The following is a 188,392-nucleotide window of genomic DNA, read 5'->3' as shown; positions in this document are numbered from 1 at the left end:
GAACTCATGCTGTTCGCCTTCGCTACCGACGACCGATCGCTCGAAGTGTTTGCTTCGGAAGCGGAGGCCGTGGCTTCGTGCGAGGGCGCCGACGTCGCGTCAAGTGGTTATCTGTTCTTCGCCGGGGACGGTTCGCCACTCGAACCGGTCTTCTCGGAGCCGGCTGTCATTGGCTCGTTTGTCGTCACGCATGACCGCTATTCGCTACGTGCCTGCTCTGGCGCGCATCTCCGCGACGTGCTGCCTCGCGTGAGTGTGGTCGAGGGTCCCACTGGCCTCCAGTCCGTCGCCGAGGTGGCAAGAGTTCTAACCAGTCATTCCAGCGGACCGCCTACGGCGTCCGCTGAACTCCAGCGTTAGCCACTATGGAAACATTAGCTGACTATTTTTGCCCAAAGCAAGGTGCGGCATTCGCGAAGGCCATTCCAAACCTACGCGCAAGAATTGGTGCAACACCGTTTAGCCCTATGGGCTCAAATTATGGTGTCAGCGGCAATACATTCCGTGCATATACGGGGTGGGACGAAAGGCCAAGCACGGTCTATCGGCAGTGGGCAGAAAAAGTTTGCAACAAACTCGATATCAAGCTACTTGAGCGTCAACTAGAAACGAATGAAGGTTTTCTTGCTTGGCATTCTTCGCTGGCCAGGTCGCTTCAGAGCACTTGGCAGCATAAACAGGGAGGGCCGCTTTCGTTTGCCCATCAATACAAACTAATAGATCTTTTTGTTAAGTGGCTTAGCTCTCACGACCTATCTTCGTCAAAGTTGTTAGAGCATCTTGTTGTTCGGGCAAACTGCGCACTCGACAGTCAAACACTCCGTAAGCTAAATGAATGCCTTTCTATGGCTCTTCCCGTAACAAAACCATCCATGGGAGATATTCATTCTGCATACACTTATGCGTTCTGTCAGAACTTGATCGAACAGTTCTCGGTTAGTTTTGGCGGGTCTCGTTTGCTTTTTGACTATTACGCTTGGCGCAAAGGCGGAAGCAGTGGCTAACCCTTCGGTCAAGAGGGACGCTCCGCCGGCAAGCCGGCTTCGCGCCCCTGAGCTTGCACGTTAGGTAACACCCATGGATGAACCAGCGTTCTCTATTCGCTCCAACTCGTCGAACCGAGTGGTTGTTTTTAGTGGTTTCAATAGAGATCACGAAACTCTCCGTATCGACATAAACGGACATGGGATATCTGTAGGCTCAACCGTCTCGGTTTACACGGACGCGTTCGGGCTTGACCGATACTTTAAAGAGCTTGCGGGTATCAGTCGCCCTTGGAGTGGGGCTAGAAACTGGGGAACCATTGAAAATGACTTCTCCATTTCAGCGACCTCGACTTCGTTGGGGGAGGTGACATTCCGTATTTCTCTGTGCGCTCTGCAAGGGGCGCCTGAAGAATGGCGTGTCGAGGTTGGGCTTACCGCCGATTTCGGCCAACTTCCTAAGTTTGCTGCTGTGTCTGGAACTTTCTTCAATGAAAGTGTCACCTAAGTTTTCGGTCAAGCGGGACTGCGGAGCCGGTATGGCTTCTTCGGCCAGTCTCTGTCGAGCCCCAGCCCCTTACCTCCAACGTTAGAACTCATGCTGTTCGCCTTCGCTACCGACGACCGATCGCTCGAAGTGTTTGCTTCGGAAGCGGAGTCTTCGCCATCGCCCGAATGGAAGACAAATGGCTGCTATATGCACCATCGACAGGCAAGTTCTCGCTAGCGTATGGCGAAAGTCCCGCAACTATGTCAATTCTCGGCTTTTCAAGCAGCGATGCACTCGCTGAATGGCTAGGCTAAGTAAAAATGCCCCAAAAACCAATATGTGGCCTAACATTATGGTCAAGCGGACGCCAACAAAGCCAATGACTTTGCTATTTTCATGGGCTTTGTTGGGGCCCTCCACTCGCTGGGCTCCTTCCGGCGCCGCTTACCTTGGGCGTTAGGAGTTTTGAGCAATCAGTTGGTCTTTTCATTAACGGAGAAAAAATGAAACAACAAGTCGCACGCTTTTCGCCACACCAGAATGGAAAAGTATTTGGTGTACTAATGGCTGTTACTTCATTGGTTTTTGTTGTTCCAATGTTTTTTATTTTCGCTGCGATGGGGCCACAACAAGAGGCTCCTTCTGCCTTTATGTTTCTTCTCATGCCGGTGCTTTATCTGGTCATGGGGTATATGTCAGTTGCCATTGGTTGTGCGATATACAACTTTGCTTTCAAGTTTATTGGCGGCATCGAGTTCGAGACCAATGGCCAAGACTCCTAACCTTTCGGTCAAGCGGACCGCCCAACGGCTGCGCCGTTGGGTACCCTACACTTCAAACAGCACCTTGGCACTTCCTGTCCCTCGCGGCATCAGCATTTGCTCTCAGTAGTCTCATCTCGTTGTATTCGTTCCCGATCGGATATGGGGAGCGAGCTCAGTGAAAATGTGTTCTAACCCATCCATCAAGCGGGACGCGTTAAAACGCGCCCCTTATGTCAAACGTTGGGCGTCATGATGTTTTCCCTCCGATCCGCAACACTTGCTTTGGCGCTGTTGTGCCTTCCGCTTTGTGCGCTTGCGTCCGAAACACCGATTTGCGGGATCGCTCTCGGGCAACGATTTGAAAATGTGCGCGGCGCACTGAACGTGAGTAGCGTCGGCTTTGAGATGTTCAAGAGCCTTGAGGCTCCGAACCGCACAGTGCGCGCTGAGCGCTTCGAGGGGCATTTCATTGCACCGTGTTCGGAGGCTGCCGCTCAAAATGTTCCCGAGCCAACTGTCGTGGTGGCGGTAAATGTGCGCGGCCCGCGAAACATTCTCGCAATCGCCTTCCGTCCGCGAGCGACCTGCGCCGAGGCAATATCGGCGCTCACGAAGGAATACGGTTCCGTCACTTCAACGTCGAGGGAGTTCACCGAGTGGCGTGTTCCATCATTGAAACGCCAAATCATGGTCTCAAACCAAGACGGGCAATGCTGGGTTCACTATCTTCCCTTCGCGCCCAAGGGTATGCGGCCATGACGCCCAACCACTCAGTCAACCGGGCCTGCCGCATGAAGCCGCGGCAGGCTGGTTACTTCGAACGTTAGCCACTATGAAGCTCGCCAATCGCATCGTCCTTGTGTTGTTACTGTCCGTAGCCCTAGTTGGGTGCAAACTAGACTTGCCTTCCCCTACGTCTGGCTCGGTTCATCGTTTTGAAAAAGGAGCGCCCGTTTCTTCGTGGCAGCTCACCGAAAGACAGCTATTTGCTTTGTCATCTTGGTTTAAGGAACATCAGTCTGGGTGGTCAAGAAGCTATGTAACTTATGTGCCAAAAATTGATGTCCGGGTTGTACATGGCGGCGGTAAACAATCTTCAATCAACATTTGGTCGCAGAAAGTTATCGTAGTAACGGGCGAAGATCAGCTTGTGCAAGATTTTGAGCTGTCTGATATTCAAAGCCTTCTTTCCGCTGTGGGGCTGTAAGTGGCTAACCCTTCGGTCAACCGGACGTCCAACAAGCCGCGCTTGTTGGGTTTCCTCCGCTGGCGCTCCGGCGCCGCTTACCTCCAACGTTAGGCGAATACGATGGCGCGCGTCGATTGCTCAGGAGTTACCTTCGGCTCTTATCTGGACGAGAAGCACATGTTTGAGTGGGGCTCTGAGATTCGTGGCTTCGTGGAGTGGGATCGCGATACGCTTGTTCTCCGATCTGTACGCATTTCAGATGAAGCTCTTCGAGATTTAATAGCTTTACTTTGGCGCTATAAGGTCCCAATGAAACAATTAGCTCAGTTTGAAAGCCCTAGAAACGTCACTTGGTTTCGGTCACCGAAAACGTATTGGCACAAGAAGGTGTTCGGTTGAGTAGGCCGCCTATGGGGGTTCTACCCTTGTCGGTGGGGTCAAGGTAACGCGGGCTATTGTTAAGTGGTAACCGCCTATGAAGATTTGGATTAAAAACCTATAAGAGGGAACCCTATGATGTATTCATTGGCTAAGTATCTTGTGATTTTTTCTGTCAGCTTTGTAATGTTAGGTTGCACCGGTATGGTCCGTTCTGTCGACAAGGGCGAGATTCAGTCCGTCCGCAAAGTGGTGGTTGTATCGCAGTTGGGAAACACCTTCATCGGATCTCTCACCGCCACTACCGTATTTGGTAACAGCAGTAACAAAGTGGATGTGAGTGATTGGCAGGTTGACCAGAAGACTGCTGCCAGTGCGGCTGATGCGATCAATGCAGGTGGAAAGATGACTGCAGCGGCGCTGGTATCGAATGCCAAGCTGCCGCAGTTATTGCAGGCGGCTGCAGCCCAAAACGCGGATACATTACTTCTAGTGGAGCTTGCTGGCTACAGCAACGAGCCTCACTTTCGGCCTGGTTATGGATTTCACCGAAGGCAGGTTTTCAACTTTGACAAGGCCTGTGTTTACAGTCTATTTGTGACCAAGGCTTACAACGTGAAGTCTGGTAAAGAGATGGGAATTGCTTGGAGTTTCCCGGGGTGGGAAAGCATACCGTGTGAGTCTGCTAACAACCTGGTTTGGAAGGACAGTTTCGCGAAGTACTCAACGGAAGAAAAGGAACTGATTCGAAAAGCTGTTATTGCGAGCACCACCACCAATGTGCGTACTTCGCTGAAAGGCTTGGGGCTGTTGCCTTGATTCTTTCTTGAGGGCGAGGTTAGCCCACCCTGACTGTAAGCAGTACGTCACGAGACAGGTTTTCGCTGACGCTTCAAACCCACCCTTGCAGGCGCTTTGAATCCTATGAGCCAACTTCAAGCCCCCGATTTCGAAGCGTTATTCTTCGATACATTTTCAACCCAACCGCACGGTGTTGAGTATCGTATTCGTTGCGACTCCAACTTTCCCCACGACTTGTACTTCCTGCATAGTCTCCTGCGTGATGCCCGCTTTCAATTCAAGTCGGTCACGCATAGGGACGAGACTCTTGAAGTGAAGTTGTCCCGAGCCCGGTGGGAACTTCGAGACGAAGTTGCCCAGTGCAATCTGATTGAAATTCCGTCATTCCTTAAATTCACCCACGTCAGGAAGGTCACTCTTCGCACCAGAAACGTAACTACCACCGCGCCTTTCTCAGGTAATCTTTACGCCGATGAAGACATGCTGACTCCCAACTCCCTTTGTGAAATCGACAACCTCTACGTTGGCGAATCATACTTAAATGGTGTTGAAGAGCATGTGGAGTTAGTGCTTCGCGGCTGCCCAGGGGATTGGGAGATGCGCGTGTATCTGGATCGTGAAAACTTTGGGGTTAGTGTGAAAGATGTTATCCAGCGCTAACCCACTGTTTGAGGCAAGGTATGGTAACCGTTCCGCCCATTCCAGACGCTGAAGAAGTCCTGTCCGCACTTGGTGAGTGGCCATCGTTTCACGATGCCGAGGTGATTCACTTTTCCCTTTCTCGGGGTGCCAAGCCTCAGGACAATAAGTCCGAAGCCCAGCTCGAAATTCAGGTGCGTCAGTATCAGACCAGAAACGCGGGTACCGCTGAGTTCGGGCTTGTACTCATCAAGAATGTGCTCATTCGCTTTGCCTTCACGGATGTGCAGCAACTTGAGGTTGAAGACTTTAACCACCAAAACGTTATCGACTCCCTGGAGTTCATCCGCGAGTCGGAGGCAACTGATTCAAGAATCCGGGTGGAGCTCACGTCAATCTATGGTTTCGGTGCCACTTGGTTTTGTAGTGACGCACGAGTGGTCGGTGTTACAAACCTGCTGACAAAGTAGCTGGTCGTGGGGTTTTGTCTCAGATCAGGGTCCTTTTCCTCCACCCCTCGTATATGAGAGCATACGAAAGGCCAGCTCCCCTCAACGGTTGTATTCAAGCCATTTGATCGTGAGCGTAAGATGCCTTTGCTGTTGTCGTTTGTGTTGATAGGATTCTTTATCTGGCTGGCCGAGAATATCAGCACATTTTTTGGTATCTGGAAGTATCCGAATCAGATGGACGCATGGTCGTTGGTCCATCTTGGCAAATGGAGTTCTTGGGCGTTGCTGGTGGTGATGACTTTCACAATCGTGGCTAATCTTAAACACATCAAGGGGAAGGTTCATGTGCCTGTGGATTGAAACCTTAGGTATGCAGTGAAAACGCTCTGGCCGATCGCCCTCGCGCTTCAATTGCTCGTGGCCCTCGTGCCGTGCGCGTTCGCGCAACCTGTGGGCGGCGCAGACGTGACATTCCCGGTAAGCGATATTCGGTCCGGTGAGGTGCAACTTCGCGGCAAGTTGTGGTCCAGCCCATCGGCAACTGCGGCGGTTATCCTGTTGCACGGGTCCGCCGGGTGGAGCGATTCTCGCGAGGGCCACTACGCCCGCGCCTTCTCAGAAGCCGGGTTCACCGTATTGGCTGTTGATTCGTTTGGCCCCCGGGGCATTGCTACAACCACTGAGGACCAGTCCCAAGTGTCCTCCTTGCAAATGGCCCGAGACGGTTTCGCAGCCAGCCGCTACCTTCGCGAGCGTGGTTTCCCCATGACTCGCCAGGCCATCATGGGCTTCTCCAAGGGCGGGGCCGCGGCTCTCTTTGCTGCAGACCGCACTTTCCTGCCTCAAGAGCCCGAGCGGTTCGCTGCCGCGTTGGCCTTTTACCCGGCCTGTGTTACCCGTCCACGGGTTCCAAAGCCAGCCAGCCCTGTGTTGATGGCCTTGGGGGAGCGGGACGACTACGCCGGGGTAAAACCCTGTCAGGAGATTGCCTCAGCATTCGGCGCGGCTGGTGGCGCGATCACCGTGAACATTTACCCGGGCGCCACGCACACCTTTGATGGTGACCCTGCACACAGCGGCGTGCAGCAGCTCCGCGTCGTGGAGAACTTCATGGACTGCCGGCTTTACGTGGAAGAGGACGGCAGCATGACTCTGGGTGAATCGCGCTTCCCTGCGGGCGACCCCAAGGTGATGGCCGCCATGCGTTCTGCTTGCATGCGCCATGGCGCTACTATTTGGACCAATACCCGGCAAAAGATGCAGGCCACGAAGGATGCGCTGCGGTTCATGGAAGCAGAGTTTGATCGAAAGCCGCCTTAGCGGCTATCCACAAGGGAAGCTCACATGAATGCGAACACACTCCGAAAAATGGCAGAGTCAACCCTCCAAGATGACCTACCGTTTTCTGCATCTTTCAATGCTCCCGACCTTAAGGCCGCAAATCTGGACAGTCAGCGGAGCGGGCAGAGGTTCATTTGGGGTGCCATGGTGATCAGCATGTAGAGTGGTTTACGGGGACAAACAAGGGTGATGCTTACCATGAGCTACAAATTCAATATATCCATGCTTCGTATTCCAGCACTAATCCTTCTGGCCGTGTTGTTCGCAAACACGGCATATGCTGAACAACACGCGGTCGAGCTGATACATCAGCTACAGCCAGACCGAGACGTTGTCGTGAAAAAGAATACCGACGCGCTGATCACCATTCAGGTTCTGGAGGATCGCGGAGTAATCGCCAATTCCTATGGACGGTTGTCGCTGGCGCCTGTCACTATGAATGTTCGAGAGACCGAATCCATACGCTACATCACCGGCAAACGATTAAAAGACCGCAGCTTTTCTACCCAGGTGCATTATCTGGAGAAGATTTCCATATTCCGTGGGCCAGATGGGATCCCTCGCATCGTGCCAGATAACCCCCCATTACAAGGGGTCAAGGTTTCAGCTGTGATTGAGGGTGATGGTAGACCTCGCCACAATTCTGTGAAAATACTTGGTGCGGAATCTTCGCTGTCCAAGAAGATTAGGCTTGTCATACAAAATGTCCTTGAGCAAGTAGCCTCCATACCCAGGGTTGTTCTAAGACCAAACGAAGATGTAGTTCAAGACATGCCGCTGCAGGTACCTATTCCCGGTCTTGGTGTTTTTGATATGACAATGAAGGTGTCTAATCGGTTGCAAGGTGTAAAGGATGGTATTGCAAATGTTCGGCAGGTTTATACCATGGGAGTTGCCACCGAACCGCGCGGCTGGAGCTGTTCAGGAGAGGGTTCCGGCAACGGCTCGATCTTGTATGACACGCGATCAAACACTATTCTTTCGGCAGAGTCGATTACCGTCATGCGTATGCGGCTGGAAGGTTCAGATGGCGTCATTGAAATGAGGTTAAGCGGAAAGCAAACCGAAAGCACACATACATTCGCCGAACCCCCCAATTAAGCCCTGTTCACTGGCCTTCGCTGTCCGTATCAAGGCGCGTGTGGCACAGTAGGGGCTGTTCCACTTTCTGGGAATATCATCATGATCAACCGTAAAGCCCTTTTGTTGATCGCCTCCCATGTGGCGGTTGCGGCCGCCGGGTTTGCCGCAGGCATATACGCCTTGCCGATTTTGATTGCACCGGCCGCACCCACAGCCGAAGAAGTCAACGCCGTGGCGCAGCAAAGCCAGTTCACCGGGCAGTTCAAGCGCAACCTGAAAGACAGCGATTCGCTGCACTGGGGGGAGGGTATCGTGTCGCTCTCGGCCACCGCAATTTCGTTCACCGGCAAGCTTGCACCCGGGCCAGACTACAAGCTCTACCTCTCGCCCGAGTTCGTTGAAACTGAGGTGGATTTCAACCGCCTGAAAAGCAGCATGCTTCGGGTGGGCGACGTTAAAACCTTCGATAACTTCGTGGTGGCCTTGCCTGACAATGTGGAGCTTGCCCGGTACACCACGGTGATTGTGTGGTGCGAAACCTTTGGGCAATTCATCACCGCTGCCCAGTACAGGTGAAGGTGCGGGGGTTACTCTTCTGGTTCACCCGTGCTGACCCTGACCCACCCTCCAGTTTCTACCCGCCCGGCGGCCTTGGCTACACTTCATGCGCTGTTCACACAACATGGAGTCAAGCAATGCCCGCAGACCTGTTTTTGAAGCTTGGTGGTGTCACCGGCGAATCCATCGACGCTACGCACGCTGGTGAAATGGAGTTGCTCAGCGCACGCTGGGGCATGCACATTCCGGTCACGGTGACAGGGGGGGTTCTGGCCCCCGCAGGCAAGGCTGAAATCAAGGGGCTGCGGGTTGAAAAACGCGTGGACAGGGCTTCCCCCGCTTTGCATGCCCAAACTTGCGCGGGCCAGCATTACGACACCATGGTGTTGACCAAGCGGAAGTCCGGCTTGTTGCCGCTGGAGTACTTGCGCATCACCTTCAAGGATGTCATCGTCAGCGACATCGATATTTCCCTGGGCGGTGGTGGCGATGTTGACCTCGAAGTAATCACCTTCGCATTCAGCGAATACAAGGAAGAGTACAAGCCCCAGAACGACGACGGCACTGGCGGTGCTTGCGTGGCGGCTGGGTACAACTGCGTGAAGCGGCAGAAGTTTTAAGGGGCTCAGTGGGACGGTAGGCGGTACTTGCGCTTGGGCTTGTGGGTTGAAAGGTACTGCTCATAAGCCTCCACATGCTGATTGAACAGGTGAAGGTTGAGCATTCGAATTGGGGCGGGTAGGTGGTACTTCACGTAGTCGTGGCGCCATTTGACCAGGTCATCTTGTCCCGCAACATAGAATGGCCCGCGCTTCCACCGATAGGCCAGTTGAATCATACGCAGACATTCCCCGCATGCCAGACCCTCAATGTATCCAAGAATCATGGTGATCAGACCACTGATAGCAATCAGCTTGACTTGGTCGATCAGGTGTTGGTGAGTTGCGTGGAAGGACAAGTACCACCCCAAGTACAGTAGACCAAATACAGTCAGGGGCCAATAAAGGGAATGGATGATTGGAAAGTTGCGAATGCGTCCATAAGTTAGTTGAGTCGGGTCAACTTGAAAAAGTGTCCAGTTAATCGGTTTTCCAGAATTCAATTGGCTTTCGCTTGAACGACGACAAGCGATGAAATAGCTGACCACGGTTGTGGTGATTACCACAACGCCGGCGAATACTGCGCTGAGATTCTCAAACCAGTTAGCAAGAGGTATGGTTCTACTCATCTCTGTAAGAGGCCCCCACCATTGGATACCAAAGACGAATGGATAAAGGCTCACCAGCAAGACTAGGGTTTTGATGAATGTCGCTTGCGGCGAGCGCCGCGAATGGAACATCCATAGATAGCTCAAGGTTATCGAGGTTATGAAGCAGGCCAAAATTAAACCGATGAAAACAAGCCAGCTTGCGAAGTCCGAGATGAAGACAGGGACAAGACCGAGAATCTGAAAAAAGACTATTCCAAACACTGCTGAAAAAAAGCAATGATTCGGTGGGGCTGGACTGATGAGTTCTTGTGTGGTCATGCTTGTTTGAATGGCACTTGTCGTTGATCTTATTTGAATAAGGCGTTTGCCTTCTGCTCAACAAGGCTTCCGATCCCTTGGGTGTCGTAGGTCCAACAAACCGCGATCCCGATGGCAAGTGAGAGAAGTACTACGGGTGCTCCTGCAATTGTGGTACCGGTCAAGACCGCTACTGTGACTGCGCTAGCCCCAGCGCCGAGTAAGTTCCCTGTCTGGTTCTTCACACTATCCACCGCAAATTGCCTGAAGTTAAACCGCTGGTCCAAGCGCGCATGGTGGTTGTAATTGTTGACGATGTCATTAATCAAGGTGGGCCCAAACGCCAACGCGCCCCCCACTTTGGCTGAGCTCAGCCAAGGCGAGCCCGTCAGGCGGCGCAACTGCCACAAGTCATCCGAGGCTTGTCGGCTCAGGCTCAAGACCTTGTTGGTGTTGAATGCATCAGCGCCCAGCGATTTCACATGCATGTTCTTGCTGACAGCCTCAAATTGCGCTTTTTCCATCAAGGTAATCACCTTGGCGTTTGGCTGCCGAATGCGCAGCAGGGCGTCGGCGTGTTTGCCCAACTGGTTCACGCCTTTGTAGCCGACCACTTTTAGCTCTACCCCGTTGCCCAGTTTCACCAAGCGCGATTGGCCACTGGCCAACACTTTAAGTAGCTCCGCTTTCATCTGTGCGGTGAAGCGCGCTTTCACCGTAGCCTCAATCACGTTGGCGATATTGCCCAGCAGGTTACCCGGGCCAAACAGTTGGTTCAGCAGTGCACTGGTGAGTGCACCCGTTTCGGCAGCCTTCACCAGCACATTGGCTTGCGCAGGTTCCAGTTGTGAGGTCATCAGCAACAGGCCCGCAATCGGGTCTTGGCTCAGCACCTGAGGCACCATGCACAGGCTGACCCGCGTATCAGGCTCAAAGTGGCCCAGAAAGTCCATTTCCTGATGCAGGTAAAGCGGTGTTGTGCCGTCGTGGCTGTTCAGCGCACGGGTGTACGCCAACTGCAGGGCTTGTGCCTTGCGTTGCAGGTGGTCTTCGTTGAAGGTTCGGGCTTGGTTGTTCATGGCTGCGCCAGCGGGTCAACAGGGCTGGTGGCAGTATGCGGGAACGCGCCCGAGGGGTAGAAGCAATGGCTTGTGTGACCAGCGCGGGTGAAAGGTGAGGGGGCAGCGCTTGGCGCTACCCAGGCCTCACAAGGACTCTACATGCCCCTTGAAGCGGTTCAGAATCGCCTGCCAGCCCTCTTGCTGTTGCTCCAGGGTATGGGTTTGTTCAGGGTCGAATGACACGCTGACTGCAATGCCGTCCGGGGTGCCATTGAATTCAACTTGGGCGCTGCGGTCGCCGAAGGCGTATTCAATCAGTGTGTTGGGCACAATCTTCGTGTAAGTGCCTTCAAAGTCGAATCCGAAACTGCCGTCTTTGGCTTCCATGCGCGAACAGAAGGCGCCGCCCGGGCGAAGGTCCACGGTGGCGCGGGTGGTGTGCCAGTCATCCGATGCAGCGTTCCACTGCACAATGTGTTCGGGGGTGGTGTAGGCCGCCCAAACAACATCGATTGGGGCTTTCACGGTAACGCGGACGGTGATGCTCATATTTGCTCCTGGCGGCATATTGGATATGTCTGGTCGGTCATTTTTGATCCATGAACTCTTCGAAGTGATCGGTAACTCAAGGGAGTCTTCGTCCAGATAACCCACATCATGCCAATGCCCCGACCTTCTTTGCAAATTCACGTCCCGCTCGGGGGACTATTCCGCACAACAGGGGGCAGGGATGTTATCGCTGAGCCCCCGTTAGGGCCTGAAAGTCAAGTGGCTCAGGCCGTTGGAGGCTTGCTGGAGATACCCGACTCCCAACGATTGTTAGCGGGCCTGTCCGCTCTATTCGGTGGGGCTTCGCAATACGCGATAACGGGCAGTACGGCCATTGGCCTGCATCGAATCCATTGTGGTTTGCAGCCCCATCGCAGTCCTGCCGACCTTGATTTGGTGGTGTCGGCGGAAGGTTGGGCCAATCTGCAGGAAGTCGATGAGGCGACTGCCTCTACCTTGGGGTTTCACGCGATTGGCACCCAACGTTCAGGCATGACTTATCGGTCGTCTGTAGAAGCCGCCAAAACGATCGCCATCGATTTGATCGTCGCTGGGAAATCGCCAGCCGGCGGGGGCCTGGAGAACGCAGACTCCAATCACGAGGGGTTAAACCTGGTGGGTACTGATGTGCTGTTGAACAATCTGGCGCTCCGAAAATTAGCCTCTTCACCGCAATCTCAAAAGATTGAACTGGACACTGCGGCGCTGCTGGAGGTTTCTCAACATCAGCAGCGCGGTGGTTCGAGTTCTGGGGGCAGTTGATTCTTCGGGACATCCCCGTTACCCGCCGGTCACATAGATGTCCACTCTGTGTACACTGTTGGCATCCCAACAACAAAACACAGGGCTGACATGAGCATCAAGACAGACATCAGCAATGGCCTGATGACCATCACCATTGATCGTCCCGACCGCAAAAATTCCTTCACCAATGCCATGTACACGGCCTTGGCTGATGCGTTTGCCGAAGCCACCCACAACCGCGCGGTGAAAGTGGTGCTGGTGAAGGGCCACGACAGTTGTTTCTCCGCAGGCAACGACCTGGGCGACTTCGTGAACAACCCACCCCGTAACCTGGATGCCCCGGTGTTTTGTTTCCTGCGCACCATCGCCGCTTGCCCCAAGCCCATCGTGGCCCAGGTGCAGGGTGTGGCGGTGGGCATAGGCACCACTTTGCTGCTGCACTGTGACTTGGTGTACGCGGCTGACAATGCCCGCTTCTCGGTGCCTTTCGTGAAGTTGGGCCTGTGCCCCGAAGCGGCCAGCAGTGTGCTGCTGCCGCAATTGGCGGGTTACCAGAAGGCGGCTGAGCTGTTGTTGATCGGGGATCTGATTTCCGCAGCGAAAGCCAGCGAGTGTGGCTTTGTCACAGATGTATTGCCCGCTGATCAACTGGATGCCCATGTGCACAGCCAGATCGCCAAAATGATGGCGCTGCCCGCGGTCAGCCTGACCACCACCAAGCGCCTGATGAAGGGCCACCAAAAAGCCTTGCTGTCCGAGAAAATGGCCGAGGAAGGCGAGATGTTCATGGCCATGCTGTTGCAGCCCCCAGCCAAGGAAGCGTTTGCCGCCTTCGCTGAAAAACGCACCCCCGATTTCCGCCAGTTTGAAACCCGTTGAACAATGTCTGAAGCCATTTCACTGAACCACATTCTTTCCAACCGCCGCCTGAGCGGGGACACTGTTCATTTCACGGTGACGCCGGACTGGCAGCAGGGCCGCACCATGTTTGGCGGCTTCATCAGCGCTTTGGCGGTGGTCGCCATGCGCGATTCCCTTGGCCTGGACATTCCTTTGCGGGCCTTGCAAACCAATTTTGTGGGCCCCATTGCAGCCGGGCAGGTGCGTTTTGTCACCCGTCTGCTGCGGCAGGGCAAAAATGTCAGCCAGGTGCACTGCGAGGTGTGGAGCGGTGACGACCTGGCCGGCTTGGTGGTGGGCGTATTTGGTGCCGCCCGTCAAACCCAGTTGCCGCTGCGCACCCCCGAGCGCAAGCCCTTGCCCAAAACCGTTGAAGAATGTGTGGAGTTGCCGTTCATTCCCAACATCACACCCGCGTTCATCCAGCATGTGCAGATGCGCTGGGCCAGCGGCAGCATGCCCTACACCGGCCAGAATTTCTGGCACAGCGGCATTCACATCCGTGCCCGCGACACAGGCGTCAGCCCCGAGGTATTAATCGTGATGCTCAGCGATGGCCCACCCACTCCCTGCCTGAACCAGTTCAAAACCCCGGTGATGGGCAGCTCGGTGTCGTGGTCGCTGGAATTGCCGCCAATTCCGCAGGAACCGCTGGACGAAGGCTGGTTCCAGATCGACATGGAAACCCACGCCGCAGCCGATGGCTACGTCAGCCAGAGTGCAACCCTGTGGACCCCATCAGGCCAACTCGCCTCATTGGGTACCCAAGTGGTGGCCGTTTACGGGTAAATTGGTTCCCGGTATTGCAGTCACCGGGAGTCAACAATGAAGCAGTGCGTCGCGGGCCTTGTGGCCTTGGGTTTGTCCTTCACATCAGCAGTGGCCGCGCAGGCCCAGACAGCCAACCCAACTCAAGTTCAAGTCAGTGTGGTGGCCGAGGGCTTGGAACACCCTTGGTCCCTGGCCTTTCTGCCGGATGGCGGCATGCTGGTCACCGAGCGGCCGGGGCGCCTTCGCCGCATCACCCCGGAAGGCCGATTGATGCCCCAGCAGGTCAGTGGCCTACCTGCCATCTATGTGGGCGGGCAGGGTGGGCTGTTTGACGTCTCCCCATTTCCCGATTTTCAAAGCACGGGGCAAGTGTTACTCAGTTACGCCTGTGGCACGCGGCAGGCCAACCACACCTGCTTGAGCCGTGCTGTGTTGAAGGCGGGCAGCCTGACTGAGGTGCGTGAGGTATTCCGTACCCAGCCAGCCAAAAGTGGTGGCGCGCATTTTGGGGGGCGCATTGCCTGGCTGCCCGATGGCACGGTGGCATTAAGCCTGGGCGATGGGTACAGCTACCGCAACCAAGCGCAGGATTTGTCCACCCATTTCGGGAAGATTGTCCGCATCAAACCCGATGGCACAGTGCCAGCCGACAACCCTTTCCGCCAAACCCCCGGTGCGTTGCCGGAAATTTACAGCTATGGCCACCGCAATGTTCAGGGTTTGGCCTACGACCCAGCCACCCAAACCCTGTGGGCGCATGAGCATGGCCCACGAGGTGGGGATGAACTGAACCGCATCAAGCCCGGCGCCAATTATGGTTGGCCTTTGGCCACCTTCGGGGTGGATTACAGCGGTGAGGTCATTAGCCCAAACACCAGTATTCCCGGTGCTCTGCCCCCGGTGTTGCAATGGACCCCGTCCATTGCTCCCTCAGGCCTGGCGGTGGTTAACAGCCCCTTGTTTCCGACCTGGAAGGGGCAGTTGCTGGTGGGCGCCTTGGCCCATCGACAGGCTCAACGCGTGAGCCTGAACAGCAGCCCCCGTGTTGAAGAGGTGCTTTTTAAGGGCCTGAATGAACGTATACGGGATGTGCGCCAAGGCCCCGATGGCGCGATTTACTTGCTGACCGATAACCCCGAGGGGCGTTTGCTCAGGGCAGCCCCTTTGAGTAAACCTTGAGGGGCTGTTTTGGCGTGCCCAAAAAGAAAGCTGTACCCACTGCCGTAACTGCCGGGGCTCGTGGCGCTAGCGTAGGTGTGGCAGCCCAGGCAACTTGTGTTGGGCGTTTGTAAAAATGTTTCCAACACTGGGTTCATCAGTGTGTTGGTGTTGGGGCTACCGTTGGGTAGCGGTGTGGTCATGCCCGGTTTGTTGATGGCCTGCCCAGAGTTGGGCCACTGCACATTGAGCAACTGATAAAACTGCCATGGGGCATTTGGGGTCTGTGACTGCATCTGCTGCACCATCGCGGCGTTGACGGCCTGAGCCTCAGGGCTTGCGCCAAACACCTGCATCACTTGTGTGGGCACGCCAGTCGCCGTTTTGCTGTTCACCGTGCAATTGCTGGAGCAGTTCGCGTTGTAGAAGGAATATGGGCCCTTGCCCGGTGCACTTTGCAAGGGGGCGTTGTCCACTTGCTGGAATGTGGCCCAGAACCCTTGTTCGAAGGTGTTGTTGTCTGGCATCACCATGACGTGCAAACCCACAAGTCCCACCGTCACTGGCGTGTTTGACCCCGGCACCATGGCCTGGGCCGTGTGAAAGCGTAGCGGCTTGGCACTGGCCTCTTGCGCGCTCAGCACCTTCCATGCGGCTTTCACTTCAACGGCATTGGTGGGCAGTTCAATGCCCACCTTTTGCGCAAATTGGTTCTGGGTTTGTGCCTGGTAAAGTTGGTTGTTGACGATGTAGTTGAACTCGGTCTGATTCAACAGCATTTCGTAGTACACCACTTGACCATTCTGGTCGTAAAGGGCCCCGCCGCCCGCTTGCTGGGTTTCCGACAAGGGGATGACCTCCCCAGTGTTCAGCAATCGAAATTGCTTGCTGGTGTTGTTCAGTGTTCTCACCAAAGGGCCTGCCATTTTGGTCCGTGTGCGCCCCAGTGGGGCATTGCCCCAAGGGGCAGGCGTCGCGCCGTTGGGCGGAAACACCGTGTCGTGTGGGCGGAAGGTTTCCCACACGGTGGCTGCATTGGCCCCGTAAGTGGCCTGTGGGTCGGGTTGTCCCGGTTGCGTCCCGCTGGCGGGCCAGGTCAGGTACACAAAGGTTTGCCACATGAAGCAGTTCACCGCAGCGTCGCTCTGTGGGAATGAGGCACTGGGCAGCACGGGTTTGAGTACTGGAGTCGGTACAAAGGGGCTCCCGCAGGGGTAGCCCCCCGCCTGCGCTGGGGTGTGGGCCAGCACAGCGCAAGCGGCCAGAAGGCCGAGTCGTCCAAACCGCTTCATCATGCCCGGCCCCGCAACTGCGCTGGTTTTTTCACGGGGGTGCTGACCTTGGGCGGTGCGCACACGGTCAGCAGGCCGATGGCCGCTTGGGTGGTCGACGGCATGCCGGGCACGCTGGCCAGCACCGTGCGGTCGCCAAAAGCAGCATTGGCATCGACTTGAATGTTCACCACGTACACGCCCATGCCAGCCACGGTGGTTGTACCAATCACCTGAATACTCACGCCACCTTCGAGCACCTTGAATACCGCATCGCGCGGGGTCTCGCTGGTGTTGAGCAACAAGGCCACATTGCTTCGGGTTTGTCCCGGGTAAACCGGCAGCGCGAGAATGGGAATCGACAAGTCCAGTTCATTCATTTGCTGCTCAAGGTTGCGGTAGGCGATGAAGGTGGGCAGGTCCTGCAACGCCGATACTGAGGGGCTGGGGTTGTTGTTGGCCACAGTGCAGGTCACTGGTGTTTGGGTCACGCCGCTGTTACCAAAGACCGTGGCCATCAAGGCCATGTTGAAGGTGTTGGCAATTTGGGAGGCGTAGGCAATTGGCGCACCATTGATGCGGATGTCGCTGACGGTGTAGTTCAGGTGAGGCGGCACTGCAAACGTGGCGTGCAGAATGCGGTCGATGTCGCCGGGCACTGCAGGGTTGGCCAACTGGCCGCGCACCACCGTCCAGAACTGGCTGGCAGGCGTGCCATCGGGGGTCACATAGCCGCTGAAGTCTGGCGTTTGCATGTACAGGCCGGGTGGGTTGGTCAGCGTGGCTTGCACTTGGGTCAGCCCTTGGGTGTAGTTCACGAACTGGTTGACCGACTGTCCGATGGTGGGGTCGCTGTGGCGTCCAATTTTGCCGTAACGTGCACAGCACACCAGTGCGGCCGCAGAGGTCACGGGTTGGCCGTTTTGGGTGCGTGGCATTGTGGCGGCTGCAGCCAGGTCGAATTCAGCGCCCAGGGTGTTGGGTGAGCTGGTCAGGTGCACCGCGCCGCCCGAAGTGCTCAGGCTTTTGGTGCCGGTGTTCCACTTGTTCAAGGGGTTGTAGGCAGGCTGGCCCGTTACAGGGTCACTGACACCGGGTAAACAAAGGTCGCTCAGTTGGACATTCGGGCTGACCAGTTGCTGGTACAGCGTCAGTACTTTCCCCGGGTCCACTTGCCACAGTGTGAACCAGTACTCCGGGTTTTCGCAGGTGAACATGACGCTGGTAATCTGACCCGCCGCGTTCCGGGTCACGCTCCATTCGCAGTACTCGTCCTGCCAGCCCCTTGGGCCTGTGGGCGGGTAGGGGATGGCCGCAATGGTTTGCCCGGAACACAGGTCCTTGGTGACTTGTTGGGGTACGCCGTTGTCCGCCCAGGCAAACCAGTCTGCTGAATTGTTCGGAAACAGCGCTGAAAGCCGGCCCGGGAAGGCGCTCCATGGAATGCCTGCACTGACCGCGCTTGAGGGTGTGTCTTGTACCAAGGGGTTGTAAAAGGCTGGGCGTGGGCCGTAGTTCACCAGGTCCCACACATCGCCAATCAATGCGGCATTCACCCATCGGTTCACGTTCCCGCTCCAAGCGGCATTCATGGCTTGTTGCAACGGGGGGTTATCGCTGAAATCCTGAACCCAGGCGGGTGGGGCGTATTGTTCCAGAATGGCCATGATTGCGGTCCTTGAATGTGGATTGGGGCTGTTTGGAATCTGGTCACTCGATGTGATGATTCCCATTTCATTCAAGCACGCGCACTTTGCGCCGGTCTGTGGCCAGCGAAGTGGTTCAGCAGGCCCAAGTTTGTTCTGTTGCTGTGGCGTTACAGAACCAATCTTTACCGGGAAAATGCTTGCTGATTTAACCGTCTATTGGGGTTTCTACGGTGTTTCCGCTATGGAAAACCACAATTGGCACCCTGACATGCATTCCAGATACTACGGCGATCCGTACTCGTGGGCCTTGCGCCCAAAGTGCGTCAAGGAAGACCAAAAGAAGTCCGATTCCCAATTAGGAGGTTGATGTGAATAAGTTCGTTCGTTCAGTACTGGCGGTGGCCCTGATCGGTGTGGCAGGCTTTGCCCAAGCCGAAGACAAGTATCCTTCCAAGCCCATCACCATGGTGATTCCGTTTGCAGCGGGTGGCCCCACTGACACGGTTGGCCGTTTGTTGGCGCAATCCATGTCCAAAGACTTGGGCCAGCAAGTCATCGTTGAAAACTTGGGTGGTGCCGGTGGTACCTTGGGCGCGGCCAAAGTGGCCCGTTCACCCGCGGATGGCTACACCATTTTCCTGCACCACATTGGTCAGTCCACAGCCCCTTCGCTGTATCGCAAGCTGTCCTACAACGCCTCCAGCGACTTCGAAACCATCGGCCTGGTGACCGATGTACCCATGACTATCGTGGCTCGCGGCAACTTCCCTGCCAACAACATGGCTGAATTGCTGGCTTACATCAAAGCCAACAAGGACAAAGTCACTTACGCCAACGCGGGCATTGGTTCTGCCTCACACCTGTGCGGCATGTTGTTCCAGCAGGCTGTGGCCACAGACCTGACCACCGTGCCCTACAAAGGCACCGGCCCTGCCATGAACGACCTGCTGGGCGGTCAAGTCGACTTCATGTGCGACCAGACCACCAACACCACCAGCCAGATCAAGGGCGGCAAAATCAAGGCTTTCGCAGTGACCACCAAAACTCCCGTGGCCTCCCTGCCTAACCTGCCCACCTTGGACAAGTCTGGTTTGCCCGGTTTTGAAGTGGCCGTGTGGCACGGCTTGTATGCCCCCAAAGGCACACCCAAGCCCATCGTGGACAAGCTGAGCAAGTCCTTGCAATTGTCCTTGAAAGACCCGACCGTGATCGCCCGTTTCGCTGAACTGGGCACCGAGCCCGTGTCTCAGGACCGCGCGACCCCCGCCGCGCTGCGCAAGCATCTGGATGCTGAAATCGCCCGCTGGAAACCTGTAATCGACAAAGCCGCACAGTACGCGGACTAAGTCTGAAATTGGAAAGGCCCGTGGTCTGGGCCTTTCCTCCCCAAGCAAAAAAGAGAGAACAACAATGCCGAAAGATTTACGAGACTTTTGGTCGGGCTTGCTGTACCTGATCGTAGGCGCCGCAGGGTACGCCTTGGCCCAAGACTATGAAATGGGCACCGCCATTAAAATGGGGCCCGGTTACTTCCCGATCGTGCTGAGCGGTTTGCTGATGTTGATCGGCGTGCTGGCGATTGGCCGGTCCTTCATCAAAGAGGGCGAGCCACTGGATGGCCTGGCCGTCAAAAAAATTCTGTACGTCACAGCGTCTGTTGTGGCGTTTGCATTGCTGGTGGAAGGCGCTGGCCTGTTCATCGCCGTGCTTGCGCTGTTTGTGATTTCGGCGGCAGCCAGCCGGTTTTTTGACTGGAAGTTTTCCTTGATCGTGGGTGCTGGTGCAGGCGTGTTCTGCTGCCTGGTGTTTGTCAAGGGCTTGGGAATTCCCCTGCCCATCATCGGCTCCTGGTTCGGGGTGTAATCATGGAATTACTTGCAAATCTTTCAATCGGGCTGGACGCAGCGTTCACTGTTGCCAACCTGATGTACTGCCTGATTGGCGTGTTCCTCGGTACCGCCATCGGTGTGCTTCCGGGCCTTGGCCCCACGGCCACCATTGCCATGTTGCTGCCGGTGACGTTCACCCTGCCGCCCGTGTCATCGCTGATCATGCTTTCTGGCATTTACTACGGCGCCCAGTACGGCGGCTCCACCACAGCCATTTTGGTGAACCTGCCCGGTGAGGCTTCGTCCGTGGTCACTGCGCTGGACGGCTATCAAATGGCCCGTCAAGGCAAAGCAGGGCGTGCGCTGGCCACCGCGGCCATCGGTTCGTTCGTGGCCGGAACTTTCGCCACCGTACTGTTGGCCCTGTTTGCGCCGCCCTTGGCTGAAATTGCTTTGCAGTTTGGCCCGGCTGAATACTTTTCCCTGATGATTCTGGGTTTGGTGGCATCCGTGGTGTTGGCCAGTGGGTCGCTGCTGCAAGCCTTCGGCATGATTGTGCTGGGGCTGTTGCTGGGCATGGCTGGTACTGACGTGAACTCCGGCATTGACCGCTACACCTTCGACTCGCCTTACCTGGCGGAGGGCATCAGCTTCGTGATTCTGGCCATGGGTATGTTTGGCCTGGGTGAGATCATCAAGAACCTGGAAGAAGAGCACACCCGGTCCTCATTCATTTCCAAGGTGGAAGGTTTGATGCCTACGCGTGAAGACCTCAAGCGTATCGTGGCCCCGGTGTTTCGCGGCACCATTCTCGGCTCAGTGCTGGGTATTCTGCCCGGTGGTGGCGCGATGTTGGCCTCGTTTGCGGCCTACTCGATCGAGAAGAAGGTCTCCAAACACCCCGAGCAGTTTGGTAAAGGCGCCATTGAAGGCGTGGCCGGACCAGAGTCCGCCAACAACGCAGGTGCGCAAACCTCCTTCATTCCACTGCTGACGTTGGGTATTCCATCCAACCCTGTGATGGCCTTGATGGTGGGCGCCATGATCATTCAGGGCATTACCCCCGGGCCAGCCGTGATGACCGAGCAGCCCGCTCTGTTCTGGGGCATCATCGTGTCCATGTGGATTGGTAACCTGTTCCTGGTCGTTCTGAACCTGCCGCTGATCGGTATTTGGGTCAAGATGATTTCAGTGCCGTACCACTACCTGTACCCGATGATTCTGGTGTTCTGCTGTATCGGTGTATTCAGCTTGGGCAACAAGTTGTTCGATGTGTACCTGATGGCTGGTTTCGGTGTGCTGGGTTATGTGTTTGCCAAGCTCAAGTGCGAGCCTGCGCCCCTGTTGCTGGGCTTCATTCTCGGCCCGATGATGGAAGAGTACCTGCGCCGTGCGCTGTTGCTGTCCCGTGGCGACTTCGGGGTTCTGGTCACTCGCCCCATCAGCGCTTCCATGCTGGCTTTGTCAGCCCTGGCCCTGTTCGTGGTGCTCAGTCCATCCATCCGCAAGAAGCGTGAAGAGGCTTTCCAGGAAGATTAATCGGCAACGATTAAGCCTGTATTGTCTTGAAATGTGTTGTATTATCGGGGCGATGAAGACTGACTTCGTCGCCCCGATTCATGAGTAGCCTCCAAGATCATCTTGACCCGCAAGCCGCCAGTGTGGACGGCAGCCGCCTCGACCCCAACCAAGTCGTGCCCCTGTATCACCAGATCTACCTGATCCTGCGTGAGCAAATCATCGAAGGCCACTACAACAGCAAGCCCCTGCCCGGGGAATTGGTGCTGGCCGAGCAGTTCAATGTGTCCCGTGTCACCATGCGGCGGGCCCTGCAGGATTTGGTCAAGGAAGGCCTTGTGGCCCGTGGCCGGGGCAAGGGCACTTTCGTCAAGCCCCAGCCTGCGCAACGCACCTCGTCCTTGGGGCAAAGCCAATTGCTCAGTGCATCGGCCATGCGTTTGCAGGCCAGTGGTGATTCGTCCGACCTTCAACTCATCACCTCCAAGCGAATTCTGCCCCCGGCGGACATTGCCACGGCCCTGCACCTGCCCAGCGATGCCATTGTTGAAAAACTCATTCGTATTCGTGAGCTGAATGGCCAGCCCGTGGCCCACCTCACCAGTTATATTCCTCAAGACTTGTCCGGCCGCATTTGCCGCCGCCGATTGCGTGAATTTCCAATTTTGGTGTTGTTGGAAGAAGCCGGGGTCAAAGTGGCCAAAGCCCGGCAGTCCATCTCTGCCCGCTTGGCTGATGCGTCAGTGGCTTATGCCCTCGGTGTGCCTGTGGGAGCACCCTTGCTGGCCATTTCCCGGGTGGCTTATGACGAAGACGGACGCCCCGTGCAAGTGCTCAAAGGCCTGTACCGGCCCGACCGTTACGACTACCGCATTGAGCTGTCACGCAAGCAGGCCAAGGGCCAAAGCAGCTGGCAGCATGTGAACGAAGTGGAATTCGCCTTTGAATTGCACCAGCAGGACCTCAGCCATTTCTAAGGCCTGTGCCGGGCGCCGTTAAAGTGGGTCCACCGGGCGCGGGTTGCGGTCCTCGTCCACGGCCACGTAGGTGATGAAGGCCTCGGTCACCTTGGCCACATCGTCAGGTCGAAGGCGGCGCTGGGCAAACACCTCCACATGCACGCGCATCGAGGTTCGCCCCACTTTGTCCACTACAGCGTAGAAGCTGCACAAGTCGCCTACAAACACCGGTTCCTTGAACATGAACTCGTTCACCGCCACGGTGACGACCCGCCCCTTGGCATGCGCCACTGCAGGCACGGAACCGGCCAGGTCCACCTGCGCCATGATCCAGCCACCAAACACGTCGCCCGCTGCATTGGAATCCTTGGGCATGGGAATGACCCGGATGGTTGGTTCACGGTCAACGGGCAGCAGCAATTGGTCGGGGGTGCTCATGGTAGGTTCTGAAGGTGTTGGTTGTGTTCGACCGTCAGTTTACCTGTGCAAGACCAGGCTCAGTGGCGGGGCCCACCTGTTTTGTCGTCCAGGGCTTTCAGGGCCATGTGGTCGATCCATTGCGGCATGAAGGGTTTGAGCATCAGCCCCAGCTTGCCTTTCCCGGTCATCACACATTCCCGCTTGCGGGCTTCCATGGCGGCCAGAATTTCCTGCACACATTCTTCAACCGACATGGCACCTGCCTCTTTCAGGCCCGACACACCAGCGCGTGTGCCGTCTGCATTCAGCCCGTTACGGCGGATTTCCGTGTCCACAACCCCTGGGAAAATGCCGCACACATCCACACCTGTGTCCAGCAATTCAATGCGCAGGGCTTCCATGAAACCGCTCATCGCAAATTTGCTGGTGCAATAAGTGGTGCGCGCGGGCACACCGGTTTTACCGGCCAGGCTGGACACGCCAACAATGAGGCCATCCCTGACCTTCAAATGGGGCAGGGCTTTGTGGGTAATCCAGATCATGCTCATCACATTGATGCGGAACAGGCGCTCGAAAGTGGACAGGTCGGTGATGTCCTCAAACCATGCGTGCATGGACACGCCCGCGTTGTTCACCACAATGTCGATAGCGCCGAACATTTTCACGGTTTCTTCGACCAGGCTCTCGCATTGAGCCTGATCGCTCACATCGCAGGTGACCGCATGGGCCCGTCCGCCATTGGCGTTGATGAAGGCGGCCAACTCTTTCAGCTTGTCGGTTTGCCGTGCGGCCAGCACCAGTTGGTTGCCCGGCCCCAAGGCTTTGGCCAATGCCGCACCAATGCCTTCGGATGCGCCGGTGATGATGATGACTTTGTTGTTCATCCAGGTCATGTTGGTCCCCTCTGTGGTGATGTGTCCGCCGACCCGGTGGTAGCATGCAGACACCCTGTTGTTATTGATTGAAGTATCGCATGCGACGCCACGCTTCTGCAGACCCACAAACCTTGCAACCTTCAAAACAGGGCGATTGGTCCACCATCGCCCAGTTGCTTCCTTACATGTGGGCCTACAAATGGCGGGTGGTGTTTGCCCTGCTGTGCCTGGCTGGGGCCAAGGCAGCCAACGTGGGTGTTCCGCTGGTGCTGAAGCACTTGATTGATGGTTTAACACCCTTGTTGCAAAACAAGGCGGCGCTGGCTGCCGCTGCCATGCCTGTGGCTTTGCTGCTTGCTTATGGCCTGTTGCGACTGTCGACCACCCTGTTCACCGAATTGCGCGAATTGCTGTTTGCCCGGGTGACTCAAAACGCGGTGAGGGCAATTGCGCTGGCCGTGTTTCAACACCTGCACGCGCTTAGTCTGAAATTCCACCTGAACCGGCAGACCGGGGGTGTCACACGCGACATTGAACGCGGCTCGCGGGCCATTTCCAGTTTGGTGAGTTACACGCTTTACAGCATTCTCCCCACGCTCATCGAAATCACCTTGGTGATCGCTTATCTGGCTGTGAACTACGACCCCTGGTTCAGTGCAATCACCGCAGTCGCCCTTGTGTTGTATGTGTTCTTTACGGTGCGCATCACCGAGTGGCGCATGCAGTTTCGCCGGGACATGAACGACCTCGATTCCCGCGCCAATGTGCGAGCGGTCGATTCCCTCATCAACTACGAAACCGTGAAGTACTTCGGCAACGAAACCTTCGAGGCCGAGCGCTACAACAAGAGCATGGTGGCCTGGCAGGAAGCGGCCATCCGCTCGCAAAAATCACTGACGCTGCTGAACACCGGGCAAAGCGCGATCATCGCGCTGGCGGTGACTGCCGTATTGTGGCGGGCCACTCTGGGTGTGCTCGACGGCAGCATGACCTTGGGCGACCTGGTGCTGGTCAATGCCTTCATGATCCAGTTGTACATTCCCCTGAATTTTTTGGGGGTGATTTACCGGGAAATCAAACAGGCGCTGGCTGACATTGAGCGCATGTTCAAGCTGCTTGACGAGCATCAAGAGGTGAAAGACCAACCGGGTGCACCTGACTTGCAGGTGCGCGGGGCGGCGATCGAATTTGAGGGTGTGAGCTTTGGTTATGACCAGCGCCGCACCGTCATCAATGGCATCAGCTTTCAGGTGCCCGCCGGGCAAACTGTGGCCGTGGTGGGCCACAGTGGTGCGGGCAAGTCCACCTTGTCTCGACTGCTGTACCGGTTTTATGACGTGGGGCAGGGGGCCATTCGGATTGACGGGCAGGACATCCGCGCAGTCACGCAGGCGTCATTGCGCAGGCAGATCGGCGTGGTGCCGCAGGACACCGTGCTGTTCAATGAAACCATCGCCTACAACATCGCCTACGGCCGCCCCGATGCGTCACAGGCCGACATTGAGCAGGCTGCCCGTGCAGCCCATGTGCACGACTTTGTGATGAGCCTGCCCGACGGTTACGAGACCAAAGTGGGCGAGCGTGGGCTGAAGTTGTCAGGTGGCGAAAAGCAGCGTGTGGCCATTGCCCGAACCATACTGAAGAACCCGGCCATTCTGGTGTTCGATGAAGCCACGTCGGCGCTGGACACCCAAACAGAGCGCATCATCCAGGCCGAATTGCGGGAACTCTCACGCAACCGAACCACACTCATCATTGCGCACCGCTTGTCCACCGTGGTGCACGCAGATCTCATCCTCGTATTGCATCAAGGGACGCTGGTCGAGAGTGGTAGCCACAAGGAATTGCTTGACAGACAAGGTGTCTACGCGGGATTGTGGTCGAGTCAACAGCACCAGCGCCCCGAGCACACCGACCATGGAAACCAAGTGGCTTGAAGACTTCATCACCTTGGCGCAAACCAAGAATTTCTCCAAGGCCGCCAACCTGCGCTGCGTTACCCAACCGGCTTTCTCGCGTCGTATCCAGGCCCTGGAAGGCTGGTTAGGCTGCGAACTGATCGACCGCGGTGCTTACCCCACGCGGCTCAGTGCCCAGGGCGAGGTGTTTTACGAGCAGGCCATTGCCATGCTCGATCAGATCCGCCAAGCCCGCAGCGTGGTTCGGGGTGGTGCCCAACAGTCCAACCGCAAACTGGTGCGCATGGTGGTGCCCCACACGCTGGCCTGCACCCGGGTGCCACACTGGATTCAGCATTTGCAGTCCAGCCTGAGCGGGCAGGTGCGCGACCTCAGTTTTCAGCTCACCGCCAGCAATGTTCACGATGCTGTTTTGCATTTCACTGACGGGGCCTGCGATTTCCTGGCCTGCTACCACCACAGCCGCGAACCCATTGAACTCGACCCCTCCCGTTATGAATACAAAGTGCTGGGTGTTGAGCCGTTTTTGCCCTACGCCTTGCATGATGCCCAAGGGCGGCCCCAATTCAGCCTGGACCCTTTGGCCCCCCTGCCGGTGCCCGTGCTGAGCTATTCCAAGCACGCCTACCTGTCGAAAATGGTGGATGTGGCCCTTCAGGCCGGGCCTGTGTTTTTGCAGCAAGCGGTGTTTGAGACGGACATGTCGGAAAGCCTGAAAGCCATGTGTGAGGCCGGTTTGGGCGTGGCTTGGCTGCCGCGCAGCGTGGTGAAGGATGCGCCGGGCCTGTGCGAGATTCCCGGCCCTTACCGAACCGATATGGAAATCCGCCTGTACCGCCGCCTGCAACGGGCCAAAGAGGCCTCGGGGCCCACTGCGGTCGACCATTTGGACCTCGCCTGGCATGTCTGGCCCGATTAGGGGTTAACCCCAGTAAGAAATGATGTTTGCATAGTTATGCAAAAGGCGCATGATCTAATACACAATCAGAATTGGTAACTTCCGTTCTGCACGTTTAGCATGGCCCCGTCTTGATTTTCAGTGAGGACAAGGTGGCAAAATCAGCAGCAGATTGGCGAATTGAAAAGGACCTCTTGGGCGAGAAGAAAATTCCCGCCGAGGCTTACTGGGGTGTGCACACCAGCCGTGCCCTGGACAACTATCAGATCACCGGCTTTGCGCTCAGCAATGCACCGGAACTGATCAATGCCTTGGCCGCAGTCAAGTGGGCCTGCGCCAAAGCCAACGCTGACCTGGATGTATTGCCACGGCCTTTGGCCGACGCCATAGTCAAGGCCTGTCAAGAAGTGCGGGCCGGCAAGTTGCACGATCAATTCGTGGTCGATGTGATTCAAGGCGGCGCTGGCACCTCCACGAACATGAATGCCAACGAAGTGATTGCCAACCGCGCCATTGAAATTCTGGGCGGCACCAAAGGCGATTACAAACTGGTTCATCCAATCGAACATGTCAACGCATCCCAAAGCACCAACGACGTGTACCCGACTGCCGTCAAGATTGGCTTGATCAACGCAATTGCGGGCCTTCAGGCGGCCTTGGAAGAGTTGAAGGAAGCGTTTGGCGAGAAGGCATTTGAGTTTCGGAAGATTCTGAAAATTGGCCGCACCCAGTTGCAAGACGCCGTGCCCATGACGCTCGGGCAGGAGTTCTCTGCTTTCTCCATCATGATTGGCGAAGACATTGCGCGGCTGAGGGAGGCCCGGGGGCTGATTCATGAAATCAACCTGGGCGCCACAGCCATCGGTACTGGCATCAACACGGACCCTGAATACGCAGCCCGGGCGCGGCATTACCTGGAAGAGATCACGCAACTGGGCTTGATCACTGCCGAAAACCTCGTGGAAGCCACGCAGGACACCGGCTCATTCGTTCAGTTGTCGGGTGTGCTCAAGCGGGTGGCTGTGAAGCTGTCCAAAACCTGCAACGACTTGCGACTGTTGTCTTCAGGCCCGCAGGCCGGTCTGGCAGAAATCAATTTGCCGCCGCGTGCTGCTGGTTCGTCCATCATGCCGGGCAAAGTCAACCCTGTCATTCCCGAGGTGGTCAATCAGGTGGCCTTTGAAGTGATCGGCAATGACATCACCGTGACCATGGCGTCCGAGGCCGGGCAGCTTCAGCTCAATGCGTTTGAACCCATCATCGCATGGAGCCTGTTTAAGAGTATTTATCACTTGACGGCCGCATGCCGCACCTTGACCAAGAATTGCGTATTAGGGATTTCCGCAAATGAGTCGCTTTTGCGGGCTCGCGTGGAGGAATCAGCCTGTCTGGCCACATCCCTCAACCCCTATATCGGCTATGATCAAGCTTCTGAGATTGCAAAAACTGCATTGAAAACAGGTCGGAAAGTACGCGATCTGGTTCTGGAAAAGGGCTTGCTGTCAGAGCAGCAGTTGAACGAAATACTCAGACCCGAAGTGCTGACCCAGCCTCGGAGAATAAAACTATGAGTCCACAACCGCGCGCCTGTGCCCCACGGGGTGTGCGGCTTTCGATTCGGGGGTGTGCACCCATCGCGGGTGTTGAACTTTCACAACTAGGAGCAACAATGAAAAAGACTTTCTTTGCAGCCGCCATGGCCGTGATTTCTGCGACCGCAATGTCGCCTGCAGTGGCCCAGGACACTGGCACGCTCAAGAAGATCACCGACACCAAAACACTGGTGATCGGCTATCGTGAGTCCTCTGTGCCTTTCTCCTATCTGGACAACAACCAGAAGCCCATCGGTTACTCCATGGACCTGTGTCTGAAAGTGGTTGACGCAGTGAAGGCCAAGCTCAAGCTGCCCGACCTGAAGGTTGACCTGCAACCCGTTACCTCCGCCAACCGCATTCCCCTGCTGCAAAACGGCACCGTGGACATGGAGTGTGGCTCCACCACCAACTCCGTGAAGCGCCAGGAGCAAGTGTCTTTCGGCAACACCACCTTCGTGACCAACGTGAAGGTGATCGTCAAGAAAAACAGTGGCATCAAGTCGCTGGCTGATCTGGACGGACAGCCCATCGCCACCACCTCAGGCACCACCTCTGTTCAGCTGATCAAGCAGCACGAGAAAGGCGCCAACATCAACTTCAAGGAAATCTACGGCAAGGACCACGCCGAGAGCTTCCTGCTGGTGGCCAACGACCGTGCCAAGGCCTTCGTGATGGACGACATTCTGATTGCTGGTTTGGTGGCCCAAAGTGCCAACCCATCCGAATACACCTTCTTGCCCGAAGTGTTGCGTACCGAGCCTTACGGCATCATGATCCGCAAGGACGACGCTGCATTCAAGGCTGTGGTTGACCAAACCCTGAACGGGCTGATGAAGTCTGGCGAGATCAACAAGCTGTACACCAAGTGGTTCCAGACAAACATTCCTCCCAAGAATGTGAACCTGAACTTCCCGATGTCCGCTGAATTGAAAGCTGCCATCGCTAACCCCAACGACAAAGGCGTCGAATAAGTCGCCTGTAAACGAACTGGCCGGCCCGCGTTGTTCCTGACGCTGCGCCGGCCTTTTCTTATAGTCTGACACCGAGGCTGACTCGGGAGAGTGTGCACATGAACATACATTTGAATTGGCTCTTGTTTTTTGAGCCGATCGTTGAGGGTGACGACCTGGTCTGGTGGGAGATGCTGTTCTCTGGCCTGCTGTGGACCATGGCGACTTCGGCGATCGCCGGCGTGATCGCGTTTGCGGTTGGTTCCGTGATGGGGGTGTTGCGTACCACCTCCAACGCCACATTGGCCTTTATCGGCAATGCCTATGTGGAGCTGTTTAGGAACATCCCGCTCATCGTGCAGTTTTTCATCTGGTACTTTGTGGTGCCGGAATTTGTCCCACCCCTGAAGGCATGGTCCATTGAACAGGATCCTACCGTGGTTCAGTTCCTGTCCGCCATTGTTTGCCTCGGTCTGTTTTCGGCGGCTCGGGTGGCCGAGCAGGTGAAGTCCGGAATTCAGTCCTTGTCCCGTGGCCAGCGCTTCGCCGGCTATGCCTTGGGCCTGACTGAGCCACAGACTTACCGGTATGTGCTGTTGCCTATGGCGTACCGCATTATTGTTCCCCCCATGACTTCTGAGGCCATGAACCTGATCAAGAACTCATCCGTGGCGTTGACCATTGGTTTGACTGAGTTGACATTCAGGACGCGTGAAATGGGTGAAGTCACATTCGCCTTTTTTGAGGCCTACATTGCTGCCACCGTGCTGTACGTGATTGTGGCCATGACGGTCAACCGTGTCATGGCTTTGGTCGAAAAACGCACGGCAGTGCCTGGCTACATTGCAGGGGGCAAGTGACATGGTCAATCTAGATTTCAGTGTAATCGGGCAATCTCTGCCCTACCTGATGGGCGGCTTGGCCTACACCGTGCAATTGACGGTGGTGGCCTGTCTGGGCGGTATTTTCTTCGGAACGCTGCTGGCTTTGGCCCGTTTGTCCAGCATCAAGCCGCTGAGCCTGTTTGCGGCTGGGTATGTGAACCTGATGCGTTCCATCCCGTTGATTCTGGTCATCTTCTGGTTCTACTTTCTGGTGCCCATTGTGATTCAGTCCATCACTGGGGCTGAGCGCCCACCGCAGATTGGTGCGGACCGTTCGGCGTACATCACCTTCATCATGTTTGAAGCAGCGTATTTCTGCGAAATCATGCGTGCGGGGATCCAGAGTATTCCCAAAGGGCAGGTGGGTGCGGCCTACGCTCTGGGCTTGAACTACGGGCAGAGCATGCGCTTGGTGGTGTTGCCCCAGGCCTTCCGCAACATGCTGCCTGTGTTGTTGACCCAGACCATCATTCTGTTCCAGGACACCTCGCTGGTGTATGTGCTGTCGGTGACCGACTTCTTGGGCGCAGCGTCCAAGGTGGCCCAGCGTGACAGCCGTCTGGTTGAGATGTACACCTTCGTGGCCCTTGTTTACCTGGCCATCTGCTTTAGCTTGTCCATGCTGGTCAAGGTGCTGCAGAAGAAAATTCAGATTATTCGATAGCAGGAGAGCGCTGTGATTGAAATTAGCAAAGTCAACAAGTGGTACGGCAGTTTTCAGGTGCTCACCGACTGTTCAACAAACGTCAAGAAAGGTGAAGTGGTGGTGGTGTGTGGTCCGTCCGGTTCGGGCAAATCCACACTGATCAAATGCGTGAACATGCTGGAGCCATTCCAGCAGGGCACCATCACGGTCGACGGCGTGTCTGTGGGTGACAAGGGCACTGACCTGCCCAAGTTGCGTTCGCGTGTGGGCATGGTGTTCCAGCACTTTGAGCTGTTTCCCCACCTGAGCATCACCGAGAACCTGACCTTGGCCCAAATCAAGGTGCTGGGCCGGTCCAAAGAAGAGGCCATGACCAAAGGACTGGGCCTTCTGGACCGTGTGGGTTTGAAAGCCCATGCCCACAAGTTTCCGGGCCAGTTGTCCGGTGGTCAGCAGCAGCGTGTGGCCATTGCCCGCGCTTTGTCGATGGACCCCATCTGCATGCTGTTTGACGAGCCCACGTCTGCCTTGGACCCCGAGATGATCAACGAGGTGTTGGACGTGATGGTTGAGTTGGCCCAGGAAGGCATGACCATGATGTGTGTGACCCACGAAATGGGGTTTGCACGCAAAGTGGCTGACCGTGTGATCTTCATGGACAAAGGCCACATTGTTGAGGACTGTACGAAGGACGATTTCTTCGGTACACCCCGTTCTGAGCGTGCTCAGTTGTTCCTGTCCAAGATTCTCAACCACTGATTCAGTGCTTGGGTTTTGCTCTCAAGAACGCCTCGGTTCGCCGGGGCGTTTTTGTTGGGTAAGAGGGGGTATGACCGTGTCGGCCCGTAGCCAACACCGACAGCACAGTCCGAACGGCACCCGAACACAAAAGTTGCCCCGCGCTTTCGAACCGGGCCGATAACTCGCGCCTTTGGCGCTCAAACATCTCGTCCCGTACGTTCGAATGCTGTGCGGGTCAAGCCGATCGGGAGCCTTGAATGTTCGGATCTGTGCTTGTCAGTATTGGCTGCAAGCACATCAGCAGTCTCTTGAATCCCAGCTCTTCCGTATTGCCTCTCGTGCCTTGGCGTATTTCACAAAGCTGTTGAAGCAGCCGATGGTGATGTGCACAAAACCCTGCCAGCCGTCCAGAAAGCCACCCCGCACCCCATAAAACTTGATGAATCTCAGCAACGGAGACAACACGAGTTTTGCGGTGGAGGGCCACTTGCCGCGGGCAGCCAAGGCCTGTGCTTGAAGGCTGGTGTAGCGGTTTTGCTTGGTCAGGTAGCTTTCCAGTGAATCGGCGGAGCGGTGTTCAAGGTCGCCTGGAATGCGTTGGAAGTGAAGCCCTGGGTTGCACTCCACCTTCTCATGAACAGTGTCGTTGCTCCAGCGTGCACGTTGGCGGTGAAAAAGGCGTTTGCTGTAGTCCGGGTAGCCTTCACCATGACGCAGGGGGCGGCCCAGAAACCAGTTACAGCGCGGCATTTCGAACCCGGCCAATGTTGTGGGCAGATTGGCGGGACCTGCGTTGAACAGACTCAACAGTTGAGCCTGAAGGGCAGGGGTGACCCGCTCGTCGGCATCCAGACAAAGCACCCAGTCGTGTTTGGCCTGTTCAACCGCATGTTGCTTTTGGGGCCCAAAGCCCATCCAGGGTTGTTGAAACACTCGGGCGCCATAACGCGCGGCCAATTCGGGCGTGCCATCGGTGCTGCCGGAGTCGACCACCACAATGTCGTCGCAGGCTTGCACGCTGCGCAGGGCCTCTTCAAGCTGATGGGCCGCATTCAGGGTGATGAAGACTGCCGACACCGGTAGCTTGGCGGTGGGGCTGAGGGTGGCAGTGGCAGGCGTTGAATTCAAAATTGTGGGTCCTTCGGCCTGAGGGCCTGACCGGCCGTTGGCCTTCTGCTTACAATGGGGGCGTTCAATCACCAACACCGTGACGCATGGGATGAAGCGTATCTTACTGGTTAAGACCACCTCCATGGGCGATGTCATTCATGCCCTGCCTGTTTTGCATGACCTGACCGAACACTTTCCCGGTGTGCAGGTGGACTGGATGGTAGAGGCGCCTTTCGCGGATTTGGTGCGTGCCAACGCCCGTGTTTCTCAGGTGATCGAGGTCAATCTGAGGGTGTGGCGCAAGCTGGGTTTGGGCGAGGTGATCCGTCAATGGAAGTTGTTGAAAGCCAAGTTGGCTGGTCAGCCTTACGATGCGGTCATTGATTTGCAAGGCTTGTTCAAAAGTGCCGTGTTGGCCTGTGCAGCCCCAGGGCCGCGCATGGGTGCCGGGTTTGGGCATGTGCGGGAAAAGTTGGCTGCCCTGTTTTATCGCAAGCGGGCTGGGTGGGATGACAATGCCCACGCCGTCGAGCGTTTGCGGCAATTGGTGGCTGGGTTGATGGGGTATCGCCTGTCTGGCCCACCCGTGTTTTATGACCGGGTGCCCGGTAAACGGGTGCCTGCCATTGCCCATGGTGCCACCTTGTGGTTTTTGCATGCCACGGCCCGCGATGAAAAAAAATGGTCGGTCACCGCCTGGCGCGAGTTGGCGCACCGGTTCAGCGACTTGGGGTACCGAATTGAATTGCCTTGGGGCTCTGAGGCCGAGCGGCTTCAGGCCCAGACAATAGCCCAGGGCATCGATCACGTTGAAGTGTTGCCCAAGTTGAGCCTGGCCCAGGTGGATGAGCGCTTAAACAACGTGTCTTTGGTGATTGGTGTGGACACGGGTTTGATGCATTTGGCCGCCGCGCATTACTTGCCGATGGTGGCTTTGTTTTTTGCCACGCCAGCTTGGCGCTTTGCTCCCCGCTTCAACCCGCATGCCATCAGCTTGGGTGATGTGGGCCATGTGCCTGCCGCTGGTGAGGTGTTCGAGGCTGCAAGCCGTTTGATACGAGGCAACAAACTGTGAAACCTTCCCCCGTGCCGTTGTCCGTTGGCAGTCGTTTGGCCCTTGCCCTGTACACGGCGGTGTTGGCATTGTTTCAGCCATTGCTGGCGCTGTACCTGTTGCGCAGGGCCGTGGCGCAGCCTGCCTATCGGCAGGCCTGGGCACAGCGTTTTCTGGCGCAGGTGCCAGCCCGTGAGGCCCACGACAGCGCGCCAGTGATTTGGGTGCATGCGGTGTCGGTGGGTGAGGCCCACGCCATTTCCCCGGTGGTGATGCATTGGGCCAAGGTGTACCCCGAGCACCGTTGGTTCATTTCCTGCACCACGCCCACCGGGCGAGAAACCTGTCAGGCGCTTTACGGGCAGTTGCCCGGGGTGTCCTTGTTTTACATGCCCTACGATTTGCCCTGGTTGGTGTGCCGTGCCTTGAAACGCATCAGGCCGACCGCGCTGTGGTTGGTTGAAACCGAGTTGTGGCCCAATCTGTTGTTGAAGGCCACAGGGCGGGGCGTTCACACTGCTTTGCTGAATGCACGGGTGTCGCCCACCACGGGCAAGCGGCTCAAGCAACTGGGCGTGGTCAGCCGCCCTGTCATTCAATCCCTGAGCACCGTGGTGTGCCAAACCGCAGCCGATGCGCAGGTGTTTGAAGAGATGGGTCGCCCCGTGGATGGGGTGTGTGGAAACCTGAAGTTCGATGTGGCTTTGCGGCCTGAGGTGGCGGCCTTGGGCCGGCGCTGGAAAGAGGAGTCTGGTGCTGCGCCCGTGTTGTTGTTGGCCAGCAGCCGGGAAGACGAGGAGCCCCTTTTTCTGGAGGCCTTGCTGCGCACCCAATTCTTCAAGCGGATGCCGCAGGCCTCGGTGTGGATTGTGCCCCGACACCCGCAACGCACCGACGCTGTCTTTCAGTGGATGCAGGATTACGCGCCCCGGCTTGGCGTGGCTACGCCGGTGCGTCGCAGCCAGTGGGGCTCAGGCGATGAGCCTGGCCGCAGCAGTGGGTCGATCTTGGGTGGTAAAGCAGCCGAAGCGCGCCTTGGGCAGCCACGCTTGATTCTGGGTGACAGCATGGGCGAGATGCCTGCGTACTACACCTTGGCTGACTTGGCTTTGCTGGGTGGGTCGTGGTTGCCCCTGGGGGGGCAGAATTTGATTGAGGCCTGTGCCTATGGCTGCCCGATCTGGGTTGGCCCGCACACCTTTAACTTTGAAAAGGCTGCGCAAGATGCCTTGTCGGCAGGTGCGGCCCGCCGGTTTGAGTCTTTGCAGGCGGCTTGTGAGGCGTTTTTGGACAAAAGCACCAATCTGGAGGCCGCCCGAAAGTCGGCTTTCGCCTATGCACGACAGCACCGGGGTGCCACCTTGACCACGGTCAATGCCTTGATTGCGCGCATGAAAGCGCCGCAGTGACCGGGGTTCAGGGGTTGCCGGGTGTGGGCAGCAGCAGCTGGTTGATACGCTCCACGCTGGCTTCGGTCAAGGTGCCCACTGCCGCCTGAAGTTCAAGCATGCTGTTGAGGGTCGAATACTTGGCTTTGGCCAGGTCGCGTTGGGTGGCGTTCAGTTGTTGTTGTGCATTGAGCACGTCGATGTTGATGCGCACACCCACTTCGTAACCCGTTTTGTTCGATTTCAAGGCCAGTTCGCTGGACTTCACCGCAGTTTCCAAAGCGCTGACCTGAGACAAACCACTGCGCACGGCCAGAAACGCCGATTGTGTGCCTTGGCTGGCGCCGCGCTGGGCTTGCTCCAGTTGTTGGCTGGACTTGTCCAGCAAAGCGGCTTGTTGGCGCACCTTGCTTTGGGTGGCCCCACCGCTGTACAGGGGCACATTCAGTGCGAGGGTGAGGCTGCGGTTGTCCACACCAATTTGCAAGGGTTGCCCGCTGCGGGTGTCGAAGAACTGCTGTTCGGTGTCAACCACCTGCGCATTCAAATCGAGTGTGGGCAAGTGCCCCATGCGTGATTTGCTGACTTCACGTTTGGTGATTTGTTGGCCAATGCGCGCCTGCTGGATATCGAGGTTGCTTTGCAGGGCCATGTCGGCCCAAGCCTGCGGTGTTTCCGGTTCAACGCCTTTCAAGCGTGATTCGGGGGCCAAGCCAGCCAATGGGCCCGCGGGCTCGCCAACCAGTGTATTCAAGGCCAGTTGGCGTGTTTCAATCAGGTTGCGGGTGGCCAGTTCTTGCGCCAGGATGAGGTCGAAACGGGCCTGGGCCTCTTGTTGGTCCACCACGGTGGCAGCCCCTACCTCGAAATTCCGTCGGGCAAAAGCCAATTGTTCGGCCGTGGCGGCTTTTTGCGCCAGCAGGGTTTGCAGGTCGTCTTGCGCCGCCAGTACATCAAAGTAGGCTTTGGACACGCGCAGGATGAGGTCTTGCTCGGCCTTGCGCAGCGCAAGGCCTGCCAGTGCGGTGCTGAGTTTGCCTTGTTGGTAGGTCTCCCAGGCTTGGGGCCTGAAAAGGGCTTGGTTCAGCGACAACACATAGGTTTTTGGATTGTTGCTGGACTTGACCGACAGGCCACCCAAGGTGTTTTTCACATCCTCTTGTTTGGCTTGGGCGCTGGCATTGACGTTGGGCAGCAAACCGGCCAAGGCCTGGTTTTCCTGCTCGAGGTCGGCCTTGTTCTGCGCCTTGGCGGCCAGGTATTGGGCATCCCGGATTTTGGCCAGTTGCACCAGCCCCAGCAGGTCGCGAACCTGCGCATGCACGGCCGGTGCCACCAAGCCCAAGGCCAGTGCGCACGCGGCCAGCAACAGCGTGGGGCGTGGGCGTTGGCCTGTCCGGGGCCGACCGTACTGCGCGGCGGTCATCAGAACACGAAGGAGGGGGCTTTGGGCGCGTTCGCCAGCGTTTTGGCGTCGGTTTCCAGCAGGGCCTTGGTGTGGGTGTCGCCTTGGGCGGATTTGGTCACCAGCACCAGTTGCAGCACAGGGGCGGTGCCCACGATGCCGAGCAGGCGGCCACCGGGTTTGAGTGCGTCCAGCAGCACGTCGGGCAGCACGGGGCTGGCACCGGACATGACGATGGCATCAAACTGGCCCAGTGTGGGTGCCAAGGCGAAGCCGCAGCCGTCCACCACTTTGACTCGGGTGATGCTGTTGGCCTTGAGGGTGTTGCGGGCCAGTTCGGCGATGGCCGGGTTGGCTTCAACGGTGGTGACGTGGGCACACAGTTGTGCCATCAGGGCAGCCATGTAGCCGGTGCCTGCGCCAATTTCCAGAACCTTGTCCTGAGGGGTCAGGGCCAGGTCCTGAAGCATGCGGGCTTCCATTTTGGGGCTGAGCATGAATTCGCCCGTGTCTTTGTCGCCGGTGCGGATGGGCAGGTCACAGTCGGTGAAGGCCAGTTTCTGCAGGCTTGGGCAGACAAAACGTTCACGCTTGACCACGTTCAGGAGGTCCAGCACTTGCTGATTCAGCACGTTCCAGGGGCGGATCTGTTGCTCAATCATATTGAACCGGGCTTTGTCGAAATCCATGGCTTTTCTCAAAAAAATGAATCGGTTAACCCCGTATTTTATCAAAGCCCACTTGCTTTGCGGGTTTTCCTCTGCAATCGCCTTGTTTTGGCCTGTTCGAGCAAGGCAACCAGCACGGGCACTACCAGCAGCGTGAGCAGGGTGGAGGTGATTACACCGCCAATGACCGCATGGGCCATGGGTGAGCGCTGTTCGCTGCCTTCCCCCTGGGCCAGGGCCAGTGGCAACATGCCGAAGACCATGGCCAGCGTGGTCATCAGGATGGGGCGCAGGCGGGTTTCTGCGGCGGCCAGCAGGGCTTGGTGCACCGGCTCGCCGCGTTTCATGGCCTGGTTGGCAAAATCCACCAACAAAATGGCGTTTTTGGTCACCAGCCCCATCAGCATGACAAAGCCAATGATGGAGAAGATGTTCAAGGTGCTGCCGGTGACCAGAAGCGCCAGGATGACGCCGATCAGCGACAGCGGCAGGGACATCATGATGACCAAGGGCTGAAGGAAGGAGCCGAACTGCGAGGCCAAGATCAGATAGATGAATACGATGGCCAGCACAAGGGCTTGAAGCGCGAAGCCGAGGGTGTCTTTGATGTCTTTGGTGGACCCGCCGTAGGTGATGCGGTAACCGGGCGGCAAATCGAGCTGGGCAATTTTCGCCTGCAATGCGCCTGACACGGTGCCCGCGGCGGCCCGGTCGACGTTGGCGGACAGCAACACTTCACGGGTCAAGTATTTGCGGTTGATTTGGGCTGCGGCGTAGCCGGGCTCCAAGGCGGCCACGTCCCGCAGCCGTGTGCCTTGCATCAAGGGTAGTTGGCCCAGTTGTTCGACATTTTGCCGACCGCTTTCCGGCAGTTGAACCACCACGTCGTAGTTTTCTTCGTTGGGGGCTTTCCAGGTGCCGACGGTTTTGCCGCTCATCAGCGGTTCAATGGCCGCGTTGATGGCGTTGGCCGTCAGCCCCAGGTCGGCCAGTTTGGCCCGGTCCACATTCACCCGCACCGTGGGTTTGGTGGGTTTGAGGCTGGATTCCAGGTCGACAAGCCGTGGGTCTTCCTGCATCAAGCGGGTGATTTGACCGGCCAGTTTGTCCAGTACCGCCATCTCTGGCCCCAGTATGCTGACCTGGATGGGTTTGCCGGAGCTGACCGAGGCTGGTGCGCCGACTTGCGTGACGCGAACGCCGGCCACCACGGCCAATTCCTGCCGAAGCCGCGCGGAGAACTGGGGAACGGTGAACGCGCGGGCCTTGCGAGGCACCAGTTTGACGTAAACCGTGGCGTAGTTTTTCCCGGTGGCAAACCCGGTGTTGATGGTGGTGTAGGCCAGCACCACTTCGGGGTGGGCGCGAATCAGCGATTCCACCTGAAGGGCTTTGCGTTCAGTCAGCTCCAGCGGTGAGCCTTCGGGCGTCTGGAAGGTGATGGTGAGTTCGCTGTTGTCGGCTTGGGGCGTGAATTCGACCCCCACGAAACGCAACAGCGCGAACGAGGCAAAAAAGCTGAGTAAAGCCACAGCAATGACAGTTTTTGGGCGTTTCAAGCCCCAACGCAGCAGGCGCACATAGCGGGCTTCCAGGGCCGCCATCAGGCGTTGAAAGCCGGTCAGCACACGCCCCAGTGGCCCGCCAAAAGATTGGCCGTGGGCTTGCGGGTCGTACCAGACGGCGCTGAGCATCGGGTCCAGCGTGAAGCTGACGAACATCGACAACAGCACGGCGCAGGCCACGGTGATGCCGAACTGGTGGAAGAACTGGCCGATGATGCCGCCCATGAAGCCCACGGGCAGGAACACGGCGACGATGGAGAACGTGGTGGCCAACACCGCCAGCCCGATTTCCCGCGTGCCTTCCAGCGCGGCGGCGTGGTGGTCTTTGCCCATCTGCAGGTGACGGACGATGTTCTCCCGCACCACGATGGCGTCGTCAATCAACAGGCCCACGCAGATGGACATGGCCAGCAGGGTGAGCAGGTTGATGGTGAAGCCCATGGCATACAGCACGCTGAAGGTGCCGATAAGGGAAATGGGCAGGGTCAGCCCGGTGATGACGGTGCTGCGCCAAGACCCCAAAAACAGAAACACGATGACCACCGTCAGCAAGGCCCCTTCCATCAGGGTGTTGCGCACGTCGGTCAACGAGTTGCGGATGGGTTTGGATTGGTCGCGGGCCAGACTGAGTTTGACTTGCCCGTCCAGTTCGCGTTCGAGTGCGGTCAGCGTCTCTTTCAGGTCGTCGATGACGTCCACGGAATTGGCATCCTGCGCTTTCAGGATGTCGACCGACACCACCGGCTTGCCATTCACCAAGGCCAGTGACTCCTGCGATTTTTCTCCGTCGCGCAAGGTGGCCAGTTCGCCCAAGGTGATTTGTCGGCCGCCTGTTTGGCGAATCACCAAGCGTCGGAAGTCTTCCAACGTGTTCAGCCGTGCGTCCAGCTCAATCACCGATTCAGTGACCGGGGTTTTCAAACGGCCCAGCGGCAGTGTCTGGTTGTCGCGGGCCAGCGCAGCAATCACTTCCTGCGCGCTCACGCCATGCCGGTCCAGCGCATCGGGGTTCAGTTCGACGCGCAGTTGCCGCGTTGTGCCGCCGACCAAGTTGGCCGCCCCCACGCCGCGTACATTCTCAATGCGTTTTCGGATGGTCAATTCAGCCAGCAGGGTAATCTCGCGCAGGCTGGTGGTGGGTTGTGCGGGTTCAATCAGCACCGAGGCAATCGGCAGGTCGTCCGGGTTGAAGCGGGTGATGACGGGCTCGCTGATCTCGTCGCGCAGGGCTGAGCGCACCAGTGCCACTTTTTCACGCACATCCTGCGCAGCCACTGAGGCGTCGGTCAGCAGGTCGAATTCAGCAATCACCACCGCGGTGCCTTCGTACGAGCGTGAGGACAGGGTTTTCAGCCCGGCCAAGGTGTTGATGGCGTTTTCCAGCGGGCGGGTTAGTTCGGACTCGACAATTTCCGGTGCTGCCCCTGGGTATTTGGCGGTGACCACCACCACCGGGAAATTCAAGGTTGGAAACTGGTCAATCGGCAAACGGAAATAGGCGAACAGGCCAACCACCAGCAGGGCCGCCATCATCATGGTGGCCATCACCGGGTTGTGGATCGAGATGCGTGTGAACCACATGATGACTTACGGGGCCGTGGCCGGGCTTGGTGCCACCACGGTGACCGGTGTTCCTGGGTCCAGGGGGCCCAAATTCACGCCGATGATTCGGTCACCGGCATTCAGGCCCTTCGTGATTTCCACCAAGGCCACGCCTGTGGCTGGGTCGGTGGTTTCCTGGCCCACGCCCACCAGCTGCGCTTCAATCTTGTTGTCGCGCAGGCGATAAACCATGGGTGCGCCCTGGCTTTCCCGCAGGGCGGTTTTGGGCACGAGCAAGCCATCTCGGCTGCTGCCCAATTCCAGCGTTGCGGTGGCAAACTGTCCCGAACGCAGCAGGCGGTCGGGGTTGGCTACACTCAAGTACACCGGCACAGAACGCCCGCCTTGAACACTGCCCGGGCTGATTCGCACGAGTGTAGCCTGACGCGGGGCTTGTCCGTTGCCGGGGTCGATCATGGCTTGCTGGCCGGTTTTCAGGCGGGGAATGTCCTGCGCGTTCACCTCGGCTTTCAGCTCCATGGCGGACAGGTTCAGCAGGTCGAACAGCGCGGTGTCGGGGGACACTTTGCTGCCAGCCAGCACGGCAACCGGGCCAACGGTGCCACTGAAGGGGGCCCGAACTTCAGTGTCGGCCAGTGCTTGGCGCGCCAAATCCAATTGCGCACGGGCCACATTCACTTGGGCCAGGGCAGCATCGTGGCTGGCTTGGGCATTGCTCAGGGCGGTTTCGGAGACAAAGCCTTGTTGGGCCAGCCGGGCGTTGTTGTCCAGTTGGGTTTTCGATTGGCGGGCCTGGGCTTCCTGCGCCAGCAGGGCGGCTTGGCGTTCTTGAACCCGCAGCCGGGCTTCGGTGGCATCAATACGAATCACCACCGCACCCTTGTTCACGACATTGCCTTCCAGTGCAAGCACTTCGGTGATGTTGCCGCTGGCCTTGGAACGCACTGTGCTGCGCTCGGCGGCCTGCAGCAGCCCGGTCAGGCGCAGTTGCTGATTCACCGGGCCCGCCTTCAGTTCAAACAGGTCCGCCGGGCTCAGTTGCAAGGCCTGTTTTGCCGGCGTTTGCTCAGCGACGCGGGGGGACGGGGAGGGTGAACACGCTGGCAGACTCGCTGTCAGCGCCAGGCAAAGCAGCAGCGCCAGTTTGGGCCGATGGGGGCCGGTTTGATGACCGGTTCTTGGGGCAGGTAAGACCATTTAAAACCATCTGGATGTGGGCTTCGATGTAACGCAGCGGGTCCGTGTCCAAGTTGCAGCAGGGGTCCATGGTGCGTTTCCACAGGCTTAAGGTCACCAGCGGAGCACACAAGACCTTGGCTGCGTACTCGGTGTCGATGTCCGAAAACTCGCCGCGTCGAATGCCCCTTTGTAACAGACTTTCCAGAAAATTCCACCAAGGTGTAATGACTTTCTGATGAAAAAACTGGCCCAGCTCAGGGAAGGCGTGGGCTTCGAACATCACGATTTTCGTCAGTGCCGAAAGCTCGGTTGACCCATAGCGGGCCCACCACAGGTGGATGGCTTCCCGAATCTGGGTGGTCGACGATTCCGATTCGTCCACTTGTTCAGCCGCCTCGGTCACGATGGGCGACACATGCTCCAGCACCACGGCTTTGAGCAGCTCTTCCTTGTTGGGGTAATACAGGTAAACCGTGCCTTTGCTGACCCCCGCGTTTTTGGCCACGTCTTCAAGCCGGGCGCCGGAGAACCCCTTTTCACTGAACACGGCCAGTGCGGATTCAAGCAATTCCTGGGGGCGGGCATCCTTTCGGCGTGTCCATCGGGGTGTGTGGTTGGCCAACACGTGCTTCATGTGAGGTCTGTCCAGTGGTGACGGGTGGTTGTCCTTGTTTTTGTTCAATATAGTGGCTCATTCTTGTCCCAGTCAACGCTTGAGCGTGATTAATGCACCCCCGGGCGCTGTAGAATACGCGGTTTATGACCCTTTTCGAACGTTCGGAGATTCACCATGTCCATGGCCGATCGCGATGGCTTCATTTGGCTGGATGGCGCACTTGTGCCCTGGCGCGAAGCGCAGATTCACGTTTTGACCCACAGTCTGCACTACGGCCTGTCCGTGTTTGAAGGTGAGCGCGCCTACAAAACTGAGCAAGGCCCCGCCATTTTTCGCTTGAAAGAGCACACAGACCGTCTGTTCAACTCGGCCCACATTTACCGCATGGCAATGCCGTACACTCGCGAGCAGATCATGCAGGCCTGTTGTGACGTGGTCAGCGCCAACAAGCTGGACTCCTGCTATATCCGCCCCATCGCGTTTTACGGCTCGGAAAAAATGGGCGTGTCACCGAAAGGTGCCGCCACGCACGTGGCCATTGCAGCTTGGCCCTGGGGTGCGTACCTTGGCGAAGAAGGCCTGCAGAAGGGCATTCGCGTGAAAACATCCTCCTACGTTCGCCACCATGTGAACGTGACCATGGCCCGCGCCAAGTTTGCAGCCACCTACGCCAACTCAATTCTGGCCAACATGGAAGCCACTCAGGACGGCTACGACGAAGCCTTGTTGCTGGATGTGGACGGCTTTGTGGCTGAAGGCGCCGGTGAGAACCTGTTTATCGTCAAGGACGGTTGCATTTACGAACCAGAAATTGCGTCCGCCTTGGTGGGCATTACCCGCTCCACCATCATTGCCCTGGCCAAAGACATGGGCTTGGAGGTTGTGTCCAAACGCCTGACCCGCGATGACATCTACATCGCCGATGAAGCCTTCTTCACGGGCACTGCCGCTGAAGTGACGCCTGTGCGTGAATTGGACAACCGGACCATTGGTGCAGGCACCCGTGGCCCCATCACCGAAGAACTGCAAAAGCGCTATTTCGACGTGGTTTACGGCCGAAACAGCAAATACGAACACTGGTTGACCCGCGTGTAATCATGATCACCGACAAACAAGTTCATCACGAAACCGTCGAGCTGGACGGCGATCAGCTTCCAGCGTTTTGCCCCAATCCAAAAATGCCGGTGTGGAACCACCACCCCAAGGTGTTTCTGGATGTGACCAAAACAGGAAAAGCAGCGTGCCCCTACTGTGGCACGGTGTACAGCCTCAAGCCCGGCGCCAAGGTTCACGCCCATTGAGGTGCAACCTGCAGGTCAGGGGCTGACATGCGGCTTCTGATCGTAGCCCCCAACTGGATTGGCGACGCGGTGATGAGCCTGTCGCTGATTCAGGCGCTTCATGCCGATGAAGCCCTGCGGCAGGCCGACGGCCAGCCCTGCGAAATTCATGTGCTGGCGCCATCGGTCACTGCGCCTGTTTACCAGTTTAGCCACGCTGTGCACACGGTTCAGGCCGAGCCTTTCGCCCATGGACAGTTGCAGTGGGGCTTGCGAAAGCAGGTGGGGCGCGCCTTGGCCGCCCGTGGATACGACACGGCCATTGTGTTGCCCAACTCCTTGAAATCCGCGTTGGTGCCTTGGTTTGCCCGCATTGCCCGCCGCGTGGGCTATGACGGGGAACTCCGCAGCCTGGTGCTGAACCAGGCCTTGCCCAAGCCTCGCAAGAACAACAAGCCTCCGATGATTGAGTGGTATGGCCGCCTGGGTGGCTACAGCCCCGGCCAACTGGCTTGGCCGCGCCTGCAGGTCAGCCCGGGAACCACACAGGCCGTGTGTGGCGACTTTGTGCTCAAGCCCGGGTTTCTGGCCGTGGCGCCGGGTGCCGAGTATGGCCCGGCCAAACGCTGGCCCACCGCGCATTTTGCCGCTGTGGTTCAAACCTTTCTGAGCAGCAACCCGACGCAGGCCGCCGCGTTGTTGGGCGGCCCCAAGGATGTGGCGGTGTGCGAGGACATTGCTTCTCAACTGGAACCCGCGTTGCGCAGCCGCGTGCGCGTGCTGGCCGGGAAAACCAGTTTGCCCCAAGCCATCGCCTTGATGGCGGGTGCCTCGCAACTGCTCACCAACGATTCCGGCTTGATGCATGTGGCTGCGGCCCTGAATGTGCCGGTGCATGCCGTGTTTGGTTCCAGCAGCCCGGAGCACACCCCACCGTTGAATGAGCAGGCTCGGGTCTACAGCCTTAAACTGGCATGCAGCCCCTGTTTTCAGCGCGAATGCCCACTTGGGCACATGGACTGTTTGAACACGCTGAAACCGGAATTGGTGTCCATTCACCTGCGCAACCCAGACGGCGGCGTATGATCCCATCACAGGCCTGAAGCTTGGCCAACAGCCATCAACCCCAGTTATTGCAGTACAACCATGCGCGACTACATCCTGACCATCTCCTGCCCCGACACCACGGGCATTGTGTACAACGTCAGCAAGTTCCTGTTTGACCAGCAATGCAACATTCTGGACTCGGCCCAGTTTGGGGACGAATCCACCAACCTGTTTTTCCTGCGTGTGCATTTTGCGTTGCCCGATAACAGCACGCTGAATCAAGACGAATTGACCGCCATGTTCGGCCCCGTGGCCAGTGCTTTCCGCATGAACTTCAGTTTTGCAGACGCAAAAATCAAACCCCGTGTGCTGCTGATGGTGTCCAAGTTTGGCCATTGCCTGAACGACCTCTTGTTCCGCTGGAAGAGCGGCAACTTGCCTTGCGAAATTCCTGCCATCGTGTCGAACCATCAGGATTTCGCGCTGTTGGCCGCCTCTTACGGTGTGCCGTTTTATTACCTGCCCGTCAACGCGGACAGCAAAGCCCAGCAGGAAACGCAGATTCGCCAGATCATTGGGCAAGAGCGCATTGATCTGGTGGTGCTGGCCCGCTACATGCAGGTGCTGACCCCCCAGTTGTGTGGCGACCTCAAGGGGCGCATCATCAACATCCACCACAGTTTTCTGCCCAGTTTCAAAGGCGCCAAGCCGTATCAGCAGGCTTTTGACCGCGGCGTGAAGCTGATTGGTGCCACCGCCCATTACGTGACGTCCGACCTTGACGAAGGCCCCATCATTGAGCAGGACGTGGCCCGTGTGGACCACTCATTGACACCCGATGAACTGGCCGCGCGCGGGCGCGACACCGAGTGTCAGGTGCTGGCCCGCGCCGTGAAGTGGCATTGTGAGCACAGGGTGGTGTTGAACGGTCATAAAACCGTGGTTTTCCAGTAACCTTGCAGGACGACAACGGAGCCCGAACATGAGTCGAAGCAAAGTGATTCATTCCTCGCCCCAGGACATTGAACAGGCCTTCTACGAAGCCCTGGAGGCTGCCGACCTGGATGCCCTGATGGACCTGTGGGCCGATGACGAGCACATTGTGTGCATACACCCGGGTGGCCCCAGGGTTGAGGGCTACCACGATGTGCGCGATTCCTGGCGCGAAATTCTCTCGGCGGGTTCGCTGCAGATTCGGGTGTTGCCCGTGCACCGGGTGGAGGGTGTGATGGTGGCGGTTCACAACATTGTTGAGCAGGTCACCATGAGCTCCAGCCGGGGCGAGGGTGGCGTGGTTCAGGTCAACGCCACCAATGTGTTTCACAAGGGCCCCAGCGGCTGGAAGCTGGTGATGCACCACGCCAGCCCGGCACAGGATTCCGACGAAACCGCCGACGACGACAGCGCCGATTTCGAACCTGCGCCAACCCTGCACTGAGCATAGTCATGGATGACTTGGTCGAAAAGGCCTTGGCGCGCTGGCCCAATGTGCCCGCCATTGCTGGCTGGCTAAAGCTGGGCGCCCAAGGCGATTGGCTGTTGACTGGCCCGGTGCCGCAGGGCTTGTCCATCACCAACGAACGTATCCTCAACTTTATTGCCCGCAATTACGCCATCGACCCGGATGGCCGCTGCTATTTCCAGAATGGCCCCCAGAAAGTCTATGTGGCTTTGGAAGCCACCCCCTGGATTTACCGCGTGTACCCCTTGGGCGATGGCAGCCTGATGCTGGCCACGCACACGGGCCTGTTGGCCTGGCCCAGCGGCATGGTGCTGGACGAGCAAGGGCGCCTGTACATTCAAACCACCTTGGGCATTGGGCTGGTGCACGGCAGTGACACGCCATGCCTTGCGGAAGGTTTGCAGCCCAACGGCGAAGGCTACACGCACAGGGCCCAGTGGTGCGTGCCGGAAGGCGACCCCGATGCACTGGTGCGGGTTCGAGTGCGCTTGCGTAAACCTGACACCCTGTCACCCCGTTGTACAGCCCTGGACTTGCCCGTTGTGGAGCAGTCGTTTCTGGCGCTGAAAACCGCCTCGGGTTTTGAAAGCGATCCACACCTCTGAATGGAGTTGCCTGTCCCATGAAGACATACCCTCGCCAGCGGGGCATGACCGCCACCGGCTTCATTGCGCTGATGCTGTTTGTGGCTTTGTTGTATGTGCTGTTCAACCAGTCCAGCTTCGACCTCTTTTTCCGAGACAGCGGCACCCCTGCTGAAACACGGGTGGTGCAGCCACGTGGTGATTTGTCGTCCAGCGAGCAAAGCGTGGTGTCCTTGTTTGACAACGCCAAGGGCTCAGTGGCCTATATCTTCACGGAAAGCGTGCGAGGGCAACTGATGTTCAGACGGGTGTCCGAAGGCACTGGGTCAGGCTTTGTGTGGGACAACCAAGGCCATGTGGTCACCAACGCCCACGTGGTGCAGGGGGCCAACAAAATTCGTGTGCAACTGGACGATTCCGAGCCTTTGCCTGCCCGATTGGTGGGGGTTGCCCCCGGGTACGACCTGGCCGTGGTCAAACTGGTGAACACGCCCAAAACACTGAATCCCATTCCGCTGGGCACCTCGGGCGACCTGAAAGTGGGTCAGTCGGTGTTTGCGATTGGCAACCCCTTTGGCCTGTCCAAAACGCTGACATCTGGCATTGTCAGCGCACTGGGCCGCACTTTGCCGACCGACAATGGCCGTGAAATTCCCGATGTGATTCAAACCGATGCCGCCATCAACCCCGGCAATTCAGGTGGGCCTTTGCTGGACTCGGCAGGGCGACTGATCGGGGTGAACACGGCCATTCTGTCGCAAAGTGGTTCATCGGCCGGTGTCGGCTTTGCCATTCCGGTGGACTTGGTGAACCGCATTGTTCCCCAGTTGATTGAAAAAGGCAGCCTTCCCAGGCCCGGCATCGGCATTTCCGTGGCGGATGATTCTCTGGCACGTCGCTTGGGCATCAAGGGCGTGGCCATCATGGATGTGGCCCCCAACTCACCGGCTTCGCAAGCGGGCCTGATGCCGTTTGACCTTCAACGCGGCGTGGTGGGTGACATCATCATCGCTGTGAACCGCAAACCCGTGGCCAACATCGCCCAACTGGCCAGTGCGCTGGAAAAGGTGGGGGTGGGGGCCGAGGTTGACCTTCTCGTGATGCGGGGCGATGACACCCGAGAAGTCAAAGTGAAGGTGATGGACTTGGGCAACCAATGAGCGAGCCCGTGGACTTTGAACGCCGTTTCGGTGGCTTGGGCCGCCTGTATGGTGGCGACTTCCACCAGTGGTTGCTGGGCCAGGCCCATGCGGTGGTGGTGGGCGTGGGCGGCGTGGGCTCATGGGCTGTTGAGGCTTTGGCCCGAAGTGGCGTGGGGCGGCTCACCCTCATTGACATGGACCATGTGGCCGAGAGCAACATCAACCGGCAGATTCAGGCGCAGGACTTGAGCTTGGGCCAAGCCAAAACCCAAGCCCTGGCGGACCGAATTGCCAGCTACGCGCCCACCTGCGAGGTTAAGCAGGTGGACGATTTCCTGACGCCCGAGAACGCAGCCGATCTACTCGATGCCGCCCGGCAGTGGGGCGGGCCTTACACCGTGGTGCTGGACTGTTGCGACCAAGTGGCGGCCAAACAGGCTTTGGTGTTGCTGTGCCGCCCTCGCAAATTGCCGTTGTGGCTGGCAGGCAGTGCCGGTGGCAAAACCCAGCCTTGGTTACTGACAGTGGCCGACTTGAAAGACACCACGCATGACCCGCTGCTGGCCAAGCTGCGTTACCAGTTGAGGCGCCAACACGGTTATGGCCAAAAACCCGAAAAGCCCTTGGGTGTCTCGGTGGTTTATTCACCGGAGGCGGTGCGCAAGCCAGCCCAGTGCGATGCACAGGCCGGCCTGAATTGCGCGGGCTACGGGTCGGCCGTGACGGTGACTGCCTCCATGGGCATGCAGTTGGCCGCCCAAGCCCTGAACCACTGGGCCAAACAGGCCTGCTAGGTGTCATCGGCGTTGCAGGGTGCCGAACAGGCTGCTGGCTTTGCTCACCTTGGGGGCCACCACATAGGCGCAGTAAGGCTGGTTGGGGTTGTTGCTGAAGTAATCCTGATGGTAGTCCTCGGCTGGAAAATAATTCTCCAGGGGTTTCACCTCGGTCACCACCGGGTTGGGGAACACCTGCTGACGCTCCAGTTCTGCCACAAAGGCTTGTGCCTCGGTCAGTTGTGCTGCTGAATGCGTGTAGATGGCCGACCGGTACTGGGTGCCCACATCATTGCCCTGACGGTTCAGGGTGGTGGGGTCGTGCACCGCGAAAAACACGCCCAACAACTCACGGTAAGTGATCTGTGCGGGGTCGAATTCAATGCGCACCACCTCGGCATGGCCGGTGCGGCCCATGCACACTTTGTCGTAATTGGGGTTGGGGTCGTGCCCACCGCTGTAGCCCGATTCCACCTGTGAGACGCCCTTCAGTCGGCGGAACACCGCGTCCAGACACCAAAAACAACCGCCGCCCAACGTGGCCACTTCCATCGCACTACTCCCGAATGACATCGCCCTTCACGGGTGAATGTTGTACTGTCCACTGGCAAGTGAAGCGGGAAGTGGAACCCAAGTCAAGCCCGCCGGTCTATTTGAACCGGGCGCCGTTGTATACTCGCCCCCAACCTGTATGTTTTTCAAGGAGTTCACTGTGATTTCTCCTGCGTTTGCGCAGTCTGCCGCCGGGGCTGAAGCCGGCATCATGAGTTTCCTGCCGCTGATCCTGATGTTTGTGATTCTGTACTTTTTGGCGATTCGTCCCCAGATGAAGCGTCAGAAAGAGCACAAGTCCATGGTTGAAGCGCTGCAAAAGGGCGACGAAGTGATTGTGTCCGGTGGTTTGGCGGGCCGCATTGCCAAAATCAGCGACGCTTACATCACCCTCGAAGTGGCCGAGCTCGGCGACAAAGCGGTGGAAGTGCTGGTTCAGCGCGCCGCCGTACAAAGCCTGCTGCCCAAAGGCAGCCTTAAAGACCTGCGCTGATCCGCGTTTTTCCGCCTGCCTGTCATGAACCGTTACCCCATCTGGAAATACCTGCTGATCGCCGTGGTGTTGGTGTTTGGTGTGCTCTACACCCTGCCCAACTTCTACGGTGAAGCCCCCGCCGTTCAAGTGTCCAGCGGCAAATCGTCCTTGAAGTTGGACCCGGCCCTGGCCGACCGCTTGAGCGAGCAATTGGTGACGCAGGGCTTGAAACCGGATGGTGTGTTTTTCGAAAACACCCTGGGTGGCGGCACCATCAAGCTGCGGTTTGAAACCACTGACGACCAGCTCAAGGCCCGTGACTTCATTGCCCACAGCCTGAACCCACAGGCCGACGCGCCCGAGTACATCGTAGCCTTGAACCTGCTGTCCCGTTCGCCGGACTGGCTCACCCAAATCCGCGCCCTGCCCATGTACCTGGGCCTGGACCTGCGCGGTGGTGTGCATTTCCTCTTGCAAGTGGACATGGACAAGGCACTGGACAAGCGCAAGGACAGTTTCTTTGCCGGGGCCAAGCAGGCCCTGCGTGAAGAAGACCTGCGTTACGCCAGCGCCCAGCGCACCCCGGAAGGCATGCGGTTCACTTTCCGCGATGCGGCAGCGCGTGACAAAGCCAAAGCCATCCTCACCAAAGCCAATGGCGAAGTGAACTGGCTGGTGCCCGAGCAATCCACCGACCTGGAGTTGATTGGCCGGCTGGCGCCCACGGTGGAGCAGACTGCCCGGGAATATGCACTGAAGCAGAACATCACCACGCTGCACAACCGGATCAACGAACTGGGCGTGGCTGAACCGGTGATTCAGCGTCAAGGTGCTGACCGCATTGTGGTGCAGTTGCCCGGCGTGCAAGACACGGCCAAAGCCAAAGACATTCTGGGCCGCACTGCCACGCTGGAAGTGCGTTTGGTGGATGACAGCCCTGAAGCCCTGTCGGCCTTGTCCACAGGCTTGGTGCCTTTTGGCCTGCAGAAGTACACCGAGCGTGGCGGGCGTGACTTGTTGCTGAAGCAGGAAGTGATTCTCACCGGTGAGAACCTCACCGATGCACAGGCCGGTTTCGACCCCAAAACTCAGGAAGCCGCTGTACACCTGACCCTGGACGGGCAGGGTGCCCGAATTTTCCGCAATGTGACCCGCGAGAACATCGGCAAGCGCATGGCGATTTTGCTGATTGAACGCGGCAAAGGGGAAGTGATCACTGCACCGGTGATTCGCGACGAAATCGGCGGTGGCCGGGTTCAAATTTCCGGCCAGATGAACACCGTGGAAGCCACCGACCTGGCGCTGTTGCTTCGCGCTGGTTCATTGGCCGCACCCATGGACATCATTGAAGAGCGCACCATCGGCCCAAGCCTGGGTGCCGACAACATTGGCAAGGGCATCAATTCCACCGTGTATGGCTTTGTGGTGTTGGGTGCTTTCATGATGGTGTATTACCTCATGTTCGGTGTGTTCTCAGTGTTTGCGCTGGGTGTCAACGTGCTGTTGCTGTTTGCACTGCTGTCGGTGCTGCAAGCCACCTTGACTTTGCCCGGCTTGGCCGCTGTGGCGCTGACCCTCGGTATGGCGATTGACGCCAACGTGCTGATCAACGAGCGCATTCGAGAAGAATTGCGTGAAGGTGCAACGCCTCAACAAGCGATTTTCGCGGGCTATGAACGCGCTTGGGCCACCATTCTGGATTCCAACATCACCACGTTGATTGCCGGTGTGGCGCTGCTGATTTTCGGTTCAGGCCCTGTGCGCGGGTTTGCGGTGGTTCACTGCCTGGGCATTCTCACCTCGATTTTCAGTTCGGTGGTGGTCAGCCGCGGTGTGGTCAACCTCTGGTATGGCAACCGCAAAAAGCTGGACAAGGTCAGCATTGGGCAGATCTGGAAAGGCGAAGCCAACCCCGCCTCCGACAAGACATAAGAAGCGAACGAACATGGAACTGTTCCGAATCAAAAACGACATTCCCTTCATGAAGCATGCGAGGGTGTTCAATGTCATTTCCTTTCTGACCTTCGCAGCGGCGGTGTTTTTTCTGGTCGTCAAGGGCTTGAATTTCAGTGTGGAATTCACCGGCGGTGTGCTGGTGGAGGCCCGCTATTCCCAAGCGGCTGACCTCGAAAAGATTCGCGGATCATTGAACCAGTTGGGCATTGAAGAGCCACAGGTCCAAAACTTCGGCACTTCCCGTGATGTGCTGGTTCGCCTGGCCGTGAAAGATTTGCAGTCCGGCCAAATTGGCACGCAAGGCAAGCTGGATCAAGCGGCCATGACCGAAAAGGTCCTACGTTCGGGTGGTCCCGATGTGCAATTGATGCGCGTAGAGTTTGTAGGCCCTCAAGTTGGCCGTGAATTGGCCGAAAACGGAGTCATAGCCTTGATGATCGTGATTCTGGGAATCATGGTGTACTTGGCCCTGCGGTTTGAGTGGAAGTTTGCGGTGTCAGCCATCATCGCCAACTTGCATGACGTGGTGATCATTCTGGGATGCTTTGCACTGTTTCAGTGGGAGTTTTCGCTGTCCGTGTTGGCGGCGGTGCTGGCTGTGTTGGGGTATTCCGTGAACGAATCTGTTGTGGTGTTTGACCGGATTCGCGAAACGTTTCACAAAACGCGTCGCCTGACCGTGGCCCAAACCATCGACAACGCCATCACACGCACCATCTCCCGCACGGTCATCACCCATGGTTCAACGCAGATCATGGTGTGTTCGATGCTGTTTTTCGGTGGCCCCACCTTGCATTATTTTGCGGTGGCGTTGACGATAGGCATCTGTTTTGGCATTTATTCATCGGTGTTGGTGGCCAGCCCCTTGGTCATGTGGCTGGGCCTGACCCGGGAAGACCTGATCAAGCCGGTCAAGAAAGACAGGGAGTTTGAAACTCCCTGAACCCCTGTTTCAGGAGAATGGGTGTGGACAGTTCCAAAGAATTGTCACCCTTGGCCAAGGGTGACATTGAAATCGGCAAGGCGCTGCCCTTTCCCATTTATGACCGGCAAGGCCATCTGTTGTTGGCGGCCAATCAGGCCGTGACCACGGTGAAGCAGTTGGACGAGCTGGCGGCCAAAGGGCTGTACCACAACCCCCGGTGGGCCTCCAACTTCACCATTCAGAACAAGGCCACCATGGGTTCGGTGGCGCCGACAGCACCGACCACATTCAAAGCCCCCACCCGCGCCGAAGTGGATGACCCCACGGAAACCGGCAATGCCCTGAAAATGAATCTGCCTGGGCAGGCTGAGGCCTTCCCTGTGCGTTTGGTTGGGGCCTTGGGTAAAGATGCTTTCGTCATCTCCCACCCAGTGCGTGACGATCAATTTGTGTTCGTGAAAGAAGGCGACACTTGGGAGTTTCGCTCCTTCTATGGCCTGTCGGTCTACCGTTTCAAGTCACAAGTGCAAAAGGTGCTGTTGGGGCCCCATGCCTTGGTGGTGATGAGCTGGCCACAGCATTCCCACCTTGAGGCCAAGCCGGTGCGTGCCACACGCAGGGTGAATTGCGAACTGCCTTCCACGGCCCATGTGTTGGACGACCCCAGCCGGGTCTACAACGCAGTAATCCGCAACCTGTCCACGGGGGGCGCTGAATACGAGGTGTTGGCCAAGGTGGACTGGCCGGTGGGCACGCAATTGTCCGTCGCTTGCCAAGTGGTGTTGGCGCACCGGAAATACCTGCTGGAATTGCCAGCCAAAGTGGTCACCACCCAACCCCATGAAGGGCAACACAGCCGTTTTGGCCTGGCTTTTGTGGCGCTGGATGACCGTGACTTTGTGGTGCTTCATGCTTTCGTCAGTGAGTTGCTGATGCACAGGCTTGAACCGCCCTTGTATGTGCTGCGCTAGGCTGCGAAGTTAAAGCGGCGAGATCAGCCCGGGTACCCGAATGGTTTCGGGTGTGTCCGATGCATTCTTCAGCCCCAGCCAACTGATCCGTGTTTCCACCCACACCCCGTTGAACCCGGTGTTGATGTTGTTCAGCAGCACGAATTCAAAACACACCGGTGGGCCGGAAGTCCAGGAGCGAAACAGGGTTGAGCTGTTGTTGCGGTTGGGGGTGCCCCCGTTCATCACCGGGCGGTTGCCCTCGCAGCGGTAGCCTTGGCTGGAGGCCGCATTGGTGGCCTCGGTCCGCAGCTCACCCATGATGCCGTTCAATGAATTAATCACCGCCTGCTGGTTGGCTGTCACCGGTAATGAGGCCACTCGGGCCGCCATCACGTTGTTGATGTCTGAGGCCATCAGCGCCACCCGCTGGCGCTCGGCATTGTCGGTGCTGGCGGTGAGGGTATTTGAGGTGGCCTTGCCAAACAACACCACACCCAAGCTGAGCACCAGGGTCGTCATGACCACTTCAACCAATGTAAAACCCCGGGCGCCCATGTCAGTTCCCTATGCTGGATTTGGTGGTGGTTGTGGGGGTGGTCGTGGTGACTGTGGTTGTGGTTGAGCCGCCGCCCGTTGTCACCTGAAGGTCAGCGATGGTCGAAATTGGTCCGTCATAAGGCTCAGTGATGACATGGAAGGTTGCATGGTAATCCACCCCAATTGCCGCACAGGCCGCCACGATACCTGTTTCTTCAGGCGTGCCCGGAGCGGGCATGTGATGCGGGCCATTCGGACAGGTGTAAGAGATCACCACTGGGTCTGGGACCACCACGGTTTCAATCGACGGCCGGTAGATGTCCCCTTTGTACGCCGACTGCACCACCGAGCGGGTAACGCAACCGTCACCTTGTGCAGCATTGCCCGTTGAGCAGCCTGCCGCACCCACGGTTTCGAATGTCAGCCGAAAGTTGGTGGCACTGATGGGCAGGTTGCAGTCAAACGGCGCAAAAACCGCCTTGATCTGCACTTCCTGTGTGTTTTGCGGAGTGTTCAGCGTGGTCACCACCTGTGTGGGCTGAAGCCGTTCTGGCAGGGGTTGGCCGGATTGGCAGCTCAACACCACTGCAGGGTTGGTGGCGTTCTGGGTGATCATCGCATCCACGGCGGTCGGTGTGGCAATCACATAGTTGCCATACCGCACCCCGGCCTGCACCAATTGATTGGCCACTTCAATGTTCACCTTGTTGGGCGCATGGTAGGAATCCATGTTCACTTTGGTGCTGGCTTGCGTGGCAATCAACAGCAGGGCCGCGCTGATGAGTGCCGACACCAACACCCCGGCCATGCCTTGTTGTTGGCCATGTGATTTGGCGTGAATGGACTTGCTCATGGTGTGGACCTCACGGTGTGGTGACTCGCGTGTCGTTGAACAACTGGATGACCCGTGTTTGTTCAACGGTTGTTCCCCCCACCTTCCTGGGCGTCGCTTCCATGAAGGACAACCAGAACATGTTGGTGCCTTTGTTGGCACTCAGAATGCTGGGACAACTGCTGACGTAGTCCCGGCGTATGTCGGCCGCAGTGGCTGCACTGAAGCGGCACAGCTTCCAGTTCGAAATCACAAACTCGTCGGTGCTGTGCAGGTTTTCCCAACCTGCGTTGCCGCAGAAACTGCGCACATCAAAGCCCGCCATGGTGCCTGGGCGCACTCCTTTTTGTTGGAGTTTGCCGTTGAGCAACCGGAACCCCCGCACCTCGATGTAGGCCGCAGGACCGTTGTCATTCTGGATGGGCAGGGCAATGCACAGGTTGGCCTGATTGTCGTTGTACGTGTTGCATTGGTTGCCGCTGTTGTCCAGCGTGCACACCATGATGCCTTTGGCCTCGCCGTCGCTGTCCAAAAAGCCGCCGCCGCGGTAAGCCCGTGTGGAGAAGCTTTCGCCCAGGCGGGTCAATTGGTTCAACAACTCGTCACTGCCCGCTTGGTTGGGGCCTGTGGTGATGTAGGCCATCAAGGACAAATGGCTGCCCACCAGAAAAGCCAGAATGGTCAGCGCCAGCAGGGTTTGAACCATGCTGTAACCCCGTTGTAGGCGTTCAGTTGACATAGCTGATCACCCCATTACCAATCCCGTCCAGTGAAATTCGCGCCCGCGCGTCACCCTTGTTCACGGTGAATTGAATGGCCGACGAAGAGTCCAGCGCGCCGGACACGCCTTGGAACCGCAGGGTGACGGCGCGGTCCACCGCAATCGACTGCACGGTAGTGCTGGAGACCAACAAAGCCGACAGGTTGCCCGCACTGTTGGCGTCAAACCACCGTGGGCAGCCTTTGAACTGTGTGTGTTTGTCGATGAGCGTCTCTACCTGCAACTGGCCATTCTGGTTGCGTAATTCAACGCGTGTGGGGCATTCGGTACTGGCTGACAGGCTGCGTGCGCTTTGAATGTAACTGGTGAGATCAGCTGCGCCCAGTTTGAGTTCCTGGCGCTGCACATACCCGGCAATCGATGGCGCAGCCATTGCAATGGCGGCCATGGTCATGGCCAGAGTGATGACCAGCTCAATCAATGTGAATCCTTGCCTGTGCTGCAGCTTATCCATTGGGCATGCACTCCGTGCGGCTGTCCTGCTGCTGTTTGTTCTGCGAGCCAAAGGTCAGGAAACCCTGTTGGCTGCGTACCCAGACCGACCAGCAGGTGTCTGTGCCTTGAAGCGAACGAGTGGTCGGTGTCACGGTGGCCGCAAAATCCCGGTAGGTGGCTGATTGAACCGTGATGGCGTAGTCGTTGGCATCATTCAACACCAAGGTTGTGCTGTTGCCGGTGCCGCTGCCCTGAACTGCGCTGGCGTAGCGCCCAAACTGCTGGCGGTGTTGCTGCTGGGCCAGTGCCAGTTTGGCCGCCACATCACGGGTGGCGCGGAAATTGGACTTGGCCAAGGCGTCGGAATACCCCATGAAGGCCAAGGTGGCCAACACGGCAGCGATTGACAGCGCAATCATCAGCTCAATGATGGTGAATCCACGGGGGTGTTTCATGGACGTGTCCAACAACTCTCAATGACGAAAGTATGGTGCGGACAGACCGAGAGGGACCCCCCTTTGTCAGGGGGGTCGATGGGCTAACTCAATGAAGCGAAATGAATTTCGCGTCTGGATTAGATGCGTTTGGCCAGAATGGCCGCTTTGCCAATGTAGCTGGCTGGGGTCATGGCCAACAGGCGCGTTTTTTCGGCCTCGGGCAGGTCTAGCCCGGCGATGAAAGTCTGCAAGGCCTCTTGGGTGATGCCTTTGCCACGGGTTAGCTCTTTGAGCTGTTCGTAGGGGTTGGGCAAGCCGTAACGGCGCATCACAGTTTGCACAGGTTCGGCCAACAGTTCCCATGCAGCGTCAATGTCAGCGGCGATGGCGTCCAGATTCACTTCCAGTTTGCCCAGGCCGCGCAGGCAGCTTTCGTAGGCGAGTATGGCATAACCCAAGCCCACACCGAGGTTGCGCAGCACGGTGGAGTCGGTCAAGTCCCGCTGCCAGCGGGAAATGGGCAGTTTCTCAGCCAGGTGCTTGAGCACCGCGTTGGCCATGCCCAGGTTGCCTTCGGCATTCTCAAAATCAATCGGGTTCACCTTGTGCGGCATGGTGGAGGAACCCACTTCGCCTGCCTTCAGTTTTTGTTTGAAATACCCCAGCGCAATGTAGCCCCAGATGTCGCGTGACAGGTCGATCACAATGGTGTTGGCGCGGGCCACGGCGTCCATCAGCGCGGCAATGCCGTCATGCGGTTCAATCTGAATGGTGTAGGGGTTGAACGTCAGCCCCAGGCCCTCAATCAGCTTGCGGCTCAGTTGCTCCCAGTCAAATTCGGGGTAGGCCGACAGGTGGGCGTTGAAGTTGCCCACCGCGCCATTCATTTTGGCGGGCAGTTCAACCGCTTCAATCGCGGCGATGGCCCGCTCCAGCCGATGCACCACGTTGGCAAATTCTTTGCCCAGCGTGGATGGGCTGGCGGGCTGGCCGTGTGTGCGGCACATCATCGGAATGTCGGCAAACTGGTGGGCATAGCCACGCAGGCTGGCCACCACCTTGCGCAGGGTGGGCACAACCACCTGTTCGCGGGCAGCTTTGAGCATGAGCGCATGGCTCATGTTGTTGATGTCCTCAGACGTACACGCGAAGTGAACGAACTCAGCGGCACGTTTCAGTTCGTCATGCGATTGGAACTTTTCCTTGATAAAGTACTCTACAGCCTTGACGTCGTGATTCGTGGTGGCCTCAAATTCCTTGATGCGCTGCGCGTCGGCTTCGGAGAAATCGGCTTTCAATGCATCCAGCCGGCCCAGTGCTTCGGCGGAAAACGCGGGCAGTTCAGCAAAGCCTGCGTTGGCCAAGGCCTTGAGCCATTCGATTTCCACGATCACACGGTGATGCATAAACCCTGCTTCGGACAGCAGGGGGCGCAACGCAGCCACTTTCGATTGGTAGCGGCCGTCCAGCGGGCTCAAGGCGGTGAGCGCATTCAAAGAGTCGGAAGAAATCATTCTCGGTGGTAAACCTGTGGTTTTTCAAAGCGTTGTATTGTAACCCACCGCGCTTTACCCACCATGTCCGGGCGCCCATAGCCCGTCAATTTGTCGTTTGAACCCGTTCAAACATCAACCCCAGACCGACAGCAAGTCGGCTGCCTTAGAAGGAGTGTTGAGATGAAGCTGATTGGATCATTGACCAGCCCTTACGTGCGCAAAATTCGCGTGCAGTTGCTCGAAAAGGAAATTCCGTTTGAGTTTGTTCTGGAAGACGTTTGGCAACCAGACACCACCATCACCCAATTCAACCCACTGGGCAAAGTGCCTTGTTTGGTGTTGGACGGTGGGCAGGTGTTGTTTGACTCCACCGTCATTTCCGGCCAGATGGAATACCTGATGCCCACCATTCCATTGCTGCCGAGCAACCCCAATGCACGCGCCAGGGTGCGTACTTTGGAGGTGTGTGGACAGGGCATCAGCGATGCCGCTGTGGCCATTTTGTTGGAGAACCGTTTTCACGAGCCTGCGCATGTCAGCCAGGCTTGGGTGGTGCGTCAAACCCAGAAAATCCACCATGGCCTGGCCTATTTCCAGCACCATGTGGCCAACATGCCCGGCAACTTTTTGACGGAGCAATTCAGCCTTGCCGATGTTGCGGCCGGTTGCGCCCTGTTTTATCTGGATTTCCGCATGCCGGACCTGGATTGGCGCAAAGAGTACCCCGCATTGAAGGACTATGCGGAACGCCTCGCAGTGCGCCCCAGCTTTGAGGCCACTCGCCCGCAGGCTTGAGGGGGCAGGCTGGCGGTTACGGCCGTCAGCCAGTGATGATGCCGCCGCCCAGGCAGATGTCGCCGTCATACAGCACGGCGCTTTGCCCGGGCGTCACGGCAAACTGGCTTCGCTCAAAAGCCAGGTTGAATGAGGCTTCGTCGCCACTGAACCGACACGCAGCGTCGCTTTGGCGATAACGGGCTTTGCAACCCAGTGTGTTCACGCTGGGCAGTTCACCAGCAATGTAATGCACCTGCTCGGCCACCAGCGTTGTTTGGTGCAACCAAGGGTGATCGTGCCCTTGCACCACATACAGCGTGTTGTTCTTCAAGTCTTTCCGGGCCACAAACCAGGGCTCACCGTTGCCTTCCTTCTGCCCACCGATACCGATGCCTTTGCGTTGCCCCAGCGTGTAAAAACTCAAGCCCACATGTTCCCCGATGACTTCATCGCGGTCGTTCAGGATGGGGCCGGGTTTGGTGGGCAGGTAGCGGTTCAGGAAATCCCGGAACGGGCGCTCGCCAATAAAGCAGATGCCCGTGGAATCCTTTTTGGCGGCGTTGGACAGGCCCAGTTCCTGCGCAATACGGCGCACTTCGGTTTTTTGGGTTTCGCCCAGCGGGAACAGGGTTTTGCTCAGTTGGGCTTGGTTCAGGCGGTGCAGGAAATAGGACTGGTCCTTGCTGGCATCCATCGCCTTGAGCAACTGGAACTGGCCGTCTACCTCGCGCACGCGGGCATAGTGCCCGGTGGCAATGTAATCGGCGCCCAAACTGTAGGCATGGTCCAGAAATGCCTTGAATTTGATTTCGCTGTTGCACAGGATGTCGGGGTTGGGGGTGCGCCCAGCGGCGTACTCGCTGAGAAACACCGAGAACACCCGGTCTTTGTATTCGGCTGCGAAATTCACGGCCTCAATGTCCACACCCACCACGTCAGCCACGCTGGCAGCGTCCAGCCAATCCTGGCGGCTGGAGCAGAATTCGGAATCGTCGTCGTCTTCCCAGTTCTTCATGAACAGGCCAATGACGTTGTAGCCCTGTTCTTTGAGCAGCCACGCGGAAACCGAGGAGTCAACCCCACCCGACATGCCAATGACGACGGTTTTCTTCATGATGTCAAACTGCCTTCGAACCCAATCAGGACATGCCAGGTGGCATGGGGCCCTTCAGTACGCTTTCGTGGGTGTACACCTGGTCCAGCGGGGTCAGCGGGCGTGTGCCAGCCTGACAGGCCAGGAAGTCTTCGACACATTGCAGCACCAAGGGGCTGCGGTGCTGGTCGGCGCTGGCCCGCAACTCGTCGGGGGTCATCCACAGGGTGCGGATGATGCCTTCGTCCAAGGCGCGGTCAGTGTGGTGTTTGACGGCTTTGGCGGCGAATGCAAACCGCAGGTAAGTGACATCTTCCCCGGTGCGCGAACTGGTGTAGCGGCTGAGATAAATGCCCAACAGCCCGGTGGGTTGAACTTCCCATGCAGATTCTTCAAGGGCTTCGCGCGCAGCGCCAGTGGCCGGGGCTTCACCTGGGTCCAGGTGCCCGGCTGGCTGGTTGAGCTTGATTCCGTCGGTCGTGTGTTCTTCCACAATGAGGAATCGGCCTTCGTGCTCGACGATGGCGGCCACAGTGACACTGGGTTTCCAGACTTCAGCCATGGATATTCACGAATTGGGGTTGAAGGGCGGGAAAGGTGGGGGCGTCACAGGGAAATTCCAGCGGTTTTGTCCGCTTTCAACACCTTGGATGGCCGACCGTTTCCGTTTAACCCATTAGAATAGCAGGGTTAAGGTGCTCGTGCTTGTATTTCAGGCACGGTTAAACGGGAAGCAGGTTGAATGCCTGCGCTGCCCCCGCAACGGTAAGAGAGTGCGGGTGTGTCATTTTGCCACTGGTTGTATTCACCTTCGGGTGTGCTGGGAAGGCGACACATCAAGACTTTCAAGCCCGGATACCGGCCTTGACCGTTTTGTCTGGCGCATCCCATGCCAGGCGGGCGACTGGTGCTGCGGGGAGGCAGTGCGCAGGCGACTGATGGGGTTGTCCGCTTTCACACCGTGCTTGTACTTTGCCATATTGTTTGGCGGGTGGGCCCGTGCATGCCCGGCCAACCTTGGCCTGATTGTTTCCTCCAGCGGTTTTTTATGCGCGTGCGGCGGGCACGGCACTCTGGAGCAAACTTTTCGTGAACAACAACGTTTTCAAACTGACTTCCCTTGCCCTGGCCATTCAAGGTCTGGGCATCACTTCCAATGCATCGGCGCAAGAAGAGCTGGCACTGAACCAATTGCCCCCGGTGTTTGTGTCCTCTGTGGTGACGGACCAGGCCAAGGCAGGCCAACCGGTGTCCAGCACTCGCATCACGGCTGAGCAGATTCGGAGGTCTGGCTACACCAACCTGCGCGATGTGCTTCTGAAGTTGGGGCAAGTCACGGTGCGCACCCCGCTGGACGGCAGCCGAAGCGGCACCGTGGACCTGCGCGGTTTTGGTGAAAACGCATCGGCCAACGTGGTGTTTGTGGTGGATGGCGTGAAGCTGAACGACAACGAGCTGACCACACCGCGGTACGGCAGTATCCCTGTCAGCAGCATTCAATCCATCGAAATCATTCGGGGTGGCAATTCTGTGGCCTACGGCAGTGGCGCCTCGGGTGGCGTGATTCGCATCACCACGGATGCTGGCGCAGCCCCCCAAGGCATCAGTGGCGATGCGACGGCTTCTTATGGCTCGTTTGACACGCAAGAACTGGGTGGGCGTTTGCGCTACGGCTTTGGTGATTGGGCCGTGACTGCCTCTGGCGCCAAGGAATCCACCAATGGTTACCGTGACAACAGCGCAGCCAGCCGGGACCACGGCGCCCTTGCGCTGGACTGGGGCCATGGCCCTTACAAGGCGGGTGTGTCGTTCACTGCGGAGGGGTCCAAAACACGGTTCCCCGGTTCGCTAACCCCCACCCAGTTTGCCCAAAACCCCAAGCAAACCAACAGCCCCAATGATTTCGGCAAGTTTGACCGCAACACGGTGCGTGGCTACTTCAGCGGTCAAGTGGGCGATGTCGATTACGGCTTGAAGGTCAGTCGCCGCACTCACAGCTCGTTCGGCTCTTTCGGTGGTTTCGCCGTGCAGTCCGAATACGAGCAGGACCAAATCAGCCCCTACCTCGCTTTTCACGTTGACGCAGGCCCCGGCCGCCATGCGGTGCGTGTGGGCATCGACCGTGAAAAATCCGCGCTGCGTGGGTTCAACATTGGTTTTCTGGAATCAACCGCTTTGTTTGTGGAAGACGACTGGGCGGTGAACGACCAATGGCGCGTCAACCTGGGCAGCCGCGTTGAACGGTCGGATCAGCAAAAGGTGGGTTCTGCGCGCGAGTACAGCTTGGTTGCCCATCAGGCCGGGGCGTCCTACCTGTGGAATGAATCCACCACGGTATTCGCCAAGCTGGCCCGTTCATTCCGCATTCCCAATGCCGACGAAAACGCATTTGCTTCACAGCCATTCCTGGACCCGCAAACCGCCAATGAATTTGAGGCTGGTGTGCGCACCGCCCTGGCCGGTGGTGAGTGGAACAACTCGGTGTTTGCGATGGACGTGGACCGTGAAATCTTCTTCGATCCGACCGTGGGTTTCTTTGGTGTGAACACCAACCTGGACAAGGTGCGCAGGCAGGGGGTGGAAACATCGTGGCGGGGTGACCTTGGCCCGCGCGACCGCATCAATGCAAGTTACCAGTATCTGGACGCCACCTTCCGCGCAGGTTTTCTGAACGGTGGGCGTGTGCCGCTGGTGTCGCGTCACAACGTCAAGGTGTCTTACGAGCATGACTGGGCTGACCGCTGGTCCAATGAAGTCATTGTGGCCGCCCAATCGGATCAACGATCAGGCTCCAGCCTGCAGACCCGCGACAGCGATGTGAAGGTGCCCGGTTTTGCAACGCTGGATGCGAATCTGCGCTACAAAGGCCAGGGCTACAACGTGGTGTTCCAGGTTCAGAACCTGTTTGACCGGGATTACTATCGCACACGCTTTTTCTCGCCTTTCAGTGCATCTGGAATCTATCCCGAACCCGGTCGTACCTTCTCAGTCAATGTCAACACCACGTTCTAACCGCCTGAACCGCGGGCTGGGCTTGTTCAGCCTGGCCTGTGGCTTGCTCGGGCCAGGCTTGGCCGGGGCAGCCTGCGTGTTGGATGACACTAATGCGGAGGTTTGCGCCAGCAACCCCCGGCGAGTCATCAGCCTGGCGCCCCACCTCACCGAGCAATGGGCTTACGTGGGCGGTTTGCCTCGCCTGATGGCTGTGGACGAAGCCAGCGATTACCCGGCCCCAGTGAAAACTTTGCCGCGCTTGGGGCAAAGCCTGCTGCTGGGGGCTGAGCAGGTTCTGGCGGCCAAACCTGACCTTGTGTTGGTGTGGAAGTCGGGCATGGCGCAAGCCACCATCGAGACACTGCGGCGCGCGGGCGTGCCTGTGTTTGTCAGCGAACCCCGTTCCGTGGACATGGTGGCACAGGGCATGTTGCGCTTGGCACGTTTGATGGGGCGAGACGCCCAAGGCCAAGCCCAGGTTCAGCAATGGCAGGCGCAGATGCAGGCCCTGGGTGTCAGCCATCAGTCCGCAACAGCTCAAGCCCCCACGGTGTTCTATCAGGTGTGGGACAAGCCCCTGATGACGCTGGGGGGCGGCCACATTGTCAGTGAGTTGATTCGCCTGTGCGGTGGCCGCAATGCGTTTGACGCCGTGGGGGCCTTGGCCTTCACGGTCAATGTTGAAGCGGTGGTGAGCAAAGCGCCGGACCTGATTCTCGCCTCCGGGCCGAATGGAACCGGCCAGCGCCTGCGTGAGTTTTGGGCCGCATGGCCTGCCTTGCCTGCGGTGGCGAATCAACGGGTGCGTGCCTTGCCGCCTGATGTGCTGGTTCGCAGTGGCCCGCGCCTGATTGAGGGGGCCAAAGCCCTGTGTGCAGAAGTCCGCTCTGCACATTAGAGGCGTAGGCCCAGACCGGTTGTCTGACCGACTCACCCCCTGTACGGGTGGGCGTAGCATGCTATAGTCTCCCGTCTTACAAGCTGTAAACGTCCGGGTGTGTGCCGCTGCTGCCGCACCCCTGTTAACCCCACTGATACTAGACAAGCGCTGCCCTTCAAGGAGAAGTCCATGAAAATCGGAATCCCGGCCGAAACACGGTCCGGTGAAACGCGTGTTGCTGCAACGCCGGAGACGGTGAAGAAGCTGATTGCCCAAAAACATGAGGTGATCGTGCAAGCCGGTGCTGGCGTGGCCAGTTCCATCACTGACGAAGCCTACAAAGAGGTGGGTGCCCAGATCGTTGACCGTGCCATGGATGTGCTGGCCCAGGCCGACATGATTCTGAAAGTGCGCGCTCCAGCCGAAAATGAAATTTCGGCCTACCGTGCAGGCCAGATCGTGGTGGGCATGCTGAACCCCTTCGACAGCGCAGGCCTTGAGGCCATGAACAAAGCCGGTTTGACCGCCTTTGCGCTGGAAGCTGCGCCGCGCACCACACGCGCCCAAAGCATGGATGTGCTGTCTTCACAAGCCAACATTGCCGGTTACAAAGCCGTCATGCTGGCCGCCAATGTGTACCAGCGTTTCATGCCCATGCTGATGACGGCTGCAGGCACCGTGAAAGCCGCCCGTGTGCTGATTCTGGGTGTGGGCGTTGCAGGCCTGCAGGCCATCGCCACCGCCAAGCGCTTGGGTGCGGTCATCGAAGCGTCCGACGTTCGCCCCGCCACCAAAGAGCAGGTTGAGTCCTTGGGTGCCAAATTTGTGGACGTTCCCTTCGAGACCGACGAAGAACGTGAAATCGCCCAAGGTGTGGGCGGCTATGCGCGCCCCATGCCTGAAAGCTGGATGAAGCGTCAGGCTGCGGCTGTTCATGAAAAGGCCATCAAAAGCGACATCGTCATCACGACCGCGCTGATTCCCGGCCGCAAAGCCCCCACGCTGCTGCACGAAGAAACCGTGCGCCAAATGAAGCCCGGTTCTGTGATCATCGACCTGGCTGTGGAGCAGGGCGGCAACTGCCCACTGTCGCAGCTCAACGAGATTGTGGATGTCAATGGCGTGAAGGTGGTGGGCTACGCCAACCTGCCAGCCATGGTGGCAGCCGATGCTTCCGCCCTGTACGCCCGCAACGTGCTCGATTTCCTGAAACTGGTGTTCGACAAAGAAGCCGCTTTCAAGATCGACCTCGAAGACGACATCGTCGCCGCCTGCCTGATGTGCACTGGCGGTGAACTCAAACGCAAGAACGCTTAAGGGAGCCGAATCATGGACGTAGTCAGCCCCACCGTCATCAACCTCATCATTTTTGTGCTCGCCATTTATGTGGGCTACCACGTGGTGTGGAACGTGACCCCCGCATTGCACACGCCATTGATGGCGGTGACCAATGCGATTTCCGCCATCGTGATTGTGGGTGCCATGCTGGCAGCCGCCCTCACGGTGACCCCTTTGGGCAAAGTCATGGGTGTATTGGCCGTGGCACTGGCCGCTGTCAACGTGTTTGGCGGTTTCCTGGTGACCCGCCGCATGCTTGAAATGTTCAAGAAAAAGAAATAAGCCCACAGCGACTCTGGAGAACTCAATGAATATCAGTTTCAACACAGTGACGCTGTTGTACCTGGTGGCGTCCATCTGTTTCATTCAGGCCTTGAAGGGCCTGTCGCACCCCACCTCGTCCCGCGCGGGCAACACTTTCGGCATGGTCGGTATGGCCATCGCCGTACTCACCACCATTGCCTTGATCTTCAAGCTGGCCGGCGATTCAGCCGTAACCGGTCTGGGTTATGTGCTGGCGGGCCTGGTGGTGGGTGGTGGTGCAGGTGCCATCATGGCCAAGCGCGTGGAAATGACCAAAATGCCCGAGCTGGTGGCCTTCATGCACAGCATGATTGGTTTGGCTGCCGTGGCCATTGCGGTGGCTGCAGTGGCAGAACCTGCTGCATTTGGCATCGTGCCCCAAGGCGTGACCGAAATTCCGCTGGGCAACAAGCTTGAATTGTTCATCGGAACTTTTGTGGGTGCCATCACCTTCTCAGGCTCCGTGATCGCCTTCGGCAAGCTCAGTGGCAAGTACAAGTTTCGCCTGTTCCAGGGCGCACCCGTGCGCTTTCCCGGCCAGCACCCATTGAACGCCATTCTGGGCCTGGTGATGATTGGCTCGGGCATTGCCTTCGCCATCACTCAGGACTGGACGCCCTTCATCATCATGACGGTTGCAGCCTTTGTGCTGGGTGTGACGCTGATCATCCCCATCGGCGGTGCTGACATGCCCGTGGTGGTCTCGATGCTCAACAGCTATTCTGGCTGGGCGGCAGCAGGCATTGGTTTTTCGCTGAACAACAGCATGCTGATCGTGGCGGGTTCGCTGGTGGGTTCTTCCGGTGCCATTCTGTCCTACATCATGTGCAAGGCGATGAACCGGTCGTTCTTCAACGTGATTCTGGGCGGCTTTGGTGGCGAAGCCGACGCAGGCGGCGGTGGTTCCCAGCAGCAGCGCACGGTCAAGAGCGGTTCCGCCGATGACGTCGCCTTCTTGCTGACCAACGCAGAAACCGTGACCATCGTGCCCGGCTACGGCTTGGCCGTGGCCCGTGCGCAGCACGCGCTGAAAGAGCTGTCTGAAAAGCTGACCCACTTGGGCGTGACGGTGAAGTACGCGATTCACCCCGTGGCTGGCCGTATGCCTGGCCACATGAACGTGCTGCTGGCCGAGGCTGAAGTACCCTACGACCAGGTGTTCGAGATGGAAGACATCAACAGCGAATTTGGCCAAACGGACGTGGTGTTGGTGCTGGGTGCCAACGACGTGGTGAACCCCGCTGCGAAGACCGACCCGAAGAGCCCGATTGCAGGCATGCCGATTCTGGAAGCCTACAAGGCCAAGACCATCATTGTGAACAAGCGCTCCATGAACGCAGGTTATGCGGGCTTGGACAACGAGCTGTTCTACATGGACAAAACCATGATGGTGTTTGGCGATGCCAAGAAAGTCATCGAAGACATGGTGAAAGCGGTCGAGTAACATCGGCTTCGCTCCAACAAAAAACCCCGCTGAATTCAGCGGGGTTTTTTGTTGCCTCAAGGTAACCGGCTCAGGCCTTTGTGAATTCCAGCAGCTTGTGCAACACCAGTTCGGTTTTTTCCATGGGCAGGAAATGCGTGGCGCCGTCGATCAGTTCGATGCGGGCTTGGGGCAAGTGGCGTTGAATCCGCGCATGGCCTGCTTGGGGGCAGGTGGATTCGCGCGTGCCCGCCAAAATCAGCACCGGGCATTTCAGGCCGTTCAACCAACGCAGGGCATTGTGTTCGGTGTGCCGGAAGGTCATCGCCTCCCACGCGCCGGGGCAGGCCAGCTCGACACCGCCTTCTGCACTGTCTACAAAGCCGTGTTCCACGTAACTGTCCAGCCACCCTTCGCCCCAACCTGCAAATGCCCTTTTGCCTTGGTAGGCAGACAGCACCGCTTCCCGGTTGGGGAACTGGTTGCGCCGCCGCTGTGCGCCAGCGGCCAAGGGAAACCGGTGGGCTTGCCCGGCCAGTTGAATGGCCCGCATCAGCCAGCCTTGGCTTGCACTGATCAACACGGGCTCCACCAGCACCAAGCCTTTAACCTTCTCGGGCCGCAGGCTGGCTGCCACCAGGCTGGTGGTGGCCCCTACTGAATGGCCAGCCAGCCAAACAGGTTCGGGGCATTGGTCCAGCAAGGCAGCCATGTCCTGGTAATACGTGCGCCAGCCTTTGAAGTTGGCCGCGTTACCCGCTGCCCGGCTGTGGCCGTGGCCACGCATGTCCCAGCTCCACACCGGCATGCGTTGCGCCAGCGGGGCCAGCAGTGGGGCATACGTTAACCCACTGAAACCGTTGGCATGGGCCCAGTGCAATGCAGGCGTTTGCCCCTGAGGTTGCCAGCCGTGTACTGCGATCGAGGTTTGGTCGTTGGCAGTGAATTGAAAGGTGTGGGTCATGCGCAGGTTCGTTCAAGCCACATGGCATCGCCATAACTGAAGAACCTGTATTGTTGCGCAATCGCTTCCTGATATGCGGACAAGATCCGCGACTTGCCGCTGAATGCCGACACCAGCATCAGCAGCGTGCTTTTGGGCAGGTGAAAATTGGTGATCAGGCAGTCGGCGGTGCGAAATGCGTGGCCGGGTTTGATGAAAATCTGGGTGTCGCCTGCATAACCCTGTTCCGCAAACTGTCCCGCTTTCAGGCGGCCGTCAGCAGTGTTCAGGTCGCAGCCTGTGTCTTGTGCCCACGCTTCCAGCGCTCGCAGGCTGGTGGTGCCCACCGCCACAATACGGTGGCCCGCTTCCTTGCAGGCCAACAAAGTGCGCACAGTGCTGCCCTGGATGGAAAAGCGTTCGCTGTGCATCACGTGCTGGTCCACATCGTCTGTTTTCACGGGCAAAAACGTGCCTGCGCCCACATGCAGGGTCAGTTCGGTCACGTGCACGCCCCGTGCCCGCAAGTCATCCAGCAAGGCGTCGGTGAAATGCAGGCCAGCAGTGGGCGCAGCCACCGCACCGGGTTCTTGGGCGAACACGGTTTGGTAGCGCTCTTCGTCCTGCTCGGTGGCTTCGTGGGCAATGTACGGGGGCAGGGGAATGGAGCCACAGTGGTCCAGCAGCGCCAGAATGTCGGGGGCTTGGCTGTCCAGTTCCACGGTGTACATCATGTCGTGCTTGGAAAGCACGGTGCCCCTGGCCACGCCACCCAGTACAATTTCGCCACCGGGTTTGGGGGCTTTGCTCGCGCGGATCATGGCGGTGAATCGCCGGTCATCCAGGATGCGTTCCAGCATCACCTCAATCTTCCCGCCTGTGGCTTTTTCGCCGGGCATGCGTGCTTTCAGCACCCGGGTGTTGTTGATGACGAGCACATCGCCGGGCTGCAACTGTTGGGTGATGTCGGAGAATTGCAGGTGCTTGAATTCACCCGCTTTGGGGCAAACCAACAGGCGAGACTGGCCGCGCACTTCAGGAGGGTGCTGGGCAATCAGATGTTCGGGAAGGTGAAAATCGAATTCGGACAGCTTCATGATGTCCAGGGAAATGGTGCCGAGGGCGGGAATCGAACCCGCACGATATCACTACCACCGGATTTTGAGTCCGGCGCGTCTACCAATTCCGCCACCTCGGCAAGAACGCGGATTATGTCAAAAATTTGGCCTCTCCGCACAGCCAGTGCCCAAAACTGCGATTTATTTTCGTTTTTTGGGCGAGGTCTGCCCCTCTCGTGGTATTGGGCCAACGTTGCAGCGCACCCATACTTTCGGGGTCAGCACGGTGAGTGTGACTTCTCGGGGGTGTTCCAGTGTCATTCAAATGGAAATGGCTGTTGACCACGTTTCTGGCCCAGGTGTGCCTGGGCGTGGTGTTTGCGGCCATTCAATTCGTGCACATGAGCCGGGTGGCCATTGAAGACCTGGCCGTGCCCAAGTTCGAGCTGGAGCAGGAATTGGTGCGTCTGCATTCCACGGCTCCGCGCGAAGTTCAGAACACACTGATGTCGATTGCCCGCAACTTTCACAGCCGGTACAGGCCGCTGGGCATTTGGGTGGAGGATGAAGGCCGCCGAACCCTCACCTATGGCGAGATGTTTGCCGGTGGGCACACGGCCCAAGTGCAGGTGCCAGCCGACCTGCGCGCCAGCTTTGATTTGCCACGTTCCAAGCAGCGTCTGTATGTGGTGTTCAACCCCGAGGAGGTGTATGCGCAGCGCAATGACATGGTTGAGTTTGTCATGGGCATTTTTGCACTCAGTTCCGTGGCCTGCAGCCTCATTCTGCTTGGGCTGAGCCGTGCGCTGAGCGCGCGGCTGGAGGATTTGCGTCAAAAGGCGATGGCCTTGCAGGCGGGGCGTATTGAGTCGCGGATTGCGGTGGTGGGGCGCGATGAAATTTCTGATTTGGGTTCGGCCTTCAACCGCATGGCCGAGGCGATTGGTGCCCAAATGGAAGCCATGGAGCGCAGTCATGCGGCCTCTGTGGCCGAGAAAAACCGATTGGACCTCTTGTTGTCTTCCTTGGGCAGTGGCGTCGCCTACTTGGGTGAAAACTTCACGGTGTTGTATGTGAATAAAGCCTTGGCCCAAATGCTGCGGCTGCCATTTCCTTACAACGAGACCCCGCGCCTGGAAACCCTCTTGATGAGCGCCGGTTTGGTGGCTGACCAGGCCCCCCTGTTGCGCGACCTCATCACCGACTATTTCGGCCATCACAAAGTGCCGATCGAACTGGATTTTGACGAAGGCCGTGTGTTGCAGTTTCGCTTCGTGATTTACAGCGACCAAGGCCAGGGCCCCCATGGTGTGCTGATCGCTGAGGATGTGAGCATCCGCAAAAATGTCGAGGACTTGCGCAACGAAGTGGAACGCGACCCGCTGACTGAAGTGCTGAACCGCAGAGGGTTTGATTTGACGCTTCAGGCCCGCGTGTCCCGCACGTTGCCGGGCGAGCAACTGGGCCTGTTGTTTCTGGACTTGGATGGGTTCAAGTCAGTCAATGACACCTTGGGCCACAAGGCGGGCGACCAGGTGTTGAAAACCGCAGCGGTGTTGCTCAAAGGGGCCACCCGCAATTCCGACAGCGTGGCCCGCTTGGGGGGCGATGAGTTTGCTGTCATCATGACCCGCTGCAATCCGCAGTTGCTCACGAATGTGGCCAACCGAATCATTGAGTCGTTTGCCAACGACAAACACCTGAACCGCCTGCGCACCAACCATGGGTTGGTGGTCACCTGCAGCGTGGGCGGGGCCATTTACCCACAACACGCCAACAACATTGCCGGGTTGATGGAATTGGCCGACACCTTGATGTATCAGGCCAAGAAGTCGGGCAAGAACTGCCACCGCATTGCGCCTTCGCCTGAACACCCCTACATTCGAAGCGGGCCTGCCGCTGCCCTTACTTCAACAACTGGTGAATCTTGATCAGTGTGGCTTCCAGTTTGTTGCCGGCTTCGCGCACGGTGGACTGGGCTTTCACATTGGTTTGGGCAAAGGTCTGGTTGATGTCTTTCACCAGTTTCTTGGCGCCTTTGCGGCTTTGCTTCACCACTTCCTGACTCACCCCTTTGGCCACGGCTTTGGCGTTTTCGGTGGCGTCTTGAGTCACGCCCTTGATTTTCTGCATCTGGCCTTCACGCGCCAGGTTGCGGTTACCGGTGAGTTCACCCAGCTTTTGCTTGGTCACGCCCATGGCCATGTTCAACTTGCCTTCGTATTTTTTCATCCTCTCATCTCCGTGCTGGGCGTCGGTCTGCACCCTCCAGTTCAATGTGCCTGTGTTTCATGGAAAACACCAGTGGATCGTGTCGCGTAAAAGCCATTAGCCTTGAGGCCTTGTGTCGCCGAGGCGGCAGTACCTGGCTGTTGAAGGGAGCAGGCTTTGAAAATCGTTTGGTTAGAGAAAGACAGCATGAGGGTGCCATTGCCACGGCCCCAAACGGCCAATGAGTGGATTGAGTACGCCTACACCGGCGCAGGCGAAGTGATCGACCGTGTGCGCGAGGCGCAGGTGTTGCTGGTGAACAAATGCCGAATCACCGCGGAAGTGATGGACCAGGCGCCGGGACTGAAGATGATTCAGTTGATGGCCACCGGCATGGACAATGTGGACCAAGTGGCCGCCCGCGAGCGGGGCATTGTGGTGCGCAATGTGGTGAACTACGGGCCCGATGCGGTGGCTGAGCATGCCATGGCCTGTGTGCTGCAATTGACCCGCCGTGTGCCGGAGTGGCAGGGCCTTGTGAACGCGGGGCAGTGGAGCAAGTCCCGCTTTTTCTGCATGCACGACTTCCCCATGCGCAGCTTGAAGTCCATGACTTTGGGTGTGCTGGGTAACGGGGCCATTGGTGACCATGTGGCCCAATTCGCCCGCGCTTTTGGCATGGCGGTGATTCGGGTGGAGCGACGCGACGCCACGGAGGTTCGCCCAGGCTATGTGGCATTCCAGGAGGCCTTGGCCCGCTGCGATGTACTGAGCCTGCATTGCCCCTTGAATGACCAGACCCGTGGCTTGATGGGGGCGGCAGAGTTCGCTGCCATGAAGCCCGGTGCCATTCTGGTGAACACGGCCCGGGGTGCGCTGGTGCAGTTTGATGCCCTGAAGGCGTCGCTGGACAGTGGCCACTTGGGCGGGGCCGCCATCGATGTGCTTGAGATTGAGCCCCCACCAGCCGATCACCCCATGTTGACTTGGTCTCACCCGCGTTGCATCGTCACCCCCCACATTGCCTGGGCCACATTGGAGGCCCAAGCCAACCTCGCGTCCATAGCCATGAGGCAGGTGGAGGAGTTCATGCGAGGGGTGTCGCAATAAACAAACAGTTCAGAGGGGCTGGGGGCCGCCAAAGGCGATTTGGTGGCTCTGCATAAAAAATAAGCACCCAGCGGGTTTACAATGCGCGCATGAGTCAAGAAACCCCCCCCGCAAGCATCCCCGTTCTGGCTGACGACGCTGAACTGGCCAAAGTCACGTTCGCCGATTTTGGCCTGCACCCCACTATTCAGAAGGCCATTGATGAACAGGGCTACGTCAAGCCCACGCCGATTCAGGCCAAAGCCATTCCTGTGGTGCTGACCGGTGTGGACGTGATGGGTGCGGCCCAAACCGGGACGGGTAAAACAGCGGGCTTCTCGCTGCCCATTCTGAACCGCTTGATGCCCTTGGCCACCGACAGCACATCGCCAGCCCGTCACCCGGTGCGTGCCCTCATGCTGGCGCCCACCCGTGAACTGGCTGACCAAGTGGCCAGCAATGTGAACACCTACGCCAAGTACACGCCCCTGCGCAGCACCATGATTTACGGGGGCGTGGACATGAACCCCCAGATTCAGGCCTTGCGCCGTGGTGTGGAAATCGTGATTGCCACACCGGGCCGCCTGCTGGACCACGTGCAGCAAAAAACCATTAACCTGAGCCAGGTTCAGGTGTTGGTGCTGGATGAAGCGGACCGCATGCTGGACATGGGCTTTTTGCCCGATTTGCAGCGCATCATCAACCTGCTGCCCAAAACCCGCCAGAACCTGATGTTCTCGGCCACGTTTTCGCCGGAAATCCAGAAGCTTGCCAAAAGCTTCATGAACAAGCCGACCCTGATTGAGGTGGCCCGCCGCAATGCCACCTCCGAGAATATCGCCCAAGTGATGTTCGCGCTGGACAGCGAGGAAGACAAGCGCGCTGCGGTGTGCCACCTCATCCGCAGCAAAGACTTGAAACAGGTCATCGTGTTTTCCAACACCAAGCTGGGCACTGCCCGCCTGGCACGCCATCTGGAGCGTGAGGGTGTGTCGGCCACAGCCATTCATGGTGACAAGTCGCAACTGGAACGCATGAAGGCACTGGATGCCTTCAAGGCCGGTGAGGTGCATGTACTGGTGGCCACTGACGTGGCGGCCCGTGGCCTGGACATTCCCGAGTTGCCCTGCGTCATTAACTACGACTTGCCGACCACCCCTGAGGACTATGTTCACCGCATTGGCCGAACAGGGCGCGCCGGGGCCAAGGGCACGGCGTATTCCTTCATGGTCAAGAGCAATGACCGTGTACTCAAGGACATTGAAAAGCTGATCAACAAGTCGTTCGAGCGGCAAGAGCTGGAGGGCTTCAACCCCAACGCACGCGCATTCAGCGCTGCGCCCACAGCCCGTGCGCCACGTGAGCGTGAACGCACCGAGCGTGACCCGGCTGCCATTGAGCAGCAGCGCGAGCGCCGCCAAACCCGCGAAGCCCGTGAAAGCACCGGCCGCGCTTACCAGGGCGCCCGCTACGACGAGAAAGCCACCATTCACCGCGATGCGGAATACGAGCGTTTGCGGGCCAAACTGGCGCAAACCCGTGTTCGTGATTCCCTGTTCGACGCGCCCTATGTCGAAAAGCCCAACGAGGCCGATCAGCCTGCTGCGGATTCAGCGGGTGTGTCGGGCGCACCTGCGGCCCGCAAAGGCAAGAACACTGCACCAGTGGCGTTTTTGCTGGGTGGCCAGCGCCGCTCCTCTTGAGTCAAACGGCCGGGTGCCTGTGGGCTGCCCGGTAATTCGCCCAAATGGGCACCGCCTTTTGCAACCAACCGGTCAGGCTCAGCCCTGCGCCCAAGGCGGGCATTCCAAAATGTGACCACACGTGGGCCAGATTGTCCAAGGGGCATTGGCAATCCAGCGCTTGCGCCCCAGTTTGTTTGGACAATTTTTGGCCATCTTCAGCCAGAATCACCGGCAAATGAAAGTACCGTGGTTCAGGCCAGCCCATGGCCCTGTACACAGCCACCTGTCGGCCTGTGGTGTCGGTCAGGTCTTCCCCGCGAACCACATCCGTTACCCCGGCCAAGGCGTCATCCACCACCACCACCCAGTGGTACGCCCAGTGCCCATCCCCCCGTTTCAACACAAAATCACCGCTGGTGTGGTTCAAGTCCTCAGCTTGGGGGCCTAGCCGCCAGTCCGTCCACACCACAGGCGTTTCCGGCACCCGCAGGCGCAAGGCCCGGGCGGTGCGCCCCTTCGGCATGCCATGCCGGCAGGTGCCCGGGTACACCCGGTTGTCGCCAAACGCACGGTGCTGGTTGGCGGCGTCCAATTCCTTGCGGGTGCATGCACAGGGGTACACTGCGCCCGCATGCAGCAAGTGTTCAAGGGTGTGGTCGTACACGTCGTGGCGTTGGCTTTGTGTCCAGATTGGCTCGTCGGGGTGCAAGCCGTGCGCATGCAATGCCTGAAGAATGGCGCTGGTGTGCTCTGGCTTGCAACGCTCTGGGTCAATGTCTTCAATGCGAACCAGCCAACGGCCCTGGTGCACTTGCGCGTCCAGCCAACTGCCCAGTGCTGTGGCCAGCGAGCCTAGGTGCAGTGGCCCGGTGGGGGAGGGCGCAAAGCGCCCAACATAGGCCGACACGGCTTCAGGCCCCGCCCAGCAGTTGCGGGGGTGGGCTGAAGTTCAACTTCAGTCGCCCCAGTTGGGCAATCCACCATTCCAAGGCTTTGCCGGAGTTGCCTTTGTGCCAGGCGCAGCACAGGGTGCCTTGGCGTTCCGGGTCTTCGGTCTGTTTCAGAATCAGACGGCCTTGCGCCACATGGTCTGCAATCAAATTCCAGGGCAGCCACCCGCACCCCAGCCCCGCCAGTTGGGCGTCCACTTTGGCCTTGAGGTTGGGCACCGTCAGCACGGCTTGCCCGGTTTGCAGGCCAAAGGTCATGGGCTTGAAGTTGCGCGAGGTGTCGCCAACGGCCACGGCGCGGTGTTGGCCGATGTCGTCTTTGCACAGCACCCCTTCCACTTTGGCCAAGGGGTGGTGCGGGGCCACCGCAAACAGGAAGGTGGAATGGCCGATGTTTTGAATGTTCAGGCCGGTGGCCATCGCAAACTGATTTTGGTCCAGCCGGCTGCCGATCAGCAGGTCGGCGCGGCCCGAATACAGGGCTTCCCAAGTGCCCGACAGCACTTCGGTGGAAAACCGCAGGCGCGTGGGGCAGCCCAGGCGGTCGAATTCTTCAATCCAGGGCATTAACTCTTCAAAGGGCATGATGGAGTCCAGCACGATGCGTAACTCCGCCTCCCAGCCACTGGCCACGGCTTTCACCCGCTTGGTCAGCGCTTCGCTGGATTCCAGCAGTTTGCGGCCTTCTTCCAGCAAAGCCCGCCCGGCGGGTGTCAGCTTGGCTTTGTGGCCTGAGCGGTCGTAAATCAGCACATCCAGTGATTCCTCCAGCTGGCGCAGCTGGTAGGTGATGGCCGACGGGGCCTTGTTCATGGCCGTGGCCGCCGCCGCAAAACTGCCTCGGGATTCGATCAGCTCAATCAGGGCCAGGCTTTCAAGGGGCAAAATCATGATTCAAAAAAACTGAACAAGATGCTCGAATTCTACCGGTTGTTGACCGGAAATCAAGTGCATAGACTGTACCCATCAACTCAACAGGAGAACAGCATGCTTCAAATCCGACGATCCAAAGAGCGCGGTCATGCAGACCATGGCTGGCTTCAGAGTTATCACAGCTTTTCTTTTTCAGAGTACTACGACCCCAAATTCATGGGTTTTGGGCCTTTGCGTGTCATCAATGAAGACTGGGTGGCCCCCCGCACGGGCTTTGGCACCCACGGTCATCGGGACATGGAAATCATCACCTACATGCTGGACGGCGAGTTGAGCCACCGCGACAGCTTGGGCGGTGGTTCCGCCATTCGGCCCAACCAGATCCAGCGCATGAGCGCCGGTTCGGGCATCCGCCACTCGGAGATGAATCACCACCCCTCCGACACGGCGCACCTGCTTCAAATCTGGATTGAGCCAGCCAAGCTGGGCGTTGACCCTGGCTACAAAGACCACGACCTGGATGTGTCCACCATCACCGGCCAGTTGGGCTTGATTGTGACGGGGGATGAGGCGCAGGCCCAGGCGCATGACATCGCCTTCATTCATCAGGATGCGCGGGTGTATGCCGGCCGCCTTAAGGCTCAAACCGTGAGCTTGGGCTTGGACCCGAGCCGCAAGGGTTACCTGCACCTGGCCCGTGGCCATGCCTTGGTGAACGGGCAAAGCCTGGAAACCGGCGATGCCTTGCTGATGGCCGAACAAACCGAACTGCGCATTGAAGTGCCGCAGGATGCCGAAGTGCTGTTTTTTGATCTGCCCGCCTGAGCGGGCGGCGCCGAACCTCAACCGAACACAGGAGCAATTGACATGACTCAAATCGCCATCGTTTACCACAGCGGCTACGGCCACACCGCCAAAGTGGCCCAATTTGTCCAGCAGGGTGTGGACAGTGTGGCTGGTGTCAAAAGCCATCTGATTTCCGTCACTGACGTGAACGACGCCACTTGGGCTTTGCTCAACGAAGTGGATGGCATTATTTTCGGCTCGCCCACCTACATGGGCGGCCCGTCCGGCCCATTCAAGGTGTGGGCCGACGCCTCCAGCAAAGCGTGGTTCACCCAGGCATGGAAGGACAAGGTGGCCGCAGGTTTCACCAACTCCATGTCCATGAGTGGCGACAAGCTGAGCACGCTTCAGTACTTTGTGACTTTGGCGATGCAGCAGGGCATGATTTGGGTGGGCAGCGACATTCCACCCACCCAAAAGCCGGGTGATGTGAACGAATTGAACCGCTTGGGTTCGTCCATCGGCGTGATGACCCAGTCAGACAACGCGCCAGCCGAGGTGACGCCACCTGCGGCCGACCTGGAAACCGCCCGCCGCTTGGGTGCACGGGTGGCGGCGGTGACCCAGAAGCTCAAAAGTCACTGATACAGTGCATTCCTGAATCTTTGGGGGATACAGCCCGGGTTGGTGCTGTTGATCGTCGAAAGAATAAATCCGAGGCCACCCGCAACGACAGAGCCGCCCACCAGTGCTGGCAAAATGAAATCCCCCACGGATGCGATTCCTCGGAACTGCTGGTGTCCGCTGCTTTCCAAAATGGCTAGCCCCAAGTAGTGAGCAGCCATAGCACTGGTGCTGGCAACACCCATTCGGGCTGCAAAGTAAGCGCCGTTCACTATAGCCGCCCAACCCGCAGGCATGGTTGGGTGCCCGTCATTCTCTTCAATGGCTTCTGCGACAGGTTGTCCACGCTCTATGTCTGCGCTGGTGGGCGTCCACTGAATCGTTGTAGGTGTGGATAGAGTTGGCATTGGTGGAATCTCCAAAAAGGTGATGAACTGGGGTGGAACGCTTAGAGTCAAATGCGTAAAGGATAATTGGGTGGTGTTCACACCTGACGAGTTCCTGCTGGGTCCTTTCTGGGTTGGCTCGCAAAACCCAAGTTTCGTCCAGCGCATCAATCTGCCCTGTAGATTCTCAAATCAGGAGGGGCATACGGGTAAAATGAAGCCATGAGCGCCACCCCTATCCCTGATCACCTTTTCGTTCACCTGCGCATGCACACCGAGTTTTCGGTGATTGATGGCACCGTGCGGGTGGGCGACGCCGTCAAGGCTGCGGTGCAGAACCGCATGCCCGCCCTGGCCATTTCTGATTTGGCCAACCTGTTCGGCCTCATCAAGTTTTATGGCAAGGCCCGCAAAGCCGGGGTTAAGCCGATTGCCGCGTGCGACGTGTGGATCGAAAGCGAGCGTGACGACGACATGCCCGCGCGCTGCCTGCTGCTGGTGATGAACCACGCCGGTTATCTGCAACTGTGCGAATTGCTCAGCCGCGCTTATTTGCAGAACCAGAGCCGGGACCGAGCGGTCATTCGCATGGCCTGGGTTCAGGAATTGAAATGCGATGGTTTGCTTTGCGTGTCTGGCTTCAAGCATTCCGACATTGGGCAGTATTTGCTTGCGGGCAACATGCCCAAGGCAGTCTCTTCGGCCCGCCAGTTTGAGCACCTGTTTCCCGGCCGGTTTTATCTGGAGCTGCAACGTGATGGCAGTGCCGAGGCCGAGCAGCTCACCCGATTAACGTGCCAGTTGGCCAGCGAGGTGCAACTGCCTGTGGTGGCCACTCACCCCATTCAGTTTCTGAAGCCAGACGATTTTCGCCCGCACGAGGCGAGGGTGTGCATTGCCCAAGGTGAAATGCTGTCCAACCCGCGCAGGGTTCGCCACTTCACCGAGCAGCAGTACTTCAAAAGCACCGAGGAAATGCTGGCGCTGTTTGCCGACATTCCTAGTGCCGTGCGCAACACGGTGCGTATTGCCCAGCGCTGCAACCTCACGCTTGAATTGGGCAAACCCCGTTTGCCGGATTTCCCCACGCCCGAGGGTATGACGCTGGCCGATTACCTCGTCCACCTGTCCAAAGAAGGGCTTGAGAAGCGCCTCGTCCACCTGTACCCCAACCCCGCCGACCGTGAGCGTGAGCGGCCTGCGTACGACGCCCGTCTGAAAATTGAATGCGACACCATTGTGTCCATGGGTTTTCCCGGCTACTTCCTGATCGTTCAGGACTTCATCAATTGGGGCAAGAACAATGGTGTGCCGGTGGGGCCTGGCCGGGGTTCCGGTGCAGGTTCGCTGGTGGCCTATGCCTTGGGCATCACCGATTTGGACCCTTTGCGGTATGACTTGCTGTTCGAGCGGTTTTTGAACCCCGAGCGGGTGTCCATGCCCGACTTCGACATCGACTTCTGCCAGGACAACCGCGACCGCGTCATCGACTACGTGAAACGCCGTTATGGGCGCGACGCCGTGAGCCAGATTGCCACCTTCGGTACCTTGGGCGCCAAGGCGGTGATCCGCGATGCCGGGCGTGTGCTGGACATGCCTTACAACTATTGCGATGGCCTGTCCAAGCTGATTCCGCAAACCCCCACCGACCCTTGGGACTTGGAGCGTGCCCTCAACGAGGAACCCACCTTCAAACAGCGGGTGGAGGAAGAGGATGAGGCCAAGGAAATCATCGCGGTGGCCCGGCCTCTGGAAGGCCTGACCCGCAACATTGGTATGCACGCCGGGGGCGTGTTGATCGCCCCGGGCAAACTCACGGACTTCTGCCCCCTGTATTGCGCCGAAGGCACTGACTCGGTGGTGTCGCAGTACGACAAGGACGACGTGGAGGCCGTGGGCCTGGTGAAGTTCGACTTCTTGGGTCTGCGCAACCTGACGATTCTGGACTGGGCGGTGCGGTGGATACGCGAAGGCTACGAAGACCAGCGCGATTTCCGCTTGGAAGACTTGCCGCTGGACGACCCGGCGGTCTATCAGTTGTTCTCGGCGGGCAACACCACGGCAGTGTTCCAGTCTGAATCCCGCTCCGCGAAGGACCTGGAAAAGAAACTCAAGCCTGACAACTTTGAAGACATCATCGCCTTGATGGCGCTGAACCGCCCCGGCCCTTTGGGCTCAGGCATGGTGGACGACTTCATTGCGCGTAAAAAAGAACAGAGCAAAACCGGCAAAGGCCGTTCGGAGTGGTACTTCCACCCCAACCTGGAAAATACGCTGAAGTCCACCTACGGTGTGATTGTGTACCAGGAGCAGGTGATGCTGGTGGCCCAGTTGTTGGCGGGCTACAGCCTGGGCGGCGCTGACTTGTTGCGCCGTGCGATGGGCAAGAAAAAGCCCGAGGAAATGGCCAAGCAGCGTGAAATTTTCACGACGGGCGCCACAGAGCGTGGGGTTGACCCGGCTTTGGCCAAGCAACTTTTCGACTTGATGGAAAAGTTCGCTGAATACGGGTTCAACAAATCGCACTCGGCCGCCTACGCCTTGGTGGCCTACCACACTGCGTGGTTGAAGGCCCATTACCCCGCCGAGTTCATGGCCGCATCCATGAGTTCGGACATGGACGACACCGACAAAGTCAAAGTGTTTGTCGAAGACGCGCTCACCATGTGTGAAGTGCCCGGCCGAAAGCCCGGCACCTTGCTCACCATGCTGGGGCCCGATGTGAATGCCTCGGATTACCGCTTTGCCGCCGTCAAAATGCCGGGTGACGTGAAAGCCAGCGCCATTCGCTATGGCTTGGGTGCCATCAAAGGCACAGGCCAAGCCGCCTGCGAAGCCATTGTGGCCGAGCGTAAAGCCAATGGTCCGTTTGAAAGCCTGCACGACTTCGTCAAGCGTGTGGACGGCAAGCAGATCAACCGCCGTGTGATGGAAGCCCTTATCCGCGCAGGCGCCTTCGATTCACTCCACCCCGACCGGGCCAAATTGCTGGCCAGCGCCGGGCAAGCCATGGAGTGGGCGGCCCAGCAACACGCCACCGCATCGCAGGTCAGCCTGTTCGGCGACGAGTTGGGGGGCGATGCGCCGCCGCCGCTGGTCGATGTGCCCGCGTGGAGTGAACGGGAAAAGCTGCAACAGGAAAAACTGGCGCTGGGTTATTACTTCAGCGGCCACCTGTTCAAAGCCGATGAGGACAAGGTGCGGCAGTTTGTGCGCCTGAAACTGAAGGACTTGTCGCCCAGCCGCGATGTGGTCTGGATGGCGGGCGTTATCAGCGGTGTGCGCACCATGATGACCCGCCGAGGCAAAATGGCGGTAGTGCTACTGGACGACGCCAGTGCGCAGGTTGAACTGTCCATTTTCAATGAGCAGTTTGAAGAACACCGCAACCTGCTGCGTGAAGATGCGCTGTTGGTGGTGCAGGGTAAAGTGTCCGAAGACAGCTACACCGGTGGTCTGCGTGTGTCGGTGGAAAATCTGTACAGCTTGGCTGATGCCCGGGCTCATTTCGTGAGCCGGCTGCATTTGCAGATGAATGGGCAGTCGGATGCCCAACGGCTGATGGACACCCTCAAGCCCTATCTCGACCCCGACCGTGGTTGCCCGGTTGAAATTCATTACCACAACAACCACGCTGCCTGCGTGGCCCAACTTGGCCTGGACTGGAAAGTGCGGCCGGAAGAAGACCTGCTGATTGAAATGCAGAATTGGCTGGGGCAGGGCAAGGCGCGGTGGGTGTTTGCTTGAGGGGTTTGGCCTGTCTGGGCCGAATGCCGGCTTGCAGTGCTTCAATCTGCCTTATGGCTTAGCCATCGGTTACACTTCGACTCACCCTGACTTCGAGAGTTCGAATGACCGAACCCGCCGCATTGTCCACCGGGGCGCTGTACAAGCGTCTGCTGGCTTACAGTCTCAAATACTGGCCGCTGTTGGCGGTTTCCCTGCTGACCTTGGTGCTCTCTGCGGTCACCGAGCCTTTGTTTGCTGCGCTCATGAAGCCGTTGATCGACGAGAACTTCGCAGCGCAGCGCAGCCAGACTGCCCAGTGGTTGCCCCTGATGATCATGGGCCTGTTTCTGGTTCGTGGTTTGTCCACGTACATCAACGAGTATTGCAGCGCCAAGCTGTCGGGCTTGGTGGTTCAAAACCTGCGCAGCGAGATGGTGGCGCGCATACTGCGTTTTCCCAGTGCCTATTTCGTGGCCAACCCGTCGGGGAAGGTTATCTCTACCGTGTCCACCAATGTGGACGCAGTCACCGAGGCGGGTTTCAACATCATTACTGTGGCTGTGCGTGATGGCGCTGTGGTGCTGGGCTTGCTGGGCATGCTGCTCTACACCAACTGGAAGTTGACGCTAATCTGTTTTGCCATCATCCCGATGATTGCCATTGGCGTGACGGTCGCCGCCAAGCGCCTGAATCGCTTTGCCCACAAAAGCCAGGACTCCCACGCCGAGCTGGTGCAAAGCATTAATGAAGCGGTTCAAGCCCAGAAAATCATCAAGGTGTACGGTGCGCAACAACTGGAGGCCGACCGCTTCAGCCACAGCGCCGAGGAAATCCGCAAAGCCCGCGTCAAGCTGATTTCCACCAGCGCAGCCAACTCCGCCGTGGTGCAATGGTTGCTGGCCGCGGCCGTGGCCTTTGTGGTGTACTTCGCGGGCCAAATGGCCGATGAGCGCACCATGACCGCAGGTGATTTTGCGTCGTTCATGACCGCCATGATGATGCTGCTCACCCCAGTCAAGCGCCTGACCAGCATCAACCAGCAATTGCAGCGCGGCTTGGCTGCCGCAGAAAATGTATTCCGCCTGATGGATGAGCCCATTGAGCAGGACAGCGGTGCCCATCGCCCACAGCGCGCCACAGGGTTGATCGAGTTCGATTCAGTGGGCCTCACTTACCCCGGTCAAGCTGAGCCAGCACTTCAGAACATCTCTTTCACCGCACAGCCCGGCCAAACCGTGGGCATCGTCGGCATGTCGGGTGGGGGCAAGTCTACGCTGATCAACCTCATTCCCCGGTTCATGGATGTGACGGCGGGCGCCTTGCGCGTTGACGGGGTGGATGTGCGTGAATGGTCTCTGGATGCCTTGCGCCGTCAGATTGCGGTGGTGACGCAGGAAAGCCATTTGCTCAATGACACCGTGCGCAACAACATCGCCTATGGTGAATTGCGCGAGGCCAGCGACGAGGCGATTCTGGAAGCCGCCCGCATGGCCAGCGCCTTGCCCTTCATTGAAAAACTCGATCAAGGTTTGAACACCGTGCTGGGCGACAACGGTCAACGCCTGTCAGGCGGACAGCGCCAGCGTATTTCAATTGCCCGTGCCTTCTTGAAAAATGCCCCGATTCTCATTCTGGACGAGGCCACCTCTGCGCTTGATTCTGAAGCCGAGCGTGAAGTGCAGGAAGACATGGAGCGCCTGCGGCATGGCCGAACCACCTTGGTGATTGCTCACCGTCTGTCCACCTTGGTCACCGCCGATTTCATCGTGGTCATCGACCAGGGGCAGATCATTGAACAGGGCACCCACGAGCAATTGCTGGACTTGCAGGGCAAGTACCACTACCTGTATTCGATACAGACTCAGACCGTGCCGGGGATGCAGTAGTTTTACGCTGGGTGCTTGTCCAACATCCTGTCCACCGCCTCCACCACTGCGCTCACCGGAATCGCTTTCAGCAAGCGTGTTGTGTCGTCGGTGTTGATGCTGTCGGGGTGGGGAAGCGGCCCGTAATCGCCCGCCCAAATCACCGTGGCATGGTTGCTGTAGGGGCGCCACTCATTCACCCACGAAGGGCCGAACAGGGCCACCTGCGGTTTGTCCAATGCGGCGGCCATGTGCATGGGCGCCGAGTCCACGCCCACATAATAGGTGCTCAATTGCAGCAGTGCCGCCAACAGCGGCAGGCTCATTTGTCCACCCCAATTCACCAGCACGCTCAGCCCCTGTTCATCCACCAAGTCGCGGGCCAGGGTTTCAATGCGCCGGGTCATCGCCAGTTCCACCGGGTCGGGGCTGCAGGTCAGCACCACATGCAGGCCTTTGCCCATCAGGTGCGCAATCACCTGCGCAAACTGCTCGTCTTCCCAGCATTTGAATGGCCAGCGTGCAGCCGGGTGAATCAGCACGAATGCGCCCCGAATGCCCGCTTCATGCAACAGTCCCCGTGCTTTGTCCAACTCTGTCTGGCCGGGCACCAGCACGGGCCGCGCGCCAGCTGCTGCTTCTTTCAAACCCAAAGGTTGCAGCGTCAACAGGTTCAATTCCACGGCGTGCGCCTGCCCGCGTGGGGGCGGTGTTACCTTGTGGGTGAAGCAGGCGTGCCACAGTGGTGTGTCGCGTTTGGCAAAGGCCATCTGTACCCGTATGGGCGCTTTGGACCATGCAGCAATCAGCGCGCCACTCCATTGGTCGGTCAGGTGGATGACCGCGTCGTAACGCCCCCGACGCACCCGCAGTATCAACCCCAATTCTGTTTTGATGCGGGCCCAGCCCTTCAGCCCGCGGTCAATCACCAGCGTGTCGTGCAGGTGCGGGTTGTTGCGCAGCAAAGGCAGCGTTTCCTTGTACACCAGCGCATCCACTTCAGCGTGGGGCAGGGCGTCCTTCAGGGCTTTGTACACGGCTGTGGTCAGCAGCACATCGCCATGGTGGCGCAGTTTGATCACCAGGATTTTTCGCACGTTGGTCAGTTCGCCTGAAATTCTGTGAGGTTTAGAAGCAGCCCTCGGCCACCAAGCCGGACGGGATGCCTTAAAGTGCAGGCTAAGTGTAAATGATCCAGACGTGCCCCACCGCACGGAGAGCCCCCATGCCTACCCTCTACATCGACGAATTCGTCGGAATTTCCAACCGCTTCGAGGCCCTGCCGCTGGCCTTTGCCATCCAGAAAGAATACGGCCACCGCATTGTGCTGGACTGGCACGAGCTGGATTCATTCTCTGTAGAAGGCACAACCCGGGGCAAAGTACGCCCCTGGACCAAACTCGGCGCCGTGCGGGTTCGCGATTGCGACCTCTCGATGTTCAAAACCCTGGCCGGTAAAAAGGTGATCTGCCGTTCACTCGATGGCCCTGATGAATATTTGGACCCCATCTACATGGACGTGGCCGCCCGCGTGAAGGCTGCGCCCTTTGTGGCTGAGGGCATTGCCCGCTCATTCAAACCTTACGCCGACCGCCCCGTGGTGGCCGTGCACATTCGGCAGGGCGACTACCACATGGTCAGCACTGACCGCTATGACATTGGCACCGAATGGCCTGCGGTGCCTGTGTGGTGGTACGCCGCCGCCATGCGCAAAGTATTGGCCCTGCAACCCGATACGGTGTTTTTTGTGGCGCACAACGGCTCACGCAGCACCCTGCAAGCCCTGTTCGACGAATTCCCCACCTTTCAGTTGGACTTGAAGTCCCCCTACGACTACAAAGGGCCCGATCATCAAAGCGACGTCAACCCCGTGGCCGACCTGTTTGCCCTGGCCTGTTGCACCACGTTGCTGGCCACGCCCGTGTCCGGTTATTCCCACTGGGCGGCCAATGTGATGGGGCCAGTCAGTTCGTCCATCGTGCCGATTCCCGGTTGCACCGAGGCTGCACCGCAGTTTGGTGTGGTCAATATGTTTGGGGCCCGCATGCCCCGTTGGCGCGCTGCAGGCCGCACCGGCAGCGACACCACGGTGCTGGATGAGCAATGGACGGGCGTTAACCTCAGTGGCCGCGCCGAACTGGGCTGGATGAGCCGCTGACGGGGGCCGAGCATGACCAGCATCTTTTTCGCGGAAAGCTCCCGCAACCTGGGCGGGCAGGAGTTGCAATTGCTGCAGCAGGCCACCGGTTTGCGCGCCAAAGGCTTTGAGCCCCGTGTGCTGTGCCGGCCCGACAGCCGCATTGCCCAAGAGGCCAGAAAACTGGGCCTGGCAGTGGAACACCTCGGGTTTCGCAATGCCCTACACCCGCCCAGTGTGGTGAAACTGACCCAACTGCTGCGCAAACACCGGCCTGTGGCGGTGGTGTGCCACAGTGGGCACGATTCCAACCTGTGCGCCCTCACCGTACACGCACTGGCCCGGCTGAACCTGCTGAACCCCCGGCCCAGCCTCATCCGTATGCGCACTTACCAAGTGGGCTCCGCCAAAGCCTTCACCTACAACCAGTTGTTCGACCAAACCTTCACCCCCAGCAAGGCCTTGAAAGACCAGCTGCTGCAAAACAGTGGTGTGCTGCCCGAAAAAATCGGCGTGCTTTACCCCGGTGTGGATTTTCAAGGCATTGAGCGCGATGCCGAACAAACGGCTTTGCCAGCCAGCCTGATGAGCACCCTCAGTGACATGGCCCGCCGCCCGGTGATTGTTCATGCGGCCATGTTTCGGCTGGAGAAGGGCCACAGCTTTATGCTGAATGTGGTTAAAGCCCTCTTGCCGCAGTTTCCGGGCCTGACTTACATCGCGGCCGGCGAGGGCGAGCTGCGCGAAGCGGTGGCCGAGGAAGCCCGCAGGCTGGGCATTGCTGACCATGTGGTGTTGCCCGGCATGCTCAACCCCGTGGCCCCGCTGATTGCCCGAGCCGACGTGTTGGTGATGCCCTCCAGCTATGAACCGCTGGGCATGAGCCAGATTGAAGCTTTGGGCTTGGGCGTGCCCGTGGTGGTTAGCCAAGTGGGCGGCCTGCCCGAAACCGTGGTGGACGGGCAAACCGGCTGGGTATGCCCAGCACCGCACGCCGCAGGGGCCCAGGCCGCTTGGGTTCAAACCCTGACTGCCGTGTTGGCAGACCCGGTGGCTGCCCGTCAGCGTGCCCAAGTGGGCAAAGAAACCGTGCAGGCCCAGTTTGGCCGCAACAGCAACCTCGATGGCCTGATAGGCCTCATTGGTCAGATTTCCAACCTTGACCTTAAACGCCTGGGGCACAGCCCCCGCCGGCATGGCTGACACACTGCCCTGGCTGGCCAGCCTGCCCGCCCAGCCTGTCATAGGTGTGGTGGTGGGCCCCAGTGTGGCCCAAGCCTTGGGCATTCGGCGTGCCTTGTTCCGCCTTCAGCAGGCCCGGCCAGACGCCGACTGGGTGCTGCTGGGCCCCAAACCCTTGTTCTGTCTGTTTGAGATGGACACTGTGGCCTCCGCCCACATTCCCCTGTTGGCAGCCAACCCGCTGCGCAAAGGGCAACCGCGGCTGGGGCACTGGTGGCAGGTGCGCCGTCAACACCGAAAACTGGCCCAATTGCCCTGGCAGGCGCTGCTGGCCCCGGCCAGCGATTCTGCGGCTGGTGGGTTTGGGCAAGCACCAGACTGGGTGCCCGGCCTGCTGAAGGCGCTGCGCCCTGTGCCTGTGGTGGACTGCCCCTTTTTCAATGACGGGCCCGCGCCCCCCCTGCTGCAGGCCGGGGTCTCCGCCCTGGCCTGGGCCACCCGCTTGATGCGCCAAGCCAACCCCCGCGACTTGAAAGTGCTGACCGTGTGGCCGACCCTGAACAATATGCTGCAAGCGCACACCCATGGCGCGGCACTTGGCCCACAAGCTGGTGTGCTGACTGTGCATGCCGTGTGGCGGGACACCCAACAACCGCTGCTGCAGGCCCGCCAAGCCAAGGCTGTTGCGCAGCAAACCGGCGTGGCCTGTGAGCTGGTGGACCTGCCCCAAGTGTTGGGCCTGCTGGCCTACGCGGACCGGGTGAATGCCCATTGCCCGGTCATCCCTCGAATTTGTCTGGAAATGGGCCGCCAAGACCGCGTGGTGTTGGCCTGAAACCACATCTATACGCCCACTGCCCCGTGAGCACGCCTTGGAAGTGAAACCCGCGCCAGCCCTGCATGCCGAGCGTGTAGGGGCGAAGTTTGTGACGCCAAAATGACAGGGTTAGCGTGTTGCACCGCAGCCACAAAACTGCCGGTTTTTGATGTGTCACACCATGAATTGGTTGGTTACCCGCTGGGTGCCCGTGTACATTGTCCCCTGTGCCGCAACGCAAGTTCCGGCAGATATTCAACCAACACTAATAAGGGTGAAATATGAACAAGAAGCTCGTAGCTGCTGCTCTGGGTCTGGCCTTTGCTGCCCCAGTTTTCGCTGACGCCTCCAACGTGACCGTATACGGCCGCGTACACCAAGCCGTTGTGAATCAGAAATACGACGGCGCAAACGGTGTGGCCTCTGGTAGTAACGTAGCGTTGGAAAACTACGCTTCCCGTCTGGGTGTGCGTGGTGTTGAAGACCTGGGTGGTGGCTTGGCTGCTATTTTCGCATATGAACTTGCGATCAGTACCGACAACAGCACAGCCAGCGGGCTGAGCGCTGCTCGTCACTCCTACCTGGGCTTTAAAGACTCCGCGTGGGGTACTTTCGTTGCTGGTACACAGGACGGTGGTAACGATTCTCAAGCCCCTCTGTACAACCAAGCTCAGACCTTCTTGGGTACAGTTAACAATAACGCAGGCGATTTCGCCACGGTTGGCGCTACTGGTGTACTGCCTAGCTTGACTTCATCCGTTTCTACTGTGAACAACCCGACCACAACCACCGTGGTTAATACTGTAGGTGGTTTGGTTCCTGCGTCCGCCATTAACCGCGAACAGCGCACCTCCAACTCCTTCGGCTACGCTGGTAACATTGCAGGCGTTGCTGTTTCCGTGCGTCATGCCCTCGGCGGTACTAACGACGTTCAAAACTCCGTCGGTGGTATCCGTGAAAATGATCTGCGCTCGACAGAGGTTGCAGCTAACTATAAGGTCGGTGCCCTTGAAATCGGCGGCGGCTATCAGCGTCTTGACCGCTCAGCCGGCCAGCAGACAGCTGCGACCGCGGCAGGTGTGACTTCCGTTAAGAGTGTGTTTCAGTTGGGTTCGAAATACACATACGGTGATTTGACAGTTGGCGGCTTGCTCGCTCAAGTTAAGCTCGAACAGCCTACTGCTGCTGGCCGGGACGACAAAAACAGTCAGTTTGGTCTGCATGGTGATTACAAGATTGGTAAAGGCGGTGTTTATGCGTTTTACGCAAAAGCAGAGCGCGAGGATATCGCCGCTAACGCTGAAACTAGCCAAGCTCAATTGGCCTACTACTATGACCTGAGCAAGCGTACACGTTTGTACACTGGCTTTAACCGTACTCGCTTCGACGCTGGCAACGGTGTGGCGGCTTCCACTAGCGCTTCCACTAGCACAGCTACAGGCGTGACAACAACCACTAACGTGGCCGCAGTTGCCTCTGGCCTGAACCGCGATGCGGATAGCTTCGTGGTTGGTGTACGCCACAACTTCTAATTGAACCCTCGGGTTTAATCGGATGAGAAAAAGCCACCCTCGGGTGGCTTTTTTGTTGGTGCTGCGCACAATCAAGCGCAAGCTTGAATCACTTCAAATTCAAATCCAGTTGCACCCCGCACATGGCGGTGCCGTAACCATTCTTCTTGCTGTTGCTCATGCAGCCTAGCGAGGTGGTCTGCAATTGGTCTTCCGACAGGCGAAGGCCAAAAAACAGGTCGTGGCGGTCGGTCAGCACATCTTTGTTCAGCTTGAACACCCAGTTGCCTTCGCGCCAGTTGGCCGTCAAGGGCATGCGTGCGCGGTCTTGGTGAAGCTTGAAGCTGTAACCACTGCCGCTTTGGTCGAAGTAGGTCCATCGCCCCCATTTACTCAGCGGGCTTTCATCATCCAGGTTCAGGGTGAGGCCGCTGGCTTGCGCCAGTGCGGGCAGGGGGGATGTCAGGCAGGCTGACAGCACCAGGGTGGGCAGTGTGAACTTGTGCATGATGGCAACCTCCTCCAATCGCGCCGCTCCTGCTGTTTAGGAACACGCAGGTGGGCGAACGGTTCCATTATGCGACCAAGTTTTTGGGGGATGAAGTGCCGAGGTGGGGGGTAATTTGAGGTTAACTTGCTGATTTGAATGAGTTTTTCGGTGTTTTAATGGCCTCGAAACCCAATCAAATCAACAGCTTTGCGCAATCAGTTCTCAAGTCGCTTGATGCCCAGTTTCTCAAACAACTGGGTGTCTCGGTCCAATTGGGGGTTGTTGGTCACCAGCAACTTGTCGCCGTAGAAAATCGAGTTGGCACCTGCCAGGAAACACAGGGCCTGCGTGCTTTCATTCATTTGTTCGCGGCCTGCAGACAGGCGCACATACGACTTGGGCATGGTGATGCGGGCCACGGCGATGGTGCGCACAAAGTCCAGCGGGTCAATGTCAGTGTTGTCGGCCAGAGGGGTGCCTTCCACTTTCACCAGGTTGTTGATGGGCACACTTTCGGGCGGCTCGTCCATATTGGCCAACTGGGCGATGAGGCCCGCGCGTTGGGTTTCGTTCTCACCCAGGCCCACAATGCCGCCGCAACACACTTTGATGCCTGCGTCGCGCACGCGATCCAGTGTGTCCAGCCGGTCTTGGTAGGTGCGGGTGCTGATGATGTCGCCGTAGAAGTCGGGCGAAGTGTCCAGGTTGTGGTTGTAGTAGTCCAGCCCGGCACCCTTCAGCGCTTGGGCTTGGTGGTCTTTCAGCATGCCCAGGGTGACGCAGGTTTCAAGGCCCATGGCCTTCACCGCACTCACCATTTCGCCCACGGCTTCAATGTGGTGGTCTTTGGGGCTGCGCCATGCGGCCCCCATGCAGAAGCGGGTGGCGCCTTTGTCTTTGGCCGCTTGCGCGGCTTGCAACACGTCTTCAAGCGGCATCAGCTTTTCAGCATCCACACCCGTGTCGTACTTGGCGGACTGTGGGCAGTAGGCGCAGTCTTCGGGGCAGCCGCCGGTTTTGATGGACAGCAGGGTGGACAACTGCACGGTGTTGGCGTCGAAATGTTCGCGGTGCACTTGTTGGGCGCGGAACATCAAGTCCATGAAAGGCACCGCGAACAGGGCTTCAATGGCTTCAACAGTCCAGCGTTGTGGTGCGGCTTCTGTGCCGCAGGTGGCCTTGGGTGGTTTCACCCAGGTGATTTGGCTTTCCATGTGCTTCCTTCAGAATAGTTCGCTGCCTGTGTCCGGCGCGTTGTGTTGGGTCCAGCGGTCGATGAGTGTGAGCAGGGCGGTGTAGGCCCAGTCCAGCGTGTCCACTGAGGTGCAATAGGGTGGCACCCAGTAAACGGTGTTGCCCAGCGGGCGAAGCAGCAGGCCCAGTTGCAGGCCTGTTTCGCGGATCCACTGGCTGACCGACGAACCATAGTTGTTCTGTCGGGATTTTAGCTCAAAGGCTGCAATGGTGCCGCAGCGCCTGGGGTTTTCAACGGCGGGGTGGCTACGCAGTGTGGCCAGCCAGCGTTCGTGGGTGCTGGCAATGTCGGCCATGCGGGCTTGGGTGGCGGGCTCGTTGAGCAAGGCCAGGCTTGCGAGCGCTGCGGCACAGCCCAGCGGGTTGGCGGTGTAGGAATGGCCATGCAGCAGGGCGTGGTGTACGTTGTCGCTTAAAAACGCGTCGTACACCGCCTGTGAGGTGAGGGTGACGGCCATGGGCATGAAGCCACCCGTCAGGCCTTTGGACAGGCAGATGAGGTCGGCTTGACCACCATAGGTGGCAATGGCATCAGCCGCAAACAGGGTGCCAGTGCGGCCAAAGCCGGTGAATACTTCATCGAAAATCACCAGTACACCGGCTTGTTGCGCCCGCCTGCACAGGGCCGCCACATGTTCGGCCCGCATCATTCGCATGCCACTGGCCCCTTGCACCAGCGGTTCCAGAATGAGAGCTGCAGGCAGAGCCTGCCCTTCGATGGGGTTCAGTAGCCGGTCAAGGGCCTTGAGGCTGGCTTCCTCGGTGGCGGCGCTGGTGCCCAAGGTATCAATCGGCGCGGCAGGCAGGAAGTCCACCTCAAACAGCCAAGGCTTGAATGGGTCGTAGAACCCGCTGGAGCGGCCTGCGGCCATGGCCCCGAAGGTGTCGCCGTGGTAGCCGCCTTCCAGCGCGATGATGCGCCGCCGTTGAGGTTGCCCCTGGTTTTGCCAATACTGAAACACCATTTTCAGGGCCACTTCAATGGCGGTGGACCCATTGTCAGAAAAGAACACTTTGGCCATGGGGGGCGGGCTGCGCTCAATCAGGGCTTTGGCCAGTGCCACGGCGGGCGGGTGGGTGATGCCCGCAAACATGGCGTGTTCCAGCGTGCGGGCCTGGTCAGCGATGGCCTTGGCAATGGCCGGGTGGCTGTGCCCGTGCAGGTTGACCCACCAACTGGACACGCCGTCGAAGTATCGGCGGCCTTGTTCGTCCCACAGAAATTCGCCTTCCCCGCGCACCACGGCCAGTGGTGTACTGGCGGTTTTCATCTGTGTGAAGGGGTGCCAGCAATACTGCGCGTCGTCGAGCAGCAAGGGGGTGAGGTTGGGGTTCATGCGTTCAGTGCTTGCAGCAAAGGCTGTGGCAGGGGGTGGGCGAGCAGGGCTTCGCGGCTGACGGTGTCGAGCCAAGGCAGTTGCCCCAGCACGCGGGTTTGTCCAAAGTGTTCGATGGACCGCAGGTTCTCCGGGTTGGCCGGGCCTGACAACACCACACCCAGCACGGGAATGCCCCGCGCCCGCAGGGCTTGAAGTGACAAACAGGTGTGGTTGATGGTGCCCAAGGTGCTGCGGGCCACCAGCAGCACGGGGGCTTGCAGGTGGGCCATCAGGTCCAGCATGGTGTGTTGCCAGTTCAGGGGCACGACACACCCGCCCGCGCCTTCAATCAACAGCCTGTCCCCGGCGGGGTATTCAAAGTCGCTCAGTTGAATGTCCACGCCTTCACGCGCGGCCGATTGGTGGGGCGAGAGGGGGGCGGCCAAGCGGTGCCGTTCAGGCCAGGTGTGAACACCACTCAGGGTGTGCACCCACTGGCTGTCGGTGGTGTCGTCCAGCCCGCTTTGGATGGGCTTCCAGTAATGGCTGGCCCAGTGGGTGCACAGCCACGCACTGATCAGGGTTTTTCCAACACCTGTGTCGGTGCCGGTGATGAACACACGCTGAGAGCTCATGATTGCGTTGCAGGTTTGCGCTGAATCAGCACAAACGCCAGGTGATAGTTGAAGGTGCAGGGCTGATTCAAATGCGACAGTACCCGCCGAAGCTGGGCTGGTTGGCCTGTTTGTCCCACGTCGGCACCAATGGCCCGCAAACCCCGCGCAAACGACAGGCCATTGGGGTGTTGGTCCAAAAACTCATGGGTGTGCAGGGCGGTGTGTTGGGCCAGGCCTTCGCTGCGCAAGCCGTTCAGCAGTTGGTCAATCTCCAGCCGTGTGGGCAGGCGCCGCAGGTTGCAGGGTTGGCCGCAGGTGGTGTGGGCGTCCTTCCAGACGGTGAAGGAATCGTCCAGCAAGACGCTGAAGGCCAAGGTGTCGGACACGGTTAACCAACGGCGCACGGCGGCGTCAAGGTCATTAAACCACTGGGCGCACATGTTCGACACCAGCAGCGATTGGGTGGGGATCCACAACTGCTCCAGGCTGAGGGTTTCGCCATCTAGCAGGTGGGTGTGCAGCGGGGCGTCGTCCGGTGTGCTGTCCCGAAGGGCCTGCAACATGCCTGGGGCAATGTCCACCGCATGCATGGGGACACCGGGCAGGCTGTCCATCACCAGTCGGGTCAATGTGCCGGTACCACAACCGACGTCCACACAGGCTTTTGGGGCAGGGGTGTCTGCAAGTGCTGGCTTGGCCCACTGCCAAAGGTGCTGGGCTGCCCGTTGTTGCACCCGGGCATGGTGCGGGTACTGCGCCGCTGCCTTGGAAAAACGGCGGGCATGCTCCGGCAATTCAACGGTGGTCAACGGGGGGTGCAGGGCAGACATTGGGTGTGCAACAGGTGTTCAATTCAGAGCGCGTTCAATGGCGCTAACCACGCCAGTATACCCCGTGCTGTTCAGCCCCAAGCCAGCGTGAGGCCCCGGTGTTGTGGTGCGCAGCGCTTTGCCTTGGAAGCAAGCGGCGCTGAGGTTTGCAGGCACTATTGCATCCTCGGAAAACTCAAGGCTGGTCGCAAGGCCTTTGGCCTGAATGTGCTCAGTCAATTGGGTGCTGACGTCAATCGATTTGAGCAGGTGCAGGTCGCTGAGCAGGGCCGCACCGTTCCATGTGCTGCTGTGTGCGTTGGGCAACGGCAGGCCGCAGCGGGCCTGAAAATCCGCCAACACCGTGGGCAAATCCATGTCAGCTCGTGTGATCATGCGGTCCAACACCCGGGGGGCGGTGCCTTCCGGTGCCTTGGGTAGGCTGCAAAAGTGTGTGAACCCCCCAACGCTGACCACATGGGCCCATTGGGTGCTGTGTTCCAGAAGTTTGGCAAAGCCCAGCGAATGCCCAATGGCCACACATTCAGCCGGGTCGAGCTGGCTGAGGTTCGCGTAGTGAAGCGTGCCCGGGTTGCTGGGTACGGTGGCTTTCCCGTACCCCAAGTCCACAGTCACCCATTGCAGCGCGGCCCACAGCTTGGGGTGTTGTTCCCTCACCCAGTGAAGAAAGGGGTCGAACAGGCTGGGGCCATACGCCCAGCCATGGCACATCACCACGCAACCGGGTTTGTTCACGATGCAGGCCGCACCCAGGTGCGCAAGGCGTTGTGCAAGGCCTCCAGTGCAGCAGGGCTGTGCCGGGCGCTCAGGGCCAAACGCACGCGCGCCGTGTGTGGCGGCACCGTGGGGGGGCGCACGGCAGAGCTTCTCAAGCCCAGTTGTTCCAAGTGGGCTTTCAGGTGCAGGCTGGCCTGCGCCTCACCCACCACCACAGGCACGATGTGGGTGTTGGACAACCCGCTGTTCAAGCCGCAACCCGCCAAGTGCGCGCGCAGGGCATCGGCCTGCCGGGCAATCAAGGCCCGCTGGGCATCCATGCCCGGAATCAGTTCCAGCGCACGGCTGACAGCCCCTGTCACAAAAGGCGAGGGGGCTGTGGAATACACAAAACCGGTGCAACGGTTGAGCAGGTAATCTTTCACGGCTTGGGACACCGCCAAGTAAGCCCCAGCCACGCCGACCGCTTTGCTGAAGGTGCCCATCACCACCCAGTGCCCCATGGCTTTCAGGGCCTCAATGGCGGGGTGTTCTGTGGCGCCCAGCCCGCGCCCCTGTGGGCCCCAAACGCCGGTGGCGTGGGCTTCATCCAAATAGACCAAGGCACCATGGGCCAAGGCCAGTTCGGCCAGCTCGACCACGGGCAGGGTGTCGCCTTCCATGCCAAACACGGTTTCGGTCACGATGATTTTTGGGGTATTCGCCGCATCAGTTTGGGCCAACAATTCGGCCAGGTGGGCCAAGTCGTTGTGTCGGAAACGGTGTTGGCGCACGCCCGCCAACTGGCAGGCGTGGTGCAGGCTGGCGTGGTTCAGCCGGTCGGTGAACACCTGCGGCACGCAGCCCCACAAGGCTTTGTCCAACAGGGCCGCCAACGCGCTGCTGTTGGCTTGGTAGCCGCTGTTCATCACCAGCGCGGCCTGGCTGCCCTTGAAGGCGGCCACTTGGGCTTCGAGGGCTTCAAAACAATCCAGGTTGCCTGACAAGAGGCGCGAACCCGTGGCCCCCGCACCAAAGCGCTGGGCCGCGACGACACCGGCTTCAATCACCTCAGGGTGGGTGGACAGGCCGAGGTAGTCGTTGCTGGAAAAATCCAGTTCCCCAGACCCCGGTGGGCATGCCGGTAAACGGCGCCGCAACTGCACCTGTTGCAACTCGTCCAGCCGGTTGGCGATGTGGTCGTGCAGCGGCATGGCGGGCCGTTCAGGTCAGAATGATGTCGTAGTGTTCCTGGGCAAACAGGTTGTCCACTTGCAAGGTGATGGGTTTGCCCACGAACTCTTCCAGCATGGCCAAGTGTGCGGCCTCTTCTTCCAGAAACAGATCAATCACCGCTTGGCTGGCCAGAATGCGGAATTCCTTGGGGTTGAACTGGCGCGCTTCACGCACAATTTCCCGCATGATGTCGTAGGCCACAGTTTGTGCGGTTTTCACTTGCCCTTTGCCCTGGCAGGACGGGCAGGGTTCGCACAGCAGGTGGGCCAGGCTTTCGCGGGTGCGCTTGCGGGTCATTTCCACCAGCCCAAGGGCCGAGAAGTCGGTGACACTGGTTCGGGCACGGTCACGGTCCAAGGCTTTGCGCAACTCGCCCAGCACTGACGCTTTGTGTTGCTCATCGCTCATGTCGATGAAATCAATCACGATGATGCCACCGAGGTTACGCAGCCGAAGCTGCCGGGCGATGGCCTGTGCGGCTTCAAGATTGGTTTTGAACACGGTTTCTTCAAAATTGCGTGCGCCGATGTAGCCGCCTGTGTTCACGTCAATGGTGGTCAGTGCTTCGGTTTGGTCGATGATGAGGTAACCGCCCGATTTCAAATCCACCCGTCGGCCCAGCGCTTTTTGAATTTCGTCTTCGACGTTGTAAATCTCAAACAGTGGCCGTTCGCCTTCATGCAGTTTGATGCGGTCCAGCACCTCGGCGGCGTAGGTTTCCGCAAAGGTTTGAAGGTTACGAAAACTTTCTTTCGAGTCCACCAAAATGGCCTGGGTGTCGTCGCACACCAAGTCGCGCACCACACGCTGGCCCATGGTCAGGTCTTCGTAAATAAGGCTGGGTGCAGGTTTTCGTTTGGTCTGGTCCAACATTTCTGCCCAGCGTCGGCGCAGGTAGTTCACATCCGCCACCAGTTCATCGTCGGTGGCTTCTTCGGCGTGGGTGCGAATGATGAAACCGCCTGTGTTTTCCGGCAGCAGACGGGTCAGCTTGGCACGCAGTTCTTCGCGCTCGCCTTCGTTTTCAATGCGTTGGGACACGCCGATGTGTGGGTCTTGGGGCAGGTGCACCAGCATGCGGCCAGCCAGGCTGATTTGTGTAGTCAGCCGCGCGCCCTTGGTGCCCAGTGGGTCTTTGCTCACCTGCACAATCAGGGTTTGGCCTTCAAACACCATTTTTTCAATGGCGGGCGGTGGCGTGCTGCCTTGTTTCGACTGGTGGTGGTTGTAGCTGCGGTGTTCCCACAAGTCAGCCACGTGCAGGAAGGCGGCCCGTTCCAGGCCGATGTCCACAAAAGCCGATTGCATGCCGGGCAACACCCGGACCACTTTGCCCAGGTACACATTGCCGACAATACCGCGGGTGGAGGTGCGTTCGATGTGCAGTTCCTGCACCGCGCCATGCTGTACAACCGCCACTCGGGTTTCCTGCGGGGTGACGTTGACCAGAATTTGTTCGTTGATCATCCGGAATGCTTCTAAGACTGCAAGTGTTATTGGGTGTTGGACAGGCTGGTTTCCAAAGCCCAGGCCTGACGAAGCAAGGCACTGGTTTCGAACACCGGCAAACCCATGATGCCAGAATGACTGCCCGAAATGTGGCTGACCCACTGGCCGAACACCCCCTGAATGCCGTAGGCCCCGGCCTTGTCGAAGGGCTCGCCGCTGTTGATGTAGGCGTCGATGAAGGCCTCGGGCAGGGCTTGCACCGCCACTGTCGACGTTTGAACGCACACCATGGGCTGCAGAAAACCAGTGCGTAGGCGGTGCCCCAGTGCAGCCACAGCCACCCCGGTGTGCACCGCATGCTGGGTGTCGGACAAACTGCGCAGGGTAGACCGCGCCTCGCCAGCGTCGGCGGGTTTGCCCAGAATGGTGTCGCCCAAAGCCACGGTGGTGTCGGCGGCCAGCACCACGCCACCGGTAATTCCTTGGGTAATCATGGCGTTGACCGCAGCATCCAGTTTCAGTGAGGTCACCCTGCGTACATAAGCCAGTGCAGCTTCGCCGGGCAAAGGGGCCTCCAGCGCTTCAGCGGCAGCGCCTGTGTGGGGCAAAAACACCTGAACCCCAAGGCCCAGTGTTTCCAGGAGGGCTTTGCGGCGCGGGCTTTGAGAAGCCAGCCACACCGTGTCAGGCAGTCCGCAAGCGTGCAGCAAGGTCATTGGATTACTCCCGGTGGTAGGGGTGGCCCGCAAGAATGGACCAACTGCGGTACAGGGTTTCAATCAGCAGGGCGCGGACCATGGCGTGTGGCAGGGTGAGGTCGGAAATGCGCCACAGTGCATGGCACTGGCTTTTGAGGTTCACATCCAGACCATCGGCACTGCCGATCAGCAGGCAGAGGTTCTCGCTGGCGTCATGCCAAGCCAGCAGTTGGTCGGCCAAGGCCTTGCTGGTCAGCCTTAAACCGCGCTCGTCCAGGGCCACCATCAAAGCGCCTTTGGGCACGGCGGCGCGCAGCCGCTCGGCTTCTTTGGCCAGCACCTGTTCGGTGGGTTTGCCGCCCGAACGGTCCTCGGGTTTCATTTCCTTGATGGTGACTTTCCAGTCTGCCGGGAAGCGTTTGATGAACTGGTCAACAGCCTGCTGGGCCCACGGTTCGATTTTGTGGGACAGGGCCAGCACCGTGATTTTCACGAGGCCAGGTTCGGGTAAGCGTTGGACTGTGGGAAGTAGTCGATGCCGGGCTGCGGCACGCTCAGGCTGTGCGGGTTCAGTTTGACCCGCACTTTTTTGTCACCCCAGATTTCTTCCAGGTTGTAGTAACTGCGGATGGCGGGCTGCATGATGTGCACCACGATGTCGCCCAAATCCACCAGCACCCATTCCCCGGTTTCTTCGCCTTCAATGCTGAGCACTTCGAAGTCGTTGGCGCGGGCTTTGTCGTGTACGTTTTTGGCCAATGCGCGGGTTTGACGGTTGTTGGTGGCGCTGGCCAGCACAACGCGGTCAAACACATCGCTGATGTGGGAGGTGTCAAAAACGGCGATGTCTTGGGCTTTGACGTCTTCGAGCGCGTCGATGACGACACGTTGCAGTTTGCGCAGGTCCATGGTTTACGGGGGGGCAGAATAAGGCCGTAGTATACCAAAGTCTCGCAACGCCCTGAATCCTCAGGTTTTCGAAGGGTAAATCGGGTGGTTGCGCAGGTAAGTCAACACCGCTGAGGGCAGCCCACCTTCCAGGGTCATGCGTGCAGTTTCCTGAATTTGGGGGTCGTTGTTGCCCAGCAGGGCAAACTGCCGGCGAATCAGGGTGGAGCTTAAGTTCACACTGGGCATGGGAATGCGGAACAGCCGGTTGTGGATGAGGTGGCGCTTGAGCAAATCAGGCACTGTGAATTCGCCCCACTGAATGCGGTCCACCACGCCTATGCGGGCGTAGTCGAACAGGCTTTCCCAGTGTTTCCAACTGGTGAGGTTGGCCAATTGGTCAGCGCCGATGATCCACACAAAACGATGCTCGGGGTATTGGTCGCTCAGTGCTTCCAGCGTGTCCACGGTGTAGGTGGGGCCTTGATGTTCAACTTCATGGGCCTCAACCCGCCAGGAATGAACACCTTCAATCGCCAGCTCCACCATGCGCAAACGCTGCTGGGCTGGTGCCAGTTCTTCATTGGCTTTTTGCCAAGGCTGCCCGGCGGGCACAAACCACACTTCATCGGCCATGCAATGGGCTTGGGCCGAGCGGGCCATCTGAAGATGGCCCATGTGAATGGGGTTGAAGCTGCCCCCAATGAGGCAAACCTGTTTGGCAGAGTGGCTCATCGCGCCCGATACCTGTTCAAAGGGTCAGTGTACCCTGCACAAGCCTTGCCGGGAGCGCTTACACCCGCTGGCCGGTGCCGCCGAGGTTGGTGAAGTACAGGATTAGGTTCACGTAGCACTTGACGGTATTCCTGTCGAGCACCACCGGCGCCAGCACTAGGGGTTCCAGTGCATGGGTCACTTCAATCATGCGGGCCAGCAAGTCTTGCTTGTCGGTGGCCGCCTGAACGACGGGCATCAGTTGCCGAACTGCAAAACCCAAATCGCACTTGGTGTCACCTTGGCCCAGCAGTTCCATCCGCTGGATGAACCTGTCCTTGTGATACTGCAGGGGCGCGTCGGGTTTTTGGCGAAGATTGGCCAGGCCCCGGGCCAAAGGGCTGCTCTCGAGCGCAGCCTGATACAGGGGGCCTTTTTCGTTCACGGGCTCGCCAAACAGCACGTCCACACAATGCCCATCGGCGTAGATGATCGTGCCATGCAGCAGGTGATGGCCCAAATGCAGGTTTGAGTCGAACTCGCCGACTTGCCAGGTATTTTTGGTTCTCAGTATGCCCGTTTCCAGCAGTTGAATACCTGCATAACTGGTGTCGCTGTGTATGCCCTTGGACAGGTGGTGCCAATTGCCGGAAGGTGTATTGAACTGGGTTTTGCAGAGAATGATGCCGTCTTGCAGTGGGTTGTCATTCGGGTCGTCCAAGCGGAAGCTACCAATCAGGCAGCGGCCATCGGGATGTTGCCGAAGGCCTTCAGTCAGAATGGTCTGCTTGAGAAAGTGGGTCGATTCGAATTTGCCCTGTTCCAAAATTCCATTGGGCAGCGTGCGCTGAACCACGGGTTCTGGCATGCCGTGATTGGGGCCCACTACCCTGGGGCCGTTGCTTGCGTCTGCCAACAGCGATAGGGCCAAGCGCTGCGGCGTGGTTCTCAGCAGGTAACGCTGCTGCAGCCATTCGGGAATGTGCAGGCGATGCGCTTGGGAGTGAATCCCTCGTGATGCGTTGTGGGGGTTGATGTTTGGTGGCATGACAGGTGTTTGTTGTTGAAAACGCCCAAATAGGTAACGCTGTACCCGGGGCAGTTCCGTCAACGAACAGGTGTTCAGGCCAACCAGTCGCGGTGTACGAGAAAGTCGGTGTACAGCCTGGCTTCAGGGCTGCCCGCTTCAGGCTGCCAGTTGTACCGCCATTTCACCTCGGGTGGCATGCTCATCAGGATGGATTCGGTTCGCCCGCCGCTTTGCAGGCCGAACAGCGTGCCCCGGTCAAACACCAGGTTGAATTCCACATAACGGCCACGGCGGTAGGCTTGGAAATCGCGCTCACGCTCGCCGAAAGGCATGTGCATGCGCCGTTGCGCGATGGGCAGGTAGGCGCCCAAAAATGCGTCGCCCACACTGCGGGTCAATGCAAAACTCTGTTCAAAGCCCAGTTCGGAAAAGTCGTCAAAAAACACCCCGCCTACGCCCCGGGGTTCGTTGCGGTGTTTCAGAAAAAAATATTGGTCGCACCAGGTTTTGAAGCGCGGGTGGTATTCAGGCCCGAACGGGGCCAGCGCATTTTTGCAGCTTTGGTGAAAATGCCGTGCGTCTTCTTCCTGCCCGTAATAAGGGGTCAGGTCCATGCCGCCGCCAAACCACCACACTGAATCGCCTGACGGGGTTTGGGCCACAAACAGGCGCACATTCATGTGCACGGTGGGCACATAGGGGTTGCGGGGGTGCAGCACCAATGAAACGCCCATGGCTTCGAACGATGCGCCAGCCAGTTCTTTGCGGGCGGCAGTGGCCGACCCCGGCAATTGGGTGCCCATCACATGGCTGAAGTTGACGCCACCGCGTTCCAGAAAACTGCCGTTTTCCACCAGGCGGCTTCGGCCGCCGCCACCTTCGGCGCGTTCCCAACTGTCGCTCAGGAACGGGGCGTTTTCCACCTCGGCCAAGCCGTCAATGATTCGGTCCTGCAGGCCCTGAAACCAAAGCCGTGCAGCCAGAATGTCCTCGTCAGGCAGTCGCATGGTGGCCCTGGGTCGGTTTACTTGCGGTTGATGGCGCGGTAACCAATGTCGGACCGGTATTGCATGCCGTCAAATTGAACGGTGCCGACCAGTTCGTAGGCTTTGCTTTGGGCTTGGCGAACCGATTCGCCCAGCGCGGTGGCGCACAGCACGCGGCCGCCTGCGGTGTAGGGTTTGCCGTCCTTCTCCACCGTGCCCGCGTGGAACACCATGCCTTCGGAGCTGCCTTTGCCAGTGATGTTGATGACATCGCCAGTGCGTGGGGTGCCCGGGTAGTTGTGGGCAGCCAGCACCACGCCCAAGGCGGTGCGGCGGTCCCATTCCGCGTCGATTTTGTCCAGTGTGCCGTCAATGGCGTGGTCCAGCAGTTCAACGAAATCGCTTTTCAGGCGCATCATGATGGGCTGGGTTTCAGGGTCGCCCATGCGGCAATTGAACTCCAGAACCTTCACATCGCCAGCCGCGTCGATCATCAAACCGGCGTACAGAAAGCCGGTGTAAATCAGGCCGTCTTTTTTCATGCCGTTGATGGTGGGGTAGATGACCTCACGCATCACCCGCGCATGCATGGTGGGGGTGACCACCGGGGCAGGGCTGTAGGCGCCCATGCCGCCCGTGTTGGGGCCTTGGTCATTGTCCAGCAGGCGCTTGTGGTCCTGGCTGGAAGCCATGGCCAAAGCGTGGGTGCCGTCCACCATCACGATGAAGCTGGCTTCTTCGCCATCCAGAAATTCTTCAATCACCACGCGGGAGCCTGCAGAACCCATGGAGTTGCCCAGCAGCATGTCGTCGATGGCTTGGTGGGCTTCGTCCAGCGACATGGCCACGACCACGCCTTTGCCGGCGGCCAGCCCGTCGGCCTTGATCACGATGGGCGCGCCACGCTGGTTCACATAGGTGTGGGCTTTGGCCGCGTCGGTGAAGGTTTCGTACTCGGCTGTGGGAATGCCGTGGCGCTTCATGAAGGCCTTGGCGTAATCCTTGGAGCTTTCCAGTTGCGCGGCCAGCTTGGCAGGGCCAAAGATGCGCAAGCCACGCAGGCGGAAAGTGTCCACGATGCCCGCGGCCAGCGGCGCTTCCGGGCCCACCACGGTGAGGTGTACCCCTTCTTGTTCAGCGAAATCGGCCAGCGCTTTCAGGTCGGTGATGGCGACGTTTTCCAGTTTGTCTTCCAGTGCGGTGCCGCCATTGCCGGGGGCTACAAACACTTTGGTGACGCGCGGGGCTTGGGCAATGCGCCAAGCCATCGCATGTTCGCGGCCACCGGAGCCCACTACGAGAATTTTCATGGTTGTCGAGCTCCGATCAGTCGTTGAATACGGCGTTGGTGTACACCTGCTGGACGTCATCCAGGTCTTCCAGCATATCGATGATTTTTTGCATGCGCACGGCGTCATCGCCACTCAGTTCTGTGTCCGAGGCGGGTTTCATGGTCAGCTCCGAAGCCTCGGCCTTCAGGCCTGCCGCCTCGAAGGCAGTTTTGACCTGATGGAATTCAGTCACCGGGCAGGTCACCTCGATCATGCCGTCTTCGTGGGTGATGATGTCGTCGGCACCGTTTTCAAGCGCCAACTCCATCACCTGGTCTTCCGAGGTGCCGGGGGCGAACATGAACTGGCCGCAGTGCTTGAACATGAAGGCCACCGAGCCGTCGGTGCCCAGGTTGCCGCCGTGTTTGGTCAGGGCATGGCGAACTTCAGCCACGGTGCGCACGCGGTTGTCTGTCATGCAGTCGATGATGACGGCCGCGCCACCTACACCGTACCCTTCATAGCGGATTTCTTCGTAGTTCACGCCCTCGGCTTCGCCTGTGGCTTTGGCAATGGCCCGTTGCACGTTGTCTTTGGGCATGTTGGCGTCGGCGGCTTTTTCCAGGGCCAAACGCAGGCGGGGGTTGGCGCTGACATCTCCGCCACCGACACGGGCGGCCACGCTGACTTCACGGATGATTTTGGTCCAGACCTTGCCCCGTTTTTCGTCCTGCCGGTTTTTACGGTGCTGGATATTGGCCCACTTGGAATGTCCTGCCATGGCGTGCTTTCATGCTCAAAATCAAAGAGCTGCGATTTTATCACCTTGGCCCCAGCCCGGCATTGCCCACCGGGGCTTTCCACAGTGATAATCTGGCCCGGTGTGGATTTTTCATTGTTTAACCCAGTTGGCAGGAGGCCCTGTGAGTTTGCTCAAAGAATTTCGTGATTTTGCGGTGAAAGGCAATGTGGTGGACCTGGCGGTGGCCGTGATCATCGGCGGTGCGTTCAGTGGCATCGTCAAAAGTCTGGTTGAAGACGTGATCATGCCCGTGGTGGGCCGTGTGGTCGGCAATCTGGACTTCTCCAACCTGTTCATTGCGCTGGCCGAGGTGCCCGCAGGCACCGCCATGACGCTGGAGGCCGTTCGCAAGGCTGGCGTGCCGGTGTTGGCGTATGGCAGTTTCCTCACCGTGATGTTGAACTTCGCGATTTTGGCCTTTGTGATTTTCATGATGGTTAAACAGGTGAACCGCCTGGTGGGCCTGGCCAAGAAAGAAGAACCCGCGGCACCTGCCGAGGCACCCCCCACCCCCGAGGACATCGTTCTGTTGCGTGAGATCCGCGATGCCCTGAAAAAGTGAATGAAAGCACTAACACCCTCGGCGGCGCCGGGGGTACAATCGAAGAGTTGAATCTGGAGAGAGGCGTGCCCGCATGGCCCGCCCGCCGAAGGCGCAAACCCCATGAACGCTCAGGCCCATGTACAGGTTCAACAGCATAGAAATCTGGAGAGCGCTGTGCGTGGCCACCTGCCGCGATGACAGCCGCCGAAGAGGCAAGCAGCACACCTTCGCTGTGAATCTTTCAGGCACAAGGACAGAGAGGGGCTAAACCGCGCCAGTGGCGTGGCAGCCCTTAACTGTTTTTGGAGCTTCGTCCCATGAAAGCAATCGTACTGGGTGCCGGTATCGTCGGCACCACTTCCGCCTGGTTTTTGAACAAACAAGGGTTTGACGTCACCGTCATTGACCGCCAGCCCGCCGCAGGCATGGAAACCTCGTTCGCCAATGGCGGGCAGATTTCTGTGTCCCACGCCGAGCCTTGGGCCAACCCCGGTGCCCCCAAAAAGGTACTCAAGTGGTTGATGAAGGAAGACGCACCCCTGTTGTTCCGCTTGCGTGCAGACGCCCGCCAGTGGCGCTGGGGCATGCAGTTTTTGCGTGAATGCACGCCTGAGCGCACCCGCCACAACATCATTCAAATGGTCAACCTCGGCACCTTTTCCCGCAGCACCCTGCAGGAACTGCGCGCAGAAACCGGCATCGAGTACAACTGCCTGACCAAGGGTATTCTGCATTTCTACACCAACCAGCAGGAATTCGATGACGCGCTGGAGCCCGCGGAAATCATGCGCGAATTCGGTTGCGACCGCAAAGTGATCGATGCCAACGAAGCCGTGCGCCTTGAGCCAGCATTGGCCACCGTCAAAGACAAAATTGCCGGTGCCACCTACACCGAGGCCGATGAAAGTGGTGATGCCCACGTGTTCACCCAAAACCTGTCCAAGCTGGCGGCTGATCGGGGCGTGCAGTTCCGCTACAACACCACCATTCTGGGCCTGGACGTGGAAGGCGGCCAGATCAGTGGCGTGCGTGTGCGTGGGCAAGATGGCCAGGTGCAGGTGCTCAAGGCTGACAAGTACCTGCTGTGCATGGGCAGTTACAGCCCCATGCTCGTCAAGGACTTGGGCGTTGACCTGCTGATTTACCCCGCCAAAGGCTATTCGGCCACCTTGAAGATTGATGACGCCAGCAAGGCCCCATCCGTCAGCCTGACCGACGATGAATACAAACTGGTGTTCAGCCGCCTGGGCGACAAACTGCGCATTGCAGGCACTGCAGAACTCAACGGTTACAGCACCAACCTGAACGATGTGCGCTGCAAAGCCATTACCCGCCGGGTGATGGAGCTGTTCCCCGGCATGGCCGACCCTGAACAGGCGGTGTACTGGACTGGCCTGCGCCCGGCCACCCCGTCCAACGTGCCTTACATTGGCTTGTCCAAGGTGCCCAACCTGTACCTGAACACTGGCCACGGCACATTGGGTTGGACCCACTCTTGCGGTTCAGCGCGGTCCATCGCCGCCATCATGTCCGGCCAGCAGCCCGAACTCGATTTCGCCTTCACTGGAATTTCTTCCAAGATGGGCGAGCCGCTGGCCACAGCCTAGTCCGGGTTTTGTTAACATCGGCGCATTGCCAACAGGATGCGCCGATGTCTAACGCTGCCAACACGCCAAATGGGGCGGATCACGCCCCAGCTTCCAATTTTCTCAAGAACATCATCGATCAGGACTTGCAAAAGCCTGAGTACCAGTCCCGCCCCTGGGCCGGGCAGGCCGGTGGTGCGTCTGTGCATGCGGGTGCACCGGCTGACCCGGCGGCCATTCGGCTGCGTTTCCCCCCCGAGCCCAATGGCTACCTGCACGTGGGCCACGCCAAAGCCATCTGTGTGAATTTTGGCTTGGCCAAAGAGTACGGTGGCGCCTGCCACATGCGTTTTGACGACACCAACCCGGAAAAGGAAAGCGAGGAATTCGCCAATTCGATTCTGGATGCCGTGAAATGGCTGGGTTTTGGTTGGAACGACTTTGGCGGCAACAACCTGTACCACGCCAGCGATTACTTCGATTTCATGGTCGAGTGCGCAGAGTTCTTGATCAAGGCAGGCTTGGCTTATGTGGATGAGCAAAGCGCCGAAGACATGCGCGCCAATCGGGGTACCTTGACCCAGGCCGGCGTCAACTCTCCATTCCGTGACCGCCCAGTGGCCGACAACCTGGCCCGTTTTGCGGCCATGCAGGGCGGGCAGTTGCCGGATGGTGCAGCCGTACTGCGCGCCAAGATCGACATGGCCAGCCCCAACATCAACATGCGTGACCCGGCCATTTACCGCATCAAACACGCCCACCACCACCGCACTGGTGACCGCTGGTGCGTGTACCCGATGTACACCTTTGCGCACCCCATAGAAGACGCGATGGAGCGCATTACCCATTCGTTCTGTACGCTGGAATTTGAAGACCAGCGCCCCTTCTACGACTGGCTGTTGGGCAACCTCGCCAAAGACCACCCCTTGCCCGATGGCACCACGCTGAAAGCCCTGCTGGCCCACCCGCTGCCCAAGCAGGTGGAGTTTGCCCGTTTGAACCTCAGCTATGTGGTGACCAGCAAGCGCAAGCTTCAACAGTTGGTGAACGAGAGCCGTGTCAGTGGTTGGGACGACCCACGCATGCCCACCATTGTTGGCCTGCGCCGTCGTGGTTACACACCCGAGGCCATTCAATTGTTCTGCGCCCGTATCGGCGTGTCGAAGTCCGATTCATGGATTGATTACAGTGTGCTGGAAGGTGCCCTGCGCGACACACTGGACCCAACCGCTCACCGCGCCGTGGCTGTGCTCGACCCCTTGCCCCTGATTCTGGACAATGTGCCGGACGATTGGCGCGACGACTGCGTGGCCCCCGTACACCCCCACCACGAGGACTGGGGTCAACGTCAGTTCACCATCGGCAAACGCCTGTGGATTGAGGCTGAGGACTTTCAGGAAGTGCCCGAGAAAAAATTTTTCCGCCTTTACCCCGGCAACAAGGTTCGCCTGCGCTACGGCTACGTGATTGAATGCACGGGCTGCGACAAAGACGCTGATGGCAAGGTAACCGCCGTACACGCCAATGTGTTTCTGGACAGCAAGTCCGGCACACCCGGTGCCGACACCTACAAAGTCAAAGGCAACCTGCACTGGGTGAACGCCGCCACAGCCTTGCAGGCCACGGTGCGCCTGTATGACCGCCTGTTCACCGAAGAGCACCCTGATGCCGGTGGGCGCAACTTTCTGGATGTGTTGAACCCCAACTCATTGAAGGAAGTGACCGCTTACCTGGAACCCTCGGTCCAGGGCAGCAAGCCAGGAACCATTTACCAGTTTGAACGGCACGGTTATTTTGTGGCGGATTTGAAAGACCACACCGACCAGCAGCCTGTGTTCAACCGCACGGTGACGCTCAAGGACAGTTGGTCCAAGTGAGTGCCGAGGGGCAACGGTGACGGAGCAATTGGCTTCTAGGGAGGCCCAAGCCCTTCGTAGTCTGTTGGAGGCCTTGGACCCTGGTGCGGGTCCTCAAGACCTTCAAGCCTTGGTGCATCTGGTGAACTGGCTTCGCCCCGATGCGGCAACAAGGCCTGACCGCCCTCACGGCCGTTTGCCCGAACTGTTTGCGCTGCTGGAGGCTGACCCATCGCTGATGGCGCATGTGCAGGCCTACTTGGCCAGGCTTCTGGGCCAGCTTCGAATCAAACACACCTTGGCTGAGTTGGGTATTCTGGCCAACGAGTCACTGGGGCAAACCATCAAGGCCAGGCTCGCGCAGCGCTTGCTGCCTGCGCAAGTGGATGAAGACACTTTTCAGCATGTGCTGGGCGTGGTGTTTCATCAGTCAGAGGACCATGTCTGGTTGACCCGCTTGCCGGCTGAGCTTCAGGCGCATTGCATAGGTCTGTTCGGCGCGGGTGACCTTCTTCGACCCGCCATTCGCCACCTTTGGCATGAAACGCTCAACGCCCTGGATTTGTTGTCCCTTCGAGTAGCAGCCTTGGGCGTTGAAACTGAGTTCACGCGCTGCTTGAATGCCAGTGACTTGGCCGCCTCACCCTTCGTTGAGCAGTGGATGGAACTGCGGACTTGGCTGAATGAGGCGCAAGTCCCGGAAACCGCAGAAGCCCCCCCGGCCAATCACCTTGAGGTGTTGCTGAGCCAATGTGCGCAAATGCTCAAAAAGGCCCGCGCGCAGGCTGCCTTGCAGGGCACCTCGGTCAAGCTCAGCGGTATTCTCATTCGCCTTGCACAGTCCTTGGCCCGCATGCAAACCCTGTTGCAGTTGTTGGGTGCTTTCAAGCTGGACGATCGGCCAGCCCAGGTTGTCCACTTTCTCGCAGAGCTGGTCCGTCACGAACGGCACAAACACTCGATTGCGGATGTGTGGGCGCAGTGGACCGATGCCATCGCCCTTCGGGTCACCGAACATGCCAGCCAATCGGCGGAGAAGTACGTCACCGAAACACGCAGCGAATACTGGCAGATGGCCAAGGCGGCGATGGGCGCTGGTGTGGTCATTGCTTTTCTCTCCTTGTTCAAGGCCAAAGTGGCTGCCTGGCATTTGCCGCCCTTGTGGGAAGCCGTGCTGTTCAGCCTGAACTACGGGCTGGGTTTTGTACTGATTCATTGGCTGCATTTCACGATTGCCACCAAGCAACCGGCGATGACGGCCGCTCGCATTGCCGCCGCAATCGACACGGTGGATGGGCGCTTGCGTTCTCTGGACACCGTGGTGGAATTGGTGGTGCAGGTGGCGCGCACCCAGTTTGTGGCCATTTGGGGCAATGTCATTCCCGCTTTTGTCACAGCGACGGCGGTGGCGTGGGGCGTGCAGGCCCTGTGGGGCAGCAGTGCTGTCGCCTTGGCCAAAAGTGAGGTGATGTTGCATGAACTGCATCCAGTCTTGTCGTGGGCTTTGCCGCATGCAGCCATTGCCGGGGTGTTTCTGTTCCTTACGGGCTTGATCACAGGGTATTGCGACAACTTGAGCCTGTACCACCGCTTAAGCGACCGCCTGCGCAAAGTGCCGTGGCTCAGGCGCTGGCTGGGTGTGGTGAAAGCAGGGCGGCTGGCTGATTACATGGGCCGCAACGCAGGTGCCTTGGCCGGGAATTTCCTGTTCGGCTGCATGTTGGGCTCTGCCGGGTTTATTGGCCTGTTATTGGGTTTGCCCATTGACATCCGGCACATCACCTTTGCCGCTGCCAATATGGCCTACGCTTTGCAGGCCCAGCAATACGCTGTCTTGTGGGCTGATGTGGCTTGGGTCGGTGCAGGTGTGTTGTTGATTGGGCTGGTGAACCTGATGGTCAGTTTCAGCTTGGCTTTTTACACGGCATTGAAGTCCCGGGGTGTCAGCCGCCGAGAGGTGTTTCGCCTGGTTCGCCCGTTGTGGAATCGTTTCAGGCGCAGGCCCATGGACTGGGTGTATCCAAGCGCAGGGGAAATTCGAGAGGGGAACTGATTCGTACAGCGCACCACTGATTTGCTTTGGGGTTGGTACTTCCATGCTGCTCAGTCGGGTTGATGTTTCCTCTTTTTCCGCCCTTGGCACCGGCCAAAGCAATCTCCACCGGGATAACGTGGAATCCGGGCTGGTGGCCTCGTTATCGGCTTTGGCGCTCAGTTTGCCGAGTGAGGCAGTTCCGGGCCCGGCTCAGTCTTCCCGAATCAGTCCAGTCAATGGGCCGGGTCAACAGAACCCCATCGCCAATGATGACTTCTACGAAGCCATCAAGGATGCGGTGCTCAGCGCGACCCGAGATTCCCGTGAATTTGCGGACGCTTTGCAGAGGGCATTGAGCACTGCGATTGTCGAACAGCGTCCCGATGTGATGTTGTACGTGTTGAACAAGGGGGCCAATCCCAATCGCCTGTGCCCCAATCTGAGTGTCTTGCCCTTGCATTTGACTGCTCAGATTGGGCATGCCGAATGCCTGGACCTTCTGCTGGCTCATGGTGCAAAGCCTGACGCCTTGGGGGTGTTTGGAGAGACAGCCTTTCACCATGCAATGCGTAGTCCAAGCCCCGATGTACTCATCAAACTGGCGGGCCTGGGGGTGTCTATACATGCGCGCGATGTCGATCAAGTCAGTCCGCTGAACATGGCCTCTGCCTTGGGCAAAATGGAGCATATCAAAGCGTGTCTGGGGCTGGCCAAGGCTCAGCCTCAGGCTAGCCCCGCAACCGGGGCTGCACAGCGCCAATGGGTTCGGGTGCCCAATACTCGTGAGTCGGTGCCACTGACTCCGGCCGATAGGGGCCATGTGTGGGTGTTGAATCAGATTCAGCGTTCATTTGTACAACAGGCCGACCAACAACAACTTCTGCAAGTAACGCTGTGCAATGCAATCCTGTTGAGTCAATTGGACTTTTGCCGCTATCTTTTGTGTGCGGGCGCACAGGCCGATCGTCCCGATGGTCTTGAGCGTTATCCGATGCATTTGGCTGCGGCCTCGGGCCATGCCGATCTGATTGAGTTGATGCTCAAGCGATTCGTCAATCAAGGTGGAAACAAGCATTCACTGCTTGACCAGCAGGACGTAAAAGGCTTCTCCGCCTTGCACCATGCGGCTCAGCACAAGCAGTGGGATGTGTGTCGTTTGCTGCTCAAGTTCGGGGTCAATGCGCAATTGCGTGATCTTCAGGGGCGACGGGCAATTGACCTTGTACCCTGTCACCTCAATCCGATTCCGACGGGGCAGGCCGGTTAAAGCCTTTTTTCCACTGCACATCTTGAACCCCCGCTTGGTGGTGAATCCATCGGGCGGCCACAAACAGGAAGTCAGACAGGCGGTTCAAGTAATGCACCAAGGCCTCGGGCGTGTCTTCGGTGCTGCGCAGTTCAATGACCACACGTTCGGCACGGCGGCACACGGTGCGTGCAATGTGGGCGTACGCCGAGGCACGGCTGCCGCCGGGCAGAATGAATTCCTCCAAGCGTTTCAGGGGTTCATTGAAGGTTTTGATTAGGCCATCCAGCCGGGCCACCGCAGTGTCGGGAAACACATCGTAGCCGGGCATGCACAGAGCCGCTCCCAGGTCGAACAAATCGTGCTGAATGCGGGTCAGCTCGGTGGCCAAGGCCACTGGCAGTGGCTCGGTCAACAAGAGGCCCAAGTGTGAGTTGAGCTCGTCCACATCGCCCATGGCATGCACCCGCAGGGCAGTTTTGGACAGGCGTTCGCCGGTGGCCAGGCCTGTGGTGCCGTCATCGCCGGTGCGTGTTGTGATGCTGGAGAGTCGATTGCCCATGGTGGAATGTGCGTATGGTCAGAGTTGAATAAAAACCGGGACTTGCCGGGGGTGAGGCTTTGACCCACCCCTTCCAAGCCCTATACTTGGAGTTTAACGCAGGGGTCCTGGCGAACACTGTCGCCGGGTGAGAAAAACCCTCACACCTGTGCAGGTAATGCTGTTCGCAGGAAGCGGTCTTTATGGGGAAGCTGCAGCCTTCAGGCAGCCCGTTCCACCCCCTCAAGCTCACTTCTGGCGCGCACGGCCTGCAGGCTCACCCTGCTGACCCGTTTCCCAGGAGTAGTCATGAACGCCAATCCCGATTTCCTCGCAGCAACCGCCAAAGTGGACGAAGCGGCCATTCAGCCCTTGCCCAATTCCCGCAAGGTGTATGTGCAAGGCTCACGCCCGGACATTCAGGTGCCCATGCGCGAGATTACACAGGATGCAACGCCCACAGCCTTTGGTGGCGAGCAAAACCCGCCCATCTACGTGTACGACTGCTCGGGCCCCTACACCGACCCGAATGCCAAAATTGACATCCGTTCGGGTTTGCCCAGCGTGCGCGGCAACTGGATTGAAGAGCGTGGCGACACCGAGGTGTTGGCGGGCCCCACCTCCCACTACGGGCAAGAGCGCTTGGGTGACCCCAAGCTGGCCGAGTTGCGCTTCAACCTGACCCGCCAGCCGCGACGCGCCAAAGCGGGCAAGAACGTGACGCAGATGCATTACGCCCGCCAAGGCATCATCACTCCCGAGATGGAATACATCGCCATCCGTGAAAACCTGCGCCGCCAGGAGTACATCGACAGCCTCAAAGCCCAAGGTGGAAAAACCGGCGAACGCATGGCCCAGTTGCTGTTGCAACAGCACCGTGGCGAATCGTTTGGGGCTGCCATTCCTGAGCAGATCACGGCTGAATTTGTGCGCGAGGAAGTGGCCCGTGGCCGAGCCATCATTCCTGCCAACATCAACCACCCTGAGCTTGAGCCCATGATCATCGGGCGCAACTTCCTCGTTAAAATCAACGCCAACATCGGCAACTCCGCAGTGACTTCCTCGATTGGCGAGGAAGTTGAAAAAATGACCTGGTCCATCCGCTGGGGTGGTGACACCGTGATGGACTTGTCCACCGGCAAGCACATCCATGAAACCCGGGAATGGATTCTGCGCAACAGCCCCGTGCCCATCGGCACGGTGCCCATTTACCAAGCGCTGGAAAAGGTCAATGGCAAGGCCGAAGACCTGACCTGGGAAATTTTCCGCGACACCTTGATTGAGCAAGCCGAACAGGGTGTGGATTACTTCACCATCCACGCGGGTGTACGCCTGGCCTATGTGCCCATGACTGCGAACCGCATGACCGGTATCGTTAGCCGTGGTGGCTCCATCATGGCCAAGTGGTGCCTGGCCCACCACACTGAAAGCTTCCTGTACACGCATTTTGAAGACATCTGCGAAATCATGAAGGCCTACGACGTCAGCTTCTCGCTGGGCGACGGCCTGCGTCCTGGTTCCATATACGACGCCAACGACGAAGCCCAGTTGAGCGAGCTGCGCACGCTGGGTGAGTTGACGCAGATTGCCTGGAAGCATGATGTGCAGGTGATGATCGAAGGCCCGGGCCACGTGCCCATGCAGTTGATCAAGGAAAACATGGACATTCAGTTGAAGGAATGCCATGAGGCCCCGTTTTATACACTGGGCCCACTGACCACGGACATCGCCCCGGGTTACGACCACATCACCAGTGGCATTGGGGCGGCGCAAATTGGTTGGTACGGATGCGCCATGCTGTGCTACGTCACCCCCAAAGAGCACTTGGGCCTGCCCAACAAGAAAGACGTGAAGGACGGCATCATCACCTACAAGATTGCCGCCCACGCAGCCGACCTGGCCAAGGGCCATCCGGGTGCTCAGGTACGGGACAATGCGCTGTCCAAAGCCCGGTTTGAGTTCCGTTGGGAAGACCAGTTCAACCTCGGTCTCGACCCGGACACCGCGCGTGAATTCCACGACGAAACCCTGCCCAAGCAAAGCATGAAAGTGGCGCACTTCTGCTCCATGTGCGGCCCGCACTTCTGCTCCATGAAGATTACGCAGGACGTGCGCGATTACGCCGAAAAACTCGGCGTGAGTGAAAAGGAAGCCCTGTCCAAAGGCATGGAAGAAAAATCCGTGGAGTTTGTTAAAAAGGGCGCCCAGGTTTATCACAAGATGTAAATCCCGGGAGTTCGTGCAAAAAACCGGCCAGAACAAGGCGCTTGGAGGCAACTTCAAGCGCCTTTTTCACATTGTGGGATTTTGGTTTGACACCAACCCAATCCCTTTGTAGCATTGGACCGTGTTTTTTTAAGACTAGGAGTAGTTCGGGCTTTCCCGACCGCTTATGGACAGTTCCAGTTGGCGACGACCCGCTCGTTTCCCCCACCGTTGTTCTTCCCCCCTTGATTTCCCCACACTTGGCCTGAAACCTGGAGAGCGCACATGGAAGTGCTGATTCTTCTGGGCTTGATTGTGCTCAATGGCCTGTTTGCGATGTCTGAAATAGCGCTGGTGACTGCGCGCAAAGCCCGATTGGCCAAGTTGGCCGCTGACGGGGACACCGCCGCCGAAGTCGCCTTGAAGCTGGGCGAAGACCCCACCAAATTTCTGTCCACCATTCAGATTGGCATCACGTCTATTGGCGTGCTCAGCGGTATTGTCGGTGAAGCCGTGCTGGCCAAGCCGCTGGCCGTCTGGATGCAAAAGGTGGGTATTGATGTTGACGTGGCTGATGTGTCCTCCACGGCCATTGTGGTGGTGTTGGTGACCTACGTGGCCATTGTCGTCGGCGAATTGGTGCCCAAGCGCCTGGGCCAGATCAGCCCAGAGATGATTGCCCGCTTGGCGGCCCGCCCCATGCAGGTGCTGGCGGTGGCCACCCGCCCATTCGTGGTGTTGCTGACCTATTCCACCCGTGGCCTGCTGCGCTTGTTGGGCGTGAAAGAAAACACCGACAGCGGCGTGACTGAAGAAGAAATTCACGCGATGCTGGACGAGGGCTCTGTCTCCGGCGCGATTGAACAAACCGAGCACACCATGCTGCGCAACGTGTTCCGGTTGGACGACCGCCAGTTGGGCTCGCTGATGATTCCTCGTTCGGACGTGCTGTTTCTGGACATCACCTTGCCCAAGGAAGAAAACCTGAAGCGAGTGATTGAGTCCGAATACTCCCGTTTTCCCGTGTGCGATGGGTCGCCCGACCGATTGTTGGGCGTGATTCATGCCAAACAGGCGCTGGCTTATGCCGCACAAGGCAAGCTGCCCGATTTCACCACGGGTTTGCAGGCCTGCGTGTATGTGCCTGAAACCCTGACGGGAATGGAGTTGCTGGAGCAGTTCCGCACCAACAGCATGGACATGGCCTTTGTGATCGATGAGTACGGCGAGCTGGAAGGCATTGTCACCCTGCACGACTTGATGGAAGCCCTCACGGGCGAGTTCAAGCCCCGCAATGTGGAAGATTCATGGGCGGTGCAGCGGGAAGATGGTTCCTGGTTGCTGGATGGTGCAATTGCCATTCATGAGCTGAAGGACACCCTGGCCATTAAGTCGGTGCCCGAAGAAGAGAAGGGGCGTTACCACACCCTCAGCGGTATGGTGATGCTGCTGACAGGCCGCCTGCCCAACACTGGCGATGTGGTGGAGTGGGACGGCTGGCGCTTCGAAGTGGTGGACATGGACCAGAAGAGGATCGACAAGATTTTGGCCTCACGCATGCCCGAGCCTGTTGAAGGGGATGTGGATGAGGTCGGCTGACCTGACACAGCCTGCCTGAAATGATCTGACCAGAAACGACAAAGGGCCCTTCTAGGGCCCTTTGTTTTTTTGCTTGATTCAACCGGAGGGTTGGCTTGCTTACCGCAGCACAGGGCGATTGCCGTACAGCATTTTTTCCTGCATGGCCCGGTTGGACGCGTTGCCGCCAGGGGCTTCCGGGTTGGCACCGGTGTTGAACAGACCGTTCAGTTGTTGGACTTCTTCACCTTTGGCGGGCGGTGTGTTGCCCGTGAGTTTTGGAAACTCGCCCAAGGGTACGGGCTCGCCGGTGGCTGGATCAATCATCACGCTTTCTGTGCCACCGTTGCTTGGGGCTGTACGGGCAGGGCTGGCGGCGATTGCTGGTGCAGGCGCCACAGGAGGCTGCGCTGCAGTCGAAGTGCGAGCCGTGGCATTGGTGGTGGTGGTCGCAGCACTGCTGGCTTTGGCCTGCTCGTTGGCAGGGTTCAGCATTCGCATGCAGTGTTGGGCAGGCAGCTTGTTGCTTTCGGCAATCATGTTGAACACCGCCTGTTCAAGCACCATGCGCACCCCTTTCTGAATGGGTTCCTGAGTGCGTTCAGCCGCGTTGATGTCGACCAAACCGTCAGAGAACAGGCGGAAGTAGCCGCCGTTCAGTTCCGTGCCGATGATCTGCTTTTGGAGGCTTTGCGTGTTCACGATTTCAAGGGTTTTGGTGTTCACCAAGCGCAGGTCAACCGCCACGTTCATGACGAAGTAACGCGCGCCCATGCCCACAAAGCGCAGGGTGCTTTCAAAGCTGCCGCTGCGGATGTTGTAGTTCACTTCAGTGACGCCACCGACGATGTGGTAATCGGACCCTGGCAGAGAACCCGAGAAAATTCGACGGTGTTCACGGGTTTCCGTGTTGTCGGTGATCAGTTTGTTGTCAGCGTACTTCAGTTCCATGTCGGCGATGGAGGTGTCAAACCGCTCCACCATGGGCACCCCTGTGCGGCTGAGGGCAGAAATCACCATGAGGGCTGCACCTTGGGTGATGCGTTTGCCGTTGGTGAGGTCTTCCTTGCCGCTGAAGTCCAGCACCTTGCCCACTGCGTAGCGCTTGGCTGCGGGGCCCTTGCTGCTGACCAGTGGGCGCAGGCATTCCAGCGGTTTGCTGTAGCGCGTGGTGTTTTCCTGAACACTGGCGCCATCGATCGGGCTGACATATTCCGGCTGGCTGAAAGACGGAATGGTGGTGCAGGCGGTGGCGGCCAGGGCCAGCGTGCTGACGAGGGACAGGCGCAACAGGGTTTGGGCAGGGTGCATGGTGGTTGACATCGGTTGGTTCACTAAAAATCAGTCCAGGCCACCGATGGTTGCCCGTTGGGAACCGTTGTTGATCTGGGTCGCGTAAATGGTGATGGTGTTGTTGCTGCCTTGGGTGTCTACGCTGATCAGGTTGCCGATCGCGGTAGACGCAAAGCCGAATCCGGGGGATTCCACGTTGACCCGGTTGAAGCGGGAGTCGCGGCGGCCACTGACAGCGCTGTCAATGTCGACCACGCTGGTGCGGCCCAACGGGGTTTCGTAAGCATTCACATTGCCCTCAAAGGTCGCCTGGGCAAACACTGGGCTGGCCAGGGTGGCTGTGATCAGGGCAGTGAGGATTGTTGGTGTTTTCATCGTAGGTCCTTGGGGTGGCTCTGTCAGTGAAGACAGGCCTGATGTACAGCGTGTGTTGTCATCAGGCCGTCTGAAGTTCCGCGGTTAGCGCACAGTACGTACGGCGATGCTGTTGCCGATGGCTGTGGCGGTTGCGGTCAGCTTGGTGGGGTCGTAGCGGAAGTTGACGCTGGCCACGCCGTCACCCACGTTGCACTGTGCGATGGACAGGTCAGACAGGCTGGTGCCTTGGTTCAGAATGGACACGGAGTTACCGATGGCCAGTGCTTCCAGTTCAACTTGACCTGTTTTGGAGTTCAATGATTGCAGCACTTTCACGTTGGCCAGTTGGTCGCCGTTGCTGGTCTGGTTGATGTGGCGGATGTTGGTTGTGCTGCCAGTGTTGACTTCGAAGTTGGCAATGTTGCCCACTGCGGTGGCGGCGGCGGTGATGTCACCGGTGTTGGTCATCTTGACGTTGTCCAACTGAACGTTGGCCAGACGGTCACCGGTGTTGCTTTGGATGTAGATGCCTTTGGCGTTGGGGCTCAGGTAGTAGCTGGTGTCAAAGTTCACTTCCACGTTGGTGCGAACGTCGCAGTCAGCGCCGACGCAGGTGGCGGATGCGGCTGTGTGGATGGACATGAATGCGGCCAAAATGGACAGGGCCGATACGGATTTTTTCAACATGCTGGATCTCCAGGGACTTGAGGCTCAGGGGACACAGGCCACCGGGACTGGTGGTCCTTCCGGTGTGCTTGAGCTGGCGCACACCATAAATCGCAAAATTGCTCCAACTGAGTGGGGGAAAAGTTCCGAAAGTTCGAGTTATGTCCCGATCAGGATGGGGGCTACGCCAAGCAGGGGCGCTCGTTGGAGGATGTTCACTTCCCAGGGTGACAGCTTCATTCCTGATTAGTGACCCGGTGCAGGGGGAGGTACAATGGAGGCTTGCCAGTTGAGGTCGCCTTTTCACATGAATGCTGAAGTCATCAAGCCCGTTGAATTTGATATGCCCCTGGCCGACAGCCCAGCGGCCAGTTGCAGGCCGTCACAGGCGTGGGCCCGCGTGCCCCGACAGCCGGCAGCCGAGGAAAAGCAGGCGCTGAAAGCGGAAATCCGAGAATTGCTGAAGGCCCGTGATGCGGTGCTGGTGGCCCACTATTACGTGGACGCCGAATTGCAGGACTTGGCCGAGGAAACTGGCGGTTGTGTTTCCGATTCCCTGGAGATGGCCCGTTTTGGCCGTGAAAGCGCACACCGCAACCTGGTGGTGGCGGGCGTGCGGTTCATGGGCGAGACCAGCAAGATTCTGAACCCTGAAAAGCGGGTGTTCATGCCCGACCTGGAGGCCACCTGCTCGCTGGATTTGGGTTGCCCAGCCGACGAGTTCACCCGTTTTTGTGACCAGCACCCCGACCGCACCGTGGTGGTGTACGCCAACACCAGCGCAGCGGTGAAGGCCAGGGCAGACTGGATGGTGACCTCCAGCATAGCCTTGGACATTGTTGGGCATCTTCATGCGCAGGGGCAGAAAATTCTGTGGGCGCCTGACCGGCACTTGGGCCAGTACATCCAGCGCCAGACCGGTGCAGACATGATGATGTGGCAGGGTTCCTGCCTGGTGCACGATGAATTCAAGGCCGAGGAGTTGAAGCTGCTGAAGGCCCAACACCCGGATGCCTTGGTGTTGGTTCACCCGGAGTCCCCGAAAGAGGTGGTGGAGCTGGCCGATGTGGTGGGTTCAACCACGCAGTTGATTCGCGCCACCCAGACGCCGGGGGTGAACACTTACATTGTGGCCACGGACAACGGCATTCTCCACAAAATGCGCCAGTTTGCGCCAGACAAGGTGCTGATTGAAGCGCCCACGGCCGGCAATTCCGCAACCTGCAAAAGCTGCGCGCATTGCCCGTGGATGGCCATGAATGGCTTGATCAACCTTCGGGATGTGCTCAAGACCGGGTTTGACACCGGTGCCGGTGAGGTGCATGTGGACCCAGCCGTGGGCCAGCAAGCCTACCGATGCATTGACCGCATGCTGGACTTTGCTAAGAACAAGGGAATCTCTGGCCCACGCGGGCAGGGCCGCTTGGAGCAAGCCCATCGCGGAGTGGGGCCAGCATGAGCGCGCGTAACGCTTTGTTTCTCTCCTTCGGGCCTGCGCTGGAATTGGCCTTGCTCAAGAATGTTCACGATGCGATTGCCGAGGACATGGGCAATACGGATTGGACAGGCCTTCTGGTGCCCGAGGACCGCTGGTGCACAGCGCAACTGCTGTGCCGTGACCAAGCCGTGGTGTGCGGGCAGGACTGGTTCACCGAGGTGTTTCGGGCGCTGTGCCCACAGGCCAAGGTGCAGTGGTTGGTGGCTGAAGGCGATGAGGTCAGCCCCAACACGGTGGTGTGTACCATCGACGCTTTGGCCCGCCCGCTGTTGACCGCTGAACGGTCGGCCATGAATTACCTTCAACTGCTGAGCGCCGTGGCCACCCGAACCCGGCATTTTGTGAAACTGGTGGAAGGCACCAAGGCGTCGATTCTCGACACCCGCAAAACCCTGCCCGGCATGCGTTTGGCCCAGAAGTATGCGGTTCGTGTGGGCGGCGGAGAGAACCAGCGCCTGGCGCTGTACGACGGCATTCTGATCAAGGAAAACCACATTGCAGCAGCAGGGGGCATTCCCCAGGTATTGGCCCATGCCCACAGCGTGGCGCCAGCGCAGGTGACTGTTCAGATTGAGGTGGAAAGTTTGGCCGAGCTGGAATTGGCGCTCAAGAGTGGTGCCAAGTCGGTGTTGCTGGACAACTTTGATCTGCACATGATGCGGGATGCGGTCGCCATGGCTCAAGGCCAAGCCATTCTGGAAGCATCGGGTGGGGTGAATGAGTCCACGGTGCAGGCGATTGCCCAAACCGGCGTTGACCGGATTTCGATTGGTTCACTGACCAAAGACATTCAGGCGGTGGACTATTCGCTTCGGGTGCAGGGCTGAGCAAGCCCTGGCCCATTCACGTCGATTTTTTGCGGCCCCGTTGCAACACCGTGGGGAAAGCCCGGGGCAAGGTGCCTTGGTAATCGGCGCTGTAGTGCAAGCCCCGGCTTTCTTTGCGGCTTAGGGCGCTGGTCACGATCATGTCGGCGACATCCACCAGGTTGCGCAGTTCCAGCAAATCGCGACTGACGCGGAAGTGGCTGTAGAACTCGGTGATTTCATCGCGCAGCAGTTTGATGCGGTGCTGGGCCCGCTCCAGCCGTTTGTCGGTGCGCACAATGCCCACGTAGTTCCACATGGTTTGGCGCAGTTCGGCCCAGTTGTGTGAAATCACGACTTCCTCATCGGGGTCGGTCACGCGGCTTTCATCCCACTCTGGCAGGTCCATGGTTTCCCGATGGGGCTTGGACAGAATGTGGCTGGCCGCCGCTTTGCCCATCACCACGCATTCCAGCAGGCTGTTGCTGGCCAGCCGGTTGGCACCGTGCAGGCCGGTGTAGGCGGTTTCACCCACCGCGTACAGGCCTGCAATGTCGGTGCGGGCATTGAAGTCGGTGACCACCCCGCCGCAGGTGTAGTGGGCCGCTGGCACCACGGGAATGCCTTGACGGGTGATGTCGATGCCCAGTTCAAGACAGCGTTGGTAAATGGTGGGGAAGTGTTTTTTCAGCTTCTCGGCCGGTTCATGGCTGATGTCCAAGTACACACAGTCCAAACCGCGTTTTTTCATTTCAAAGTCGATGGCGCGGGCCACCACGTCGCGCGGGGCCAGTTCGGCCCGTTCGTCATGGGCGGGCATGAAGCGGGTGCCATCGGGCAGTTTCAGCAGGCCACCTTCACCACGCACGGCTTCGGTGATGAGGAAACTTTTCGCATAGGGGTGGTAGAGGCAGGTGGGGTGGAACTGGATGAATTCCATGTTGGCAATTCGGCAGCCGGCCCGCCAGGCCATGGCAATGCCGTCGCCGGTGGCTGTGTCGGGGTTGGTGGTGTAGTTGTACACCTTGCCTGCGCCGCCGCAGGCCAGCACGATGTAGGGGCAATTCAGGGTCAGTACGCGCTGGGTGTTTTCGTCCAGCACGTAGGCGCCAAGAATGCCGGCCTTTTTCTCGTTCAATCGGTCGCCGGTGATCAGGTCGATCACCATGTGGTGTTCAAACAAGGCAATGTTGGGGTGCTGGCGCACTTTGGCTTCCAGCGCGGTTTGTACGGCGTCCCCGGTGGCATCAGCCACGTGGAGAATGCGGCGGTGGCTGTGGCCCCCTTCGCGGGTCAGGTGAAAGCCATTGGGCTCGGCGCTGGGCGCGTCGCCGTCGTCCGGTGAAAAGGGCACCCCTTGTTCCACCAGCCAGTCGATGGCGGTGGAGGCGTTTTCCAGAATGAACTGGACTGAATCCCGTTCGCACAGGCCACCACCGGCGATGAGGGTGTCCTGCACGTGCTCGGCCACGCTGTCGGCGGGGTCCCGAACTGCGGCGATGCCGCCTTGGGCCCAGCGGCTGGCGGTTTCGGAGACGGAGCGTTTGCAGATGATGGCGACACGCAGGTTGTCGGCCAGTTGCAGTGCGGTGGTCAGCCCGGCCAAGCCGCTGCCGATGACCGCAACATCGAACTGTTTCATGAGGTGGGTACTGCTTAAGGGTTGTCTATGACGACATCATAACGAAACCCGCCTGAGTTTGGGGTCACTCAGGCTCGCTGGATGAGCTCTTCGGACTCGGTGCCCAGCCGGTTGCCCACCAGGTGCTTGATGGAGAATTCTTCGTAGGGCATGGGTTTGGACAACCAATAGCCTTGTACGTAATCCACGCCCAGTTTGCGGACCACTTCAAATTCGCCGTCGTGCTCCACGCCTTCGGTGGTGACCACCAAGCCCATGGTGTGGCCCATCTGGATGGTGGATTCGAGAATGATCTGGCTGTCCAGGTCGATGTCGGCACCTTGCACCAGGCTGCGGTCGATCTTCAGTTCGGTGACCGGGAAGCGCTTGAGGTAGGCCAGCGAGGAGTAGCCTGCGCCGTAATCGTCGATGGCGATTTGAAAGCCCATGTCGGTGAGGGCGCGCAACAGTTCCAGCGCATGTTCCGGGTTGCGCATGGCTGCGCTTTCGGTGATTTCCAGCGTGATGTGTTTGGCGGCGTGCGGGTTGGTGGCGTGCAGGGTTTCAATGTAGTGAAGCAGGCCGTCGTCGTCCAGGTCCATGGCGGACAGGTTCATCGACAGGCGAATGTTTTGTTCGGAACACAGGTTGCTGACTTCATACACTTTGCGGACCACCCAGCGGCTGATGTCACGGATCAACCCGGTTTGTTCGGCCAGTTCGATGAAGGTGCCCGGAGGCAGCAAACCGCGTTCAGGGTGGTTCCAGCGCAGCAGCACCTCTGCTTGGTTGATGCTGTTGGTGCGCAGGTTGAGTTTGGGCTGGAAATGCAGGCAGAACTGGTCGGCCAGCAGGGCAGCTTTCAGTTCGGAAATCAGCCCGAGGCGCTGGCTGGACCGCAGGCGCATGCGGGGCTCGAATTCAAGCGCAGCTTGACCGGTTTTTTGGGCCACTTGGCGGGCCAGCTCGGCGCATTTGAGCAGTTGGTCGGGGTGTTGGGCGTGGGCTGGGTAGTGGGCATAGCCTGCATGGGTTTCCAGGTCGAGCGTGTAGTCGTCCACCCGAACCGCGCCTTTGAGCAGGCTGTGCAGGCGTTGGCTGTCCCAGGCTTGGCGAAACTCGCTGGTGGGCAGCAGCAGGCAGAAGTGATGGCCGTCCAGCCGGGCCACAGTCAGGTTGTCCTGACACAGGCGGCGGGCTTTTTGCGCCATTTTCACCAGCACCTGCTCGGCCATGTCGTGGCCCAGCACTTCCTTGATGCTTTCAAAGTTGTCGATGCCCCAGACGAACAGGCTCAAGGGCTCGCGGGCCATGCTCATGCGTTCGGTCAGGGCCAGGTTTAGAAAGGCGCGGTTGTCCAGCCCCGTGAGTTGGTCGGTGTAGGCAGTGCGCCGAATCTGGGAGTCGCGTTCGTGCAGGTGGCGCGACATGATGCGAAAGGTGTTGGACAGCAGGTCGATTTCCCGGATTGGGCTGGAGGGGAAGTCTTCATGCAGGTCGCCTTCGATGAGGCTCAGGGCCTGTTCGTTCAGCCGGCGAAGGGGACGGATGACGGCTTGGTTGATCCAGAACACCATCAAGATGGCCAGGGTGCCAAGGACGGCGGGCACTGGCCAGCCATGGCGTTGATAGGCGTCCTCGATGGGGGTGTGGCTCAGCAGCAGGGTGAGTAAACCGCCAATGAAAATGCCGAGCCCGGAGACGATCCAGATCAGACTGGCGCTCATGGGGCGCGGTGCGCTGGCGTTGGGCTGCTGCGCAACCACGCGGGAGGTGAGTCGACGTTGACCGGACATGGGACGACAGGCGGGGCCACAAACACCCTGATTAAAACAAAGGTGCTGTGGGCAGCCCTATACCGCAAGCGGGTCGGGTTAGTCCAAGGTGGGTCAGCGTTTGCGGGCGAGCAGGTCCCAAACGCCGTGGCCCAGGCGCAGGCCGCGTTGCTCGAATTTGGTCAGTGGACGGTCGCTGGGCCGGGGCACATAACTGTCACCGCCAAGGTTCTCCCAGTCGGGCGCTGCGTTGATGACTTCGAGCATGTGCTGGGCGTAGTTTTCCCAATCGGTGGCGCAATGCAGAACCCCGCCCGCTTTCATTTTCGGGGCCAGTTTGGCCATGAAAGCGGGTTGAATGAGGCGCCGCTTGTGATGGCGGGCTTTGCGCCAGGGGTCGGGAAAATAAAGCAGCACTTTGTCCAGGCTGCCGTCGGGGATCATGTGGTCCAGCACGTCCACCACATCGTGGGAGATGATTCGGATGTTCTGGAGCCCTTGCTCCTCAATTTTCTTGATGAGTGACCCCACACCTGCGGTGTAGATTTCAGCGCCCAGGTAATTCACTTGGGGGTGCGCTGCGGCAATTTGTGCCGTAGTCTCGCCCATGCCAAAGCCGATTTCCAGCCAATTGGGGGCCCCTGTTCGGCCCCAGTGCTGTTCAAAGTTGAGCAGGGTGGGGGTGTAGGGGATGCCCCATTGCGGCATGCCTAGTTCGAAGGCTCGTTCCTGCGCTTTGGACAGATGGCCTCGCCGTTTGGCAAAGCTGCGAATGTGCCGGTGGCGCAGGGGGTTGTCGTCGTTCGGTGATTCCGTTGGGGCGGCGGCTTGGAGTGGTTCTGTGTTCATGGTTTGCGGCTGCCGATCACGCCCTCGGTGGGGGAGGATGGGCTGGCTGAATAGAATTTTTTCGGCATTCTACCGGCCAGATAGGCTGCGCGGCCCGCTTCGGTGGCCAATTTCATGGCGTAGGCCATACGGACCGGGTCTTGGGCTTTGGCGATTGCGGTGTTCATCAGCACACCTGCACAGCCCAGTTCCATGGCTACGGCGGCGTCGGATGCGGTGCCCACGCCGGCGTCCACGATCACGGGAACCTGCGCTTTCTCCAAAATCAATTGAATGTTCCAGGGGTTCAGGATGCCCATGCCCGAACCAATCAGCGAGGCCAGGGGCATGATGGCTTTGCAGCCCACGTCTTCGAGTTTGCGGGCGTAGATGGGGTCGTCCGAGCAATAGACCATCACTTCAAACCCATCGGCCACCAGTTCGCGCGCGGCAATCAAGGTTTCTTCCATGTCGGGGTACAGGTTGTTGGGGTCCCCCAATACTTCCAGTTTGCACAGGTTGTGGCCATCCAGCAGTTCGCGGCCCAGGCGCAGGGTGCGCACCGCATCGGCTGCGGTGTAACAGCCTGCGGAATTGGGCAGGTAGCAGAACTGATCGAGGGGCAGCGCGTCCAGCAGGCTGGGTTCATTGGCGTTTTGGCCAATGTTGGTGCGGCGGATGGCCACAGTGACGATTTCTGCACCGCTGGCCACAATGGCATCGCGGGTTTGGGCCAGGTCGGCGTATTTGCCGGTGCCCACCAGCAGGCGGCTGTGGAAGGTGCGGGAACCGACGGTCCAGGTGTCCTGGGGCTGTGTCATGGGGTACTGCTCCGGTAGGGGTTGATCAGGTTGTGTGTGCCGAAACCATTAGCCGCCGCCCACAGCCACCACAATTTCCAGCACCGCACCGTTGCTCAGTGGGGTAGTGTTGTGCCGGCTTTTGGGCACGATTTCGCCGTTCATCTCCACTGCGAGGCGCTTGCCCGTCAATTGAAGTTGGGCCAGCAGGGCGTCGATGGTGCTGCCCTCAGGCAGGCTGTGGGACTGGTTGTTCACGGTGATCTGGATCATGGGCGTGAAGGCCGGCAATTTGTGGGATGATGAGTACTTCAAGTGTGTTGCCTCATTATCGCACCGCACGAGCGCCTTACGGAGTCCCCATGCATTCAGTGGTTCATTTGCTCAAATCCACCCGTTTTCCTGCGGTACAGCGCAGCCGCTTGGACACGCTTCAGGTCAACCTCGGTTACCTGTGCAACCAGAGCTGCACCCACTGCCATGTGAATGCAGGGCCCAAGCGCACCGAGTTGATGCAGGGCCCCTTGGTGGACCGATTGATTGCCCTGATGCAGCAGGGTTGGGTTCGCCAACTGGATTTGACAGGCGGGGCCCCGGAAATGAACCCGGAGTTTCGGCGCTTGGTGGTGGCGGCACGCCGTGCAGGTGTGCATGTGATTGACCGATGCAACCTGACGATTCTGAGTGAACCCGGTTATGAAGACCTGGCTGAATTTTTGGCGGACCATGAGGTTGAAATTTACGCATCCTTGCCCTGCTATCTGGAGGACAATGTGGACCGCCAACGGGGCAAGGGCGTGTTTGACGCCAGTATTCGTGGGCTTCAGCAATTGAATGCGCTGGGCTATGGCCGAGACAAGGTGATCAACCTGGTGTTCAACCCTCAGGGGCCCAGCTTGCCACCACCGCAGGCGGCCTTGGAGGCCGATTACAAGCGGGTGTTGGCTGAAAAGTTTGATGTGGTGTTCAACCGGCTGGTGACCATCACCAACATGCCGATTGCCCGGTTTGGCAGTACCTTGATCAGCAAGGGCACCTTTGACGGGTACATGGACACGCTGAAGTCTGCCTACCGGGAGTCAAACCTGGAGGCGGTGATGTGCAGAAGCCTGGTGTCCGTGGATTACCAAGGCGTGCTGTATGACTGCGACTTTAACCAACAATTGGGCTGGCCGATTCGGGATGAACAGGGCCGTGCTTTGACGCTGGACGACCTTGAGGCCAACAGGCTGGATGCGCTGCCCGTGGTGGTTGGGGAGCATTGCTACGGTTGCACCGCCGGTCAGGGCAGCAGTTGTGGTGGCGCGCTGGCGGCCTGATTGTGCCCTTGCCGGATCAAGCGGCGGGCGAGCACCAGTGCGGCTTCGGAGTCGCGTGAGGCGTGCTCGGTGTATTGCTCGATCTGGTCCAGCAGATTGGCCCAGGCGGTGTGGTTCACTGCCAAAAATTCAGCCAGCTTCTGACTTTCAATCTGGCCCATGTTGATCTTCTGGCTGGCCAGCACCAGCCCCTCAATGGCCTCTTTGAGGGCCATCTGGCTTTGCTCCACCAAGCCCTGAAGGTGTGTTGTGCGGTCGGCTTCAGTCAGGCCCAGTTCAATCTGGGTGCTGTCAATTTGGGTCAACAACTGTCGGCTGACTTCCCCGGCTTTGCGCAGGCCTTGCGCGGCCAGCCGGATGTCCTGACGCAGCCCTTCCAGTTGTTGCTGCATCAATTGCATGTGGCTGTCTGCCTGCACGTGCCGCTGTTCGCTGTTCAACGCGGTTTTGGCCACTTGCGTGCCTTGGGCCGACAGTTGGTGAAATGATTTGGCGAAACTCAACACGGATTGACCGCTTTGGTGCAGTTCCTGCAACTGCTGGCCCAGGCGAATCAGGTCTTGCCTGTCCGCTGGGTCGCGGGCTTTTTTGAGTGCCTGGGTCAGGCCTTCCAGCGCACTGTGGGCCCCTTCCAGCCGCAGTTCCTGCTGGCTTTGGGTGTTCAGGGCCTGGCCCAAGATCACGATGCGTCGGTTCAAGGCCTGCGTTGCGCTCAGGTTCCACCATTTCAGCAGCAGCGCAATGGCCAGAATGCCCAGCAGAGCGGACAAACCGGTGAGCAGAATGGCCCAGCCGTTGGACACCTGGACCAGATGCAGCCGGATGCTGCGCACCCGCTCGAGGCCGTTCAGGCGCGTGTCGCTTTCCAAACGGCGGCGGTCATCGGGGGAAAGGTCCACACCGCCCACGGGCTTGCCCAGCGCCTCAATGGCTTGGGTGGTGAGTTGTTGCAGGGTTTGCGCGTGAATGGCGCCGAACCACCGCGATTCCTCTTGACCACGGCTGACCGATTGACCGAATTCAAGCAAACCTTTGAGTGCCCATGCGGGCAGCGATTCGATCTGGTTCCGGTTCAGTTGGGTGAGTTCGTCTTGCAGGCGGCTTTCGACCAAAGCAATTTGTGCCAAACGCTTGGCTTGCAGGGTGATGCCTTGCTGGTGAGCCCACCAAGCCGCCAACGCAAGCAGCGCTGCCAGAACGCCCAACAGGGCACCCATCATCCCCAACCTTTGGATGAGCAGGGGGGAAGCCAGCCTGGGCTCGACAGTGTCCGTAGCGGGGGTAGTGCGGGCCTGGCTGGTTTCGGGCATCAGATCTGGGTCATTTCGAAGTCTTCTTTGCGGGCGCCACACTCGGGGCAGACCCAGTTGGGCGGAACGTCATCCCAACGGGTGCCAGGCGCGATGCCTTCCTCGGGCAAGCCCTTGGCTTCATCGTATACCCATCCGCAAATCAAGCAAATCCATGTGTTCATGTCTGAGACTCCAGCAACTGCAAAGCCCGCATTCGCAGGCGGGCCGCCAAAATGATTTTTCAACCGGTGGATAATACTCAGTTTGATCCCCGCGCGGTCTGCGTGCGGGCCAATTTTGAGTGTTCAATGTCGATTCGAGTCCCCTTGGTATTTACGTTTTCTGCTTCCGACCCCACCTGCGGTGCCGGGATGCAGGCCGACGCCCTGACGCTGGCTGCCATGGGGGTTCACCCATTGACTGTCCTGACCGGGTTGACCGCGCAAAACACGGTGGGTGTGGCCTGGTTTGAGCCTGTGGATGAGCGCGCGATCAACCGCCAACTGGACGTGTTGCTGGATGATGGGCTTGCCCCTTCGGCCATCAAGGTGGGCGTGTTGGGCAGCACAGCCGCTGTGGATGCGGTGTTTCGATTGAAAACTGAATACCCGGACGCCCCCTTGGTGGTGGACCCGGTCAGGGCGTCGGGCCGTGGAGATGCCCTGGGTGCCGCTGCCGTGTGGTCTGCGATGCAAGCGCGGCTGTTCCCCTTGATCGACCTGATCACCCCCAACTGGCCCGAGGCGCAGGCGCTGACCGGGCAAAGCACCCCTGCCGATGCCGCCGCCAGCCTGTTGAATCAGGGGGTTCGGGCGGTGTTGATCAAAGGGGAGCACCTGGACGAGGTGGATGTGGTGAACCGCCTGTATTGGGACCAGGAAGGGGAGGTGGCAGAGCAGGCCTTTCCGTGTGCCCGCTTGCCCCACCAGTACCATGGGTCCGGCTGTACGTTGGCCAGCGCCTGCGCCGGGGCCTGGGCTCAGGGTTTGAGCCTGAACGATGCCGTGGGCTTGGCGCTTGAATTCACCTGGCAGGCCCTAAGCCATGGGTTTGCGATTGGCCAGGGGCAGCGCATTCCCGACCGCCTGCACCTGATGCAACAACTGGCCCAAGGCCGGGGGGAATCATGAGTCCGTACGCCCAACGTGTGATTCGCGGCGTGTATGCCATCACCCCGGAGGTGGGCGGTTTGTGGACCCGGCAAGCGGTACTGGATTCAGTTCAGGCTGCGCTGGAAGGCGGTGTGCGCCTGTTCCAGTGCCGACAGAAAAACTGGCCGATGGATGAATTGGGCGAGTTTGTGGCTGACCTGTGTGATGTCTGCATGCCCTACAGTGCCCATTTGATTGTGAATGATGTGTCTGCGGAATCGGTGGTGCACTGGAATTTGCCGGGTGTGGATGGGGTCCACTTGGGGCGTGACGATGAGCCTGTGGATTCAGCCCGACACACTTTGCCTGCGGGCCTGCTGATTGGGGCCTCTTGCTACAATGAGCTGGACCGGGCTGAGCGTGCCGTGCGCAAAGGGGCCGATTACGTGGCTTTTGGCGCTGTGTACCCCAGCACCACCAAACCTGCTGCGGTGCGCGCCCCGTTGGAATTGCTGGGCCAAGCCCGCGCCCTGGGCGTGCCGGTGGTGGCCATTGGTGGGGTTGCCCTGCACAATGTGGCACCCTTGCGCGCCGCTGGGGCGGACGCTGTGGCTGTGGTGTCGGGCTTGTTTGGTGGGGCGGAAGAGCGGCCTGACGCCCTGAAGGTGCTGAACCGTGCCCGGGCCTGGGTGGAAGAATTCGAAACGGCCAAGCCGTGAAATTGCCTGTTGGAGAAGTGGAATGTCCCGCAATGAGTTGTTGTTTGAACGCGCCCAGAAAACCATTCCCGGGGGTGTGAATTCCCCGGTGCGGGCGTTCAAGTCGGTGGGGGGAACACCCCGGTTTTTCAAGCGGGCCAATGGCCCTTATGTGTGGGATGCGGACGACCGCCAGTACATCGACTACATCGGTTCGTGGGGGCCAGCGGTGCTGGGCCATGCGCACCCTGAGGTGATTCGGGCAGTGCAGGAGGCGGCTGTGGGTGGCCTGAGCTTTGGTGCACCCACTGAGGCTGAAATTGTGATGGCGGAAACGCTGTGTGAAATGCTGCCCTCCATGGAGCAGGTTCGTTTGGTGAGTTCAGGCACCGAAGCCACCATGAGCGCCATTCGCCTGGCCCGTGGTTTCACCGGACGGCCAACCATTGTGAAGTTTGAGGGTTGCTACCACGGCCATGCAGACAGCCTGTTGGTGAAGGCCGGTTCGGGGCTGCTGACTTTTGGCAACCCAACCTCCGCCGGTGTGCCGGAAGACTTTGCCAAACACACCCGCGTGCTGGACTACAACAATGTGGAACAACTGCATGCCTTGTTTCAGGCCAGTGGCGACCAAATTGCCTGCGTGATTGTGGAGCCTGTGGCGGGCAACATGAACCTTGTTAAACCCACCCGCGAGTTTTTGCAGGCACTGCGCGACCTGTGTACTCAACATGGCAGCGTGTTGATTTTTGATGAGGTGATGACCGGCTTCCGCGTGGGCCCGCAGGGCGTGCAGGGGGTGTACGGCATTACCCCTGACTTGACCACCCTGGGCAAGATTATTGGCGGAGGCATGCCGGTGGGGGCTTTTGGTGGCCGCCGGGACATCATGGCCTGCATTGCGCCGCTGGGCCCTGTGTATCAGGCTGGAACCCTGAGCGGCAACCCTGTGGCGGTGGCCGCAGGGTTGACCACCCTGAACCTGTTGAAGCAACCCGGTTTTTACACCACGCTGGAAAGCCAGACCGCCAAACTGGTGGATGCCTTTGAGGCTGCAGCCAAGGCTGCGGGTGAGCCTGCGTTCTGTGCCGACAGCATTGGCGGCATGTTCGGCGTGTATTTCAGTGAGGCGGTGCCGGCTTCATTTGCGGAAGTCAGCGCCAGCAACCGCGAGCGCTTCAACCGTTTCTTCCATGCCATGCTGGCTGAAGGCGTGTACTTGGCCCCGTCGGCCTTTGAGGCTGGGTTTGTGTCGGTCACCCACACCGATGCTGTGATTCAAGCCACCGGTGCAGCGGCTCAACGGGCCTTCGAGGCCATCAGGGGTTGAGGCTGGCTGGGTCCACCGTCAGTTCGCTGTCGGTGTGGCACAGCGGTGCGCCGAGCGTTTCGTCGGCGAGGCTGACTGAGCAGAACACCCAGAACGCCTTGCTGCGCACCGGGCTGTATTCCAGCACGAACTCGACGGCTTCCCCGTTCACTTCCAGGCGCTCAACCCGAACCCCGGCGTGGCGCTGCAGGTCGACCATGCGGCCTTCCTGAGTGGCCAGTTGGCCTTTGAGTTGCAGTTGGTCCAGCAGGGCCATGGTGCGAGGCTCAAACAGCTCCAGCACCAGAAGTGGGGTGTCCCCAGCCTCGCTGGCCTTGCCCCGGTTGGCGTCCACCTGAATCAGGCGAAGAATGGCGCCGGTCATGGTGCGTTCCGTGGTGAGTTCAGCCACGTTGGCAGCCACATAGGGCTGGGCCGCACCGCGTCGGGCATTGCTGGCGGGCTTGGTGTTGTTCGATTCAGCCGGCTTGGACCCCGATTTGGCGCTTGCTTTGGTGGATGCCTTGGTGGACGACTTGGCGGGTATTGTGTCCTTCGTCTGTTTGGCTTCGGTGGGGCTCAGCAGGCCTAGCGTGGCCCATGCCAGGGCCAGGCTGCACAGCGCCCGGCGGGTTGAGGGGAAAGTGGCCACGGCAGGGAATCCATGAATTCAGACCCCATTAAGTGGCCACTGCAGCCCAAGGGTTCAGTCTGCTTCGGGTGTGCTCTTTTTCACCACTGCGTATCGCTCCAGTGTTTTTTTGCGGGCGAAGTCGTGGTCGACCACCGGCCTGGGATAGGTTTCACCCAGCACCACATGGGCGGCTTGCAGCTCAAGCGGCGGGCAGGCCCACGGGGCATGAATCACCTTGTTGGGCAATTTGGCCAGTTCGGGGCAGTATTTGCGGATGAATTTCCCTTCGGGGTCGAATTTCTCGGACTGATTGACCGGGTTGAAGATCCTGAAGTAGGGCTGAGCATCGCAGCCGCTGCTGGCCGCCCACTGCCACCCCCCGTTGTTGGCTGACAAGTCGAAGTCGTTCAGGTGGTCGGCGAAATAACGCTCGCCCCAGCGCCAGTCGATGCCCAAGTCTTTGGTCAGAAAGCTGGCGGTGACCATGCGCAAGCGGTTGTGCTGGTAGCCCGTCTGGTTCAGTTGTCGCATGGCTGCGTCCACCAGCGGGTAGCCGGTGCGGCCTTCGCACCAGGCTTCAAACAGGCGTTGGGCTTTCTCGTCGGCGTCCCAGACGATCAGGTCGTACTCCGGCCTGAAAGCGTTCTGGGCGGCATCGGGCCGGTGGAAAATTATCTGGAAATAAAAGTCACGCCATATCAGTTCATTGAGCCAGCCCATGGCTCCTTCGCTGCCATTGGCCTGAAAACGCTCCCACGCGGCCCGGCCGCAGCGGCGGACGGAAACCGTGCCAAAACGCATGTGCACGGACAGGTAGCTCACGCCTTTGACGGCGGGGAAGTCTCGCGCGGTTTTGTAGCGGTCGATGCGGGTCAGGAAGTCGTCCAGCGCGGCCAAGGCCCCCTGTTGCCCGGGGGTCACCAACTCAAGAATGTTGGTGGTTTCAAACCCCATGGCTTGCAGGCTGGGCAGTGGCGGTGGGCTTGACGGTTTGGCCAGCACACCCGAGGCCAGGCGCTGGGCGCTGGGGTAAGCGGTGAGGTGAAATGGGTCGAGCTTTTTCAGGCAGGCGTTTTTGAAGGGGGTAAAGACCGAGAAAAATTTGCCGCCTTGGGTCAGCACTTCATCTTCTTCGAAAAGCACCGTGTCTTTGAAGGTGTAGAACGGGCAGCCCTGGTCGGCCAGGGTTTGGCGCACCGAGGCATCCCGTTCACGGGCGGCGGGCTCGTAGTCTTTGTTGGTGAACACGGCCTGCGCACCCAACTGCTGGGCCAACGCGGGAATGGCTTGCGCGGCCGGTGCATGAAGCACATGAAGGTCGCCCCCGGCGGCCTGCAGTGTGGCTTTCAGTTCGGCCACGCTGTGCCAGATGAATTCCACACGACGGTCGTTTTTTCGGGGCAGCGCGTCCAGAATTGTGCGGTCAAACACAAACACCGCATGCAGGGCTTTGCAGTGTTTGAGGGCATAAAACAGGGCGGCGTTGTCGTCGGTCCGCAAGTCCCGCCTGAACCACATCAAACCGGTGTGGACCGGGGTGACGGCAGGTTGGGTGGACAAGGGGTGATGGGCAAGGCTGGATGGGTTGACTGCTGGGGCCATAAATACGTCCGGTGGGCGTGGGGTTACTGCAAAAGGCATTACAATTTTGGCATGACTCAAGCCCCTAAAACCACTGTGCCTGATTTCAGCCTGTCCGGTCATCTGCTGCTGGCGATGCCCAACATGCTGGACCCCAATTTTGCGGGGGCCGTGGTCTATGTGTGTGAGCACTCCAGCAAGGGCGCCATGGGCTTGGTCATCAACCGCCCAACCGACCTGACAGTGGCTGGCCTGCTGGACAAAATCGACCTGGGCGGCCAGGCCGCCGCCACGGACACCGACCCAGTGCTGTTTGGCGGGCCGGTGGCGGGTGAGCGTGGTTTTGTGTTGCATTCGGGCGGCAAAGTGTGGAATTCCTCGCTGGTGGTGACCGACGACATTCGCCTGACCACCTCCAAAGACATTCTCGAAGCTGTGGCCCAAGGCCAAGCCCCTGAGCGCTGGTTCATCACCCTGGGCTACGCGGGTTGGAGCGAGGGCCAGTTGGAAGAAGAGTTGGCCCAGAACGCGTGGCTGACGGTGCCCGCCAACGACGACATTCTGTTCGATACCCCCTTGCAGGAACGTTTTGCCAAAGCTTACGCCCTGCTCGGTATCGACCCCCTGCTGCTCTCCGGCGTGGCCGGGCATGCGTGACGGCATGCACACGTCCAAACCCTCCCTGCTGTTGGCTTTTGATTTCGGTTTGAAGCGCATTGGGGTGGCCTTTGGAAACACCTTGACCAAAACAGCCACCCCTGTGGGCGTGATTGAGGCGGAAGACGAGAAAACCCGCTTTGACCGCATTGCAGCCATCATTCGTGAGTGGCAGCCCGAGGGCCTTGTGGTGGGCGTGCCCCGCCATGATGATGGCGAGCCCAACAGCATGACTGCACGTTGCGAGCGTTTTGCCCGCCAGCTTGAAGGCCGCTTTGGCATGGCCTGTGCGCAGGTGGATGAGCGGTACACCAGTGCAATCATCGAAAGCTGCCTGGGTGGTGACGAGGCGCGGCGCAACAAAGGCAAAGTGGATTCGGGCAGCGCCTGCCTGATACTCGAACAGTATTTTTTGGAGGGGCGATGAGCTTACCCAATCCGGAAAACCTTTATGCGCGTTTGCGCGACCAAATTGCCAAAGCCTTCCCCGACCGCAGCGAACTGGGCCTGATCGGTGTGCACAGCGGGGGCGCGTGGATTGCGCAACGCCTGCACACGGATTTGGGCTTCACGCTGCCTTGCGGTTTTTTGGACAGCGCGTTCTACCGCGATGACTTTTCCAGCCGTGGTTTGAAAGCGGACCCCAAGCCCGCTGAAGTGCCGTTTGATGTGGATGGCCGCAGCATTTTGCTGGTGGACGATGTGCTGTACACCGGCCGCACCACGAGGGCCATTGTGAACCACCTGTTTGACTATGGCCGGCCCGAGAAAATCGAACTGGCCGTGATGCTGGACCGGGGTGGCCGCCAATTGCCCATCGAGGCGCAGTACGTGGGCATGCATGTGCCCTTGAAACCCAACGAACAATTTGTCCTGACCCAAGACGATTCAGGCGCCTTTCATTTGGACCTGGAGGCGAATTAATTGAACAACCCCCAACTGAATGCAGCCGGAGAGCTGATCCACCTGTTGAGTATCGAAGGCCTGCCCAAGGCCATGATTCACCGGATTCTGGACACGGCGGAATCGTTCCTGTCGGTCACTGACCGGGAGATCAAATCGGTGCCCCTGCTGCGTGGCAAATCGGTGTTCAACGTGTTTTTTGAGAACTCCACCCGCACCCGAACCACCTTTGAAATAGCGGCCAAACGCTTGTCGGCCGATGTGGTCAACCTGAACATTGGTTCGTCGTCCACCGCCAAAGGCGAAAGCCTGCTGGACACGATTGACAACCTGGCCGCCATGTCCGCCGACATGTTTGTGATGCGCCATTCGGAAAGCGGTGCGCCTACTTTTTTGGCCCAGCACCTGAACCGCATCAGCGGTGGCAGCATTCACGTCATCAACGCGGGCGACGGCCGGCACGCACACCCCACCCAAGCCCTGCTGGACATGTACACCATCCGGCACTTCAAGAAAGACTTCACCAAGCTGCGCGTGGCGATTGTGGGCGATGTGGTGCACAGCCGCGTGGCCCGGTCCGACATTCATGCACTGACCACCTTGGGTTGCCCCGAGGTGCGTGTGGTGGGCCCCCGCACGCTGGTGCCCAGCCAGTTTGAAACCATGGGTGTGAAAGTGGTGCACGACCTGCGTGAAGGCATTCGGGATGTGGATGTGATCATCATGCTGCGCCTGCAGAAAGAGCGCATGGCGGGTGCCTTCATTCCATCAGCCCAGGAGTACTTCAAGCATTTTGGCCTGACTGAAGACAAGCTGAAGGCGGCCAAGCCCGATGCCATCGTGATGCACCCGGGGCCGATGAACCGCGGTGTGGAAATTGATTCTGCGGTGGCCGATGGCCCGCAGAGTGTGATCCTGAACCAGGTGACTTTCGGCATCGCCGTTCGTATGGCCGTGATGAGCATTCTAGCCTCCAGCAAGGGCGTTGCAGCCTGATCCCGAGAAGGACAAGACAAACATGCGCGTGTTGATTACCGGGGGCCGTGTCATCGACCCCAGCATTGAAGCCGATGCACCAATGGATGTGGCCGTGGCAGCGGGCCGCGTGGTGGCGGTGGCGCCCAGTGGCGAAATTCCGGCTGACTTTGCACCGGGACGAGTGGTGGATGCCAAAGGCCTGTGGGTGTTGCCCGGTTTGGTGGATTTGTCCGCCCGCCTGCGCGAGCCCGGCTATGAGTACAAAGCCACGCTGGAAAGTGAAATGGAAGCGGCCATGGCCGGTGGTGTGACCTCGCTGGTGTGCCCGCCGGACACTGACCCTGTGCTGGACGAGCCGGGCTTGGTGGAAATGCTGAAGTTCAAGGCGCGGCAATTGAACATGGCCAAGGTGTACCCCTTGGGCGCATTGACCACAGGGCTGCAAGGCCAGACCCTGACTGAAATGGCTGAGTTGACCGAGGCCGGGTGTGTGGGCTTTTCCCAAGCCGAGCAGCCCATCGGCGACTTGCGCGTGTTGGTGCAAGCCATGCGCTATGCCCGCAACTTCGATTGCACCGTGTTTTTGCGCCCCAACGAGCCCCACCTGAGCCGTGGCGGTGTGGCCCACGCTGGGGCTTACGCAGCCCGCATGGGCTTGAGTGGCGTGCCGGTGATGGCGGAAACCATTGCCCTGCAAACCTATTTCGAGCTGGTGCGAAACACCGGCGCCCGTGTGCATGTGTGCCGCGTCAGCTCTGCCAAAGGTGTGGAACTGGTGCGCCAGGCCAAGGCAGAAGGTTTGCCCGTGACTTGCGATGTGGCCGTTCACCATGTGCATTTGACCGACATGGACATCGGCTTTTTCGACCCGCATGCGCACCTGATCCCCCCCTTGCGCGAGCAGCGCGACCGCGATGCCATTCGGGCCGGTTTGCTGGACGGCACCATCGACGCCATTTGTTCGGACCACACCCCCGTGGACGACGACGCCAAACTGTTGCCCTTCGCTGAAAGTGAAGCGGGCGCCACAGGCCTTGAGTTGTTGTTGGCCCTGACCGTGAAATGGCTGCGCGAACAGAATGTGCCGGTGGCCCGAATGATCGAGCTGTTGAGCAGTGCACCGGCCCGAATCATTGGTGCGCAGGCAGGCAGTTTGCGCACCGGCATGCCCGCTGATTTGTGTGTGTTCGACCCCAACCACGAGTGGGTGGTGGGCCCGGCCACCTTGATCAGCCAAGGCAAGCACACCCCGTTCAACGGGTTTCCGCTGATGGGCAAAGTGGTGGCCACCATGGTCAACGGCAGCCTGGTGCACAGCACGCTGGACCGCCAGCGCAACACCGTGTTGCCCGCTTAAGGCAGAGCTGTGGCCGCATTTCGACTTCTCAGGATGGTGCTGCACATGTTGCAGGGCCTGTTTTGTGTGCTGGTGCTGTGGGCGGTGGTGTCCCCTGCGCAGCGTGTTCGGCTGGAGCGCTGGTTTGCCCGTCGCCTGATGGCCATTTTAAGGGTGCGTGTTGACGCGGTGTTTGAAGTGCCTCAGGCTCAGTACGCCGAGCACGGCCCGGTGCTGCTGTACAGCAACCACGTGAGCTGGATCGACATCTTCGCCTTCAATGCCGTGGCCCCGGTGACGTTCATTGCCAAAAGTGAAATTTCCCAATGGCCGCTGGCCGGCACACTGGCCAAGCGTTCGGGCACCCTGTTCATTGAACGTGGGCGGCGGCATGCCGTGCGGGAAGTGATTGAGGCGGCTGCCAAAGTGTTGGGCCAAGGCCGCACTGTGGCGGTGTTCCCTGAAGGCACCACAGGCACGGGCCGTGAGCCCTTGCCGTTTCACAGCAATTTTGTGCAGCCTGCGATTGCGGCGGGTGTGCCGCTGTTGCCGGTGACCTTGCAGTACGTTGAGCCCAATGGCCGTTTCACCGAGGCCCCCGCGTTTGTGGGCGAGCAGACCTTGCTGGACAACATTCGGGTGTTGGTGACAGCACCGCAGGGGTTTGTGTGTCGCCTCACGTTCCATGCGCCCATTGATGTGGAGGGCAACACACGCCACACCTTGAGTGCCCAAGCCCGCAGTGTGATTGAAGCCCGAATGGCCGAGGGGGCCTATGGTTCGATGGGCACACCCGGTTCTTGCGCGGGCACCTGAAACACCGCGAAGTCTTCCAGCCGCAAGGCCGTCAACTGGCCACCCCACACACAGCCTGTGTCCAGGCAGTAACCCGCGGCGTTGCGCAGCGTGGGCAAGGTGGACCAATGGCCAAACAGGATTTGCCCGCTGTCTGGGTGGGCTCGTGGGTAATCAAACCACGGTTTCAGCCCGGCGGGTGCGTCAGCAGGTTCCAGTTTGAATTTGAAATCGGCACTGCCGTCCTCGCGCAGCATGCGCATGCGGGTACACACATTCACAATCAGGCGCAGGCGGTCGTGTCCGCTCAGTGCATCAGACCAGTGGTCTGGCTGATTGCCATACAACACGGTCATGAAATCCACCCAGTCGTCGGCTTGCAAAGCCGCTTGAACTTCTGCGGAATAGGCCAGTGCTTGCGCATGGGACCATTGCGGCAGAATGCCCGCGTGCACCAGCACATGCCCACCGGGCAAGGCCTGAACCAGAGGCTGGGCACGCAGCCAGTCGATCAGTTCGCGGGCATCGAGGGCCTGAACAATGTCGGCGATGGTGTCGCTGCGGTGTTGGCGCCCATGGCCGGCGTACAGGGCCAGCAGGTGCAGGTCATGATTGCCCAGCACCACTCGGGCTTTGTGGCCCAGTTGCCGAATGAAGCGGAGGGTGTCCAGTGAGCGCGGCCCACGGTTGACCAAGTCCCCGGCGAACCAGAGCGTGTCCTGTTCGGGGTGGTACCCAAGCTCGCGCAGCAAGGCCTGAAGGGAGTCAAAACAACCCTGTACGTCGCCAATCACATAATTGGACATGGTCCTTCGCCGACTGAAACATCAAACCGGTATTATGCCCCTTGACCTTGCTGCGCTGCGGCGACAGCCCTGAATTCTGATTTTGCACGAGTGACCACCATGACGATTTCCCCCAGCATTTTCAAAGCCTATGACATTCGCGGTATTGTGGATGAGACCTTGACCGAAGACGCCGCATACGCTGTGGGCCGCGCTTTGGGTAACCTGGCGCGCAGCCGCGGCCGCACCGAGGCGGTGGTGGGCCGGGATGGGCGTCTGTCTGGCCCCCGTCTGTGTGCCGCACTGGCCGATGGTTTTCTGGATGCCGGTGTGAATGTGGTGGACGTGGGCATGGTGGCCACGCCGCTGGTGTATTACGCCACCTTCCTGTTGGGCAATGGCACTGGTGTGCAGGTGACCGGCAGCCACAACCCACCCCAGTACAACGGCCTGAAAATGATGGTGGATGGTGAAACCCTGTACGGTGACACCATTCAAGGGCTGCTGAAATGGATTCAGACCGAACAGCCTGTGCGCGGCACCCAGGCCGGTGTGGCCCGGGGTACGTTGCGCACACAGGACGTGTGGCCCGACTACCTGAAGAACATTCTTGGACACATCACCCTGGCCCGCCCCGTGAAGATTGCGGTGGATTGTGGCAACGGGGTGGCGGGTGCGTTCGCCAAAACACTCTATGAGGCGCTGGGTTGCGAAGTGACTGAGTTGTTCTGTGAGGTGGATGGCAATTTCCCCAACCACCACCCCGACCCAGCCCACCCCGAGAACCTTCAGGACCTGATTGCCTGCGTGCGCGATGGCGACGCTGAATTGGGCCTGGCCTTCGATGGCGACGGCGACCGCTTGGGGGTGGTCACCAAAGACGGCCAGATCATTTACCCCGACCGGCAGCTTATTCTGTTTGCCCGCGATGTGATTGCCCGCAACCCCGGCGCCATGGTGATTTACGACGTGAAGTGCACACGGCACGTGGCCAATGCGGTGAAAGAAGCCGGTGGCGAGCCGCTGATGTGGCGCACCGGCCATTCCTTGATCAAGGCCAAACTGAAAGAAACCGGTGCACCGCTGGCCGGTGAGATGAGTGGCCATGTGTTCTTCAAGGAACGTTGGTACGGCTTTGATGATGGCTTGTACGCTGGTGTGCGCCTGTTGGAAATTCTGTCCCGCAGTGCAGACCCCAGTGCGGTGTTGAATGCCTTGCCCAATTCCAGCAGCACACCCGAGCTGCAACTGAATACCGCTGAAGGCGAGAACTTCAAGATTGTGGCCGACCTGCAGGCCAAGGGCCAATTTCCGACTGCCGAGCGCGTGGTGACCATTGATGGCGTGCGTGCCGAGTACGCCGATGGGTTTGGCTTGGCCCGGCCATCCAATACCACGCCTGTGGTGGTTATGCGTTTTGAAGCCGACAACCCGCAGGCTTTGGCCCGCATTCAGGCTGAATTCAAGGCGGCTATTTCCGGTGTGGCCCAAGGCGTGAACCTGCCGTTTTAAGGCGGCAAGTGACTTTTCGGTAACTTGTGGGCTTTTGACGACACTGGTCAGCAGTTTTGGGGTTTTTGCTCTAAAAGGGGCTTAATGACTGGGTGGTCAGCAGGGCCTGCCGTGGAACCCGCACCGAATGGCGCACTGCGGAAAATCGAGTGTTTGCTCTACTTGTCAAAGAGTGGATGTAACTCTGGAGTTTCGAGGAAAGGCTCGAAAATAGGACTTGAAAGGGAAGGGGGGTGATTGCAAACTGAGGTCTCACATCCCTCCTCCTTTGCTTCTGAGGTTTGCCCGGTTAACCATACCGGGCATTTTTTTTGCCCGTGTTCCCTCCATTGGCCGACCCTGATTTCCGGGGTTTGCGATAGCATGGCGCCTGTTGACCCTTCACCTGTTGCCCACTGTTTTGAGCACCTATTCCGTCAAAGAACTGTTCTACACCCTGCAGGGCGAAGGTGCCCAGGCAGGCCGCGCTGCCGTGTTTTGCAGGTTTGCCGGGTGCAATCTGTGGACTGGGCGGGAGGAAGACCGTGCACAGGCCATTTGCCGCTTCTGCGACACCCAGTTTGTGGGCACCGATGGGCCCGGTGGCGGCAAGTTCACCACAGCCGAGGATTTGGCCCAAGCCATTGCGCAGGCCTTCAAAGGCATTGGCCCCAACGCGCGCCCCTATGTGGTGTTCACCGGTGGGGAACCCACCTTGCAACTGGACCGCGCCTTGGTGGATGCCGTGCATGAACACGGGTTCGAGATTGCGATTGAAACCAATGGCACCAACCCTGTGGTGGCCGGTGTGGACTGGATTTGTGTCAGCCCCAAAGAAGGCAGCACACTGGTGCAACGTTCCGGCCATGAACTGAAAGTGGTGGTGCCCCAGGCCGGGCAGGATTTGGCTTCATTCGAGGCCTTGGATTTCACCCACTTTTTTGTACAAGCCATGGACGACGCCGACCCAGCGCGCAAGGCTGCCCACATGCAGGCCGCCATTGAGGTGTGCCTGAACCGCCCGCGCTGGCGCTTGAGCGTACAAACCCACAAAGTCATAGGCATGCCATGAAAGTGTTCAAACAATTCACCTTCGATGTGGCCCACCAGTTGCCCGATTGGCCTGGCTTGCATGGCCACAGCTACACCGCTGAGGTGTGGTTTGAAGGCCCTGCCACCGATGGTTATGTGGTGCCGGAAAGTGTGCTCAGCGGGCAAGTGGAGGCGGTGCGCAAAAGGCTGGACCATTCTTACCTGAATGATTTTATTGCCTTGCCCACCTCGGAAAACATTGCCCGTTGGGTGTGGGCCGAGCTGCGGCCGCATGGCCCTTTGGTGAAAGTCCGCGTGTTTCGGGGCTCAATTGGGTTTGGCGTCGAGTACGACCTGGCCGATGCCCGCGCCGAGGGTTTGGCCTGACGGTTGAGTGGGTGCAGGGCCAGCCAGCACCTGAAGCCCGAGTTTCCCGGGGATGTTTTGCGCTTTCAGAAAGTGGTGAAGGTCGGTGTCGGTCATTGGCTTGGCCAGACCAAAGCCCTGAAGCTCCTGCACGCCTGAATCGATCAGGAAGTCACGCTGTTCATCGGTTTCTACCCCTTCAGCCACCACACCCAAGCCCAGCGCGGTGGCCATGGCCAGCACCGTGCGGGTGATGATGACGCTGTCTGGCGTGTTGGGCAGTTCACACACGAATGAGCGGTCCAGTTTGATGCTTTGTACCGGCAGTTTGTGCAGCATCGACAAGCTGGAGTAGCCGGTGCCAAAATCGTCAATCGACAAATGCACGCCCATGTTGTGCAGGGTCACCAAGTCTTCATGCACGGACTCGTGGTTTTGCATCAGCACGGTTTCGGTCAGTTCCAGTTCCAGCAAATGAGGTGGGAAACCTGTGTCGCGCAGCACGTCGGCCACGGTTTGGGTCAGGTGTCCGTCCAGCAACTGAATGCCCGACACGTTCACGGACAGCCCGATGGGTTCGCTCAATTCGGTATTGAGTTGTCCGATCCATTCGCAGGCCTTTTTCAGCACCTGTGCACCCATGGCGATGATGAGTCCGGTTTCTTCCGCGATGGGAATGAAATGCAGTGGGGCCACCAAGTCCCCTTGCGTGTTGCGCAAACGGGCCAGTGCTTCCACCGCACACACCTTGCCCTGCGGGTTCATGCGCGGCTGGTAATGCAGTTCCATGCGGTCATGCACAATCGCGTGGTGCAATTCGTTTTCCAGGTTGACCTTGGTTTGCAGGCTGGTGCTCATCGCGCTGTGGAACATGCGCACGGTGTTTTTGCCCGCCTGTTTGGCTTGGTACATGGCGATGTCGGCGTGTTTGAGCAGGCTTTCAACATCCTGCGCATCTTCCGGGTACAAGGCCACGCCCACTGAAGCGCCAATGTAGATGGCTTTATCGGCCAACTCGTAGGGCCGTTTGCTCACGGCGTCCACCACTTTACGGCCCACATTGAAGGCGGCTTCATGGCCCGGAATGTAGGGCAGGGTGATCACGAATTCATCGCCTGACAAGCGGGCCACAATGTCGCTGTTGCGCACCACGCCCTTGAGCCGTTTGGACACCGCAATCAGCAGTTCATCGCCCTTGTCATGGCCCAGGGTGTCGTTGACGGCTTTGAAGCCATCCAGGTCGATGAACAGCAGGCCCATATTCATCTGGGTGACGGCCTGGGTGTTCAGCAGTTCATCCAGCACCTGCGACAGGGCCAACCTGTTGGGCAGGCCGGTGAGGGTGTCGTGCATGGCTTGGTGGCGCATGTTGTTTTCACTGCGCTTGATGGTGCTGATGTCGGTGAAAAAGACGGAGATCAAGTCCTGACTGGGGTAGGCCTTGATTTGATACCACACTTCATCTTGCGGGTTTTGCCATTGGAAGGTTTCAGGTTGCAGGCTGCCTTTGGCTTGGTTGATGGTGTGGAACAGTTGGGTTTTTTTCATTTGTGGGGCGCGGTCCCACAGGACACGGCCCAGCAGCAGTTGAGCGGGTTTGCCCAGCAGTTCGGCCCCTTTGGCATTGACGTAGCTGATGTGGCCGTGCAGGTCGATGGCGAAAAAGGCATCGCTCATTGATTCGAGAATGCTGTTGATGCGCTCTTCACTTTGCAGCAGGGCGGCTTCCACATGGTGTTGGCTTTGTCGGCCCACCAAAATGATGTCATTGCCATCGCCAGCAGCCGTCCAGTCCAGCAGCAACACCTGATTGTCGGCATTGCGCATGCGGAAGGCGCCTTCGCTGGCGGTGGTTCGGTATTTCACTTGGTCCAGCAGGCGCTTGAATTGACCTGCATCGCTGCGGTACACGAGGTTCAGTGCGTCCACGCCTTTGAGTTCCGAGGACTCCTGGCCCATGAACACGCCCAGCGATTCGCTGGCACCCAGAATGATGCCTTGGTCGTTCAGGTGCAGCACCAGCGTGCCGACCGCAGGCGGGAAATCAAGGCCCACAGCGGCAGATGGGGTGGCGGGTTCTGTCTTTGGCTGCAAAGGCGTTTCTTCCAGCAGGCCCAAGCCATTCCAGGGCAGAAGGCGCAGGCTCACCCACTGAGCCTGAATGCGAACAGACCCTGTCCATCCGGACCCTTCAAACAACGCGCTTTTCAGGTTGTCTGTGATGGTTTGTCCGTAACGGGCAAGCAGGGCTTGCCCATCGGAGGAGTGCCCCAGCAGTTGCCGGAAGTGTTTGCTGGCGGACAGGGTGCGCAGCCCCTCGTCGTGCACGGTCAGCAAGGCCGACACACGGGTGTGGCTGCCCATCAGCTCGGCCACCAACGGGTCGTGCAAGGCCTGTTGCAACATGGTTTACACCTTGAACCGGTCGAGCCGGCGTTCAAGGTCCTGCATCAAGTTGTCGGTGCGCAAAATGGTTTGCACGCCGTTGTGCAGGGTGTTGAAGACGATGCCTGCGCGCCCTTGCAACTGTTCCATGGCGGCGAGGACTTCCCAGCCTTTGCGTTGGTTGCTGTGCCCGTTTTCTACCCATTGGTGGGTGGCGCGGTCCACTGCCACCGATTGGTTTTCCACCGCGTTCAAACCGGTTTTGAGCAATTCCATGGTGACGAGAAACTGCTGCACACGCTCGTTGAGGGTGTCCAGGTTGCTGGCCAATGCGCCCAAGGCCTGTTGGGCTTGAGGCGTGTCGCGGGCCAGTTGTTGGGCGGTTTGCCGACAGTCGTAGCTGTGTTGGCTGAGTTTGTGAAGCGCATCCAGCGACTGATTCAGGCCATTGATGAGGTCGAAACAGTCTTCGGTGTTTTTCTTGGACAACTGGTTGGTGGTTTGACCCAGCCGGGTTTGTTGGGCCAGTTGTTGAACAAAGTCGCGCAGCAGGTTGGCCGCATGGGCGGTGTCCTGGGCTTGAAGCGGGTGGTCGCTGTCCAGCGTTTGCGCCATGTTGGCCAGGTCGCGCACGTCCTCACGCAGCATGGCAAAACCGGCCACGATGAATTGCATGTGTTGGGTCCAGGCGGTCAGGCTTTGTGTGGCTGGGGTGTCCAACGCGGGCAAGGCTTCCTTGGGGGTGGCGTCATGTTTCGGGTCCAGCGCTTCAAGCAGTTGGGTGTGCAGGGCTGCAGCCTTGGCGTGGCCTTGCAGCACAAATGCCACCAGCGCCAACACCGCTGTGCAGGCCACCTGGGCCAGGGCGGGCCACAGCAAGGCACTGATTGGGGCACCGAATGATGCACCGGCGTTCAACACCCGCTGGTCCAGCAGGTGCGACAACAGCGCCACCGCACCCATACCCACGATGGGCCACGGGTCGCGGTAAAGCAGCAGCAGGCTCATCAACAGTGGAAAAATCAGGCCGATTGGCCCAACCCCGGGCAGCAACAGGGTCAGCAGCATGCCTTGAATGGCCAGCAGCGCTGCGTGGGCATTGGCCGCCCACGCACGGCCCGGAGCCCGCCGCAGCAACAACCACGAGGCGAAGGCCATGGGCAGTGCCAATACCAGTGCGAGAAACGCGTTTTGGCCCAAGAGGCCTGCGAGCAGAAGACCGGTGCTGCACAGGCCACTGGCCACGGCACAGGCCCAATCGCCTTGGCGTCGGATGTCGGGCAATGCCAAGGCAATCGGCATTGAATGGGCTGCGCAGGACGCCTTGTCGGATGACGCAGGTCCGCTCCAGTGAGGGCGGGGGTCAGGGGCTTGAGCCAGCATGGTCAGGGCAGGTGTGCGCAGTGGTAATGCGTACCACTGTATGACCAACCCGGGGGAGGCAAAAGCCCAAAAAGAGGGGGTTTTTGGGGCAACCCTGTTCAGGTTGCCCGCTTAAAAGCGTTCGTTGGGTTGTAGCAGGCGCCATTGGCCCACGGGCAGTTCGCCCAGCATCACGCGGCCCATGCGTACACGCTTCAAGCCCACGACCCTGAGCCCTACCATTTCACACATGCGGCGAATCTGGCGCTTCTTGCCTTCGACCAGCACAAAGCGCAATTGGTCTTCGTTCAACCAACTGACTTTGGCGGGTTTCAACTCTTCGCCGTCCAGCGTCAGGCCATGGCGCAGCAATTCCAGCCCTCGGTCGCCGATCTGGCCTTCCACACGCACCAAGTATTCCTTGTCCACAGTGGAGTTGGCATCAATCAACTGTTTGGCCACGCGGCCATCCTGAGTCAGCACCAAGAGCCCGGTGGAGTCGATGTCCAGCCGGCCTGCAGGGGCCAAGCCCTTGAGCATGCCGGGGTGAAAGGGCATGGCGGTTTTTCGGTCCCACTGGTTGTCCAGCCCGATGCATTCCATGGCGGCCTTGTAGCGGCCTTCAGGCTGGCCCGACACCACGCCGATGGGTTTGTGGTAGAGGATGGTGACCTGTTTGCCCAACACGTCTTTGGCCCGAGCGTCCAGATCAATTTTGGCGGTGGGCAGTACCTTCACGCCGAGTTCTTTTTGAACCTGGCCATCCACCCGAACCCAACCCTTTTCAATCAGGAAGTCGGCCTCGCGGCGTGAGCACAAGCCCTTGGCGGCCATGATTTTGCTCAGGCGCTGCGGCTCGTAAGGGTCCAGCAGGTCGATGCTGCGGGTGCCCTCCACGCGGGTGCGGCGTGGGCGCGTAGTGGTGTTGTCGGGCGCGGGTTTGCTGCCAGTGCTGCGGGCTGGGCGTGCACCGGATGGGGCTGCGGCAGGTTTGGCGCTGCGGCCCGGGCGCCCACCCCGACCTGTGCCAGCCGGCGCAAAGCCGCTTTCGGGGCGGGCTTTGTCACGGGTGCTGGGCCGTTTGGGTGGCCCGCTCCGTTTGGCGGAGGTGGAGGCTGGCCTGGTGGACAGGCCAGCGCGGGCTGCAGGTTTCTTGCTCATGATGGGGCGGGCGTGTGGTGTTCAGCCCGCAGGGTATCACACGCGGGCATGCGGTGTGTTGAGCCCCTCCTCTTCGTTCACCGGGTTGATCTCGGGCGGCAACAGCTTGTACAGCACGGGCGTCACCAATCGGCCGATGAAGGTCGAGGAGATTAACCCACCGATGATCACCCACGCCATGGGGGCGTACAGGCCGCTGCCTTGAAGGGCCAGCGGCAGCAGGCCGCCCACGGCGGTGGCGCTGGTCAGCAGGATGGGCAGGAAGCGAATTCGCCCGGCTTCTTCAATGGATTCGTCCAAGCCTGTGCCCTGGGCCCTGAGCTGATTGGTGAAGTCCACCAGCAGAATGGAGTTTTTGATCTCGATTCCGATCAGCGCAATGAAACCAATCATGGCGGTGAAGCTGAGCGAATTGCCGGACAGGAACAGCACGACCATGCCGCCGGTGACCCCCAAGGGAATCACGAACAACACGATCAGGGTGCTGCGGAAGCTGCCGAACTCCAGCACCAGAATGGCCAGAATGCCAAACACGGTGATGGCGATGGCGGTACCAAAGCCCGAGAAACTTTCTTCGCGGCTTTTCGCTTCACCGGCCAGCAGGTATTTGTACCCACGATCCCAGTTCAAAGTGTCCAGTTTGCGGGCGATGTCGTTGGTCACTTTGGCGGTGTTGTAGCCGGTTTTGACGTAGGCAGTCAGCATCACTGCCCGCTCGCGGTTGTAGCGGTAGATGCTGTTCAGGTTGTTGTCCAGCTCCAGCGTGGTCAGTTCCGTCAGTGGCACTGCACGCTTGTTGCGGGAAATGACGTGGAAGTCTTCGAGGGCGGCCAGTGTGGTGCGTTCGGCCGCAGGGCCACGGACCACGATGTCATAGGCGTCACCGTCACTCTTGCGGATTTCTCCAGACTGCACGCCGGCAATCGCCAGGCGCACCGCTTGGTCCAACTCGGCGCTGTTCACCCCCAACAGGCCCGCCTTGTCGAAGTTCACCTTCAGTCGCAGGTCGCTGCGGCCTGTGCGCTGGGGGTTGTCCACGTTCAGTGTGCCGGGGTGGTCGTTCATCACCTGTTCAATCTGGGCGGCGTAGTCCCGCAGTTTGTCCAGGTCCGGCCCGGTGAGTCGAACGCCGATGGGGGCGTCGATGGGCGGGCCATTCTGGAATTCGCGCACGACCAGGTTGGCACCGGGAATGCTGTCCAGCCGGGCACGCAAGGCGTCCAGCAAAGCGGGGGTGCCTTTGTCGTAAGCCTTCAACTGGACGAACAATTCACCCACGTGGGACTGTTTGTCCTGTTGAAAAACGTTGTAATAGATTTGTGGGTTGCCTTCGCCCACCGAGCTCATCACTGCGGTGATTTCAGGGTACTGCTTGAGTTCCGCTTCGATGCGTCGAACCACGGTGTCAGTGGCGGTGACGCTGGAGCCCGGGGGCAGGCTGACTTCAATGAGAAACTGCGGTGTATTGGCTTTCGGAAAAAGGGACATGCCCATCAAGGGCACCAAGCCCAGGCTGGCCACAAACAGAACCAGTGAACCCACCACCACGGTTTTTGGGGTTTGCAGCGCTTTGTGCAGCAGGGGGGTGTAGAAGCGGTCGATGGCGCCATTGAGTTTTTGCAGCACCACGTTGCCATGTTCATTCTCTTCGCGCTTGAGCATGCGGCTGGCCAGGAAAGGAATGATGGTCAGCGCCACAAAGAGGGAGGCCGCCACGGTAAACACCACTGACACAGGCAGCGAGCGTACAAACTTGCCGGAGTTGTCGGGCAGCATCAACAGGGGCAGGAAAGCGAACAGCAAGGTGGCGGTGCAGCCCAGCACTGCGAGTGAAATCTGCTTGGTGGCTTCACGGGCTGCGGCAACGCGGCCATAGCCCATCCGCAAATAGCGCGCGATGTTTTCAATCACGACGATGGAATCGTCCACCAACAGGCCCAAGGCCACCACCAGCCCTGCGATGCTCAACTGGTTCAGCGAGAACCCGGCAAAGTACAGGCAGGCCAGGCCCGTCAGCAGTGAAAGGGGCACAGAGATCATCACGATACCGGCGGCGCGCAGCCCCAAGGGCAACAGCGTGATCAGCACCAGCAACACGGCCAGGCCGAAGTCGAAGGTGAGGCGATCAAGCCGCTTGGCCACGTTTTTGTATTGCTCAAAGCCGCGTTCCAGCCGAATGTCGGGCGGCAGGGTTTTCTCGAAATCCGTGAGGGCCAGTTCAATGCCTTTCTGGGTTTCGAAGATGTTGCGGGCTTTTTTCTGGTTGGCAGTCACGAACACGGCGCGTTGCCCGTTGAAGCGGCCAATCACATCCTGGTTGTCGTAATCCCAGCGCACGTCGGCCACATCGCCCACTCGCACCAAGCGGCCACCGAGCGCACCGCCGCTGCCTGTGCCCAGCACCACGGTGTTGCGGATGTCGTCCACAGTGCGGTATTGGCCAGAGGTCTGTACGTTCAGGCGTCGTCCGCCTTCTTCCACTGGGCCACCGGGAATGTTCAGGGACTCGCCCTGAATGGCGCGTGCCAAATCAGTGGCTTGAATGCCCAGTTCGGCCAGTTTGCGGAAGTTGGGGGTGACGCGCACCTGTTGTTCGGGGTAACTCCAGGTTTCGCTTTCCCGCACACCGTCGATGCGCTCGAAGGCTTCGCTCAAGTCCTCGGCGTACTCGGACATTTGCGCGTAGCTGGCGGTGTCGGACACCAAGGCGTATTGCACGATGTTGGTGAACCCCGGGTTGAAGCGTTTGACTTCAATGCTGCGCACGCCCGAGGGCAGTTTGTTGCGCAACTGGGCCACTTCGCGGTTCACTTCATCGAATTTTTTGTCCACGTCCACTTCGGCCTTGAAGCGCACGAACACCACGCCACCGCTGTTGCGGCTGGTGGAGAACATTTCTTTGAGGTCGTCCAAGCCACGCAAAGCGTCTTCAAGCGGCTTGGCCACCTGCTGTTCCATTTCAATGGGGTCAGCGCCCGGGTAGATCACATTGATGCGGAAGGCGCTGATGTCAAAGTAAGGGTCTTCAGTGCGGGGAATGTCCCGCAGTGCAGACAGACCAATGACCGACAACAGTACAAAGATGACCAGCGTGAACTGGTAATTCTTGATGGAAAAGTCTGAGAGTCTCATGGTGCCTGCTCCACAACGGTGACCTTGCTGCCGTCCTTCAGGTAAGCTGCGCCGGAGCTGACCACCCGGGTGCCTTCAGGCAGCGGTTCTTGCAGGGCAATGCGCGTACCGTCCACGAACGCCACCTTCACGGATTGGCGTTTCACGCTGTTGTCGGCTTGCACCACAAACAGCCAGGCGGCGCTGTTGTTGCCTTCCACCACGGCTTCCAGTGGCACATAAGTGCGCTGGGCGTCGCGGCCTTCAGGTTCAATGAACACGCGGCCTTGCATGCCGGACAGCAGGCCGCTGCCCTGTTGGCCTGCCTTGTCCAGCAGAACCTGCACGCCATAGGTGCCGGTGACCGGGTCGGCGATCTGGCTCAGTTCAATGACTTTGCCGGTGTAGGCGGTGTCCGGTTCTGCATCAAAGCGCACAGTGGCTTTGCTGCCTTGACGAACGCGGATCGCTTGCCGGTCAGTGAGGCTGGACTTGACCACAAAGCCGCTGCTGGCACTGCCCAGCACCAGCACAGGCTGACCCACATTCACCACTTCGCCCACTTGGGCCATGCGGCGCAGCACCACACCGGGTGCATTGGCCACGATGTCGGATGTTTTGCGGGCAAAGTTGGCCTGGGCGGCTTGGGCTTTGGCCACTTGCAGTGCGGTTTCAAGGTTGTCCAGTTGTACTTTGGAGATGACTTCGTCGCTGCGGAGTTCGCGGCCGCGCTTCAGGTCGCGTTCGGCTTTGTCCAGCCCTGCGGCGGCTTGGCTGACTGCGGCATTGACTTCCTGCTGGTTGAGCCATGCCAGTCGTTGGCCTGCCTTGACGGTGTCGCCTTCCCGTACGGTGATGGATTCAACAACACCGCCGACTTTGAAGCTCATGCGGGTTTCATCCCGGAACGCACCGACTCCGCTGACCTCGATCAGGGGGAACGCTGGGCCAAGGCTCACTGTTTGAGCTTGAACCGGGCGCGCGGTTTCTACCGGTGCGGCTTCCGTGGCCTTTTTGCCGCAGGCGGTGAGCGTCAGTGCCAACAGGCCAGCAATCGCCAACAAGGTGCGAGGGTGCGCGGGCTGTGCGAAGTGGGTGGGGGCGTTCATGGGGCTACTCCTTGAAGGGCCTGCAGTTCGGGAATGTCTCGGTTGTGGTATTGCCAGATGGCGTGGTCGATGCGCGCTTGGTGTACGGCGGCAGACAGCGCCAGCCGTGCGCGTGTGGCGGCCTGTTCGCTACTCAGAAATTCAATTTGGGTGGCCTCGCCCGCGTCGCGTTTGCGGGTCACGATGCGAAGGCTTTCCTGCGCGGCGTCCTGCTGCGCTTTGCGCGCCGGAATGGCGTTGAGCGACACCAGCAGGTTTTCCCGCGCCTGCGAACGGGCCAGCAGCAGTTGACGGCTGACTTGCGCTGCGCGCGCGGCAAGCGCGTTCAGTTGAGCCCGGGCGCGGCTTGCTTCGCTGTTGCGCACACCGCCATCGGCCAGGGTCCAGTTCATCACCACCGAGGCTGTGGCAAAGCCCGTGTTGGGGCCAGTACTGTAGTCGCGCCCTTGGTAGCCCCCTTCAATCAGATAGCCCAGCGACGGCTTGTAGGTGGCTTGCGCTGCGCCCAGTGCCGCAGTTTGTGCGGCCAGGCTGCGTTGAAGCCGGGTGATTTCCGGTGCACTTCGGGCCTCGGTTTCAGAAGGCCGAAGTAGATCGGTGAGGGCTTGAAGGGTGTTGTCTTGCAGGGTTTCATCCGGCAGTTCCACCGGGCTGTCGACTGTGACAAAACGCAGGGTGTTGAACAGTTCCTGGGCCAGTTTACGTTGTTTGATGGCGTCGCTCAGTTGCACTTCTACATCCAGCAATTCCGCCAAAGCGCGTTTGGGGGCGTCCAGTGTGGTTTCGCCGGACTTGTACAAGGCATCGTTCACCCGGCGGTTTTCCTGCAAGGCTTTCTGGCTGGCTTTCAGCACGTCAATACGCGCCTGGCTTTGCGCCATTTGCCAATAGGCCACCTGCAGGTCGCGTGTCAGTTCCTCACGCACTTGCTGGCGGGCGGCCTCTTGGGCGTTCAGGGCTTCTTTCTGCGCCTGCACTTGCTGGTTCAGCACGGGTTCGTAAAGGGGGCCACGCAATTGCAGGCGCGTGTCTTGTTCCGTGGGGCGCAGCAGCGGGATGGACTGGTTTTGCACCGTGGGAAACCGGGCCGGTTGGCCCATGGCCACCGCCTGCGCATTCAGTGTTTGGTACACCGGGTTCAGCAAGGTGCCTGCGGGAAAGTCGATGGTGCGGCCCCCTTCGGACACGCTGATGCGGGCGCTCAAACTCAGCGAGGGGTAATAGCGGGCGCGCAGGTTGTCCAGCCGCTGACGTTCAGCTTCTACGTCCTGCCCGGCTGCGCTGAGTGCCGGGTTGCGCATCATGGCCTCGTCCAGGTATTGGTTCAGAGGCGACTGCGCGTGGCTTTGGGCGGCGCCTGTGAGCAAAATGCTGAACAGTAATTTACTGATTAGACGACTGTCTAATGATTGCTCAAAAAAAAGGGCCGAGGGCCCGTTTCGAACCAGTTGGACGACGTCACGCATGGTGGTCTCCTTGTTGGGGCTGTTGCGGGGTGGCCAAGGCCTGCATGGCAAGGTCCAAGGCTTGTTCCATGAAAATTTCCGGGGTGATGCCCATGGCTTGCATGAAGGCACCTTTGGTGTGGGCCAGTTGAATGGTGCCGTGGCAAAAGCCCCACAGCGTCACTGAAATCTGCATGAGGTTTTTCAAGTCGCTGCGCAGGCTGCCGTCGGACATTCCTTGCACAAGGGCCAGCACGGTTTGCTCATGCACTTTTTGACCGGCCTGCATCATCTCCAGCGTGCTGCAGCAAGGGTCTTCAAGGCTGAAGTCATGCGGCTGGGACTCGTACCGGCTGAGCGCTGCGAAGTAGGTGGGGTGTTGTTCAGAAAATGCCCGATAAGCCCGGCCAATTGCTTTGACCTGATGGTAGCCCACCGTCTCCGCTTCGCGTGCATGCTGAAAGCGGTCGCGCAGGTTTTTAAGGCCACGCAGGCAAATGGCCAGGTGCAGGGCTGTTTTGTCCCTGAAGTACACATACACCAAGGCACGGGACACCCTGGCCGTGCGGGCAACCTGTTCCATGGTGGCTTCTTCAAAGCCTTTTTCGGAAAAAACGGTTTCCGCCGCGTCCAGAATTTCTTCCCGGCGGCGTTCCTTTTCTTCTTCGCGTCGTTCAATCAGATAGCTCATGATTGGATATTAATTGAATCGTTGACGTTGTGTCAACGGGGAGTTGGTTGTTGAGTCGGTTTCAGCCTGAAACCCTGAGTTGTCAGGCATTTGCACTGTTATTTAACCCTTTAGGGGGATGGGTGCTTGGCTACAGTGGTACGTCGAATTCATCATTTGCGGAACCACACACGGTGAAACCCCATCACGAACAGCCATCACAGCCTTTGGTGTACGTGCTTGATGATCAAGCCATCACGGCCTTCGGGTACGCTGAACTGCTCAAGGACCTTATGCCCGGTGTTCGGGTTCGGCAGTTTGCCACGTTCAAGGAAGCAGCCGGAGCGGCGGTTCACGAGTTTCCGGTTCTGATTCTGAGCAGCTTTCCCCTGCATGATGTGGGGCCGGAATCGTTTTTGGGTTTGTTGAGCACACTGTTCCCCGGGGTGACGGTGGTCATCACCCATTACTCGGCAGAATTGATGCAGCAATTGCGCCGCCACGAAGCCGAGCATGTCTTCATTACCGCCAGAACAGCGCCCCTGCGCAAACTCACTGAAGTCATCACACTGGCCTTGGCCCATGCCGGTGTGAGCGTGGGCTCGGACAGCACCCCAGCCCCGCGCGAACTGACCCACAAACAGGAACAGGTGTTGGAGTTGATTGCCTCTGGCCTGAGCAACAAGGACATTGCACGGGTTCTGCAGATTGGTGTTGAAACCGTAAAAGGGCATGTGAAAGACATACTTGAACGCCTGCATGCCCGTAACCGTCTGGAGGCCACTGTGATCTTTCGCAGGGCCCAGCGACAAGCCTGGGCTGTCACCAATCACCACGAGGGTTTCCCCCGCCATGAACAGACCGAACCTGTTCGTTGAAGTCCTGACCTGACCCGCGCAAGGTGTCGGAGAATTTTTTCCGAAACTGTCATCCGTTCGGGCTCAGCATGCGCCATGATGAAAATTTGAGCACCCCTCAAATTCTGGTTCAGGTTGAATGGCTTGCAGCAGTTGTCCACAGGCTATCCCCGTACTTGTGCCCATGTTTTGGGGAAATGTTATTCACTCTTTTCCCGTCAGGAGAACAACATGGCCACAACTGCGCAGCTCGACGATTTCATGCAAGGGCTGATTCGCCGCAACCCCGGAGAACCAGAATTCCATCAAGCCGTTTATGAGGTAGCCCAACACGTGCTGCCCTATGTGGCCGCGAACCCCAAGTACGAACGCGAGCAGATTTTTCAGCGCTTGACCGAGCCAGATCGCATTGTGAGCTTCCGTGTGTGCTGGGAAGACGACAAAGGCCAAGTGCGCACACAGCGCGGTTACCGCGTGCAGCACAGCAATGCGATTGGCCCTTACAAAGGCGGCATTCGCTTTCACGACAACGTGACGCAAAGCATTCTGAAGTTTCTGGCCTTTGAGCAGACCTTCAAGAACAGTTTGACGGGTTTGCCCATGGGCGGTGGCAAAGGCGGTTCCGACTTCAACCCCAAGGGCAAGTCAGACCGCGAGATCATGCGGTTCTGCCAGGCCTTCATGACAGAGTTGTCCCGCCACATTGGCCCATTCACGGATGTGCCTGCCGGGGACATCGGTGTCGGTGGCCGAGAGGTGTCTTACATGTTTGGCCAGTACAAACGTTTGGTGAATGAATTCACTGGTGTGCTGACCGGCAAGGGTTTGTCGTATGGGGGCAGCGAGATTCGCACCGAGGCCACCGGTTACGGCGTGGTGTATTTCATGGAAGACATGCTGGCCCGCCAAGGCGATGGCTTGAAAGGCAAGCGCTGCCTGGTCAGTGGTTCGGGCAACGTCGCGCAATATGCGGTTGAAAAACTGATTCAAAGTGGTGCCGTGGTGCTGACTGTGTCGGACTCCTCAGGCACTTTGTACGACCCGGACGGCATCACCGCCGAGAAGCTGGCACACATCAAGCATTTGAAGGAGGTGCAGCGTGCGCGCATCAATGCGTACCTGGACACTTACCCCAAAGCCGAGTTTCTTCCCGACAGAAAGCCGTGGGGTATTCCTGCCGACCTGGCATTTCCGTGCGCTACACAAAATGAAGTGCTGGGTGAAGACGCCCAGCAACTGGTGGCCAATGGGTGTCGTGGTGTGTCGGAAGGCGCGAACATGCCGTCCAACAAAGACGCGATTGACGTGTTTCAGCAAGCGCGGATTCTGTATGCACCTTCCAAAGCAGCCAATGCCGGCGGTGTTGCCGTGTCCGGCCTGGAGATGACACAGAACAGCATGCGGATTTCCTGGTCGCGCGACGAGCTGAACCAGCGCCTTCGCGTCATCATGCGGGACATTCACGAGAAGTGTGTGCGCTATGGCACGGGCGATGATGGGCACGTCGATTACTTGAAAGGGGCCAACATTGCAGGCTTTGTGAAAGTGGCCGACGCAATGCTGGCCTACGGCATCGTGTAAGCCCACGCTGGCGGTTCCGGTTTCAAGGCATAATCACCCGCAGGTGCAGGCTCATGTCATGGGCCTGCAGTTGCTCGTGCATTGGCCTTTTTACCGGACGAACCCGCCATGAATGTCTTCATAGTTCACGCCCACAACGAACCGCAGTCTTTCTGCACAGCCATGCTGCATCGCATGGTGCAGCGCTTTCAAGCCCAAGGGCATGAGGTTCATGTCTCTGACCTTTACGCCATGCAGTTCAATCCAGTGGCCAGCGCTGCAGATTTTCAGGCGCGTTCGAACCCGGATTATTTGGTGTACGCGCTGGAGCAACGCAACGCTGACAAGACCGGCACCTTGGCACCCGACATTGCAGCCGAGGTGGCCAAGCTCAAGGCCTGTGACCTGCTCGTGCTCAATTTCCCCCTGTATTGGTTTTCCTTGCCCGCCATCTTGAAAGGCTGGATTGACCGTGTGTTCCTGTCCGGTGTGGTGTACGGTGGCCGCAACTTTTATGACCGTGGACTGCTCAAGGGCAAGAAGGCCTTGCTGACGTTCAGCCTTGGTGGGCGCGAGCACATGTTTGGCCCGGGTTCTATTCACGGCGACTTGAATGCCATGCTCAAGCCTGTGCTGCAAGGCAGCTTGGGCTATGCAGGCATGCAGGTGCTTGAGCCGTTTGCCGCTTATCACGTGCCGTACATCACGCATGAAGCCCGGGTTGAAGTGCTTGAAGCCTTGGATGCCTGCGTGGATGGATTGGAGACGCGCGCGGTGTTGCCCAAGCCCAGCCTTGACGATTTTGATCCGCAAATGAACCCGATCAACAGCTGAGTACCCGGTGAGCAGGCCATAAAAAAACCCGCAGCAAGTGCGGGTTTCTCAAACGTTCCGTGGCAGCGGGCCCTGCAGTGCAGGGCCATGCCCGACAATTCTTCTTGGTCTTTGTCTAAGCCGGATTACTTCAGGCCGAGTTGTTTCTTGACCTTGGCCAGCACATCAGTTTGTGCGGACTTCAGCAGATCCTTCACTTTCTTTTCAAGTTCGCGGAACTGCTTCTGAGCGTCGCTCAGCAATTTCTTGCGCTCACCAGCACCCAACACTGCGGCCTTGGCCTTGGTGGCGGTTTTCTTGGCGGTGGTTTTTGCAGCAGTTGCGGTTTTCTTGGCTGCGGCCACTTTCTTGGTGGCTTTGGCCTTGGCGCCTGCTTTGGCATCGCCCAGTGCTTTGGCTGCGGCTGCAGCTACTGTGGGCTTCTTGGCAGCGGCTGCTTTTTTAGGTGCAGCGGCTTTCTTGGGGGCTGCAGCTTTTTTGGCTGCTGGCTTTTTCGCAGCGGCTGGTTTGGCTGCTGCAGGTTTTGCTGCTGCGGCTGGTTTTGCAGCTGCGGGTTTTGCGGCAGGTTTTGCTGCTGCTTTTTTTGCAGCGGGTTTTTTCGCTGCTGGCTTCTTCGCTGCGGGAGCAGCTTTGCTTGCTTCTGTTTCTACTGGCTTCTGATCCATGTTGTATAACCTTCCTATAAGGGTGCGGTGCCTAATGAATACAACAATTTTTATTTTCTGAAAAGCTTTTTCCATCAATAGTGCAACAACAACCCATTTGGATTGTTGTTTATTCAGTGAGTCTGCATTGCGAAGTGGTTTGAAGTGATGTCGATGCACGAACGATGATGCACATGCGCAGCGAAATTTTTTCCATGAATTCGTGTGTTCGCTGATTGGTTTTCACGCCTCGTTGGCGTGCTTACTTCACGGTGTAGGTGTGCACCAGTTGGTTGAGTTGGTCGGTGAGTTCCGCCACTTCCTGAGCCACTGCATTCAGGTTGCCAACCGCTTGCCGTGCGGCTTGCGAGCCTTGTGCGATGCATTCAATCTGTCGGGCAATGTCGTGCGAGGTGCTGGATTGTTCCGACAGGGCCGCGTTGATTTCCGCGATTGATGTGGTGGTGGACACCGCGTGTTGCGCGATGCCCTGCATGGCCCGCTCGGCTTGTTCAACCACCGACAGCCCGCCGCTGATGATGCCGCTCCAGCTTCGCACGCGATCAATCACCTGTGCGGTTTCTTGTTGAATGCCTCCCACCAAAGTGGCGATGCTCTGTGTCGAGTCTGAGGTACGTTCCGACAGGCGGCGAACTTCATCGGCGACCACGGCAAACCCACGGCCCTGTTCACCGGCGCGGGCCGCTTCAATCGCGGCGTTCAGGGCCAGCAGGTTGGTTTGCTCGGCAATGTCGCGAATGGTCTGGACGATGGAGGTGATGTCTTTGGAGCGTTGGTCCAGCATGTCCATCTCGCCCACCAAGGCCTCGGTGGCTTGGCCGATGTCTTGCATCACGCGGCGGGTGGCCTGCACCGTTTGTTGACCGGTTTCAGCCGAGGCGCCAGTTTCAACGGCCAGGTGCTTGGCCGAAGCGGAGTGGTCCGACACTTGATTAACAGACACGCTGAGTGAGTCGATGGATTGTGCGGCTGTGGCGGCCGAGTCGGATTGCGCGCAGGCACTTTGATGAATTTGAGAGGAGGCTTGCCGAAGAATGTCCGTGGTGCTTTGAAGTTTCAGCGTCAGGGTGTGGATGCTGGCCATGGCTTGAAACTGGGCTGACCTGACCTGTTCAATGGCTTGGGAAATTTGCCCCACTTCATCCTGCTGGGGAAGGTTGGCACTGGGCAACAGGTTGTTGCAGGCCAGTTGTTGGCTTTGCGTCAGCACGGTGCCCACACCCCGCTGTATGCCCCGGTAGATGGTCAGGCCCAGTAACAGGCTAGCGATCAACACCAAGGCGGAAATCAGGCCCTGCACGGCCATCCTCAATTGCAGTTGTTCAATTCGGGCTTCAAGGTGGGTGTTCAGAACCCCCAAGGCCAGGTCGCGGGAGTTGTCCAGGGCGTTGATCAATTCTGAAGCGCGTTTGCGAACGTCTTCGGCGCTGACGTTCCCGATGAGCGAACCGATGTCGTTGTTCAGGTCATCCAGGCTTTTCAATTGTTCAGGCTGTTGCGCCAGGGCTTCGGTGAGTGCGTCCGGAAATGCTTTTCCGGAAGCAGGCACTTTGCCCATGGAGGCCAGGAAGTTGTGATTGAGTTGTTTGATCAACAGCATGCGGGCCGACAGTTCGCCCAGCATGGCGTCTTCCATGGCACCTGTCATACCCATCAGGGTGATGCGGCTGCGGATGATGCCCAACTCGTTGCGCAGGGCGGGCAGTTCATAGTTCAGTGCGCTGATCAGGTAATGCGTGTGCACTTCGGGGTCGAAGGTCATGGTGCTGTCGTCGGCGTTGAACCGCATCAGTTCACCCAGACGTGCGGCCAGGTTGGAGTAGTGGGCAAAGGTGTTGTCGTCTTGTGTGTCTTGATACTGGGTTTTGAGGGCGTCCCAGCGTTGGCGGATGTCATCCAGTTGTTGACGTGTGCTGTGCCATTGCTCGGGCAGCCCCGCCTGCATGGCGTCAAAGGCCTGTTCAGCATGGCTGGTCGATTCTTTCAACGACCGCGACCACGCCTGGCCTTGTCTGAAAAACTCGAGGTTGTCTCGGTGTTCCTCAACAGCCTGCATCAGTTCAAACAATGGGGCGATGCGCTGGGCACCGATCATCTCCAACCGAGTGGCTTCAATACGCTGTTGCTGCTGGTGCAGCAAGACCAGCAATAGCGCGGCAAAGGCCAGGGTAATGGGGGCGCAGATCAATAGCACCTTGTACTGGAACCGCAGGTTGGACAGCCATTGAATTGGGGATGGTCGCATGGCGCAGGCTCCACACTGTTCGCTGAGGGAGGTTCAGTATGTCGCGCGTGGCGCCTGAGCCCCTATCGGAAAGATGGGTGGCGCTATGAACTATGTGTGGTATCTGCAGGCCTGCCCACCAACTCAGGGGGGTGTGGGTATTCCCTTCAACACGATAGGCTCCGGCTCTTCACCGGGTTCCAGCACGCGGCCAATGCACGCAGCGTGGGTGTACCCCAAACTGTTCAACGCTTGAATGCAGGCTGCCGCATGTTGTTCAGGCACACTGGCCAACAGGCCGCCAGCGGTTTGTGGGTCGAACAGCAGGGCATAACGCGCATCGTGCACCCAGCCCTGCGGGTTGCGAATGGCCCGCCTCAAACGAATGTTGGCGGCCTGCAGTGAACTGAGCACCCCCATTCGTAGGGTGTCCAACGCGCCGTTCAGCAAGGGCAGTGCATCCATGTTCAGTTCCACCTCCACGCCCGAAGGTTTGGTCATTTCAACCAGATGGCCCAGCAGGCCAAAACCGGTGAGGTCAGTGCAGGCTTTGCTGCCGTGCTGTTGAAGGCAGACGGCGGCGGCTTGGCTGGATTGGGCCATGCTGTCCAGCGCAGCCATCACCCAACGGCCTTTGGCCTTGCCTTGAGGCAGTGCTGCCATCAAGGTGCCAGTGCCGATGGGTTTTGTCAGAATGAGTACATCACCGGGCCGCAGGCCGCCTTTGATCATCGCCTGTTGGAGCGACTCGTCGATCAAGCCATTCACGGCAAAGCCCAAGGCCAACTCGCGCCCCTCGCCAGTGTGTCCGCCAACCAGTGCGCAACCGGCGGCGTTGAGTACATCCACAGCGCCGGACATCATTTGAAACAGCAACTCTTCCACTTGGCTGTCCAGCCCCGGTGGCACGGTGGCCACAGCGGTGGCCGATTGCGGCTGGCCACCCATGGCAAACACATCACCCAGCGCATGGTTGGCGGCAATTCGGCCAAACAGGTAAGGGTCGTCAATGAATGCGCGGAAAAAGTCCACGGTGTGAACCACTGCTTTGCCCGCGGGCACGCGAACGATGGCGGCGTCGTCCGGCGCATGCAGACCTACCAGCACATCGGGCCGCTGAACGGGTTGCAAGCCCGCCAGTGCGCGCGACAACACCGTGCTGCCCACTTTGGCACCGCACCCACCGCAGCGCATGGCCAGTGCTGAAATGGCTTGCAGGTTTTCTTCCGGGCTGAGTGGAACCGACTGGCCTGACCTGTCGTGGACTGGCGCAGGCATGCTGGGCAATTCGGTGAAGCGTTGCATGAACTGGCGGTCGATGTGGTCTTTCCATGCCCACAGCCAATTGCCGGCAGCGCTGAATGCCCCTTTGGAGGCGATGGCGGACTGGTCGCCGGTGCTGATGAGCGCAAGCCATGTGCGTTGCGGCTTGTATTCCTTCAGGCGTTTTCCTTGCACGTGACGGTGCAGGTTCATGGCCAGCGGCTTGCCCATGCGCACTGCAAAAACCCCCGCTTTTTCCAGCGGGCGATTCTGAAAATGCGCGACATCGCCCGCTGCAAAAATGTCGGGGTCGCGGGTGGTTTGCAGGGTGTTTGTGACATGAACAAAACACCGCTCAGTGATTTGAAGGCCTGTGTCGGCCAGCCAGCGGGGCCCGTGCGCTTGCGTCACCCACATCACGGTGTCTGCAGTCACTCTGTCCTGGTGGTTCAGGTCCAACTGTTTGCGGCCATCAACCGTGCGGATGGACATGACTTTTGCACCCGTGCGCAAGGCGATGCCGCGCTGAGTGAGCACCCGCCGAAAGTGGGCTCGCACCCGAGGGTTGTGGGTGGGCAGAATGTCGGCACCCGAGGTGATCACTTCAAAGCTCAGTGAACCGGCGGGGTGGCCCAAGCGCTGCCATTCATGGCTCAATCGATGGTGCATGGCCAGGCACAGTTCGACGCCGCCTGCACCACCGCCCACCACGGCGATGTGCAAGGGCCCTTGGTGAACTTGCACTTGGTGCAACAGCTTCAGCCAATGTTGGTTGAATTCCGCGATCGGCTTGACTGGAATGGCGTGTTCTGCAGCCCCCGGTACGCGGGTGGTGTCGGGTGTGGAGCCGGTGTTCAGTGAAAGTACGTCATAACGGATGGGCGGGCGGCCTTTGCACAACACGGTTTTGTTCTGGCGGTCCAACCCCACCACTTCAGCACGGATAAAACGCGCCCCGGCAAATGCACACAAGCGGGCCAGGTCGATGTGAACATCGTCCATGGCGTAATGCCCTGCGACATAACCGGGCAGCATGCCCGAATAGGGGGTGTCGACATCGTTGCAAAGCAGGGTGAGCCGCACGCCAGGCCAAGGGGCCATCCCGAACATGCGCAGCACCCCAACATGGCTGTGCCCACCGCCCACCAGCACAATGTCCCGAAGCACGGGTTCTTGGGTGTCAGCCATTGCCATGGGCCATGTCCTCGATCAGGTTCAGCAGCGCAGTGCGCTCCCGTTCAGGTGTGAAATGGTTGGCCCGACTGCGGGTGTGTTGCAACAGGGTGTGCAGGTCACTGCCTGTGGGTGTGCCCGAGCGCAGGTCGTTCAACGCCGCGCGAAGGTGGCTGGCCAAGGCCTGCGCATCACCTACACCAAACAGGCCTGGCCAGTCTGCACCCAGCATACCGAGGTTGCCCGGCATGTTCGACGCCAACACGGGGGTGCCACTGCGCAAGGCTTCCATCAGCACATGGGCGCCCCCTTCCAGCCGGCTGGGGTGTACCAGCACGTGGGCCTGCTGAATCGCAGACCGTGCCTGCTTATGGGTTCGTGCCCCGGCCCAACGGTAGTTGGGGCAGTCGCGCATGGTTTGTAGGGCCAGCTCGCCCAGGCTGGTGTCCAGGGCCTGGCCAAGATGTTGAATGCGAATACCCGGCTCATCTTTCAACAGGCGTGCAGCCTGCATCAGGGTCTGTGGCATTTTTTCTTCTCGCAGATGCCCCACGGCCACCACGTTCAGGTGCCGCTGGGTTTTGCTTAAAGGTTTTCTGGCTGAGCATGATTGAAGAATCACCCGGGCTTTGTTGCGGTGAGTGTCGGGCAGGGCGTCGAGCGCCAGGTGTTGCAACACCACCAAACGATTGGCCACGTCCAGCGAATGCAGGGTGTTGGCCTCTTGCGCAGGCAAGTCTTTGTAAAGGTCTGTGCCAGTCAGCACCACAGCCAAGCGGCGTTGCCGCCAATCGGCATGATGCTCGGCCCACCGGGCAATCGACCGGGCCGAGCGTCGGGCATGCAAAGCCAGCGCCAAGTCGTCCGTTGCAGCCAGTGCATCGGGCCAATGGGTGCAGACTCGAACCGCATGGTGTGGCTTGAGCAACGCAGCCCAACGGCGGGCGGTTTGCCCGTTGCCATTGTCGGTGCCGGCCTGAACGGGGCTGATGATGACCACCGACACTTTGTTTGTTCCCCGTTTGCCCACCGCTCATCCAACCGCGTTTTTTCTGGAGTGTACACGAGGCACCTTGGCCTGAGTTCGCCCAAGCGGCAAGGTAAATCACACTGGCCGATCGCAGGTGCAGCCATTCGGCAAGGGAGCGTGATATTTTCGGTGCTTTGGAAATGATTGCCTTGAAATGACTTTGTCCAACCCCGCCACTGCTCAATTGCCCGCCCCACTTCACAGCCATCGCCTGGAGTGGAAGGAAGGGGCTGACACTTTGCAGGCGCTGTGGCTGACTGAGCGGCAGGTCAGTGCCCCCAAAGCAGTGCTGTTGGGTGACGACACCCTGAATGCCGATGTGGCCTTGCGGGCCATTATGGCGGGCACCGTCATTCTCTACCGGGGTGACTTTCACAACGGCCGGCAATTGGTGCAGGCACTGGCCCGTCGGCTTGACCGCAAGAAGGGCAGTCGCAAGGCCAAAAGCCCGGAGTTGACACCGGCCCATGCATTTCATTTGCACCGGCAAAGCCAGGCGCAACGCGCCCGCGTGTTGAATGCGGTGTTGGTGCCGCTGAATGCCGACTTCTCTGTGCCCTTGCGCCGTGCGCCAGAGGTGCGTGAGGCTGTGGGGCAAGCGTGGGGTGATGTGCGCTGGCCGGGCTTGGCCTGTGTGTCGGTGCGCGAACTTCAAGGCCTGATTGGCGCCCATGAATGGCGCAAGAAAGGCGTGGAGATTCCGGCACTCGGCCCCACGGACAACCGGGTTTTCCCCTTCTACGGTGTGTACTCGCCAGTGCGGGGTGAGTATCTGGATTTGATTGCGCAAGCCCAGTTGCCAGACGCACTGCTCAAGCCCGGCGGCGTGGCTGCTGATGTGGGTACGGGCACTGGGGTGATTGCTGCCGTGTTGGCACGTCGCGGGGTGTTCAGGGTATTGGCCACCGAGACCGACCCGCGTGCAGTGGCCTGTGCTGAACAGAACATCGGCCAGTTGGGCCTGAAGAGCACCGTGCAGGTGCAGCAACGTGACCTGTGGCCCGACGAGCCCGTGGACCTGCTGGTGTGCAATCCGCCTTGGTTGCCCGCCAAACCGACTTCGCCGATTGAGCGGGCCATCTATGATGACAACAGCGCCATGTTGGGGGCTTTTTTGAAAGGGGCACGCCAACACCTCAAACCCGAGGGGCGCGTGTGGTTGGTGATGTCCGACCTGGCTGTGCACTTGGGCTTGCGAAAACCGGGCGAGCTTGAGCAGTTGTTTTCACAGACAGGTTGGGTGGTTGAAGACCAGCTCACCATCAAGCCGCAGCATTCCAAGACACTGGACACCCAAGACCCGCTTCACGTGGCCCGACGACAGGAGATCACCTCCCTGTGGTGTTTGCAGCCTGCAGGCTGAACACGCAGTGCAGTGCGGGTAAACACCGACCTTACTCGGGTTCTACTGAATAGGCGCGGTAAGCTGTTTGTCTCCTATACTGAGCAGCATCCTGCCAGCCCGAGCAGGTTTTTTTCTGGAGCAAAGCATCATGTCCCGACAACGTTTCTCAACTCTGTTTCGTACGATCGTGGCCATTGCCCTGACGGGTTCCGTCGCAATGGCCCATGCCGAGCAAGTGTTTCGTGTGACTGCGATTCCCGATGAGTCGCCCACCGAGCTGGCCCGAAAGGCCGCTCCCCTGATGAAATACCTGTCCGAGAAACTGGGCATGAAAGTGGAATACACGCCGGTGACCGATTACGCCGCGTCCGTAGAGGCCTTGGTGAACAAGCAGGTGGACATGGCTTGGTTTGGTGGTTTTACCTTTGTGCAGGCCAATGTACGGTCCAATGGGCAGGTGATTCCTCTGGTTCAGCGTTCGGAGGACGAACGCTTCCGTTCAGTGTTCATCACCACTGAGCCAGACATCAAAAACCTCGAAGACCTGCGCGGTAAAAGCGTGTCGTTTGGGTCGGCATCCAGCACTTCGGGCCACCTGATGCCCCGCAGTTTCCTGCAGGATGTGGCTTACCTGAACCCCGAAAAAGATTTCAAGCGTGTGTCCTTTTCCGGGGCGCACGACGCGACCATTGCCGCCGTGGCTGCTGGCAAGGTGGATGCCGGTGCCCTGAACATCTCCGTGTGGGAAAAGTTTGTGACTGAGAAGAAGGTGGACACCAGCAAAGTGCGCGTGTTCTACACCACCCCCGAGTACTACGACTACAACTGGACCGTGCACAACGGCGTGTCTCCTGAAGTGCGCAAGAAATTGGTCGATGCCTTCCTGGCTTTGGACAAAAACACCCCTCAAGGCAAGGAAATTCTCGAGTTGCAGCGGGCCAGCAAGTTTGTACCCACCAAGACCGAGAACTACGCGGGCATTGAACGGGCAGCGCGTTCCGCAGGCCTGCTCAAGTGAATCTGGTGATGCAGCAGTGCACTGGCCGCCACCCGGCGGCCGGTGCGAATGCGCCTGCCGCTGTGCGCGGCTTGAGCATTCAAGTGCAGGCTGGCGAGCAGGTGGCTGTGATTGGGCCTTCCGGGGCCGGTAAAACCACCTTGCTGCACCTCATGGCTTGTGCGTTGACCCCGGTGCAAGGGCGATTGTCCCTGAATGGACAAGACCCCTGGGCCCAGTCTGCCGCAGGCTTGAGGGCTTTGCGCAAAGCCCTGTTTTTGGCCCCGCAGGTGCCGCCACTCCCACCGCGCCAGCGCGTGGTGACTGCCGTGTTGGCCGGCTGCTTGCCGCAGTGGGGGGCTTGGCGAAGCCTGAAGAATCTGTTTTATCCCCAGGACATTCCCGCCGCCTACGCGGCATTGAAGCAGTTTGATTTGGGCGAGAAAATCTTCGAAAGGGTTGATCGCCTCTCAGGCGGTGAGCGTCAGCGTGTGGGCCTGGCCCGGTCACTGGTGTGCGGGGCAAGCCTTTGGCTGGTGGACGAGCCCTTGTCGGCGCTGGACCCTGTGCGCGCCTCGCAAGCCATGAACACCTTGACCGAGTCGGCCCGCAGCCGAGAGGCCACCTTGGTGTGTACCTTGCACCAAGTGGACATGGCCCTCAAACATTTTCCCCGCATTGTGGGTTTGCGCGGCGGCGAGTTGGCGTTTGATTTGCCTGCAGCCCAAGTGACCACCGAGTTGTTGGAGGACTTGTACGCCCAACACCTGGAGGAATTGCACAGCCCCGTGCCGTTGGACCGGCCTGCCGCAGCCCAACCCGCCCCTGTCGCCATGCATTGTCGGTGACCGCGCATGTCTGCGATCAGCCCACGCACCGATCACTCGCCCGCCATGCATGACCCTGCTTGGTGGCCGCGTGTGTTCTGGGCCTTGGCCGCCGGGGTGGTGTGCTGGCCCTTGTTGGTGATGACCGAGTTCAAGCCCTGGGTGTTGTTGCAGGAAGAGAACCTCAAGCCCACCTTGAATTTTCTGAAAGACATGTGGCCGCTGAAGCTGGAGTTGGACTTTCTCCAATTTGTGCTCAAGGAAACTTGGCGCACAGTGGCTATTGCCACCACCGGGTTGGCATTGGCTTGGGTGATTGCTGTGCCGGTTGCACTGGTGTCGGTGCGTGTGCTGTCGATTTCTGCACTCACTGGCCGCATGGCTGCTTGGCCAGCCTTTGTGCGTGTGCTGGTCCGGGCTGTGGCCATTGTGCTGCGCAGTGTGCCGGAATTGATTTGGGCCCTGGTGTTTGTGCGAGTGGTGGGCTTGGGCCCCACGGCCGGGGTACTGGCCATTGCACTCACCTACGGCGGCATGTTGGGCAAAGTGTATGCCGACATCATTGAATCAGGCGACGGGCATGTGCCGCAGGCCCTGTTGCGCAATGGGGCTTCGCGCTTGCAGGCCTTTTTCTATGGGGCGCTGCCACAGAATGCAGGTGAGCTGGCCAGCTACACCATTTACCGTTGGGAGTGTGCCATCCGTTCGTCTGCCGTGTTGGGTTTTGTCGGTGCAGGGGGCTTGGGCCAGCAACTGGATTCCTCCATGAAAATGTTTGCCGGGTCGGAAGTGGGCACCATGCTGCTGATGTTCATTGTGCTGGTGTGGATGGCGGACCGGGCCAGCGCCTGGGTGCGAAAGGTGTTGGCATGAACCACTTGCCCAAGCCCAACGATGAATTGATTCCCCAATGGCCGCGCACCCTGTTCAACGCCCGTTGCCTGTCGTGTTGGTTGACGGTGGGCCTGATGGCCTTGGTGGTGTTGAGTTTTGTCAGCCTGGATTTGCAGTGGCGCCAGTTTTTTTCTGTGGATGCCGCGCAGCGTATGGGCAAGTTTTTGGCCGAGTTATTGCGGCCTGAGTTCGGCGCTGCGTTCCTGAAGCGGGTGGGTGTGGCCACCCTGGAAACCTTGGCCATGTCGGCTTTGGGCACGGCCTTGGCGGCTGTGTTCGGGCTGTTTTGGGCCTTGCCCGCCAGCAAGGCCCATGATGCAGACCCGGCCCGCTGGAAGGTGTTGGCCCGTGGGGTGCTGAATGTGTTGCGCAGCATTCCGGAATTGGTGTGGGCTGCACTGATGCTGATTGCTTTGGGCCTTGGTCCCTTTGCAGGCACCATGGCCTTGGCCCTGCACACCACAGGGGTGTTGGGGCGCCTGTTTGCTGAAAGCATTGAGAATGCGCCACAAGACCCGGCCTTCGCCCTGCGTGTGCGCGGCGTGGGGCCACTGCGGGTGTTTGTGTACGCCACCTTGCCCGGCGTGTTGCCGCAACTGATCAGCTATACCCTGTACCGCTGGGAAAACAACATTCGCGCTGCGGCTATTTTGGGCGTGGTGGGGGCCGGTGGCCTTGGGCAGATGTTGTCGTTCCACATGGGCCTGTTCCAGATGCCAGAAACCAGCACCATTCTTTTGGCCATGATTCTGCTGGTGGCGGCTGTCGACGCATTCAGTTATTGGGTGCGCACCGCCTTGTCACGCTGAACGCATCGCCCACACTTCAATCACGCGGCCTTCAGCAGTCGCCCCATGGGTTCGCGCCCATACACGGGGGTGTACTGTCCTTCGCTCCAGCCCAGTTTGCCGCCAATCATCACGTGGGTGACCACGCCTTCGGGCCGGTTCACCACTTGCTTGCACTGGAAGGCGTCGCGGTACACCATGGCGTAGGTGGACTCAGGGTCCCAGCGCTGAAGGGCTTCGGGGTTGATTACACAGAGGTCGGCTTGCGCACCCGGGGCCAGCACACCCACATTCAATCCAAAGAATTGCGCAGGGGCTTGAGTCAGGCGATGCACCGCTTGGCTCACCACCAGCAAGCCATCGGTCTGTGCAATCTTCAGGGTGCGCAGGTTGCCGTCATAAAACGCCAGGTTGGTGAGGTGGGCGCCACTGTCATTAAAGCCGGGCAGGGTTTGGGGGTGGAACAGCAGTTTTTTCAGCACAGCCGGGTTGCGGTTGGCCACCACGGTTTCCCATCGGAAGGCCAAGTCCCAGTGGCGCAGCAGGTGCAGGAAAAATTCGGCGTCGTCACGTGTCGGGCTTGGGAAGCTGTTCAGCACTGCGGCCTCGGCCTCACTCACTGAGGCTGGGCTCAAGCGGCGAGCCTGCCAACTTTGCACCTGCTTCCACGCCTGCTCCAGTGTCCAGCCCTTCCATTCGGGCAAGGGGCAGTCGGCAATGCGCATGTCGTCCAAGCGGCGGTTCAGGACATTGTGCTCGCGGTTGAGAATGCGCATCAGGTTGGCCAAATTCCAGCCCGACTTGCCTTTGAACCACATGGTGCGAAAGGCCTTGATCCATGCCGGGTCGTTCAGCAGTTTGAGGCGGCCCTGCACATCGTCCAATTCCAGTTCGTTGAGCACCCGCAGTTCCGGAATTTCTTCGGCCACGGGGGTTATGACGCCATCAGCCCACAAGCGGAACTGGGCCGAGAGGGCCTGAAACCGGAAGTGGCCGCGCAGCAGGCGGGAATTGAGAATTGCCGAAAGCAACAAACCCAGTTTGGCCACGCCTTTGTTGGTGAACAGGTCAATGGCGGCTGTGGCGGTGGTTTTCAGGGCTTTGCCATAAAGCAGGCCACTGGTGAGCAGAAAGAGCCGCGCTGTCTTTAAGGGGTTGTCCTTCGGCGGGGTGGCCTGCCAAACCCGGTTGTGCTTTCGGACAATCTGAGTCAGTCGTTTCAGTTCCGAGAAGCTGGCGAACTGGGTTGGAATTTTTTTGCGGGTGTTGGGCTGATTGGCCAAAAAGTGAAAGGGTAAGCCGTCGGTTGAAAACCCGGCATAGCCCTCCTGCATGCCTTGCTCCAGCAATTGCTCCATGCGCTTAAGTTCATCGGCGGTGGGGTCGCGCTGTACCGACGCGTTCAGGCCCATCACTTCAATACGCAGCATGGAATGGGGAATCAGAGGCACCACATTGGGCCCCAAGGCCATGCCCTCAAAATGGCTGAGGTAGTCGGCTGACGTTGTCCATGTGCAGGCCTGGGCCACCGCAGACAGCACATGCTTGGGCACATTTTCCACACGCGCGAAGCAATCCACGATCGGGTCTTCGCCGTTGCGCCGCTGGTTGCCGTAGGCCACACCCAGCGAGCAGTTGCTCATCACCACCGTGGTGGTGCCGTGGCGCACCACTTCAGGCAATTCCGGGGCAATCTCCACTTCCAGGTCAAGGTGGGTGTGAATGTCCAGCAGGCCGGGCATGAGCCACTGGCCTGTGCAGTCAATCACTTGGGTGTCCGGGTGTTGGGGGCTAAGGCTTCGGCCCATGCGGACAATGTGACCATCATCAACTTCAATGTCGGTGTGAATCGGGCTGTGGCCAGTGCCATCAAACACGAGTGCGTTGCTGAACAGGGTGCGGGTCATGGTGACAGGCGCCTAAGCGCAGCCGTTGAACGTGGGGCCAGTGTAGGCTGAACGCCCGTGCATGACTGTCAAATTGCGGACATTGCCAGCAGGCTGAGTGTACGCACTTGGCCATCAGGCCAGTGACGAGCCGCTTCGATTGCAGCGTGTTGAAGTTCATCACAGGCTGCGATGCGCGACAATGGGTGTTTCGCTGTTGACGATGGAGCGCGTATGCCCAATTGGCCGTTTCCTGCCATTCCTTCCACTGTGGGCCTGTTGCTGTTGAGCAATGTGTTCATGACCTTCGCCTGGTACGCCCATCTGCGCGATTTGGCCCAGAAGCCCTGGATTGTGGCGGCCCTGGTGAGTTGGGGCATTGCCTTGTTTGAGTACCTGTTGCAGGTGCCCGCCAACCGCCTGGGTTACACGGCGCTGTCGGTGGGCCAGTTAAAGATCATGCAGGAAATCATTTCGCTGACGGTGTTCATTCCGTTTGCGGTGTTTTACATGAAAGAGCCCTTGAAGCTGGATTACCTGTGGGCGGGGCTGTGCCTGTTGGGTGCGGCGTATTTCATGTTCAGGGACAAATTCTGAACAATCTGCCGCAAGGCACAGCCTGCATGAGTGTTCTCGCCTTAGCGTTTGTTGCTGCCCGCGGTGGTCGGTGGTGCCGGGCGAAGCGCAGCGAACAAACCCTGTGTTTCATCACCCGGCCCGGCCGCAACATACAGGGCGTTGCTGTCCCCAAGGCTTTGACCGTTGCCGAACTGCAGGCCCCACAATCCGGGAATGCCGATGACTTGGTCGTCGTCACCGCGAAGCCAGTCCACAAATCGGCCAGTCAGCACATCGAACGCGGCGATACGCCCCCGTCCGCCAAAGTTGCCCACCAGCAGGTGGCCCGACAACGCCCCAAAATCGGCAGGGGCGATGGCCAGCCCCCACGGCGCATTCAGGCGTTTGCTGTCGAAGATTTGAATCAACTGCCCTTCCAGGGTGTACATCACCACCTTGCCGCGGTCAGGCTTGGCGGTCTCGACACCCGCAGCGATCGCATCCTCCTCTGCGGCGAAAAACTGTGCGCTGTCATCAGGGTCAGCTTGAGTTTTGGCATATGCCACAAAGACGAACCAGCGCTCGCCAACACGGAGCACCTGCACGTTAAACGGGGCATAGTCGCCGGGCAGAAGTTGGCCATTGGGGCCGCTGCTGAATGGATTGGTGAACCCGGCCAGTTCTGTTTCCTGCCATTGGTCATTGAACTGTCGAAGCCTCGGTGAGCGGCCAAAGTCGGCAACCCACAGGGTGGACCAGTCGTCGGGCCGAATGGCCAAGCCGAAGAATGCTGCGCCATTGGCGCTGTCGTCGATCATGGCCACAGCAGGGCCGTCTTCGCGCACAGGGGTGCCCGGGCGGGCGGGGTCACGCTCTGTCCACCCGGACACAACGCCAGTGTCGGTGGCGAACAGGAAGCGCGCGGACCCTGAGAGTTTCACTGTTTGCCCGTTTAATTGAACCGGTTGGTTCTGGACGACAAACTGTGCGCTGTCCAGTGCGGCACCGTTGAACACAGTGCCGGTTGCAAAGCCCGGGGCTGACGGGTCCAGGGTGCCGGGAATCTCGACCAGTTTCAGATTGTCCTGAGACAAGCTGCGCAGGGCAGGGTTGGAGGAGGCGTTCACATCCCCAAGAAATTGGTAAGAGTACTGGCCCGCCGTGACCCAAAAGTGCCCGCCCGCACCGGCCGGGCGGATGGCGATGCCCCACGCGTTGATGAATTTGGACGATTCCTTGAAAGCCTTGAGTTCGGAGGGGTAGAGCGCTGTGCTGGCATCGTCGGTGGCCAGGTTGCGCAGGGTGTAACGGTTTTCTGGCGATGCCCAACAGCCCGGCAGGGTGCTCAAGGCGGGCAAAGTGCACATGATCTTGGAAAAACTGCGGCGGTCCATGAAGAGTCCTGAGGATATTGTTGGACCCTGATATTATTGCGAATGAGAATCAATCGCATAGATATGGCTTGCGTCTGCTCCGCGTGCGCTTGCTCACAGCCGAGCTGGCGGAATCATTGTTTGCTCATGTACGCGCGGGGCGGTTCGTGACACAGGCAGTCTTCCTCAATGCGCTGCGGCGTGGCTAGGCTGAGCCGGTCGGCCAGCAAGGTCAGCAAGGCTTGCTCAAAGCGCTGTCCATAACCGGCCTTTTCAGTGGCGTAGATGCGGCCCGGGTGTTGGTGTTCCAGCAAATTGGGCAGGTGAATTTCCGAGGACTGCACCAGCACCGGCGTGGTTGTGCAGAACTGACGCAGGAAGCTGGCGGTTTGTTCTGCAGAGGCGTCGCCAAGCTTGAGGTCGGAAATCAAAATGTCACATGGGGCTGTACAGGCCTGCAATTGCTGCAGTGAACGGAAGAAGCGCAACTCCACTTGGTCGCCTAACAACTCGCGCAGACGCAGCTCAAGCATGGCGCGGTGAATTTCAAAGTCTTCCAGACAAAAGAGGATGGGCTTCATGGACTTACGTGTCGCTGACCAAGTTCTTCACATCCTAGGCGATACCCCATCGGTGTGAGAAACTCGAGGGTTTTCCCCTCCCTCGGATGGATGCATCAGAGCGGAGTAAATGTTGCTGCGCATCATGATTTAACCCCCGTATTGGGGGAAAACCGTCAGAGTCCTGTCAGGATGCGACTCCATAGTCTGGACATCATCCAGCCCAACTGGATGTATTCATATACAAGCAAAGGAGACGTGAAATGGCGAGTGCAGCAGCCGCACGGCCGATGACGGGTGAAGAGAAAAAGGTAATTTTCGCTTCCTCGCTCGGTACAGTGTTTGAGTGGTACGACTTTTATCTATACGGTTCTTTGGCAGCCATCATTGCCAAGCAATTCTTCGCAGGCCTTGACCCCACATCCGCGTTCATTTTCGCGCTGCTGGCGTTTGCTGCGGGCTTTATCGTGCGCCCCTTCGGCGCGTTGGTGTTCGGTCGCCTGGGCGACATGATCGGCCGCAAGTACACCTTCCTGGTCACCATTCTGTTGATGGGCGGCTCCACGTTCATCGTGGGTATTCTCCCCAACTACAACTCCATCGGCGTTGCTGCACCAATCATCCTGATTGTGTTGCGTATGTTGCAAGGCTTGGCCCTGGGTGGTGAGTACGGTGGTGCGGCCACTTATGTGGCTGAACACGCGCCCAACGGCAAGCGTGGTGCCTACACAGCGTGGATTCAAACCACTGCCACATTGGGCCTGTTCCTGTCGTTGATCGTGATTCTGGGCACCCGGACCATCATCGGTGAAGAAGCCTTCGCTGACTGGGGCTGGCGTGTTCCATTCATTCTGTCGATTCTGCTTCTGGCGATTTCCGTCTGGATCCGGTTGACCATGAATGAATCCCCCGCCTTCAAGAAAATGAAGGAAGAGGGCAAGACCTCCAAGGCCCCATTGACCGAAGCCTTCGGCCAGTGGAAAAACCTGAAGCTGGTGATTCTGGCGCTGGTGGGTCTGGTGGCGGGTCAAGCCGTGGTGTGGTATTCCGGCCAGTTCTATGCGCTGTTCTTCCTGACTTCGGTCTTGAAGGTTGACGGTGCCACAGCCAACCTGTTGGTGGCTGCGTCCTTGATCATCGGTACACCCTTCTTCGTGATCTTCGGTTCGCTGTCTGACAAGATTGGCCGCAAGCCCATCATTCTGGGCGGCATGCTGATTGCAGCGCTGACTTACTTCCCCCTGTTCAACGCACTGACCCAAGCAGCCAACCCCGCGCTGGCTGAGGCTCAGGCCAAGAACAAGATTGTGGTGACTGCTGCACCTGGCGACTGTTCTTTCCAGGGCAACCCAGTTGCCCGCGAAATCGACTTCAAGAAGTCGTGCGACATCGCCAAGCGTTTCCTGGCACAGAACTCCGTGTCCTATGAAAACGTGACCACACCCGGGTTTGGTCAGGCAACCATTCAAATCGGCGAGAAGACCATCACAGCCCCCGTGGCCACTGTGGTGAACTCCAAGTTTGATGACGCCTCCAAAGCAGCGATCGACGGCTTCAAGAAGGAAGTGAAGGAAGCGTTGGTTGCCGCAGGCTACCCTGCCAAGGCTGACCCGGCCCGTGTGGACAAGGTGAAGATCATCATCATCCTGTCGATTCTGGTGATCTACGTGACCATGGTGTACGGCCCAATCGCCGCGATGCTGGTGGAAATGTTCCCCACACGCATTCGCTACACCTCCATGAGCTTGCCTTACCACATCGGTAACGGTTGGTTCGGTGGCCTGATGCCTACCATTGCCTTCGCGATGGTTGCTCAGAACGGCAATATGTACTACGGCTTGTGGTACCCCATCGTGATCGCTCTGGCCACCTTCGTGATCGGCCTGCTGTTTGTTCGCGAAACCAAAGATGTGGACATCTACGCTGAAGACTGATCGTCACTGATCAGTGTGTCGAACCCGGTTCCTGCCGGGTTCGGCATTCAAACAAGCGGCTTTCCGGTGTTGCCAAGAAGGCTGCTTCTTTGAATGCAAAAAGAAAGGAGCAGAAAACCATGTGGAAAATTGTGTTGGGTTTTATCGTGTTTGCCGCGATTTCTCTGTTTGTGATCATGAAGGGTGGAGACAACCTGGACATGAGTGGTGAAAAGCACGGCGGTGATTCACACGCTGAGCCAGCCAAACCAGCCGAGGCACCGGCCGCACCTGTTGCTGCCCCCGCTGCTGAAGCGCCTGCCGCACAACCGGCTGCGCCTGCTGCAAAGCCCTGATCGTTCAGAGCCTGCTGAGCAAAAACCCCGGTGTCAAAAGCACCGGGGTTTTTCTTTTGAGTTACTTCAACCAGCCCTTTTTGCGAAAGTAAGCGTAAGGAATGATCACGCTGGTGACCATCAGCGCCAAGGCCATGGGGTAGCCCCAACGTTGCCCAAGCTCAGGCATGTATTCGAAGTTCATGCCGTAGATGCTGGCAATCAGCGTGGGAGGCAACATGGCCACAGAGGCCACAGAGAAAATTTTCACCACCTTGTTCTGGTTGATGTTGATGAAGCCGATGATGGCGTCCATCAGAAAGTTGATTTTGTCGAAAATAAAGGCGGTATGACCATTGAGCGATTCAATGTCCCGCAACACCTGCTGGGCGACTTTGGTCTGGCTTTTGTCCAGCAATGGTTCGCGCATCAGGAACGACAGGGCGCGTCGGGTGTCCATCAGGTTTCTTCGTATGGTGCCGTTCAGGGCTTCCTGCCGCGCGATCTGACCAATGAACTCTTCAGCGTCGGAATCGCTGCCGCGCCGCTCATTGAGCACGCTGCTGCTGATGTTGACCAAGGTGCCATGAATGTCCTCAAGCACGTCGGCAGAGTACTCCACATCGGTGGCGTACAGGGCGATGAGCAATGCCATTGGGCTGCGGTCGACGTGGCCCTGTGCCCGGGTTTTCAGGCGCAACAGGCGAATCACGGGTACGTCATCCTCGTGAACACTGACCAGGGTGCCTCGGCAAATTGCAAGCTGTGTGGGCATCACTGCATGGCCTTGCTGCCGCCCTGCCATGAAGTCAGCGCGCAGGTAAAGGATGTGGTCTTCCTCATACACACGGGCACTGCTCTCGAAATCCTCGGTGTGGCCCGGAATGCTGGCCACCATGCCCAGGGTGTCTTCGACCCACTGTGCTTCCGCATCAGTCGGTGCAATCAGGTCCACCCAGATCAACCGGTCGGTATTCTGGTTGAAATCGTGAGGTGTGTTCAGGTGCAGTGTTCTGCCTTGGCGCTCTGCAAACAAATGCAACATGATGATTCTCCTTCAGGGCAGAATGCGGTCAGACAACAGGCGAATTCCAATGGAGGTCCACCGCTCGTCGTCGCTGAAACGGCTGCGGTTGCCCACGGTGGCGTCCAGTTGCATGCGGTTGGGGATCAGCCAGTAACGCACACCCAGTTGAATGAACGGTCGGCCAGCTTCTTGCCGGAAAGTCTCGGCAATCAGCCATGTGCGTTGTCCTGTCTGGTGTTCAAGCCCCAAGCCCAGTGTGGCCTCCAAACCCCGGTCATGCGGTAAACGCGCAACTCCAGCGTTCAGGTGCAGAAAGCTGCGTTCAGGAATGAGTGAAATGCTGACTGGCACGTATATGTAGCTTTGTCGTTCCAGGTCAGTGGGCCGATTCAGTGTGCCCACTGCCAAGCCAATGCCCCATTGTTCGTCCGTCAACGGTTGCAGAATGGTTTTCACCTGGCCTTGAACATCGGTGGTGCTGTACTGCCCGGCTTCGCGGGTTTGTGCGCCACCCAGGGTGATCTCGAGGTTGTCCGCCACATTGCAGGCGGGCAGCGCCCAAAGCTCGGTGGTGTCTCGGTTCAGGCGTGTCCACGCTTCAAGTTGGCAGGCTTTGGCATCGACCACTCTTGCGTCGTCAGTGATCATGGGGCGTGCAGCATTGGCCTGGGGCGCATTGAGCACGCAGCACAGGGCGCTCAGCAAAACCAGCAAGCGCAGCGGTATGAATTTGGGTGCGAACATGATGCGCATCCTCCTGATTGATTGTGAAAGTTGTCAGGAAGCGCGCTGGGCCTGTTGTTGGGAAACAGGGGGCTGCTGCCTGGCCAGACTGGCCAGGTCAACACGCATGAAAGGTCGTGATTATCTGGCCGAGTGTCGTTTCGTTCGAGGTTGGTCGGGTTGATTGTTCACGGTGTGCGTGTCACTGTAATTAAAACGTCGCCAAGTTACTTCCGGATGATTCGAAAGTCAAGGGTTCATCGTGCTTCAGCTTGAATTTTTGGTTCGGCAGGGGGCGCGATCGCTGAGGTCCACGCCTCGTTGTGGGACAAAGGCTGCAGTGGCATCCGCAGTTCGTTGCTGACCAGCCCCAGCTCGGACAGGTGGTACTTGAGTGCGCCAATCACGGAGTCTCCCCCGAGCATGTGCAAACATCGATCAAAGAGCATTCTGTCTGGATTGGAGAGTTTGCCTTCTTGGCTGTGCATGCGACACACAAGCCCGGGGGCCAGTTGCGCCGCGGCGCTGGCGATGGCTTGACCACCCTGTTGCAGGAAAGAGGGCAGTTGGGAGTCATCGCCACACAGCACATCCAGCGGCGAGTTGGCCAATAACGTGGCCCAGTCCTCGCCGTCGCGCAAGGTGTGACGCACTGCCCGCAGTGTGCGGAATTGATTGGAGCTTTGGCGTGTTGATTCGCTCAGCAGGTTCAATTGGGCAAGGTCCAATCCGAATCCGCGGCGCTGTGCATCGTTGTCGATGATCAGCGGCAGTGGGCTGGCTTGGCAAAGTGCTTCAAAATGTCCCAGCAGTTCGCTCTCATTCGGTTGCGTGTAAAAACTGGGTACCGACACCATCAAGCCATCGACGGGCTGCTGTGCGTGAAAACGGATGGATTCAATCGCTTTGGCCGTGGATTGGCTGCCAATTGAGGTGATGACTTTGCAGCGTTGTCCAACGACTGAGAGGGTTGTGCTGACCAAGCGTTCAACTTCATGGTCTGTGAGCAACAGCCGTTCAGCGCAGCAACCACCGACGATGACGCCTTGCACTGGGTAGTCGAGTATCCACTCAAGCAGTCTGGTCAGACTCTTCAGGTCGATATTCTTGTTCTTGATCGGGGTAATGAGAGGGACCCAAACCCCGTTGAATCGAGCTAGCCGTGTCATGTCCCTTGTTTCCGCGGGCCACCTGTTGTGCACATTGTGGCCGTGCTGCGTACGCGAATTAAGATGATACAACATGCTGGGGTAGACCTAAATTCTCACACCTAAAGTATGTCGTGCAGCCGACATATCTTTGCGTACAAAGCGCTGATTTTACGAAATCTTTACGCTGTCCCGTCGAGTTTCATCTGGAAACTTTACGCCCATAGTCCAGACAATTCAGGCATGTCTTTTCCCGTCTGGAGTCCTCATGTTTGAAACCCTGCTGGTGTATGCCAGTGCACTGTTTCTGGCCTGGCCCCTGGGCCATTATCTGGCTGCTGTGATGTCGGGTCGGCCCAGTCGGTGTGACCGGCTGTTTGCCTGGGTGGAACGCCCCTTGTATGCGTTGGTGGGGGCTGATGCCAGCAAGCCCATGAATGCGGTCCAGTACCTTGTTGCCTTCGCGATCAGCAACGGAGTGCTGGGTTTGGGTGCTTTTCTGGTGTTCCGGTTTCAGGCCGAGCTGCCTCTGAACCCGAATGCGGTGCCCAACATGAGTTGGGATCTGGCCTTACACACAGCCATTTCATTTCTGACCAACACGAACCAGCAGCACTACTCGGGGCAGGCCCAGTTGTCTTACCTTGCCCAGATGGCCGGCGTGGTCGGGCTTCAGTTCATCACCCCCTTGATGGGCCTGGCCTTGGTGGCTGCAACCCTTCGGTTGCTGTGTGCACAGGGCTCGGCCGGTAATTTCTGGGCTGACCTGATTCGACCGGCTGTGCGCGTGATGCTGCCTTTGCTTGTGGTGGTCAGCGTTGTGTTGGTGAGTCAGGGGGTTCCCGCAACTCTTGAGGGTGGTCCGGTCGCCCAAGTGCTGGACGAGTCGGCTACCCCCGCCGAACAAAAAATTCCTCTTGGGCCTGTGGCCCCCATGGTGGCCATCAAGCAATTGGGCACCAATGGTGGGGGTTGGTATGGGCCCAATAGTGCAGTGGCTCTGGAGAGCCCAACGCCTTTGAGCAATCTGGTGGAGACGATTGCCTTGATCCTGATTCCCATGGCGATCGTGTTCATGATCGGTCCATTCACCGGTCGGCGCAAATTCACGGCACTGGTGTTGGGGGTGATGTTGACGATGTCGGTCGTGTCCACCGCATGCTCGCTGATGGCTGAACAATTCGGCCCCGCTGTGCCGGCAGGCAGTGTGATGGAGGGCAAAGAACAGCGGTTCACGGTGCAGTCGTCGGCGCTGTGGTCCAGCCTCACCACACAAACATCCAACGGCTCCGTGAACGGCATGCATGATTCGCTTGAACCACTCACCGGACTGGTGGCCATGGTCAACATGCTCATCAACAGTGTTTGGGGTGGGGTGGGTTGCGGCTTGTCCCAGTTTTTGGTGTACCTGCTGCTGGCGGTGTTTCTGTCGGGGTTGATGACTGGTCGAACACCCGAATTGTTTGGCCGGAAAATTGAGGTGTCTGAGGTTCGTTGGCTGGCGGTGCTGGTGTTGTTGCAACCCATCGTCATTCTGGGTTTTACCGCGGCAGCGATGGGCAATCCTGAGTGGACCGGTAATTCCAACCCCTCATTTCATGGCTTGTCGCAGGTGTTCTATGAATACACCTCGGCCTTTGCCAACAATGGTTCGGGCTTCGAAGGATTGGGAGATGCCACCGTGTGGTGGAACCTGTCTACAGCCGCCGTTCTGATACTGGGCCGCTACCCGGCCTTGATGATCCCGCTGTGGATTGCGGCAAGCCTTTCTGCCAAGCGTGCTGCCCCCGAAGGTGAGGGTGCCTTGCGTGTCGAAAGCGTGACCATGGCCCTGACGCTGATGGCGGTCATCCTGATTCTGACTCTGTTGCAGTTCATGCCGGTGTTGGTGTTGGGGCCTGTGGCCGAGCATTTTTCCCTGATTCAATGAGGTGATCTGATGCAGATTGAACCCAAGCAAACCCAGGCTGCTGCGGCTGCACTGTGGCCCACATTTCTGGATTCCCTGATCAAACTCAAGCCGACACAGGCCATGCGCAACCCAGTCATGGCGGTGGTGTGGCTGGGGACTGTACTCAGCGCCACCTTCACCTTGGTGGGTTTGAGCCCGATGGGTTTTGGTGTCGCTGTCACTGCAATTCTTCTGACCACAGTGCTGTTTGCCAATTTCGCGGAGGCTTTGGCCGAGGCCCGTGGGCGCGGGCAAGCGTCGGCATTGCGCGCAGCGCGAAAAGACTTGGTGGCGACAGTCATCGGGCCCGATGGGCAAGTGCAGAAAGCCATGCCGGCAGCGATGCTGAAGCGCGGTGATCGGGTACTGGTGAAAGCCGGTGAACTGATTCCCGCTGACGGAGAAATTGTTCAGGGTTTTGCAGCCATCAGTGAGGCAGCAGTCACGGGTGAATCCGCACCAGTGTTGCGAGAAGCAGGCACAGACCATTCAGGTGTGATCGGCGGCACCCAGGTCTTGTCCGATGAGATTGTGGTGGAAGTCAGCAGTGAGCCCGGCCACAGCTTTTTGGACCGGATGATTGCCATGGTGGAGGGAGCCAGTCGTCAAAAGACACCGAATGAACTGGCTTTGGGTTTGTTGTTGAATGTGATGACCGTGACCTTTTTGGTCATTGTGATTACCTTGCCGGTCTTGGCCAAGCCCTTGGGCATTGTGATGGACCCGGTGGTGTTGATTGCCTTGTTGGTCTGCTTGATCCCCACCACCATCGGCGGCTTGTTGCCCGCCATTGGAATTGCGGGTATGAACAGGGCGTTGCAGCACAATGTCATCGCCAAAAGCGGCAAAGCTGTTGAAGTGGCTGGGGATGTGGATGTGTTGCTATTGGATAAAACCGGCACCATCACCTTCGGGGACAGGATGGCCACTCAAATGGTGCCCATGCCCGGTGTTGATCCCGAAGACTTGAGGCTGAGCGCTTTGGCCGCTTCGGTACAAGACCCGACTCCGGAGGGCAAATCAATCGTCAAGCTGGCTGGTGGTGTGGGTTCTCTGTCTGCAGCCGATTTTGGCAGCGGTGAGTTTGTCCCCTTCAGTGCGGCGTCCCGAATGTCTGGCGTTGACCTGCCCGGCGGTGTTTGTATCCGCAAAGGGGCCGCCGATGCCATCAAGTTGTGGTGTGTGTCCCAAGGCGGTTTCGTACCCAACGCGATTGATTCAACCGTCAACGACATCGCGAACCGGGGCAGTACGCCCTTGGTGGTGGCCAAGGGGGACCGGGTTTTGGGTGTGATTGAACTGTCGGATGTGATCAAGCCCGGCATCCGTGAACGGTTTGCACGCCTGCGGGCGATGGGCATTGAAACAGTGATGGTTACGGGCGATAACCCGCTGACGGCGGCGGCCATTGCCGCCAAGGCGGGGGTCGATGATTACATCGCCCAAGCCAGGCCAGAAGACAAATTGGAGCGCATTCGCGCAGCGCAGGACAAGGGACACCTTGTGGCGATGGTGGGTGATGGCACCAATGATGCCCCTGCGCTGGCGCAGGCGGATGTCGGATTGGCCATGAACTCAGGCACCCAAGCCGCCAAAGAGGCGGGCAATATGGTGGACTTGGATTCCAACCCGACCAAGTTGCTGGAGGTGGTTGAAATCGGCAAGCAGCAACTGATCACTCGCGGGGCTTTAACCACTTTTTCTCTGGCCAATGATGTCTCCAAGTATTTCGCCATTCTCCCGGCGTTGTTTACTGCTGCGGTACCCGGGCTGGCCAGCCTGAACGTGATGGGCTTGGGCAGCGCCCAAAGTGCTGTGCTGAGCGCCTTGGTGTTCAATGCACTGGTCATCCCGGCCCTGATTCCCTTGGCCTTGCGCGGTGTGCGGTTCAGGCCCGCTTCAGCCAACCAGTTGTTGCGGCGGAATATGGCCTTGTATGGCGTTGGCGGTGTATTGCTGCCCTTCGTGGCGATCAAGCTGATCGACCTGTTGATTCAACCTTTGTTGACGGTGTGAGGTGTGAAATGACTCAGCAACACTCAGGGATCATGAGCGTGATGGTGAGCAGTCTGCGTTTTTCCATCGTGGTGTTTGGTGGTTTTGGGCTGTTGTACTGCTGGGGGCTAACCCAGCTTGCGCAGCAGCTTTGGCCAGCTCAAGCGTCCGGCTCGGTGATTGTGGAGCAAGGCAAAGTAATTGGCTCGCGCTGGGTCGGTCAGCCGGTGGAAAGCCCCCGCTATTTCATCGGCCGACCTTCCGCTTCGGCCTTCGACCCAATGGCCATGGCGGGCAGCAACCTGGCCCACAGCAACCCGGAATTGGCCAGTCGCTTGGCCCAACGCGAGGCCAGTCTTCGCAACCGTATGGGGCTGGGCACGGATGTGCAAATTCCTTCGGACCTGCTGACCCAATCGGGCAGTGGCAACGACCCACACATCAGCCCGGCTGCTGCGCATCTGCAGGTGGCCGCAGTGGCCAGGGCCCGAGGGGTGAGCCAGCAGGTGGTGCGGCAATTGGTGGATCAAGCCATTGAACCACCCCAGTGGGGAATCTTGGGCAATCCGCGCGTGAATGTGCTTGAATTGAACCGTACACTGGATGACCTTGTGCGATGACTGAACCCTCGGCCATGAACCGTGCCCAAGCCTTGATGACTGAACTCAGAAAAACCCAGGCGGGCCGCTTGACGGTTTACCTGGGCGCTGCACCTGGAGTTGGCAAGACGTGCGCCATGCTGGGCCGCGCGCACGAACTGAGCCGAAGTGGGCAACGCGTCATGATTGGTGTGGTTGAAACCCATGGCCGACCGGACACCCAAGCCTTGTGCGCAGGGTTACCGCGCATTGAGCCACGCTGTGTGGACTACAAAGGCCACACCCTCGAAGAGTTTGACTTGCAGGCTACTTTGGCGCTGGCGCCCGATGTAGTGCTCGTTGATGAACTGGCCCATTCCAATGCCCCCGGTTCCTTGCACCAGTTTCGCTGGCAGGATGTGGATGCCCTCTTGAAGGCGGGCATTGATGTGCACACCACGCTGAATGTGCAGCATGTGGAAAGCATGAATGACTTGGTGCTGCAACTCACTGGGGTGCGTGTGCGGGAGACAGTTCCGGACCGCATTTTTGATGACCTCAAGGACATTCGACTGATCGATCTGCCTCCAGCGGAATTGATTGAACGCCTCCTGCAGGGCAAGGTGTACGGGCGAGACAAGGTGGATCAGGCGCTTCATGCGTTTTTTACCCCGACCAATTTGTCAGCGCTTCGTGAGTTGGCCATGGAGTTGGTGTCCCGCCATGTGGACCGTGATGCGCAGGAAAAGCGGGCAGCCAACGGGCAGGACAACGGCCCTCTGCGCAAGCACGTACTGATCGCCGTGCATGACATGGCTGTGGCGGAGTACCTGGTTCGCGCGGGCAGCCGACTTGCCGAGCGGCGAGGGGCCACATGGTCTGCCGTGGCCGTGATGGGCCGTCGCGAGCAGTTCAATGACCGGCAACGGGCTCAACTGGACCCGATTGCCAATTTGGTGAGGAAACTGGGGGGAGAGTTTGAGCTGGTGATCGACACGGATGTCGTGTCCGGCATTCTGCAAGCTGCTCAAGCCAGGCAGGCTCTGGCCATCCTGATTGGCCGTGGACGTGAACGCCGTCTGGAACGCCTGCTGAACTGGACGGTGAGCCAACAGTTGGTCCGTCGAGCTGGGCAGTATGAAGTCACGATTGTGGGCCGCGGCAGCGCGCACAACAGCCCAACGCCAGCCCCCGCGTCAGCGTTGCCCAGCGGGTGGGGCAGCCCCAGCGATTGGGTGTTTGCCTTCTTTATCACGGCCTTGGCGGTGGCCATGGCTGGTGCCGCAGAACAGTGGCTGGGCTTCAAAGACCTGTCTGCCATTTTTCTGCTCGCAGTGTTGTTGGTGGCTACACGCACTAGTCAGGTTGCAGCGGTGGCGTCGGCAGTGTTGTGTTTTCTGGCCTACAACTTCTTTTTTATTGACCCTCGTTTCACCTTTGAAATTTCAGCCGAGCAAGGTGTGGTCACCGTGCTGGTTTTTCTCTCGGCGGGTTTGTTGGCCGGGCGTTTGGCGTCGCAGCTTCGTCTGCAAATCGATGCGCTGCAGGCGGCCAACCGGTATGGCGTGGTACAGCAACAGTTGACCCAGCAGTTGGCCACAGCCACTGACTTGATGCAGGTGTTGCATGTGGGCAGCAAAGCCTTGTCCCGCCTGATCGAAGGTGAGGTTTGGATACGTGTCGGCAACCTGGCTGAAACCCTGCGGCCAGCACGCTTGAACAATGACAAGGATTTACACGCCGCACGTTTGTGCGAAGAGTCCCGTGAGCCTTGTGGGCGCTTCACCCATACCCTTGCGGGCTCCGCATGGTGGTTTATCCCCCTGCATCTGGATGGTCAGCGAGGTGTCGGGGTTGTGGGTATTCTGGCCCCAAGTCAATGGCGCTACCCGCCCGAATCCACTCGCCGTTTGCTCAACGCAATGATCAATGACATCGGGGAAGCGGCCTTGAGGGCTTGCCTGGTGAATGAATTGGAATCTGCACGGGTCAGTTCCGAGACCGAACGTTTGCGATCGGCCTTGCTGTCGTCTGTGTCTCATGACCTGCGTTCTCCGCTGTCGGTGATGATCGGCGCCGCCGATAGCCTGCACACCTTTGGCGACGCCCTGGATGCCCATGACCGTTCGGAATTGGTGGACACCATACGGACTGAGGGCCATCGTCTGGACCGTTACATTCAGAACCTGTTGGACATGACCCGGTTGGGTCACCAAGGCCTTTCCCTGAAAAGGGAATGGGTGATGGTGGAGGACCTGATCGGCAGTGCCTGTCAGCGTTTGAGGCGTTACAGCAGCACGGCACATTTTGAGTTTGATGTGCAGCCCGGCTTGCCCGCGCTCCATGTTCACCCCGCCTTGATTGAGCAGGCTTTGTTCAATGTGCTGGAAAATGCGGTGAAATTTTCGCCTGCAGGTGTGCCTGTACAGATCAAGGCCAGGCTGGATGAACAGGGCATGCTGTCTTTGGATGTGAGCGACCAAGGACCCGGTATTCCTGATGATGAACGGTCGAAGATTTTCGACATGTTCTACACGATGCAGCGCGGGGACCGGGGTTCGCAGGGCACCGGCTTGGGCTTGACCATTGTTCAGGGCATCATGGGTTCGCACATGGGCGAAGTACTGGCCTTGCCCGGTCGGGGCGGCGTGGGTACCATCGTACGCTTGAGATTGCCCGTTCAGGGTGATGCTTGAACCTGCCCAGCGAGCAAGAAGCGTGACCCCTGCCACCCTGTTGATCATTGATGACGAGCCCCAGATCCGGCGTTTTCTGGGCATCAGCCTGCGCGCTGCGGGTTACCGGGTGTTGGAGGCTGAGAATGGCGCTGCTGGTTTGGGCCAATTGGCCGCGGGTGGCGTCGACCTGGTCATTCTTGATCTGGGTTTGCCCGACATGGATGGTCATGAGGTGCTGGTCGGCTTGCGGGAATTCTGCACCATGCCGGTTCTGGTGTTGACCGTACGCGCCGATGAGCAAGAGAAGGTCAAGTTACTGGATGCCGGGGCCAACGACTACCTGACCAAACCCTTTGGTTTGCAGGAATTGTTGGCACGCCTGCGGGTTTTATTGCGGGTGGGGCAAGCCGGTGTGCAGGCCCAGCAGCCCGGCGGGTATGACGACGGGCATCTGCGTGTGGACCTGCAGGCAAGGCTGGTGTGGCTGGATGGTGAGGAAGTGCAATTCACGCGCAAGGAATACGCCTTGTTTGAGATGCTCATCACCCATGCGGGAAAAACCCTGACGCAGCCGCAGTTGCTAAAAACAGTGTGGGGCCCCAGCCATGCTGAAGACACCCATTACCTGCGGATTGCAGTCAGCAAGATTCGTTCGAAGCTGAAAGACGATCCATTGAACCCACGTTACCTCATCACCGAAACCGGTGTTGGTCTGCGCTTTCGCCCGGCCAACGGGCTCACCAAGTCTTGAATACGTCCAGCCCGTCGTAAGGCTGTTCTTCCACTTCCTGCAATTGTTCAAAGGGCAGGCTGGCCTTGATCAGCATGACCGAGCACGGTGCGTACATGGCCACTTTGATGGGCACGGTGCGCATCAGGCGTTGCATCTGAATTCCATGGGTGGCCGCGCCCATGATGATGAGGTTGACCTGATTGCCTTCGGCGTAACTGAGGATGGCCTCGGCCACATCGCTGGCCTCCAGCACATGAAAGGAAATGTGGTGGGAATCCAGCTCCAGCGGTTGGGCCCACTGACGCAACATGTTCAGGTAGGTGCGCTGCGCTTCCGATTCATTGCTGCCCAGGTTCATGGTGAGCAGGCCTGATTTCAGCACCGTCACCACCGCCAGCCGCGCCCCGGGGCGCAGGCCCATGCTGCGTTGAACCGCTTCACGCAGGGAGTACAGTGCGGCGTCGCTGACATCCTGATTGGGAATGGCCACCATCACGATGGGTACATCGTTGATTTGCCGCTCGGGCAGTGGGCTGGGCTGGTAGTGCATGCCCGCAGCCCGCACCCAGCGTTTGAAGTGGGTCCAGAAAGGGGTACGCTCCAGCCGGCGTCCGCGTTCGGTGATGCGCACCTGTTGCGGGTTGTTCAGGTCGAAGGCCAAGTGCGCGCCGGATGGGTAGCGTCGAACAGCCTCCGGCTCCAGGCAACGCAGAATGATTTCCTGCAACCACTCGGGCACCTCGGGGTTGCGCACGCGCGGTGGCACCGGGTTCATCCACAGGCGCTGGCGCATGCCGCCGGTGGTGGCTGGGGCACCAAAGGGCAATCGGCTTGTGGCCATCTCGTACAGCATCACGCCGATGGCGAACAGGTCGCTGCGTGGGTCGCCCCGCACGCCGACCACCTGCTCGGGGGCAATCCAGGCTGGCGAGCCCACTGCTTTGCGCAGTTCCTCGGCCATCAGGTCCGGGTAATGGGCATGGAACGACAAACCAAAGTCGAGCAACACCGCATGGTCAAGGTCCGCGTGGCCGTCTGCCTTGGTGCGGAACAGCACATTGGCGGGTTTGAGGTCAAGGTGACACACATTCTGCTTGTGCAGGCTGTGCACAGCGCGGGCCATGGCTGCGCCGATGCGTGCAATGTTCGCTGGTGTGCGAAGGCTAGGGTCGTCCAGCAGTGTTTCCAGGGTCACGCCCTGAATGTATTCCATGACCAGGTACGGCAGGTTGTCCAGGTCGCCCGAGGCCACAAAGCGGGGCACATGGGGGCCCGACAGCGAGGGCATGATCTGACGTTCAATCTCGAAGCCGATGATGTTCTCGCCGCCGTCGCCTTCGCGCATGCGGGGAATTTTCATCACGATGGGAAAGCCGGGGTCGGTGCTGGTGTGGCCAAAGGCCAGGTCGTATTCCACACGCACCAGGGTGGCCATGCCGCCACTGTGGACCCGTTCATGAATAACGAATCCGTCCAGTCGCTGGCCGGCCTCCCAGGCCGTCATCTGCCGATCTCGATCCGGTGGGCCATTTGCTCGGGCAGGCCAGCGCTGCGGATGGCTTGTGCGGCCGATTGATGGTCGTAGGCCACGCGTTGGAAACGCAGGGTTTGCAGCGCGTCGTCGTACAGCGCGTACATGGAACGAGCATCCCCATCGCGCGGCTGGCCGGTCGAACCCACGGTGACCACCATGGGCCGACGGGTGGGCACCGGAATGTCCACATTGGCCACCGGGTTGAAACGCATCAGGCTTTGGCGGGCGCCCGGGTAAAACAGGGCTTGGTGGTGTACATGGCCGACAAACACATGGCTGGCATTGAATTGGGTTTGCGCGGCATTCAGGCACAATTCGGCGTTGCGTTCATTGTCCACGTAATGCCAACGCTCGGGCTGGTGGGCACTGGCGTGCACGAACAGGGCTTTGCCATGCTGTACGGTCAAGGGCCGGGTGGTCAGGAATTCTCGCTGTTCGAGGGTCAGACGGTCGTGGGTCCACGTGGCGCTGGAGGAGCCCATGTCGTTCAGGGCCGGGGGCGGGCACACGGCCATCTGGTCGTGGTTGCCCTGAATCACCCAGGCGCCTTGCTCCCACAGGGCCATGATCTCGTCCACCACGCCGCGGGGGTCCCCGCCGTAGCCCACCAAGTCACCCAAAATGACAAATTGTTGGGCACCGGCTTGCCGGGCGTGGGCGATGCAGGCCAGCAGGGCATGCAGGTTGCTGTGGATGTCCGACAGCAGGGCGATTCTCATGGCTTGTCTCGTTGGGTTATTGTGTTTTCCTTCTAGTGTAACGGATGGAACCTTCTGAAAACTTACGGTTTTTGTTCAATCTGTCGTTCAGTGTTACAACTGGATACGTGTGCCCACTTCCACCACGGCACCGTCGGGCAGTTTGAAAAACGCGGCCACATTGCCGGCGTTTCGGCTCATCGCGGCAAACAGTTTTTCGCGCCACAGGGCCATACCGCCGCCCGGCGAGGCCACCACACTTTCCCGGCTCAGGAAGTAGGAAGTTTCGAACGGTTCGATGACCAGGCCATGGTCTGCGCACAAGGGCAGGGCATCAGGCACGTTCGGTGTTTCCATGAAGCCGAAATGCAGTTGTACTCGCCAGAACAGGTCAGACACTTTGTGCACGGTGACCCGCTGCTTCTCGGGCACCCAAGGGGTGTCGGCAAAAGTGACGGTCAGCAGCACGTTTTTCTCATGAATCACCTGGTTGTGTTTCATGTTGTGTAGAAACGCCTGTGGCAGCGTCACCGGGTTGGCCACGGGGTAAACCGCTGTGCGCTGGGCAATGTGCACATCACTGGCGTGCAGGTGCCCGATGAATTCCTCCAGCACAATGCCGTCTTCCTCGATTTTTTTCAGCAGCAGCGTGCGGCCGCTTTTCCAGGTGGACATGACCATGAACAGGCCCAGCCCCATCACGATTGGGAACCAGCCGCCGTCGAAGAACTTGATGACACAACTGGCCACCAGAAAGATGTCCACGGTGATGAAGAATGTGGTGGCGGCGTACGCAATCAGCGGTGACATTTTCCACGCATTGCGCACCACAAAGAAGGTGAGAATGGTGGTGATCAGCATGGTCAAGGTGACAGCGATGCCATAGGCCGAGGCCAGTGCGGATGAGCTTTTGAAGCCGACCACTGCCAGCAGTACACCCACCATCAGCATCCAGTTCACGGCTGGAATATAAATTTGCCCGCGCTCCTGCGCCGAGGTGTATCGAATGTTCATGCGGGGCAAGTAGCCCAGCAAGATGGCCTGACGGCTGAGTGAATAGGCACCAGAGATAACCGCCTGCGAGGCAATGATGGCGGCCATGGAGGCCAGGATGATCATCGGAATAATCAGGCTTTCAGGCACCAGTCGGTAGAACGGGTTTTCGATGGCGGAAGGGTCGCGCATCAGCAAGGCACCTTGACCAAAATAGTTCAAGGCCAGACCGGGCAGTACCAGGCCGATCCAGGCCAGGCGTATGGGCTTTTTCCCAAAGTGCCCCATGTCGGCGTACAGGGCTTCAGCACCGGTCAGCGCGAGTACCACGGCCCCCACAGCGGCGAAAGTGCTTGGGCCGCGTTCAAACAAAAACTGGGCGGCGTGGATGGGGTTCAGCGCGGCCAGTACCGCCGGGGTTTGAGCAATCTGGATGACGCCACAGATGCCCAGCACCGTGAACCACACCACAATGATGGGCCCGAAGAACTTGCCGATCACCTGCGTGCCCCATTGCTGCACGGTGAACAACCCCATGATGATGACCAGCGACAGCGGGACCACGGCGGGGGCCAAGTCTTCGTTGATGACCGTCAGGCCTTCCATGGCGCCGATCACAGAAATGGCAGGGGTGATGACACTGTCGCCATAGAACATGGTGGCCCCCAGAATGCCCAAGGCCAGCAGCAGCCGTTTCAGGCCGGGGCGGTGGCTGACTGCGTTGGAGGCCAGTGCAGTCAGGGCGAGGCCGCCGCCTTCGCCGTCATTGTCGGCACGGAGAATCAGAATCACGTATTTCAGGGTGACGACCAGCATCAGCGCCCAGAAAATGGTGGACACGGCGCCCAGAATATTGCCGTCGTTCAGGGCAAGGCCCGTGTGTTCAGCAAATATTTCCTTGACCGTGTACAGGGGGCTGGTGCCGATGTCGCCGTACACCACGCCAACGGCGGCCAGAGTCAGGGCGGCCAGGCCCTGTTTTTGAATGTGTCCGTGAGAATGCTCAGTCATGGCGGCAGGGGGCCGGAAGTGGAGTCGCCGCAATGGTGCATTGCAGCGCATAAGGATCGCATAAGGATTGAAAAAAGGCCTTGGTCAGGCCGGATGGGTCAGTCAGCGGCTATTCGATAGCCCACACCCAGTTCTGTGTGTATCCAGCGTGGTTCGGTGGGGTTGTCCTCAAGTTTGCCCCGCAATTGAGCCATGTACAGCCGCAGATAATGCACGTCATTGATGTGGTCTGGACCCCACACGGCGCTGAGCAGTTGGCTGTGGGTCCACACTTGCCCCGGTTTGCTCGCCAGCAAGGCCAGAAGCTTGAACTCTTTGGGGGTGAGGTGCACGGTGTGTCCGTCACGGCTGACTTGGTGACGCGATTCATCCAGATCAAGACCAGCCACGCTGTACCGGCCACTGGGCTGTAGTGGGTGTTCCACTTGCACCGGTTTGAGCCGCAGTTGTATGCGGATCCGCGCCAGCAGCTCTGCCGTACCAAAGGGTTTGACAAGGTAGTCGCGGGCGCCTTGGTCCAGCAGACGTATTTTTCGGGCTTCGTCGAATTGGGCGGACAGCACCATGACGGGCATGGCGGGGTTGTTCTGTTGCAGCCAGTCCAGCACCGCGCTGCCATCGCCATCCTGAAGCCCGAGGTCAAGAAGCACCAGGTCAATGGGGGTGTCGTCGGGGCGCCCCAGCCGTTGCAGGGCTGAGACCACGTTGTCGCACACGGTGGTCAGGTACTGGACGCCGCGCAGGGCTGTGTCCAACGCCCGCTGCAGGTGCGGGTCGTCTTCAACCAGCAGAATGTGGCAGGCCGGTTCACTCATGGAGGTC

The 188,392-nt window shown here is 58.9% G+C and carries 178 protein-coding genes, 1 tRNA gene, 1 pseudogene and 2 riboswitches (1 of these 182 cut by a window edge); of the genes and pseudogenes, 98 read left to right on the top strand and 82 right to left on the bottom strand.

What is annotated here, in order from left to right:
- The 14 genes and pseudogenes from ACK4FF_RS09330 to ACK4FF_RS09265 all read left to right on the top strand — a co-directional run.
- Positions 1-360 (top strand): hypothetical protein (locus ACK4FF_RS09330; RefSeq protein ID WP_409707869.1); only part of this gene is annotated, 360 nt, incomplete at its 5' end.
- A 5-nt stretch (positions 361-365) separates the two neighbouring features.
- The gene (locus ACK4FF_RS09325; RefSeq protein ID WP_409707866.1) at positions 366-1,004 is read left to right on the top strand and encodes a hypothetical protein; all 639 of its coding nucleotides are present in this window, start codon (positions 366-368) and stop codon (positions 1,002-1,004) included.
- A 73-nt stretch (positions 1,005-1,077) separates the two neighbouring features.
- Entirely contained in the window at positions 1,078-1,491 is a 414-nt protein-coding gene (locus ACK4FF_RS09320; protein WP_409707863.1) for a DUF6228 family protein, read from the top strand.
- A 485-nt stretch (positions 1,492-1,976) separates the two neighbouring features.
- A complete protein-coding gene (locus ACK4FF_RS09315) occupies positions 1,977-2,255 on the top strand; it encodes a hypothetical protein (RefSeq protein WP_409707860.1) in 279 nt (92 codons plus the stop codon).
- 231 nt (positions 2,256-2,486) lie between these two features.
- Positions 2,487-2,996, top strand: a complete 510-nt coding sequence (locus ACK4FF_RS09310) for a hypothetical protein (protein ID WP_409707857.1) — start codon at positions 2,487-2,489, stop codon at positions 2,994-2,996.
- A 73-nt stretch (positions 2,997-3,069) separates the two neighbouring features.
- Positions 3,070-3,444, top strand: coding sequence for a hypothetical protein (locus ACK4FF_RS09305; protein WP_409707854.1), 375 nt, complete (start codon positions 3,070-3,072; stop codon positions 3,442-3,444).
- A gap of 495 nt (positions 3,445-3,939) precedes the next feature.
- Complete coding sequence (locus ACK4FF_RS09300; RefSeq protein ID WP_409707851.1) at positions 3,940-4,623, top strand: hypothetical protein; 684 nt, start codon at positions 3,940-3,942, stop codon at positions 4,621-4,623.
- A gap of 105 nt (positions 4,624-4,728) precedes the next feature.
- The gene (locus ACK4FF_RS09295) at positions 4,729-5,265 is read left to right on the top strand and encodes a hypothetical protein (RefSeq protein ID WP_409707848.1); all 537 of its coding nucleotides are present in this window, start codon (positions 4,729-4,731) and stop codon (positions 5,263-5,265) included.
- Between the two features lie 20 nt (positions 5,266-5,285).
- Positions 5,286-5,714, top strand: coding sequence for an Imm50 family immunity protein (locus ACK4FF_RS09290; RefSeq protein ID WP_409707846.1), 429 nt, complete (start codon positions 5,286-5,288; stop codon positions 5,712-5,714).
- Positions 5,715-5,795: 81 nt separating this feature from the next.
- Positions 5,796-6,056 (top strand): annotated as a pseudogene (locus ACK4FF_RS09285) (DUF817 family protein); the annotation flags it as partial.
- Positions 6,057-6,161: 105 nt separating this feature from the next.
- On the top strand, positions 6,162-7,016 hold the full coding sequence (locus ACK4FF_RS09280; protein WP_409707843.1) for a dienelactone hydrolase family protein: 855 nt from the start codon (positions 6,162-6,164) through the stop codon (positions 7,014-7,016).
- A 219-nt stretch (positions 7,017-7,235) separates the two neighbouring features.
- Positions 7,236-8,138, top strand: coding sequence for a hypothetical protein (locus tag ACK4FF_RS09275; RefSeq protein WP_409707840.1), 903 nt, complete (start codon positions 7,236-7,238; stop codon positions 8,136-8,138).
- Between the two features lie 81 nt (positions 8,139-8,219).
- Positions 8,220-8,696, top strand: coding sequence for a DM13 domain-containing protein (locus ACK4FF_RS09270; RefSeq protein ID WP_409707837.1), 477 nt, complete (start codon positions 8,220-8,222; stop codon positions 8,694-8,696).
- Between the two features lie 119 nt (positions 8,697-8,815).
- The gene (locus ACK4FF_RS09265) at positions 8,816-9,298 is read left to right on the top strand and encodes an Hcp family type VI secretion system effector (RefSeq protein WP_409707834.1); all 483 of its coding nucleotides are present in this window, start codon (positions 8,816-8,818) and stop codon (positions 9,296-9,298) included.
- Between the two features lie 5 nt (positions 9,299-9,303).
- Here the strand turns inward: ACK4FF_RS09265 and ACK4FF_RS09260 are convergent, their stop codons facing one another.
- The 3 genes from ACK4FF_RS09260 to ACK4FF_RS09250 all read right to left on the bottom strand — a co-directional run bounded on the left by ACK4FF_RS09260 (position 9,304) and on the right by ACK4FF_RS09250 (position 11,795).
- Entirely contained in the window at positions 9,304-10,206 is a 903-nt protein-coding gene (locus tag ACK4FF_RS09260; RefSeq protein WP_409707832.1) for a hypothetical protein, read from the bottom strand.
- A 29-nt stretch (positions 10,207-10,235) separates the two neighbouring features.
- Entirely contained in the window at positions 10,236-11,264 is a 1,029-nt protein-coding gene (locus ACK4FF_RS09255) for a hypothetical protein (protein ID WP_409707829.1), read from the bottom strand.
- Positions 11,265-11,390: 126 nt separating this feature from the next.
- Positions 11,391-11,795 carry an SRPBCC family protein gene (locus tag ACK4FF_RS09250; protein ID WP_409707826.1) on the bottom strand — a complete coding sequence of 135 codons (405 nt, stop codon included), beginning with the start codon at positions 11,793-11,795 and terminating at the stop codon, positions 11,391-11,393.
- A 219-nt stretch (positions 11,796-12,014) separates the two neighbouring features.
- On the opposite strand from ACK4FF_RS09250, the gene ACK4FF_RS09245 reads away from it, so the two are divergent.
- The 4 genes from ACK4FF_RS09245 to ACK4FF_RS09230 all read left to right on the top strand — a co-directional run bounded on the left by ACK4FF_RS09245 (position 12,015) and on the right by ACK4FF_RS09230 (position 15,389).
- The gene (locus ACK4FF_RS09245) at positions 12,015-12,557 is read left to right on the top strand and encodes a hypothetical protein (RefSeq protein WP_409707823.1); all 543 of its coding nucleotides are present in this window, start codon (positions 12,015-12,017) and stop codon (positions 12,555-12,557) included.
- Positions 12,558-12,647: 90 nt separating this feature from the next.
- Complete coding sequence (locus ACK4FF_RS09240) at positions 12,648-13,418, top strand: enoyl-CoA hydratase (protein WP_409707820.1); 771 nt, start codon at positions 12,648-12,650, stop codon at positions 13,416-13,418.
- A gap of 3 nt (positions 13,419-13,421) precedes the next feature.
- Positions 13,422-14,228, top strand: a complete 807-nt coding sequence (locus tag ACK4FF_RS09235; RefSeq protein ID WP_409707817.1) for a thioesterase family protein — start codon at positions 13,422-13,424, stop codon at positions 14,226-14,228.
- A 36-nt stretch (positions 14,229-14,264) separates the two neighbouring features.
- A complete protein-coding gene (locus tag ACK4FF_RS09230) occupies positions 14,265-15,389 on the top strand; it encodes a PQQ-dependent sugar dehydrogenase (RefSeq protein ID WP_409707814.1) in 1,125 nt (374 codons plus the stop codon).
- Here the strand turns inward: ACK4FF_RS09230 and ACK4FF_RS09225 are convergent.
- The gene (locus ACK4FF_RS09225) at positions 15,326-16,663 is read right to left on the bottom strand and encodes a hypothetical protein (protein WP_409707811.1); all 1,338 of its coding nucleotides are present in this window, start codon (positions 16,661-16,663) and stop codon (positions 15,326-15,328) included. The genes ACK4FF_RS09230 and ACK4FF_RS09225 overlap by 64 nt on opposite strands.
- Positions 16,660-18,306: a hypothetical protein gene (locus tag ACK4FF_RS09220; RefSeq protein ID WP_409707808.1), complete on the bottom strand. Its 1,647-nt coding sequence runs from the start codon at positions 18,304-18,306 to the stop codon at positions 16,660-16,662. The genes ACK4FF_RS09225 and ACK4FF_RS09220 overlap by 4 nt, the downstream gene beginning before the upstream one ends.
- A 350-nt stretch (positions 18,307-18,656) precedes the next feature.
- Here ACK4FF_RS09220 and ACK4FF_RS09215 point away from each other — a divergent pair, with 350 nt between their 5' ends.
- From ACK4FF_RS09215 to ACK4FF_RS09200, 4 genes are all read left to right on the top strand, one after another.
- On the top strand, positions 18,657-19,634 hold the full coding sequence (locus ACK4FF_RS09215; RefSeq protein ID WP_409707805.1) for a tripartite tricarboxylate transporter substrate binding protein BugD: 978 nt from the start codon (positions 18,657-18,659) through the stop codon (positions 19,632-19,634).
- Positions 19,635-19,698: 64 nt separating this feature from the next.
- On the top strand, positions 19,699-20,151 hold the full coding sequence (locus ACK4FF_RS09210; protein ID WP_409707802.1) for a tripartite tricarboxylate transporter TctB family protein: 453 nt from the start codon (positions 19,699-19,701) through the stop codon (positions 20,149-20,151).
- Between the two features lie 2 nt (positions 20,152-20,153).
- Complete coding sequence (locus tag ACK4FF_RS09205; protein WP_409707799.1) at positions 20,154-21,656, top strand: tripartite tricarboxylate transporter permease; 1,503 nt, start codon at positions 20,154-20,156, stop codon at positions 21,654-21,656.
- A gap of 80 nt (positions 21,657-21,736) precedes the next feature.
- The gene (locus tag ACK4FF_RS09200) at positions 21,737-22,612 is read left to right on the top strand and encodes a GntR family transcriptional regulator (RefSeq protein WP_409707796.1); all 876 of its coding nucleotides are present in this window, start codon (positions 21,737-21,739) and stop codon (positions 22,610-22,612) included.
- An 18-nt stretch (positions 22,613-22,630) separates the two neighbouring features.
- On the opposite strand, the gene ACK4FF_RS09195 is transcribed toward ACK4FF_RS09200, so the two are convergent.
- The gene (locus tag ACK4FF_RS09195; RefSeq protein WP_409707793.1) at positions 22,631-23,032 is read right to left on the bottom strand and encodes an acyl-CoA thioesterase; all 402 of its coding nucleotides are present in this window, start codon (positions 23,030-23,032) and stop codon (positions 22,631-22,633) included.
- A gap of 59 nt (positions 23,033-23,091) precedes the next feature.
- Complete coding sequence (locus ACK4FF_RS09190; RefSeq protein WP_409707790.1) at positions 23,092-23,907, bottom strand: SDR family oxidoreductase; 816 nt, start codon at positions 23,905-23,907, stop codon at positions 23,092-23,094.
- Positions 23,908-23,987: 80 nt separating this feature from the next.
- On the opposite strand from ACK4FF_RS09190, the gene ACK4FF_RS09185 reads away from it, so the two are divergent.
- The 7 genes from ACK4FF_RS09185 (at position 23,988) to ACK4FF_RS09155 (ending at position 31,540) form a co-directional block, all read left to right on the top strand.
- Entirely contained in the window at positions 23,988-25,826 is a 1,839-nt protein-coding gene (locus tag ACK4FF_RS09185; protein ID WP_409707787.1) for an ABCB family ABC transporter ATP-binding protein/permease, read from the top strand.
- Positions 25,807-26,727 carry a LysR substrate-binding domain-containing protein gene (locus ACK4FF_RS09180; RefSeq protein WP_409707784.1) on the top strand — a complete coding sequence of 307 codons (921 nt, stop codon included), beginning with the start codon at positions 25,807-25,809 and terminating at the stop codon, positions 26,725-26,727. Before ACK4FF_RS09185 ends, ACK4FF_RS09180 begins: the two co-directional genes overlap by 20 nt.
- A gap of 131 nt (positions 26,728-26,858) precedes the next feature.
- Positions 26,859-28,277 (top strand): aspartate ammonia-lyase, encoded by a 1,419-nt coding sequence (aspA, locus tag ACK4FF_RS09175; RefSeq protein WP_409707781.1) that lies wholly within the window; start codon positions 26,859-26,861, stop codon positions 28,275-28,277.
- Between the two features lie 98 nt (positions 28,278-28,375).
- Complete coding sequence (locus ACK4FF_RS09170) at positions 28,376-29,272, top strand: transporter substrate-binding domain-containing protein (protein ID WP_409707778.1); 897 nt, start codon at positions 28,376-28,378, stop codon at positions 29,270-29,272.
- A 98-nt stretch (positions 29,273-29,370) separates the two neighbouring features.
- The gene (locus ACK4FF_RS09165) at positions 29,371-30,111 is read left to right on the top strand and encodes an amino acid ABC transporter permease (protein ID WP_409707775.1); all 741 of its coding nucleotides are present in this window, start codon (positions 29,371-29,373) and stop codon (positions 30,109-30,111) included.
- Position 30,112: 1 nt separating this feature from the next.
- Entirely contained in the window at positions 30,113-30,799 is a 687-nt protein-coding gene (locus tag ACK4FF_RS09160) for an amino acid ABC transporter permease (RefSeq protein WP_409707773.1), read from the top strand.
- Positions 30,800-30,811: 12 nt separating this feature from the next.
- Entirely contained in the window at positions 30,812-31,540 is a 729-nt protein-coding gene (locus ACK4FF_RS09155) for an amino acid ABC transporter ATP-binding protein (RefSeq protein WP_409707770.1), read from the top strand.
- A 279-nt stretch (positions 31,541-31,819) separates the two neighbouring features.
- Here the strand turns inward: ACK4FF_RS09155 and ACK4FF_RS09150 are convergent, their stop codons facing one another.
- On the bottom strand, positions 31,820-32,650 hold the full coding sequence (locus tag ACK4FF_RS09150; protein ID WP_409707767.1) for a glycosyltransferase family 2 protein: 831 nt from the start codon (positions 32,648-32,650) through the stop codon (positions 31,820-31,822).
- 91 nt (positions 32,651-32,741) lie between these two features.
- Between ACK4FF_RS09150 and waaC the strand changes: the two genes are divergently transcribed.
- A complete protein-coding gene (gene waaC, locus ACK4FF_RS09145) occupies positions 32,742-33,707 on the top strand; it encodes a lipopolysaccharide heptosyltransferase I (RefSeq protein WP_409707764.1) in 966 nt (321 codons plus the stop codon).
- A complete protein-coding gene (locus tag ACK4FF_RS09140) occupies positions 33,704-35,095 on the top strand; it encodes a 3-deoxy-D-manno-octulosonic acid transferase (RefSeq protein WP_409707761.1) in 1,392 nt (463 codons plus the stop codon). The genes waaC and ACK4FF_RS09140 overlap by 4 nt, the downstream gene beginning before the upstream one ends.
- Before the next feature lie 7 nt (positions 35,096-35,102).
- On the opposite strand, the gene ACK4FF_RS09135 is transcribed toward ACK4FF_RS09140, so the two are convergent.
- Genes ACK4FF_RS09135 through ACK4FF_RS09115 form a run of 5 tightly spaced genes read right to left on the bottom strand, consistent with a single transcriptional unit; the run spans position 35,103 to position 42,088 of the window.
- Positions 35,103-36,500 carry a TolC family outer membrane protein gene (locus ACK4FF_RS09135; protein WP_409707758.1) on the bottom strand — a complete coding sequence of 466 codons (1,398 nt, stop codon included), beginning with the start codon at positions 36,498-36,500 and terminating at the stop codon, positions 35,103-35,105.
- Positions 36,500-37,168 (bottom strand): protein-L-isoaspartate O-methyltransferase family protein, encoded by a 669-nt coding sequence (locus ACK4FF_RS09130; protein ID WP_409707755.1) that lies wholly within the window; start codon positions 37,166-37,168, stop codon positions 36,500-36,502. The genes ACK4FF_RS09135 and ACK4FF_RS09130 overlap by 1 nt, the downstream gene beginning before the upstream one ends.
- A 41-nt stretch (positions 37,169-37,209) precedes the next feature.
- The gene (locus tag ACK4FF_RS09125) at positions 37,210-40,293 is read right to left on the bottom strand and encodes an efflux RND transporter permease subunit (protein WP_409707752.1); all 3,084 of its coding nucleotides are present in this window, start codon (positions 40,291-40,293) and stop codon (positions 37,210-37,212) included.
- A gap of 6 nt (positions 40,294-40,299) precedes the next feature.
- Complete coding sequence (locus tag ACK4FF_RS09120; protein ID WP_409707749.1) at positions 40,300-41,319, bottom strand: efflux RND transporter periplasmic adaptor subunit; 1,020 nt, start codon at positions 41,317-41,319, stop codon at positions 40,300-40,302.
- 22 nt (positions 41,320-41,341) lie between these two features.
- Entirely contained in the window at positions 41,342-42,088 is a 747-nt protein-coding gene (locus ACK4FF_RS09115) for a TetR/AcrR family transcriptional regulator (protein ID WP_409707745.1), read from the bottom strand.
- Positions 42,089-42,244: 156 nt separating this feature from the next.
- Here ACK4FF_RS09115 and ACK4FF_RS09110 point away from each other — a divergent pair, with 156 nt between their 5' ends.
- Genes ACK4FF_RS09110 through ACK4FF_RS09075 form a run of 8 tightly spaced genes read left to right on the top strand, consistent with a single transcriptional unit; the run spans position 42,245 to position 48,379 of the window.
- Entirely contained in the window at positions 42,245-43,165 is a 921-nt protein-coding gene (locus ACK4FF_RS09110; RefSeq protein WP_409707742.1) for a branched-chain amino acid transaminase, read from the top strand.
- Between the two features lie 2 nt (positions 43,166-43,167).
- The gene (locus tag ACK4FF_RS09105) at positions 43,168-43,371 is read left to right on the top strand and encodes a zinc-finger domain-containing protein (RefSeq protein WP_409707739.1); all 204 of its coding nucleotides are present in this window, start codon (positions 43,168-43,170) and stop codon (positions 43,369-43,371) included.
- Positions 43,372-43,398: 27 nt separating this feature from the next.
- Positions 43,399-44,436, top strand: coding sequence for a lipopolysaccharide heptosyltransferase II (gene waaF, locus ACK4FF_RS09100; protein ID WP_409707736.1), 1,038 nt, complete (start codon positions 43,399-43,401; stop codon positions 44,434-44,436).
- Between the two features lie 60 nt (positions 44,437-44,496).
- Positions 44,497-45,351 carry a formyltetrahydrofolate deformylase gene (purU, locus tag ACK4FF_RS09095; RefSeq protein ID WP_409707733.1) on the top strand — a complete coding sequence of 285 codons (855 nt, stop codon included), beginning with the start codon at positions 44,497-44,499 and terminating at the stop codon, positions 45,349-45,351.
- A 28-nt stretch (positions 45,352-45,379) separates the two neighbouring features.
- Positions 45,380-45,835 carry a YybH family protein gene (locus tag ACK4FF_RS09090; protein ID WP_409707730.1) on the top strand — a complete coding sequence of 152 codons (456 nt, stop codon included), beginning with the start codon at positions 45,380-45,382 and terminating at the stop codon, positions 45,833-45,835.
- A gap of 8 nt (positions 45,836-45,843) precedes the next feature.
- Complete coding sequence (locus ACK4FF_RS09085) at positions 45,844-46,464, top strand: DUF2946 family protein (RefSeq protein ID WP_409707727.1); 621 nt, start codon at positions 45,844-45,846, stop codon at positions 46,462-46,464.
- A gap of 17 nt (positions 46,465-46,481) precedes the next feature.
- On the top strand, positions 46,482-47,603 hold the full coding sequence (locus ACK4FF_RS09080; protein WP_409707723.1) for a S1C family serine protease: 1,122 nt from the start codon (positions 46,482-46,484) through the stop codon (positions 47,601-47,603).
- Positions 47,600-48,379, top strand: coding sequence for a ThiF family adenylyltransferase (locus tag ACK4FF_RS09075; RefSeq protein ID WP_409707720.1), 780 nt, complete (start codon positions 47,600-47,602; stop codon positions 48,377-48,379). Before ACK4FF_RS09080 ends, ACK4FF_RS09075 begins: the two co-directional genes overlap by 4 nt.
- 3 nt (positions 48,380-48,382) lie before the next feature.
- On the opposite strand, the gene msrA is transcribed toward ACK4FF_RS09075, so the two are convergent.
- Positions 48,383-48,913, bottom strand: coding sequence for a peptide-methionine (S)-S-oxide reductase MsrA (gene msrA / locus ACK4FF_RS09070; protein WP_409707717.1), 531 nt, complete (start codon positions 48,911-48,913; stop codon positions 48,383-48,385).
- A gap of 139 nt (positions 48,914-49,052) precedes the next feature.
- On the opposite strand from msrA, the gene yajC reads away from it, so the two are divergent.
- Genes yajC through ACK4FF_RS09050 form a run of 4 tightly spaced genes read left to right on the top strand, consistent with a single transcriptional unit; the run spans position 49,053 to position 53,240 of the window.
- Positions 49,053-49,406, top strand: coding sequence for a preprotein translocase subunit YajC (yajC, locus tag ACK4FF_RS09065; protein ID WP_409707714.1), 354 nt, complete (start codon positions 49,053-49,055; stop codon positions 49,404-49,406).
- A gap of 24 nt (positions 49,407-49,430) precedes the next feature.
- Entirely contained in the window at positions 49,431-51,320 is a 1,890-nt protein-coding gene (gene secD / locus ACK4FF_RS09060; protein ID WP_409707711.1) for a protein translocase subunit SecD, read from the top strand.
- A 13-nt stretch (positions 51,321-51,333) separates the two neighbouring features.
- Positions 51,334-52,287 carry a protein translocase subunit SecF gene (secF, locus tag ACK4FF_RS09055; RefSeq protein WP_409707708.1) on the top strand — a complete coding sequence of 318 codons (954 nt, stop codon included), beginning with the start codon at positions 51,334-51,336 and terminating at the stop codon, positions 52,285-52,287.
- Between the two features lie 23 nt (positions 52,288-52,310).
- Complete coding sequence (locus tag ACK4FF_RS09050; RefSeq protein WP_409707705.1) at positions 52,311-53,240, top strand: flagellar brake protein; 930 nt, start codon at positions 52,311-52,313, stop codon at positions 53,238-53,240.
- Positions 53,241-53,249: 9 nt separating this feature from the next.
- Here ACK4FF_RS09050 and ACK4FF_RS09045 read toward each other — a convergent pair whose 3' ends face one another.
- The 6 genes from ACK4FF_RS09045 to purB form a co-directional block, all read right to left on the bottom strand.
- Positions 53,250-53,741: a hypothetical protein gene (locus ACK4FF_RS09045; protein WP_409707702.1), complete on the bottom strand. Its 492-nt coding sequence runs from the start codon at positions 53,739-53,741 to the stop codon at positions 53,250-53,252.
- Positions 53,742-53,778: 37 nt separating this feature from the next.
- Positions 53,779-54,612, bottom strand: a complete 834-nt coding sequence (locus ACK4FF_RS09040) for a hypothetical protein (RefSeq protein WP_409707699.1) — start codon at positions 54,610-54,612, stop codon at positions 53,779-53,781.
- Between the two features lie 10 nt (positions 54,613-54,622).
- Positions 54,623-55,330, bottom strand: a complete 708-nt coding sequence (locus tag ACK4FF_RS09035) for a hypothetical protein (protein WP_409707696.1) — start codon at positions 55,328-55,330, stop codon at positions 54,623-54,625.
- Positions 55,320-55,826: a Tfp pilus assembly protein FimT/FimU gene (locus ACK4FF_RS09030; RefSeq protein ID WP_409707693.1), complete on the bottom strand. Its 507-nt coding sequence runs from the start codon at positions 55,824-55,826 to the stop codon at positions 55,320-55,322. Before ACK4FF_RS09030 ends, ACK4FF_RS09035 begins: the two co-directional genes overlap by 11 nt.
- Positions 55,819-56,262, bottom strand: a complete 444-nt coding sequence (locus ACK4FF_RS09025; protein WP_409707690.1) for a type IV pilin protein — start codon at positions 56,260-56,262, stop codon at positions 55,819-55,821. The genes ACK4FF_RS09030 and ACK4FF_RS09025 overlap by 8 nt, the downstream gene beginning before the upstream one ends.
- A gap of 119 nt (positions 56,263-56,381) precedes the next feature.
- Positions 56,382-57,758: an adenylosuccinate lyase gene (purB, locus tag ACK4FF_RS09020; RefSeq protein ID WP_409707687.1), complete on the bottom strand. Its 1,377-nt coding sequence runs from the start codon at positions 57,756-57,758 to the stop codon at positions 56,382-56,384.
- Between the two features lie 162 nt (positions 57,759-57,920).
- On the opposite strand from purB, the gene ACK4FF_RS09015 reads away from it, so the two are divergent.
- Positions 57,921-58,535 carry a glutathione S-transferase C-terminal domain-containing protein gene (locus tag ACK4FF_RS09015; protein ID WP_409707684.1) on the top strand — a complete coding sequence of 205 codons (615 nt, stop codon included), beginning with the start codon at positions 57,921-57,923 and terminating at the stop codon, positions 58,533-58,535.
- A 25-nt stretch (positions 58,536-58,560) separates the two neighbouring features.
- Here the strand turns inward: ACK4FF_RS09015 and mnmA are convergent, their stop codons facing one another.
- Together mnmA and ACK4FF_RS09005 are read right to left on the bottom strand one after the other, a co-directional pair.
- Entirely contained in the window at positions 58,561-59,634 is a 1,074-nt protein-coding gene (mnmA, locus tag ACK4FF_RS09010) for a tRNA 2-thiouridine(34) synthase MnmA (protein WP_409707902.1), read from the bottom strand.
- Between the two features lie 22 nt (positions 59,635-59,656).
- On the bottom strand, positions 59,657-60,172 hold the full coding sequence (locus tag ACK4FF_RS09005) for an NUDIX hydrolase (RefSeq protein ID WP_409707681.1): 516 nt from the start codon (positions 60,170-60,172) through the stop codon (positions 59,657-59,659).
- Positions 60,173-60,286: 114 nt separating this feature from the next.
- Positions 60,287-60,492, top strand: a riboswitch (cobalamin riboswitch).
- Between the two features lie 207 nt (positions 60,493-60,699).
- On the opposite strand from ACK4FF_RS09005, the gene ACK4FF_RS09000 reads away from it, so the two are divergent.
- The 5 genes from ACK4FF_RS09000 to ACK4FF_RS08980 all read left to right on the top strand — a co-directional run bounded on the left by ACK4FF_RS09000 (position 60,700) and on the right by ACK4FF_RS08980 (position 66,569).
- Entirely contained in the window at positions 60,700-62,622 is a 1,923-nt protein-coding gene (locus tag ACK4FF_RS09000; protein ID WP_409707678.1) for a TonB-dependent receptor, read from the top strand.
- A complete protein-coding gene (locus ACK4FF_RS08995; RefSeq protein WP_409707675.1) occupies positions 62,603-63,502 on the top strand; it encodes a cobalamin-binding protein in 900 nt (299 codons plus the stop codon). Before ACK4FF_RS09000 ends, ACK4FF_RS08995 begins: the two co-directional genes overlap by 20 nt.
- 171 nt (positions 63,503-63,673) lie before the next feature.
- Positions 63,674-64,801, top strand: a complete 1,128-nt coding sequence (locus tag ACK4FF_RS08990; protein WP_409707672.1) for a Re/Si-specific NAD(P)(+) transhydrogenase subunit alpha — start codon at positions 63,674-63,676, stop codon at positions 64,799-64,801.
- Between the two features lie 12 nt (positions 64,802-64,813).
- The gene (locus tag ACK4FF_RS08985; RefSeq protein WP_409707669.1) at positions 64,814-65,104 is read left to right on the top strand and encodes an NAD(P) transhydrogenase subunit alpha; all 291 of its coding nucleotides are present in this window, start codon (positions 64,814-64,816) and stop codon (positions 65,102-65,104) included.
- A 25-nt stretch (positions 65,105-65,129) separates the two neighbouring features.
- Positions 65,130-66,569: an NAD(P)(+) transhydrogenase (Re/Si-specific) subunit beta gene (locus ACK4FF_RS08980; RefSeq protein WP_409707666.1), complete on the top strand. Its 1,440-nt coding sequence runs from the start codon at positions 65,130-65,132 to the stop codon at positions 66,567-66,569.
- A 70-nt stretch (positions 66,570-66,639) separates the two neighbouring features.
- On the opposite strand, the gene ACK4FF_RS08975 is transcribed toward ACK4FF_RS08980, so the two are convergent.
- The 3 genes from ACK4FF_RS08975 to ACK4FF_RS08965 all read right to left on the bottom strand — a co-directional run bounded on the left by ACK4FF_RS08975 (position 66,640) and on the right by ACK4FF_RS08965 (position 68,689).
- The gene (locus tag ACK4FF_RS08975) at positions 66,640-67,512 is read right to left on the bottom strand and encodes an alpha/beta fold hydrolase (protein ID WP_409707663.1); all 873 of its coding nucleotides are present in this window, start codon (positions 67,510-67,512) and stop codon (positions 66,640-66,642) included.
- Complete coding sequence (queA, locus tag ACK4FF_RS08970; protein ID WP_409707899.1) at positions 67,509-68,591, bottom strand: tRNA preQ1(34) S-adenosylmethionine ribosyltransferase-isomerase QueA; 1,083 nt, start codon at positions 68,589-68,591, stop codon at positions 67,509-67,511. The genes ACK4FF_RS08975 and queA overlap by 4 nt, the downstream gene beginning before the upstream one ends.
- An 11-nt stretch (positions 68,592-68,602) precedes the next feature.
- Positions 68,603-68,689: transfer RNA gene (locus ACK4FF_RS08965), tRNA-Leu, on the bottom strand.
- 198 nt (positions 68,690-68,887) lie between these two features.
- Between ACK4FF_RS08965 and ACK4FF_RS08960 the strand changes: the two genes are divergently transcribed.
- Positions 68,888-70,480, top strand: coding sequence for a diguanylate cyclase domain-containing protein (locus tag ACK4FF_RS08960; protein ID WP_409707660.1), 1,593 nt, complete (start codon positions 68,888-68,890; stop codon positions 70,478-70,480).
- Here the strand turns inward: ACK4FF_RS08960 and ACK4FF_RS08955 are convergent.
- A complete protein-coding gene (locus ACK4FF_RS08955; protein WP_409707657.1) occupies positions 70,455-70,781 on the bottom strand; it encodes a CsbD family protein in 327 nt (108 codons plus the stop codon). The genes ACK4FF_RS08960 and ACK4FF_RS08955 overlap by 26 nt on opposite strands.
- Positions 70,782-70,967: 186 nt before the next feature.
- Between ACK4FF_RS08955 and ACK4FF_RS08950 the strand changes: the two genes are divergently transcribed.
- Both ACK4FF_RS08950 and ACK4FF_RS08945 read left to right on the top strand, forming a co-directional pair.
- A complete protein-coding gene (locus tag ACK4FF_RS08950) occupies positions 70,968-71,870 on the top strand; it encodes a D-2-hydroxyacid dehydrogenase (protein ID WP_409707654.1) in 903 nt (300 codons plus the stop codon).
- An 89-nt stretch (positions 71,871-71,959) separates the two neighbouring features.
- On the top strand, positions 71,960-73,552 hold the full coding sequence (locus ACK4FF_RS08945) for a DEAD/DEAH box helicase (protein ID WP_409707651.1): 1,593 nt from the start codon (positions 71,960-71,962) through the stop codon (positions 73,550-73,552).
- 1 nt (position 73,553) lies between these two features.
- Here ACK4FF_RS08945 and gluQRS read toward each other — a convergent pair whose 3' ends face one another.
- Together gluQRS and ACK4FF_RS08935 are read right to left on the bottom strand one after the other, a co-directional pair.
- The gene (gene gluQRS, locus ACK4FF_RS08940; protein ID WP_409707648.1) at positions 73,554-74,441 is read right to left on the bottom strand and encodes a tRNA glutamyl-Q(34) synthetase GluQRS; all 888 of its coding nucleotides are present in this window, start codon (positions 74,439-74,441) and stop codon (positions 73,554-73,556) included.
- Between the two features lie 4 nt (positions 74,442-74,445).
- Positions 74,446-75,375 (bottom strand): LysR substrate-binding domain-containing protein, encoded by a 930-nt coding sequence (locus ACK4FF_RS08935; RefSeq protein WP_409707645.1) that lies wholly within the window; start codon positions 75,373-75,375, stop codon positions 74,446-74,448.
- A 96-nt stretch (positions 75,376-75,471) separates the two neighbouring features.
- Between ACK4FF_RS08935 and ACK4FF_RS08930 the strand changes: the two genes are divergently transcribed.
- Positions 75,472-76,182, top strand: a complete 711-nt coding sequence (locus tag ACK4FF_RS08930; protein ID WP_409707642.1) for a pirin family protein — start codon at positions 75,472-75,474, stop codon at positions 76,180-76,182.
- Positions 76,183-76,224: 42 nt separating this feature from the next.
- On the top strand, positions 76,225-76,788 hold the full coding sequence (locus tag ACK4FF_RS08925; protein ID WP_409707639.1) for a flavodoxin family protein: 564 nt from the start codon (positions 76,225-76,227) through the stop codon (positions 76,786-76,788).
- Here the strand turns inward: ACK4FF_RS08925 and ACK4FF_RS08920 are convergent.
- The gene (locus tag ACK4FF_RS08920; protein WP_409707636.1) at positions 76,782-77,255 is read right to left on the bottom strand and encodes a hypothetical protein; all 474 of its coding nucleotides are present in this window, start codon (positions 77,253-77,255) and stop codon (positions 76,782-76,784) included. The genes ACK4FF_RS08925 and ACK4FF_RS08920 overlap by 7 nt on opposite strands.
- A gap of 120 nt (positions 77,256-77,375) precedes the next feature.
- Between ACK4FF_RS08920 and dnaE the strand changes: the two genes are divergently transcribed.
- Together dnaE and msbA are read left to right on the top strand one after the other, a co-directional pair.
- Positions 77,376-80,900 (top strand): DNA polymerase III subunit alpha, encoded by a 3,525-nt coding sequence (gene dnaE / locus ACK4FF_RS08915; RefSeq protein WP_409707633.1) that lies wholly within the window; start codon positions 77,376-77,378, stop codon positions 80,898-80,900.
- A gap of 104 nt (positions 80,901-81,004) precedes the next feature.
- Entirely contained in the window at positions 81,005-82,768 is a 1,764-nt protein-coding gene (gene msbA / locus ACK4FF_RS08910; protein ID WP_409707630.1) for a lipid A export permease/ATP-binding protein MsbA, read from the top strand.
- Between the two features lie 2 nt (positions 82,769-82,770).
- Here the strand turns inward: msbA and rfaQ are convergent, their stop codons facing one another.
- Positions 82,771-83,844: a putative lipopolysaccharide heptosyltransferase III gene (gene rfaQ, locus ACK4FF_RS08905; RefSeq protein ID WP_409707627.1), complete on the bottom strand. Its 1,074-nt coding sequence runs from the start codon at positions 83,842-83,844 to the stop codon at positions 82,771-82,773.
- Positions 83,845-83,972: 128 nt separating this feature from the next.
- Here rfaQ and ACK4FF_RS08900 point away from each other — a divergent pair, with 128 nt between their 5' ends.
- From ACK4FF_RS08900 to ACK4FF_RS08885, 4 genes are all read left to right on the top strand, one after another.
- The gene (locus ACK4FF_RS08900; RefSeq protein ID WP_409707624.1) at positions 83,973-84,905 is read left to right on the top strand and encodes a hypothetical protein; all 933 of its coding nucleotides are present in this window, start codon (positions 83,973-83,975) and stop codon (positions 84,903-84,905) included.
- A gap of 12 nt (positions 84,906-84,917) precedes the next feature.
- Complete coding sequence (locus tag ACK4FF_RS08895) at positions 84,918-86,087, top strand: glycosyltransferase (protein WP_409707621.1); 1,170 nt, start codon at positions 84,918-84,920, stop codon at positions 86,085-86,087.
- Positions 86,080-86,901 carry a hypothetical protein gene (locus ACK4FF_RS08890; protein ID WP_409707618.1) on the top strand — a complete coding sequence of 274 codons (822 nt, stop codon included), beginning with the start codon at positions 86,080-86,082 and terminating at the stop codon, positions 86,899-86,901. Before ACK4FF_RS08895 ends, ACK4FF_RS08890 begins: the two co-directional genes overlap by 8 nt.
- Before the next feature lie 263 nt (positions 86,902-87,164).
- Positions 87,165-88,415 carry a porin gene (locus tag ACK4FF_RS08885; protein ID WP_409707615.1) on the top strand — a complete coding sequence of 417 codons (1,251 nt, stop codon included), beginning with the start codon at positions 87,165-87,167 and terminating at the stop codon, positions 88,413-88,415.
- Positions 88,416-88,503: 88 nt separating this feature from the next.
- On the opposite strand, the gene ACK4FF_RS08880 is transcribed toward ACK4FF_RS08885, so the two are convergent.
- The 16 genes from ACK4FF_RS08880 to ACK4FF_RS08805 all read right to left on the bottom strand — a co-directional run bounded on the left by ACK4FF_RS08880 (position 88,504) and on the right by ACK4FF_RS08805 (position 102,653).
- Positions 88,504-88,902, bottom strand: a complete 399-nt coding sequence (locus ACK4FF_RS08880) for a hypothetical protein (RefSeq protein ID WP_409707612.1) — start codon at positions 88,900-88,902, stop codon at positions 88,504-88,506.
- A 197-nt stretch (positions 88,903-89,099) separates the two neighbouring features.
- Positions 89,100-90,098 (bottom strand): biotin synthase BioB, encoded by a 999-nt coding sequence (gene bioB / locus ACK4FF_RS08875; protein WP_409707609.1) that lies wholly within the window; start codon positions 90,096-90,098, stop codon positions 89,100-89,102.
- Positions 90,099-90,107: 9 nt separating this feature from the next.
- On the bottom strand, positions 90,108-91,475 hold the full coding sequence (gene bioA / locus ACK4FF_RS08870; protein WP_409707606.1) for an adenosylmethionine--8-amino-7-oxononanoate transaminase: 1,368 nt from the start codon (positions 91,473-91,475) through the stop codon (positions 90,108-90,110).
- The gene (bioD, locus tag ACK4FF_RS08865; RefSeq protein WP_409707603.1) at positions 91,472-92,092 is read right to left on the bottom strand and encodes a dethiobiotin synthase; all 621 of its coding nucleotides are present in this window, start codon (positions 92,090-92,092) and stop codon (positions 91,472-91,474) included. Before bioD ends, bioA begins: the two co-directional genes overlap by 4 nt.
- Positions 92,089-92,904, bottom strand: a complete 816-nt coding sequence (locus tag ACK4FF_RS08860; RefSeq protein ID WP_409707600.1) for a methyltransferase — start codon at positions 92,902-92,904, stop codon at positions 92,089-92,091. Before ACK4FF_RS08860 ends, bioD begins: the two co-directional genes overlap by 4 nt.
- Before the next feature lie 18 nt (positions 92,905-92,922).
- Positions 92,923-93,639 carry an alpha/beta fold hydrolase gene (locus ACK4FF_RS08855; RefSeq protein ID WP_409707597.1) on the bottom strand — a complete coding sequence of 239 codons (717 nt, stop codon included), beginning with the start codon at positions 93,637-93,639 and terminating at the stop codon, positions 92,923-92,925.
- The gene (locus tag ACK4FF_RS08850; RefSeq protein ID WP_409707594.1) at positions 93,636-94,814 is read right to left on the bottom strand and encodes an aminotransferase class I/II-fold pyridoxal phosphate-dependent enzyme; all 1,179 of its coding nucleotides are present in this window, start codon (positions 94,812-94,814) and stop codon (positions 93,636-93,638) included. Before ACK4FF_RS08850 ends, ACK4FF_RS08855 begins: the two co-directional genes overlap by 4 nt.
- Positions 94,815-94,824: 10 nt before the next feature.
- Positions 94,825-96,300, bottom strand: a complete 1,476-nt coding sequence (gene rng / locus ACK4FF_RS08845) for a ribonuclease G (protein WP_409707896.1) — start codon at positions 96,298-96,300, stop codon at positions 94,825-94,827.
- Between the two features lie 29 nt (positions 96,301-96,329).
- Positions 96,330-97,001 (bottom strand): Maf family protein, encoded by a 672-nt coding sequence (locus ACK4FF_RS08840; RefSeq protein WP_409707591.1) that lies wholly within the window; start codon positions 96,999-97,001, stop codon positions 96,330-96,332.
- Between the two features lie 4 nt (positions 97,002-97,005).
- Positions 97,006-97,476 (bottom strand): 23S rRNA (pseudouridine(1915)-N(3))-methyltransferase RlmH, encoded by a 471-nt coding sequence (rlmH, locus tag ACK4FF_RS08835; RefSeq protein ID WP_409707588.1) that lies wholly within the window; start codon positions 97,474-97,476, stop codon positions 97,006-97,008.
- Entirely contained in the window at positions 97,473-97,892 is a 420-nt protein-coding gene (gene rsfS / locus ACK4FF_RS08830; RefSeq protein WP_409707585.1) for a ribosome silencing factor, read from the bottom strand. The genes rlmH and rsfS overlap by 4 nt, the downstream gene beginning before the upstream one ends.
- Positions 97,893-97,952: 60 nt before the next feature.
- Entirely contained in the window at positions 97,953-98,606 is a 654-nt protein-coding gene (gene nadD, locus ACK4FF_RS08825) for a nicotinate (nicotinamide) nucleotide adenylyltransferase (RefSeq protein ID WP_409707582.1), read from the bottom strand.
- A gap of 58 nt (positions 98,607-98,664) precedes the next feature.
- Positions 98,665-99,633: a hypothetical protein gene (locus tag ACK4FF_RS08820; protein WP_409707579.1), complete on the bottom strand. Its 969-nt coding sequence runs from the start codon at positions 99,631-99,633 to the stop codon at positions 98,665-98,667.
- A gap of 74 nt (positions 99,634-99,707) precedes the next feature.
- Positions 99,708-100,622, bottom strand: a complete 915-nt coding sequence (gene hemF, locus ACK4FF_RS08815) for an oxygen-dependent coproporphyrinogen oxidase (RefSeq protein ID WP_409707576.1) — start codon at positions 100,620-100,622, stop codon at positions 99,708-99,710.
- A 17-nt stretch (positions 100,623-100,639) separates the two neighbouring features.
- Positions 100,640-101,911, bottom strand: a complete 1,272-nt coding sequence (purD, locus tag ACK4FF_RS08810; protein ID WP_409707573.1) for a phosphoribosylamine--glycine ligase — start codon at positions 101,909-101,911, stop codon at positions 100,640-100,642.
- Between the two features lie 16 nt (positions 101,912-101,927).
- Complete coding sequence (locus tag ACK4FF_RS08805; RefSeq protein WP_409707570.1) at positions 101,928-102,653, bottom strand: YebC/PmpR family DNA-binding transcriptional regulator; 726 nt, start codon at positions 102,651-102,653, stop codon at positions 101,928-101,930.
- Positions 102,654-102,795: 142 nt separating this feature from the next.
- Between ACK4FF_RS08805 and mscL the strand changes: the two genes are divergently transcribed.
- The 5 genes from mscL (at position 102,796) to ACK4FF_RS08780 (ending at position 109,962) form a co-directional block, all read left to right on the top strand.
- Positions 102,796-103,236 carry a large conductance mechanosensitive channel protein MscL gene (mscL, locus tag ACK4FF_RS08800; RefSeq protein WP_409707567.1) on the top strand — a complete coding sequence of 147 codons (441 nt, stop codon included), beginning with the start codon at positions 102,796-102,798 and terminating at the stop codon, positions 103,234-103,236.
- A 43-nt stretch (positions 103,237-103,279) separates the two neighbouring features.
- A riboswitch (glycine riboswitch) is annotated at positions 103,280-103,372 on the top strand.
- Between the two features lie 163 nt (positions 103,373-103,535).
- The gene (locus ACK4FF_RS08795) at positions 103,536-104,825 is read left to right on the top strand and encodes a D-amino acid dehydrogenase (protein ID WP_409707564.1); all 1,290 of its coding nucleotides are present in this window, start codon (positions 103,536-103,538) and stop codon (positions 104,823-104,825) included.
- A 44-nt stretch (positions 104,826-104,869) separates the two neighbouring features.
- The gene (locus ACK4FF_RS08790; protein WP_409707561.1) at positions 104,870-106,681 is read left to right on the top strand and encodes a glutamine--tRNA ligase/YqeY domain fusion protein; all 1,812 of its coding nucleotides are present in this window, start codon (positions 104,870-104,872) and stop codon (positions 106,679-106,681) included.
- 28 nt (positions 106,682-106,709) lie between these two features.
- Positions 106,710-108,713, top strand: a complete 2,004-nt coding sequence (locus ACK4FF_RS08785) for a recombinase (RefSeq protein WP_409707558.1) — start codon at positions 106,710-106,712, stop codon at positions 108,711-108,713.
- 43 nt (positions 108,714-108,756) lie between these two features.
- A complete protein-coding gene (locus tag ACK4FF_RS08780) occupies positions 108,757-109,962 on the top strand; it encodes an ankyrin repeat domain-containing protein (RefSeq protein ID WP_409707555.1) in 1,206 nt (401 codons plus the stop codon).
- On the opposite strand, the gene ACK4FF_RS08775 is transcribed toward ACK4FF_RS08780, so the two are convergent.
- Positions 109,931-110,503 (bottom strand): cob(I)yrinic acid a,c-diamide adenosyltransferase, encoded by a 573-nt coding sequence (locus ACK4FF_RS08775; RefSeq protein WP_409707552.1) that lies wholly within the window; start codon positions 110,501-110,503, stop codon positions 109,931-109,933. The genes ACK4FF_RS08780 and ACK4FF_RS08775 overlap by 32 nt on opposite strands.
- Before the next feature lie 288 nt (positions 110,504-110,791).
- On the opposite strand from ACK4FF_RS08775, the gene thiC reads away from it, so the two are divergent.
- Together thiC and ACK4FF_RS08765 are read left to right on the top strand one after the other, a co-directional pair.
- On the top strand, positions 110,792-112,708 hold the full coding sequence (gene thiC / locus ACK4FF_RS08770) for a phosphomethylpyrimidine synthase ThiC (RefSeq protein WP_409707549.1): 1,917 nt from the start codon (positions 110,792-110,794) through the stop codon (positions 112,706-112,708).
- A gap of 264 nt (positions 112,709-112,972) precedes the next feature.
- Positions 112,973-114,286, top strand: a complete 1,314-nt coding sequence (locus tag ACK4FF_RS08765; RefSeq protein WP_409707546.1) for a hemolysin family protein — start codon at positions 112,973-112,975, stop codon at positions 114,284-114,286.
- Between the two features lie 99 nt (positions 114,287-114,385).
- Here the strand turns inward: ACK4FF_RS08765 and ACK4FF_RS08760 are convergent, their stop codons facing one another.
- The 3 genes from ACK4FF_RS08760 to ACK4FF_RS08750 all read right to left on the bottom strand — a co-directional run bounded on the left by ACK4FF_RS08760 (position 114,386) and on the right by ACK4FF_RS08750 (position 116,602).
- A complete protein-coding gene (locus ACK4FF_RS08760) occupies positions 114,386-115,588 on the bottom strand; it encodes a CsgG/HfaB family protein (RefSeq protein WP_409707543.1) in 1,203 nt (400 codons plus the stop codon).
- Between the two features lie 18 nt (positions 115,589-115,606).
- Positions 115,607-115,933, bottom strand: a complete 327-nt coding sequence (locus tag ACK4FF_RS08755; protein ID WP_409707540.1) for a hypothetical protein — start codon at positions 115,931-115,933, stop codon at positions 115,607-115,609.
- Between the two features lie 84 nt (positions 115,934-116,017).
- A complete protein-coding gene (locus ACK4FF_RS08750; RefSeq protein ID WP_409707538.1) occupies positions 116,018-116,602 on the bottom strand; it encodes a hypothetical protein in 585 nt (194 codons plus the stop codon).
- A 286-nt stretch (positions 116,603-116,888) separates the two neighbouring features.
- Here ACK4FF_RS08750 and nadA point away from each other — a divergent pair, with 286 nt between their 5' ends.
- Both nadA and nadC read left to right on the top strand, forming a co-directional pair.
- Positions 116,889-118,040: a quinolinate synthase NadA gene (nadA, locus tag ACK4FF_RS08745; protein WP_409707535.1), complete on the top strand. Its 1,152-nt coding sequence runs from the start codon at positions 116,889-116,891 to the stop codon at positions 118,038-118,040.
- The gene (nadC, locus tag ACK4FF_RS08740; protein WP_409707532.1) at positions 118,037-118,906 is read left to right on the top strand and encodes a carboxylating nicotinate-nucleotide diphosphorylase; all 870 of its coding nucleotides are present in this window, start codon (positions 118,037-118,039) and stop codon (positions 118,904-118,906) included. Before nadA ends, nadC begins: the two co-directional genes overlap by 4 nt.
- Before the next feature lie 16 nt (positions 118,907-118,922).
- Here nadC and nadB read toward each other — a convergent pair whose 3' ends face one another.
- The 5 genes from nadB to thiS form a co-directional block, all read right to left on the bottom strand.
- Entirely contained in the window at positions 118,923-120,527 is a 1,605-nt protein-coding gene (nadB, locus tag ACK4FF_RS08735) for an L-aspartate oxidase (protein ID WP_409707529.1), read from the bottom strand.
- 68 nt (positions 120,528-120,595) lie between these two features.
- Positions 120,596-122,302 carry a putative bifunctional diguanylate cyclase/phosphodiesterase gene (locus ACK4FF_RS08730; RefSeq protein WP_409707526.1) on the bottom strand — a complete coding sequence of 569 codons (1,707 nt, stop codon included), beginning with the start codon at positions 122,300-122,302 and terminating at the stop codon, positions 120,596-120,598.
- 93 nt (positions 122,303-122,395) lie between these two features.
- Positions 122,396-123,130 carry a tRNA (guanosine(46)-N7)-methyltransferase TrmB gene (gene trmB / locus ACK4FF_RS08725; protein ID WP_409707523.1) on the bottom strand — a complete coding sequence of 245 codons (735 nt, stop codon included), beginning with the start codon at positions 123,128-123,130 and terminating at the stop codon, positions 122,396-122,398.
- Positions 123,127-123,930 carry a thiazole synthase gene (locus ACK4FF_RS08720; RefSeq protein ID WP_409707520.1) on the bottom strand — a complete coding sequence of 268 codons (804 nt, stop codon included), beginning with the start codon at positions 123,928-123,930 and terminating at the stop codon, positions 123,127-123,129. The genes trmB and ACK4FF_RS08720 overlap by 4 nt, the downstream gene beginning before the upstream one ends.
- Positions 123,931-123,978: 48 nt before the next feature.
- Complete coding sequence (gene thiS, locus ACK4FF_RS08715; RefSeq protein WP_409707893.1) at positions 123,979-124,179, bottom strand: sulfur carrier protein ThiS; 201 nt, start codon at positions 124,177-124,179, stop codon at positions 123,979-123,981.
- Positions 124,180-124,271: 92 nt separating this feature from the next.
- Here thiS and arsS point away from each other — a divergent pair, with 92 nt between their 5' ends.
- Positions 124,272-125,228, top strand: coding sequence for an arsenosugar biosynthesis radical SAM (seleno)protein ArsS (arsS, locus tag ACK4FF_RS08710; RefSeq protein ID WP_409707517.1), 957 nt, complete (start codon positions 124,272-124,274; stop codon positions 125,226-125,228).
- On the opposite strand, the gene ACK4FF_RS08705 is transcribed toward arsS, so the two are convergent.
- Entirely contained in the window at positions 125,192-126,538 is a 1,347-nt protein-coding gene (locus ACK4FF_RS08705; RefSeq protein WP_409707514.1) for a hypothetical protein, read from the bottom strand. The genes arsS and ACK4FF_RS08705 overlap by 37 nt on opposite strands.
- A complete protein-coding gene (locus ACK4FF_RS08700; protein WP_409707511.1) occupies positions 126,538-126,702 on the bottom strand; it encodes a rubredoxin in 165 nt (54 codons plus the stop codon). The genes ACK4FF_RS08705 and ACK4FF_RS08700 overlap by 1 nt, the downstream gene beginning before the upstream one ends.
- A gap of 126 nt (positions 126,703-126,828) precedes the next feature.
- On the opposite strand from ACK4FF_RS08700, the gene ACK4FF_RS08695 reads away from it, so the two are divergent.
- Genes ACK4FF_RS08695 through hemL form a run of 3 tightly spaced genes read left to right on the top strand, consistent with a single transcriptional unit; the run spans position 126,829 to position 129,639 of the window.
- A complete protein-coding gene (locus tag ACK4FF_RS08695; RefSeq protein ID WP_409707508.1) occupies positions 126,829-127,650 on the top strand; it encodes a hydroxymethylpyrimidine/phosphomethylpyrimidine kinase in 822 nt (273 codons plus the stop codon).
- Entirely contained in the window at positions 127,647-128,330 is a 684-nt protein-coding gene (gene thiE / locus ACK4FF_RS08690; protein WP_409707505.1) for a thiamine phosphate synthase, read from the top strand. The genes ACK4FF_RS08695 and thiE overlap by 4 nt, the downstream gene beginning before the upstream one ends.
- A 22-nt stretch (positions 128,331-128,352) precedes the next feature.
- Positions 128,353-129,639 carry a glutamate-1-semialdehyde 2,1-aminomutase gene (gene hemL / locus ACK4FF_RS08685; protein WP_409707502.1) on the top strand — a complete coding sequence of 429 codons (1,287 nt, stop codon included), beginning with the start codon at positions 128,353-128,355 and terminating at the stop codon, positions 129,637-129,639.
- Here the strand turns inward: hemL and ACK4FF_RS08680 are convergent.
- Together ACK4FF_RS08680 and ACK4FF_RS08675 are read right to left on the bottom strand one after the other, a co-directional pair.
- Positions 129,629-130,270 (bottom strand): hypothetical protein, encoded by a 642-nt coding sequence (locus ACK4FF_RS08680; protein ID WP_409707499.1) that lies wholly within the window; start codon positions 130,268-130,270, stop codon positions 129,629-129,631. The two genes, hemL and ACK4FF_RS08680, sit on opposite strands and share 11 nt — an antisense overlap.
- A 54-nt stretch (positions 130,271-130,324) precedes the next feature.
- Positions 130,325-131,854 carry a cryptochrome/photolyase family protein gene (locus tag ACK4FF_RS08675; RefSeq protein ID WP_409707496.1) on the bottom strand — a complete coding sequence of 510 codons (1,530 nt, stop codon included), beginning with the start codon at positions 131,852-131,854 and terminating at the stop codon, positions 130,325-130,327.
- 51 nt (positions 131,855-131,905) lie between these two features.
- Here ACK4FF_RS08675 and ACK4FF_RS08670 point away from each other — a divergent pair, with 51 nt between their 5' ends.
- From ACK4FF_RS08670 to ACK4FF_RS08645, 6 genes are read left to right on the top strand one after another with little or no spacing between them, the layout of a single operon-like run.
- Positions 131,906-132,490: a YqgE/AlgH family protein gene (locus ACK4FF_RS08670; RefSeq protein WP_409707493.1), complete on the top strand. Its 585-nt coding sequence runs from the start codon at positions 131,906-131,908 to the stop codon at positions 132,488-132,490.
- The gene (gene ruvX, locus ACK4FF_RS08665; RefSeq protein WP_409707490.1) at positions 132,483-132,917 is read left to right on the top strand and encodes a Holliday junction resolvase RuvX; all 435 of its coding nucleotides are present in this window, start codon (positions 132,483-132,485) and stop codon (positions 132,915-132,917) included. The genes ACK4FF_RS08670 and ruvX overlap by 8 nt, the downstream gene beginning before the upstream one ends.
- Positions 132,914-133,414 (top strand): bifunctional pyr operon transcriptional regulator/uracil phosphoribosyltransferase PyrR, encoded by a 501-nt coding sequence (gene pyrR, locus ACK4FF_RS08660; RefSeq protein WP_409707487.1) that lies wholly within the window; start codon positions 132,914-132,916, stop codon positions 133,412-133,414. Before ruvX ends, pyrR begins: the two co-directional genes overlap by 4 nt.
- Positions 133,415-134,389 (top strand): aspartate carbamoyltransferase catalytic subunit, encoded by a 975-nt coding sequence (locus tag ACK4FF_RS08655; RefSeq protein ID WP_409707484.1) that lies wholly within the window; start codon positions 133,415-133,417, stop codon positions 134,387-134,389.
- A gap of 22 nt (positions 134,390-134,411) precedes the next feature.
- Positions 134,412-135,728 carry a dihydroorotase gene (locus ACK4FF_RS08650; protein ID WP_409707482.1) on the top strand — a complete coding sequence of 439 codons (1,317 nt, stop codon included), beginning with the start codon at positions 134,412-134,414 and terminating at the stop codon, positions 135,726-135,728.
- Positions 135,729-135,773: 45 nt separating this feature from the next.
- On the top strand, positions 135,774-136,523 hold the full coding sequence (locus ACK4FF_RS08645) for a lysophospholipid acyltransferase family protein (RefSeq protein WP_409707479.1): 750 nt from the start codon (positions 135,774-135,776) through the stop codon (positions 136,521-136,523).
- Here the strand turns inward: ACK4FF_RS08645 and ACK4FF_RS08640 are convergent.
- Entirely contained in the window at positions 136,481-137,308 is an 828-nt protein-coding gene (locus tag ACK4FF_RS08640; protein WP_409707476.1) for a symmetrical bis(5'-nucleosyl)-tetraphosphatase, read from the bottom strand. The two genes, ACK4FF_RS08645 and ACK4FF_RS08640, sit on opposite strands and share 43 nt — an antisense overlap.
- 99 nt (positions 137,309-137,407) lie before the next feature.
- On the opposite strand from ACK4FF_RS08640, the gene ACK4FF_RS08635 reads away from it, so the two are divergent.
- From ACK4FF_RS08635 to ACK4FF_RS08625, 3 genes are all read left to right on the top strand, one after another.
- Entirely contained in the window at positions 137,408-138,799 is a 1,392-nt protein-coding gene (locus ACK4FF_RS08635) for a phosphomannomutase/phosphoglucomutase (RefSeq protein WP_409707473.1), read from the top strand.
- A gap of 373 nt (positions 138,800-139,172) precedes the next feature.
- Positions 139,173-139,850, top strand: coding sequence for a 7-carboxy-7-deazaguanine synthase (gene queE / locus ACK4FF_RS08630; protein WP_409707470.1), 678 nt, complete (start codon positions 139,173-139,175; stop codon positions 139,848-139,850).
- On the top strand, positions 139,847-140,197 hold the full coding sequence (locus tag ACK4FF_RS08625; RefSeq protein ID WP_409707467.1) for a 6-pyruvoyl trahydropterin synthase family protein: 351 nt from the start codon (positions 139,847-139,849) through the stop codon (positions 140,195-140,197). The genes queE and ACK4FF_RS08625 overlap by 4 nt, the downstream gene beginning before the upstream one ends.
- Here ACK4FF_RS08625 and ACK4FF_RS08620 read toward each other — a convergent pair.
- The 7 genes from ACK4FF_RS08620 to ACK4FF_RS08590 form a co-directional block, all read right to left on the bottom strand.
- Complete coding sequence (locus tag ACK4FF_RS08620) at positions 140,138-142,582, bottom strand: putative bifunctional diguanylate cyclase/phosphodiesterase (RefSeq protein WP_409707464.1); 2,445 nt, start codon at positions 142,580-142,582, stop codon at positions 140,138-140,140. The two genes, ACK4FF_RS08625 and ACK4FF_RS08620, sit on opposite strands and share 60 nt — an antisense overlap.
- Positions 142,583-142,585: 3 nt before the next feature.
- Positions 142,586-143,863 carry a hypothetical protein gene (locus tag ACK4FF_RS08615; protein ID WP_409707461.1) on the bottom strand — a complete coding sequence of 426 codons (1,278 nt, stop codon included), beginning with the start codon at positions 143,861-143,863 and terminating at the stop codon, positions 142,586-142,588.
- A gap of 192 nt (positions 143,864-144,055) precedes the next feature.
- A complete protein-coding gene (locus ACK4FF_RS08610) occupies positions 144,056-144,793 on the bottom strand; it encodes a pseudouridine synthase (protein ID WP_409707890.1) in 738 nt (245 codons plus the stop codon).
- 327 nt (positions 144,794-145,120) lie between these two features.
- Positions 145,121-148,216, bottom strand: coding sequence for an efflux RND transporter permease subunit (locus tag ACK4FF_RS08605; RefSeq protein WP_409707458.1), 3,096 nt, complete (start codon positions 148,214-148,216; stop codon positions 145,121-145,123).
- Positions 148,213-149,304 carry an efflux RND transporter periplasmic adaptor subunit gene (locus ACK4FF_RS08600; protein ID WP_409707455.1) on the bottom strand — a complete coding sequence of 364 codons (1,092 nt, stop codon included), beginning with the start codon at positions 149,302-149,304 and terminating at the stop codon, positions 148,213-148,215. The genes ACK4FF_RS08605 and ACK4FF_RS08600 overlap by 4 nt, the downstream gene beginning before the upstream one ends.
- Positions 149,301-150,770: a TolC family protein gene (locus ACK4FF_RS08595; RefSeq protein WP_409707452.1), complete on the bottom strand. Its 1,470-nt coding sequence runs from the start codon at positions 150,768-150,770 to the stop codon at positions 149,301-149,303. Before ACK4FF_RS08595 ends, ACK4FF_RS08600 begins: the two co-directional genes overlap by 4 nt.
- On the bottom strand, positions 150,763-151,440 hold the full coding sequence (locus ACK4FF_RS08590) for a TetR/AcrR family transcriptional regulator (protein ID WP_409707449.1): 678 nt from the start codon (positions 151,438-151,440) through the stop codon (positions 150,763-150,765). The genes ACK4FF_RS08595 and ACK4FF_RS08590 overlap by 8 nt, the downstream gene beginning before the upstream one ends.
- A gap of 173 nt (positions 151,441-151,613) precedes the next feature.
- On the opposite strand from ACK4FF_RS08590, the gene ACK4FF_RS08585 reads away from it, so the two are divergent.
- The 3 genes from ACK4FF_RS08585 (at position 151,614) to ACK4FF_RS08575 (ending at position 154,670) form a co-directional block, all read left to right on the top strand.
- Positions 151,614-152,297 (top strand): response regulator transcription factor, encoded by a 684-nt coding sequence (locus ACK4FF_RS08585; protein ID WP_409707446.1) that lies wholly within the window; start codon positions 151,614-151,616, stop codon positions 152,295-152,297.
- A gap of 210 nt (positions 152,298-152,507) precedes the next feature.
- Complete coding sequence (gene gdhA / locus ACK4FF_RS08580; protein ID WP_409707443.1) at positions 152,508-153,857, top strand: NADP-specific glutamate dehydrogenase; 1,350 nt, start codon at positions 152,508-152,510, stop codon at positions 153,855-153,857.
- Between the two features lie 108 nt (positions 153,858-153,965).
- On the top strand, positions 153,966-154,670 hold the full coding sequence (locus ACK4FF_RS08575; RefSeq protein ID WP_409707440.1) for an NAD(P)H-dependent oxidoreductase: 705 nt from the start codon (positions 153,966-153,968) through the stop codon (positions 154,668-154,670).
- 125 nt (positions 154,671-154,795) lie between these two features.
- Here the strand turns inward: ACK4FF_RS08575 and ACK4FF_RS08570 are convergent, their stop codons facing one another.
- The 4 genes from ACK4FF_RS08570 to senB all read right to left on the bottom strand — a co-directional run bounded on the left by ACK4FF_RS08570 (position 154,796) and on the right by senB (position 161,025).
- The gene (locus ACK4FF_RS08570) at positions 154,796-155,494 is read right to left on the bottom strand and encodes a hypothetical protein (protein ID WP_409707437.1); all 699 of its coding nucleotides are present in this window, start codon (positions 155,492-155,494) and stop codon (positions 154,796-154,798) included.
- 82 nt (positions 155,495-155,576) lie between these two features.
- Entirely contained in the window at positions 155,577-157,580 is a 2,004-nt protein-coding gene (locus ACK4FF_RS08565; RefSeq protein WP_409707434.1) for a methyl-accepting chemotaxis protein, read from the bottom strand.
- A gap of 123 nt (positions 157,581-157,703) precedes the next feature.
- Complete coding sequence (gene selD / locus ACK4FF_RS08560; RefSeq protein ID WP_409707431.1) at positions 157,704-160,016, bottom strand: selenide, water dikinase SelD; 2,313 nt, start codon at positions 160,014-160,016, stop codon at positions 157,704-157,706.
- Positions 160,003-161,025, bottom strand: a complete 1,023-nt coding sequence (gene senB / locus ACK4FF_RS08555) for a selenoneine biosynthesis selenosugar synthase SenB (RefSeq protein ID WP_409707428.1) — start codon at positions 161,023-161,025, stop codon at positions 160,003-160,005. The genes selD and senB overlap by 14 nt, the downstream gene beginning before the upstream one ends.
- 154 nt (positions 161,026-161,179) lie before the next feature.
- On the opposite strand from senB, the gene ACK4FF_RS08550 reads away from it, so the two are divergent.
- The 5 genes from ACK4FF_RS08550 (at position 161,180) to phnE (ending at position 165,897) form a co-directional block, all read left to right on the top strand.
- On the top strand, positions 161,180-162,388 hold the full coding sequence (locus ACK4FF_RS08550; RefSeq protein WP_409707425.1) for a methyltransferase: 1,209 nt from the start codon (positions 161,180-161,182) through the stop codon (positions 162,386-162,388).
- A 130-nt stretch (positions 162,389-162,518) separates the two neighbouring features.
- Positions 162,519-163,388: a putative selenate ABC transporter substrate-binding protein gene (locus ACK4FF_RS08545; protein WP_409707422.1), complete on the top strand. Its 870-nt coding sequence runs from the start codon at positions 162,519-162,521 to the stop codon at positions 163,386-163,388.
- On the top strand, positions 163,385-164,215 hold the full coding sequence (locus ACK4FF_RS08540) for a phosphonate ABC transporter ATP-binding protein (protein ID WP_409707419.1): 831 nt from the start codon (positions 163,385-163,387) through the stop codon (positions 164,213-164,215). The genes ACK4FF_RS08545 and ACK4FF_RS08540 overlap by 4 nt, the downstream gene beginning before the upstream one ends.
- 6 nt (positions 164,216-164,221) lie before the next feature.
- Positions 164,222-165,067 carry a PhnE/PtxC family ABC transporter permease gene (locus tag ACK4FF_RS08535; RefSeq protein WP_409707416.1) on the top strand — a complete coding sequence of 282 codons (846 nt, stop codon included), beginning with the start codon at positions 164,222-164,224 and terminating at the stop codon, positions 165,065-165,067.
- Positions 165,064-165,897, top strand: coding sequence for a phosphonate ABC transporter, permease protein PhnE (gene phnE, locus ACK4FF_RS08530; protein WP_409707414.1), 834 nt, complete (start codon positions 165,064-165,066; stop codon positions 165,895-165,897). The genes ACK4FF_RS08535 and phnE overlap by 4 nt, the downstream gene beginning before the upstream one ends.
- Positions 165,898-165,917: 20 nt before the next feature.
- Here the strand turns inward: phnE and ACK4FF_RS08525 are convergent, their stop codons facing one another.
- Positions 165,918-167,783 (bottom strand): N-acyl-D-amino-acid deacylase family protein, encoded by a 1,866-nt coding sequence (locus ACK4FF_RS08525; RefSeq protein WP_409707411.1) that lies wholly within the window; start codon positions 167,781-167,783, stop codon positions 165,918-165,920.
- A gap of 213 nt (positions 167,784-167,996) precedes the next feature.
- Between ACK4FF_RS08525 and ACK4FF_RS08520 the strand changes: the two genes are divergently transcribed.
- Positions 167,997-168,359 (top strand): DMT family protein, encoded by a 363-nt coding sequence (locus ACK4FF_RS08520; protein ID WP_409707408.1) that lies wholly within the window; start codon positions 167,997-167,999, stop codon positions 168,357-168,359.
- A gap of 41 nt (positions 168,360-168,400) precedes the next feature.
- Here the strand turns inward: ACK4FF_RS08520 and ACK4FF_RS08515 are convergent, their stop codons facing one another.
- Positions 168,401-169,714 carry a TIGR03118 family protein gene (locus ACK4FF_RS08515; protein WP_409707405.1) on the bottom strand — a complete coding sequence of 438 codons (1,314 nt, stop codon included), beginning with the start codon at positions 169,712-169,714 and terminating at the stop codon, positions 168,401-168,403.
- A 113-nt stretch (positions 169,715-169,827) separates the two neighbouring features.
- On the bottom strand, positions 169,828-170,274 hold the full coding sequence (locus ACK4FF_RS08510) for a hypothetical protein (protein ID WP_409707402.1): 447 nt from the start codon (positions 170,272-170,274) through the stop codon (positions 169,828-169,830).
- 242 nt (positions 170,275-170,516) lie between these two features.
- Here ACK4FF_RS08510 and ACK4FF_RS08505 point away from each other — a divergent pair, with 242 nt between their 5' ends.
- A complete protein-coding gene (locus ACK4FF_RS08505; RefSeq protein ID WP_409707399.1) occupies positions 170,517-172,187 on the top strand; it encodes an MFS transporter in 1,671 nt (556 codons plus the stop codon).
- Between the two features lie 119 nt (positions 172,188-172,306).
- The gene (locus tag ACK4FF_RS08500) at positions 172,307-172,522 is read left to right on the top strand and encodes a hypothetical protein (protein WP_409707396.1); all 216 of its coding nucleotides are present in this window, start codon (positions 172,307-172,309) and stop codon (positions 172,520-172,522) included.
- Positions 172,523-172,583: 61 nt separating this feature from the next.
- Here ACK4FF_RS08500 and corA read toward each other — a convergent pair whose 3' ends face one another.
- The 3 genes from corA to ACK4FF_RS08485 form a co-directional block, all read right to left on the bottom strand.
- Complete coding sequence (corA, locus tag ACK4FF_RS08495; RefSeq protein ID WP_409707393.1) at positions 172,584-173,546, bottom strand: magnesium/cobalt transporter CorA; 963 nt, start codon at positions 173,544-173,546, stop codon at positions 172,584-172,586.
- A 12-nt stretch (positions 173,547-173,558) separates the two neighbouring features.
- The gene (locus ACK4FF_RS08490; protein WP_409707390.1) at positions 173,559-174,272 is read right to left on the bottom strand and encodes a hypothetical protein; all 714 of its coding nucleotides are present in this window, start codon (positions 174,270-174,272) and stop codon (positions 173,559-173,561) included.
- 236 nt (positions 174,273-174,508) lie between these two features.
- Positions 174,509-175,420, bottom strand: a complete 912-nt coding sequence (locus tag ACK4FF_RS08485) for a dihydrodipicolinate synthase family protein (RefSeq protein ID WP_409707387.1) — start codon at positions 175,418-175,420, stop codon at positions 174,509-174,511.
- 247 nt (positions 175,421-175,667) lie between these two features.
- On the opposite strand from ACK4FF_RS08485, the gene kdpA reads away from it, so the two are divergent.
- Genes kdpA through ACK4FF_RS08460 form a run of 5 tightly spaced genes read left to right on the top strand, consistent with a single transcriptional unit; the run spans position 175,668 to position 183,352 of the window.
- Complete coding sequence (gene kdpA / locus ACK4FF_RS08480; RefSeq protein WP_409707383.1) at positions 175,668-177,329, top strand: potassium-transporting ATPase subunit KdpA; 1,662 nt, start codon at positions 175,668-175,670, stop codon at positions 177,327-177,329.
- A gap of 9 nt (positions 177,330-177,338) precedes the next feature.
- Positions 177,339-179,366: a potassium-transporting ATPase subunit KdpB gene (gene kdpB / locus ACK4FF_RS08475; protein ID WP_409707381.1), complete on the top strand. Its 2,028-nt coding sequence runs from the start codon at positions 177,339-177,341 to the stop codon at positions 179,364-179,366.
- Positions 179,367-179,374: 8 nt separating this feature from the next.
- On the top strand, positions 179,375-179,965 hold the full coding sequence (gene kdpC, locus ACK4FF_RS08470) for a potassium-transporting ATPase subunit KdpC (protein ID WP_409707377.1): 591 nt from the start codon (positions 179,375-179,377) through the stop codon (positions 179,963-179,965).
- Positions 179,962-182,619: an ATP-binding protein gene (locus ACK4FF_RS08465; protein ID WP_409707374.1), complete on the top strand. Its 2,658-nt coding sequence runs from the start codon at positions 179,962-179,964 to the stop codon at positions 182,617-182,619. The genes kdpC and ACK4FF_RS08465 overlap by 4 nt, the downstream gene beginning before the upstream one ends.
- Positions 182,612-183,352, top strand: coding sequence for a response regulator (locus ACK4FF_RS08460; RefSeq protein WP_409707371.1), 741 nt, complete (start codon positions 182,612-182,614; stop codon positions 183,350-183,352). The genes ACK4FF_RS08465 and ACK4FF_RS08460 overlap by 8 nt, the downstream gene beginning before the upstream one ends.
- Here the strand turns inward: ACK4FF_RS08460 and ACK4FF_RS08455 are convergent.
- The 5 genes from ACK4FF_RS08455 to ACK4FF_RS08435 all read right to left on the bottom strand — a co-directional run.
- On the bottom strand, positions 183,339-184,838 hold the full coding sequence (locus ACK4FF_RS08455) for a protein kinase domain-containing protein (RefSeq protein ID WP_409707368.1): 1,500 nt from the start codon (positions 184,836-184,838) through the stop codon (positions 183,339-183,341). The two genes, ACK4FF_RS08460 and ACK4FF_RS08455, sit on opposite strands and share 14 nt — an antisense overlap.
- Positions 184,835-185,587 carry a metallophosphoesterase family protein gene (locus ACK4FF_RS08450; protein ID WP_409707366.1) on the bottom strand — a complete coding sequence of 251 codons (753 nt, stop codon included), beginning with the start codon at positions 185,585-185,587 and terminating at the stop codon, positions 184,835-184,837. The genes ACK4FF_RS08455 and ACK4FF_RS08450 overlap by 4 nt, the downstream gene beginning before the upstream one ends.
- Before the next feature lie 93 nt (positions 185,588-185,680).
- Positions 185,681-187,570: a potassium transporter Kup gene (locus ACK4FF_RS08445; RefSeq protein ID WP_409707363.1), complete on the bottom strand. Its 1,890-nt coding sequence runs from the start codon at positions 187,568-187,570 to the stop codon at positions 185,681-185,683.
- A gap of 98 nt (positions 187,571-187,668) precedes the next feature.
- Positions 187,669-188,385 carry a winged helix-turn-helix domain-containing protein gene (locus ACK4FF_RS08440; RefSeq protein ID WP_409707360.1) on the bottom strand — a complete coding sequence of 239 codons (717 nt, stop codon included), beginning with the start codon at positions 188,383-188,385 and terminating at the stop codon, positions 187,669-187,671.
- Positions 188,378-188,392, bottom strand: the final stretch of a protein-coding gene (locus tag ACK4FF_RS08435) for an ATP-binding protein (protein WP_409707357.1). 1,536 nt of this gene lie beyond the right edge of the window; the window shows 15 of its 1,551 coding nt (coding positions 1,537-1,551); its start codon lies off the right edge, out of view; its stop codon occupies positions 188,378-188,380. The genes ACK4FF_RS08440 and ACK4FF_RS08435 overlap by 8 nt, the downstream gene beginning before the upstream one ends.

This window comes from Limnobacter sp., assembly GCF_046297615.1.
In the GTDB taxonomy this organism is placed as follows: domain Bacteria; phylum Pseudomonadota; class Gammaproteobacteria; order Burkholderiales; family Burkholderiaceae_B; genus Limnobacter.
The sequence above is the reverse complement of the archived record's forward strand: the minus strand, read 5'-3'. Positions and strand labels throughout refer to the sequence as shown.

Bases quoted from the DNA above. Each gene is read 5' to 3' on its own strand.
- ACK4FF_RS08805 (WP_409707570.1), bottom strand. From the start codon at position 102,653: ATGGCAGGACATTCCAAGTGGGCCAATATCCAGCACCGTAAAAACCGG.
- ACK4FF_RS08595 (WP_409707452.1), bottom strand. From the start codon at position 150,770: ATGCGTGACGTCGTCCAACTGGTTCGAAACGGGCCCTCGGCCCTTTTT.
- nadA (WP_409707535.1), top strand. From the start codon at position 116,889: ATGAATGCTGAAGTCATCAAGCCCGTTGAATTTGATATGCCCCTGGCC.
- bioB (WP_409707609.1), bottom strand. From the start codon at position 90,098: ATGGAAAGCCAAATCACCTGGGTGAAACCACCCAAGGCCACCTGCGGC.
- ACK4FF_RS08890 (WP_409707618.1), top strand. From the start codon at position 86,080: ATGGCTGACACACTGCCCTGGCTGGCCAGCCTGCCCGCCCAGCCTGTC.
- ACK4FF_RS09075 (WP_409707720.1), top strand. From the start codon at position 47,600: ATGAGCGAGCCCGTGGACTTTGAACGCCGTTTCGGTGGCTTGGGCCGC.
- ACK4FF_RS08925 (WP_409707639.1), top strand. From the start codon at position 76,225: ATGACTCAAATCGCCATCGTTTACCACAGCGGCTACGGCCACACCGCC.
- ACK4FF_RS08650 (WP_409707482.1), top strand. From the start codon at position 134,412: ATGCGCGTGTTGATTACCGGGGGCCGTGTCATCGACCCCAGCATTGAA.
- nadC (WP_409707532.1), top strand. From the start codon at position 118,037: ATGAGCGCGCGTAACGCTTTGTTTCTCTCCTTCGGGCCTGCGCTGGAA.
- ACK4FF_RS09085 (WP_409707727.1), top strand. From the start codon at position 45,844: ATGGATGACTTGGTCGAAAAGGCCTTGGCGCGCTGGCCCAATGTGCCC.
- pyrR (WP_409707487.1), top strand. From the start codon at position 132,914: ATGAGCTTACCCAATCCGGAAAACCTTTATGCGCGTTTGCGCGACCAA.
- ACK4FF_RS08620 (WP_409707464.1), bottom strand. From the start codon at position 142,582: ATGTTGCAACAGGCCTTGCACGACCCGTTGGTGGCCGAGCTGATGGGC.
- ACK4FF_RS09025 (WP_409707690.1), bottom strand. From the start codon at position 56,262: ATGAAACACCCCCGTGGATTCACCATCATTGAGCTGATGATTGCGCTG.
- ACK4FF_RS09110 (WP_409707742.1), top strand. From the start codon at position 42,245: ATGTCCATGGCCGATCGCGATGGCTTCATTTGGCTGGATGGCGCACTT.
- ACK4FF_RS08730 (WP_409707526.1), bottom strand. From the start codon at position 122,302: ATGTCCGGTCAACGTCGACTCACCTCCCGCGTGGTTGCGCAGCAGCCC.
- ACK4FF_RS08535 (WP_409707416.1), top strand. From the start codon at position 164,222: ATGTCTGCGATCAGCCCACGCACCGATCACTCGCCCGCCATGCATGAC.
- rsfS (WP_409707585.1), bottom strand. From the start codon at position 97,892: ATGGACCTGCGCAAACTGCAACGTGTCGTCATCGACGCGCTCGAAGAC.
- ACK4FF_RS09325 (WP_409707866.1), top strand. From the start codon at position 366: ATGGAAACATTAGCTGACTATTTTTGCCCAAAGCAAGGTGCGGCATTC.
- ACK4FF_RS09040 (WP_409707699.1), bottom strand. From the start codon at position 54,612: ATGAGCAAGTCCATTCACGCCAAATCACATGGCCAACAACAAGGCATG.
- ACK4FF_RS09270 (WP_409707837.1), top strand. From the start codon at position 8,220: ATGATCAACCGTAAAGCCCTTTTGTTGATCGCCTCCCATGTGGCGGTT.
- ACK4FF_RS08895 (WP_409707621.1), top strand. From the start codon at position 84,918: ATGACCAGCATCTTTTTCGCGGAAAGCTCCCGCAACCTGGGCGGGCAG.
- nadD (WP_409707582.1), bottom strand. From the start codon at position 98,606: ATGAGCCACTCTGCCAAACAGGTTTGCCTCATTGGGGGCAGCTTCAAC.
- ACK4FF_RS08900 (WP_409707624.1), top strand. From the start codon at position 83,973: ATGCCTACCCTCTACATCGACGAATTCGTCGGAATTTCCAACCGCTTC.
- ACK4FF_RS09005 (WP_409707681.1), bottom strand. From the start codon at position 60,172: ATGGCTGAAGTCTGGAAACCCAGTGTCACTGTGGCCGCCATCGTCGAG.
- ACK4FF_RS09190 (WP_409707790.1), bottom strand. From the start codon at position 23,907: ATGACCTGGATGAACAACAAAGTCATCATCATCACCGGCGCATCCGAA.
- waaC (WP_409707764.1), top strand. From the start codon at position 32,742: ATGAAGCGTATCTTACTGGTTAAGACCACCTCCATGGGCGATGTCATT.
- ACK4FF_RS08755 (WP_409707540.1), bottom strand. From the start codon at position 115,933: ATGAAAACACCAACAATCCTCACTGCCCTGATCACAGCCACCCTGGCC.
- ACK4FF_RS09275 (WP_409707840.1), top strand. From the start codon at position 7,236: ATGAGCTACAAATTCAATATATCCATGCTTCGTATTCCAGCACTAATC.
- ACK4FF_RS09230 (WP_409707814.1), top strand. From the start codon at position 14,265: ATGAAGCAGTGCGTCGCGGGCCTTGTGGCCTTGGGTTTGTCCTTCACA.
- ACK4FF_RS08945 (WP_409707651.1), top strand. From the start codon at position 71,960: ATGAGTCAAGAAACCCCCCCCGCAAGCATCCCCGTTCTGGCTGACGAC.
- ACK4FF_RS08640 (WP_409707476.1), bottom strand. From the start codon at position 137,308: ATGTCCAATTATGTGATTGGCGACGTACAGGGTTGTTTTGACTCCCTT.
- ACK4FF_RS08990 (WP_409707672.1), top strand. From the start codon at position 63,674: ATGAAAATCGGAATCCCGGCCGAAACACGGTCCGGTGAAACGCGTGTT.
- kdpC (WP_409707377.1), top strand. From the start codon at position 179,375: ATGACTCAGCAACACTCAGGGATCATGAGCGTGATGGTGAGCAGTCTG.
- ACK4FF_RS09295 (WP_409707848.1), top strand. From the start codon at position 4,729: ATGAGCCAACTTCAAGCCCCCGATTTCGAAGCGTTATTCTTCGATACA.
- secF (WP_409707708.1), top strand. From the start codon at position 51,334: ATGGAACTGTTCCGAATCAAAAACGACATTCCCTTCATGAAGCATGCG.
- ACK4FF_RS08520 (WP_409707408.1), top strand. From the start codon at position 167,997: ATGCCCAATTGGCCGTTTCCTGCCATTCCTTCCACTGTGGGCCTGTTG.
- phnE (WP_409707414.1), top strand. From the start codon at position 165,064: ATGAACCACTTGCCCAAGCCCAACGATGAATTGATTCCCCAATGGCCG.
- ACK4FF_RS08750 (WP_409707538.1), bottom strand. From the start codon at position 116,602: ATGTTGAAAAAATCCGTATCGGCCCTGTCCATTTTGGCCGCATTCATG.
- ACK4FF_RS09015 (WP_409707684.1), top strand. From the start codon at position 57,921: ATGAAGCTGATTGGATCATTGACCAGCCCTTACGTGCGCAAAATTCGC.
- ACK4FF_RS08790 (WP_409707561.1), top strand. From the start codon at position 104,870: ATGTCTAACGCTGCCAACACGCCAAATGGGGCGGATCACGCCCCAGCT.
- ACK4FF_RS08625 (WP_409707467.1), top strand. From the start codon at position 139,847: ATGAAAGTGTTCAAACAATTCACCTTCGATGTGGCCCACCAGTTGCCC.
- ACK4FF_RS08880 (WP_409707612.1), bottom strand. From the start codon at position 88,902: ATGCACAAGTTCACACTGCCCACCCTGGTGCTGTCAGCCTGCCTGACA.
- ACK4FF_RS09260 (WP_409707832.1), bottom strand. From the start codon at position 10,206: ATGACCACACAAGAACTCATCAGTCCAGCCCCACCGAATCATTGCTTT.
- dnaE (WP_409707633.1), top strand. From the start codon at position 77,376: ATGAGCGCCACCCCTATCCCTGATCACCTTTTCGTTCACCTGCGCATG.
- ACK4FF_RS08500 (WP_409707396.1), top strand. From the start codon at position 172,307: ATGTGGAAAATTGTGTTGGGTTTTATCGTGTTTGCCGCGATTTCTCTG.
- bioD (WP_409707603.1), bottom strand. From the start codon at position 92,092: ATGAGCTCTCAGCGTGTGTTCATCACCGGCACCGACACAGGTGTTGGA.
- ruvX (WP_409707490.1), top strand. From the start codon at position 132,483: ATGCGTGACGGCATGCACACGTCCAAACCCTCCCTGCTGTTGGCTTTT.
- ACK4FF_RS08635 (WP_409707473.1), top strand. From the start codon at position 137,408: ATGACGATTTCCCCCAGCATTTTCAAAGCCTATGACATTCGCGGTATT.
- ACK4FF_RS09160 (WP_409707773.1), top strand. From the start codon at position 30,113: ATGGTCAATCTAGATTTCAGTGTAATCGGGCAATCTCTGCCCTACCTG.
- thiE (WP_409707505.1), top strand. From the start codon at position 127,647: ATGAGTCCGTACGCCCAACGTGTGATTCGCGGCGTGTATGCCATCACC.
- ACK4FF_RS08510 (WP_409707402.1), bottom strand. From the start codon at position 170,274: ATGAAGCCCATCCTCTTTTGTCTGGAAGACTTTGAAATTCACCGCGCC.
- kdpB (WP_409707381.1), top strand. From the start codon at position 177,339: ATGCAGATTGAACCCAAGCAAACCCAGGCTGCTGCGGCTGCACTGTGG.
- ACK4FF_RS09210 (WP_409707802.1), top strand. From the start codon at position 19,699: ATGCCGAAAGATTTACGAGACTTTTGGTCGGGCTTGCTGTACCTGATC.
- ACK4FF_RS08440 (WP_409707360.1), bottom strand. From the start codon at position 188,385: ATGAGTGAACCGGCCTGCCACATTCTGCTGGTTGAAGACGACCCGCAC.
- ACK4FF_RS08795 (WP_409707564.1), top strand. From the start codon at position 103,536: ATGAAAGCAATCGTACTGGGTGCCGGTATCGTCGGCACCACTTCCGCC.
- kdpA (WP_409707383.1), top strand. From the start codon at position 175,668: ATGTTTGAAACCCTGCTGGTGTATGCCAGTGCACTGTTTCTGGCCTGG.
- ACK4FF_RS08850 (WP_409707594.1), bottom strand. From the start codon at position 94,814: ATGCCGCTGCACGACCACATCGCCAACCGGCTGGACGAGTTGCAACAG.
- ACK4FF_RS09300 (WP_409707851.1), top strand. From the start codon at position 3,940: ATGATGTATTCATTGGCTAAGTATCTTGTGATTTTTTCTGTCAGCTTT.
- ACK4FF_RS08455 (WP_409707368.1), bottom strand. From the start codon at position 184,838: ATGACGGCCTGGGAGGCCGGCCAGCGACTGGACGGATTCGTTATTCAT.
- ACK4FF_RS08765 (WP_409707546.1), top strand. From the start codon at position 112,973: ATGGAAGTGCTGATTCTTCTGGGCTTGATTGTGCTCAATGGCCTGTTT.
- ACK4FF_RS09105 (WP_409707739.1), top strand. From the start codon at position 43,168: ATGATCACCGACAAACAAGTTCATCACGAAACCGTCGAGCTGGACGGC.
- ACK4FF_RS08645 (WP_409707479.1), top strand. From the start codon at position 135,774: ATGTTGCAGGGCCTGTTTTGTGTGCTGGTGCTGTGGGCGGTGGTGTCC.
- nadB (WP_409707529.1), bottom strand. From the start codon at position 120,527: ATGAAACAGTTCGATGTTGCGGTCATCGGCAGCGGCTTGGCCGGGCTG.
- ACK4FF_RS09195 (WP_409707793.1), bottom strand. From the start codon at position 23,032: ATGAGCACCCCCGACCAATTGCTGCTGCCCGTTGACCGTGAACCAACC.
- ACK4FF_RS08930 (WP_409707642.1), top strand. From the start codon at position 75,472: ATGCTTCAAATCCGACGATCCAAAGAGCGCGGTCATGCAGACCATGGC.
- ACK4FF_RS09130 (WP_409707755.1), bottom strand. From the start codon at position 37,168: ATGGATTTCGACAAAGCCCGGTTCAATATGATTGAGCAACAGATCCGC.
- purU (WP_409707733.1), top strand. From the start codon at position 44,497: ATGCGCGACTACATCCTGACCATCTCCTGCCCCGACACCACGGGCATT.
- ACK4FF_RS08445 (WP_409707363.1), bottom strand. From the start codon at position 187,570: ATGACTGAGCATTCTCACGGACACATTCAAAAACAGGGCCTGGCCGCC.
- ACK4FF_RS08545 (WP_409707422.1), top strand. From the start codon at position 162,519: ATGTCCCGACAACGTTTCTCAACTCTGTTTCGTACGATCGTGGCCATT.
- ACK4FF_RS08670 (WP_409707493.1), top strand. From the start codon at position 131,906: ATGACTCAAGCCCCTAAAACCACTGTGCCTGATTTCAGCCTGTCCGGT.
- ACK4FF_RS09090 (WP_409707730.1), top strand. From the start codon at position 45,380: ATGAGTCGAAGCAAAGTGATTCATTCCTCGCCCCAGGACATTGAACAG.
- corA (WP_409707393.1), bottom strand. From the start codon at position 173,546: ATGTTGCATTTGTTTGCAGAGCGCCAAGGCAGAACACTGCACCTGAAC.
- ACK4FF_RS08705 (WP_409707514.1), bottom strand. From the start codon at position 126,538: ATGCCCGAAACCAGCCAGGCCCGCACTACCCCCGCTACGGACACTGTC.
- msbA (WP_409707630.1), top strand. From the start codon at position 81,005: ATGACCGAACCCGCCGCATTGTCCACCGGGGCGCTGTACAAGCGTCTG.
- ACK4FF_RS08565 (WP_409707434.1), bottom strand. From the start codon at position 157,580: ATGCGACCATCCCCAATTCAATGGCTGTCCAACCTGCGGTTCCAGTAC.
- ACK4FF_RS09250 (WP_409707826.1), bottom strand. From the start codon at position 11,795: ATGAGCATCACCGTCCGCGTTACCGTGAAAGCCCCAATCGATGTTGTT.
- ACK4FF_RS09290 (WP_409707846.1), top strand. From the start codon at position 5,286: ATGGTAACCGTTCCGCCCATTCCAGACGCTGAAGAAGTCCTGTCCGCA.
- ACK4FF_RS09200 (WP_409707796.1), top strand. From the start codon at position 21,737: ATGAGTAGCCTCCAAGATCATCTTGACCCGCAAGCCGCCAGTGTGGAC.
- ACK4FF_RS09310 (WP_409707857.1), top strand. From the start codon at position 2,487: ATGATGTTTTCCCTCCGATCCGCAACACTTGCTTTGGCGCTGTTGTGC.
- ACK4FF_RS09115 (WP_409707745.1), bottom strand. From the start codon at position 42,088: ATGAAGCACGTGTTGGCCAACCACACACCCCGATGGACACGCCGAAAG.
- ACK4FF_RS08605 (WP_409707458.1), bottom strand. From the start codon at position 148,216: ATGAGACTCTCAGACTTTTCCATCAAGAATTACCAGTTCACGCTGGTC.
- ACK4FF_RS08695 (WP_409707508.1), top strand. From the start codon at position 126,829: ATGTCGATTCGAGTCCCCTTGGTATTTACGTTTTCTGCTTCCGACCCC.
- ACK4FF_RS08700 (WP_409707511.1), bottom strand. From the start codon at position 126,702: ATGAACACATGGATTTGCTTGATTTGCGGATGGGTATACGATGAAGCC.
- msrA (WP_409707717.1), bottom strand. From the start codon at position 48,913: ATGGAAGTGGCCACGTTGGGCGGCGGTTGTTTTTGGTGTCTGGACGCG.
- ACK4FF_RS08985 (WP_409707669.1), top strand. From the start codon at position 64,814: ATGGACGTAGTCAGCCCCACCGTCATCAACCTCATCATTTTTGTGCTC.
- waaF (WP_409707736.1), top strand. From the start codon at position 43,399: ATGCGGCTTCTGATCGTAGCCCCCAACTGGATTGGCGACGCGGTGATG.
- bioA (WP_409707606.1), bottom strand. From the start codon at position 91,475: ATGAACCCCAACCTCACCCCCTTGCTGCTCGACGACGCGCAGTATTGC.
- ACK4FF_RS09240 (WP_409707820.1), top strand. From the start codon at position 12,648: ATGAGCATCAAGACAGACATCAGCAATGGCCTGATGACCATCACCATT.
- ACK4FF_RS09135 (WP_409707758.1), bottom strand. From the start codon at position 36,500: ATGACCGCCGCGCAGTACGGTCGGCCCCGGACAGGCCAACGCCCACGC.
- purB (WP_409707687.1), bottom strand. From the start codon at position 57,758: ATGATTTCTTCCGACTCTTTGAATGCGCTCACCGCCTTGAGCCCGCTG.
- hemL (WP_409707502.1), top strand. From the start codon at position 128,353: ATGTCCCGCAATGAGTTGTTGTTTGAACGCGCCCAGAAAACCATTCCC.
- selD (WP_409707431.1), bottom strand. From the start codon at position 160,016: ATGGCAATGGCTGACACCCAAGAACCCGTGCTTCGGGACATTGTGCTG.
- thiC (WP_409707549.1), top strand. From the start codon at position 110,792: ATGAACGCCAATCCCGATTTCCTCGCAGCAACCGCCAAAGTGGACGAA.
- ACK4FF_RS09220 (WP_409707808.1), bottom strand. From the start codon at position 18,306: ATGGCCATTCTGGAACAATACGCCCCACCCGCCTGGGTTCAGGATTTC.
- ACK4FF_RS09235 (WP_409707817.1), top strand. From the start codon at position 13,422: ATGTCTGAAGCCATTTCACTGAACCACATTCTTTCCAACCGCCGCCTG.
- ACK4FF_RS08720 (WP_409707520.1), bottom strand. From the start codon at position 123,930: ATGACACAGCCCCAGGACACCTGGACCGTCGGTTCCCGCACCTTCCAC.
- ACK4FF_RS08995 (WP_409707675.1), top strand. From the start codon at position 62,603: ATGTCAACACCACGTTCTAACCGCCTGAACCGCGGGCTGGGCTTGTTC.
- ACK4FF_RS08760 (WP_409707543.1), bottom strand. From the start codon at position 115,588: ATGTCAACCACCATGCACCCTGCCCAAACCCTGTTGCGCCTGTCCCTC.
- gdhA (WP_409707443.1), top strand. From the start codon at position 152,508: ATGGCCACAACTGCGCAGCTCGACGATTTCATGCAAGGGCTGATTCGC.
- ACK4FF_RS08490 (WP_409707390.1), bottom strand. From the start codon at position 174,272: ATGTTCGCACCCAAATTCATACCGCTGCGCTTGCTGGTTTTGCTGAGC.
- ACK4FF_RS08485 (WP_409707387.1), bottom strand. From the start codon at position 175,420: ATGACACGGCTAGCTCGATTCAACGGGGTTTGGGTCCCTCTCATTACC.
- ACK4FF_RS08460 (WP_409707371.1), top strand. From the start codon at position 182,612: ATGCTTGAACCTGCCCAGCGAGCAAGAAGCGTGACCCCTGCCACCCTG.
- ACK4FF_RS08775 (WP_409707552.1), bottom strand. From the start codon at position 110,503: ATGGGCAATCGACTCTCCAGCATCACAACACGCACCGGCGATGACGGC.
- yajC (WP_409707714.1), top strand. From the start codon at position 49,053: ATGTTTTTCAAGGAGTTCACTGTGATTTCTCCTGCGTTTGCGCAGTCT.
- ACK4FF_RS08590 (WP_409707449.1), bottom strand. From the start codon at position 151,440: ATGAGCTATCTGATTGAACGACGCGAAGAAGAAAAGGAACGCCGCCGG.
- ACK4FF_RS08975 (WP_409707663.1), bottom strand. From the start codon at position 67,512: ATGACCCACACCTTTCAATTCACTGCCAACGACCAAACCTCGATCGCA.
- ACK4FF_RS09035 (WP_409707696.1), bottom strand. From the start codon at position 55,330: ATGTCAACTGAACGCCTACAACGGGGTTACAGCATGGTTCAAACCCTG.
- ACK4FF_RS08935 (WP_409707645.1), bottom strand. From the start codon at position 75,375: ATGATTTTGCCCCTTGAAAGCCTGGCCCTGATTGAGCTGATCGAATCC.
- ACK4FF_RS08820 (WP_409707579.1), bottom strand. From the start codon at position 99,633: ATGCCACCAAACATCAACCCCCACAACGCATCACGAGGGATTCACTCC.
- ACK4FF_RS09205 (WP_409707799.1), top strand. From the start codon at position 20,154: ATGGAATTACTTGCAAATCTTTCAATCGGGCTGGACGCAGCGTTCACT.
- ACK4FF_RS08515 (WP_409707405.1), bottom strand. From the start codon at position 169,714: ATGGACCGCCGCAGTTTTTCCAAGATCATGTGCACTTTGCCCGCCTTG.
- ACK4FF_RS08885 (WP_409707615.1), top strand. From the start codon at position 87,165: ATGAACAAGAAGCTCGTAGCTGCTGCTCTGGGTCTGGCCTTTGCTGCC.
- ACK4FF_RS08980 (WP_409707666.1), top strand. From the start codon at position 65,130: ATGAATATCAGTTTCAACACAGTGACGCTGTTGTACCTGGTGGCGTCC.
- secD (WP_409707711.1), top strand. From the start codon at position 49,431: ATGAACCGTTACCCCATCTGGAAATACCTGCTGATCGCCGTGGTGTTG.
- ACK4FF_RS08550 (WP_409707425.1), top strand. From the start codon at position 161,180: ATGACTTTGTCCAACCCCGCCACTGCTCAATTGCCCGCCCCACTTCAC.
- ACK4FF_RS09185 (WP_409707787.1), top strand. From the start codon at position 23,988: ATGCGACGCCACGCTTCTGCAGACCCACAAACCTTGCAACCTTCAAAA.
- ACK4FF_RS08575 (WP_409707440.1), top strand. From the start codon at position 153,966: ATGAATGTCTTCATAGTTCACGCCCACAACGAACCGCAGTCTTTCTGC.
- ACK4FF_RS09165 (WP_409707775.1), top strand. From the start codon at position 29,371: ATGAACATACATTTGAATTGGCTCTTGTTTTTTGAGCCGATCGTTGAG.
- ACK4FF_RS08955 (WP_409707657.1), bottom strand. From the start codon at position 70,781: ATGAAAAAATACGAAGGCAAGTTGAACATGGCCATGGGCGTGACCAAG.
- ACK4FF_RS08950 (WP_409707654.1), top strand. From the start codon at position 70,968: ATGAGGGTGCCATTGCCACGGCCCCAAACGGCCAATGAGTGGATTGAG.
- ACK4FF_RS08450 (WP_409707366.1), bottom strand. From the start codon at position 185,587: ATGAGAATCGCCCTGCTGTCGGACATCCACAGCAACCTGCATGCCCTG.
- hemF (WP_409707576.1), bottom strand. From the start codon at position 100,622: ATGCGACTGCCTGACGAGGACATTCTGGCTGCACGGCTTTGGTTTCAG.
- ACK4FF_RS09170 (WP_409707778.1), top strand. From the start codon at position 28,376: ATGAAAAAGACTTTCTTTGCAGCCGCCATGGCCGTGATTTCTGCGACC.
- ACK4FF_RS09045 (WP_409707702.1), bottom strand. From the start codon at position 53,741: ATGACGACCCTGGTGCTCAGCTTGGGTGTGGTGTTGTTTGGCAAGGCC.
- ACK4FF_RS09315 (WP_409707860.1), top strand. From the start codon at position 1,977: ATGAAACAACAAGTCGCACGCTTTTCGCCACACCAGAATGGAAAAGTA.
- arsS (WP_409707517.1), top strand. From the start codon at position 124,272: ATGCATTCAGTGGTTCATTTGCTCAAATCCACCCGTTTTCCTGCGGTA.
- ACK4FF_RS08840 (WP_409707591.1), bottom strand. From the start codon at position 97,001: ATGACCTTGCTGCACGCTTGCGGACTGCCTGACACGGTGTGGCTGGCT.
- ACK4FF_RS08615 (WP_409707461.1), bottom strand. From the start codon at position 143,863: ATGCCGATTGCCTTGGCATTGCCCGACATCCGACGCCAAGGCGATTGG.
- ACK4FF_RS08600 (WP_409707455.1), bottom strand. From the start codon at position 149,304: ATGAACGCCCCCACCCACTTCGCACAGCCCGCGCACCCTCGCACCTTG.
- ACK4FF_RS08675 (WP_409707496.1), bottom strand. From the start codon at position 131,854: ATGGCCCCAGCAGTCAACCCATCCAGCCTTGCCCATCACCCCTTGTCC.
- ACK4FF_RS08780 (WP_409707555.1), top strand. From the start codon at position 108,757: ATGCTGCTCAGTCGGGTTGATGTTTCCTCTTTTTCCGCCCTTGGCACC.
- ACK4FF_RS09255 (WP_409707829.1), bottom strand. From the start codon at position 11,264: ATGAACAACCAAGCCCGAACCTTCAACGAAGACCACCTGCAACGCAAG.
- trmB (WP_409707523.1), bottom strand. From the start codon at position 123,130: ATGAACACAGAACCACTCCAAGCCGCCGCCCCAACGGAATCACCGAAC.
- ACK4FF_RS09320 (WP_409707863.1), top strand. From the start codon at position 1,078: ATGGATGAACCAGCGTTCTCTATTCGCTCCAACTCGTCGAACCGAGTG.
- ACK4FF_RS09225 (WP_409707811.1), bottom strand. From the start codon at position 16,663: ATGATGAAGCGGTTTGGACGACTCGGCCTTCTGGCCGCTTGCGCTGTG.
- ACK4FF_RS08860 (WP_409707600.1), bottom strand. From the start codon at position 92,904: ATGTCTGCCCTGCACCCCCCGTTGACCACCGTTGAATTGCCGGAGCAT.
- ACK4FF_RS09030 (WP_409707693.1), bottom strand. From the start codon at position 55,826: ATGGATAAGCTGCAGCACAGGCAAGGATTCACATTGATTGAGCTGGTC.
- ACK4FF_RS09180 (WP_409707784.1), top strand. From the start codon at position 25,807: ATGGAAACCAAGTGGCTTGAAGACTTCATCACCTTGGCGCAAACCAAG.
- ACK4FF_RS08525 (WP_409707411.1), bottom strand. From the start codon at position 167,783: ATGACCCGCACCCTGTTCAGCAACGCACTCGTGTTTGATGGCACTGGC.
- ACK4FF_RS09305 (WP_409707854.1), top strand. From the start codon at position 3,070: ATGAAGCTCGCCAATCGCATCGTCCTTGTGTTGTTACTGTCCGTAGCC.
- ACK4FF_RS08465 (WP_409707374.1), top strand. From the start codon at position 179,962: ATGACTGAACCCTCGGCCATGAACCGTGCCCAAGCCTTGATGACTGAA.
- ACK4FF_RS09265 (WP_409707834.1), top strand. From the start codon at position 8,816: ATGCCCGCAGACCTGTTTTTGAAGCTTGGTGGTGTCACCGGCGAATCC.
- ACK4FF_RS09080 (WP_409707723.1), top strand. From the start codon at position 46,482: ATGAAGACATACCCTCGCCAGCGGGGCATGACCGCCACCGGCTTCATT.
- ACK4FF_RS08505 (WP_409707399.1), top strand. From the start codon at position 170,517: ATGGCGAGTGCAGCAGCCGCACGGCCGATGACGGGTGAAGAGAAAAAG.
- ACK4FF_RS09125 (WP_409707752.1), bottom strand. From the start codon at position 40,293: ATGTGGTTCACACGCATCTCGATCCACAACCCGGTGATGGCCACCATG.
- purD (WP_409707573.1), bottom strand. From the start codon at position 101,911: ATGAAAATTCTCGTAGTGGGCTCCGGTGGCCGCGAACATGCGATGGCT.